The sequence below is a fragment of the Pseudoalteromonas ruthenica genome, from assembly GCF_008808095.1.
In the GTDB taxonomy this organism is placed as follows: Bacteria; Pseudomonadota; Gammaproteobacteria; order Enterobacterales; family Alteromonadaceae; genus Pseudoalteromonas; species Pseudoalteromonas ruthenica.
Genome location: NZ_CP023396.1, coordinates 2,728,185 through 2,956,375 on the forward strand (window position 1 = coordinate 2,728,185; position 228,191 = coordinate 2,956,375).

Genomic DNA, 228,191 nt, shown 5'->3' on the forward strand with positions numbered 1-228,191 from the left:
CTACCGAGCAAATTGACCTTGACGCTGTGTCCGTCGTTACTCATTAACCCGCCGCGCTAGCCGACTGCAGTTTTTCCAGTAGGCTCGTTAATGTGCTACTGGTTTCTTTCTGCTTTTCTTCGCTTTCTAGCACTTCTAGCTGCAAGGTTTCGTTTTCGTCCATTAGCTTAGTATTGTTTTCACGTAAAGTGGTCACTTCTTGCTGTAATTCACTGTTACGCTGAATCAATTTATCGACCAGTTGTTCGAGTTGGGAAAGGGTTTCTTGGTTCATAAAGGCGCTCTTTAAACTGTTGATTAGAATCTGCAAATGTAAAGCAATCTGCCCAGCGATGCTAGGGGGTGTAGCGTATTTCCTGTAAATTTTGCCAGTATTAACAGCGGGTTCATTTAAATCACCCAATATTCAGCAGCGGTTTATAGTAGCTGCTTATTAATCAATCACCCAAAGTACCCATCTAGCTCTGTTTATCTGGTGCAAATACAGTAAAATGACCACAATTTAAGTTTTAGGAGCCGTTATGCTCAGTTATCGCCATTCTTTTCATGCTGGCAACCCCGCCGATGTGGTGAAGCACCTAGTGTTAGCACAAACACTGCAACACATGGTCAAAAAAGAGAAGCCCTTTGATTATATTGATACCCACTCGGGAGCCGGTTTTTTCGCCATCGACAATGCCGATATGCAGAAAACCCAAGAATTCAACGATGGCATTGCTAAGCTGTGGCAGTATCAAGGTGATGTAGATGCGCTCGCCGATTATGTAGCCCTGATTAAGGGTATGAACGAGTCCGCTCAGTTACGTCATTACCCGGGTTCACCTAAGGTCGCTGAACATTACTTACGTAAACAAGACAAAGGCTGGTTTTTTGAGCTGCACCCTCAAGACTTAAAACTACTGCAAAAAAATATGGCAGGTAAGCGCTCGTTACGAGTAAAAGATGAAAACGGCTTTAAAGGCTTGCTGGCACTGGTGCCGCCTCTTTCGCGCCGGGCATGCGTGTTAATGGACCCGCCTTATGAAGTAAAGAGTGACTACGACAAAGCGGTCGATACCTTTATAAAAGCACATCAACGCTTTAGTACCGGCACTTATTTGTTGTGGTACCCCGTGGTTGAGCGCTCCCGCATAGACCGCCTTGAACAACGTTTTATTGACTCTGGTATTCGAAACATTCAATTGTTCGAGCTTGCCACTCAAGGCGATAGTGAAGAACGTGGCATGACCGCCTCAGGGATCATTGCCATCAACCCGCCTTACACGCTAAAAGCAACGATGCAACAGGTACTACCGGAGTTAGTGAAGGTGCTCAGCGAGCAAGACGGGTTTTATCGTTGCGAGCAACTGGTTGATGAATAACCTGAAACAACACTAACAACTTGATTTGTTGACCACTGAAATTGGATCTTGGTGAATCAGCACATCAACTTCACCACCGAACTCAGGGTGCTTTTGTTCGCTAAACGCCTCTTGAATAAGTACCGCTACCTCGTCCGCGACTTGGTGTGCCCTGATCAAAGGCATGTTGTCATCCAGTTCTAAATGAAGTTGCACAAAGCGTACTTTGCCGCCTTGGCGAGTACGCAAATCGTGCACACCTAAGACTTGCTCGTGGCTTTTGGCAACTGCCACTATCTGCGTTTTTTCTTCATCTGGCAGTTCTTTGTCCATTAAATGCGCCGCACTCTCGGTGCCTATTTGCCAAGCGTTGTAAAGCAAGTAGGCAGCAACTAAGATGGCAAAAAATGGATCGGCACCGGCAATACCGTAGTAGGCCAACATCAGAGCAAGCAATACTGCTAAGTTCAGTAATAGATCACCCTTATAGTGCAGTGAATCGGCTTTTATCGCCACCGACTCAGTACGCTTAATAGATTGATATTGCACATAGACAACGATTAAGGTGCAAAAAATAGCAAAAATACTCACCCACACACCCAACAATGTATGATTGACAGTGACAGGGTTAATAAAGCGCTCGATGGCATGAAAGGCTAATAAACAGCCACTGCCACTGATAAAAGCGGCTTGACCGAGACCAGCCAAAGCTTCCGCTTTACCATGACCAAAACGATGGTCGTCGTCAGCCGGTTTTAGGGCATAACTGAGAACAAAGAAGTTCATTAAGGTAGCGCTTATATCAAGCAGTGAGTCGGTCAGTGACCCTAGCATAGCGGCAGAGCCTGATGCCAACCACGCCCACGCCTTAGTTGCAATCATCAAACTAACCATAGCCAACGTAATCAAGTTAGCGAAGCGCACCCAAAAGTTGTAACCTCTTGCTGGGGTTGACGCGCCTTGGTTGTTCATAAAATGCACCTAGAGTTATCGAATCTATGCGTCATTTTAACCATCTTTGGTATACTCACGCCACTGTATCGCGCTCAGCTCAGAAGACTTATGTTAGACATTGTTTTATTTCAACCCGAAATCCCCCCTAATACTGGTAATATTATTCGCTTGTGTGCCAACACCGGCTACCGCTTACACTTAATAGAACCATTGGGGTTTGAGTGGGATGACAAACGTATTAAACGGGCAGGCTTGGATTATCACGAGTTCTCTAATGTTCAGCGCCATCCGAGCTTAGAAGCTTATATCGACGCCTGTGCCCCAAAACGTATTTACGCATGTACCACCAAAGGTACGCGCTTTCATCATGAAGTCGCCTATCAACCAGGTGACGCGCTGTTGTTTGGCCCCGAAACACGCGGGCTGCCTAGCGAAGTTATCGCCTCTTTACCAGCAGAGCAACGGGTACGTATTCCCATGCAAGCAAACAGCCGCAGTATGAACCTATCGAATGCAGTCGCGGTATTTGTTTATGAATCCTGGCGCCAACTCGACTTTGAGGGCGCCTGCTAAACGCACCGATGCTACATTCTCTAACCAGCTATATAAGAACTAGATATTATGACACCAAGCCAAGCACTGATTCGCCAACTCGTTCAACAAGCCCTTGATGAAGACTTAAATGGTCTCAGCCCAAGTGAAGGTGATATTACCGCACAGCTGATCCCTGAGCAGCAGCAGGCTAATGCCGATGTTATCACCCGAGAGGAAGCCATTTTTTGTGGCCAAGAGTTGGTAAAAGAAGTTTTTGCTCAAGTAGACCCCAGTGTCGAACTCACTTTTTTCGTCGCCGATGGGGATAAAGTGCTACCCGAGCAGCGCCTATTTAACGCCAAAGGCAGCGCCCGGGCTATTTTGACCGCCGAGCGCACGGCACTTAACTTCGTACAAACGTTAAGTGCAACGGCCACAGCAGCTTATAGTTATAGCCAAGTCTTGGTCAATTCCAATACTAAATTACTAGATACTCGTAAAACTATTCCAGGTTTACGAGCACTGCAAAAATACGCAGTCAAATGTGGCGGCGGAGTGAACCACCGTATCGGTTTATTTGATGCATTCTTAATTAAAGAGAACCATATCGCGGCCTGTGGCAGTATTGCTGCGGCGGTTTCCCAAGCCAAGCACAATCACGCGGATAAGCCTGTAGAAGTTGAAGTTGAGAGTCTCGATGAGTTGCAACAAGCGCTCAGTGCTGGCGCGGACATTATTATGCTTGATAACTTTTCTTTAGCGGATGTAAATACAGCCGTTAAACTAACTAACAAATCAGCCAAGCTAGAAGTATCGGGCAATATCACTTTGGCAACTTTGCAACAGTACGCTAACGTTGGCGTAGACTACGTATCCAGTGGCGCCTTGACTAAACACATTGAAGCTGTTGATTTATCAATGCGTTTTCAACAACTATAGTGACTTTGCAAAATATTCAAGTAGAATAGCTGAATTCGGTATAGATGTTAGCAGTTGTTAAAAAAAGTGCTACACAAAGCCAAAATGCCGTGATAGCATCTAGTTTTAAAGAATGAGATTTATACTTAGGTAGTAATACTTTGTTATAAATCAACGAAACTGTAATAAAAGAAATCTACACTCAAGGAACGGTGTCTCAGTTAGTTGAATTCAACAATTGGACTATACTTCCTAAGATATCTGAACCTGTAGGTTTTGACATTGCTAGGCGCTTGTTGCCCCACGTAGTACAAGCAACTAGTCGACCAATTGCTGAATCAATGATTTAGCAACACTGGTTACCTTAACTTTGCCCAACAATCCTTTAGGAGAGGAACATGGAAAAAATGACTCAAAACAAACAACAGGGTTTCACCCTGATTGAATTAATGATCGTTGTTGCGATCATCGGTATTTTGGCAGCAGTAGCGCTTCCAGCTTACCAGAGCTATACAAAAAGAGCTGAATTTACGGAAACTACAATCGCTGCTTCTAACATTAAAACAGCGGTGATGGTATGTATCCAAACTGAAGGCCTTGCAGGTGCAGGTAACTGTGTTGCTGGTTCGAAAGGTATCCCTGCCGATGTAACAGCTGGTGCGGGTGTCGTAGGTACTGCGTTTACAGCAACATTGAGCACACCTCCTGCGGCTGGCGATACAGTCGAGATTGTTGCTACAGCTCCGACTGACTCTCCAAACACTGGTGAGACTTTCACTCTTACAGGTACTATCAACGCTGCAGGTACTGTTAACTGGGACGAAACTTGTTCCAACACCAACACAGACCTTTGCTAATACCTACCTAAGTTGTACAAGACAAAAAGAAGTGGTTACACTTCTTTTTGTTTTTTGTGTGGATTAATAATGAACCTAAATTCTCCCTTAGCCCGCAGACTCGCCAGTTCTGGAGCTATAGATATACAAAAGCTCCATTCCCACAAACTGGATAACCCAGCCACACTTCCTGAAGTTTTATGTCAGCTGTCAGGGTTAACGCCGCAGCAACTTCAAGCAAAAGCCTGCCATATTTTCAATGTGTCGCAGTTTGATATATCTCAGATCGATAGCGAATTCATCACAAACACCGAGTTTCTAAATGAAAAGTTAATTCGGAAGCATAAAACGCTACCGATTTCGGTAAAGGGCAAAACCCTTTATGTCGCAACGGCCGACCCTACGAACTTTAGCGCATTCGAAGATTTCGAATTTAATACAGGTATGCAGGTAGAGCCTATTGTCGTGCGTTATGATCAGCTCGACTCGGTTATTGATGGTCTTTTTGACAGCGCCTCGAGCTTGGGGCTCACTGAAGACGATATGGACGAGCTCGAAGGTGTCGACTCTGGTGATGGTAATAAGAAAGATTTAGCTACCGATGTAAACTCTAAGGAAGACGACGCCCCCATTATCGTTTACATCAATAAAATTTTAATGGATGCGATTAAGCGCGGTGCTTCCGATTTACACTTTGAGCCTTATGAAAAACGTTACCGCATCCGTTTTCGTGTTGATGGGGTTCTTCATGAAATAGCTTCCCCCCCAATCAACCTGGAAAGCCGTATCGCTGCACGTATCAAGGTTATGTCGCATATGGACTTGGCGGAGAAGCGAAAACCTCAAGATGGCCGTATAAAATTAAAAATAAACGCCAAAAAAAGTATCGATTTCCGTGTGAGTACCCTCCCCACCCTTTGGGGTGAGAAAATCGTAATGCGTATTCTCGATAGTTCCAGTGCAATGCTTGGCATTGATGTGCTTGGCTATGAGCCTGAGCAAAAACAGCTTTATTTGGATGCACTTGCACAACCTCAGGGAATGATTTTAGTTACTGGCCCGATAGGTTCAGGTAAAACCGTATCACTTTATACCGGTCTCAATATTCTTAATACCACTGAGCGCAATATTAGTACTGCCGAAGACCCCGTTGAAATAAACCTTGAGGGGATTAACCAGGTTCAAATCAGCGCTAAATCTGATATGACCTTTGCCAATGCTTTGCGTGCGTTTTTGCGTCAAGACCCTGATATTGTCATGGTGGGTGAGATTCGAGACTTAGAAACAGCGGAAATATCGATAAAAGCAGCGCAAACAGGCCACTTAGTACTATCGACACTACACACCAACTCAGCACCAGAAACCTTGACTCGTTTAATGAATATGGGTGTACCGTCTTACAACATCGCCAGTTCAGTGAGCTTGATTATTGCCCAGCGTCTAGCTCGTCGGTTATGCAAGCATTGCAAAGAGCCAGAACAGCTACCTCAAGAAGAACTGATAAAGCAAGGCTTTACACAAGAGCAGCTAAACGATTTAACTGTCTACAAACCTGTAGGTTGTGATGATTGCACCGAAGGCTACAAAGGCCGAGTTGGTATTTATGAAGTGATGCCCATTACTCCGAAAATCGCCGAAATTATTATGCGTGGCGGTAACTCATTAGAGATAGCAGAAGTCGCAACTCAAGAGGGTGTCAATAACCTAAGAAAGTCAGGCTTAAAAAAAGTGGCACAGGGCGTGACTAGCCTAGTAGAAGTCAATCGCGTAACCAATGTATAAACCATTTATATAAAACAGCAGTAACCTTTGCTTTAACGCTGTGTTAAAATTAAGTAATCAACAAGGCTTGTGAGAAAATAATGGCAAAACAACAACAAGCAAACCAATTGGATACTTTCCAGTGGGTGGGTGTAAGCACTCGTGGCAAAAAGCTTGAAGGTGAACTAACCGGTACCAGTATCGCCTTAGTAAAAGCCCAATTGCGCAAGCAAGGGATCACACCTTCTAAAGTTAAACGCAAACCCAAACCTCTATTTGGACTTTCTGGCGAGAAGAAGATATCAGCTAAAGATATTGCTATGTTTACCCGGCAACTAGCTACCATGTTGCTTGCAGGGGTGTCCTTGGTTCAGGCCATAGATATGATTGCCGATGGTTCTGAGAACAAGAGCGTTAAAAATCTCCTTCGCAGTATCGGAGAGGAAGTAAAGGCAGGCCAACCTCTGAGTACAGCATTACGTAAACATCCCAAATATTTTGATGATTTGTATTGCGATTTAGTTGCATCTGGTGAGCAGTCAGGTGCGCTAGATAGAATTTTTGACCGAGTCGCTCTTTACAAAGAAAAAGCAGAAGCTCTTAAATCGAAAATCAAAAAGGCGATGTTTTACCCTGTAGCCGTAATATTCGTAGCGGCAATCGTAACTTCTATATTGCTGATTTTTGTGGTGCCCCAGTTTAAAGAAATATTCGAGGGCTTTGGCGCCGAACTCCCTGCCTTTACTCTTTTAGTGATCAGTATTTCAGAGTTTATGCAAGCATACTGGTGGATCGCTGTATTGGTACTGGGCATAGGTGGTTACGTTTTCAAACAAGCACATCGACGCAATAAACAGCTACGAGATAATGTTGATAAGCTCATTCTGAAAACTCCTATCGTTGGTTCTATCTTAAATAAGGCAGCTGTGGCGCGTTATGCTCGAACTTTATCGACTACTTTTGCCGCAGGTGTACCTTTAGTGGATGCACTAGATTCAGCAGCAGGAGCTTCAGGTAATGCGGTTTATCGCGATGCGATTTTAGATATTAAAGCTGAGGTCAGCTCTGGTAACCCAATGAACTGGGCAATGCGTAACTCTAATATCTTTCCCGATATGGTGATTCAAATGGTCGCCATTGGTGAAGAGTCAGGTTCACTGGATGATATGCTTGCTAAGGTGGCAACCATTTATGAGCAAGAAGTAGACGATGCCGTGGACGGCCTCTCAAGCCTGTTAGAGCCACTCATTATGGCTGTGCTAGGGGTGCTAATCGGTGGCCTTATTATCGCCATGTACCTGCCTATATTCCAACTCGGTTCTGTTATTTAGATGTTTTCAGAAGTACTCGAATTAATGAAAAGCGAGCCGTGGTTTTTTATAACCACGGTTCTTTTTGTATCCTTAGCTGTAGGTAGCTTCCTCAATGTGGTTATTTACCGCATTCCAAAGATGATGCAAAATCAATGGCAGTCAGAGTGTCGCTTACTACTTGCCGATGAATTGGCATCAAAAAGTGAACAAAGCCAATCAGCATCCGCTCCTTTTAACCTTCTAACGCCAGCTTCGACTTGCCCGAAATGTAATAACAAAATCAAGCCTTGGCACAATATCCCCCTGCTCAGTTGGCTATTTTTAAAGGGCCAATGCGCTTACTGCCAGGCGCCTATCTCTATTCGCTATCCAGCTATAGAGCTCATCACTGCGGTTCTAAGTTTAGTTGTCGCGCTTACCTTTGGCCCCACTCAACTAACCGTGCTTTACATCATTATCACCTGGGTATTGGTGGCACTGACATTCATAGACATAGACCATATGCTGTTGCCAGATCAGCTGACGTTACCGCTGTTATGGCTGGCTTTATTAGCAAGTGTTGCAGGGATCACCATAGAACCGAGTGCAGCACTAATTGGCGCTGCCGCAGGCTACCTTAGCTTATGGAGCGTTTATTGGCTGTTCAAATTGCTGACCGGTAAAGAAGGGATGGGCTATGGTGACTTTAAACTACTGGCGGTATTTGGTGCCTTATTAGGTTGGCAAGCATTACTGATGATCATACTCCTGTCTAGCATTGTGGGTGCCGTAATTGGGATTACCTTACTCTCTGTTCAAGGCAAAGATAAGGCAACCCCGATTCCATTTGGGCCTTATATTGCCATTGCTGGCTGGATAGCCATGCTTTGGGGAGAGCAAATCCAAGGCGCTTATTTCGGCGCTATTTTGGGTTAAAGCAACGATGTGGACGCTTGGTCTAACCGGAGGGATAGGCTCTGGTAAATCAACCGTTAGCGCCTTGTTTCAGCAGTTTGGCATCACGGTTGTCGATGCCGATGTTGTTGCTCGCCAGGTCGTACAGCCAGGCACTAACGGGTTAGCCGGCATCGTTAGCCGTCATGGCCGTTCGCTGTTGTTGGATGATGGTAGCCTTAATCGCGCTAAGCTACGTGACATCATTTTTGCAGACGAAAGCGAAAAGCAGTGGTTAAATGCGCATTTGCATCCACTTATTCGCACTGAGATGCTCACCCAACTGGAACAGGCACAAAGTGCCTATGCAATCCTTGAGGCGCCACTACTTTTTGAAAACAGCCTTGATAAGTATTGTCAGCGCACCTTATTGATCGATGTGCCTGAGACTGTGCAAATAAGTCGTACTTGCGCTCGAGACAATATCACTGAGCAGCAGGCAAACGCTATCTTAAAGGCACAAATGTCACGCCAAGATAAAGTCGCAAAGGCCAACGATATTATCTCTAATGCTGGGGTAATCGCTGACCTCAGTGCCAAGGTGTCTCTGTACCACCAAAACTATTTGCACCTCGCCAATTTGCATTCCCGCTAAGATCGATAACACTTAATGTTACAGCTTGTAATAGCTTAAATCATTGAGCTTGCTATACATTATTGTTATTAACTTGGTTGCGGGACCTATGAATATTAACTCACCTTTGATTCGTAAATTTATTACCTTAGGACGTATTGACAGCGACACAGTAAAGGCGCACCAAGAGCAAAGCCGCTGCGCAGCAGAGACCATAGTCCGTAGCAGCAATATGAGTAATCAAGAACTGTTGGCACAATGTGTTGAACTCTTTCGCACTCCGTATATTGATTTGAGCTCCTTTGATCCCAGAAGCATAGACAAGCACTTGCTAAATGAGCAGTTAATTCGTCGTCATCATATGCTGCCCATTTCTACCAAGGGCAACAAGCTATTTCTCGCCGCCTCAGACCCTACTGACTACGGTGCTTTTGAAAATTACGAGTTTAGTACCGGGCTTCAATGTGAAGTGGTGCTGGCTGATTATCGGCAAATAGATAACCTCATCGAGCAGCTGTTCGATGCCACCCACACACTGAAGCTATCGCAAGAGGACAGCGACGAACTCAGCCACCTCGCCAAACAAGACTATGATAATCATCATCCGGAACAGGGCAATGAGGATGACGACGCCCCAATTATTGTCTACATCAATAAGATTCTCCGTGATGCCATACGCCGAGGTGCTTCTGATTTACACTTTGAGCCCTATGATGGCGACTACCGCATACGCTTTCGTATTGATGGTGTGTTACATGAGATGGCCAATCCACCTTATGCGCTGTCCACTCGCCTTGCAGCCCGCATCAAAGTAATGTCTAAACTAGATATTTCGGAAAAGCGCAAACCCCAAGATGGCCGCATTAAGCTTACGATTTCGCCGCGTAATAGCATTGATTTTCGGGTCAGTACGTTGCCAACCATGTGGGGGGAAAAAATTGTTATGCGGGTGCTTGATTCCTCCAATGCCACTTTAGGAATTGACGCGCTCGGTTATGAGGAAGAGCAAAAGCAACTTTATCTGCACGCACTGCAACAACCTCAAGGCATGATTCTTGTCACCGGCCCCACTGGCTCCGGAAAGACAGTCTCTCTTTACTCAGGCTTAAGCATTTTAAATACACCTGAGCGGAATATCTCTACAGCCGAAGATCCGGTCGAAATTAACGTTAAGGGCATAAATCAAGTACAAATAAACCCTAAAGCTGAGCTTACGTTCGCTAACGCTCTTCGCGCCTTCTTACGTCAAGACCCTGATGTAGTAATGGTGGGCGAAATAAGGGACTTAGAAACGGCTGAAGTCGCCATCAAAGCCGCACAGACCGGACATTTGGTGCTCTCCACCCTGCACACCAACTCCGCACCTGAGACTATCACACGACTTTTAAACATGGGCGTACCGGCGTACAACGTGGCTAGCTCGGTGTCGCTGATCATCGCTCAACGCTTAGCACGCCGCCTTTGCAAATACTGTAAAGAGCCAGAGCAGCTCCCAACGGAAGAACTTATTAAGCAAGGGTTTGATGCTAACTCTGTGGCACAAGTAAAATTGTATCAGGCAAAAGGTTGCGACCAGTGTACTGACGGGTACAAAGGCCGGGTGGGCATTTATGAGGTATTAGAAGTTTCAGCGGATATTGCCAAAGTGATTGTTTCCGGTGGTAGCTCGATAGATATCGCCGAAACAGCCAAGGAAGCAGGCTGTGCGACATTGCGTCAATCGGGGCTACGTAAAGCTGCAGAGGGCATTACCTCACTATCTGAGATTAATCGTGTTACGCGGCTGTAGGTTGTACTTATAGGCCTTTTAAAGCGCCCTGCTCTCAGTTACACTGCCGCCATGAAAGTTTCACATCCCCTAATACTATGCCTACCATTGTAAAATGCCCAACTTGCGAAAGGCAGGTGACCTGGTCTGCACAAAGCCCCTATCGCCCGTTTTGTAGTAAACGTTGTCAGCTGATTGATCTAGGCGAGTGGTCTAGTGAAAACAACAAAATCTCTACTGCAATGAATGGTGACAGCGAAGGCGTCGATAAGGCTGAATTCATAGAAGAAATTGAAGCTATGCTAGCGCAAAATGATGATTCGTTTTTTAAAGACTAACGGCTGGGTTAGCTCGAGGTTTTAATATTCACCAAGTCAAAATCAGCCAATTCAGGTACAATCTGCTGGAGTTTTGATTCTGTTTTGTCAAGCGCATTCAAACATCTGCAATATTCAACAGACTTTTGTTCAAGCTGCTGCGCTTTTTTCTGTAACGACTTATCGATTTCCGCTGTGATGATCTCCATGCGCTGACCCATATCGTTAATGCGCTCTTCGATATTTCCCTCTCGAGATTGGAATGCGTCGCCCAGTGACACCAGTATGGCTCCCAAAGAGCCTTGGATTGCGGTGTGAATTTTCTTCGATACTTCTTGGGCAAAAAAGTCATCTAGTTTGGATAACGATTGCGGCGCAATAAAGAAAAAGTCGTCTCCACGCTTAAACTTATCGCGTAACGCTCGTTCTACATACTGTAACTGTGTTTTAAGAATTTCCGGCTCTTTGTCAGATAGGCCCGTGACCACATCCTCAATGGCACTTAGCCCAATATTAACGCCATCGGTGGCGAGGTCTACTAACTCTGGAACAGTGTCGCGGATCATCATGCTATATTGATGCAGCACCGCTGTCTCTTGCTCGTTCAGTTCAATCCACTGCCCACGCACAACCAACTGCTGGTCTTGGTTTATTTGCACACGGGTTTGGTTGTTATCAACGATGCGAATAATATCGTCAGTGATAATAAGCCCGTGGGTTAGTTCCACGTCACAATGAGTCTGGGCATGTACGTTGTGTACACCCACTATGGATAACATGACAGACAGACCCAACCAACGCAGTGACATAGCAACTCCCAAATAAGCTGCGCTAAGATTATCAAAGAGTGACCATGAAGCAAATAGGCAAATTTTTTGTTAGCCCTGCGCTTCATAAGTAAAACAGTAAGGAACTACCGCTTGTTCAACATGTTAAGGTGACTCAAGGTAAAAAGGGTTGGCCAGCATAATATGTCGGCGTGACGCTAACGACAGCGTCTCTAGGTTGGCTGAGAAGTAGCGTGTAAATAGCGCATCAAACTCACCGCGCTGGATAAGCACATCCAACCCCTGTCGAAGGTGTGCCGCTAACTCAGGCCGATTCTTAGAGACAAAGAAGTAAAATGCACTCGGGTAATTAAGCACAACGTGATCAACAATTTGTAGCTGCATCTGCTGATGGGCTTTTAGTTCATCAACCACTTCAATCACGGAGCGAGGAAAATAATCGACCCGCTGCTGCGCTGTTAAGCGAAACATCGTTTGATAATTTGCTACAGCTTTTACCGGTAAATTGTTAGCGGCGAGTATGTTGGTATCTGGCCAATCATGACCTTGCACAGCGCTGAACTGGCGTAGCTGCGATACTGACTCTACGGCGCTGAGTGCCCTTGCCAGTTTCGGGTGCGCAAGCAGTACTCGCTGACCAATGAGCCCTTTAAATAGCGGTACCTTAACCGCAATAGCTAACTTTTCTCGTGCTGGGCTAGCCATACTCCAGTGCACATCGACGCGCTCACCATCAAGCATATACAAAATACGCTGTTGATGCGGATGCACATCAACATAACTGATAGTATATGGCTTATCACTGATTGCTAATGCGCTTTGCAATAGCGCTTGTAAGTAATAATCACGGGGATACAGAGGCCGCATCTCTTGGGCAACACGAACTATTTGCTGAGCGTAAACAGGGACACACAGCATAAGTGAAAACAACAGTGCCCTTGTTAATAATCCCTCAACCATCATTCACCTCCTCAGCTCTGCGCTCAAACTACCGTCCATATTGACACAGTGCAACACAGAACTAATGTAATTTTATTCATGTAATGACAACGGTGAAAGCGAGTCCAGTGGCTCAGGGTGTATACGAAATAACGGTGCGGCGGGCCCGCGTCGCTGGCAGCAAAAGAGGTGGCTCCCCTTGTGACGTTTAGCCTCTTTTTTTGCATCGGTCGCTAATGTCGCAACTTGGTGACTATTATCGCAGCTACGTGTATCTGGTGTGACTAACCCCACGGCCAAAGCCAATAACGGCACAAACTGACGCTGCCCTTCACGATTACAGCTCCAATAACCTTGCGCTGCGATATGCTCAGGGCTAAAAAAGCGCCGAACCTGAGTATCAAAATCAGCAATCACAGCCTGGCAGGTAGCACTGGCATCCTCACCATCAAATACAACCATAAAGTCATCACCGCCAATATGGCCAATAAAGCAGGGAACGGCTTGGCAATGACTGCGGATGATATCGGCCAATAATTTAATCACGCTATCGCCGCTGGCATAGCCATATAAATCATTGAATTGTTTGAAATGGTTCAAATCAAAGTAAGCAATGGAAAAGGCACGGTTGCTGCGCAAACGGTGCTCAATCGCATCATTAATGGCGATATTGCCGGGTAACATGGTCAGTGGGTTAGCGTGCTGTGCATGACGTACTTTTTCTTCGGTCATGTGCTTGAGAATTTGCCGCAGATGCACGACACCTAAATACTTACCGCCTCGAGTAACGATGATATAGCGACGGATATCAAAATCATTGTCGGTAATTTGCCGGCTCACTCTATCAAGCTGTTCATTTTCATCAACCACGAGTGGCTCGGCGTCCATCAACGACGCTATCGGCTTTTTGTCATATAAAGCATGACCATAAGGTGAAGCAAACACTTCTGTTAACTGCTCTTTGTATAGCAAGCCAACGGGCTGGTGATACTGATCAATAACAACCAGTGAAAACAGCGCCTTATCGTTATCAAAAATACGCTGCGCCTCTCGACACAAAGTGTGTTGGCAGATAGCTTGTTGCTCTATCGCTAACCATCCCACCGCCAGCGATGGCTCGACAAAGTGCTGATGGTGAGTGTGCCCTAAACTTTGAAAGCGTTGTGTCTCAAATTGCTGGCTAGGCTCTGCACTCGGGCGTTCGAATAAATACCCCTGTACCGTATGTAGCTCGAGTGTTCGTAACAATTGAAACTCTTCTTCTCGCTCTATTCCCTCGGCGACTACCCGAGTATGTGTGGCTTTTGCTAGCTCCGTTATAGACTTTAAAAACTCTTTTTTCACCGGACTTTGATCGCAATGATCAATAAAGTAGCGGTCTATTTTGACAATATCGGGTTGTATTTCTGACCACTGTTTAAGCCCTGAATACCCCGCCCCTAAATCATCAATGGCGATGAGAAAACCAAGCTGGCGGTAATGTGCAACCGCTTTGCGTAACTGCTCGGTATTATCCACTTTGTCTTGCTCGGTGAGCTCGATGACTACTTGCTGCGCACCGAGGCCGTAATCGCGCAGTAGCTGCAGGGTTTGCCCTTTAGGGTGAGCCGGATCCGATAACGTGTTGGGGCTGACATTGAGAAACAACTTGCCAGCTAATTGCTGCTCGGCGAATGAGGCTATGGCCGTTTCTCGACACAGTAACTCTAATTCGGAAAGACGATGGTGCGCTACAGCACAGCTAAATAGTGCGTCGGGTCTGTGCAAAAAGCTATCTTCAGGCCCCCTGCTGAGTGCTTCATAGCCAATTATCGCTTCCTGATAGAAGTCAAAAATAGGTTGAAAAACGCAGGTAACTTGGCGCTTTTCAATAATTTCGGCTAATTCTGCTATTAATTCGGCACTCACTGCTTTGTACACCCAATATTAAAATGGTGGCAAAGCTTAGCAAGGGATTATGACAACGTCATGAATTGACTACTTTCTCTGCAATTGCTGCTGAATGATATTGAAATGGGCTTGCGCTTTGAGTGCATGTCGACGCGCCGACACAGTATTAACTGCGCCAGTTTGCGACTCTCTCACTGTAGCTCTAATTAGCAGCGGAAGAACTGTCGCCTCCTTAATATGATAGCAAATCGGTGCCTCAAAGGTGGGTAAAGCATCGCCATTGCGGTATTGCTCACTTAGCTCTGCATGCGTTAATTGCACGGAGCCATCAAAGCCTTGATATAAGCTCTGTAGGTACGCGTCACACTCGGGAAAGCGCAGCCTTAGATCTGGGATTTGCGCATACATAGCAACGGCTAGGGCTGTACTTATATGCTCGAGCTCTGGTGCTCGTCCTTGCAAGCGTAACTCACTGAGGAGTTGCTCACTCATGCCTAGGTACACTTGGGCTGCTGAGTTCGAATCAGCAGTTGGCTGTGGCTTGCCAACGCTATCACCGCAAGCACTTATTGTTAGCAAAGCTAAGACCAGTAAAAACAACTTCATAAGACTGGGCCTGTATAACAGCTGTGACAGCGAGCTACATTCATTGTCACAACCAGGGAACTGGATATATAAAAAATGCCGCATTAAAGCGGCATTTTCAACGTTTGACCTTTATTCTCTAAGGCATAGGATCGAGATCAGCGCCCTCTTTCTCTACTTCTACGGGGATCAAGTCCTCTTTACTAACTCCAAGGAATACCGCCACAGAGCTGGCGACATAGACCGACGAGTAAGTACCGATGAATACACCAAAGAGTAATGCCGTAGCGAAGCCATGGATAGTTTGGCCACCCCACACGAACAAGGCTATCAATACCAAAATAGTGGTAATTGAAGTAACCAAGGTTCGATTCAATGTCTGTGTAAGGGAGAGATCGATAATTTCCAAGGTGTCGTCAATACGCACTTTACGGAAGTTCTCACGGATACGGTCTGAAACAACGATAGTATCGTTAAGTGAATAACCGATGACCGCAAGAATCGCCGCCAAGATAGTTAAATCAAACTCCAAGCCTAATAGTGAAAACAGGCCCATAGTCAAAATAACATCGTGGAACAAGGCAAATACCGCACCTAGGGCAAAACGCCACTCAAAACGTAAGGCAACATAGAGCAAAATACAGATCAAAGCAGTCAGCATCGCTAAGCCACCCTGCTCTTTCAAATCTTCACCTACGCTGGGACCAACAAACTCGATACGGCGCATCTGCGCCTGTGCATCGGCCTGTTTTAAGGCTGCCATAACCTGGTTACCAATGACCTCAGCTTTCACTCCCTCTCCTTGTGGAGGAAGACGCACAAGTACGTCTTTACTGGAGCCAAACAGCTGTACAGAGGCATCAGCGAAGCCATTCTCTGCGAGTACTTTTCGTACTTGGGAGAGCTCAGCAGGCTGTGAAAAGCCCACTTCTACAGCTGTACCACCGGTAAAATCTAACCCAAAATTAAGGCCTTTAACCACGAAAGACGCCAGCGCGGCAATAATCAATAAAATTGAAAAGCCCATCGCTACTTTGCGTGCTTTCATGAATGGTAAAGTACCTTTCACTTTTAATAATTGCATGCTTCGCTCCTATATCGATAGCTTTTCAATGCGCTTACCACCAACAACTAAGTTGATAACCGCACGGGTACCAACAATGGCAGTAAACATTGAAGTTAAGATACCTATTGCCAGGGTTACCGCGAAGCCAGCTATTGGTCCGGTTCCCACTGCAAACAGAATAATCGCTGCGATTAAAGTGGTAATATTGGCATCAAAAATGGTACTGAAAGCACTGTCGTAACCGAAATGGATGGCCTGCTGTGGACTGCGTCCATCAGCCAATTCTTCGCGGATACGCTCGAAAATAAGTACGTTTGCGTCCACTGCCATACCAACCGTTAAGACGATACCAGCAATACCAGGTAAGGTCAGCGCTGCACCTGGGATCATCGACATCACTCCGACAATCATCACCAAGTTAGCCCCCAAGGCTAGGTTAGCAACCAAGCCGAAGCCTTTGTAATAAAGCAGCATAAAGGCTAAAACAAACGCGAAGCCGAGCACCACAGCGGTCATACCTGCTTCAATATTTTCTTGGCCTAAGCTTGGACCCACAGTGCGCTCTTCCACGATTTGAATCGGTGCAACGAGGGCACCTGCACGTAGCAGTAAGCTCAAGTTATGTGCTTCAGCAGGGTTATCTAGACCGGTAATGCGGAAGCTACGTCCTAATCGTGCTTGAATCGTCGCTACGTTAATTACTTCTTCCACTTTGATAGGCGGAAGCGGCTTTCCGTTTTCGTCTACTTCGCCGGAAGGCTTGTATTCAATAAACACGGTCGCCATCGGTTTACCTATGGCACGCTTGGTAAAGGCATCCATCTTGGCACCGCCTTTAGAATCCAGCTTAATATTAACCTGCGGACGCTGATATTCATCCATACCAGATTGTGCACCGGTAATATGGCTACCTTCCAGAATGACCCGCTTTTTCAGTACCACAGGACGGCCTTCGCGGCTCATGATCATTTCAGTACCAGGCGGTGTCCGCCCTTGCATCGCCAACCCTGGGTCAGCATCTTGGTCAACCTCACGAAACTCTAGGGTTGCCGTAGCACCTAAGATTTCTTTTGCACGCGCAGTGTCTTGTACACCGGGTAATTGCACGATAATGCGCTCTGCGCCTTGACGTTGAACATTAGGTTCAGCAACACCGATTTGGTTAATCCGGTTACGAATAATGGTTTCGTTTTGCTTGATCGCATAATCACGCAGCTCTTTAATACGCTGCTCGCTCATAGAGGCAATAAAGCCATTGTCGTTGTTGCTGTCATCAACAAACAAGTAACCCGGGTAGCGGTCTTGTAAGAAGCGCTCTGCAGCGTCTTTGTCTTGCTCACTGCGCATCACCACTTGCACGCCATCGCTCCCCGCTACGCGGCGGATAGTGCGATAACGCAGTTTTTCTTCGCGTAAGTCTGAGCGGAAATCCTGCTCCATCTGGTTCAGAGCGTTATCCATCGCCGTCACCATGTCAACTTCCATGGTGAAATGCACACCACCACTTAAGTCAAGACCGAGCTTCATTGGGTTACCACCAATGGCTTTTAACCATTGTGGTTGAGCTGGCGCCATGTTGATGGCAGAGATGTAATCTTCACTTAAGTTGTCGCGCAAAATGTCCTGAGCTTTAAGTTGTTGTTCGACATTTTTGAAGCGGACCAGGATCTGGCCATCGGCGAGTTTGCTCGACTTGGTTTCAATTTTATTATCAGTCAGGATTTTATTTACTGTATCTAGCGCACTGAGATCGGCGTCGGTTCCCTTTGTTCCGGTAACCTGAATGGCCGGATCGCGGCCATAGATGTTCGGGGTGGCATAAAGCACCCCGACTGCCAATACAACAAGTACGAGTAAATATTTCCATAAGGGAAACTTATTTAACACGTATCTTTCCTTTTTGGTTTATAGCGACTTCATTGTGCCTTTGGGTAGTACTGCGCTAATCGCAGACTTCTGCACTGTTACTTCGGTTTGGTCGTTCAGCGAGATAAGCACAAAGTCTTTATCTTCAGACACCTTAGTGATCTTACCAACCATGCCGCCTTGAGTAAGCACTTCATCACCTTTGGCTAAAGCGCTCATTAGGTTTTTGTGCTCTTTTACTCGCTTAGCTTGCGGGCGGTAGATAAGAAAGTAAAAAACCAAACCGAAAATGGCCAGCATAATTAGCATTTCATAGCCACCACCAGCTGGTGCGGCGCCCGCTGTGCTTGCATGTGCGTTTGCAATAAATAAACTCATCAGGTAGTCCCCTTAAGTACTTAACTATTAATTTTAGTGTTGTAAATTACAGGCAAGCCCGCACAAGGCGGGCCGCAATTATTCTGTTTCTGCGAGCTCTGGAACCGCAGTATTACGGCGAGCATAAAAGTCTGCTACAAAAGCGTCAAGCTTGCCGCTGGCAATTGCCTCACGCAATCCTTCCATTAAACGTTGGTAGTAGCGCAAGTTATGAATGGTGTTCAAACGCGCACCGAGAATCTCATTACACTTATCCAAGTGATGCAAATAAGCGCGTGAGTAGTTCTTACAGGTGTGGCAATCACATTCACTGTCCAGCGGCGCGGTGTCGGTCTTGTGCACGGCGTTACGGATTTTAACCACCCCACCGGTAACAAATAAATGACCATTACGTGCGTTTCGTGTCGGCATCACGCAGTCAAACATATCAATACCACGACGTACCGCTTCAACGATATCTTCAGGCTTGCCGACGCCCATTAAATAACGCGGCTTTTGCTCTGGCATTTTGTAAGCGCAATGGTCGAGAATGTTGATCATGTCTTCTTTAGGCTCACCTACAGAAAGTCCACCGAGGGCATAGCCATCAAAATCAATTTCTTCCAGCCCTGCTTGCGATTGTGCTCGCAGCTCTGGGTACATACCACCTTGGATAATACCAAACAGCGCTGACGGGTTATCACCGTGCGCTTGTTTTGAACGTTTTGCCCAGCGCAGTGATAATTCCATAGAGTCTTTTGCTTGCTTCTCTGTTGCTGGGTAAGGCGTACATTCGTCAAAAATCATGACAATGTCAGAGCCTAGATCACACTGCACTTGCATCGCTTTTTCAGGGCTCAGCATTATTTTCTCACCGTTAACGGGAGAGCGGAACATGACGCCTTCTTCCGTTATTTTACGCATGGCGCCGAGACTGAATACCTGAAAACCACCGGAGTCTGTCAAAATCGGCTTGTCCCATGCCATGAAGTCATGGAGGTCACCGTGTTGTTTAATAATCTCGGTGCCCGGACGTAGCATGAGGTGGAAAGTATTTCCCAAGCAAATGTGCGCCCCCGTATCTTTAAGCTCGTCTGGGGTCATCCCTTTTACTGTGCCATAGGTACCTACCGGCATAAATGCGGGGGTTTCAACGACACCGCGTTCGAAAATTAAGCGCCCACGGCGTGCTTTGCCGTCGGTTGTATCTAGTTCAAATTTCATGTGATCCTCAATAGGTCGGAAAAACAGTCCAACTCGAGCGCAAAATGCGCAGATTAACCGCCCGATTTTACCTGTTTTGTCGCAGCAATACTATGAATTGGGGCGAATCGAAGAAATAAAAGCAACAAATAAAAAAAGCCGCTTCTTGCGGCTTTTTCTTAGTCTTTATCTTGGCGGGTTAAAAACATCGCATCGCCATAACTAAAGAAACGATAACGCTCTTTGATAGCCTCTTGATAGGCCGACATAATATGCTCCTGCCCAGAGAATGCGCTGACCAGCATAATTAATGTGGACTCCGGTAAGTGGAAGTTTGTGATCATGGCATCGACGACATTGAACTGATACCCAGGGTAGATAAAGATATCGGTATCGCCAACATAACTAATGAGCTCACCGCCACCGATTTTTGCTGCCGATTCCAAAGAGCGCACCGAGGTTGTGCCCACGGCAATAACCCGCCCGCCTTGGGCTTTAGTTTTCGCAATGGCATCAACAACATCTTGTGGTACATCAATGTATTCTGAGTGCATATGATGCTCTTGAACGCTGTCTACCCGCACCGGCTGAAACGTCCCTGCACCAACGTGTAGGGTCACAAACGCCATAGCAACGCCTTTGTCCTTTAACGCAGCCATTAACGGCTCATCAAAATGTAATCCGGCTGTTGGTGCGGCAACTGCACCGGGTTTTTCACCATACACAGTTTGATAACGCTGCTTATCTTCATCAGTATCAGGGCGGTCGATATACGGAGGCAAAGGCATATGGCCAATCTGCTCAAGGGTGTCTAACACTGACATATCACCTTTGAGCTCAAGCTCGAACAGCTCGCCTTGACGGCCAATCATTTCCATCTGCGCTTGCCCTTCAAGAACCATCACCGTTCCCGGTTTAGGTGACTTATTGGCTCTCACATGCGCCAGCACACGCTTATCATCAAGCACTCTTTCTACAAGCACTTCCACCTTGCCACCAGAGCGCTTTTGTCCATGCATACGGGCAGGGATCACTTTGGTGTTATTAAACACCAACAGATCACCAGGCTCGATGAAGTCAATGATGTCCTTGAAAATATGGTGGGTGGTATTACCGCTGTTACCCTCTACTTTTAACAGGCGACTTTGGCTACGTTCCTTTTGCGGAAATCGAGCGATCAATTCTTCAGGTAGCTCAAAACTAAAATCGGCCACGCGCATGGGTTTTCTCCGGGGTGCTGAAAATCGCGCCAATTCTAGTTCCCCCCTTGACTGAAATCAAGCGCATAGCGCTTGTCTCGGGTGACAATTACCTATAATCTAGCGGATTCAATTTAGGTCTTAAACAGTTGGGTTGCGATACCATGGCTACGCCGTTGAGCCTCATGATAGTCAATGCCAGTGCAGTTGAGCGCAGCATCATTAAACGTACTTTGGGGCGTCTCGATATTTTCTCTGTGCTTGAGTTCGCAGACTCCCAAGAAGCATTGCAGGTGCTGAAAGAACGCGCGGTAAGCTTAGTGATTACCGGACTGGATGTAGGCACCATTGATGGCTGGCGCTTTTCACGAATGATTCGCTCCGGATTGCTGAAAACCCCTAAACACACCCCGATTGTACTGACTCCCCCTTTTTATTGTGAACGTATCGCCGAAACCACAGCTCGCAGCTATGGTATTGATGCGGTTGTGCCCATTGAGCGCCAAGATTTACTACCGCAAACACTGGCCAATGTTCTGTCCACGCAACTAGATAAAAGCAGTCGTTTAGGCCTGCTGTTACTCGAAGCCGATAGCACCAAAGCAAAAGCGATGAGTGAGGCCTTAGCGTTAAACTTTGCCGTTGAAGTATGCAGCTCTGTGCGCCAAGCCTTAAGCACGTATTTGCAAGGGCGTTACGCCATCGTATTGCTAGATGCCAGTATTGCCAATGCCGAGACTGCTAACGAGTTGGTTCAAAGTATTCTCTCTCATAATGCCAGCCAAGCGATTGTCACTATTATAGATAGCCACGACGCTGACTATGCTGAGCGTTTATTGTTGAGCGGCGTCACCGACTTTATTCGTCGCCCTTACAATGACGCACTACTAATGAAAGTGTGTGACCACGCCGCGCGTCGTGAAGACTTTATAGCCAGCTACAGCGAGTTTGAGAAGAAAGTGGCGCAGCTAAGCCAAAGTCAATCACGCTATAAAGAGCTCTATTCAGCGCACCAACGCATTCTTATGCATCTCAATACCATCGTTATGGAGCTCGACGAGCAAGGCTGCATCCGCTTTATTAACCCAGCCTGGGAAGCAAATACCGGGTATGGTTTAAAGCAAAGTATTGGCAAGCCGCTTACCAACTACGCGTTAGCGCATGACCAAGCAAGGCTCCAGCAAGTATTGAGCGCTGTTGCTCAGGGTGAGCAGCAGCGGCGCAAGATAGAAGTGCAACTGGTTACACAACAAGGCAATAGCGCTTGGTTTGAATGCCGTTTCCAGCATGTTAATGAAGCCAATGCTGGCGCGGTGATCACCGCTTCCATCGACAATATTGAAGAGCGCAAGCAGGCGGAGTTACAGTTACAGCACTTAGCATTACACGATACCCTTACAGGGCTTCACAACCGCTATTATTTTGACCAACAACTCTCTCAGTTGTGTCGCCAAACCCGTGCTGATGATGAGCACGCGTTGATTTACATCGACCTTGACCACTTCAAAATTATTAACGACAGCAAGGGCCACCAAGAAGGTGACGTTGTTCTTAAAGAGGTCGCCAACTTATTCCAAGAGCATATCGGCGATAGCCATTTAGTCTTTCGCATCGGCGGCGATGAGTTCGCTATTTTACTTAGAGACACCCCATTTTTAGACGCTCATATGGTGGCTGAAGGGGTATGTATGGCCATTGATAGCTACCAGTTCCATTGCCAAGAGCAGCTCTACTCTATTAGTTGCTCAATCGGCATCACACAAATATCGGCACAGAACAACGATGCTAGCGAATGCCTTAAGCAGGCTGATATCGCACTGTATATTGCCAAAAGTCAGGGCCGTAATTTAGTGCATTGCTATGATGCTCGTGACTCGCAAAGTAATGCGATGCAAAGTGGCTTGGAATGGGGTCACAATGTGCGCTCGGCACTGCAGCAAAACAACATCGAGTTACACTATCAGGCCGTGTGGGACATTAAGCGCTCGCGTATTGCTTATTATGAGGCCCTATTAAGGCTGGTTGTTGATGACGAGCTTATCTACCCGAACCAATTTATCCCAGCCCTTGAAATGCTCAATGACAGCTACTTGATGGACCAATGTGTAGTTCGCCGAGCGATTAGCGATCTCAGTGAAAACCCGCAGTTACAGCGTGTTGCCATCAACCTCTCGGCGCAATCGTTTTTAGATGAGCGTTTATTGCCACATATCCGCGCCATGCTCAATGACTATCACGTCGATCCCAAGCGCGTTATTTTTGAAATTACCGAAAGTGCCAGCATTGATAACCTGAGTGCAACCCGAGACATGATCTGCGCGCTTAACGAGCTTGGCTGTGACTTTTCCATTGATGATTTTGGTACTGGATTTAGTACCTTTGACTATCTCAAGCGCTTGCCAGCGCAGCATGTCAAAATTGACGGCTCATTCGTGCGCGATATGCAACATGACCCCATAGACTATGCGTTGGTTAAGGCCATCAACGATATTTCACGCTCGCTGAAAAAGCATTCAGTAGCGGAATACGTTGAAAACAAAGAAATTTATAACCTACTTAAAGAAATTGGTGTCGATTACGCTCAAGGCTACTTTATTGCCAAACCCGCCCCGATAGCGTCACTGCAAAACAATCAAAAAATAATCTCTGCAAAAACATCTAGCTAAGTAATAACGAACGAAATTTAACAATTTAGCGCTTTTTCTGAGCGCTCATTTAGCTATACTCAAATTATTCAGTGCGCTGTGAGAGAAGCAGGTTAAGCACGTACAGTTAATTATTAACCTGCTGAAAATACTAAATAAATCATAAAGCCCAACAATGGAATGTGGCATAGCCGGAGAGGTTATATCGGCTTAGAAGACATTGTCTATCAATGACATCAACAAGGCTCGTTAAGGAAAATCAACATGACTGCTTTAGTAACATTACTGCTGAGTATAAACATGCTCATCGCCAGCCAGTGCTACCTTCACGCCAAGCGCAAGGGGTATCCGGTACGGCTGTTTTTAGCACTGGGTGTTATTCCGTATTTTAACCTTGTGGTCTGGGTCTATTTGTTGTTTTTACCGGCACTAGAAAAGCCCCTGTTTAAACCAAAATCAACACCTTAGACAGCTAGGTTCATTAAGGCTCTTCACTGCCCACCGTGCTGCAAGTACGCAGGAACTCACCGACTTTATCGCTGAATAGCCGGAAGTCACCGATTCTTCCTGTGGTCTTGCGCCAAATTAAACCAACATCGCGATGTGCATCAGCGCCGGAGCTGGTAGCCACCAGCGGCTTGGCATCAAGTATGCCCGCGTTAATCGCCATTTGTGGTAAAAATGTAACGCCCAACTTATATTCCACCATCGACAGCAAGGTGTGTAAATTCGCGGCTTCGAATGGGTTGATGCAACTCGCTCGCTCCAAATTACACGCACTGAGCGCATGCCCGGTCATACAGTGCTCACGTTCAAGGAGGAATACGCTGTGCTCTGGAAGCGCGTTGTAATCCACCGACTCATCAATGGGATAGTCTTTGTGTTTCACGAGGTAGAACTTGTCTTTTGCCAATATCTGCGTGTGAAAGCGTCCAGTTTCATAAGGCAGTGCTAGCAGCGCGATATCGATATGGCCATGCTCTAACTTATCGAGTAGGTTATCACTGGTGTCTTCTACCAGCACTAAATCTAAGTCTTTAAACGTTTCTTTGCAGTAGCAATAAAGTGGCGCAGCGACAAAGCTAGCAATAGTCGGAATAACGCCAAGCGTTAGCGTACCGCTAAGCGGGTGCAGATGGCTGCGGGTCAGCTCTTTCACACTCATGGTGTCGTTAATTATTTGCTTGGCCTTCGCTACCACCTCTTCGCCAATGCTGGTGAACATTAAACTGCGGTTTTCACGCTCAATAAGTTGCACGCCAAGATTTTCTTCAAGGTTTTGAATCGCGCTACTCAAAGTCGACTGGCCGATATAACAGGCGCTAGCTGCGCGACCAAAATGTTGATGCTGATGAACTGCGATTAAATATTGTAGTTGCTTGATACTAGGCAGGTTGGTCATGTTTATTGCTCACAAATAAAAAGACCCCAACACCGAGGGCGCTGAGATCTTTTCAAGCTAAAAGACGGTTCTGTCATGTGTTGTGGGAGGTAACTCCCACAACGACGTTATACGCCGAATACTGTTCTTAATATGTAGAAGATTACAATAGCAAGAGCAGCACCAACAGGCAATGTTATTACCCAAGAAACCACAATGTTTCTGATCACACTCATATTCAGTGCAGCAATGCCGCGTGCCATACCCACACCCAAAACGGCACCGACTAGTGTTTGCGTGGTCGAAATTGGCAAGCCAGTATCAGAGGCAATAACTACTGTTGATGCGGCTGCAAGCTCAGCTGCAAAGCCTCGGCTTGGCGTTAAGTGCGTAATTCCTTCACCAATGGTTTTAATCACTTTCTTACCTAAGATAGCAAGACCCATTACGATACCTAAGCCACCTAAAGGAAGAATCCACCATGCAAGTGCTGCTTTTTTCGCAAGCTCACCGTTATTTTCAACGATATTTACAACGGCAGCAAGTGGGCCTATGGCGTTGGCAACATCGTTCGAACCGTGTGCAAAAGCCATACAACAAGCGGTCAGTACCATCAGTACGGCAAACACTTTCTCAACGTTGTTAAACTGCATTGCCTTATCGGCTTTAGGGTCCATTTTTAGGCGTTTAATGGCAAGCATACCAATAATGCCGATAAGCACAGCAATAGCTACCGACAAGGCATACCCTTCAACCGTTCCTAGGTTGATACCAATGTGCTTTAAGCCTTTTTTGATAGTCACCAAGGACATGACAAAACCAGCCAAACCCATATAGATAGGTACGTAGCGTTTAGCATTATCCAGTGGGTTATTGGTATCAAAAATAAGCTTTTGCGCGCTCATAAAGATAAGGTAAGCAATGAAGCCTGATAGCGCAGGCGTCACCACCCAGCTACCCACAATCCCCGCAACCTTGGTCCATTGAATCGCTTCGCTACCTACAGCAACGAGAGCAAAACCAATAATAGCGCCGATAATAGAGTGTGTTGTGGAAACAGGCCAGCCTAAAAAGGACGCAATTAATAACCAGCTACCGGCCGCGAATAATGCTGAAATCATGCCCAACACCATCAGTTCGGGGATATCAGCAAACGGAGCGGCGTCAATAATGCCTTTACGTATGGTCGATGTAACCTCACCACCGGCTAAATATGCGCCAGCGAATTCGAAGATCATCGCAATGATAATCGCTTGTTTAATGGTCAGTGCTTTAGAGCCCACTGACGTACCCATTGCATTGGCTACGTCATTGGCACCGATGCCATAAGCCATGAAGAAACCTACCGCAGCGGCAACCAACACCAGCACGGTACCGTAGGACGAAATAATATCCATCAGAATAACCTTATTGTCTTAACTTTGTTTGAGCCAGCAGTGTGTTCATATTGTCTTTGCTGGATCTTGGCAATGTTAACGAGCTAGCAATACTTCTAAACGCGAACCAACGCGCTCAGCAATATCGGCTAAATCGCCCACCCACTCGATGATCTTGTACAAGAACATGACATCAACAGGGTTTAGTGTATCTTCAATGCGACGCAATTCTTGACGTAGCTTAATTTGCATATCGTCTGTGTCTTGCTCAATCGCATCAAGTTCGGCGAGCATTTTCTCAACCAGGGTTACTTCACGACCACGGAAGCCTGTTTCAAGTAATTCATCTAGCTCATTAATAGCTTTTGATGCTTGCTTGGTGGCGTCCACACAGCGTGATAGATACTGTAAGAAGTCGCTTTGGATGGTTTTTGGGATTGCCATCTCACGGCCAATAACGCGTCCAGCTATGTCTTTAGCTTTATTGGCTATCTTGTCTTGGTGGGTGATCAGTTCGAGCAAATCGGTGCGCTCAACTGGAAGGAACAGTCCACGTGGAAGATTAAGTCTAATCTCACGTTTAAGATCATCGGCCTCACGCTCTATGGAGCGTATTTTAAGACGTAACTCTTCCGCTTCTTGCCATTGAGACTCAAATACATGCTCAAAAAAGGGAATGAGTAGCGCACTTGCTTTGTGCACTTTTTTAATATGATCTTCAATTGGTTTAATAGGTGATTTTGCAAAAACCCCTAAAAACGCATTACTAGGCATAACTGACCCTTTGAATCTAAGTTTGCAATAAAACCGTCATAAATAGGTCATAAACATAGACTACATTGGTTTTGTAGGCTCGTTTCTTTGCTATTTTCCACGACTTAGTTTAACTATGCTTTCGAGCGCAATTTTACCCTATGTGCAGCTCAAACGCATCGAATTTCATGCCTTATTCAGTAAGCTTTTACACTCAACTGGCAATGATTATTTAACATCATAAAAAAAGGGCAAATGTCCGTATTTGCCCATCTTTATTTTCTAAAATAATTACAGTGTCTTAGCGATATCTTCTTGGGAGATATGGCGAATATCCTTGCCGTTGACGAAATAAATCACATATTCGGAAATATTCTGACAACGGTCGCCAATGCGCTCCAAAGAACGTACCGACCAAATTAAGTCCATTACCTTGGGAATTGAACGCGGATCCTCCATCATATAAGTCATGATTTGGCGGGTGAGTGCTTCATACTCACGGTCCACTTTTTCATCCGCTTTGTGCACTTCAAAGGCCTTCTGCGCGTCCATACGGGCAAACGCATCCAATACGTCATGTAACATGATTGACACTAAGCGACCCATATTTTCAATGTTATTGAGCAACCCTTGCTGATCTTTAGTGAAAGAGTCTAATGCTACTTTGGCAATGCGCTCAGCCTCATCACCAATACGCTCTAAATCAGCAATAGTTTTGGCAATGGCAACAACTAAACGTAAATCACTGGCCGCTGGTTGGCGTTTAGCGATGATGCGCGTGCACTCCTCGTCAATGTTCACTTCCATGGCATTCACGCGGTAGTCATTAGCTTTAACCTTTTTTGCCAACTCAGCATCGTTTTTACTGACTGCATCAAGGGCACTGTTTAGTTGTTGCTCAACTAACCCACCCATGCTCAGTACATGGTTACGCACACTCTCTAGCTCTTCATTAAACTTGCCGGAAATGTGTTTGTTTATATTGTGTTCCATAATCGCCTTCTCAAAATTCTACTCTAGTAATCATAGCAACAAGCGTTGCAACATGCCGCGAGATTAACCGTAACGACCGGTAATGTAGTCTTCGGTTTTCTTCTTACTAGGGGTGGTGAACAGAGTATTAGTATCGGCATACTCAATAAGCTCACCCATATACATAAATGCCGTTTGATCAGATACCCGCGCCGCCTGTTGCATGTTGTGCGTTACGATCACTACGGTGAACTTGTTTTTGAGCTCACTGATCAACTCTTCAATAACCAGCGTTGAAATGGGATCCAGCGCCGAGGTTGGCTCATCCAGCAATAACACTTCTGGTTCGATGGCGATAGAGCGAGCAATCACTAAACGCTGCTGCTGACCTCCAGAGAGACCAAATGCACTGTCGTGTAGACGATCTTTGACTTCGTCCCACAATGCCGCGCCACGTAATGACTTTTCCACCACTTCATCGAGTTTACGCTTGTCTTTAATGCCTTGTAGGCGCAAGCCATAAACCACATTCTCATAAATAGACTTAGGGAATGGATTCGGGCTTTGAAACACCATGCCAACGTTACGGCGCAATGCTGCCACATCCACACGCTTGTTGTAGATATTCTCGCCATGAAGCAGAATTTCACCGTCGATACGGCAGCTATCTACCAGGTCGTTCATACGATTGATACAACGTAGTAATGTTGATTTACCACAACCCGATGGGCCGATAAACGCGGTTACCTGACCTTTGGGAATATCCATACTGACATCACTCAGCGCTTGCTTCTCGCCATAGTAAAGATCGAGATTTTTAATCTGCAATGCTGTTTGCTCTGGCGTTAGGTTATTCAAATCTAGCTTATCGCTGCTTGATGCATTTACCTGGGGTGCAACTGTAATCATAACTTTGTTACCTATCTCAATTCTTTACATTACTTATCTAAGGCGCGGAACTTTTCACGCAAGTGGTTACGAATACCAATTGCGGTGATGTTCAAGGTGATGATCACCGTCACCAGTAAAAACGCGGTTGCATAAACTAAGGGTCGCGCAGCCTCTACGTTCGGGCTTTGGAAGCCAACGTCATAAATATGGAAGCCTAAGTGCATAAATTTACGGTCTAAGTGCACATAAGGGAAGTTACCATCTAACGGTAAGGTCGGAGCCATTTTTACCACCCCAACTAGCATCAACGGCGCCACTTCGCCCGCCGCGCGCGCTACCGCCAGAATAAGGCCGGTCATAATCGCTGGGCTCGCCATTGGCACCACGATGCGCCACAGTGTTTCCGCTTTAGTCGCACCTAGGGCGAGTGAGCCTTGACGCACTGACCCCGGGATTCGAGAAAGCCCTTCTTCGGTGGACACAATCACTACCGGCAAGGTCAAAATCGCCAGGGTCAACGCCGACCACATCACCCCAGGCGTACCAAACACGGGGCTAGGCGCCGCTTCAGGGTAAAATAGCTGATCTAAACTGCCACCTAACATATAGACAAAGAAACCAAGACCGAATACCCCGTACACAATCGACGGTACACCTGCGAGGTTAATCACCGCGATACGGATCATCTTCGTCACCGCATTTTTCGCTGCGTATTCGTGTAAGTAGATAGCGGCCACCACCCCAAACGGTGTCACGATCACGGCCATTAGCATCACCATAAACACGGTACCGAATATTGCTGGGAAAACGCCACCTTCGGTGTTCGCTTCACGCGGGTCATCGGCGATGAACTTGCCCAACTGACCAAAGTAATGACCAAGCTTGGCAAAGAAGCCCATGTTATTTGGCTGCCAAAAATCAAGCACTTGATAAAGCGGTAAGGTCACCATTTCACCGCGCATGTCTCGCACGATCACTTTGTCTCGCTTGGCGGCGTCACGCAACGCAAAGAGCTCTTTCTCATAGCCTTTATAAGCTTCACGCAAACGTTTACGCTCGGCTTCAAGCTCAGCCATGTGCTCGGGTGTTAGGTCATTATCAAGCTCATACGCACGCTCTTGTAGACGTAATTGCTCAAGTTCATAGTTAATGTGACCGATTTCACCGTTTTGTAAATCAAGCGCCTGCTCATTAAGCTCAACCGCGCGCTCGACCAGCTCTTCTAATTTGGCGACCTTGTCGCCTTGAACCAGCTCACCTTGCTCATAGACCTGCTCAATATAACCATAGAAGTTACCATTTTTAGAGCGTTCAAACACTGCGAGCTCTTTCGGCGTCGACTGTTTTTGGATGTCGGTTTCTAATAACCAACGGAAATCCAAATCAACATACTCACGGTTACCGGTTTTAATTAGGTAACGGGTAATCTCTTCGGCGCCATAGTTTTTTAACTCAACCCCGGAAGCTCTTACTCGACTCGCAGGCACCGCCTCGCGATCATAGATTTCACCAATGACCATTTGCTGAGGTACAGAGCCTTGCACTTCAAACTGGTGTACTTCTGATGGCCAGAAAAAGCTCAGGCCACGCCATGCAATTAGCGCTAACAAGCCAATTACAGAAATCAAACTGATGCTTACAGCACCACCGGTCATCCAAATCCAAGGAGAACCAGACTTAAACCACTGTCTTACCATGTCGTGTCTCCTCTAATTACAGTGAGCTGTATTTTTCACGCAGACGCTGACGAACAAACTCAGCAAGCGTGTTAAACACGAAGGTGAAAATAAAGAGCACAAAGGCTGCCAAGAATAGAATGCGATAGTGTGAACTACCCACTTCAGATTCCGGCATCTCTACGGCAATATTTGCTGCTAACGTACGCATACCTTGGAAGATACTCCAATCCATAATCGGGGTATTACCGGTGGCCATGAGTACGATCATGGTTTCACCCACGGCGCGGCCTAAGCCCATCATAACCGCCGAGAAAATACCCGGACTCGCTGTCAGCAAGACCACCCTTACTAAGGTTTGCCACTGGGTGGCACCTAGAGCTAGAGAGCCTTGCGTAAGGTGACGAGGAACACTGAATACTGCGTCTTCGGCAATCGAAAATATGGTCGGAATAACGGCAAAGCCCATGGCAATTCCCACCACCAACGAGTTACGCTGATCGAAAGTCATACCCAATTCATTGGTAATAAACTGACGTGCATTACCATCAAATAACCAGTTCTCGACGCTGCCGCTCATAGCAAAGGAGACCCAGCCAACCAGTAGCACAACCGGCACCAAGATAATTGAGTGTGCTCCATCAGGAATACGATGACGGATCTGCTCAGGCAGTTTTGTCCAAGCAAAGGCGGTACTAATAATGGCAATGGGCAGCAATATCAACAACGCGACTATGGCAGGCAAGTTTTCCTCAATCAAAGGCGCTAACCAAAGACCAGCAAGGAAACCGAGAATAACGGTTGGTAAGGCTTCCATAATTTCAACGGTGGGCTTCACCACTTTGCGTAGTTCGCTAGACATAAAGTAAGCGGTATACACAGCAGCAGAAAGTGCAATGGGCACAGCAAATAGCATGGCGTACATCGCTGCTTTAAGAGTACCGAAAGAAATTGGGATCAGTGAAAACTTAGATTCAAAATCATCACTGGCCGACGTTGATTGCCAAATATAATCAGGCTCAGGGTAGCCTTCATACCAGACTTCCTGCCACAACCCAGACCAAGTTACCTCCGGGTGCTCATTCTCAATTTCTATTACCTTCACTTGGTTATCAGCCAAGATCAGCGCCGCATTTGAACGCGGAGCAATGGCAAAGTTTTTGATCATGCCATCGGCCACTTTGCCCTGCCATAGTTTCGCTTCACTGGTGGTGTAATACACCCCTAGCTCACCATTATCACCGGCAGTAAAGAAAGTGCGGCGATAAAATTCGGTGTAAATATCTATGGCTTTTTGCTTTGAGGTTTCAAAGGCGCGGATTTTCTTAAAGGCTTTGCCGTCATCGGTATTCACCTCAAACCACTGCGATACTTCGCCATTGTCGTTTGCCAGCATCAGTGAATTGGCGCCAGCAAGCAGCTGCGCGGAAATAATGTTGGCATTTTCTTCGTTAGCAGCAAGTACTTGAGTCAGCTCTACGTCGCTGGCATAACGGCTGTTATAGATATAGATTTGGTTGGCTGAACGCACGAAAACGCGACTGCCGTCGGGCGAGATCAACAGCTCATCAATGCGGCCATCGATGTTAAGCTCGGTTTGTTCAGCCACCCACTCAACCTCGCCGGTCATGAAGTTTTCTTCACCGACATAGGCGCTAAATACCACTCGCTTGTCTGCGGTTAGGGCCACCATCACCACTTTTTCTTCACTTTGCGAGAACGCAAAACGTTTAATGGCCTGACCTTGTGGGTCAACCTCTAGCGGCTTTTCGCCTAATGGGTAAGTCAAACGTGGAGTCAACTTGCGCTGATTGTTAGGGAAGCTCACCATAAAGCTTGGCTTGACGATAACCGCCTCACCATTGCTTAACCCATAGGCATATAAACCTTGGTGCGGTGCGCTAGACGCAAAGCTGGTCACGTCTGCAGGAAGAGCCGTTTTCAGCTCGGTCATTTGTTGACCAAAGCCTTGCTCTTGAATGTTGTAAAAGTCCACCGCCCCATCACGCTTAAGCAGATAGGCAATTTCGGTTTGTTCTTCAAGCCCTAAGCCGACAACATCCTGTTGTGCAATATCAAAGCTTGCACGCTCTTCGATGTGCGCAGACTCAAAAATAGGTTGCACCACATAGAGGAGATAGAAAAATATCAGCAACAGCGCCACGAGCACCATTACCCCGCCAGAGGTAATGCCAAACTGGGCTATTTTGTCTTTAAATAGACGGCTTCTATCCGTGCTAAATGTTAAGTTTTGCGGATTGGAAGTCATCAATACACCCTTATATCTTTACGATGCGCGGATTATATTTCATCAAAATGACAGTTTTGTTACATAACGGAAAAACTAGTACGAAATGAGTAAAAAACAACCAATACTACCAAGACTGTTTTTACATCTGGTTATGACCTATAGCAAATTGCCATTGCGAAGAATTGGACAAACCCCGAAAAGGGGTCAATACTTGCTCATAGCGAGCACGTGAAGACCACCTTAACTTTTTAATAATTATACGTTTATCTATCTTATTTTAAGGCTGTGCTCGAAAAAGGCAGCCGCATGAGCTGACTAAATTTCCACAATAATAAAGAGACCGTTATTTATGCAGCAGTTAGTACTGACCGTATTAGGCCAAGATCGTCCCGGCCTCGTTGAAGAACTTTCCTCCGTCATCTTAGATCATCACGGCAATTGGCTAGCCAGCAACCTCTCACATCTCGCTGGTAAGCTTGCTGGTATTGTTCAGGTCGAGGTCGCTGAAGAGCACCTGAAAGAGCTTCAAGACGCACTACAACAATCCCCTCACTTAGAGATCCGTATTGAATCAGGAGATAAACTCGCCAATGACACGCCTGAATGCTTAAACCTTGCGATCACAGGAAATGATAGACCTGGTATAGTGCAAGAATTAGCCGCAGTGATCCGTCACAAAGGCGCCAACATCACGCACCTGACGTCGAAGCAACAAAGTGCTCCCAACTGGGGTTCGCCCTTATTCAGTGCGGTTGCTACGGTTACCTTGCCAGCGGGAATGCAGCGCGATGTCGTGATCGACGCTCTGGAATCAATCACCCCAGATGTTATCGTTGATATAGAAAGCTAAAAACAACTTGTATCTACTAAGAAGATGACAGCGCTGTTATGTCATCTTCTGGTCATACTGCGGTAATAAATTAATACACTCACGCAGACTCTCTTCTACACTGAGTGTATTATGAAACCGGAACATATTGTTATGCAGGCGAGCTACTACCCCAAAGAGCTCAGTTGGCTTTCTTTTAACGAGCGCGTACTGCAAGAGGCAAAAGATAAAAATAACCCTATCATTGAACGCATTCGCTTTCTGGGCATATTTTCCAACAATCTCGATGAATTTTTTCAAGTGCGCGTTGCTGACGTAAAGCGTCGTATCCTGCTGAACAAACTTCCAGATGCAAATTTCGATGAAGATGAAGCCCTGATGCAGCAAATTCAGGACAAAGTACTTAAGCTAGGGCAAGACTTTAACGTTATCTATGATGATATCTTAGTGGCCCTCAACGAGCACAATATTCATGTTGATCGACCCGAGCAACTCAGTGAGTTTCACCAGCAATGGCTGTTAGCATATTTTAAATCTGAGGTATTAGAGCACCTGTCGCCCATTCTGCTTGATCAGAACAAAAACTATTCCGAGCATATCAACGACACCATGACCTATTTATTTGTCGAAATGCGTCATGAGAAAAGCCATTATGCATTGTTGGAAGTGCCGACCAACCGACTACCACGTTTTGTGCAATTACCTGCGGAAAAAACCCGCCGCCACAAAACTATCGTCCTGCTTGATGACATCATTCTCTATTATCTTGAACAGGTATTTGCCAGCTTTTTTAGCTTTGACGCCATTCGTGGTTTCGCCATTAAGCTCACTCGTGATGCTGAATATAACCTCGACGATGAAATCGAAGAAGGCCTGTTGGATAAAATGTCAAAAGGTCTAAAACAGCGGCTGCGCTCAGAGCCTGTGCGTTTAGTGTACGACAGTGCCTTGCCCGGGGAGATGCTCAAAGCACTAAGGCGACGCTTGGGGATCACTCGCTATGATGCCCTGATCCCAGGCGGCCGCTATCGCAACTTTCGCGACTTTTTAGCCTTTCCCAATGTCGGCCGGCGCTACCTTGAGAACCGCCCACTGGCAACCATTCGCTCACACACTTTTGATCATTTCACAAGCGTATTTGATGCCATTAGCCATCAAGACATTCTGCTGTATTACCCCTACCATACCTTCAATCACTTTTTGAACTATGTGCGCCAAGCATCTTTCGACCCCGACGTATTACATATAAAAGTCAATATTTATCGCGTTGCCAGTCAGTCGCGGTTAATTGGTGCGCTGGTGAATGCGGCAAAGAATGGCAAGAAAGTCACCGTTATGGTGGAATTAAAAGCGCGCTTCGATGAACAAAATAATATCCAATGGGCAAAGAACTTGGACGAAGCTGGGATCAAGGTGATCTTTGGCATCCCTTCTCTCAAAGTGCACTCCAAACTGTGCGTGATTCATCGCAAAGAACACGGGCAAATTGTGCAATATGCACATATTGGCACCGGCAACTTCCATGAAAAAACAGCAAAAATATACACTGACTTTAGCTTATTCACTCGCGATCCCGAGATATGTGAAGAGTGCGATAACGTGTTTAAGTTTATCGAGCACAGCTACAAACACTTTAAGTTTAAGCATCTGATGGTCTCACCTGTGAATGCGCGTGAACGTATCGATGAGTTGATTGATGAGCAAGTAACGCTAGGAAAGAAAGGTCACATTTTTATCAAGGTCAATAACTTAGTTGATAAAGAGTTAATTGATAAGCTGTATATCGCGGCCCAGGCAGGGGTTAAAATAAGACTGATCATTCGTGGCATGTGCTCTTTGGTACCCGGCATCAAGGGGTTCAGTGACAATATTAAAGTCATTAGTATCGTAGATCGTTTCCTAGAGCATCCTCGGGTGATGGTCTTTGGCAGTGCTGAGCATACCCAGGTATTTATTTCATCCGCTGACTTGATGACACGTAACCTTGATCACCGGGTAGAAGTAGGCGTCCCTGTTTATAATCGCAGCTTACAGCAGGTAATCATCGATATACTCGAGTTACAGTGGCGCGATCGCAGTAAAGCTCGTGTGATTGACGCCGAGCAAAGAAATCATTACGTTCGTCGAGGGAACAAGAAAAAAATCCGCTCGCAAATTGCCATTCATGATTACTTAAAGAAATGGGAAAGCAATCGTGCACACCAATGATGTCACTACTTTCGCTGCTGTCGATTTAGGCTCCAACAGCTTTCACTTGTTGCTAGCAAGAGAGGTTGATGGTCGTTTAGAGGTGTTACACAAAGAAAAGCAGCGCGTATATCTTGCCGCTGGCCTTGATAACAACGACTGCCTGAGTGATGAGGCCATAGAAAGAGCGGTCAGCGTTTTACGGCAATTTGCTCGCACTCTCATCGATTTTCCTGCCGCCAACGTTAAGGTGGTTGCGACCTATACCTTACGCCGGGCGCGCAATATCAAAAGCTTCATGCGCCGTGCTCGTTCGGTGTTTCCATTTCATATCGATGTTATTTCTGGTCAAGAGGAAGCACGCCTCATTTATCAAGGCGTCGCCCAACATGTACACCACGAGGGGCTGCGTTTGGTGATTGATATCGGTGGTGGTAGTACCGAGCTGGCCATCGGAGAGCATCACCAACACCTGCGTTTGAGCAGCAGAAACATGGGCTGCGTGAGCTATTCGCAACAGTTTTTTGCTGACGGGCGTATCTCAAAAAAGCGCTTTAAACGCGCGATTGTTAAAGCCGAGCAAGAGTTAGAGTCTATCGCGAATAGCTTCACCCAATTAGGTTGGCAACATGTACTGGCCACCTCAGGCACAGCCAAAATGCTCAGCGCCCTGTGCCATCAAGGTGACTTAACCCAGCCACTTACCCAATCAGCATTGGCAACCTTGATTGAAGCGAGCTGCGACTCAGGCCATATAGAGCGATTGGAATTTGCCGAGCTCAGCGAAGAGCGCCGACCCACTTTTTGTGGTGGTCTAGCGATTCTTTACGCCGTGATGAGGTTTTTTGATATTGATGCATTCACCTACTGTGACTTTTCACTGCGCGAGGGCATTCTTTACGAGCTCACAGAGCTGCACGCGCATAAAGATATACGTGTTGCCACGATAGCCAATATCTCCACTCGATATGTGGTTGACAGTGAACATGCGGCCAATGTCAGTGCCACCTTGCAATGGCTCTTTCCTCATATTGAGCAGCCTTGGCAGTTAACCCATGAGGATGATCTTCCCGTGCTTTTATGGGCAGCTCAGCTGCATGAGGTCGGCTTAAGCATAAACTCATCTGGATTACATAAACACAGTGCCTACATTATTGCTAATAGCCAACTTCCGGGGTTTACCCAAGAGCAACAGCAGTTGCTTGCATGTCTAATTCGCTTTTACAGAAAAAAAATTAAGCTCAAAGCGTTGCCTGAGTTTATTGCGCTTCCTTCACTAACGTTGAAGCGCATGATTGCCCTATTTCGCCTTGCTGTATTAATGAATCAAAAGCGCCAAGCCAAGCAAAAGCCTGACTATAAAATCAGCGCAGCGAGTCATGCGCTCACGTTGCAACTTGGCAAGCAGTGGCTGTCTGATAACACCTTGCTCGCTGCCGACCTTGAGGCCGAGCAGCAACAATGGAAAAAGCTAGGGCTAGATTTACACGTCTTTTAGGCGATTAGCGCTTTGCATCATTTGTTGTAGCGCATTTTGTTCAGTGAGCAGTATTTGCGAAAGCACGTCTTTACAATCTTCAATCTCTGCACGCTCGGTAAGGTACTGATATAGATCGATAACCTGTTGATGTTTTTTGGCTAGGTAGTTTTGTACTTGCTGCTCATCATGGGCCATATCGGCACTTAATGATTCGAAGTCAATCAGCTCTGGATTTTCGGCAAAATACTCATAGCACCAAGTATTTAACGCATTAGAGCTGGTTAATATTTTAAAACTGGCAACGTCAGCAGCAAGCTTCCCCTCATACCCACTTAGATAATCTAATAGCATGGCACAGCGCTTATCGCTGCTTAAGCCGAGCTGTTCAAAATTGGCAGCAAGTCGGTTGTGAAATTCCACTGTCCAATCCAGTACATGATTAATCTTTTTAACTTGCATATAGCCTCCTTTAAATAGTGTTTTATACACAGCAAATTTCATGCACAAAAAAAGCCCGCTGTCACACGGGCTTCTTAATACATTGGGCATCCACTGTTAGGTAATTATTTCACCCTAGGGTGTAAAAGATCCAAAGACCCATTACCAACATGATGGCGTTTTCAGAAAAGCTGACGGCCCCTAGAGGGACTGATTGATTACCACCAACACACGCACAGTTGAGGTCACGCTTATCGATATATACGGCTTTAAATACCGATATCCCGCCAATGAGACCAGCAAAAGTCGCAATCACAGCCGTCGCCCATGGCCATAAGCCACTGAGCATCCCCAGTCCGGCGGCAAGCTCTAAAAACGGATAAATGTACCCATAAGCAGGGAGCTTCATGGTCAGTAGGTCATACTGTTTAAAGCCATTAACAAAACTGCCTATATCCATCAATTTTAACAGCGCCAATAAACACAGTGATGCGCCCATAAAACTCATCACTAAGGTCGATAATTGCCATCCCATATGCCCGGCGCTGAGCGCAAGAGCGATAGCAAAAGCGGTGCTAAATACTGCTATAACGGGCGTATAGCTTTGCTCATCGTCTTGTTCATCGCTCTGTACACCAAAGTGCTGCTGTAAATCATCGAAGCCGCCAATACGCTCACCATCCAAGATGATTTGCGGTGTAGTGCCAACATCGAAGCGAGATTTAAGTGCTTGCTCCTCTTCCTTATCGGCAAAAACATGATCTTCATAGTCAACATTCTGGCTATCAAGGAGCGCAATGGCCTTTTCACCAAATGGACAACTCGGTTTGCGATAAATATGATTATTACTCATCTCGACTCCTTGTTTGTGTGTTTTACCCGCCATAAGAAATACACAGCTGGGATAACGATCAGTGTCAGCAACAATGCACTTGCCATGCCACCGACCATAGGTGCGGCAATGCGGCTCATAACCTCACTGCCGGTACCGCTGCCATAGAGTACGGGTAACAGCCCAATAATAATGGTCGCAACCGTCATCATTACAGGGCGCACTCGCAATCCAGCACCGGTTTTAATCGCTTGGCGTAACTGAGCCGGTGTTAATGGCCCATGCTGGAGCTTGGCCTCATCATAAGCTTGATTTAAATACACCAGCATAATCACGCCAATTTCTACGGCGACACCGGCAAGAGCGATAAAGCCCACACCCACAGCCACCGACAGGTTGAATTGCATCAGGTAAAGCAACCACACCCCACCGATAAGCGCCAATGGCACCGTGCCCATGATAATGGCGACCTCAGCAAAACGGCGAAAGTTTAAAAACAACAAAATAGCGATAATAGCGAGGGTCAAGGGCACCACATAACTGAGCTTGGCTTTCGCCCGCTCCATATATTCATACTGACCCGCAAAACGCAGTGAGTAGCCAGGAGGTAACTCCAAAGACTGCTGCAGATAGGCTTTAGCTTCACTAACATAGCTGCCCATATCGACGTTATTGATATCGACAAACGTCCAGCCGTTAATGCGCGAGTTTTCGCTCTTGATCCCCGCAGGCCCCGAAGTGACGCGAATGTCGGCAACATCATCGAGCTGTAATTGCACGCCAGTAGGGGTAATAATGGGCAACCTCCCTAAACTTTGTGGCGAATCACGGTAGCTTTGCGGAAAGCGCAGGTTAATGGGGTAACGCTGTTGCCCTTCGATAGTTTGCGTTAGGGTTTGCCCCCCTACCGCAGTGGCAATCATGCTTTGCACTTGCGCCATAGACAGCCCATAGCGGCCAAGCAGCGCGCGGTCAAAACGAATATCTAAATAGCGTCCTCCTGCCACCCGCTCAGAGTACACCGAGGCGGTGCCGGGAAAGTCTTTCAATAAACGCTCAATATCCTGACCAATTTCTTGAATTTTATTTAAATCTGGCCCCGCCACTTTGATCCCCACCGGAGTTTTAATACCGGTGGCGAGCATATCGATCCGGGTTTTTATCGGCATCACCCAAGCATTGGTTAACCCAGGAAATTTAACGAGGGCGTCTAACTCGTCCTTAAGCTTATCGATGGTCATGCCCTCACGCCACTGGCTCTTTGGCTTAAACTGAATAAAGGTTTCAATCATGGTCAATGGTGCAGGATCTGTGGCGGTATCAGCGCGGCCTATTTTACCGAATACCGATGCCACCTCTGGCACGGTGCTGATCAATTTATCGGTTTGTTGCAGTAGTTCTCGCGCTTTACCGATTGATAACCCTGGATAAGTGGTGGGCATGTACATTAAGTCACCTTCATCCAAAGGCGGCATAAATTCGCTCCCCAGCTTACTCAGTGGGTAGTAGGTTGCCCCACCCACTGCCAGCACTAATAACAAAGCAATCTTAGGGAAACGCAATACGCCACCGAGCAGCGGCCGATAAAGCGCAACCAATAGCCGGTTTAATGGGTTTTTATTCTCACTGACTACCTTGCCACGAATAAAGTAGCCCATAAGCACAGGGACCACGGTAATAGCAAGGCCGGCAGCGGCCGCCATTGCATAGGTTTTGGTGAACGCCAGCGGCGCAAACAAGCGCCCCTCTTGGGCTTCAAGAATAAACACCGGCAAAAAGCTCACTGTGATAATAAGCAAGCTAAAAAATAGCGCCGGCCCCACTTCGGCCGCCGACTGCGCAACAATACGCCAGCGGTTATCCTTGTTTAGCGGCTCTCGCTCCATGTGTTTATGCATGTTTTCTATCATCACAATAGCGCCATCGGTCATTGCCCCAATGGCGATAGCAATCCCGCCCAACGACATGATATTGGCGTTAATTCCCTGCATATACATGACGATGAATGCCACTAAGATACCCAGCGGTAAGGTGATCACCGCCACCAGCGAAGAGCGCAGGTGAAAAAGGAAGGCCGCGCACACCAATGCCACAATGATGAGCTCTTCAAGCAACTTATCAGCTAAGTTATCAATAGCGTTGCCGATGAGATTTGAGCGGTCGTACACCGGGACAATTTCCACGCCGTCGGGCAGGCTGCCACGCAGTTCATCTAGGCGCGCCTTAACACCATCAATCGTACGCTGAGCATTCTCACCAAAGCGCATCACCACAATACCGCCAACAACCTCACCTTGACCGTTAAGTTCAGCTATACCCCGGCGCATTTGCGGCCCCAGCGTCACTCGCGCTACATCGCGCAGCAGCAAGGGCACACCATTGTTTTGAATCCCCAACGGCGTTTGCGCTAATGCGTCAGTAGATTGAATATAACCGGTCGCAGTGACCATATACTCGGCTTCGGCTTGTTCTATCACAGAGGCGCCAATCGCCTGGTTGTTATCTTTTACCGCCCGTGCCACCATCGCCACAGGAATGTCGTAGGCGCGTAATTTTTGCGGGTCGAGCTCAATTTGATACTGCTTTACCATGCCACCGACCGTGGCCACTTCGGACACCCCGTGCACCGCTTGCAGTTCGTACTTTAGCAACCAGTCCTGAATACTGCGCAGTTCACTTAAATCATGGCTGCCTGTGGTGTCAGTGAGGGCATAAATGTACACCCACCCGACCCCGGTTGCATCGGGACCCAGACGCGGCTGAGCGCTGCTCGGTAAGTCTCCCTCTACTTGTGACAAATACTCTTGTACGCGTGAGCGGGCCCAGTACATATCGGTGTCATCATCAAAAATGATGTAGACGTAAGAATCGCCAAAGAACGAAAAACCGCGCACGGTTTTTGCCCCCGGCACTGACATCATGGCGCTGGTGAGTGGAAAGGTGACCTGATCTTGTACCACCTGAGGGGCTTGACCAGGGTAGCTGGTTTTGACAATCACCTGCACATCGGACAGATCTGGAATTGCATCAACCGGGGTATTCTTTAAGGTATATAAACCAGCCCCAGTGAGCATCAAGGTCATTAAAACCACTAGGGCTCGGTTTTTTATCGACCAATGAATAATTGCCGCGATCATGATGCACCTTCCTGCTCGCTTAGGATCTCAATATCGGTGATCACAAATTGCCCTGCGCGTATCTCAAAACGAAAGCGGATTTGCATACCTTCACTGAGAAAATCAGTGGCCAGCCCGGCATCTAATTTGAAGTCCATAGTCGTCGCTTCGCGATTCCATTTTGCAATCGGACCTCGCGCGATACGCACGGTACGCTCAGCGTGATTAATGGCTTTTACTTCACCGTTCACCCTAGCATGGGCATAATCGCGTTTATCTAAGCGCGCCAGCTCAGCTTGTTTATTCGACTCGGAATCCAGTAAGAACTGACCCGAGGTCACTATTTCTTGGCCTGGCTCTAAGCCGGCGAGGATCTCAACCCATGAATCGGCCACGCGACCGGTGTGCACCGCTACCGATTTAAAGCGTCCATCGCCGAGAGCCAGCACCACACGCTGTCCTTGCGCGGTATTAATTACCGCTTGCTGGGGCACACTCAAGGTCGGGGCGTTATTGCTGGCATCAATGACAACTTTGGCAAACATATTCGCCTTGAGCGCACCATTTGGATTGGCAAAGCGCAATCTCACTTGGGCTGTGCGCGTCGTCGTATCAAGGCTGGGGTAGACGTATTCAACGCTGCCACGCCAGCGCATTTGTGGTAAGTAATCCAGCGTCATCACCGCGTCTGCGCCTTCGTTTAAATACGGCAATTGACGCTCATGGACATCGACAATCACCCATACTTGGTCGGTTGCAGCGATATCCATTAATGAATTTTCGGGCTTAACGTAAAAGCCTTCGCGCACATTAAGCTGCTCAATCACACCATCTTGTCGCGCATAATAGGTGATGTTCTGCTGCACCTTGCGTGTTTCGGTGAGCTCCTCGATAAAGCTGGGGGCAATTTTAAACGCTTTCAGGCGAGCGACTGCGGCGCTGCGCAGCACCTCGTCTTGGCTATTAAGGGCAAGAATAAATTCCTTTTGAGCGTTGACTAAATCAGGGCTATACAAAGTATATAAAGGCTGGCCCTGACTGACTTTCGCGCCTGCAGATTTAACATAAAGCTGTTCAACCCAACCCGCCACTCGCGGGTGCACATGAACCATGGCTTCTTCATCGTAGCGAATATTGCCAAACGATGTAATCGAGTTAACCAGTTGCCGCTTGGACACTTGCGCACTGCGAACACCGAGGTTGTTCTCAACACTGGCGCTAATGGCAATGACGCCCGGCTCATCTTCAGGCTCGTCATAGACCGGCACCAAATCCATCCCCATAGGAGATTTTCCCGGACCATCGCGGCGATAGCTGGAGTCCATTGGCGCGACCCAGTAGAGCGGCTGTTTCTCAGCGCTTTGTTGTTCTTCGGTTGATGATGCGGGTGCACCATCGTGACTTACTTGGGTCACACCCCAAGTAACTGCAGCCGCAATACCCATCGCGAGTGCATACTTCACTAATTGTTTCATTTTGCTTACCTAGAAATAGAGATATCAACAGTATGTTGCTGTGCGCCGGACGCACTGGTGCTAGGTCAAGCGATAATAGGGGGTCTAAATAGGCTGGTGGCGAGTCGCGTGGGGGCACGACTCGGTTGTAGATGTGACTTCGTCGCAACAACGGTACTTGCAACAACCATGCTGTTGGCTATGAAAGCTTGGGCATGACACAAACTATCTGGGCAGGTGCACTGCATATCCTGCTCGCAACAGTCATGTTGACTGGGCTGGCTATCGGCCATAACCGCGTGATGTGCCATCATCGAACTCATAGCATCATTTTGCTGTTGCATATGAGTACACTGGCTTTGCACCGACGCACTCACCGGCGTGCTAGTTAAAACTAGCAGCAATAAGGTGATGATGTAATGCGTCACTTTCGCCATAGTGAATGAAAGCCTTGGTTAGGTTATTTGCTATGTGTTTGCAGCTCGCGCCGCATCTCTTGGTTAATCAGTATACTTGATATAATCGACATCAGGCAATACGCGAAAAACAACCAAAAACCAATGTGCAGTTGCGCGTTCATATCCACAAGCTGCCCAAAGTGGTCATCAGCATTACCTCCCAGATAGGTAATAATTAGCGCTAAAACAAAGACATCGGCCATACTCCACTTACTTAGCAGAGCACTTAGCCAATGTAGCTTTAAACGCCATTGCCGTGTGTTTATCAGCATTGCTAATAATTGTAAGCAGGTTTTAAACAGCGGTATAAGCAGTGAAAATGCTCCCACTAATACTGCGACCAGCACGTTGTCATGGTGATAGAGTTCACTCACCGTCCCCCAAATACTGCGCGTTTTGCCGTAAGCGTCTATTTGCCCCTCGAGCTTATCTAGTCCCAGCATTTGTGACAGCATACTGAGCATGCGCCGACTCTGCGAGTCGGATTCAGCTACCAAGGCATCCACTGCGGTGTTGGCTAGTTGTGACTTTTCAATTTTTGCCTCGATAGTCAACGCCGGCTGAGTAACCGCCACCGCAAGAAGCGCCAAGGACCCAAGCAAAAACAATACGATAACAATGCGACCCACAAACGCGCTCCAAATTTATAACTCAAGATCAGCATGCTGTGTCGCTAGTCGCTAAGCAATTCCATGGTTTTATCGCAGTAAATTCGCGATTGTGACAGCGCTGCATACAATACCTGCGGTTCACTGGCTGGGCGAATGGTTTGCAAAATTTCCTCGGCGAGTGGCCACTGACATTGTTCGCATGCGTACGCCAAGTTAAGAGCTTGGCCCAGCATTCCTTGGGCATTAAGCAAGGCACCGCTGAGCGCCCCATCAAGGGAGAATTCCTTGGCCAAGTTTTCCAGCGACACATCCAACACGGCATCAAGTACAGATAACAGCCCAAGAAGATAACCCTGCTCTACCATCGCCTTGCCTGCTGGCGACACTAATTCGGCAATAAGCTGGGCACGCATTAACCCGAGCTTAGTCAGCTCTGCGGGTTTTTGGGCGCCTAGTTCTCCCAGTGCGAGAACACGAATAAAGCGACGAATACTTTGCTCACCAAGGTAAGTCACTGCCTGTTGTAGGGAGCTGATATTGGCGCGCGTACCACTGAGGCCATTAGCCATTCTTAATATCCGCGCGGTCAACGAAACGTCGACACTAATGCGTTTGGCGATTTCTTTGAAATCAATTTCGGCACTCATGGTTAACTGCAGTAATTCAATAATCACACGCTTGGCAGGACTAATATTTTTAAATTCCAGCATCGCGGGTTTGGCAAAAAAATACCCCTGTAACAGATCGGCTCCGGCCCCCACCACAGCTTTTGCCTGCTCAGGGGTCTCAATGCGCTCAACAATAATTTGTGCTTGTGGATACACCATGCGCAATTTTTTTATCAGCATCACTGTACTGATAAGTTTTGGCTCCATTTCAATTTTAATGTAATCCACCAGCTCTAACAGTGGCTGCCACTTGGGATCTTGATCATAATCATCCAGTGCAAATCGGTATCCTTTTTTCTTTAAGGCACTGACGACATGAACAAGTTCAGAGACACCTCGGCTGCGCTCAACAATCTCAATTACCGTGTTATCTTTAGGAAGTAGCTGGGGGATTTGCTCAAGTAATGCGTCTGTGGCCAAATTTAAAAAAGCAGGTAAGCCGGCACTGACTTTTTCAAGCCCTTGCAACAAAATAAGGTCGAAAAACATGCGACCCGTGGCTTTTGAGTCTCCCATTCCTTGAGGAAAGCAATTTTGTGGCGAATCCCGATAGAGAAGTTCATAAGCAACTAATTCGCCGGTGCTTGAGAAAAGCGCTTGCCGGGCGACATATTGCGCCTCCAGCTGTGAAGGGGTCTGGGAGTCTGATTGTTGCATTTACCACCTGTCGCTAAACTCTTCGCTCTATTACTGATATAACGCTTAATCGGTGAGTTGTCACTGTAAAGTTTCACTTTCTTCTTTTCACACCTGCGCAATAGTTGAATTACCACTATGCTAGTTAGTAAATAGCTTAATTTCTTAAAACGAATGCGGTTCTACGTAGTTTGCTTATGTGTCATGGCCTTGCTGATTTCTTCATCGGTCAGTGCTCAGCCGTTAAAATATAATGTCAACGCCAGTGGAAGTTGGTACCCCTATGCTACGCAAAGCGCAAAGCACCCAGGCATTGTTCGCGAATACATCGCGGCAGTAATGAGCGAAGCAGAGATTGCTAGTCAACATGTGAGCTTGCCACCAAAACGCACCGTTCAGTCCATTCAAGCAAAGCAACTGGATTTTGAAGTCATCAGTCCCAGTTGGCTTTCCCAAGCGCAGCGCCACGACGAAAAGTTTGTATTCTCTGCACCGCTGTTTCCTGTCGATGAGTATCTAGTGGCACTAACATCTAAAATACATCAATACCAAACACGCGACAGCATTTTTCGCCAAACAGTGGGCACGGTAAGAGGGTATTACTATCATGATGATAATAGGTTCGAACGTATGGATTTTAATAGCGAACGAGAGTTGATCCTAGCTCTACATCGAGGTCGCATTGATGTGGCGATCGTCGGCGATTTACCGGCTAAATATTGGGCTCATCGTTTGGGTGTTGATATCGTTTTAGGGGCTCGCCACTCGAGCGGACAGATGCATATCCGCTTGCTGCGCGAACATCAGCCGCTATTGCCTCGAGTGAATCAAGCAATTGAGGAGCTAAAAAGCCAAGGTTTCTATGAGAAGCTAAAGCAGCGATATATCGCGCTTTACCTGTAAAACATTACCTTTTGTAAGGTTATTTTGGTTATAATTGCCATTTCTTCCTACCAAAAGTTAACTATGAGTATTGAACAGACCCTCAAACAGCGTAGTAATAACACCTGCGAACTATGCGCCAGTCAAGATAACCTCAGCGTCTATGCGGTACCACCTGAAGGCGAAGCCCATTCAGATAAAGCTATTTTAGTCTGTGCCACCTGTGCAGCGCAGCTTAATGGTGATGAGCAACTCAGCGCAACTCACTGGCATTGTTTAAATGACAGTATGTGGAGCCCAATCCCAGCAGTACAAGTTGTAGCTTGGCGGTTGTTGAATCAATTAAGTACCGAGCACGGCTGGGCCATGGACATGCTTGATATGCTGTATTTGGATGAACCAACACAGCAATGGGCTCAGGCTGCCATTGCTGAAGAAGAAGATGTTATTCACCTCGACGCCAATGGCGTGCGCTTAAATGCAGGTGATACCGTGACACTTATTAAAGATCTTGATGTAAAAGGCTCAAGCTTGGTGGCGAAACGTGGCACCGCCGTGCGCAATATCAGCTTGACCTCTAACCCTGAACACATCGAAGGACGTGTAGACGGACAGCGCATAGTCATTGTCACGCAATATGTAAAAAAATAAAAACCCCTCAGTGTCATGGCGATGTACTACATTAAGTACCTATTAATGCATATTTTCTTACACTTTCGTTAGCATTTAAGGAGTTTATGTAATGAGTATGAATGTCACTTTACCCGCCGTGGCTCTGACCACACTTCTACTTGGCGCTTGTAGCAGCTCAGTTGAGCCGCAACAGCAAAATATAGCTCCTGCGGTGCAGAGCAAAACCATGCAGGTTCAGGTTATGTACCGCGACCGCAGTTTGCTTCCGCCTGGGGCTGAGCTAAAGGTTACCTTAGCCGATGTTTCCTTGATGGACGCACCCGCAAAAGAACTGGCAAGTAAAACCCTGCCCTTGGAGGGAGCGCCTCCGTATAACGTTGAGCTAACCTTTGACTCGTCTGAAGTAATCGCCAATATGCGTTACAGTGTGAGTGCCAAAGTCACTCGTAATGGCGAACTACTCTACATTACCACTGAGCACAACGATCCCTTTGGCACCGTACAGTCACAAAGCCCAATCAAAGTCATGATGGAAAAAGTTGCGAAGCCCGATGTGTCGCTGACGAATACCTATTGGAAGGCCATCACCATGAAAGGTAACAAGGTACAAGTAACTGATCGTGAGCCGCATATGCAGTTTCACGATGATGGTAAAGTAAGTGGTTACTTAGGCTGCAACAACTTTACTGGCCAATATGTTAAGGGACAACATTTCGGCTTGCGTTTTAAAGCAGTCGCTAGCACCAAGAAAATGTGTATGGACTCGATGGCGCAAGAAAGTGCAATGAGTGAAGCGTTAATGAACACGTTCAGCTACGACATCATGGGTGAAAAACTGGTTTTGCGTGACGAGCAAGGGAGCAACTTAGCCACCTTTCAAGCTGTCTATTTCAACTAAAGAAGCTACTGGGTTAACGCTGATGTCTTAGCACAGCGTTAGCCCTAAATCGCGGCCAGCCTAGTGAAGGTTAGTTGCTCACCTTTAAGTAAGTATCAAGTTTTTTGCCATCTAGGGGCTGCGCATAGTAATAACCCTGCCCTTCGTGACAACCAATGGATTTTAAAAATTGCAGCTGTTGTTCGGTCTCAATGCCCTCTGCAATAACCCGTAAATTCATTCTGTTAGCTAACGAGACCACTAGCTCGGCGATTTCACCGTTATCCTGCTCGGGGATCCCTTTAACAAAAGCTCGGTCTATCTTGAGCCGATCAAAGGGTAACTTGTGTAAGTAACTTAACGAGCAAAATCCAGTGCCAAAATCATCAATCGCCACGTCAATACCGTAACTTTTGAGCTCATTAAGCGTGCGTGTAACCTGCTCAACCTCGTCCATAACAACACTTTCGGTGATTTCCAACTCTATTTTATCACTGGGTACGGCAAAGCGTGCCAAGGTTTGCGCAACGCTCTGAGCATAATCAGACGCTTTAAACTGTGGCACCGAGACATTCACCGATATTTGCATATCAACGCCATGCTGGGCTAGCTCTCGCTGTTTGGCACAGGCCTGTTCAAGCACCCACTGGCCAATCTCTATAATCATCCCCGCGTCTTCAGCCAAAGGCACAAATACGGCCGGAGAAATAAACTGACCTTGCCCTATCGGCCAACGCAATAGTGCCTCACAACCATAAGGCTGCGCCGTTGCCAAATCTACTTGCGGTTGGTACCACACCTCTAGTTTGCCATCTGCAAAGTCTTCCCGTAGGCGTCTTATCATCGCCAAGCGATGGCTCACCTGCTCTTCCATTTGTTTATCAAAGTAGCAGTAACTATGGCTAATATCGGCTTTAGCATGGCTTAATGCGATCGACGCTCGCTTTAAGGTGCCCAGCGCACTGCTGTCAAAATGAGGCTGAGTGCACAATCCAAAGGTAAAATTTAAATGCAGCTGATGCTCAGCCGCGATAAAGGGCGCACGCAACAACTGCTGTAATTGCGCAAAGGGGAGTTGCTCCTCATTACTTACTACAGCGAAGAGATCTGCGCCAAGCCGCGCTACGACTTGCGTCTGTTGATGCTGCGCTTGCAAACGCTGCGCCACAGCAACTAACAGTAAATTACCAATATCGTGGCTGAGCCCTTCATTGATGTCGGCAAACCGGGCAATATCAATCAGTACTAAATAATCGTGGGCGTTGGTGTTTTTTTGTAAGCGCTCCAAAGCGGCGATAAAGCCGTTACGTGAACATAACCCGGTAAGTGAGTCTTTAAACGCAACATTGCGTAACCTATCCACCAACAGTACGTTGTCGAGGCCTACACCCACATTGGTTAAAAGTAGGTCAATGTATTGCATCAGCGCATGCTCAATAATGTGTTCACCCTCAAGGCAAATGACATACTGCTGTTGTTTGGCACGAAAGAAAAAGCTCACCGAGTGTTCGTTATGCTGGTGCTGAGCTAATTTAAAACTGGCTTTGATCTGCTCTTTTACAGAGGCCGTTAAAGCGCTTTCTTCGAGATGTTGGTGATGCACATTTTGATACTCACCAGTGCCCCCATAGACAATCTCCACACCGTCATCATCTAAGCCACACACCACCCCTTGTTGCGGACCCGCTGTAAAATGAGCAAGGTGTTTAATCGCTGCGCGACTCAAAGGCAGTAACTGACTAAAATTCAGTATTTGCTCACTTGCCAGCAGCACTTGGGAAAGGGCATGACTTTGCATAGATAATTGCGTTACCTGCTGGTGCGAGCGCAAGGCCGTTACCATGGTGGTGGCAAGCTTCGAGCGGGTCAGTTCAGTTTTAGTGCGGTAGTCATTAATATCATATTGACGGATGATCTGCTCTTCAGGGGCATAACCTGGCTGCCCTGTACGCAACACAATGCGTACCACGTGATTTTTTAACTCTTCACGCACCCGTTTGGCAACAATTAACCCGGCGTCGTCGCTTTCCATAACAACATCAAGTAACACCACAGAAATAAGCGGATTGTCACGCAAAATATCAACCGCTTGCGTACCATTAAAAGCGTGATGAAAGCGCAACCCCTTACCGTTGAGCTCAAAGTTAGACAAGGCTAACTCCGTCACTGAGTGTATTTCAGAGTCGTCATCAACAATGAGCACATCCCAAAACTCTTGGGGTTTAGCCGGCTCCTCGTCAAATTCTTCATTAAGAAAAATAAAATCACTACTTGGCGAAGACATAGCCTTCCTTCGAAACCGTAAACAATCGAATATTCACTTACTTAGATGAGCAATATTCACAACTACGGAGATAGAAAATTAAGTTCTAACAGTATAGTCTAATCTTTCGACTATGCTTTTTGTGTTTCTGCGCAGAGGTACTGTGATAACCCTAGCACGCAATGTAATAAAAACTCTAGTTTTACTCGCGCTCATACTGGTGCTGATTGGCCTTATCGCCAAGCAACATTATCGCGTTGAGCGCAGTATTACTCTGGATGTGCCGAGCGCAGCGATAAAGCCTTGGCTGTGGGATTTAACTCAGTGGCAACAATGGCTTGCGCTACGCCAATTCGACCAACAAGCTCGTTTAGAAGTTCGTGCGCAAACCCAGGGAGTTGGCGCTCATTTAGGCTGGCAAGGGCAACGCTCCCGAGGGGAACTAAGTATTGTCAGTGACAGTGCATCTACTCTCAACTATCAATTACTGGTCAATAACGAATACCTCTCGCATGGCCAGTTTCAATTAATCAGTTCAGGGGAGCAGACCCGTATCTTATGGCAGCAACAAGGTGAAATCACTCTACCCGTCATTGGCCCCTATTTGGTCTGGTTTACCGAATATACCCTCGCTAATACCATGACTCATAGCCTAAATAATTTAAAAACAGTGGTGGAATTGGAGCACAAGGATGAGCAGTAAAACCTTCACCGCGCAAACCAAACTGGCGCAACTTATTGCCCAACGAGTTGGTTTTAAAATAAAAAAACAGCGCAACTCTTTACCTGTACCGGCCCAAGAAGGAGGCTATTCCCGCCAAGGAGCTCGCCCCAGTGGGTTTGTATTCGATCAACGAGTGCCTCTTGCAGAGCGAGCCCTCAAACGTGAAGAGCTCAAGCGCCTAAGACAGCAACACAATATAGAGTCAATACTCGCCCAGGCCATGCAATACTGCCCAGACACTAAAACCGATGGCTATGTTGACCCTGATTGGTTTGAGCGCTTTATGTCGCTTGCCGAAGACTCCGCAACAGCGTCCATGCAGCAGTTATGGGCAAAAATTCTTGCTGGAGAAACGCTGGCTCCGGGGACCTTTAGTATCAAGAGCTTGCAAACCCTAAAGCAAATGACCCAGCGCGAGGCACTGGCTATACAAAAAGCCGCTGCACTGTGTGCTCAGCTCGACTTTGATCATTCTCATATTATTTTATTGGGTTATTACAAACGCCCGTCGTTATTCGACTTACTGCGCAAAGGCAATAAGGAGCAACTCAACTTGGCCAAGGCGGGACTCAGTTACCCTCAAATATTAACCTTGATGGATTGCGCTGTGCTGTATCGCAAAGAAATTGAGTCAGCGAACTTTCGCGCCAAACAGCAGCTAAAACTGCGCTTTTACGATACCTCATTAACGCTCACAGCCAAAAACAGTGACTTAGTTCTGAGCTACTACAAATTCACCCAAACGGGTGATGAATTAAGGCGGTTGCTGCGTGCCACATTGAGCCCTACGTTTAAGCAAGCAATAGAGCAAGCACTGCAGCGTGACTTCGAATTAGAGTGGTCATAAATACAGAAAAAGCGGCCTGCGCCGCTTTTTCAAAGTTTACTATTTAGAAGTGAACTTGTAGTCCTGCAAAGGGGCCTGAAACATCAATATCAGTATTGATATCATCAACATCATCAAGTTCAATCATCATCGCTCGGTAGCCTGCACGTACAGCCACATCCACCGCTAGATTATCAATAAACTCCCACTGCACCCCGACTTGGTAGTCATGCACGGTACTGTCATCTAATGCGAAAAAGCTGCCCTCAGCAAATGCGCTCAAGCCAGTAAAAGGTAAGCCCACTTCACCGCGACCATACACTAGTGGCACAAACCCTGAGTAATCAACGCGCACAGACGAACTGTTGTCGGCCTGGGCAACATAAATATCGCCGTCAAACTGTTTCGCGCTCAAACCTAAATCAATCGACACCGCATCGTTATCAAAAATCTCATAGTAAAGCACATAATCGGTGTGACTAAGCTCTGCATTAGTCATGATGTTGCTGCCTACAGCAAAATCGACTCCCTCAAATTCAAAGGTTTGGTTAAGCAATGCTCCGCCACTGATGTCCATCTCCGTGTAACGTAGCTTGACGTTAGGAACCAAAGGAACTGGATGCTCCAATGCTGCGTAGTAGCTGGTGAAGGTTTCATCATCGAAGTTGAAATCTTGCTGCGCATAGCCTTTGCTGCCAAAGCTACCTTCTGGCTCAGCCTGCCAACCTTCGGCCCCCACATAAAGGCCTAACACGGTATCAGCATGGGCCATTGGCGCCATCGCTGCAAGAGATAAACCTGCAGCCACAAAGTATTGTTTCATCATCTACCCTTTTTATCCTTGTGCGAGTAACTCGCTTAACTCAATTAGTGCCGCATTAGCACGAGAAATATAATTTGCCATCACTAACGAATGGTTAGCTACAAGGCCAAAGCCACTGCCGTTAAGCACCATAGGGCTCCACACAGGCTCTTGTGTTGCTTCCAGCTCGCGAATAATTTGCTGGACGCTTACCTTAGCATTTTTCTTTTCCAAAACATCGGCAAAATCGTGCTCAATAGCGTGCAGGAAATGCAGCAACGCCCAGGTAGCTCCCCGAGATTCATAAAACACATCGTCAATTTCCCACCAAGAGGTGCGCACCTCTTGCTGCATGGGTGCATATGTCGCTTGATGTGCTTCGCGATCGCCAGCCAAATCGGTATTAACACGCTCTTGTCCCACGCTGGCGCTGAGGCGTTGGCTGAGGCTACCCAAACGCTTTTCAGCCTCTTTTACCCAAGTACGTAAATTATCTGCACGGGCATAAAACTGACTTTGTCTGTCGTTACTGTCCGCGATTTGACTGCGGTAGGCAATCAGGTAATCAATGCCTTTTTGATACTCACCTTCGGCACTGGGCCACATCCAAGCTGTGCTACTGATATTAAACTGCGGTTGCGCTTTTTTCAGTGACGGGTGCTCCGTGGATTGCGACTGTGAACGGCTAAAGTCTTTACGCATCGACAACGCTAAATCACGGGTCATCTCCAGCGCTCCGTATTCCCAGGCCGGCATGTTGTCCATCAACACGCTGGGTGGAGCCATATCGTTACTAAGGTAGCCACCCGGTTTGTCGAGTAATGTTTGCGCGACATTAATCAACGTCGACGTGGTCACATAACCTGTTACTAAGCGCTCATTTCGTTCGCTAGCTTGCTGTTTTGCCTTTTCTACTACATCGAAGCGATCGGGCTCAATGCTCCAATAAACGGCAATGAGATAAAATAATAAAAACAATGCAGCAATGGCTGCGGCAATCTTTCCTTTATGCTGAGACATAATAACTCCTAGTGATGATGGTGCTGATGTTCATCGCTGTTATTGTCTTGCGACTGTTCAAGCAAGTTATAGATGCGTGCCTGTGTGAACACACGGTCGCCATCGGCAAAATACAGGGTCATTTTCAGTTGCTCACCGGCTACCAGTTTCTGACTTGGCGCAAATAGCATTAAGTGTAGTCCACCGGGTTGAAATACCTGTGTTTGGTGCGCAGGAACCTGTAACTCTTCAAGCTTACGCATTTGCATCATGCCATTTTTATGTTCATGAGTATGAATCTCCACACGCCCGAGGGTCTCGATCTCGACCTTTTTCAGTACTCGGTCATGATCGCTGTGGTTCATTAACGTAAGGTATCCTACCGAGCTCTCGCTAGCAGGTAAGAAGGTCCGCACCTTGGCTTCACTCACCATAAGTTCGCCATGAGCAGCACTGTGAAAACTGAGCAGTAACGACACTGCACAGATGAGGGTACCTAGGGTTGTACGCAGCATAGCGCTTCCTTGTTATATTACTTTAACTGTACCCTAATATAGCTTAATGACGCCTGAGTGTCTGTAATAAAATCAGTGTACTAGCCGCAAATAGAGCGTTATTTGCAGCCATGGTTGTACGTGTTCATATGGCTAAACCACGATGTGCTCGTCAAACACGAAATGACAAATAAGGTAGATAGCTGCCACCAGCACTGGGGCATTTAAGAACAAGATCACCATCGCTACGCGGGTGAGCCAAACAGGTAGGTTATGACGTTTCGCAAAGCCGGCACACACACCCGATAACTTCTTATCCAAGGCATCGCGATAAAAGCGTTGATAGCTAGAGTCTCGCATGGAATACTCCTATTAGTTTAATTCACTAAGTGAGCATCAAGTTACATGCCAAAACTCATCACACTGAAAAATAAAGGGTTTCGATTTAAATCACCTTTATGCAATTAGCAAAATAGCTATTTTTTAGTGTATTTAGCAATAAAGTTAGCGGACAAAGCTCAGTGCTGTGACTAAAGTATCGGCCGTGGCATCTTGCTTGTGGCCATTTTCAGATAAATGACGACGGTAACCACGGGCACCTGGCATGCCCTGAAATAACCCCAACATATGCCGAGCGATATGCCAAAAGCGCGCGCCTTGGCGCATCTCGTCATCAATATAGCTAAGCATTTTTTCTGCCACTTGATGGCGGCTCAGTGTGCAACCCTCTAAGCCATATAATGCGGCATCTACTTCGGCCAGTAAGTAAGGGTTACTGTATGCTTCTCGGCCAATCATTACACCGTCAACATGCGCCAAGTGATGTTCACATTCAGCGATGGTTTTAATCCCCCCATTGATGCTGATATGAAGGTGGGGAAAGTCTTTTTTAAGCTGATACACACGCGGGTAGTCAAGGGGGGGAACCTCGCGGTTTTGCTTCGGGCTCAAACCTTGCAGCCACGCCTTGCGGGCATGAATGATAAAATCATCGCAGCCGACCTTGTGACTCGCCTCTATCAACGCCAGCAAGAACTCGTAACTGTCTTGCTCATCGATGCCGATACGGGTTTTTACCGTCACGGGGAGGTCAGTGACCGCCTTCATTGCATCCACCCCCTGTGCGACTAGCTCTGGCTCAGCCATTAAGCAGGCGCCAAAGCGACCATTTTGCACCCGGTCCGACGGACAGCCCACATTTAAGTTGATTTCCGCATAGCCTCGTTGTGCCGCTAACTTCGCGCAATGAGCCAACTCGTCAGGGTTTGAGCCACCCAATTGCAGCGCCACTGGCTGCTCATGCTGGTTAAAGTGCAAATAGTCACCCCTGCCATGGATAATAGCGCCGGTGGTGATCATCTCGGTATACAGCACCGCCTCTTTACTCATAATACGATGAAAAGTACGGCAGTGGCGATCAGTCCAATCCAGCATCGGAGCAACACTAAAACGCCTAAAGCTTGAATCGCTTGATTTTACTGGCCTAAGACCTTGTTCAGTGGTGTTTTTCATATACTCTCAACTGCCCCAAATTACCTTGAATTACCTCGAATTTCTATATACAGTCACCCTCATGTCACCCTATTACGGTAGGACTGGAGACTAAAAAAGGCACCCTCATGGCATCATATACAATAGAAAAACGAAAACTCAAATCTGGATTCAGCTACAAGTGTAATGTGCGGCACAAAGAGCGCGGGCGGATTATACACAATGAAAATAAAACTTTCAGTAAACGAGCACTGGCTGAAACATGGGGGAAAAACAAGGTCAACTCTATTGAAGAGAGTCTGGTGAACGACCTAAAGAAAGTCGTCACCCTCGGTACCTTGCTAAATATGTATTATGAAAACCATGATCTGTGGAATAACACCGGCCGCACTAAGCAGTTTGTAATTAAAATGCTCATGGATTGTGATGTGGCAAATGTCATGTCTAACCAACTTAAAACCAGTGACTTGATTCAACATTGCCAAAACCGCAGAAGCGCAGGAGCTGGCCCTGCGACCATTTATCATGATATTGCATATCTACGTAGCGTCATGAAAAAAGCTGGGCCAGTTTGGGATATCGATGCCAATGTTTCTATTTTTGAAGATGCTGTGCCTGTATTAATTGAAATGGGCCTTGTGGGCAAAAGCCAAAAGCGCACTCGCCGACCAACAAACAACGAGTTAGAAAAATTACGTAAAGGGCTCCAGGAGCGCATGGCTTACCGGCCTAATGGTAAGGTGCGCATACCTTTTGTGGATATTCTCGATTTTTCAATTTTAACATGTATGCGAATAGGTGAAGTGTGCAAGCTTCGCTGGGAAGATTTAAACGAAAAGCATAAGACCATACTAGTTCGCGACCGCAAAGATCCCCGTAAAAAGACTGGTAATCATATGGTGGTGCCATTGCTTGCTGGTTCTTTTGATATTGTTTTACGCCAACCTCGCAATAGTGAATTTATATTTCCTTATAATTCAAAGTCGGTGACTGCTGGCTTTCAGCGAGTCAGAAATTCTTTGGGAATTGAAGACTTGCGATATCATGACATGCGCAGAGAGGGAGCTAGTCGATTGTTTGAAAAAGGATATAGTATCGAGGATGTTGCCCAAGTTACTGGACATAGAAACCTAAATATTCTTTGGCAGGTTTATACACAGTTATTTCCTCATAAGCTTCATGCTAAAGATAAATAAGTTATAGTGACTCAAACGCTTTCTGACAGCAGCTCAGATAAATCCTAACTTAGTCGGACAGGTAGAAACGAGCGAGAAGCGGATGTCATCCTTACACCAAAATCATAATGTATACTTCCATAATCGTTTAGTTTCTTCCATAGTCAGGAAAACGACCAAATTGGTCGTTTTTGTCGTGTCCAGAATTAGAGCGATTTACAGAAACTTCAACGCTGGTAAGCACTTCCTAAATTTGCTATCAATGGTCTAAGGACAAAAACGAGACAGATTGCGGCAGAAAAACGACCCAATCGCTCGATATTAAATTGTTATATGCCAAGGAAATCATGAAGTATTTATTCATAGTTTCACTAATTTTTACGCTTATTGCATGCAAGGGCGATGGATACCTTAGAGGTGAAGTAGAACCTTCACAAGACGGTAAAACTTACTTTGGTGTAATTGATAATAATGGTGGAAATTGTGGGCCGTTACTATTAGATGGTAGAGCGTGGGAGTTACCTCTCGGTGAAGTATCAGAAATAGAGCCTGGTGAGCATATTATTCACTGTGGATCATCCATTAGTTTTGTTATACCCAAGGGCGTGGTTTTTATGTTCGATTATTGGGGCCCATAGGCATATAACAAGGCAAATCAAAAAGGGCGGACAAAAACCAGTTGGCTTTGTTCGTTCCTCACAAGTTTAGCCAACTAATTTTTGCCGTTTATTTGCGGCGTTATGCATAGGGAGAAATAATGCAACATTATCCACCAGAACATCAAAAAGAGAACTTTCATTGCCCTTTGTGTGGGGTTTATGCAAAGCAACATTGGGGGAGTGGTTATCATGGCCTTTGGGGGAATTACCGCCAAAATGCCATGACTGTTGCAACATGCTCACATTGTGAAAAACTGTCTTACTGGCTAGATGGTCGAATGATTTATCCATCATCAGGAACAGTAGAACTTCCAAACCCTGACCTTCCAGAAAACTGCCTGCAGGATTATGAAGAAGCGCGAGATATTGTGGCAAGATCTCCTAAAGGGGCTGCGGCCTTGCTTCGATTATGCATTCAGAAGCTAATGGTTCATTTAGGGCTGCCAGGCAATAATATCAATAATGATATTGCTTCTTTAGTTGAAGCGGGCCTTCCGCCTTTGGTCCAGAGGTCTCTAGATATCTGTCGTGTTGTTGGTAACAACGCAGTACACCCGGGAGAAATAGATTTAAATGATTCCCCTGAAATAGCAAATCATCTTTTCCGGCTTGTGAATCTAATTGTTCAGGATCGAATAACTCGACCCAGAGAAATAGAAGAGCTTTACGGCTCCTTGCCTGAGGGCGCTAGAGAGGCTATAGAGAGGCGTGATGCATAACAAGTTGCTGCACTCGGAAAATTACTCGCTGCGCTCCCAATTTTCCGGTGAGCAAGGCGTTAACTGTATTCAATATTACGGTGAGTTTTAATCAAAATAAGTTCTGAATGAGCATTAAATAAAGGAATAATAATTTATGAAATATCATGTTAACTCTGTTGGTGGCAACATTGAAGGCTTTAAAATTGGCCTAGCTAAAGCGTTACAACTAACTATCGAGAGTGATTCTAAGGAATTATTGATTAAAGTTGGTCAACTAGCTAATGCAACTGGAATGATGAGTGATGTGCTTGGTGATGAGTTTGTTAAATCATTAATTAAAAACAAGCAGAAAACTTTAAATATTCAAAATCAGATGATTTCTATTCATTTAGAGTCGGACAAAAGTAAACGTTCAAACTTTAGAAGTGGTGTTTCATTTGCTCCCTGGGCAACTACTGAAGCGTTAAATTCAATCATTAGTGACCATCGAACTGTAATGTCTGTCTATGTTCCTTGGTTGGATACGGAATTAAATGATTACACTGCTAATCATCAAGATTCAGTTTTAGTATAAAATACACCATACAAGCATTTAAGAATGATTCGCAACGCTTGTCGTTTTCGCTTCGCTGTAAGCGATTTTAATATTGAGGTCTCCATTGTCTCCACTTTATTGAAAATCTCATCTATGTCATGGTGTTATTTTTGTGGGAAAGGTCAATATCTGCCGGTTTACTGCTCGGTAATCGGTGAAAGCTGGTTTCCTAAGCCTGCTGCTGTTGATTGATACCCTGTAAACTGCCCGGCTTGCTGTGACTTACCTGCCCCCTCGTGGGTATGCATCGCAAGTGTTTGATTGGTGTCTTTTACCACGGCAATCAAATCGAGCAATATTTGCAACACATTCACCGATTCATTGCCCACCCAAACCGTTTGTCCTTCTAGCTTTGCTAAGTTCGCGGCTTTGGCGTGGAGCGTCTTTAGTGTTTCAAGGTTCATGTTACCGTGGGCTTTGATATCTACCTGCTTTTGACTGCCCAATTGCATGTTATCTAATGCAATAAGCAAGGCCTTCTCACCCACTGTGGTTTTTAATGCGCCCAGGATGGTGTTTAGTTGGTTACCTTCAACGCGCGTGGAATCATGCGAATCAATGCTCGTACTCTTTTGATGATAATGCTCCGAACGCGTACACGACCGAATACTCGTGGTATCGGCGCTTTGTGCTAGTTCACCATCGGTATGGATATGCCAATCACCATTAGTGCCACGAACCTGGCTACGGGCACTTTGTTTGAGTGACACATCAGTACATTTGCGCTCATTCACAAGTTGCCCAAATGGCAGCAAGTGAGTGATCACCGGCATAGCGTTATTACCATCAATAAATTGAATCAAGCATTGCATGCCCACATGCGGTGACAATTCCACACCCGCATCACTGGCCGCAACACTGACGGCTAGGGGCACCTGCTCGTAAACAGGTGTATTTTTTGGCTCGCCACTTGGCGCTAGCAGCTGGATATCCACGGCGAGATGGGCACGAAACGGCGTGCTTATCTGCGCATCCTGGTGTGGTAAGTCATACACAGCTTCGATGCGCGCCAATTGCGGTACATGTTGACGCTGCTTCAGCTCAGGATGAAAACGTCCGATTAAACGGCGGACAGCTGCGGGGACCATAAAATACTTTGCTCCGTTTCTTTAAGTTCTACTTGCCCAACATAGCGCTTGTTGAGTTTCATGCCTGGGCGCAGATAAGGCACCGCAAACAGTGTCGCGCTGCTGGCATTGCTGGATTTAAAAATATGCTCGGCCGTGGTAATGGTTTTATTTTCGGCTTGCCAACCACTGTCATGCCAGCTCCCCACATACACATTGCCATTGGTGCGCTGCTGAAATATATAATCAGTAATACCAAACGCAGCCCCGAGTTTACGCAGCGCATTTACACCGTCGTCACTGTGATAGAAGCATGGGATCTTACGATTGGCATAGTCCGCATCGGGCAGCTCAATGGTGATACCTGCACGCTCTATCTCGTCGCACACATCGCGAAGTGTCGGGTGACGTTTGGCGATAGGCAGCGCAAAAGACAAGGCACCGACAAGCTCTCGGCAAGTAATGAACCACCGCCCTGCTCGCTGTTGCTTCGACTCGATCACTCCATAGAAGTACGGCACCAATTTATCTTGATAACCGATGTGAAACTCCACAAGGCCGCTTGGCAATGTGTCTTCTGCAACCACAAACACCGCGCGCCCGGGTGAGCGCAAAGAAAGCACCACGTTATGGTGTGCAGGCGTCACCACCTCGCCGCCGATAGAGAGTAAGGTTTGTAACTTCATGCTATTGGCCCTCGGCCGCTTCGAACAACACAAGGGTTTGTGCGTGTCCGTCTTTAGCTGGGCTTTGGCTGATCCCTTTGTTTGTCTCGTCTAACTGCTGCTGTTTTTTCTCGGCCACACTTTTAACTTCGACGAGTTTAAAGGTGAGATTCCACGCTTTGAGCGTTTGATCTTCTTTGACATTGACCTTGCCCGCAAACTTAGCTCTGCGTATTTTCATACTCTGCGCTAACTCATTTGTGATGGTATACACTTGGCGCTCGCCATAATCATTCTCAGCCTCTGCCCAGCGAGTGATTTGCTCAAGCGCATCGAGCTCATCCATTCTCAGCACAGTGCTAATGGTGAGCCCTTTTGGTTTGGTGCCCTCTTCACTGGTAATAGCAAAGGAGCCAACCCCTGATTGGTTTGTTCCCGCCAAATCAAAATTGGCATGCACCCGAGTATTGCTACCGGGCACTTTTACGCCATTTAATGCAATCAATTGAATAACTCCACAAGTGGGGCGATGGCCTGTTGGCGCCCCACATAAACCTGAAAAGCCCAGTGCACGTGGTTGTCTCCCAAGCGCTCAAGTGCATCGGCCAGACTTCGCGCACTGGTCGCGGTGATCGCTTTCGTGCGAAGCCCAAGTTGGGCCGCATCAAACGAGCATGAGTCTATCCGCGCATCCCGCGCAGCTTTTTGCTCGCCGAGCGCCGCCAACTCTTCATCGATGCTGCCAACACTGTTTTGCCCCTCACCTTTTATCAATTTGGTTGAAGCTACCTGATACGCGCGACTTAGCGCAGGAACGTGGCACGCATCACTGAGAGTTTGCCACTCAATGCTTTGCTCATAGCCCGTTAGCTCGTTCATTTTGTGCTTGTCTAATGTTTCAAGCGAGCGGGCGTATCGCGCTGCGGTTATGAATACAGGAAGTGGACAGGCGTCGTTTGCCACCTCGAGTGCTTGCGCTAATCTCTCAGGTTTAGGGGCACTGGTATAAAGCACCAGCGCGTGCCAATGAGAAGGCCGCTCTCGTCGCGTCATATCGCGCACTGCCTGAGCGATCCGCGCCGCACCGGCGGCACTGCTAACGAGCTGCTCAAGGGCATAGCTATTAAGCGCGAGCCCATGCACCTCAGCAATCAATGCATTAAGCTCGCTGCGGCTACCGGCGCTATTTAAAGAGCTTGGGAACTGCATAAAGCGCATTCGCTAATTTTTGGTAACCCACGACCGCCCAACGCATAGGCACCGCTTTCCATTTCGGCACGCCTGTGCGCAACAACAGTGTGTAAAATTCTGCATGCGGGCTTTTACGCCCTGTTTTTAGTGCGTAGTCATGCCACACTGCGGCTTCAAGACCACTCCCAAATGGATTATGAAACCACCGTAAATACCAGGGTAAAGTAAAGCCGTCGGTGACAAAGCCACTGTGGACTTCGCCAAACTGAGTTTTAAGGGGCGCAATGAGCCGCGCTTTACCATCACCAATAAATGTTGCCTGTAATTGTTTCATTAGATCACCGAAAATTTATGTTCTACTAATTCAAATAAAGATTGCGCAAAGTCCGTATTGATCAGCTCCTGGTTCACGACCCACACCCCGTTCGTTTCAAATTTAAGTGGCACCGTAAATACCCCGTCGACGACCTGAGCAGGCATTAGCTGAATGCGCCCGGTATCAAGGCGTAAAAACGGCACTTTAAATTTTCTGTCCTCAATCGCGAGCGTGCCCGTGGCAATCACGTCGGCGGATTGTTGTGGCACGGTGTATTCACGTTCTGCATTGTTGTATCCCTGTAATTGTCCGGCGACCGCATCAATATTGACGGGAATAAGCGTTGGCCGCTCTGGCTCACTGGGCAAAGCCGGTTCAATGAATTCGCCATTTTCATAGCGGTACCCTTGGCGTAATACCACACCCGGGGGCACCTCAATCCACTGCTCGGTCAACGGCGCATGCGCGACCACACGCGGGTTGACGACCACGGCATTCTCTACGATTGCATATACTGTCATTAGTCCCACTCCAACATGATAAAACCGGGCTCTCCGGGAAGCGCATTGTGTGCCGTGCTATTTGCACCTCGCCCACCGGTGCCATACCCATCGGGTGAAAATAAACACCCGCCGGGCCCGCCTTGGGCGTAAGTTCCACCACCGGCGCTGTTATTAAACTCTTGCCCAAGAACAATCTCTCCGGGCCCAGCCAAGCGCAGTGCTGTTTCTGAAGGCTGGCCGCCGGTGAAACGTGAGATGTATCGGCCTCGAGATTGACCCGACTCCCCCCCTTCGACGAAAAAGCCGATATCTCGCCACGTTGAGGTAATGCCAAATTGCTGGCTTAGTTTGCTGGCTTGCTTCATGTAGCTGTAATCAATCCCGTACTCGATATCAATATCACCGCCTCCACCGGCGCCGCCTATCAACTGCACTTCCGTCATTAACGTTGTCAGCGGCCCATAGCGGTTTTCATTGCGGGCCGTCAGGTTGCGCACGATGCTCGTACCGCCGTCTCCACCAAAGTGCAGGTTTCGCGTTGAGTAGGTCGAAGCGCCCGTTGCCGCCGCCCCCGCATCACCAATGATGACTTCTATTTCATCCCCTGCCTTGGCTGCAATGGGAAGGCGAAAACAAGCCGAGCCACCGTGGCCACTGTCTCCCCCCGTTTGTAATCCACTGGCATACACACCACTGCCACCACCTCCTGCTCCACATCCTGTGATGTAAAGTACGTTTTCTATAAAACTACTTGGTAGGGTAAATAGCCGACTGACATCAAAGAACTCTGCATTGGGGATCCCTCGGATAGGAAACCCTGTTGACGTACTTGGCACTAATAAACTGTCCACCTTTAAAACTCCCATTGCTGTGTTTGGTCATTCCACACAAAAACGACTTCACGAAGATCACTGTCACCTCGGCTGGTGCGAAGGGTCACCGCGTTATCACTTAACTCATCTTGGCGGCGCTTGAAGGACGTCCCACTACGTGCACTCAATACCGGCAATACGCCTTTTTCTGTTTTGACTGAGAACCACTCGCCACCACTTAGGCTTGCATGATCTGGTGCTGTGTAGTTTTGTGAGTCGGCAATAAGGTGGCGCTCATACACCCGAAGCTGTGGCTCAGCGCCAATAAAGGGTTTGTCGAGCGACAAGGCATCAAACTCTTCGCGCGTCACGAAGTTGTAATCTGTTATTTGCCAGGGTAATGACGACAGGGTGACATTAAGCTGCTGCGCGATAGCACTTGAGCGCCATACAATGCTTTTCACGCTGTAATTGCCCGCGCTGTCCGCTGTTGCTTTGTACTTGTGTTGCACGTCAGTATGAACAATAGCGACAAGCACCTCATCGCCATTGGCCAGTGTCGCAACGGCGCCAAATACGTTGAACTCAAAGTCTCCCGTTTCATAGCCCAGCACTGCGCTCATCACTACGGCATTCCCATCAAGGCGTGACACAGCTTGAATGGGTTGCGTGTGCACAACGCTCTGCGGGTCGATGACCGCATCCGGGTCAATGGGCACTGAGGGGTCCAGCCCTGGCACCATTGCGAAGAGGAAGTGTGAAATGTTCTGCACTTGCTCACCGGCAAACACTGCGTCTTTGTATGCCAGCCCGGCATTTGTGATCTGTAGTTGGCTCATCCCACAACCTCTTTTTCAAATTCAATTAAGGCGCATCCATATGCTGACTCAATGGCCGTCAGCGCTTTTAAGAAATAGCGCCGACACGTCATTCCGTAGCTGCGAATGATCTCTTTGATTAATGCTTGGTTGGTAACTTGCTCACTCTCTAACATGGCTATTTCGACCATGTCCCAGTCATACCCCGGGAGACGGTCGTTTATTTCCACAAAGCCAAACCCCAAGCGTTTAAAAATACGCTCCATACCCGTGTTAAATCCGGCGTCCTCGGCGTTAGCGACAGCGTATTTAATACGCTTGGCATAGAGGGCCAATGGCTCGCCTTCAAGGCGGTTTATATCCCGCTCCCACGCAAGTAAATCGAGGATTTCCTCAGCTGCATGCGTTTCATCTATTTGTGTAAGCCATCCTGTCAGTGCGGTTTCAATTTCATGCCAGTACGCCTTGGCCGCACGCTCTAATTGCTGAGCCTGCTCGCCACGAAACCAGACGGGAAGCTTGGTAGAGGTATTACTCATTGGCGCTCCATCGTGAGGGTGTCTAATGATGGAAGCCACAGACCGGTATGAATATCGGCGGTTTCAAACTCAATACTTTTTAGCGCTGGAAAGTGAGCATGTAACTCACTGGCGAGTAAGCTAAAGCTAAACTGCTCTTTGGGTTTTACGCGGGTCACATCGTACGCAGCGTTTTCGCGAAACGCAGAGCGAATGCATTGCTTAAGTTCCTCGTGAATATCGTCTGCATTGGCATGGAGCCAGTATTTACCAATGACACTAACCCCTTGGCGCGCAAGAGCCAGTACTTGAAGGTCATCCCCATTGCCATGCAGACCACTGCCGATATGGTTATTAATGTCGTTAAGCAGCGCTTGGCTTACAGTGCCTGTTTCTAGATACACATAAGCATTTGCACTGCCTGGGCCTCGGGGGGCACTGTGATCAAATGCGATGTTATCAGCGAGTATGCCTGGGAACTCACTGATAATAGCGCGATACACCGCATCAACATGGAACCCACCCAAGCTCGAAAACTTATCACGGCATCGTAGTCGGTAGTTCTCATCGCTTTCTACATCTTGGCCGGGCGTCAAAAGCCAGTCATCGAGATTGATCACACTGACGCCTTCTATCGGCACATTAAATTGGCTGTAATACCCTGCAACAAGGTTGTATTCACTGCCTGTTTGCATTGCCCGGGCCACCGCGATTTTTTCAACTTCACCATCCACAAAGTGAATATCGTTTAATAGCTCAAGCTCGTATGTGCGCCCGTTCACTGGGGTGCTTTGCACGCGAGTGAACGCGGGGATCAATAGCGCACCGCCTGATTGGGTCCGGGTGATGGTTAAGTTACCGACCGCTTTAACAGCCTGAAGGCGCGGTGTATTGCGCCCCTCCCCATGCTGATCGAGCCACTTATCCTTCGCCAATAAAATAAATGTATTGGGCATTACTTCATCAACGAGCACATTGATGAGTTGGCTCGTTGCCTCCCCAACAATGGCTTTTTGTGCGCGCCAAAACGGGCTTTGTGGTGACTGGTTTTTTACAGCTAAGCCCTGACCAACCAGGCTTTGCTCCCATAACGCCTTTTGCTCTTGCTCGCTTATTGGCACACCACGCGCTTTAAGCACATTTAGGAACTGCGCTCTATAATCCATACTGCACCTCTAAATCACCGAAATCACGGGTTTTGGCCCACATAATGATGCGCTCATGGTGAGGCATCGCCATATTAATCGTGCCAGGAACCAAGCGTGTGTCTTGCTCAACTAAAAGCTCTAAGTCCGTCAAAATACGCTGAATGATGATAGGGTCGCGCATACCAATCAGCGGCAGCACAATGCCTGATTCACGTATCGCATGGCGAATATCCTGCGCTATCACCACACGGTCGGTGGCACTCTCAACGGCTAACGCACGATTTGTTTGTAAGTCATCATCGCTTATCAGTAAATCGATATAGATTGGCGTCGCACTCACCCGGTTAACTCCCATAGTTCGGCCAAGCTTTCCTTGGTAATTTGCTGATCTGTCCGCAGCTCTAGGTGGTCGATATACACACGTTTATCCTCACTCTGCTGGCTGCTGTGTTGAGTCTGAGTCGCAAACTGCTGAATGAGCTTGCTTTGGTTCAAGGTTGTTGCCGCGCGCACCGAACTCAGAGGCTGCGTGTGCGCCTGTTTGGCTTTATCAATGACATCAAACGATGTGTCATTTGCTGAGTGGGTAAAATGGTGGTTTGCATCAATGACGTTTGCGCTCAGTGCATCGATGCGGGTTAATGGATTAACACGACCTGCAGCAAAGTTATCGGTAGCTGTGGGCAAAGGCACCACATTATTGGCTCGCGTGACGATATCGCTGCCATATTGACGGCTAAATGTGGTGTCTGTTTGAGTGTGCTCGGTAGCCACACTCACATCAGTGTCGATCCCCAGTAAATCACGCAGTTTCGCCAGTGCCCCCTTTAGGCCGCCCAGCTTTTGCTCTAACCACTCGAGTGCTTTGCCGTACCCTTTTTGCACTAAACCTATCGGCGAATAACTAAAGACCTTACCAAGAAACTGCCAAATGGCGCTCAATGGGCCACGCATTGATTCCCATGCCTGGCTTGCGGGCTTCGCTAACCAACCAAACAACTCACCTAAGCGAGTGACGCCCCATGCGAGCGCACGAACGGGCGCGAGTAAGAAGTTCATCACACTGCCGACAACCGTGCCAAAGAGCTGCCCCGCTGTCGCCGCCCCCTCTAATTGCTGAGATGTACTACTCACAGGCTCAAACAAATTCACAAACCAATCAAACAACGCACCGAGCATACTAAAGAGCGGTGATAACGCCGTGCGCAGCGTGCCCAGTGATGAAAACACGGGCGCTAAGCCATCGGTGAAGCCTTCCCAAAAGCCGCCTAGGAATGCCTTGATAGGCTCCCAATACTTGTATATGACCGCCGCCAACAGGCCAACTAAGCCAATCACAATGCCAATCGGGTTCGCGAGTAATGCGGCATTTAATAACCACTGGGCTCCTGTGAACATGCGTGTGGCACTGGTGACGGTGATCATCGTCATGCCCCACCCAGCCGTCGCCACTTTGTTTAATCCCATGACGAGGGTGTATGCACTGCCAATGGCAACTAGACCCAGCATGGCGGCGGCACTGGCTGTCAGTACCGTGGTGAGCACAGGGAATTGCTCTGAGAAATCCACCACGTAGGCAAATGCACGTGCAAGCATATCAACGAGGGGATCAATGACCGGCGCCAAGCGCTGCCCCAAAGCCGAAGCCGCCGCGTTAATCGAGCCGCCCAACCTATCCCAGGGGCTGGCAATGGTGTTTGCCATTTCGAGCGCTTTATCCATGCCCTTTTGCTCGCCCAGCGCATCGATGTTATTCGCAAGCTTCGCGGTTTTGGGGATGAGGTTATCGATAAAGGCCACGGCTTGCTTTGAGCCGAACGCCTCCATCATCAGATCTTTTTTAGCGACCGTATCAAGGGCGCCGTATTTATCGGTAATGCGCTGCATGATATCGACTACAGGCAATAACTGGCCTTGGCTGTCTGTGAATGTCAGCCCTAACTTTGTTTGCGCTTTACCAATACCGGTTAAGAATGCCTGGTATTTGGTGGCCGCTTCACTGCCACTCATGGTGGCTTGCAACTCACCTAAGATAGCCATTTGCTCATTCATGGCAACGCCATGGGCCGTTGCCGCAGAGCCAAGGCGGCTAAATGCTTGCTCCATTTGGGGGCCGGTGGTTTTAAACATTTGCACCGCCGCAGCGGTTTGCCCGGCCACCTGTTTCACCCAGTTGGACTTGCCCATCTCGTTGGCGGTGTTCTCAAAGACACCGTACATGGTGCCCAGGTAACTGGTGATGTTGCCCACGTTGGCTTTCGTCGCCACCGCGAGCACTCCAGATGCCTCGGTAAAACTAGAAAGCTCATCGCCGGTTAACCCTGCAATGGCTGATTGAATGTCATAGGCCGAGCGGATCACGGTCGCACTGTCACCGCCAAAGCGCGTCGTAAAGCGGTGCGCCGTGCTATTGAGTTGCTCGAGGGCGTGCTCAGCCACCCCCAGGGACTGGACTTCACCGAGCGCGGCAATACTGTCAATGGAGGGCGCCAGTGATGCGCTAAGCATGGCACCGGCGGCAATCATGCCCGCTGCACCCGCTGCCATATCGCCCATGCCCGACTTCACTTTGTGTGTCAGCTGGTCTACTTTGGCTATCATCTTGTTCACAGGGCCGGTGACCGCATCCACCACGCCTATCGTAAACATGAGTTTTTCCAACTTATTCACACGCGCTACTCACTCAATGCAGAAGCAATGCCGTTATTGACGGCCACTGCCATTTTTTTCCAATAGTCGTTCTCTAAGAACAATGCCCGGGCAAGGTTCTCTTCACCAACGGCACTGCCGGGCAAGTGCCGCTGGTGATAGGCGAGCAGCTGATCTAAGCTGTTTTCGCTGATTTCTCTTGCTCGCCTTTCGATTTTTTTACCGTGATCGCTATGTCTGGCTGGTACTCTTCAACAATCGCACCGGCCACGTGTAAGGGCATGCCTGGCTGTTTTATCAGCTCTTTCAGCGCCGCTTTGCAGCTGTCATCCACGGTATTCATGCAGAAGTTGTGCGCAGGCTGTATTTTGTTATTTGGCGTGGTGCTGTTGATGTACTGGTTGTATGCCGCCAACGTGATGTTAAATGTGATCGCTTTATCGTTAATTTCTAACTCAATGACTTTTTTCACAGGCGCGTCTCGCTCTCAGTTAAAAGGGTGTAAGAAAAACTCGGGCCATACAGTGAAGCACTGTCACGGCATAGGTTCATAAATTGGCTAAAGTGCTCGGGGCTCGCTAATACCTGGCAACCGGCGGACCACTTGCCAACGTGTTTGCTCGTTGTGTGCTTGTTGGCCCGGTGGCAGTTGATACCGAAATAACCGGACTCCGTCGGGGTATCTGTATCGATGTGTGCATCCGAATTGTTATCGCGGTACACCGTCATTTCGCCGCGCTGCACCAACGCATCGTACTTACCCTGGTGCTGTCCAAGTTGCCAACAGCCACTGTAGCGACCAGGCACAAGGACGGCCGTGCCTTTCACATTCGCGGGATGCTTCCGGTAATAGGTGCCCGGATCAGTGGTGGCCGGGTAGGCTTTGCACTGCCATGCGCCACCGCGTTGGTAAAGCACATAAATCATGTCATTAAAGGTATTGGCCTGTGCATCACTGGCGCGCACGCCAATGATGTTCAGGTTTAACTCCCCTTCAAATACACGGTGTCCATTTGCCCGCATCGCTGCTAAGAGCTGTTGAGCGCTGAGCGGCTTCATACGATGTTCTCCACTTCTTTCGCGGTCAGATAGGGGATACCGTTGATTTTGACAAAATCCGATGAAGTCACCTCAAAAGGGATTTTAGTTTCATCAGCCTTGGCGCCTTCGGGATCAATACTGAGCACATCGCTGAGCTTTAAGAGACAGCCATACGCTTCAATATTTTTCTCACCACTGACCACGGCGCCCATCATGCTGATATCAATCGGGTCAATGCCTTTCCAGCTGCCTGCTTTTTGCGCCTCTTGTTGAATAATCAAGAAGTTTTCATGGTTGACTGTCAGCTCGCCTTTGGCAGTGCAAGGCCCATCTAAAAAGCCATCGGGTACGCCATTGGTCATACGCACTTGGCGCCCATCATCAATGGTGAGTGAGCAGTTGATCACATGAACGAGGGCATCCCCCACGTTCACATCAAAGTCTTTACCTGAAAGTTTATGTTGGCTCATGGTCGCTCCTACTCTACGGTGCCATCGGCCAAATCTAGGCCAATACTGATCACAATTTGTTTTGGCGCGTTGTACGGCGTCAACCGCATGTAAATGCGCACTTGGGTTTTGCTTTGCCATACGATGGTGATGGCATCATCTTGAGGCGGCTTAATTTCGCCCGGGAATGGGACTCCCGCCACCACCGTGCGCTTAGCCATCTGGCGCAGCGGCTCACCTAAGTAGCGCTTGGCCCAGGCCATGGATGAAGGCGTGGAGTTAAGCTTGCGATCGGCAATTAACTTAATGGCTTTGATGCGCACGGCGCGTCGGGCTTTATTCACTACGCGCAGGTTCTCTATCACCTGGTAGTCGCCGCCCTCAGCATCAAGTAAGTTCAAATCGCCAAAGTAAACGCCATCATAATCGGGATAAGTTTGTGTGCAGCTCACGCGCGCATCATCAAGCGCAGCCGTTACTGCACTGGGCAGTGGCACCGAGTCCATATCCACAGGCGCTGCCCCAAGGCCGACCATGGTGCCTGTGGCGGTGCGCATTGGGCTATCAGCCACAGTGACGGCGTGTTTACACAAACGACCGGCGAGCGCGCCTATGTCATTGCCGTGCAGTAGTGGCACAACCCCAACAGTATAAGCAGCCACACCATCGGTGATGGCCGCTGTGGCGGCGGTGTAGTCGGACCATGTTTGTGTGTCCGCTTGAATGCCTGCCACGCAGCCCAAGAAGAAATGAAAGCGGTGATAGGCATTTTCGACCTCTTGCTGTTTGGTGAACACCGCCTCAACAGCGGCTTTATCTGCGAGAGGCTCACACAACACGATGCCTTCAACTTGAATGCCCTGCACCATGGCGGTGTCCACCGCCATCAATTGCGTGGTGATATCATCCAATGGCAATGCATAGGCCTCAAACAGACCATCGGCGTTTAGCATCGCGGCACGCAGTTGGGTTTTCAGTGCAGACTCTGCCTCACCCAATAACGCGTCTAAATCGCTTTGCCCATTAATACTCACGACCTTGAGTTGATTCTCAGGGGCTTTACCAATAAACAAGAGCTTGCGCTCGATGCTGTTAGTCGCGCCCTGGCCTAAGTTATCGGCTGTAACTAATACCTGACCTTGTGACATTGTTTTCCTCGCTTATCTAAGGCGCATGGCCTCGTCTAACATAAAGTTCTTGAGTTCTTTGAGCTCGTCTCGTGATTGCCCTAAGAACGAGCGCTTGGGTGTTTTCAATGTCCAGCGCTCTTTGCTTGGTTCATCGCTCAGCAGTTTTAAAATAAAACCTGCTTTCGCTGTGCTCAGGTTCTCGGTGATCCACTTCACCGACGGCCGTTTGTATCCCTTGCCTTTAGCACGCCGTATCTTGTAGCCCGCAGCTATGAGCTTCTTTGCCAACTTTCGCGAAGCGGGTGCATCATAATCGGGGGTGCCATAGATGCGTTGTTGCTCGCCAGCGGTGCGTTCCTGCTCAGCTCCATATTGGTGAGCGCTGGCAATTCGCGCGGTGCGCGGCGAATCAAACTGCACCCGCGCCCCCGCTGGGCTTGTCTTAACAATCATCTTGCGGCCAATGCGCCGTAACATGCGTTTTTTGGTGCCGTCGGCGCGCCCTGGCCACCGCTTATTCTCTAAATCCTTTTGGCCTTTTAGCCGTGCTTTCGAATCGCGGCGCACTTTTCGCCCGGCGCTTCGAAAAACACGCCGACGAGTGCGATCATCCAGCTTAAGAAGCGCCAGTTGGTCGCGGTTATCATGGCTAATTCGCGATGTCAGCATCTAACGTAAAGTCCTCGGCCACCCATACAGGGGCACTTTCAATGCGGTATTGTTCACCCATAAATATCAGCGGGCCGTTTGCATCACGCACAATCTGAACGTCTTCACTGAGCATAAACTCAAGCTCAATATCAAAGAGCTCGTCGTCTGTTTTATCCGCGCTAAACCCAACCATCGAATCGTCAAACTCCTCGCCTTGCTCTTGCATCCAAATCGCGACCATCGCGGCGAGTAAATGCGCCGAGTGGGCATAACGCTCTATGCTCACGATGGCTTTGTAAGCCATGGTTAAAATCGTGTAGCCTGTGCCTTCGTTTTTCGCGCGAGGCTCGAACGTGCCCTCTTCTATCCACGCATCCAAGGTGGCGGCTTGGTTCAGTCCATGAGCACTTAAATAGTCAGTGATGCGCTGCAACTTGTTCATAGCAATTCAACCGGGCGATACTTGCTTTGCACCAGGTAGTTGCGCGCTTTAATGCCTTCGTTCAACCAATAAGCCCGGTGCTCTGTTTGCTGCTCTTTCTCTGCCAATGCACTCTCGCGTTGGCTAATGCTTTGGTGGCTGAGTAGCAAGTCTGCTTTGGCGAAGCACGACAGCGCTTTGATGTAGTAATACACCAGAGCGCTTCGCCCATTTATGTGTTCACTCGGCACCTCAGCAAGGGACGGATACTGCTCCCAATGCAAGACGTAGTCTCGCTCTAAGGCCGCGTTAAGTGCGTGCACTTGGTGAGTCAATACATCCACCACCATGGTTTCACGGTATGAGCTCGGCACGTGGTAATGCTCAGCAAATTGCTGCACCGACACCGCCGGATAAAAGCCATTATTCGCAATGACCTGATCACTCGTTGTGCTGTTAATACCGCTAAAGCTCATACTTTTTCCTGTTGGGTGCGGGCGCCTACAATCTGCACCTGTAAAGCAATTCAATGACTACCGGTGTGATTGCATGCCCGCTGGCGTTGGAGACTTAAATATCAATGGACACGTTAAGCTGTTTAGCCACATCGCGGGCCAGCTTTTTCACCCCGGCACCATCATTGATAAGCGTGGCTTGCACAGCGAATTGCAGTGCGTAGCCTAAATTGTGCTGGCTCTGCTCGAGCTTGGCCGCTATGGCATACAGCTTGCCGCCCACCACTTCACTCCCTGACCAATCCTGCGTAAGTAGCTGCGCAATCAAGCGGTGCATCACCAAAGCAATACCACTGTCGCTGACTGCTTCTGCCCCCTTGTTGAGGTAGTAGTTGCCTTCGTCATAGAGCTGATCGATTAAGAACGTGGGCCAATGCTTGGTGTTAAATGCCGTTGGCAGTGGCTGCTTTTGCTCGACCATTAACGGCAATAGCTCGAGCACAGCATCCCAGCGCTTGAGGTCTACCAGCCAAATAAACACCCATGCCAACACCGTATTAGGGAAGTTGTGGCCGCTGAGGCGGTACTCGTTTACGTAAGCCAAGTATTCGTTTCGCTCGAGCGCTTCGCTTTTGTAGCTGGCTTTATCTGCCACATCGTCAATTGTTTTTAATTGGCCTAAATCCGACTCAATAGCCGCTTTAAAGAACTCGTAGCGACTGGGGCCGTCATCGGCTACCGCCTGCTTGTCTTGAGCGGGTGACTCAGGTGCTGGGGTACTGTTTGCCGGTGCCGCTTTGTTGTCAGCCTCTTGCCGCGCTTGCTTTTGTGCAGCAGCTTTCGCGAGTGCCTTTTTAACTAAACTCATTTAGGAATGCTCCACTTGGATGAAAAAGGACGCCCGCCCCACGGTTTGGTTAGGGCGCCAACCTGCGCTGCTCTCGTTAAACCCAGGCAGTACCGTCAGCGTTTGGCCACTTCACATTGGCAGACTCAAAAAAGGCTATCTTTTCTAAATCTTCCACGTAGTAACAATCGTTGCGGCTTTGGAAATCCTCTACGCGCTTTTTCTTGTGGTTGTCTTCAACATGGGTGCGCGTTGACCCCTCTTGCACGTAGTGGCTCAAGTTGTCGAAGCTGGTGACCACAATGCCGCGCTCAGGGAAAAACGGCACTTTGTAAGTTGGCAAACCGCCATAGGTGTCAATAACCTGTTGCAACTCGATTTTGGTTTTTTCACTTGGCGTGTGTGCCTGCTTGGCATATAACTTGTTCTTGTCGTGGGCCAGCAGCTCATCACCGATGATGGCTACTAAACCAACACGCTTATGCTGTGGGATCGCTTGAATCAAATCATGCACTGCTTGGTCTAGGTTCTCGTAGTCCCCACCGGCACCAATGCGTATTTCGTTCGCTGTTGCACCTTCGCTGATTGCACGTTCTGGTGCGTCATTGCGAACATGCTGTAACCAACCAATGTTTACGTCTTCCAGCATCGGATAGGTAGCAAGGTTGGTTGCTGCGGCAGCAGTGGTGCCGTTCCAACCAATTTTGATGATATCGAGCGCAATAGCTTGCTTAACGTGGTTTCGATAGCGATTAGCAAAATCGGGGAACTTGGACCACTGATCCATCTTTTGCCAGGTAATGTGCACATCACATTCAACTGGTTCACAGCGGTACTCGCGCGGTTTCAAGCCAGACACATCACGGGTTTGGCGCTCTTTCGAGTCATCATTTTCAACACCAGCGCGGCCAGTAACCCCGCCGTTGACGCTCATGATCACCGATTGGCCAACAATATCGTCAACAAACGCGGTGTTGATCATCTGGAGGAACTCAGCAGATTCATACACGCCATCGTAAAGCTTTTGCTCAATGGTTGGTTCTACATTGAATTGCTCCGACATAGATGCCACGCCGTAATTGGTAGCCATACCAGCCAACACGGCAACGAATAATTGTGAGGTACGTTTTTTCATAATCTTTCCTAACTAATTTGGTTGGGTTGGCTTACAGTAAATTTGCGTACTGTGCGTTATCGCCTTCGGGATCTTCTTCTGAGTCCGTCGTATCTGAATGCTCTTCAGCCGATAGCTTTTCCAATTTGCTGTTCAAATCAGCCAGCGCCTGCTTGGTGCTTGCCAACTCTTGCTTCACTTGTGCAAACTCGGTGTTTTCCTCTTTATCGCCTGGCTCGTCTTCAGCGCCTTCTTCATCGCCCTGTTGAGCAAAGTGCTTTTCGAGCTTGTCTGTTTTGTCAGACAAGGTTTTGATTTGGGTGCTTAGATTAAGTAGCGGTTCGCCCAGCGCGTCTTTCATCGCTTGTGCTAAATCTTCTTTTTTCATGTCGGGGTCATCCTTTGTTGAAAACAGTTTTTTAAAAAATCCGGGAGTGTCGGCGCTAGGTTGCTCGGGCTCTTCAAGCTGAAAGTTAACGGTAATAGGGGTAACATCCTTGTCGGCTCCTTCGCTTACCTGGTCTTTATTCTGTTCTTTTGAAAACTTCACACGGTCGGTGTAACAGCTGGCGGGGTAATCGGTGACAGCCAGACCGACCAAGTAGGTTTTATCGGTGCCCCGGAAGTTGCGGTTAATCTCAATGCTGAAATACACCGCTTGGTCGGCTTGGTTAAGCTGCACGAATGACGCATTGGGAGCGAGTACGGCATATAGACACAGTACCCCGTCGTTATTTTTCTTCGCATCAACACTGAGCACATCACCAAGCATGCCAGGGATATCAACATTACTGAGGTTTTTCGCCGCCCAGCCTGACCAATCACGTTCGTGGTCTAAATTGATGCGGGCGCCATACATTGCAGGGTTGTAAGTCTCGACAATATCTAAGATATCCTGCTCGGAAATCTCGCGGCCATCCACGGTCAAACCTTCTGCTGCTATTGATAATGGTTTGGTGCGTAACTGGCTGTTTTGTGGCATGGGCGGGTTACCTTTAAAAACTTTACAAATGCAATAAATGCTCTAAATTTGATTGCAGTTTGCCCCGCCTTTGGTCACCTTGCCATTTTTTTAATCTTTTGAAATTCCTATATTTTTGTTCTAGGTGGCACTAGGATTTTAAGCGCGCGTACTCCTGCTTTTTAGCCTTTAAACTGCCGTTAAGTTTTCCATTCATTGCGGCCCATGAAACCTAAATACTCCACCGAAGTGATTGCCAAAGCGCGTAACTTATATGTGATTGAAGGCTTTACGTTTGACGAAATTGCAGACGTGGAAGGCATGCCCAGTGCGCGCACTATTCGCCGTTGGTCAGAAAATGAAAACTGGGTGGATATGTGCCCCAGCTTTACTGCGGAAATGGCCTTTGCCAAACGCATTAATGTGCTGGCTGAAAAGGATGATAAAAGCGACAGCGACTATAAAGAGTTAGACTTTTGCACCCGCCAACTCGCTGCGCTCAATAAAAGTAAACTGGCCCCGAAGCCAAAAGAGCGAGCACCGGCGCACAATGATGCTGGCAACAACAGCAGTTCAAGCAACAAGAAAGGCAAAAAGAAGAAGGTTAAAAACGATTGCTCAAGCATCACTATTGAGCAACTTGAAGAGCTCGCGCAGGAACTACTCTACCCGCACCAACTACATTGGCTCGATAATCAGGATCACCGCCAACGCTTTATATTAAAACCGCGTCAAATTGGCGCCACGTTCTACTTTGCGTTTGAAGCGTTTTACGATGCGCTGAAAAGCGGGCGCAACAAAATCTTTATTTCTGCATCGCGCGACCAGGCAGAGATATTTAAAGCCAACATCATCGCCATGGTGCGTGAATACTTTGGCATTGAACTCAGCGGCTCGCCCTTGGTACTTAACTACCATGGCAAAACCATCAAGCTGGTGTTTAAAAGTACCAATGCGCGCACGGCTCAGTCAGACTCAGGTGACTTGTATATTGACGAAGTATTTTGGATACCCAAATACAAAGAACTTCGCAAGCTGGCCCAGGCGATGGCAACGCATGCGCATTACCGCATTACTTACTTTTCTACCCCCTCAGTCACAAGCCATGAAGCATACGATCATTGGAACGGTAAATGGTATCGCAAAACCAAAGCCTGTAATGATCCTGAATTTGCCATTGATGTTAGCCATAAAGCATTAAAAGACGGGGTGCTGTGTGATGATGGCATTTGGCGGCAAATGCTCACTGTGTACGATGTGGTTGAATCTGGCTTTGACCGTATCAGTATTGACGTACTCGAAAATGAATACTCACAAGAAGAGTTCGATAACCTCTTTATGTGTAAGTTCATTGATGATGCGCACTCAGCATTTAGTCTCAAACAGCTCATGGCCTGTGTGGGCGACTCATCAAAGTGGAAGGATTACAACAGTGAATGGGAACGGCCCTTTGCAATGAAGCCCGTACTCATTGGTTTTGACCCCGCCCGCACCCGAGACAAGGCCAGCGTGGCAGTACTCAGCATGCCACAATCCGGTGAGAAATTCCGCTTACTAGAAACCCTTGATTTAAGCGGCAATGACTTCGAAGCCATGGCCGCAGAAATAAAGCTACTCACTGACAAATACAACGTGCAACACATTGGCGTTGACACCACAGGCATTGGCTATGGTGTGTGGGAAATGATCACCAAGTTCTACCCACAAGCTGAGCCCATTTATTACAACCCACAGATCAAAGCACGCATGGTAATGAAAGCACTGAACGTAATTAAGAACGGACGCTTTGAATATGATAAAGACGCTGTGGCCGTTGCCAGTAGTTTTATCAATATCCGCAAAAAAGTAGTGGGCGATCAAGTCACATACGCCAGTAACCGCAGCGCTGAAATAGGCCACGCCGATATTGCGTGGGCCATTATGCACGCCATGATTTTTGAACCATTAGACGGTAACAGTTCTAGCCGTCAAACCTCTGTAGGAATAGCCGCCTAATGAAACCTAAACTTTCTGTAATAGCGGGCCAAGTCCCACAATATAAACAAACTAACAATAGCAGTGTGGGCTTTAGCTTTGGTGACCCTGAACCCTGCCTGGATAATCGTTTAACCAATTACATAGGTGTGTTTGCTAATACGGATGGCATTTACGCGCCGCCAATCAGCTTGCACGGTTTGATAAAACTGCTGCATGTGAACGCTCAGCACGCGCCCATTTTGTACTTTAAGCGCAACATGATCCTGAAATGGTTGAAACCAAGCGCTTTTGTAAGTCGCAAAACATTGGGGAAGTTTGCCTTTGATTACTTATGGTCGGGCAATAGTTATTTGCAAGTCGTGAGGAACCGCTTGGGCGGCGTTCTAAAACTCAAGCACCTACCCTCAATCACGATGCGTTATACCACTGAATCAGGTGTATATGCCCAAATTCGTAGCGATGGCAGCGTTACTCGCTTTAAAAAAGGCGAAGTAATACAAATCAAAGAGTATGACCCGAGCCAAGGAATCTATGGCATACCCCAATACTATGGTGGCATTCAAAGTGCCTTGCTCAATGAAGATGCCACGTTGTTTAGGCGCCGCTATTACAAGAACGGTGCACACATGGGTTTTATTTTCTCGATGGCCGACCCTAACCTTTCGCATGAAGATGAGGGAAAGCTAAAAGAAGCCATTAAAAATTCAAAAGGCGTGGGCAATTTCCGCAGTTTGTTTTTCAATAACCGTAGCGGTAAAACCGATGCTGACAAAGCCATTAAGATTACCCCCGTTGGCGATATCTCTACCAAGGATGAATTTGAACGTATCAAGCGCATTACCCTAAACGATATGCTTTCAATGCACCGCGCACAAGAAGCATTGAGCGGGCAAAGCTCTGGCGACTCGGCGGGGTTCGGTAACTTAGACCGAATTACCTCGGCATATTACAACAATGAGGTGGTGCCCTTGCAGCAAGATATTTTGCAAATAAACGATTACCTCCCCCGCTCTGCTCACATTGGTTTCGATGTGCCGGCCTACAGCGATTTACTTAACACACCTGATGAAAAGGACTAACCGTGAGTTGGATTGATATTGTTGCCTTTATCAAACAATGGGGGCGCTTGGGCTTTATTTGCTTAGCGGCCGCAGCTATTCAAATGTACTTGAGCGGTAAGCGCTTTACGTACTTCCATTACTTTATGTCAGTACTGATTGCGATATTTGCTGCTTACCTGGCAGCAAGCTTTTGTGATTGGCGCGGCTTTGATGAGAATTTAAAGACCGGGGTTATTGGCGTGACCGCCTATGCCGCCCCGCATATTTTGGAGGGGTTCGATAAACTGGTGAAGCTATTCAGTAAAGATCCCCATTCGTTTTTTAAATTATTTGCGAGGGCTAAATAATGGGATGGATTTCGAAAGTATTGGGATTTCTAACGAATCCCATTGCCGACCTAACAGGCAGCTATCGTGAGCGTAAACGCATTGCAGCCGAAACAGCTGCCAACATAGCCACCGCTGAAGGTGAGCTAAAAGTAGCTCGCCTTAAAGCGAAAACGCGGCGCATTGAAAACCAAGAAAACAATGATACCGACTATGACCTCATTGTGCTTAAGAACCGCGCCACCTCATTAATGGATGAGTTTGTTATTCTGGTTTTCTTAGGGCTATTTCTCGCGCACTTTGTTCCGTCACTCCAGTCTTATATGCAAGGCGGATGGAAAGCCATGGGATATGAGGGCGCGCCCTGGTACTTTGAGTTTGCAGTCGTTGGCATACTGGTAAGTACACTCGGACTGATGCGATTATTTAGAGTCTTCTTTGAACGGCTAAAACCCACGCGCGCCCCAGTCTAACTCCTTTATTTCTTCGACAACGGCGGCTACTTGGTTTAGCCGCTCAGCCCCACGTTTCACGTTTTGCGCTGGTACGTTATTTAACAATGCTGCATCGGCTTGCTTCATACCACGCACATAGTGATCGACGAGTGCTGCGCGTACATCCTCACTGGCTATTTTAGTTAACCTGAAAAGTAACTCTAAGCGCTCAAGGCTTAATTGTCCTTTGTGGAGATAATTCATAAAAGTAATCACTTAACTGATTATTAATATTCATTTTAGCAATACGACGTATTGAACACCAGATACATGGCTGCAATGTCCTGTGATTGTCATAGCGTGTCACAGCTTTGACATAGCCGATCCATTTCACTGTTCTTTTAGATCCTTTCAGATCAACGGATAGGGCCAAATACCCATTTCATTGGCTATGTCAAAATGATCACTTTTTTGTGCGAAAGCGGAAGGCGAGGAGGAGTGATTTTTTCGAGCTTTTGAATGTCGCTAATATTGGTGGATTGCCAAATACTGTATATAATCACAGCATTAATTTTAGGTAAGTAACTGAGGGTGAATTATGGCTAGGGTTTCATGTCCTAACTGTGAAGCAAAGGCGATTGTTACATCAAGGGAAAAGCAAACGAATGGCGTTAGTCATTTGTACTGTAGTTGTACCAACTCGAAGGAATGCGGTGCCACGTTCCGAGTAACGCAAAGCTTTGATCACTATCTCAACCCGCCAGTACGTAGCACCCAAGACTTAGCCGCCGCCCTCCTTAAAGGCTTACCCAAAGAACAACAGCTAGATTTACTGGGTGTTTAACTCTTTCAAAGCTTGTTTAATTTTTCACTTATCTGCTCTTTGGATAATGGCTTATTGTTAATTTCAGGAGCATATTCAAACACACCATCATCTGAGACTAATACTTTTTCACTTACTCCGGTGCCCACATCGCGAGACATTGCCAAACCTGGCGGGTGAAGAACCTCCCTATTTATACGTTCTATCAACCCCAACTCAGACATTTGATTCCAATTAATCGTTTTCATGCTTTTGACTCTCAGTTATTTAAGTTAATCGACAGCTAGTAAAGCCGCCAATACTGCTTGCCTTTCTGCTGGCGGTAACGCTTGATAATTATTTGCCCAACGCTGGGCTTTTCTCTTTATTCGCTGCCTATCTGTATAATTTTCACCGGCATACGTATGATAGTGAATTTCACCTGGCATGAAGTTGCACCAAACCGTTTCAGTTCTCACACCGCCGCGTGTCATTGCTTGAAAGCTCTTACTCCACCAATCATCCAAAATCTCTGCATATAATTTATTGTTATATCCTGAGATAATGATTTTTGTCATATCGCTGTCTATGCGTTTAATGGCCGTAAGCAACCTATAGTGATCATCATGAGTTAACTCGTGTTCATATCTGGCGTTGCTAGTACGGGTGCTTAGGTAATAAGGCGGATCCAAGTAAATAAGCGTGTTTGGTTTTGCTTGGTAGTTCTCCAAATACTCAATAGTACAACCAGTGATCTTTTCTGCACCTGGGTAAACAAACTGCCCTACCATGCAAGGGCTTTTATCAATAACAATGTTATATTCGGCAGGAGCTTTCTTTTTGAAGATGGCGCCAGTTCCTAAAAACCCCTCTATGTATGTTTCATGCGGCGGCATTAAGTTAATAATGGCCTGATAAACACCACTGCCACCTTTGGCGCCTAAATAGCTTTTATGTTCTGATTTGTCTTTCATTTTCATTCCAGCAGCTGACATAGCCGCTTTTATCTATTGTGGCCAACACAGATAAATTTAACTATGCCGCCTGGTAACTGCAGCATAGTTACCGCTGGTACCACATAGTTAAATTCGTCTGTACTCGAGTCAGTACTTCATAGCTAGGCTTATCTATGGTCGACCTCTGCTATGCCGCTACGCGGCGCTCATCTACACCAAAGTTGGCCTTCACAAGAGCTTCAGCAGCAGCTGGACTAACCGAGTTACCGCATCGTGCTACCTGGTTCTTTTTGGTGTTCTTGTTGCCGTTAGAGTCATAAGCTATTTTATAACTAGCAGGAAAGCCCATTGCTGCGAACAGTTCGTGTGGCTCGAGCATACGCATGCCGATATCAACAATTTGGTATTGCTCACCATGAATGGTGACAAGGCCAAATCTATCTTTAGTGGTAACAGTCCCTAAAGGCGCATTGATCGCTTGGGCATCACTGGTGCCATAATATTTAACTAAGAACGCTTGAACGTTACCCAAATGGTTGCCGCCGGCTGAAATGGTATGCAGTGGCTCGTTGGTAGAATGCCCCAAGTTATCACCGCGTAGTTTTATCATGTGGCTTGTTACCAAGGCGTTATGATCTGTTGTTGTGACGGTGTGCAATGGGTCGCGAACGTCTGACCCAGTAACACCTGTGTAATGCTTTGCTATATGCGCAGACACCAACGCAAAGTGACCACCTTTAACCTGTGCACAAATGGTGCGCAACGGTTCATTAGCCGCCATGTTTCGTTGATTAGATGCGTTGGCATGTTCTGTAATAAATGGCAATGCTTTGGCCTGATCAACAATGAACGGTTGTTCGGCATCAACAATGAACTTTTGAATGCCCTTTGCGATTCGCTTTAGGGTGCTTTCAGCAAGCGGGCGCTTTCTATCAAAGATAGACTTAACTGGGATGCTCCAATCAATAATATCTGCCGCCGTTTTATATGGCTGCAATCCTTCACCATGCGTTGGTTCAGGCCAGTTGATTGCTTCCCCATCATTGCGACCAACCATAAACAGGCGTTGGCGCGTTGTGGGTACGCCGTAATCGCACATTTTCAAAATACGATGGTCCAGCTCATAGCCCAAGCCGCGCTCTAACTTATGGTATGGGAAATCATCACCCAGTGCGCCGCGTATTTCTTCCCATGCAGGGTGATCCTTTTCGAGTCCTGTTGTCATACACGCAACGAATGCGTTGAACGTTTCACCTTTCCTATCAGGGCATGGCTTAAACTTACCTGGCTCTACCTCAACAACTGGCCCCCACGTTAAGAACTCTTCAACATTCTCGAGCATGAAGACTCGCATAGGAACCAATGCCGCCCAGCGAACCACAACCCATGCAAGGCCGCGAATGCTTTTATCTACTGGGCGTGAACCCTTTGCCTTGCTGAAGTGTTTGCAATCAGGCGAAAACCATCCCAATCCTACAGGGCGGCCAGCACAAGCCTCTATCGGGTCTACGTCCCATACAGATTCGCAATAATGCTTTGTCTCTGGATGATTGACTTTGTGCATATCAATAGCCGCAGGGTCATGATTTATTGCAATATCAACATGGCGATTCAACCCAAGTTCCATGCCAGTGGAAGCACCGCCTCCACCCGCAAAGTTATCGACAATAATTTCATTTGCTCTCAACATAGCCGTGCCTCACTTGCCATTTAACTTGCTGTAAATTGCAGACACATAACGTGCTTGGTGCACAGCATCATCCATAGCGTTGTGGCGCGTGCCAACAAAAGGCATATCATTTTTAGGGTCGAACCCATGCAAGGTGCGGCCAAGGTCAACAAGTGTTCGCACATCACGATCACCAAAATACGGCCAAGGCTGACGCATTCGGCAAGCCTTGTATGCATTACCCAAAATAACGTTATCGAAAGTGCAACCATTTCCCCACACCACACGCTCTTTAAAGTTTTCTATTTGACTGATCCACTCGTCAAATTCACCTAATGCGTCTTTTAGCGAAACAGCCATATCATCCAGTAGCACTTTACGCGCATCGTCGCTTTGCTCCATCCACCAAATCACGGTTCCTGCGTCCATTTCACCGTAGTAAGCCGAGCTTTTAAGGTTGACGATCGTGTGGAACTGCGCGCCAATTTCTCCCGTTGTTGGCTCAAAGAAGCACGCGCCTATAGATATGATCGCCGCTTTTGAACCATTACCCATAGTTTCTAAATCTAACATTACATTATTCATAATTTCTCCAACTAACCCCATGCTGCGGCTATGTCCCACCAGTCCTGCTCGGTTTCACCGGCAAGCACCTGGTGTGCATACTCATAGTCGCTACCTGAATAAACGCCGCCCACTGTTGGGGTATTGCGGCCAGCGTTATTTGCGTGCGCATAAGCTAGGTTCACCAGTTCTCGCGCGCGCTGCCAATGTGTATCTGTTACTTTGATTGGGCGTGCTGGTGTAGCACGCTCTAGGTTGGTCTGAGCAAAGGATTTCAATTCCTCTGCTTCCATAAAGTAGACGCGGCCATAGTGGACCACACTGCCGCCCTCGCTCAGCGCTTGGCGTTCTTCCTCTGTCATATCATCAAGCACAGCGATAGGGTCAATCATGCTTTCTTCAGGCAAAGCCTCGCTATCTTGTTGGGCAAAGATGTGTGCGTGGTACTCAATGTCTAAGCGTTTGCGTTCATTTAATGCACGCTGTTCATCCAATACTTGTAATTGGCCGTCTCGTATTCGGTAAATAAATCCATCAATAGCGATCTGCCTACCCGCTTTCAGATCCTTTTCATGATCTTTCACCTGATCTTTATCAAAACCAAAGTCGTTAAACGCAAACTGGGTGCTATCCCCCGCCGCTATTGGCGTACAGTTATTCCCACTAGTCCAAGATAGGTCGGCGGAGCCGACGAGGGCGTTGTCTTTAAGCTGGTTTTTCTCTGCTGTTCCTTTGAGTTGTCTGGTCCATTCCACAAGACGCGTCATTAGCACTGACTCGCTCAAGGTATTGAGCACACCTTTAATGCGGCTAACTAGCTCGCCATAGGCGTTACCAAAGGGAGTGTGTTCGTAGAAAGGTTTAAACCGCGCGTTGCGGCCAATACACATGCCACCTTGCAATTTCACATAGTCTTTCCAGCTGCCCGAGTCGGCCGCCGCACGCACCTCTTCTATTTGCGGATCATCAACGGCTTCACGCTTTCGGCGCAGCTCTCGCCATACTGTCACCGACGGTGAGCCCTGAAATTGGAACTGGCGAATATTCCAAGTACTGGCCCAGGCCTGCACTGGATTAACTTGCTTCTTTATAAGCTCGCCGGTCTCATCATCCTCATGATCAGATATTTGATAACCATCGATGTTTTTGGCGATGTACTTGGCGATATAGCTAGCGGCACTGCCCTTTTTCTTATCAATTAAGATTGCCTCGAAGCGCGGTGAAAAAGTGCGGTGAAACTTCTGAGGTTCTTTAGCCTTGATGCCTTGGCTCTTTTTAAATCCCCACGCCTGGCGTTGCTTCTTATAAGCAGTAAAAAGCTCTTTCTTGCGAGCGTAACGCTCTATGAGTTCTTCACGGTCTTCAGCAATAAAGTACTTGCGCATAATGGCGTTGACCCACTGCACTTTATCTTTAGGAATAAACAAGAGCATGTGCCAATGCGGGGTTGCATCAGCATGGGGCTCCGCCACACGCACACCAAAATAGTTGATACCAAGGCGGCCTAGTTTAGCCCTTACTCGAGACCACACTTTATTTAAATAGGCATTGGCATCCTTCGGTGTGGTTCCTTGGTACTTAGGTGAATTTGCATGAAAGCGGCTAGGTGTTGTTATGGTCGAAAACACACCTTGATAGCCTATCTCTTCGGCTAGTTCTTCAGTTTCACGAATACGCAGCATTAGCTCATTGCGGCGGTTGTCTGTGTTAGCCATGCCGCTTTTCACTGCATCCATTAGGTTTATAACACTTCCATCGCTGCCTTCTAGTTCCATCATTTCGAGGAACTGTCGGCCACTTTCTTGTGATGCGCTGTACTCCCGCTGCGCCGTTTTACTGGCATACGGGCTGACGCCACGGCGCTTGCTCTTCTTCGATTTAGGGCAGTGGTAAAGGTCTTTGCCTACCTGACCGGTGGCAATTTCTAGTAGTTCAATATACTGGCGGCGAACGGATTTGAGCTTACGCGCCCACCATTTTTCACACTGCATTTTCAGCAAGGCGATTTCGATGTGCTCAATGGGCACCTTATCGCCTTTTTCAGAATAAAAGGGGGCTTTCACCCCTCGCTCCAAGGAGAATTTGGAAAGCTTTTCATGTATCAGCGTCGCAATCTCTGCATAATCGAGGTGCTGATTTTCGTCGCTGATATCAATGGCTATTTGCATGCACTCGCGTGCAGCGTCAGTGCCATATTCTTTGGTTTTTTCAACACTACTCAAAATATGCCAAGGCAAAGGCATACTTTGAGTAATCCTGAATAGCACTTCAAAACGAGGCTGCAATCTTGCAATCGTGCGGCTTAACCAGCGATTAGCACGATAAATCGAACCCTGTTTTTTCTGGTTGTAGCGGTCAATGTAGCGGCGTGCCATGCGCCCTTGTAAAGGCGTGGGGATCACTGCAAGCTTGCGTGCCACATAATTAAAATTATCTACATCATCAATGGCCGCAACAATTCCGCGTGCCATTGATGATAGACGCAGCTGCGCCAAATCAACGGGCTGATTCGCTAGCATACTTTACAGTGCGCTGTGTTCGATTAATTCAGGCTCATGACCTTTGAGCACCGCATCTAAACGTTGTTGCAGCACATTATGTAGCTCTGCGCCCTCACCTTCTGGTTGCTCTGCAGCCAGTATTTCAGTTATACGCAGCAAGTTGGTGAACGTATCTTCGCAATAAATCAGCATGCCTGTAGTGGCTCTACTGTTAAAAAAGCGAATGGCCTCATTAGCTGTGTTAATTACTTCGTTAGCGATTTTTGTTGTAAGCGAGTTCATTATTAATCCTTAAATAACGTGAATAGTGGCAGGGTTCGGCGTCATGCCTTTGCTGCTTTTTTTAAATACAAAGTGGGCGTATTCGATAGAGTCGGTTTTCCCTTTTTTATCGGGAAAGAATGAGGGGCGCTTGCTATGCACATACACACTTTGCAGTGGTGCTTTATCCCAAAATGATTTGCGGTCTTTTGTGCCCAACCAGTTAAGGCGTTGAAGCATGACCACATAGCCATCCGGGCAAACGTGTTCTAATGCTTTGTTCACAAAGTCGATGGAGATATTAAAAGGCGGATTAGTTATCACCACGCCGTAATCACCTACCCCGCGTGACTCAAGAAAATTCAAGCCCGTAAACGGTGTTCTAGCGTCGATGCGTATATCGGCTGTGGTTAAGTTAATACCGTTAAAACGCTGTGCGAGCACTGCCGGGTAACTCGGCTCATACAATGAGCAACCGCCACAAGAGGGATCGAGTACATCGTCCGTCATAAGACGGTTTTCTAAATCTGTGCCTTTGATAGCATCGAGGAACTGCTCAATTAGCCAATGTGGTGTCACGTAATAATCATCTTTATTGCGCACGGCGCCGCGATTCGTTGAACTCATGAGGGCTCCTAGTGCTGCTTTGGCAGTTGGTTGGCTGGGTCAAAGTGGCCGCTGGTCACAGTCCGCTTTGCTCCCTGGTAGAACTTGGCCGGTGCCATGGCATTGGCTGAAGTGAACGCTTTTACAATTTCATCGAGCTCTAATACTGCTTTGCGCAATGCATCACGCTGCTCGTAACTCAGCTGGCTAAATGGCTTATCAATATCGGTGCGCTTTAAGCCAGCCGCAAAGCATAAAATGGTACGCTCACGTTCGCTCAGTACTTGGGTATACACATGCTTCGGCGTGTGGCGCTCATCACCTAACATGGCGCGGATCTCGCGCAATCCTTGTGGTGTATGGCTCCCCTCTATCGCCTCAAGGCTCGGCACCGGGTTTTGTGTTATCTGCTTAGCGGTTGCGGTCATGAAGTTGCTCCCATTCAGTCATACATCGTTTGTCACACCAGCGGCGCCCTTGCTCGGCTGGCTCTTTGCAATTCCAGCATCGACCCGTGCTTTGCTTGGGCGGCTCTGGCTTGCGGTAAGTTAAAGCGCGAGATAACTCGCGCTCTTGTTCGGTCGTTGCCACATCGGCTAAATCCATCTTGGCTTCCTTATTGTTTAATCATTAACGTGCTGCCACTCGTCACGAGCTTGGTCGTAACGCGACTGCAAATAGGCACCTAAGTCAGTCACGTTCACCATTGTTGGTGCACGTTCTGAATCTCGTAATTTAAAAGTGGGAAATGGCAACGCAGCGGCTTTCGCTTTTTGCTCTGCTGTTTTAGGCTCAATACCCAAATACTCTTTGCAAATTTCTCGCAGCGGTACCGTGGGGCTGTTAAAACAGGCCAGCAAAGCAAAAGTCATATTCATATCGCCTGTCCGGGGCTGGTGCTTACCCATGCTTTTCTCCTTTTCTGCCTTTTTCGTGGTCGGCAAGTAACTCATCTACTGTCACGCTTCCATGCGTAAGCTCGGAAATGCGTTTTATATACTTAGCTGGAGCCTGTTGGTGACGATGAACCCAATTCCATACTTGAGTTTGTGTTACACCCCCGCCTAAAGCTTTAGCAGTTGCTGTTTGCCCTAGTAGAGCATCAACGGCTTTCTCAATGGCTGACATCATTCCTCCAAGTCAAAACCACTTTTTTATATAATAAGATCGCTTTAAGTTGTTTGTAAACACTTTTTGTTGTTTTGATTTCAAGAAAGACCAAAAATATATATTTGACGATAACCACTTAAAGTGGTGATAATCGTCCAACAACACAAATGTTGTTTATAAAAAACCACTTTCCCTGTTTTCAGGAACAACTTTTGGAGATGATATGGATATTGCACATAGGGTCAGAGAGCTAAGGAAAGGCTTAAGTTTGACTCAGTACCAGTTAGCCGAGCTGGTTGGTGTAGCACAAAACTCAATTCAAAAAATAGAAGTCGGGCACACTAAAAACCCTCGGAATATAGAAGCTTTAGCAAGAGCTCTTCAGACTACTCCCGAATACCTCCGTTTTGGCGTGGGCACTAGTGATAGTTTTACTGCTGGTCCTACAGTAAAGAAGCAGCTACCACTCATCAGTTGGGTTCAAGCTGGCGCTTGGTCAGATATTCAAGAGGTGAATCCGCTAGAAGCTGAGCATTTTATGTGTCCGGTGAACTGCTCTGAGAAGTCATTTGTATTGAAGGTGCAAGGAATCAGTATGGAACCGAAGTTCTTGGATGGTGATTTAATATTTGTTGATCCTGAAGCGAGACCAGAACATGGCTCCTATGTTGTCGCTCGGCTTGATGACGAGAACCAAGCCACATTCAAACAGTTAATTATTGAGGGCGGCCAAAAGTTCTTAAAAGCACTCAACCCCAACTGGCCTGATCCACTCATGCCTATCAATGGCAATTGCACCATCGTTGGCAAAGTTGTTTTTACAGGTAAGTCTTTATAATTCATTTATAGTTACACAGATACGAAAAAGCCCGTAATCACGGGCTTCAAGCTTCACTAGAATAGAGACAACTTTTTAGTCTCTTTTTTCTGTTTTGTAGTCTCATTTTTAACTATTCTAGCTATCATACCTTTTTCAAACTGTTGGCCTGAGATAATTTTTGCTTTCGAAAATTTCGTTTGAGGACTGCTGACTTCGATTTTACCAACTAGCTCTTCTTCAGCCCCTAGCACCTCACCTGTATCTGGATCAGTAAATGCCTCTCCTTGGGAGAAAACGTTTAGCACATCCCCCTTTTTCAAATAACCATTTCCATAATTCAGGATGATGGTGTCTCCGCCTGTTTTTGCAATTACTTTAATAGGATAGAAAGTTGATACTATTAGGTTGGTTACGTTAGTTGAAGTCTCTCTCATTACTTCACCTAACAGAGCGCCTGAGCTATCGTTATCACCCTGTATAAAACCATCCACAGATAGGGAGCTACCTCCGTCTCTTTCAGCTCTCACTGTTTCAGCTATTCCAACAGTCCCGTCCGCGACTTTTAAAACTCTGATATCTACTGCCATGGATGCTTTCCTACTAGACGTTGAAAAACCACCGATACTAGTCCCTTTAGCTACTTCACCATACTCAGTGATAGAACCTGTTAAGATATAGTCAACACCCTGCAAATTAAAGCTTTTACCCTCATAGCCACCTTTAGCAATACCGTTTATTGACATTCCTTGCTCTTTAAGCAACTCCTCAACTTTATCCCGTTCGATAACATTAAACTTGCGTGTTTTAACAAGGGCCGTAGTTAACATATCACCAAAAGCCCTAGTATCTTCGCGGGTACCCCTTCCATATGCTGAGTATCGCTTATTTTCACTAGAGTCCATCGCCCGATATTCAATATCACCTATAGCAATTGTTACTTTATTTGAAGCTTGAGCATTAAATGTGCAGAGCACTAAAGAATAAACAAAGCCTAATAAGACTAATTTCACTTTTTCCATGTTAATTTCCATTACCTGATTTTTGTATTTGTGGGTTCTAGAGTAACCCCATACAAACTTTAAGGGTTTTACTCCGAATTTGAAAGAAAAGCTAGAGTTAACAAGACCCTAAAAAAGGAACCGCAAAGAGATGAAAGATAAAATATCTAAATATTATCATGGGGTTGCATTATTAATAGTTAATATAACACTTTATATCGCGCTCATATCAAGAACACTGCTAATATAAGTAAGTTAGTTGGTTCAGTCCTAACTTAGGTTAACCTCTCTGAATTCCAAACCCTCAAGATTCAATCGATGGTATAGCTCGTGCAACCCTCCTTTCTCATCTGTACAAAATGTAAAAATGCCGCTTCCTTTCGCCTTAAATAAAGTACCACATACAATCTTCTCCTTGTCTAAGACTAACTTTTTGAAACGCCTAACACGGTTCACGCGTCCGTTTTTCATGTTGTACTCAGTCTTTTCAGGATCAATAACATCTTGTACACCCAAAATATTAAGGGCATACCAAGTCTCACCATTCAGCTCTAACGGTAAGAGCTCTACACATTCCCCGAGCCCTTCCTCGAACGCACTCTTTAGCCTTTCAGGTATAGCAAACGCCATTGCACCCCAACCTGCTATATCAGGTCTCTTTTCTGGTGTCTCTCCTTCGACGACCAACCAATCAACACTAACCGGGCGCCAAGCATCTCCTTTAGGCTTGCCGTCAAAGGTATATAGGTCGTTTTCTGTCATTTGAACTGATTGCTCAAACATCGTCTCTTGAAGCAGCTGGTACTCTCCGGCGTTTACACCCACTGCATATACTTTGTTAAAATCACTCACTGTCTAATTACCTCGGCAGCATAGTTGATAGTTCTTCATTTATAGGGAAATCCCCACTCTGTAGCTCATCACCAATATCACGCAGTAAATCGATAATACCTTGTCGCCCCAAGCCCTCGCCTATGGTCTCAACAAGCAAAGCTTCGACGTTTAAATAGTATTCGTTTGTATGGATCTTCGAATGCGCTTCAGCATTAGGCATAGATTCCATGGGCTTATGCTTAGCAAACCGGGGTAAAAAAACACCGTTGGCTTCATGATCAATATCTATCCCAAAAGCAGCTAAGCGAAGTCTTGATTTAGCAGCTCGTATATCATTCCAAGATACAATGTGGTGCGCAGCTGTATTTTCTTCTCTTGGGCCACGCCCTGCTGCAATCATGTTATCGCTCAGACGCTTACTGTGTGACTTATTGTGTTCCCAGCGAATATGCTTACTGTAAATAAGCTCTTCTTTGCTTATAAGGCCCTTGCGGTAACGCATTGCGTCAATAACTTCACCACGATAAAAAATGGCGTATTGCTGCGCTTGTGCTTTGGCTAATGCTGGGTTGCCGGTGGCACTGGTGAGGTCCTGTTCAAGTTCTTGAACAGTTATGTACTCTTCCTGCTGTCCTTGCATCTCATCGTCCTTGAGTTTTTAAATCAAAATCTGTACTTAAAGTATTTATGAGCCTTAAGTTAACCTCACTTTCGGAATAGTTCAAGGCAACTAGATATAAAGTTGATATAGAAAGAACTTCCAAAGATTGTAGAATTAGGAGTTATGGATCTGGAACAAGTATAGGGAAATCTTATGAAATTACTGGACAGTGCAGGCGTAGCGGCTGCCATTACAGCCTACCTTTATTGTGCAAGTACTGCTTTCAACCACGGCTATTTAAATACTCTAGGTTTGGATAGTGACCTTTTGGAAAGAAGCTTTCACCAAACTATATATTCTGGCTTAATCCTTAGCCTAAGTAATTTTTTGTGGCTTACGCTGGGCATCTTTTGCCTTACCGTTTTGCACTTTTTGTGGCAAGAACTAAAAGACCTGGTAGGTTCTTGCACTAGGCTCACAGTCTTCTTTAGTAAAGTTAAAAAAAACTCGGCATTACTAATAAGAAAACTGAAACATATCATAAAAAATATGAGGCCCGGGTAATGACTTCACTTGGTGTACTTCTAACCTTTATTGGAGTTTCCTTAGTTCTGATGGGCCATGAAAGTAAAGGAGCAGATATGGCTCATAAGATTTTGGATAAAGTACATGACCAATCTGCGGCAACCATGAAGTCTGAAGATTATGAAAACGACCTTGTCTTCTTATACTGCGGAACAAATAACTGCGCGGGGTACGACCCAATCAAGAAGCGAGTTGTCTACCTTCCTCAGCAAATATTATCAATACAAACAAGTTTTAGTAAGCAATAACGAAGTGATTAATTCGCTTCCCAGTACAAACTCAGAAATCTAAAAAGCACAGCGATCATAGGAAGTATATTCAGTGAAGAGGGCCAAACACAGTCACCCTCAAATTTTATCAGGCCTCCTATAGTCACCCTTGAATTCATAAAGCCTATAAAGTAAAGACTAAGCAGTCCAATCCAGCATTGGCGCGACACTGAAGCGACGAAAAGTCGATTGTTGCCAAGAAGGGGTGAGTTGAGTCTGTGTTGTCGCTTCGTTCATAAACCTGTGCCTGCATTACCAAGAAAACCAACGGGCTCTTTGCGCCGAGTTGTGGGCGCGCAATTATACGTCAATCACACCCTGATTGGTATTATCTAGGCCAATACCGACTTTCACAGCAACCTGCACCTAAAGAGGTTCACTGATTTTACCTTTGAGTATTAATGGTTTTTCGCGCAGCTCTGCGCGTTATCAGGGGTGCAGTAATGAAAAGGTAAGTAATATTGCTCTTGTTCAGGAAGGTGTTGGTGCTTTACTGCATCATAAAGTAGCTGTGCGCCCTTACGGCCCATTTCATAAGGATTTTGACCGATATTCATGGTGCCAAGGCCGCTCGCTAACGCTTGCAATTGCAGTGTTTCAGTATCGGCAGAGATAATCACTCGCTGCTTCTTAGCTAGCTGCTGTTTAAACTCTGTCATCACCTGTTGATAATCAGGATTAAACTGTGCAAAGCCAGCGACGGCAACAAAGATTGTCGGCTGCGGGTAACTGATAATGGTGCGTAATTGCTTGAGGGCATCATCGCGACGCCCAGCAGTGAAAAGCGGACAACGGGGATGCTCCAGCCAACCATTCTCACCGTTCAAACGTTTGGTACTCCCTGACAAGGCATAACGTACGCCGTCGATGCGCTTGTTTAAGTTCGGCGTAGTGTGATGTCCCGATTGAATACACAAGGTTTGTGGGTGCTCTCGTTTAAACTGCTTTGCCGCCTCACCAAGTGCCACGCCAAAATCAAAGTTGTTAGTGCCCACATAGGCTAAACGGTAAGTTTGATGTTGTGGTGCCAAGTCTGAGTCAAAAGTGATCACCGCAATCCCTTGCTCCTGAGCCTTTTTTAGCGCTCTATTGACCAAGTGCTGCGAGTCGGTGGTAGACACCAATATACCGTCCACACCTTGAGCAACTAAATCTTGCACTACCAGTGCTTGGGTACGAGCGTCTTGGTAGTCATAAGCGCCATCATAAATACAGCGCAAATCGGCTTGGCGCTGGGCAAAGTCTTGGCAACCTTTGAAGGATTGTTCATAAAAGCTGTCGTTCTTGGTTTTGCCTACGACGGCAAAGGTGTACTGGCCATAAGCAACAAAAGACAACATCGCGCAGAGCGCCGAAATAAGCACTAATGCTGATGAGCGAAGATTAAAACAGTGCAAAATAATTCCCAGTACAACTACCCAAGAAACTTTGGTTTAGAGTAGCTCATCCGCCATTAAAGGCAACATTTAGTTCACAAAACAAAAACAACTGCTGATTATTTAAGCCACTGTACTCAAATGTGAATATAGAATCCACGAGCCAATCACGACCAGCACAACACCGCCTAGGGTTTCTGCTCGTTTGCCGATCACCGTTGCTAAACGATGCCCAAGTAAACTGCCCATAGTTACCATCAGTGCTGTGGCTAAGCCTATCATCAGCGCTGCAAGGTAAATATTGACCGCAACAAAAGCTAGGCTCACCCCTACAGTCAGTGCGTCCAAGCTGGTGCCTATAGCAGTCAGTATCACTTTGGCAATAGAAGACTTTTGTGCTGCTTCGCTTTGAGTGTCGTCATCCTCTTTCACACTTTCCACAATCATGTGCGTACCAAGTAGCAATAACAAGATAAACGCCACCCAGTGATCAAATTCTTCGATGTAGTGGGCTCCAGCATTGCCAATCAGCCAACCGATAAGTGGTGTGGTGCCCTCGATAATACCAAATATCAGCCCCATTTTTATGGCACTGAGCAGGCGTGGATGGCGTAGGTAAGCGCCCTTACTGATCGATGCTGCAAACGCATCGGTCGACATAGCTAAAGCCAATAGCATTAACGCGAAAATACTCATAACAACGTCATAACTGTGTATGCATCCGGCTCTAATCTTGCTGTCACCGATATGCTTGCCCCTGAAAGCGCGAATTATGCGCGCTCCCTCAAGCAAGTGCAACTCAGTATTCAGCATGAGCGATGTTAGCCATGCAAACAGGCGTAATTCGAGATACAGTGTCAGGTCTAACCCGGTAAACGGAATAATCTATGGAGCTGTCAGCCTATTTACCCCAGTTATTGTCCATCGCTACGCTAGCAACGATCATGGCAATTAGCCCCGGCGCCGACTTTGTCATGATCACCCGCAATAGCCTAGTATATGGACGTCGTGCCGGTTTTTATTCGGCGCTGGGCGTGGGGTTAGCGATTTGGATTCACGTTGCTTATTCCATAGCCGGCGTGGCGCTGCTCATTGCCCAATCGGTGGTGCTATTCACGGTGATAAAATACATCGGCGCAGCGTACTTAATTTACCTTGGCTATCAAAGCCTGCGAGCAAAGCACCATATCGCCTTGGAGCTAGCGCCCAAGGCAGCGCCCAGCAAAGCGTTATCCGCCTGCTCGGCTCTGCGTCAAGGTTTTATAACTAATGCCCTAAACCCCAAAACCACGTTGTTCTTTTTAAGTATATTTACTCAGCTGGTGAGCGCCGATACGCCCGTTGCCATCCAGCTTGTGTATGGGCTTATTATTTCTTTGGCACACTTGCTGTGGTTTGTGTTGGTAGCCATGTTTTTTAGCCACTTTGCATTTGTACACGCCCTACAACGTTATCAACGGCTTATCGAAAAAACCTTAGGTGTCATATTAATGGGCTTAGGCGTTCGCGTTGCCACACTCAGCCAATAAGTAGCTTAGTTTTGGCAGCGGCCGCGAGTTACAGCGCGAAGTAGTCTTTAATGCCACCGAGAATATTTGTCACCGCCACGGAGCTCAGGATCAGCCCCATGACTCTGGAGATAATGCTTGCACCGCCATCACCAATGAGGTTATGTACGTAGCGCGCCAGCAAAAGTAACAATAACACCACGCCTAAGACGCTAAGCATCATTGATGAGGTAATGGCCTGCTCGACCCAAGTATATTCATTATTACGAGTCATCAGCACCGCCCCTAGCATAGCCCCTGGGCTGGCTATTGATGGGATGGCTAGAGGAAATATGGCGGTTTCTGTGGAGTCGCGCACACTTTTAATTTCCGACTCGGGTTTGCCTTCACCAAAAATCATGGTCAGCGCAAACAGCAGCAGTACAATGCCACCGGCAATCTGAAACGCCGCAAGCGGAATACTAATAGCGTTGAGTAGCAACTCACCGACAACGACAAACAGCAGCAGCACTAGCGCCGATACCAGCACCGCTTTGTAAGCCACTTTGCGCTTAAATGCAGCATCTTCACCTCGCGTCACGGCAATAAATACCGGCACTGTGCCTATGGGGTCAATTACCGCGAAAAAGAAAATAAAGGTGGCCAGTAATTCGTGCACACTTGCTCCTGAAAATTAAAACAAAATGATACCGCTCTCATGCAGACAGAGATAGTAATTTTTATGCGTCATAGTATGCTAGTATAGGTGGCGTTAAGATGAACGAAGGTTAGCTATGAATGTAGATGCGCTTGTCAGTAAAGCTAAAAGAATGTGCGACAGCAAAGGCGCCCGCTTTACTCCCATCCGTGAAAAAGTATTCCGTTTACTTGCCAGCACTAAAAGCGGTGTTGGTGCGTATGACTTATTAGAGCAATTAAAAGTGACAGAAACCAGCGCAAAACCTGCGACGGTTTATCGCGCACTGGACTTTTTAGCTGAACAAGGCTTTATTCATAAAATAGAAAGCACCAACGCGTTTATGTTGTGCCACCATTTTGATTCAATTCATCCGGTGCAGTTGCTTATCTGCGATCAATGCGGTCATGTAGACGAGCTGCACTCGAGCGTGCTGTCGCATGAGTTAAGTGAGCTCGCCTCACAAAGCGGCTTTAGTGTAAGCTCGCAAACTATTGAAGCGCATGGCATTTGTAAACGCTGTCAATCTTAGTAACAACTTGCTAGGGTAAAACACGTGCTGCAAGAACAGCAAAATTCACCTTCTGCGAACAAAGGTATGGACAATGAACGTCGAGTTTATTAACCCTTTTCTTTCTTCTTTGGTCAATGTGTTGGCCACGATGGCACAAACTGAACTAAAACCGGGTAAACCTCGCGTTAAAAAGGACGAGGTCGCGGCAGGCGATGTGTCAGGGTTAATCGGTATGGTCGGCCCTCAAACAAAGGGCTCACTCTCTATCACTTTCGATGAAAGCCTAGCGCTTACCATCATGGAACGTATGCTAGGCGAGCGCCCCAGTGCCATTAATGAAGAAGTGACCGACATGGTTGGCGAAATCACCAACATGGTTACTGGTGGCGCCAAAAACTTACTGGGTGAAAAAGGTTATGACTTTGATATGGCGACTCCAGCAGTGGTTTCAGGCACTGGCCACACCATTACCCACAAATGCGAAGGAACCACAATTATCATGCCTTTCACCTCAGGTGATGGCAATGCCCACATCGAGATCAGCTTCGACACCTTATGAGTTGGCAACAACACAGCATTACTTTAAGCGCAAAGCGCCGGGGCTTTCATCTAATTGATGAGGAAATTCTGCGCGCGCTGCCGCAAATTCAAGATTATCAGGTCGGCCTGCTGCATTTAATGCTGCAACACACCTCTGCAAGTTTGAGCATTAACGAAAACGCCGATCCCACTGTGCGCCAAGATATGGAAGCGCACTTTAACTGGGCCGCTCCCGAGCGCCAACCTTTTTATAGCCATACCTACGAAGGTGATGACGATATGCCCGCGCACATTAAAGCCAGTACTTTAGGGTGTGAACTCACCTTGCCAATCAGTCATGGCCAGCTGCAGCTAGGCACATGGCAAGGTATTTACCTGGGTGAGCACCGCGACCAAGGTGGTTCTCGTCGTATTGTTGCCACCTTGCAGGGACAGCTAATAACCTCTGGATAGCTTATTTTTCACGCTATCTACACTGATATGCGCTGTGCGCAGACTTTATCCAAGGTTGGCATGACATAAAGCGGTGTGGACCTGTCACTGTGCGGCGAAGAAAAACGCCAAAACTCCCCCTGTAATAGCTCTTCATCCTGAGCCCATAATTTCGACTAGGTGTCTGCGTCGCTGTAACAGCGCTCGAAAGTAAAAATTACTCTGTACTTAAGAACGATAACGCCTTGAACCCTATGCAGCATGCGCCTTTCATTGCCTCAATAAGTTGTTGCCTTACAAGCGATTACAAAAACTATACTTTCCTCACTTACGCGCTATAGTTATAGCCATTCCCAGATAAAGTAATCAAAAACGGTCCATTGTCTTAATAAGGAAATGATCATGTCTGAACAAGCCCCTGAAATCCAAGTCCCATGTGAGCCTGGTAATGTTTCGGTCCAAGAGCAGCTAGAGCTGATCCCAAGCGTTAACGAGCCTTGGCAAACATATGTTGTAGTTAATGGCAGTAAGCAAAATATCAACGGCCAAGACTACCCTATTCTATTCACTAACAACCCAGCTCATGCAGATTTACAACCGACTCAACATGCTGAGTTAGTTGTCACCATCAGTGACAATGATTGGGAGTTTTTTGGCAACGGTGTGGAATACATAAAAAACTACAGCAACTGTAACTACAATGTCGACTCGTCTATCAGTGCCGATAAGAAGCAGCTGACTCTCAAGGTTCATCAAGTAGATACCACGTTTTGTTACGGTAAAGCAGACGACAGCCCTCTTGATCAAGTTATTGAGGTTGCCCCTTCGAGTACTGCTGAGCCATTGAGTATCGGTTTCCGCTTTACTGCGAAGAACACCGCGAACGGTAAATACTATATGTCGCAAGACCCTCGCGTGATAGTTTCGCCGTCCAGATGAAGATTAATTAACTCAGTTCACACAGAGCTGAGAGTGGGAGCTGACCATCGCTCTAAACTTTTCAAAATCGCAAAGTGGTTTAAACCAAGGCTGTAAAAACCAGTTTTGGTGGTAACCACTTTTTAAAGCCTCTTCCACATAGTAAAGGCTGGAGTTAAAGTCTCCGCCCAGAGCATGCACTAATGCCGCTGTATAACTTAACTCTGACTTATCCTCTGCCAACTTGAAACTATGCTTCAGTGATTTAATAGCTTGCTCGTTGTCACCCAATTGAGCATAGGCCTGCGCATTTTCAGACCACGCCAAGGCTGATTCACGCCCGTTATTTAGCTGTAATAAGCGCTGATACAGCTCTTTTGACTCCACAAGCTTACCGTTGAGCATATTTATGTCTGCCATATTGAGCATCATCCCGGTGTTTTTTGGGGAGCTCAAAAGCGCTTGCTTGGCAAACTTTTCTGCCATAGGGTAGTTCTGCACCATCATGTAGGCGATAGAGAGGTTTGATAAATCAATGCTGTCACTATTCTCATTGAGTGTTTTGCTGTAGCTTTCTATCGCAGAGATGAAGTCACCTTCAATTAAAGCAATATCAGCTAGGTACTGGTGAGTTCTTCTATCACTAGGGACTTTTTCAACTAAATCAGCGAGCAAGTTTTTCGCTGACTGAAAATCACCCAGCCAATACAAAACGAGCGCAAGCTTTCTTTGTAACCGCAAATTGGGTCTCAAGCTCAACGCTACTTCTAACTTATCTCTGGCCTGTTTATCTTCACCCTCAGCAAGCAGAATTGAAGCCTCCAAATTCAAAATAGCAGCTTGGTCATGACTCACTTTGGTTAACATACCCAAAGCATGCTTGGCCTCTTCTATTTGCCCCAGCTCTATATTGAGCAGCACTAGGCTTTTGTAGTAGCTGGACAACTTTTTAAATTCACCTGGGGCATTATGGATTGCTGAAATTGCCTGCTTAAGATAAGTTTTTTCATGGGTTGAGTGATACAGCTGCAGCGCAATTTCACGTAGAAGGTTATAACCCTCGACACTGGTTGCACTCTCTTTGACCGTCGCCAGACTTTTCTCAAACATCTCCGGCGTTGCTACGTTGTCGACATAAAACAACGTATACATCTCAAATAATGGGCTGTTACTTTTCATTGTCGATAGCGAGCGATACTGTTCACTATCAATGCCCGGGGAAATAAGGCGTGCAGTATTGTATTTCGCCACGTCATGTAAATTAGTTGTGCCTGCAATATCTGTCTGCCACTGCATACTCTCCTGCACTTGCCAGTTGGGAGCACGTAGTGTACTTATTTCAACGCTACAGTGGCGTTGCTGACAATCCAACGAGCTGCTAATCAGGGTATCGGCGCCGGTGTAGTCGGCCAGCATCTGAAAGTAGCTTTTAGGGTCTCTAAATTGATCACTATCTCGGCCTAGCGCCAACATATTCATTTCTGCACGGCTAACTATTTGCTGGTCTTGCTGGAGCAACTGCTGCCACATAGCACTTTGTACCGAGCCTTTCAAAGCGCTTTCATAATGCTTAAATTCATCAGGTAGGTTATAGATCTGAGTGGGTAGAATCGCGACCACAGGCTGGTGTAACAGATAAGGCCGTAGCAAGTAGCCTCCCACCAACACTGCCGCACAGACAAAGGCCATCACAAGGTAACGCCAGCGCAACTTCTTTGCTCTTAATGGTGCGCTTTTCTGCGTGGTATTTGATGGTGTAACCGGTTCTGTTTGCTGCTCTAAAATAGCGGCTTGAACTCGTTGTTGCAGTAACTGCTCAAGCTGTTTGCTAAAAGGGCCTCGGCGCAGATTTAAGCGCGCCGCAGGTTTTACGCTAAGCGCTTGGCCTAATAGTGCTTGCAACTGCTGCGGTAATTGCGTGGTGCTGAGATCTAAGTGGTGTCCTTGCAATATTGCCGCGCTGATATCTTGGCCACCTTGTCCAGCAAAGGGGTGCTCGCCTGTCAGTAATTCAATTGCAACAACGGCAAACGAGAACCAATCGCTGTGGTGGCTGAGTGCTTGCCCTTGCAACTGCTCAGGCGACATATAGCCCTTAGTGCCTGCGCTTTGACTAACATGGCTGTTACCGCCCACGAAGCCAGCGATACCAAAGTCAGCCACTTTGACTTGCCCAGCTTCACTGATCAAGATATTGCTCGGTTTCAAGTCACGGTGAATAATGCTATTGCGATGCGCATGCTCTAAACCCTTGGCAATATCCACCAGCATAGCCAGCTTTTGTTCAAGCGTTAACACATGCTGCTTCTGGTATTGCAGCAGGTTTTTACCCCGACAAAACTCCATCACTAAGTACTGCTGGCCATCGCTTTGGCCACAGTCAAATACTTGAATAATATTGGGGTGATTTAAGCGTGCCAGAAAGCGCGCTTCACTAAGGGCGTCTTCGTCTAACTCACTGTCACCGCTAGTATTAAGCACCTTAAGTGCCACGGTACGTTCTAGTTTAGTATCAAAAGCTTCGTAGATGGTGCCCATGCCGCCCTGGTACACCACTCTATTCAATTCATAATGAGCAAGCGTGCGCATAGAGTTTACCTAGTTGGAGGATGCGCGTTTAACCGACTCTTCGAGTTGGTGGCCTTTATAGATTTCGAAATTACTGGCGCTAAAACGCACCTTACGTAGTTTACGCTCGATGATACTATCGGCATCCTCTATATGCGCAAGGGCATCGCTAAATTGCTTACGGGCGCGGTGAATTTGAATATTTAGATAGCGAGAATCGATACCCAAATCGCGGGCTATTACTTCAGTTTCGACCCAACCTTGACTGAGCTCATGTACGCCGTTGGCGGCATCTTGAGCCTTGTAACGGGCCAAATTTAACGTTAGATAATGATGGCAACGCTCGTGCAAATCAATTTCCTCACCTGGGCCTCTGACCGTAAGCTCTGCAGACTCTTCATCTAGGGTAAGGTGAAAAATAAAGTTTAAGTCGGCTAACTGGGTATTGCTCACATCGCGCAGCGCTGTGGCTTCTTCCAAATGGCTTAAATGCAATTGATAGCTTCGCTGGCTATCATTGAACTGATCGTTCTCTATTAAAATAGTGTGATCAAGCATCGGCCCATCCAGGTGCTCAAAGCACCAAAAACCACTCTCACGTTGGTTAAATACGGCTATTTCTGGGGACTCTTCAGGGATAAGGTTGTAATTTGCTAAGCAAATAAACTCCGAAGTAGGCTTGGCGTATTCATCAAGGACGATCAATAAGTCTTGCGGCTTATCTAAATTCGCAACTTTGAATTGCTTGCCATCATTTCCTGGCAGAGCAATCACATCATGAAGCTTAAGCGTTTGGCTGTGATCTTTATCTAAGCGTTTGCTATTAAGCCAAGTGCCGTTACGGCTGAGGTCACGAACCTGCCATTCATTCCCCTGCCATTCAATGATGGTATGAATTTTCGACACGCTAGGATCGCTGATCAGCGTGTCTACACTGTACTGAAAACGCCCAAAGCTATGGTGGGCGTGCAAATAGATCACATTGTCCGTATCCGCTTCGATAAGGTAAGCCATAATCGCTCCAAGCGCCTTTTGTACCTAATTATTATTATAAGGGATGAGTGGCTTATTCTCTGCTTTTTTCGAACAAAAATAAACAGCTGCTTAACAATTGTGGGAATAGTATCAGCTTGATGCGATATATTGATAACTAACGCGCGGGGTAATATTGCATAGAAGTTCATAAGCGATGGTGTCGGCGCAGGCGGCAATTTCTTCAATGGCTAACTCGCGTCCCCACATAATGGCTTCATCACCTACTGCAACAGCGCTGGGGTCTGGGCCAATATCAACGGTGATCATATCCATAGACACGCGCCCAACCAACGGGTAACGCTGCGCGTTTATAAGCACAGGCGTGCCGTTTTGAGCATGACGCGGATAGCCGTCTCCATAGCCAATGGCCACCACCGCCAGGTAGGTATCTTTGTCGGCTCGCCAATGTCCGCCATACCCCACCGGCTCGCCCTGGCGTACCGGACGCACGGCAATCACTTCGCTACTTAGGGTCATCACGGGGGTCAGCTGAAGTTGCGCAGAAAAAGTATTTTTCACGGGCGAAACACCGTACATCATCAACCCCGGGCGTACCCAATCACCGTGACTTTGCGGATAATTAATGATGGCGGCAGAATTCGCCAAACACAGCGGCTCAAGTTTATCGGCTACTAAGGTTTGAAATAACTGCAGCTGGGTCTCATTGTAGGCATCCTGATTGTCATCTGCACAAGCAAAGTGAGTCATTAGATTTACTTCATCTTGCACATATGGGCAATCTTTTAAGCGGCGATAGAAGGTATTGATGCTATCTGGGTTTATGCCCAAACGATGCATGCCGGTGTCTACTTTTAACCATACTTTAATGGCCCCTGCTAACTGGGCTTGCTCTAGGGCTTCAAGCTGATATTCGTCATGCACCACTGTTTGGAAGTTATTAGCCAACATAATTTCGATATCGCTGGCTTTAAAAAAACCTTCCAGCAGCACGATGGGCTTAGTAATGCCACCGGTGCGCAAGGCCAGAGCCTCTTCAATGCGAGCAACGGCAAAGGCATCGGCATCGGCGAGCTGTTGCGCAATAGGCACTAAGCCATGGCCATAGGCATTAGCTTTAAGCACGGCCATTACTTGGCTATCAGGGGCAAGGCTTTTAACGCGCGCTAAATTAGCGCGCAGGGCACAAAAATCAATGGTTGCGGTTGCCAACGCCATAGTGGTTAATACTCGTCGTCCATCGCCGGGCCAGCGTAATTATCAAAGCGTGAGTATTGCCCTTGGAAGGTTAACCTGACCTTACCAATAGGACCATTCCGCTGCTTACCAAGGATAATCTCTGCAGTACCTTTATCTGGACTGTCTTCGTTGTACACCTCATCACGGTAGATAAACATGATTAAGTCAGCGTCCTGCTCAATTGACCCCGATTCACGTAAATCCGAGTTAACTGGGCGCTTATCAGCACGTTGTTCAAGTGTCCGGTTCAACTGCGAAAGCGCCACAACAGGACACTCGAGTTCCTTCGCCAGTGCTTTTAAGGAGCGCGATATTTCGGCAATTTCTAAGGTTCGGTTGTCCGATAAGCTTGGTACCCGCATTAATTGCAGGTAGTCGACCATGATCATGCTAATGCCACCGTGGTCGCGAGCAATTCGCCGCGCGCGTGAGCGCACATCGGTAGGAGTTAGGCCCGAGGCATCATCAATGTACATTTTGCCTTTTTCAATCAACAAGCCCATGGTTGAAGACAAGCGTGCCCAATCCTCGTCGTCCAGCTGGCCCGTTCTCACCTTGGTTTGGTTTATGCGCCCGAGCGAGGCGAGCATACGCATCATGATTTGCTCTGAGGGCATCTCCAACGAGTAAATAAGCACCGGCTTATCTTGGGTCATCGCCGCATGTTCGGCCAAGTTCATGGCAAACGTGGTTTTACCCATGGATGGGCGCGCTGCAACAATGACTAAGTCCGAAGGCTGCAAACCCGCAGTCATCTGATCAAGGTCAGAGTAACCGGTACTGACTCCCGTAACCCCGTCTTGTGGCGACTGGTAAAGCTCTTCAATTTTATCCACGGTCTTTTCTAGGATAGTGTGGATATTTTGCGGCCCTTCAGTGCTTTTAGTGCGCTGTTCAGCAATTTTGAATACTTTGCTTTCTGCAAAGTCGAGCAAATCATGGCTGCCGCGCCCTTCGGGGTTAAACCCGGCTTCGGCAATTTCATTGGCAACACCAATCATTTCGCGGATCACCGCCCGCTCACGCACAATAGCAGCATAAGCGCTAATGTTAGCGGCACTGGGAGTGTTTTTAGCTATTTCACCGAGGTAAGCAAAGCCACCCACACTGTCGAGTTGATTGTTTTTCTCTAACGACTCGGAAATAGTGATTAGATCGATAGGCTGGCTGTCTTCAACCAAGCGCTCCATAGCCTCAAAAATCAGTCTGTGGGTACGCGTATAAAAGTCCTGAGCCACGACCAACTCAGCAACACGGTCAAAGGCCTCGTTATCGAGCATTAACCCACCAAGCACGGATTGCTCGGCTTCAATGGAGTGGGGAGGAACTTTTAGGCTATCAACCTGTTTGTCTATTTTTGCCATACATACTCAAAAGGCGGGGTGAATGGCTTTATTTTATCGGCTTGGCATCGCAGTGCAACAACTGCTTCGCTTTTTTGCTGACTGGTAAACAAGAAAAATAGCGAGCCCTAAGGGCTCGCCGAGGTTGGGTTAGTTTTTACGTAGGTGGGTGTTGCCACTAATGGTGGTTACTTGCACTTCGGCTTCGCCTTGGCCTAGTGTGAAGTGCAGGCTTTCACCCGTACCATACTTGGCTTCCACGGCTTTATCATCGCTCAGTTCGTTGCGAATATCGCCGCCAGCATGGGCTTCTAAATCAAACCGTGCTGACAGATCGCTGGGTAGGTAGAGATCTAAATCACCACTGACGCTCTCGGCGCGGATTTGCCCGTCGGCATGAAGCTTCGCCACACGGACCTCAAGCTCGCCATTGACGGTATTAATTTTTAAGCTACCTAGGGCTTGGGCATTGAGCTGTAGATCACCGTTGACGTTTTCAAAGCGGATATCTTCAGCGCGGGTGCTCGATTCCACGTCGCCATTGACTAAGGTCATTTGTAATTGCCCTTGTGAATCAAGGTCGTTGATATCACCATTGACGGTTTGATAACGGATCTCTCCAGCTAGGTTTACGCCGTCAATATCGCCATTTACGGTCTCTAAATTGAGCTTGCCCTGTAACTGCTTGGCGTCAATATCGCCATTCACCGTTTCCACACGGGTATCATTGTGCAGTTCACTGACCATAACATCAACGCTCACCCCTTCCATCACTAAGGCACTGGCATGGGGCATGTATATGGTTAACTTAGACCCCTCGTCATTGTCATTATTATGCCCCCAACCTTGATTGTAGCGTTTGGGCATATCAACAATAAAATCAGTACGCTGACCACGGTTCTCAAGGGTATAGCCCTCGGCTTTGTCATCCAGCTCGCCGGTCACTTTAAAAGTGTTTTTATCCCAACCTTTGATAATGACTTCGCCACGTTGGTTATCGATATAAATACGGCCATCCTTTGGCACGTCGAGTTGCTCATCAATTTTTTCGCCAGCGAAGGCCAAAACCGGGGCTAGCGCTAATGTATAAATAATTGCTTTCATTGTTATGCTCCTAAATACGCTGTAATACTGCGCCCTGCTTGGGCTGGTGTACGTTGTTAATTAAATTCAGTTGTTGTTGATAAACCTGCGCGAGCATATTAAGCAAAGCGCGGTTGTTAGGTTGTTCTTCAAGCGCGGTTTTGATTGCTTGCTCCGCTTGCTCGAGCTCTTGTAATTGCTGTTGCCAATTATCGGTCAGCGCCGGTTGTGCTTGATACTGCACCAGTAGACTCTGCTTTTGTTGCTCGAATACATCGCTTATCACCGCGAATTGGTTACTCGGTTGCGAGCCTTGTTGGCTTGGTAAATTGAGCCCGATTACGGCGACTAAAATGGCAGCGGCGGCACTACCCAAAGCTGGTTTAAACCAGCTTTTATCGGCTGTATGCGTGTGCGCATTAATCCCCTGCTCAATACCGGGCCAAAGATCGCGCTCCGGGCTGATCTCTTTTTGCTGTTGTTGCAGTTGCTGGTTTAGAAACTGCTCAAAATCAGGTTTACTCATGCTCGTACCACTCCTTTAACAGCCCTCGGGCGCGATGGTATTGTGACTTTGAAGACCCCACCGCCATATTCATAATCTTGGCTATCTCTTCATGGCGATAGCCCTCTACTGCGTGCAGAACAAAAACTTGTCGTGCCCGTTCAGGTAGCCGCACTATGAGTTTATCAAGGCCGTTAAGCTCTTGGCATTGAGCCACTTGTTCATGCTCCATGCCCTGCTCTTCACTGCTCACGACGCGTTGCAGCCAGTTTTTTTGTTTGCGTAAATGGCTAATGGCAATATTGCTGGTTACGCGATGCAACCAAGTACTAAATTGCGCTTTGCCATCAAAGCTGTGTATTTTTTGCCACAACTGCACAAACACCTCTTGGCTCACATCCTCCGCCTGAGTGGTGTCAGCCGCCAAACGCAAACACAAGGCATAGACTCGCTTAATATGCTGCTGATACAGCTGTGCAAAGGCCTGCTGATTGCCCTTTTTCACCTGTTGTATCAGTTCTGCCTCGTTTGGCGGCGGTGGTGCGGTTGCCCTTGCCTCTGCGGCATGACCCTGCATGCGATATATCCTGTTGTTGTTATTCGCTTTGTTACTGTATTAGACGCGCACTAAAGTACAAAGGGTTTAAATGGGTTTTAAATTTTTTTATTTATTTTTTTGCGTTCACTGAAAGTGTAAGGACATTGGATTTTTAGGGCGTATAGGATAATCTTGTGGTGCAAGGAATACGCAGCAATAACGGAGATTCAAGGATGATAGACGAAATACAGCCCAACTATGCAAGCTATTCAATAGACGAACTTGAAGACGCATTAAGGCACGTGGACAGCGAGGCCTACCCGCAAAGAGTGCAAGCGATTAAGCAAGAGCTACAAATCAAACGCGCACAACATACTGCCGCTAAACAAGCTAACACTGAGCACTCAGATAATGAGCAGTTTTTTAAATGCCCGTCTTGCCTTAAGTCCATTAGCTTTTTCTCTAAAGCAGCAAACTCTTGGGGGAAAACCAAAACATGCCCGCACTGCGGCGCGCACTTCGAGGTTCGCATGAACTATGTTGCTTTGGCTATTGCCGTGGTGCCTTTGGTGTTCGTGCATCGCCTGCTATTCATACCGATTTTAGTGGCGATGGGACTACCTGGCGCTATCGGCATGGGTATTGTCACCGGCACGGCTATGGCCTTGTCGATGCGCTTTAAAAAGCCCTCTCAGGATTAATTTATGGCAAACGCTCAACGGGAAAACTTATAAAGGCCTACATTTGAATAACATAGCAATCATAGTGATACGCCTATACCAACGCTTTGTCTCCCCTTACAAAGGATTTCGTTGTGCCCATGCGTGCTTACATAAAGGTGCATCTTGCTCTAACGCCGTCCTTGCCATAGTAGAGCAACACGGCTTTTTTCGTGGTTACGCCAATATCAAAGCACGATTGCATGCCTGTAAATTGGCCCACGCCACACTGCAACTCAACGCTCAAGAAGAAAGCAACAAACGCAAAAAGAAAGAAAACCGCCATGACTGCTGCGACCCATCCGCAGCATGTGACGCAGCCAGCTGTGCCGGCAAAGGTGAGCATTGCGACTTAGCCGAGCTACCTTGCAGTTGTTGGCCTTAGATGCAAATACTGACTTTTACCTCGTGTATAGATGCAATGCACTAAAAAGCCCCTTTATAGGGGCTAGATTGGTAGTAGGGATAGTTAAACTCGCTAAGGTGATAGCTCCTCCGGGGTTTTATACTGCCAGCCAAGGAATATCACTCGGCGCTGACCACCTAAATTTCCACCTTGTGACTTTTTCAGCGCGGTGTCGTAATGAATATCACCATCACCACATACACTGACCCTTTTCCCCCGAATGGCCCCGTACAGCTCACCACTGGCACCAAACTTTACATTGCTATAGGGTGCATAAATAGTTCCGTACATTTGTCCCGTGCCCGATAGCTCAACACCAAAGTCGCCCCCGCATTGGGTTGCTGCGGAGTTATCTTGATACCCAGAATACAGACTGAAAGGCGGTAGCTTGTTGCTATTAAGTGTTTTCTTGAGCACGTTAACGGGTTGCTGAATTTGACTTTTACCTTGAACAAATAACGTCAAACTTGCACCTTCATTGATATTTAGTGCGCTATTACCATTGGTTGTAAGCTTGAAATCGCCATTAATGTAAAAAACGACATCTCCCTTTGCAATCGTCAATTCAGCTCCATTAATAATCAGATCATCTAGAAAGTATACCGATCCGTATTGCCGCCCCAATATAGAAGTTGAGGTTGGCATGTAGATAGAACCAAAACTATCACGGCCTTGTTCGTCGTCGAACTGTGCATGATTACCCCATCCTGTCACATTGAGTCCCTGACGAGGCAACTTTTGCTGCAGCTTTGCTAACTCAGAGGGCAACGAGTAAGGATCACAGTTGGTGTCTGGGTCTTTAGGGTCGTGGTTAGGATCCTCGCTGTTACTGGCAGGAACAGCGGGAACGGTAACAGTTTGGTGATAAGGCGCACCTTTATAATTAGTGCCGGCGATAGAGTCTTTATTATTTTCTTCCGTGGTATTGTTACCACCATACAGAACGGCTAACCCATTATTGTTGATATTTCTAACAGCAAATGAGGGAGTAAAATGAACATCTTGCTCGGCTCTTACCACCCCTAATATATGGCGCCCCTGATAAGTAACACTGCCTTTTGCCAAAATATCACCGCCAATTCGCGTTTTCACAGGAAAACCAGGCGGTATCGTATAATCTCCTGAGCTACCGCCACTGACATCAATATCGCCATTGGCATGAACAGTCCCGGATATAAATCCTGCTCCGGTAATGTTGATGTTTCCTGTTGCACGGACATCACCCCACGTGGAAGAACCACCACTGACAACGATATCCGCATTAGGTGAAATCGTTTTCACATGCGCCTGGGTTGAGGCGTTGTCGCGATCGTACTGGCCATCAAGCTGCTGCGAATCATAGCTATCTATGTTCCCACCCGCTGAATTTAAGACTCCATCACAGCCAACTATGGCGGTGTTAAAAGGCGCATAGCCACCGTTACTGGTAACAGCGTATCTGGCCACTAAATTAGCCTCTGCTTCACCAGCATAACGCTCTCCTAACGCAGCGATTTCCAGCTCACCCGCCCCATTTTTATTTAGCTGTGCGCGATACTTTAGGTCTCCCTTATGAATGGAACCACTGTGTGCTTGCTCAGTTTGCGCTACGAGCTCGTCAATATCAGCATCAGGGTTTGCATGCAGTTGCTGCTGTACTTTCTCAGCCTGAGCAAAAACGGCTCGTTCAGACATCATCCGCGCATTAACTTTCTTCTGAAAGTTGCCACTGAGGCGCTCTTGCACGATGCTGTCTTTTAGTGAAGTAAATACCACCACGCTAGCGACCACGGTTAATAACATCACACTGACTAGAGTGAAGCCCTGCTGTTGCTTCATGAACTTGCTCCGTATAGTTCACTTAAAATTAATCGCGACGCTGCAATATCGATTTGTACTTGGCCTCCAAACTGCTGCGGCAATCCCTGAGGAGTAACATTAATGGTGGTGAGCTTGGTGGTCGCATCATAGCTAAAACTGAGCGCCGTCACACCGGTCAAGATGTCTTCGCCGCCAGCGCCCATATCACACTGTATACGCCCATCAACCAAGCGGTATTGCTCAATATAATCAGCGCTAGGCGTGGTGCCCAAACACGATAAAACGCCCGCCTGTTGCTGAACCCGCAGCGTACTGCCATCAGCACTGACCACAGGCGCAAATGGGGTTTGTTTAAGGCTGCGAGTGAGCACCTGAGAAGTGAAACGAACCACCTCTTGTGCATTTTCTAGCTCTTTAGTCGCACTTACAGTGCCTTTGATAGTGGCGTAAGAAAGCCCAATGCCAGCGATTAAAAAGCTACCTACGGCTAAAGCAACCATTAGCTCAACTAAAGTAAAACCTAAATGAGCGCGTTTCATAAGCCACACTCCGCAGCCGAGAGCGTTGGATATTGAGCAAAAATGCGCAACTTAGATTGCAGGCCATCATCAAGGCGACTATCTGGCCACTGCACTTCAATGGCTAAATCGTCGTTAAAATTAGCGGGAAAGGTAATGCTGTAGTCATCGATTTGCGGTGCTAAGGTGGTGTTTTTGAAGTTGCCGTTAAAACCACCGCCATGCTTGAGCGCGCATAAATTTGGCCAGATGCGCTCTGCAGCATTGTTGGCCTGTACAATGGCCATGGTGTAGTTGAAGCTGCTCGTCGCATACTGCAATGACTTGAGTTGTGCGCTGCCCAGCCCCAACAAGGCAATGGCTGCAATCGCCACCGACACCATAATTTCTAATAACGAAAAGCCAGACTGGATTGCTTTTACACGCATGCTTCACCTTCCTCAGCTAGCCAGCTTTGGCCGCTGCGTAGTACGCATAAGCGATAGTCCGTGGTACTGGCATCATTGTCAGTGATCAATATATTAGTGGCGTTGTTAAGCTCACCAGTGATGGCAACAATGCGGTTAGGCAGCGCAATCGTTAGCGAGCTATGTTGCTTGGTAAAAGCTCTTAGCACGGCTTCATTTGCTTCACCTGGATTGGCTACCACTTGCCACTGTTCGGCTGAAGCGCGCAAATTAATAGCTCGCTCACGCTTAACAGCTTCGCTGCGAGCGAACTTAAACACACTATGAAGTTGGTTCGCGTGATTGACAATGCGGTCTTGCTTTATGAACTGTATATACGACGGCGTGGCGATAATAGCGGCGATAGCGATGATTGCTACCACCACCATTAACTCAACTAAAGTAAAGCCTAGGGCTGAATATCGTCCTTGATGCATTGGGTTAATTCCCCCAACAATCGTCGTCATCACCACCGCTGGCGCGTTGCTGACCGACTTCGTTGATACTCAGGGTGCCACACTCGTCGCCACTCTGTGCCGCTTTGGGAATAGCCCGCAAGGTGAACTTTTTAGCATCATAATGTGCGCCGCCGCTACTAGAGATAGTTGGCTGCGGGGCATACCGCAAGGTGTAATAATCAGATGTGGGGAGGGTAAAGTTACTAGGGTATCCGCCCATACGAGAATATGTACGTTCAAGCACGGCAACAACTTGCAGCATATTTTGCTGCATATCCGCACGGCGTCCTTTTTCCATATACTCGCTGTAGGCTGGCATCGCCACTGCATACAAAATACCGATAATAGCGACCACTATCATCATTTCTATCAGGGTAAAACCGCGTTGAAGCATTCCTTGTAAGCGCATTGTTTTGCCTAGAATTTTATTAAGACTGGGTTAAGATATAATGACAACGCTGTCAAAGTCAATTTTATTACTCCACATTTGTGCATAAGTTATTCTTTAATTTAATGCAAAAGTAACAGCAATTTCGTTAATGACTTATAAACGAATAAAAATAACATCTAAGTTGTAGGTTTTTTCCCTTATCTAAGGTATAGGTATGAGGATAGTATTAGCCTGGGTAACGAAAACATACGACAAGATCTACCTGTAAGCATTTGCTCGACGCAGAGCATCACCTCCTAATATAAAGCGCTTTGTCAGGTTGAAACCTGACCTACAAAAGTCAACCTTTTTGATTCACGCTGTCTATCAAGACTTTTTGTGGAATGCGCTTGAAACAACGAATAGGACTGCAGGCGGGTATAAGAAAGAACAGCTTCACTGTCGCCGCTTGAGGATGACAAGCTCTGCAAGAAACGAGCAATGCCAACATCAGACAGGCATAAAAAAACCGCGCCTAAGCGCGGTCTTTATAAAGCTAATCGACGATTAAGCTTCAGCAATAACGATCACTTTGATAGAAGCCATCACTTCTGCGTGAACCTGGATTGCTACGTCGAATTCACCTGTTTCACGGATAGTACCGTTAGGTAGGCGAACTTCTGATTTAGCTACTTCGATGCCCGTTGCAGAGATCGCATCAGCGATGTCACGAGTACCGATTGAACCAAATAGTTTACCTTCGTCACCAGCTTTAGAAACTAGCGTCACTTCTGCAAGTGCTTCAAGTTTCTCAGCGCGAGCTGTAGCAGCAGCTAGCTCTTCAGCGATTTTCGCTTCAAGCTCAGCACGACGTGCTTCGAAAGTTTCGATGTTAGCTTTAGTTGCAGGAACTGCCTTACCTTTCGGGAACAGGAAGTTACGTGCGAAACCAGATTTAACAGAAACCTGGTCACCTAGGCCACCTAGGTTTGCGATCTTGTCTAGTAGAATAACTTGCATGTCTCTACACCTTTTAAAAACTGTTAATCCGCTGCTTACTTGTGTAAGTCAGTGTATGGAAGAAGGGCTAGGTAGCGAGCACGCTTGATAGCAGTTGCTAGCTGACGCTGATACTTAGCGCTAGTACCTGTGATACGGCTAGGTACGATTTTGCCACTTTCGGTAACATAGTTTTTAAGAGTAGCTAGATCTTTATAATCGATTTGTTTTACGCCTTCCGCTTTGAAGCGGCAGAACTTACGACGTCTGAAGTAACGTGCCATGAGTATTTTCCTCAATTAATTCTTTCAATTTGCTGAGCATGCAGTACCAGTTGACTGAGGCCGTTTCGGCCTTGGTGGCGGTTTAAAAACCCCCGTACTCGCACTGACTGCTCAACTTGCAAATATTGTGTTGCTGATTGATGCTCCGAACCACTTGCTACCACCTGAATACGCACATAACTTTGACGGTTTAGTTGCGCTTCAACCTGTATTGAACGGTGCTCTAGCACGAAAATACAGTGGGGTACACCGGCCGGGCTTTGACTGAACTTAGGGGCCTTACAAACAGTGCCACCTAATTCGACTAGATTGAGCGCTTGCTCACTAGGCGTTTCAGCCATTACAACCACGCAGAACGATTAAGCTTCAGCAGCTTCTTTTTTCTCTTCTTTTGCAAGAGGAGAAGCTTCAGTTACTGCATCTTTAGTGCGCATAACTAGGTTACGAAGCACTGCATCGTTGTAGCGGAAAGAAGTTTCAAGCTCGTTGATTACTTCAGTAGGTGCTTCAACGTTCATTAGAACATAGTGTGCTTTGTGAAGCTTTTCGATTGGGTAAGCCAGTTGGCGACGGCCCCAGTCTTCTAGACGGTGAATCTTACCGCCAGCTTCAGTGATAGAACCAGTATAACGCTCGATCATACCAGGAACTTGTTCACTTTGATCTGGATGAACCATGAATACGATTTCGTAATGACGCATGGGTATTCCTTACGGTTAATATAGCCTTCCACCGTTTCGGCCGGTCGGTTTAAGGCAAGGAATTAATGTTAAATGGCCGAAATGAGCGCGTATTCTACGCATTGTTGGCAAATTAAGCAACTTAAAAGAAGGCGAATACCAGTAAATTACGCCTGATTGATGCGAGGTAATGACATAGAATACGGAGCCAGACACACACCTTACAATATCAAGGGGGTGCATGCCTAACAGGCGTTATGCGCTTCGCTGTCTGAGTACTTCAAACAAGCTAATGCCAGTCGCGACCGAGACATTTAGGCTAGATACCGTGCCCACCATAGGGATTTTCACCAGCACATCACAGTGCTCACGCGTTAAACGGCGCATACCATCGCCCTCAGCCCCCATAACCATGGCGATAGGGCCGGTGAGGTTGGCATCAAACAATGTGGTATCGGTCTCTCCTGCCGTGCCGACAACCCACACCCCAGCATCTTTAATTTCACGCAAGGTCCGTGCGAGGTTAGTCACTTGCACTAACGGCACCACTTCAGCAGCACCACAAGCGACCTTTCGTACCGTCGCATTTAACTTCGCCGACTTATCCTTAGGCACGATAACCGCGTGCACACCGGCAGCGTCCGCACTACGCAGGCAGGCCCCCAAATTGTGAGGATCAGTGATGCCATCTAAGACCAACAAGAAGGGCGTTTGCTCTCGGCTAATAATGGCGTCTAAGTCACGCTCGTTATATTGTTTACCTTGGCGAACTCGAGCAATAATGCCTTGATGCTGTTCGCCTCGGGCTTTGTCATCCAGCGCTTTACGCTGCATAAACTGCACCGAAATACCGAATTGCCGAGCCTGATTGATCAACGCATTTAGACGCTTATCATCGCGCCCTTTTAAAGCATACAGTTCAATGAAGCGCTCGGGCTCGCGGCTGAGGATGGCTTCGACACTATGAAAACCAAAGATTAATTCGTTACTCACTGGGACTCTCTACTTTTTCGTTTTCTTACGAGCATTTTTACCTGCTCGTGACTTTTTCTTGCTTTTACTGGCCTTTACATTTTTGCCAGCTGTTGCTTTTTTGTCTTTAGAGGCTTTCTTTTTACCGCCACTTTTCTTACCACTGGGTGTTGGCTTATTACCTTTTCCTGGAATATCGCCCGCTTTAAGCTTATCGCGCACCGAAGGCTTTTTCGCCTTGCGCCGAGCATAACGATCGGGCTCTTGTTGCGCCAGGGCAAGATTGATACGGCGCTCTTCTAAAGACACCGAGGCCACTTGCACCGATATTTTATCACCCATGCGATACACAGTACGACTGTGCTCACCGACAAGGCAATGTTTAGCGCCATCGAAGTGGAAAAATTCATCACCCAGGTTAGCAATATGAACCAGACCGTCTATTTGCAGATCATCTAAGCGTACAAACAAGCCAAAATTAGTGACCGACGAAATAACCCCGCCAAAGTGCATGCCAACATGATCCTGCATATACTCGCACTTCAACCAATCAGCGACTTCACGAGTCGCATCATCAGCGCGGCGCTCGGTCATTGAACACTGCTCACCGAGTTGATCTGCTTCATCATCGTTGTATTCATACTCACCACTGGTTTGCTGCCCTTGCGCTTTGAGTATGGCCTTGATAGCGCGATGCACGACCAGGTCGGGATAACGGCGGATTGGTGAGGTAAAGTGCGCATAAGCGGGCAGTGCCAAACCAAAGTGACCAATGTTGTCAGGCTGATAAACGGCTTGCTTCATCGCTCGCAGCAACATCGTTTGAATCAGCCCCAACTCAGGGCGATCGGCTAATTTGTCGATGGCAGCGGTAATCTCCGCTGGCTCGGGAGAATCCCCAAAGGGGTTCTCTATGCCGAGTTCACCAAGGAACTGGCGAAAGTGTCCAAGCTTCTCACTGTCCGGTTCATCATGCACACGATACAAGGCACTGGCCTCGTGCTTTTCTAGTAACCGCGCCGCTGACACGTTCGCTAAAATCATGCACTCTTCGATAAGCTTATGGGCGTCGTTACGCACAACGGGTACTATAGACTCAATTTTGCGCTGCGCGTTAAACACAAACCGTGTTTCTAGGGTTTCAAATTCGATGGCACCACGCTCTTGACGCGCTGCTTTTAGCGCCACATACATCTGCTGCAAGTCTTGCAGATGACCCACTAGGGGCGCGTACTCTTCACGCAATTTTTCATCGCCTTCTAAAATTGCGTGCACCTTGGTGTAGGTAAGGCGCGCGTGCGAGTTCATCAATGCTTGATAAAAACGATAGCCTGAGAGCTTACCGGCTGCGGAGACGGTCATTTCCGCAACCATACACAGGCGGTCGACCTTCGGATTCAGTGAGCACAAGCCATTGGATAGCACCTTAGGGAGCATGGGAATAACTTGCTCAGGGAAATACACTGAGTTACCGCGATTAATCGCTTCTTGATCTAAAGGGGAGCCTTTTTGCACATAATGGGAGACATCAGCAATCGCCACCCATAGGCGCCAACCACCGGACTTTTTGCGCTCACAAAATACAGCGTCATCAAAATCTCGGGCATCTTCGCCATCAATGGTGACCAAGGGCAAATGACGCAGGTCAACGCGCCCTTGTTTGTCTTGCTCTGCCACCTGCTCGCCTAAAGGAGCCACCTGCTCCTCAACTTCTTGTGGCCACTGATGAGGGATTTCATGATTTCGCAGTGCTACCTCAATTTCCATACCCGGTGCTAAATGCTCACCGAGCACCTCTGTGACCTTGCCTACCGCATTCATGTGGCGGCTTGGGCTTTGGGTGATCTCAATTTGCACCATTTGGTTGTGGCGCGCACCTTTTTCTGCCCCAGGGACAATAATGATATCTTGCGTAATGCGTGGGTCTTCTGGCACAACCACAGCCATACCATGCTCAACAAAGTAACGGCCAATGATTGGCGCACGCTCGCCTTCAAGTACTTTCACAATGCGTGCTTCAACCTTGCCACCTTGGCCACGTGAGCCCGCTTTAGCTAACACCACATCGCCATGTAACACGGTGTTCATTTGGTGGCGAGCAATAAACCAGTCTTTAGGTTCACCTTCGACTTGCAAAAAACCAAAGCCGTCACGGTGGCCAATGACCTTACCTTTGACTAAGCCACTATCATCGGGAATAACGTAACATTTGTGCTTATTGAAATGCAGCTGCCCTTCACGCTCCATGGCGCGCAGGCGGCGCTTAAAGGCAATTTGACGCTCACTGTCATATACATCCAGCTCGGAACAAAGTTGGCTGAAATTAGCAGGCTTAGCGCGTTTTTTAATGTGGTCGAGGATGAACTCGCGGCTGGGGACGGGGTTTTCGTATTTTTGCTGTTCTCTATCGAGGTATGGATCCTGTTTGGTCATTCAATAACTTATACGGTGACTTATGGTGTTATTTTAACCCATATCGGGAAAAGGCAACAGGTAAATACTGTTAAACTTTATTGATCAACCGGTAATCGTGCCCGTGCAACCACGCTATCGGGCATTTTTTGCGCCAATTTACTTAACTGCGCACCAATTTTCTTGTGTAGGTTGCGATCTGCAACTTGGGTATGAAACAGCCAGCGATAAGCATCTTCATAGTCGCGTGGACTGCCGTAGCCCTGATTAAACAGCTTTACCAAACGCATTTGCGCTGGCAGGTTGCCTTGTGCAGCGGCTTCACGCAAATACACGATAGCCATGGCTTTATCGGCCTGAACTAAGCGGCCAATATCATAGTAGCGTCCCAGCTGCTCTAACGCCTCTGCTAAGCCTTGCTCAGCGGCTTGGCGCATGTAGTAAACACCTAAGTCCACATCTCGTTCAACGCACACATTGTAAGCGAGCATATCACCGTAGAGGAACTGATAACTGGGCAACTTCATTTTACTCGCGCGCGCGGCAATATCTTGCACAAGTTGGCAATCATCATCCTGCACCCGCTTTAAATGGGCGTTTTTACGTATTAATTTAACCAACTCATCCTGTGTATACAGCTGTACGGCCTCTAACGGCTCTGCCGCATGAGCTGTGGTGCTTAGCACACTGGTCAGTAATAACATGGTTAACAAATGGCGCATGACGCTCCTTTGACGAATCAACTCTCTCATCAATTTATAGCAAAACTAGTGCCAAAATTGGTATATGCAGGCACAAAAAAAGCTGCCGCAGCAGCTTTTTTTCACACCCTACGCTTATTCAGCAAATGGGTTGCGCACAATCATGGTTTCAACACGATCTGGGCCGGTTGAAATAATATCAACCGGAACACCGGTGATTTCTTCAACACGCTTGATATAGTCGATTGCCGCTTTAGGCAAGTCTTCAACACGAGTAACACCGAAGGTGTTATCGCTCCAGCCTGGCATTTCTTCATACACTGGCGTTACTTTTTCGTAGCCTTCAGCAGCAAGCGGTGTAACGTTAGTAACAGTGCCGTCTTCAAGCTGATAACCAGTACAAATCTTAATAGTTTCTAGGCCATCAAGTACGTCCAGTTTGGTCATACAAAAGCCTGAGATGCTATTGATTTGTACCGCACGGCGCATAGCCACAGCATCAAACCAACCTGTACGGCGCAAACGGCCGGTCGTAGCACCAAACTCGTGGCCTTTTTCGCCAAGGTGTTTACCCACTGGGTCTTGCTTATCAACGCCATCATAAAGCTCTGTTGGGAATGGACCTGAACCCACACGCGTAGTGTAAGCTTTAACAATACCCAACACATAATCTAGATTCAGCGGGCCAAAACCAGCTCCTGTCGCCACCCCACCGGCGGTGGTGTTAGATGAAGTAACATATGGGTATGTACCGTGGTCGATATCCAGCAATGTGCCTTGTGCACCTTCGAACAGGATGTTGTCGCCTTTTTCACGAGTCTGATCCAATAGCTCAGTCACATCAACAACCATCGATTTAAGAATATCCGCCACAGCCATGGCATCATCAAACGTCTTTTGGAAATCGACTGGCTCAACTTTGTAGTAGTTTTCTAAAGTGAAGTTGTGGTACTCAAGAATTTCGCGCAACTTATTGGCAAACTGCTCAGGGTTGAACAAGTCACCAACACGAAGACCACGGCGTGCAACCTTGTCTTCATACGCAGGACCAATACCACGGCCTGTGGTACCAATGGCTTTAGCGCCACGCGCCTTTTCACGTGCCATATCAAGCTCAACGTGATACGGCAGAATAAGCGGACACGCTTCAGAGATAAGCAGACGCTCGCGCACCGGTACGCCACGCTCTTCAAGCATGGTAATTTCTTTCATCAATGCGTCGGGGGCCAGAACTACGCCATTACCGATAACACATTTTACGTTGTCACGTAGCACACCCGACGGGATCAGGTGTAGAACTGTTTTCTCGCCATCAATCACCAAAGTGTGACCAGCATTGTGCCCACCTTGATAACGGACCACTAAAGATGCTTTATCTGTAAGGAGGTCTACGACCTTTCCTTTCCCCTCGTCACCCCACTGGGTGCCTAGTACAACGACGTTTTTACCCATTGCAAATTCACTTAGAAAAAATTAGGCGCAGATTTTATCAGAAAAGCCGGGGGCAGATCACCCCGTTTTGGTTATTTTTTCCGCTAATAGAAAATTCATTGCTAGCTCAGCAAGCTAGACGAGGTTAATAAGGTGGAACACAAGCGCGCCAGTAAGGATTAAGATGATACCCACCACTTTCAAGGTGCGTTCATCACTGCTCGCTAGCTGCGCCATGTATGCACGCCACTTTTTTGGAAACAGTGCTGGGCCTAGCCCTTCAAAAATAAGCATAAGCGCAAAGGCGCTTACTAACAATTGCCAGCTCATTAGACTCTCTCAGTGACAAAAAAGCCCCGAGGCGATGGCACTCGGGGCTATTAATGACTATGACGAGATTACTGTGGTTCTGCGTTCTTCATGTACTTGAAGAATTCACCATCAGGCTCAATCACCATCACGTCTTGCTTGTTTTTAAAGGTTTTCTTGTATGCATCTAAGCTACGCAAGAAACCAAAAAACTCAGGGTCTTTGTTATAAGCGTTGGCGTAGATTTTTGCCGCCTGTGCATCACCCTGACCACGTACAGAACGCGCATTACGCTCAGCATCGGCGAGCATAACCGTCACCCGACGGTCCACTGAAGCACGGATTTCTTCCGCTTTCTCTTGACCTTCAGAGCGGTGCTCTTTCGCTACAGCGGTACGTTCAGCACGCATACGTTGGTAAATAGAATTACTCACCTCGTCTGGTAGGTTGATTTGTTTAACCCGTACGTCGAGGACTTCAATTCCGAGCTCGCGCGCACTTTCAGAGGCTTGAACCAAGGCTTCTTCCATTAACTCACTACGCTCACCAGAAACAATTTCTTTGATCGTACGCGCACCGAAGTTGGTACGAAGGCCATTGTTTACTTTTTGCTTTAGTAACGTTTCAGCGTAATTTTTATCGCCACGGGTACGTAGGTAAAAATCACTGAAGTTTTGTACTCGCCACTTCACGTAAGAATCAACGATGAGATCTTTTTTCTCACTGGTTACGAAGCGATCCGGAGTTCCGTCTAGGGTTTGAATACGCGCATCGAGCTTACGCACTTGCGCCACGAAAGGCACCTTAAAGTGCAAGCCTGGCTCATACACCACAGCGTTGTCGGTATCGTCTTTTTGTACTTTAGAGAATAACAACACAATAGCGCGCTGCCCCTCTGGTACTACAAACACCGAAGAAAACGAAAGTACTACTGCAGCAATAATGAGGATTATACTAAAATTTCTCACTGCTATCTTCCTCCGTTAAAGCGGTCTTTAGAGAAACGATCATTGCCAGAATTTACTTGGCTGTTACGCGATGCATTGGCACCTAACTTGTTGCGTAAGTCTTGAATGCTATTAGCGCTAGGCAAGGTGATTTTTTGCCCTGACTGATGCTTATCTAGCAGTTTGTCCAGCGGTAGATACATCATGTTGTTGCCACCTTCGACATCAACAAGCACCTTCGTGCTGCTGCCTAGTACTTGCTCCATAGTCTCTAGATACAAGCGTTGTCGGGTCACATCTTTCGCTGCTGCATACTCAGGCAATAGCTTTTCAAAACGAGCCACCTCACCTTGTGCTTCCAGGGTAACGCGTTCACGGTAACCTTCAGCTTCTTGGGTCATACGCGTTACTTGACCACGGGCACGTGGCTCAATTTCACGGGCATACGCCTCAGCTTCGCGGATAAAGCGCTCTTCATCCTCTTGCGCAGCGATAGCATCATCGAACGCATCTTTTACTTCAGCAGGTGGGCGTGAGTCTTTAAAGTTCACGTCGGTCACTATCAGGCCAAGGTTATATGGTTCGATAATGTCGTTAAGCTCATCCCAGGTGTTTTGACGCACAATTTCACGACCTGTAGTGAGTACCTGGTCCATTTGCGAGTGGCCCACAACATAACGTAGAGCACTGTCCAACGCCTGCTGCAGGCTGTGATCAGCGTCAGTTACACTGTACTTGTAAAGATAAGGGTCAACCACACGGTACTGCACTTCAAACTCAACGCTCACAACGTTTTCATCTTCGGTGAGCATAAAGCCGGAAGCAGACAACGAACGCACTGCTTCAATATCAACAGGGATAACACGCTCGATAAAGGTCGCTTTCCAGCGTAAACCTGGCTGCGCAATACGGTCAAACTTACCAAATTGTAGCACCACACCTCGCTCGGCTTCTTTAACGGTGTAGAAGCCACTTAGGCCCCAGATGATCGCAGCAATTACAAGCACGATAAGCAATCCAACGCCGCCTAAACCGCCGTTTTTATTGTTACCGCCCCCTTTTTTACCACCAAACAAGCCACCAAACTTATCGCTGTACTTTTTCAGTACTTCGTCTAAATCTGGCGGTCCTTGGTCACGACCACCTTTATTGTTCCAAGGATCTTTGTCGTTGCCATTGTTACCCGGCTCGTTCCAGGCCATAGCCATACTCCATAGTTATCAATGTTTGTTGCTAGGGGTAATGCTATCGCAGCATTACCGTTGTTGTCATACTTAGTCGACAGATTTATGCCCCCAAGTTGACGCAAGAAAATCATGGTTGTCGCTACTTTAGCGCATTTTCATGCACTACGTAAGGTAGCCATCAATTTGTTCACCAATTTCCTTTTTCAACTTATTCCATTCACTCATTGGTACGTTAACGCTAAGCAGCCAGTTTCCTTGCTCATCGAAGTCCTCTGAGCTAATGCTATTGAGATTGTATAACGCGCCGCGCAGCCGCCCTTGTGAGGGAGGCACACGCAAGTCGGCATTAAGCATTTGCTTCGCGAGCAACTCACTAATAGCCTGCTTCAGTAGCTCCATTCCTTGACCTTGCTGCGCCGATAGCCAAACTCGCATCGGTTTGCCTTCATCATCGCGGTCAATGCGCGCCTCAACGTCTTCAAGCTGGTCAATCTTATTGTAGATGAGTAGCTGCGGTATTTCGTTCGCCTCAATCTCTTCTAGTACTTCTTGCACCTGCTCTATATTCTCTTTACGACGCGAGTCTGCCGCATCGATTACATGGAGCTGTAAATCGGCTTCACGGGTCTCGGTCAGCGTCGCTTTAAATGCCGCGACTAAGTCATGCGGTAAGTGGCGAATAAAACCTACGGTATCGGCCAAAATAACACTACCGATGTCTGGCACTTCAAGCTTTCTAAGTGTTGGGTCTAAGGTCGCGAACAATTGATCTGCAGCATATACCTCAGACTCGGTAATGCGGTTGAATAGCGTTGATTTCCCAGCGTTAGTGTAGCCAACCAGAGAGACACTCGGGATTTCGTTGCGGTTACGTGCACGACGACCCTGCTCGCGCTGCTTAGCGACCTTATCTAAACGCTTTAAAATACTTTTAATGCGCCCTCGTAACAGCCGTCTATCGGTCTCGAGTTGCGTCTCACCAGGGCCGCGTAAGCCAATACCGCCCTTTTGTCTTTCTAAGTGCGTCCAACCACGTATTAAACGGGTGGAGATATGCCGTAGCTGCGCCAATTCAACTTGTAATTTACCCTCGTGGGTACGGGCGCGCTGAGCAAAAATATCAAGGATAAGGGCAGTTCTGTCGAGCACACGACATTGACACAACTTTTCCAAGTTGCGCTCTTGTGATGGGCTTAATTCGTGGTTGAATATAATGACATCTGCGTTGTGGGATTTGACAATCTCAGCTATCTCTTCTGCCTTCCCCGTGCCGACGAAAAGCTTCGGGTGTGGTGCCTGGCGACTGCCTTGCACAACCGCCAGACTGCTAACACCTGCAGAAGATACCAACATTTCCAACTCATGAAGATCTTCTCTATCGCCTTCATGGGGAAATTCGATGTGAACTAAGACTGCCTGTTCGCCGGCTTCATAACGGTCAAACAAGCATTATGCTCCTACTGATTTAATAATTCCCTTCTTCTGACTCCGGTGCGTCGAGTCCTTGCGCACCATGAAAATTCACTGCTCGGGCTGGCACAACAGTGGAAATCGCGTGCTTATACACCATTTGATTTACAGTGTTCTCTAACAAAATGACAAATTGGTCGAAAGACTGAATCTTGCCTTGCAGTTTTATGCCGTTGACTAAAAAAATTGAAACAGGAATACGCTCACGACGTAGCGCATTCAAAAATGGGTCTTGTAACGATTGGCCTTTTGCCATTGTTATTTTCCTTCGTTTTAGGTGTTATTATGTATCTAGTTCAGGACTGACTCTAAAGAAAAAAACGTCCCAATAATACTAGCTTAGCGAACTTACTATACGTTGCAAGTTTTCTTGGTCCCCGCTTTCAAGCCACGTTAGGTTCTGCCAACCTCGAAGCCAGGTTAACTGCCTTTTCGCCAACTGACGCGTAGCAGCTACTCCACGAAAAACCATTTCATCATAATCAATTTCACCCGCGATGTAATCCCACATTTGTCTATACCCTACGCAACGAATAGAAGGCAGATCCGGGTGCAAATCCTTCCTGTTATATAGGGACAAAACTTCGTTTTCAAACCCCTGCTCGAGCATTATTTGGAATCTTTTCTCTATACGCTGGTGCAAAACGCGACGATCGCTTGGCGCAATAGCAAATTGATGAACTGGAAACCCTAAGGATTGTGCCTTCGTTTGCTGCAGTTCAGTCATACTCTTGCCACTGATACGGTATACCTCTAAGGCGCGATTAATTCGCTGTGAATCATTGGCGTTAATTTTCGCTGCCGCCTGCGGGTCCACCTGCTGTAACTGCTGATGTAACGCCGGCCATCCATGCTCTTTTGCTTCGGCTTCGAGGGCAGCTCGAATGTCTGCATCAGCTTCAGGTAGTGGCGACAGCCCTTTAAGTAAGCCTTTGAAATACATCATAGTACCACCGACTAACAAGGGTACTTTGCCTTGATTATGTAGCTGTTCGATGTGCGCTAGAGCGTCGCGGCGAAAGTCAGCCATGGAGTAGCTCTGTGCCGGGTCAACAATGTCAATAAGTCGATGGGGTGCCAACGCACGCTCTTGTGCATCAGGTTTGGCGGTGCCGATGTCCATTCCTTTATACACCAAGGCGGAATCGACGCTGATCACTTCGGTATCGAAGTGTTGGCATAAATCAATGGCTAAGGCGGTTTTTCCTGAGGCGGTAGGCCCCATTAAACAGATAACGGGCAATGAACTCACAAGGCTTAAACACTTAATTGACTGACGTATTGGGATAGCTCTATTTTAACGGCTTTTTGCTGTAATTGCTGAACAATTTCTGGAGTATTCTGTAACTGTGTCTGCCAAGTTGCAAAGTCATTACCATTGAAATAATTGCTCGGCGTAGATGCCGCAAGCCACGTGAGAAAATCCTGCTGTGAACTCTCAGCCGTCAACTGCGCGCTGAGTATCTGCTCAATCACTCGCTTGGCATCGCTGGCATATAAGCTGCTGGGTAGGCGCTTTACCATGGCAAATTGTTTTTCAAGCTGGATATCGAACCCTAACACCGAGAGCCAGGATTACAGTCCTTGCAAACACGCCAACTCCTTATCTTGCAAGGCCACACGCACAGGTAACAACAATGCGCGACTACTTAGCTGCGCTTCAGCTTCGAGTTGCTGCTGCCAAGCCAGCGGTAACACCTGACGCCAGTGGCTAAGGTGTAACTGCCCTTGCACACTCACTGCACAGTGGCCATCCGTTAAGGGCAGGAGTGACACACTCTCTGCGGCTACATGCTCCGCAGGGGCTGACTCAGCTACATGATTAAACTCATGAGCCTGTACTTCACTGATCCCTTGATAAAACTGATTCGCTTGAGCAATACGTTGGGCATCAACAGGGTGCGCTCGCGTGCTCGCTGGCGCTGAATCTCGATAGCTTGAACCAGGGCGACTGGCCGTTCCCATAAACTGCCCCGATTGCTGATTATCAGGACTAGGACGCAATTGCGATTTGGGGTAAGCAGGACTGTCACTGTGAGCAGCGGTTGCTGGTGGTATCGAGGGTTGCGGTATTAGCGTTTGCTCACTGGCCACCAGCTGTTGCACCGCCTGTAAAATAAAGTCATGGACTAATCGCGCCTGATGAAAACGCACCTCATGCTTGGCCGGATGCACGTTAACATCAACCTGGCGGGGGTCGACTTCTAGGTAAAGTACAAATGCCGGCACTTGCGCTTGTTGGGTATGTTCTTCAAAGGCTTGACGAATAGCGTGTAAAATCAATTTGTCGCGCATCATGCGGCCATTAACATAGGTATACTGCGGCTCTGTTTGCGTGTGCTGAGGCATAATCCAGCCATGCAAATAGAGCCCTTGGTCACCACTTTGTAAATGCATTCCCTGGCTGGCAAAGCCTTTGCCTGCGACCTGAGCAATACGCTTTACTGCACCCGCGTCGTCCGCCGACACTGGTCGATATTGGCGCACTACTTTAGCGTTGTGGGTTAAGGTAATGGCAATATCGAAGCGGCTTAAGGCAATGCGCTTTAGCAGCTCATCAATATGGTTGAACTCAGTTTTTTCGGTTCGTAAGAATTTGCGCCGTGCGGGGGTATTAAAAAATAAGTCTTTAACTTCAATGGTGGTGCCATCAGGATGCGCTGTTGGCTGCACCTGCACGGCCATATCGCGTCCCTCTGCAAAGGCTTGCCAAGCTTCATTTTGCTGGGCAGGCTTGGACTTTAACGTTAGTCGCGATACCGAGCTTATGGAGGCGAGTGCCTCGCCACGAAAGCCTAAGGAGTTAATACATTCTAAATCATCCAGTGTTTTTAATTTACTGGTAGCATGGCGTGAAAGCGCGAGGGTGAGCTCATCTTTGACTATACCCGAACCATTGTCGGTAATGCGGATCAGTTTATGGCCGCCGCGTTCAATATCAACGCGAATACGTGTCGCTCCCGCATCTAAGCTGTTTTCAACCAACTCTTTCACGACAGAAGCGGGACGCTCAACTACTTCACCAGCAGCGATTTGGTTAGCTAATCGCGCCGGTAATATCGCTATACTCATATACGCTCGTTAGGTATTAGGAATGGTTAACACTTGGCCAATGTAGACTGTGTCTGTTTTTAGCTTATTGACGCGTTTAATAGCCCCGACAGAGACGCCATAACGACTCGCCACGACACTTAACGACTCACCGCGACGAATCTTATGTCGTGTTGGGTTTTGTGCCTTAATCGTTGCAAATAGCGAGTCATCAGGGGGGTTATTACGGTAATAACCACGAATTGATCTGAACACCGCCTTAGCTAGTTTTTCCTGGTGCGCCGCCGTTTTCAGCAACCGCTCTTCTTGAGGGTTGGATATAAACCCCGTTTCCACCAAGATAGAGGGAATATCTGGCGATTTCAGTACTGCTAAACTCGCCGCTTGCGGATAGCGTTTATGCATTTTCGCCACTTTACGTAATTCTTTGATGGCCTCTTCAGCCACTTTAAAGCCGGTTTTCATGGAGTGATCCATGGACATGTCGAGTAGCGTCTGCGCTAAATACTTTTCGCTGGCCGTGTCGCGAATGGCATCCGCAGCCCCCCCAAGTAATTCAGAGTGTTTTTCCCTATCCTCAATCCATTTACCTATTTCTGAATTAGCCCGACGCAGAGACAACACCCACACCGACGCTCCTCGCGGCTGTGGGCTGGTAAAGGCATCAGCGTGAATTGACACTAAAAAGTCAGCTTTGCGTTTGCGCGCTTTGGTGCTGCGGTTATTGAGTTTGACGTAATAATCTCCGCTGCGCACCATATAGGCTTGCATGCCCCGTTCGGCATTAATCAATCGCTCTAAGCGTTTAGCTACTTGCAAAGTGATGTCTTTCTCATAGGTGCCGCTTGGGCCAATAGAGCCGGGGTCTTCACCGCCGTGACCCGCATCGATCGCGATAACAATGTCACGGTTGGTTTCTAATACTCTATTTTTTGGTATGTTTTGGGCTTGTTGACCGTCACTTTTATCGTAAAGGTCAATGACTAATCGGTCTTTATACGGCCCGGTAGGAGCCAAAGAAAAAATGACCGGCTTAGTGGCTTTGAGTAACTCAAACACCACTCGAGTAGAACCCGACTTTTTCGGCGTGCTAGGACGGATTTTATCAACAATTTGGTGCTTCTTTTCAATTGCTGGGTAGTCTTTACGGTGCGCAGTATTATTGATATCAACGACGAGGCGTAATGGATTCTTCAGCATGAAATAGCTGAAATCTGGCTTTTCTTGCATATCAAACACCACCCGCGTGCTATCGGGTGATGGCCATACACGCACGTTTTCTATGGTGTTTTGAGCTGCCGCCACTGTTGCCCATACGAGCAACATGGCGCACAAGGTTGCCTTGCTTGCGGTTATGATTATTTTAAGCATTGCCTTTTAACTTTGTTACTACATCAGCGCCACGCTCAGATTTTGCGTCGATACTGATCTCACGCGCTTCCCCTGTATACTCTAGCGTGATTTCTAAATCAGCGCGAGGAATTACCCCCTCACCTTTACTAGGCCACTCCAAAATACACACCGCGCGGTTATCGAAATAATCCCGAATGCCCATGAATTCGAGCTCTTCTGGGTCAGCTAATCGATATAAATCAAAATGATATACTTTGACCTGCGCTAGCTCATAAGGTTCAACTAAGGTATAAGTTGGACTCTTAACCTTACCTTTATGACCCAGCCCTTGCACGATTCCACGCGTGAGCGTGGTTTTCCCCGCCCCTAAGTCACCGTACATATAGATCACCGCACCGTCAGCGATAAGTGGGGCTAGTTGCGCCCCTAATGCGACGGTTGCTTGCTCATCCGCCAAATATTGGTCAAACCGCATGGTCATTATTGCTTACCCTATTAAAGCTCGTATTACTGGAAATAAATCACTGGCGAGCAACCCTTTGCTGCCCTCACTGCTTGCTTGCTGTGCCGCTAAGCCGTGCACATAAGATCCCACACAGGCACTGTCATGTGGACTAACGCCCTGCGCTAGCAACGCGCCAATTATACCAGATAATACATCACCCATGCCGCCACTCGCTAGTGCGTTACTGCCACTGCTGTTAATTGTTAATTTATCAGCGCTACAAATGAGTGTACCCGGACCTTTCAACAGCACTGTTGCTTGGTATGAACGCGCTAACTCCTGCACCTTGGCAAAGCGATTGGCTTCCACCTCAGTAACGGAGCTTTGCAATAATCGCGCAGCCTCTTTGGGGTGCGGCGTCAAAACACAATCAGTGAGTCGCTGTGGATGCTGTGCCAATAGGTTTAATGCATCCGCATCCAGCACTTTTAATCGTTTGTGTTCATAGCTAAGAACCGTGCTGAGCATCTGTTGCGCCCACTGACATTGCCCTAATCCAGGCCCAATAACGACGACGTTGGCTTTTTCCAATAGTGCTGTGAGTTGCTGAGCAGTTGTTACCCCGTGAACCATAAGCTCATAGCAACCTTGGCTTATGGTTTGCACATTATCTGGATGGGTAGCCACACTCACCAAACCGGCCCCTGTTCGTAGTGCCGCTTCACTGGCTAATCGCGCTGCGCCCGCCATTCCTAGCCCCCCCGCGACAACTAAGACATGACCGGCATTATTCTTGTGACTGCCTTGGTCTCGAACTGGCCGCTTGCGCATCATCGATGCATGATCATTCAAGCAAGCCACTGCACTACATTGGCGGTAAAAAGCCTGCTCTATTGCCAATGGCGCAAACCATAAGTGACCACATTGGGTTTTAGCACGACCGCTCAATAGACCCTGCTTTAGGGCAATAAACGTCAGTGTATGGTGGGCATTAAAGGCATTATTATGTACCTGCGCACTGTGGGCATCGACCCCGCTGGGGACGTCAATGGCGATACGCATCACCTTAGCGGCATTTACTTTTGCTAATACATCAGCAATAGGTTCCGGCAAAGCACGATTAAGGCCAATGCCAAAGATAGCATCCACCACTATATGATAATGATGTAGACTTACGTCTTGAACACACTCCCCACCGCTTTGTTTAAAGCGCTCATACATGGTTGCGGCACCTCCCTTAAGAGTATGCACAGCGACCAACGGCCATACCTTAACATCGTACCCTTGTTGACGTAATTCAGTGGCGACCACAAAGCCATCACCGGCGTTGTTACCGCCTCCACTAAGCACAATAACGCGATTTTTTTCGTCGTAGTGTTGTTGTATCCAATGAGCCACGGTGCTACCCGCTCGGTGCATTAGCTCCTGCATACTCACTCCGCTGTGCTTGGCAGCGGCACCTTCATATTGCTGCAATTGTTGGGGAGTAAATACCAGCTGTGGTAAATTAGTACTGTAATGACTATCCATGGTTTTCACTTTTGCCGAATAACACCGTTAATTATCCTGAACTAGCACAGCAAATTAAGCAATGGGCGAGCGAGCTTGGCTTTGCCGATGCGGCTATTTGTGACATAGATCTCAGTGCTCATGAAGCACAATTACAACGTTGGCTTGAGCTTGGCTATCATGGCGAAATGAACTTTATGGCCGAGCATGGCACCAAGCGGTCCCGGCCAGACGAACTGGTACCGGGTACCCAGCGTGTCATTGCGTTAAAGATGCACTATTTACCCCCGGACGCGGGCTTTGCCCGCACCCTGAAAAATCCTCAGTTAGCCTATATCAGCCGTTATGCTCTGGGCCGCGATTATCACAAGCTGATGCGTAACCGTATAAAAAAGCTCGGCCAGCGTATTGCGCAAGTTGCTGAAGGTTTGGGGTTTCGCCCTTTTGTTGACTCCGCGCCGGTGCTCGAGCGCCAGCTTGCGGCTAAGGCTGGCTTAGGCTTTACCGGAAAGCATAGCTTATTAATAGACAAACAAGCGGGGTCATGGTTTTTCCTCGGGGAGCTGTTTGTGGATATTCCACTGCCAGTTGATAACCCTGACATCCGACAAGCCACCCAAGGAGAGTGCGGCAGTTGCGTCGCGTGCATGACCATGTGCCCCACAGGGGCTATCGTTGAACCCTATGTGATTGATGCGCGAAAATGTATTTCCTATTTAACCATTGAGCTTAAAGGCGCTATTCCTGAGCAATACCGAACAGCGATGGGCAATCGTATTTATGGCTGTGACGACTGCCAGTTAATTTGCCCGTGGAACCGTTATGGCGAGATCACCGCAGAGTCTGACTTCCATGCCCGCGCCCCGCTTAAAGATCAACCACTATTGACGCTATTTAGCTGGGATGAAGAGACGTTTTTAACTAATACCGAAGGCAGCCCCATCCGCCGTATTGGCCACCAACGCTGGCTTCGTAATATTGCCATTGCCTTGGGTAACGCGCCCTACGATAGCGCTATTGTTGAGGCGTTAATGGCCAGGTTAAACGGGGCTAGTGACTTGGTTGCAGAGCATATTCATTGGGCACTCGCGCAGCAACAACAAAAGCGTGAGGCACTGAGCGTGACAGTCACGGCACATACAAAGAAAACTCAGCGATTGATCCGCGCCGTACAAAAAGGGCTTCCCAGAGACGCAGAGTAATCTCAGAGCGCTCTCTTTTTACCACGTTAGTTGAGCAATTTAGCGAGATCTTGCTCAATGCGAGAAAATGCCGCCTGCAAGTTCTCCACCGACTCCTCTCGGGCCACCGAGCGCTGGATGGTGTCGTCTACCTTTTGATAGATAAAGGCTTCTTGGTCATCGTCTAAGCCCATAGTGGGAATACGCTCCTCAAGCTCCTCTTGTAACGCGCGAAATACTTTTTCATTATCGCTGCGCGTTTGATTTACCGCACTGATGAGCTCACGGAATTGTGCTTCAATACGCGATACCGCCTCCCCCAACTGCGCTTGGCGCTTTTGCAGCGCTTGTTTGGTCATAATGGCGGTGAGTTGCTGCTCGGTTACACTGACTAAAAAGCACACATGATCGCGAATGCGACCATGCTTCTCGGGTTCTTTCTCTGGCATATTCAGGATCAGTAAGCTCACTTTCTCATAGTTAACCAACAACCGCTGCGAGAACTCGTGTAAGCGCCCCCGGGTTTTTAACATATCGAAAAGCTCAACGACAATGGGGGAGCACCCTCCACTTAATGAAAAGTGCTGTACGCCGTCATCCAATCGCAACTCAGCATTACTTTGTAAGCCAAAACGGTTTAAACAGCTGAGAAGCTCTTTGCCTAACTCTTGGGGCTCCCAAATTTGCCCAATACGCTCAACAAAGTTGACGATTTCGCCCATTTCGCTGCTATTAGCCATAGCGTTAAAAGCCGTTGATGTGGCATCGTCAACTTGCTTTTGTAAGTCTTCTTGCTCGTCAAGATACCCTTTGAGCTTCATCAACTTTGATTTGAGTTCATCGTGACTGAAAGGTTTAACAATGTAGTCTTCTGCGCCTACAGCGTAACCCTCCATGCGCTCTTCTACCGTGCCTCGCGCAGATACAAACATGACCACAATATCTTCGGTTTCTGGGTTCGCTTTAAGTTGGCGACAGACATCATAGCCGTTCATATCTGGCATGCTGACATCAAGCAAAATAATATCTGGCTTAAACTCCCCCACCACCGCAAGGCAGGCTGGCCCACTGTCGACCATTTTCAGCTCAAACCCCTGATCATCGAGAATTTCTTCAATGATTTCTAGATTATATTCTTCGTCATCTACTGCTAATACCCGTTGCACTGTCATCGTATTGACCTTCCCTTATTCAAGCTTGTTATTCTACCGGCTTATGCGGCGGCGCCTGAGTTTCTTGTGCTTGCTGAACTTTTGGCAAGCTTATTTCTATAATAGTGCCTCCTTTAGGATTTTGCTTAGCATGAATGCGGCCATGATGCAGCGCCACAAACTCTCGGCATATCGCCAATCCTAAACCTGTTCCCCCGGCCCCTCGATTGGTTTGGCTACTTTGGGAGAATTTATCAAAGACATGTTCTAGCTCGTTTTCTGGGATACCTACACCATGATCAACCACTTGAATTCCCAAGTTGTCACCATCCTCATGTAAGTAAATGTCTATTTCACTTCCTTCGGTGCTAAATTTAAGCGCATTTCCTAATAGATTAGTTATTACTTGAGTTATTTGCGCACCATCGCAGTCAATGTGACTATTCACACCGTTATCATGGAGTTTTATGTTGATGTGTTTTTCCATCGCCGTGCCAGACACATCGGTAATGCTCGATTCAATCAACTTACAAACGTCAGCTCGGCTCGGGCAAAAAGGAAATTTGCCAACGTCTAATTTCGACAAATCAAGTAAGTTATTAAGTAATGACAGCAAGCGCTCGCCGCTGGTATGAATACGGTTGAGATACTTGCTTAACTTATCAATGGGCGTTTCACCATTGCTCAACTTGTCGAGCCCAAATCGCGAAAAGCTGAGTATAGAGTGCATCGGGGTGCGCAGTTCGTGGGACATATTGGCCAGGAACTCTGATTTACTGCGGTTTGCGGCTTCCGCCTGGTCCTTAGCTAACTCCAGCTCCCGAGTGCGTTCCTTGACGCGGATTTCGAGCTCATCTCGCGCCTCTTCAAGTAATACTTGGCGCTCTTTTAGGTTAGTTACATTTTTAAAGATTACGGCGTAGGCAATCGCACCATGATAGTCAATTTCACTGAAAGAGCCGACCATAGGGATCAGCCCGCGCTTCGAGGTTTGCACTTCAAGCTCACAGCTATGCTGATTTAAGCTTGATGTCGAACGCATAGTTTGCAGTAAAGTTTGCTCTGAGCTTGGGCTCAAAAATTGAAACAGGGTATGCTTTGCGAGCTCGGTTTGATTTAGGTTAAGTAACTTCGCCGCTGCATCATTGGCGTCAATCAGGCTGCCATTACGGGCAAACAAAATGACTGCATCAGGGGTGTTTTTGAATACTACGCGTAACAAACTGTCTTTTTCAATGAGCGCATCAACGGTGTCTTGTAACCGCTCAAGTAGCTGCGCGTTGTTACGTTTGAGGAGCTCTGTCTGCCATGCCTTATGCACCGATTTAAGGACAATACTTTGATCCGCTGGCAGCTCAATGACATCATCCACACCGCTGCGGATCACCTCCAGTAAATTTGCTTTATCTCCTTGGTTTATAAGCAAGATACAACGGCAATGTGATTGTATCCTTTTAACCTGTAAATACACATCACTGCCGCTATCCCCTTGCACTTGGTAATGACAGAGCAAAATATCGATATGTGTTCCGTTGACAATTTCCAACGCCTGAGTAAGAGAGTGAGCACCGAGTACGCTAATGTGCGCGCCTGTCAGCCACTGCTGGATATGTGCTTGGCTATCTTGTGGACTAACATGAAGCACTTGTGGCAAGGCTATCGACTGCGGTCCGTCAATCTCTAAAATGCTTTCTAATAGCGCACTGATTTCTTTGTTTTCATAGAAAGGATAAATAACTTGAGCTTGTATAAACAGCTTATTGAGCTCGGCGAAGCTTGCAAATACTTCACCTTGTTCAGCCTTAGGCGCCAATAACGCGACATTACAGCCGCTGAGGGTTTGTTTGAGCTCACAAGCAAGCGCCATAGGAATGCCATGGGCAAGGATATACATATCATAGTCATTGGGCTCAATGACTTCTAAATTAGCAAAGTGCAGCAGCTCGACCTCACAATCGAGCAGCTCTAGCAGTACTTTAATGCGCATAGCAAGCACTGTTGTTGCATCTATGATCAATATCCGTCGCTTCACCATGCTTTCACCAAGCCCTCTACTCTAGTTTAAACGTAGACGTACTTTTGCCTAGTTGGCAACTTTATATTCAACTTAAACCATTGAACCTAAAGAGGAAACGCTTAAGTTTTCAAACGACTCAGTTGCGAATCTTGCTCTTCAACCAAGGCAATGAGCTCTTTCGACCCAGACCCTGTTTGCTGGGCCAAGTCGGCCAAGTGCGAGGCAGCATCGGAAATGAGCGTTAAATTACGATTGATTTCTTCAGTGACCGAGCTTTGCTCCTCAGCAGCTGTGGCTATGTGAGTCACTTGATTGGTAATTTCATTCACTTTTTCTACTACTTCATGAAGCGCATCAAAGGCAGATGACGTTTGCGATACAGCGGTATCGGCGCGTGACACACCCTGCTCTATAATGGTTGATGCACTGCCCACTTCTTGCTGCAAGCGGGTAATAAGCTCACTGATGTCGTCTGTGGAAGCACGTGTTTTCGACGCCAGTGCACGAACTTCGTCAGCCACCACAGCAAAGCCTCGTCCTTGTTCACCTGCTCGAGCCGCTTCGATAGCAGCATTCAGTGCAAGCAGATTCGTTTGCTCGGCAATGGTGCGGATCACATCGAGTATCTGGTTAATGTCATTACTGCGTGAAGCGACCTTACCCACCGCCACATTGGCATCATTGATCTCCGTAGACATGGTTTGTACTTGGTCAACAGCTTGCGACAAACTGTGCTCGCTGGCTTGCACTAATTTATTAATTTCTTCCGTTTGCTGTGCTGATTGCTCTGAGGCGCGGGCCACTTCCAACGCCGTGGAGCTCATTTCGTTCATTGCCGTCACTACACTCTCAATTTCAGCAAACTGTTTCTCTACATTTTCTTGGGTTTGTGTGGCCACTTGCGAGGCACTGTCGGCCTGCTCCATGGTTTGTGATGAGAGTTGCTTAAGCTGAGAGATAAGAGTACGTAATTTGTCGATAAAGGCATTAAAACCGCTCCCCAAAGCGATAAGTTCGGCGTGCGTATCAACATTCAGCGACTGTGTTAAATCTCCCTCAGCGCTGGCCAAGTTTTCCATACGCATACGAATGGCATCAATAGGGCCTACAATGGTTCGGGTCAGCCAGTACATCATGGTCGCAGCGCCTGCAAGTACCACAATGGCAACGATAATAAGTACTGACTTCAGCGCATCAGCATTATCTTCCAAGTTTTGCTGTAACTCTTGAGCGCCCGCCATGGCCAGTGACTCAGGTACTTCAACAACCAAACGCCAAGTAGAGTCGGCTAGTTTTACATCCAGTGGGTAATTAACAACGAATGCGTCATCCACCAGCTCAACGCTTGCTGTACTGCTCTTTATTGCCGCCATAAGTGGTTTATCCACCACCTCAGCAAATGGTTTTCCTAACTGCTCGGTGTAATGGCTACTACCCACCACCAAGCCCATTGAGCTGATGAGCGACACCTTGCTTTGGCCTTGATAGAGGTTCGCCGAGAGCTGCTCAGTGATTTTCTGAAAAATAGGTAGGTTTAAATCAACCCCGGCCACACCTAAAAAACGCCCTTGGTGAACGATGGGAGCGGTCAGCGAGGTCATCATCTCGGAATACCCTGGCGAAATCTCATAAAGATAGGGCTCCATTAAACAAGGTTTGAGTGTATCTTTCGCACACAGATACCATTCGGCCTCGCGCAGCCCCATATCATTGATGGTATCGACGTGCTTTTCGCTCGCATCTTCCACCACTTGCTGTTCAATAGAGCCGTCTTCATTACGGATCATGTAAATCTCTAAGGAGCCATGTCCGGGTACGGAATGCTGGTGGCCGCTGGTAAATTGATTGTCTAGACCATCATAAGCGTTGTCTTCAAACTGCGTGTAAATGGATGATACCAGTTCATTTTGAGCCAATACCGCCCGGTCTATTTGCTCTACCGCACTTCGCTCCAAAGGCTGATTTTTGGTGCGTCCAAGGATCCCAGCTAGGGTATAAGGAATTCGATAGGCTTCATTGATAAAACCGAGGATTTTCTCACCATCTAAGCCGGCCTTAGCCAACAGCTTATCCTCAACCTCTTGGCGCACAAGCACTCTGGATTCACTGGAAACGGCGCTATTACTTTGCTCCAATTGCCACCATAAAATACCAATAAGCAGCAACACAGTGACCAATAAGGCACCACAACTAGCAAGTAAGAGTTTTTTAGCAAGGGACTGATTTCGCATTACTTCTTTACCTTTTGAACGAACCTGAGATAAAGCTTAGTCGAGCCAGCCAGAATAGGAAACCGCCATCACGAGGATCAGCACAAAAGAGCACCAAAATACATGCAGCCATAGCCACTGCGGGGGAGATCTTTAATACATCAACAATGCCAGCTTGGCTGCGTGCTTTATACGCGATACATGTGGGAATAAAAACTGAGTTTTGAGTGTGTTCAGTGAATTGGAGCGGCACACGAGGTTCGAACTCGTGACCTCAACCTTGGCAAGGTTGCGCTCTACCAGCTGAGCTAGTGCCGCTTCATTGTTTGCTCGGGGTTGCACAGCTGAGCTTGGGCTGCAAACTGTTAGTAACAACAGTAAAAGTTTGGAGCGGCACACGAGGTTCGAACTCGTGACCTCAACCTTGGCAAGGTTGCGCTCTACCAGCTGAGCTAGTGCCGCTTCATTGTTTGCTCTGGATTGTGCAGCTGAGCTTGGGCTGCAAACTGTTAGCAACAACAGTAAAAGTTTGGAGCGGCACACGAGGTTCGAACTCGTGACCTCAACCTTGGCAAGGTTGCGCTCTACCAGCTGAGCTAGTGCCGCTTCATATGTAACAGCGAGACTGCTACATAGCGCTTAATTTAAGCACACCGACTAATGCGGGGGTGTTCGTCTTAAGCGGGGCAGGATTTTACAAGAATACCTTGTCTTTGCAAGCCCTTTTTTGCGGTTTTTTTAAATTTTGAACACTTCTGTACGATAAACCTGCAATTCCATAATTGAGTCTTTGATATCGTCCAATGCTAAGTGCGAGCCCTTTTTCTCAACTTTATCTAATACCTCAGGCTGCCAACGTCGAGCCAACTCTTTAATGGTACTGACATCGATGTTGCGGTAATGGAAGAAATTATCGAGCTCAGGCATGTAACGCACTAGAAAGCGACGGTCTTGACCAATGGAGTTCCCACATAAAGGCGATGCGCCTGCAGGGACCCACTGCTCTAAAAACGCCAATGTTTCAACCATGGCTTGATGCTCACTAACCTCGCTTTGTTGGCAGCGTTTAGTCAGTCCCGATTTACCATGCTGGTTAGTACACCACGCGTCCATATTGTTGAGTAACTCGTCGCTTTGGTGAATAGCAATCACTGGGCCCTGGGCGAGGATGTTTAACTCGCTGTCGGTAACAATGGTGGCAATTTCCATAATGCGGTCGTGATCGGGATTCAAGCCGGTCATTTCCAAGTCTAACCAGACCAGGTTTGTTTTGCTTACAGCCATAGTCGTGCGCCCTGCTTCTCTTTCGGTTTGCTGCGATTAGTTATATCATATTAGCTTCATACGCAGACCTAAAGCCTTTTTTACACCGTCCTTATTTACTCCAAATAGGACAGTGCCAAGATGGGCATGAACGAAAGAGATTCCGTGGCCAAAAAACAGAAATTGTCGAAAGGGCAAGCGCGACGTATACGCGCTAATCACCAGAAACGCTTACAGCGGGTAAAGTCCGATGCCAGCAAAGTAGCTGAGCTGGAACTTGATAGCCAGAATTTAGGCACGGCTGAACCGGCTCTCGTTGTCAGCCGCTTCGGTCAGCATGCCGATGTGGAAACAGCAGATGCCGAAGTATTACGCTGTAATATTCGCCGCACGATATCCAGCTTGGTCTGTGGTGACAAAGTGATGTTCCGCCGCGCAAAAGTCAGTGAAGGCGATATCGCCGGAGTAGTTGAGTTAGTTGAAGAGCGACATTCGCAACTAACCCGCCCTGATTTTTACGATGGTGTCAAAGTGGTGGCTGCCAATGTCGATCAAATTCTGATGGTCTCTGCGGTGGTGCCGGAATTTAGCACACAAATAATCGACCGTTATATCGTCGCGTGTGAGGACATGGGTATTCCCCCTGTGCTGCTTTTGAATAAAGTGGACTTACTCGACGATGAAGACCGTGAGCTATTTGCCGATTATCTCGCTGAGTACGCTCATTTAGGCTATCAGGTGATGATGGTCAGTAGCGAAAGCGGTGAAGGCATGGATACACTAAAGGCAATGTTGGCGGATAACAACAGCATCTTTGTTGGCCAAAGCGGGGTTGGCAAATCAAGCTTAGTCAATGCCTTGTTGCCTGATGCCGATATCCTTACCAAGACCGTATCGAGTAATAGCGGGTTAGGTCAACACACCACAACCGTGTCTCGTTTACATCACCTCCCCAGTGGCGGCAACTTAATCGATTCCCCAGGGATCCGCGAATTTGGCCTATGGCATTTAGAGCCCGAGCGCGTCGCTTGGTGCTTTAAAGAATTTCGTCAATATTTGGGCGGCTGTAAGTTCCGTGATTGTAAACATTTAGATGATCCGGGCTGTCTACTGCGAGAGGCTGTAGAACAAGGCGAAATTGCCGATTTTCGCTTTGAGAACTATCACCGCATAATAGAATCAATGGCCGATGGCCGTGCTGGCGCTCGTAATCCACGAGTGTAGCACTCAAAGGCCGGTAACTGGCCTTTACTCTTTGGTTTCGTTACCATTTAACAAATTACAGTGGAATCTACACAGTGAATTTAGACAAAGTAAAAATCGCTTTTCAATATGCGCTACCAAAACACGGCGTATCACGCTTAGTTGGAAAATTAGCCGCAGCAAAGGCGGGTAAGCTTACCACCTCACTCATTAAGCTTTTTATCAAGCAATATAAAATTGATATGAGCGAAGCGCAGCACGAGGACCCAAGTCACTACCAAAGCTTTAACGAGTTTTTCACTCGCCCGCTCAAAGCCGGTATCCGTCCGCTTTGCGAAGATGACAATATTATCGCTCACCCAGTTGATGGGGCCATTAGCCAACTTGGTGATATTAATGAGGGTCAATTACTGCAAGCCAAAGGCCATCATTATAGTGTGCAGACGTTACTTGGCGGCAACCAAGCCGATGCCGAGCCCTTTTTAGGCGGGAAGTTCGCTACTATTTACCTCGCACCGAAAGATTACCACCGTATTCACATGCCAGTAGACGGCACGTTAAAACGGATGATCTATGTACCTGGCGATTTATTCTCTGTAAATCCATTAACGGCGCAAAACGTGCCCAACTTATTTGCTCGCAACGAGCGCGTAGTGGCGATATTTGATACAGACATTGGCCCGCTGGCGATGGTACTGGTAGGTGCCACCATTGTTGCCAGCATCGAAACTGTGTGGGCTGGGACAGTCACGCCACCAGCAGGTAAAGACGTATTCAGCTGGGATTACCCAAGCGAAGGAAACCGCGCAGTGAAGCTGAAAAAAGGTGAGGAAATGGGGCGCTTCAAGCTTGGCTCCACTGTCATTCTAGCGTGGGGAGCTAATCAGGCTGACTTTCTTGACGATCAAGTTCCCGAGGCCACCACGCGCATGGGCACAGCGTTTGCAAAACTACGCGACTAGCGACTTACCAAGGATGGTCAAGCTGTATAATTGACCATCCATTCTCGCTACATCTGGCAGTTGCCCCCACACCGAAAACCCCGCCGAGGTAAAAAGCCCGATACTGGGTTTATTATGACTAAATATAAAAGCTAAGAGGTTCTCAATTGCCAGTGTATGGGCATGAGTTTCAACGAAGTTAAGCGCTTTTCGCCCCAACCCCTGTCCTCTTACCGATTCACATAAATAAATGGCAACCTCTACGGTGCCGTCGTAAGCGGGACGGCCATAAAAAGATTTGAAACTCAACCAACCCACAACTCGCTCACCTTGTTTGTAAACGAAAATGGGCCGCTCAGGCGTATGACCTAGAAACCACGAGCGACGCTCTTCAACAGTGACCGGCTCAGTGTCTGCGGTCACCATGCGACTGGCGATAGTCTGGTTGTAAATATCTACGATACGAGGTAAATCACTTAATTCAGCGGTTTCAAACATAAATAATGGTTGCTAAAAATGATCATTTACATTGATAGTATCGTACTCTGCGAGACAAACAATGAAAAGGCGACGGTCATGATCCGATTCACTCTCAGCACCCTAAGCGCTGCGTTATTGCTGCTTAGCTCTACAGTCGAAGCCAGCGAATGTGGCGATTTCACCGATGTTGAAGTGCGTAAGCTACGCTCAGAGCAAAGCATTAATCTTTGCCAATTTAAAGATAAGCCTTTGCTTATTGTTAATACGGCCAGCAACTGTGGTTTTACACCGCAGTTCAAAGAGCTTGAGCAGCTGCATCAAAAGTACAAAGATCAAGGCTTGGTGGTGTTAGGGTTTCCATCTGACGATTTTTTCCAAGAGGAAGATGACGAAAAAGACACTGCTGAAGTGTGCTACATCAATTATGGTGTGACCTTCACTATGCTCGCACCCACGCCGGTGAGGGGCGACGATGCTCATCCGGTATTTCAATTTTTGAACGAGCAAACCAGCTCTCCAAATTGGAATTTTTACAAGCACTTAGTGTCAAAGGATAGACAGCAGGTGCAACGCTTTAACAGCCGCACAAAACCAATGTCAGAAACGCTTACCCAAGCTGTTGAGCAAGCGCTATAATGACAAATCATTATGTTTGTCTAAACTTAATGGCAGTAAAAAAGGTCCGGCTCACCCACGGCGAAGGGCCTAACAGAATCATGATATTAACAAATGGAGTAACTTATGGCTTTGGCAAGTGCGCGTCATATATTGGTGGATAACGAGGCCCTGTGCCTAGATTTAAAAGATAAGATTGAACAGGGAGAAGATTTCGCAGAACTGGCAAAACAACACTCCATGTGTCCGAGCTCACAAGACGGCGGAGCGCTTGGAGAGTTTGGCCCAGGCATGATGGTTCCAGAGTTTGATAAAGTGGTGTTTTCAGCCCCGTTAAACCAAGTACAAGGTCCAGTACAAACGCAGTTTGGTTATCATTTACTCGAAGTGACTAGCCGTAGCGATTAAGCTCGCCAAATTTCTATTGCATTGCTTGTAAAGCCTGCTATTTTGGAGCTCAGTTATTGAGATTGTTGCTCACAAGGCAGGTTTTACAATGCAATTGTATGGCTCTGATACCTCCCCCTACGTACGCCGCCTGCGTATTTGGTGCGCCCAGCACACACTTGATGTTCCTTACCAACATATAGATATTTTCTCCCCTGCAGGGCGAAAACTGCTATTACAACACACACCGGTAGCGAAAATTCCAGTATTGGTCGACGGGCAGCAGAGTATCTATGACTCCACTGTAATTTTTGAATACTTAAGCCAAGCCCATCAGCTCAAACCATTACATTGGGATGAGCGTAACCAACTAACAACTATCAACGCGGCTAATGATTCCGGTGTTGAGCTGCTTTTATGCCAGCGTTCAGGGTTTGACACCACACAAGATACGTTATTTTTTAACCTCCAACATCAGCGCATTAGCCAATGCTTAGGGATGTTAGAAGAATTACTTAGCAGTGGTAAAATAAAGCATGCTTATGTACTAACCAGCCTATTTTGCCTGTTAGATTGGTTGGCATTTCGTCAACTCACCGATTTCAGCGTTTATTCGCAATTACATGCGTTTTGGCAACAGTACAGCCGTGAACAACTGGCCCAACAAACCGATCCAAGAAAGGCCGAATAATGAATAATAGCAACGATATAGAAATAGAATCACAACTTGATAGCTTTTGTGAGCAGGTCCGTGAACAGCAAACATTATGGCTATTGAGCGCCCCAGACGGCGGTGTAGCCAGTGTGACCTCGGCATACGATGATAACAAAGATGTGCTGCTACTGTGGCACAGCGAAGCGCTGGCACAGCAACAATGCGTAAATGAGTGGCAAGACTACACAGCCATTGATATATCGCTTAGTGAGTATTTTGATGAATTAGCTCCCGCTTTGCATGATGATGGCGTGTGGGTAGGTGTTAATTGGGCTGAAGGTGCTTGCAGTGAGTTAAGTGCCCAATCATTAGTGAATGCACTGACCGACTAAGCTGTGAAAACCCATCTAGGACGGCGGCCATTTTCTGCTATGGAATTACACACCCTGTTTTCAGGGTATGTGTACGGCGACGAAAAACAACCACGCGAGCAAGCCAAGCATTGGCATTTCTGGCTGCCTCTGCTGGCCTATTATACCGGCGGCTTTAGTGATGAACTTGGCAGCCTCACTTTGGAAGATGTGTATTTAGGCACTGGCACCGCTTACTTGCATGTGCATACTCATGGCAAAATCAAAGCACGTAAGATCCCCATCCATCCACACTTATTCTCCTGTGGGTTACATGAATATGTGCAATGGTTGACAGTTCATGGACATCAGCGCTTACTGTTTGATTTACCTGCAAAATCTGGTCGTTACAGTGAAAAGGCACGGATTTGGTTTTCCGGCGAGGGAGAGCGCGCTGGCTACCTACAAAAATGTGCTCTGCCCACCGTGGATCAGCACGGCCATAAAACCGCTTTGAGTAGTTTACGTTTAAACTTCGAGCAGCAGGTCCGTATTAGTGCCATGCAGTTAGGCAGTAAAGCTGGGTTTTGTTATCTGCTCGGCCTCAAGGAATACCCACAACGAGAATTCGCCGATATGCGCTTATTGCAAAAGATAGTCCGAGGGGTGCGCGTAGTGAATGCCCACACCCACTGGCAACGCTTTTGCAATCGCCATTAGCTCTCTTTAGCTTTGGCATTACATACCCATGCCAAGGTCTTCTCTGTAGCTAGGTAGCTCACGCGTGTAATGGTACCTTGGCAATGGGCGCTTAAGTCGTGCCATAGCTGCGCTGGCTGAGCATTACCCAACTGTTTCTTATATAATCGATTTTGATTTGCATAAATCACCGTCTGCGCGTCAAACCAGGTGTAATCTTGGACACCTTGTGGTAGGCGAAAGGCTTTGCTCGATACATCATCATCAACTGCATAGGTGGCGAACCAACTCTGCCCTTGTTCCTCAAAGGTATAAGTGTAAACCCGCAGTGCCGAGTTATAGCTCAGTGTGCGACCAGGGTTATCAACGATGTGCTTGCCCTTTTTGGGGTCTTTAAGAGGCAAATAATGAATGCTATGTGGCTCGCCTAAGGCAAAAACCATCACGCCTTGCGGCCCCCAAGCGTGATAACCTATGGTCATGCCGTTGTCGAAAATTCGCTGCGGCGCCGTGCCATCTAACGGAAAACGCCATAACTTTTGTGCTGCATTCGGTTCGACTACCACGGCAGAGATTGCATCGCCATCAAGCATCATCGTTGGTGAATACTCACTACTGTTTTTGCTTTGTGTAACGTTCACTCGGTTGTTGGTGGCAAAGTCATAAAAGAAGATATCTGTTTGTGATTGCTGTGCTTGAGTCACCGCTTGGGTGTAATACACCCCCTTGGCGGTAAGCCAAGGTTGATTGCTGTACCCTGCTTTATCACTGATGGCGGAAACATCAATACCTTGCGAATGTTCCCGCAAAAGCAATACTTGGCTATCTAACGCCCAAGCTGGCGCCGAGGCAGTGACGATAAGAGCGGCACTACCAAGCAGTAGATTTTTGAATTTACGCATAATTTTTTATTGTTATTGGCAATCTCCCTATACTAACGTGAATTCACCGTCTCGCAAGTAACTAGGCTTGATTTCACTGCACTGCACCTTTATAAAGGGTATTCTAATTAACAAACGGTTAATCTTATGTCGGCGAAACACCCTATTGTGGCAATTACTGGCTCTTCAGGCGCAGGCACAACCACAACAACCAATGCAATCAAGCACATTTTCCGTGCACTAGACATAAATGCCGCGTTTATTGAGGGTGATAGCTTTCATCGCTATACCCGCCCAGAAATGGACAAGAAGATTCGTGAAGCGGAGCAACAAGGACGCCATATTAGCTACTTTGGTCGTGAGGCCAATGACTTTGAGGCGCTAGAGTCGCTGTTTGCCAATTACGGCGAGACCGGTAATGGTAAGGTCCGTCGCTACCTTCACACCTTTGACGAAGCCGTTCCCTATAATCAGTTACCAGGCACATTCACCCCTTGGCAAGAACTTGAGCAAGGCACAGATCTGATGTTCTACGAAGGCTTGCACGGTGGGGTTGCTGATGAAGACTACGACGTTGCCAAGCATGTGGATTTACTCATTGGCATGGTGCCAATCATTAACTTAGAGTGGATCCAAAAGCTGATCCGAGACACATCGGAGCGCGGTCATTCTCGCGAAGCGGTTATGGGGTCGATTATTCGCAGCATGGATGATTACATTAACCACATCACCCCGCAGTTTTCCCGCACCCATATCAATTTTCAGCGAGTACCAACGGTAGATACCTCTAACCCCTTTAGCGCTAAAGATATTCCATCTTTAGATGAGAGTTTTGTGGTGATCCGTTTTCGCGGCATAGACGATGTCGACTTTCCTTATTTTCTGCAAATGATTGAAGGAAGCTTTATGTCACGTATGAACACGCTGGTCGTTCCTGGTGGCAAAATGGGCTTGGCCATGGAGTTACTGTTAACGCCCCTGATCAAGGACCTGCTAGTGAAAAAGCGGGCCCTTGAACATTTAGCGCCGGTGGATTTGCCTATCTGAGTTATCGCTACGCGTCAGGCAGGTTACGACCGTAAAAGATTTCTTGAATCTCACGGTTAAGACGCGTGCGGATTTCTTCAGTCTCTTGTTGCTCTAACTCATCGGTGGTAACGCCGAATAAATAGGTATTCAGGTCTGTCTCTTTAAGCATCATTTTGGTGTGAAACAAGTTTTCTTGATACACATTCACATCCATCATCTGATAGAGCTCTTTGGTATCCTCTGTCATGTAATTTTGGATAGAATTAATGGCATGGTCGATATAATGCTTCACACCATTAACGTCGCGAGTAAAGCCTCGGACGCGATAGTCTATGGTCACAACATCGGATTCTAACGAATGGATCAAGAAGTTGAGCGCTTTTAATGGCGAGATCACGCCACAGGTCGATACTTCAATATCGGCCCTAAAAGTGCAAATCCCATCATGAGGATGAGCTTCCGGATAAGTGTGTACACATATATGGCTTTTATCCAAGTGCGCCACGACAGAGTCCGGTAACGGGCCTGGTGTTTCCTCGCTATCAAAGCTTTGTTCATGCACTGGCTCTTCAGAAACCAAGATAGTCACACTCGCGCCCTGTGGGTCATAATCCTGACGCGCCACGTTAAGAATATTGGCGCCGATTATGTCTACGACTTCACCTAAAATATCAGTGAGGCGGTCAGCACTGTATTGCTCGTCAATGTACTCAATGTACTCTTTACGCTGCTGCTCTGTTTTGGCATAGCAGATATCGTATATGCTGAAGCTTAAACTTTTGGTTAAGTTATTGAAACCATGAAGTTTAATTTTATCGAAGGGTTTGTTCACTATAAACCAACCTTAAAACCTAGTCGCTAAAAGCCGCATCGGGGCCATAAAAGAGCGCGGATTTTAGCCCAATTTGGCCCCTTGAAAAAGCACTTTTTAAGCGATTTCTTGTACTTCAAAACTATGCGTGAGTTGCACTGATTTTTCCAGCATCAATGCCACCGAGCAATACTTTTCCGCAGACAGTGAAACAGCGCGCTCAACATGCTTCTCACTGACCTCTTTGCCACTTACAATAAAATGTAGGTTAAGCTTAGTGAACACTTTTGGGGCTGATGGCGCGCGCTCGGCACTGAGCTGAACTTGTACGTCACTCACTTGCTGTCGAGCTTTCTTTAGAATGCTCACCACATCGACCGAAGAACAAGCTCCAGCTGACATAAGAACCATTTCCATCGGTGAAGGGGCATGGCTATCACTGCCAGTATCGAATACTACATTGTGGCCAGAGTCAGATGTGCCTATGAAGGTATCACCCTCTACCCATTTTACTTTCGCTTGCATGTAAACCTCTTATTGGTAATAAGTTTACAGCGATTGTAAATGAGGCTACCGGCAATGCAAAGTTTAAACGATGCTTGCCCTTGGTATGCAAAAGCGACGGCTTAGGCCGATACGCGAGCGACGGCGTTATCAAATAAATTTTTAATCAACCCGGCAAACTCGTCAATAAACTCGCGCTGCTCTTTGGTTACAGGTTGATTAGTGACACTACTGAGAACTTCTTGAAGGTCGTACACAATGCCGTCGACTTCACGTACGATTTGACTGCGCTGCTCGGTATCGAGCTCGGTGTGCTGCTGACAGATGAGCATTACATGCTCGGCGATCACATCTTCTATAAGCTCCATGACCGTCGGCGCATCAGGAGCGACCTCACCGGACTTCTCAAACAACGAGAGGTTTTGCGTGAGGTACATGATGAGATCATCATAGCCTTGTCTGTCGAGAACCATTAAACACCATTAACTTCTTATAAATCTTTCTAGATTTAAGCAGAAACTTAGCCGAAAAGCTAGGACTTACGATGCTTTTATAGCCACTTTGAAGTGCTTGCTTAGCACTAAAAAAAGCAGCCGAAGCTGCTTTTTTATGACCCAGATAAAGTCGCTATTAGTCGAGGCTCAGTCCCGGGCTCAACTTTTCAGGAAGCGTTACTTTCTCAAGTTCCACAGAAGCAACTGGGTAGGCACAGTAATCTGCTGCATAGTAAGCACTTGCACGGTGATTGCCTGAAGCACCAATACCACCGAAAGGTGCTGCGCTCGATGCGCCCGTAATTGGGCGGTTCCAGTTAACAATACCGGCACGAATGCGACGCAAGAAGTATTCATAGTCTTGCTCACTGTCGCTTAACAGGCCAGCAGATAAACCATAAGCTGTATCATTTGCTTTGTTAATGGCGTCATCAAACTCCGTGTAACGGAATACTTTCAAAAGTGGTCCGAAATGCTCGTCATCAGGGAACTCACTAACATTGCTACATTCCAAGATTCCAGGAGTCACAAAGCCCGTGCCCGCTGTATGTTTAAGCTCTACTAACACTTCTGCACCGAGCTCAACCAGTTGTTGCTGCGCCGCAACCAGGCCCTTTGCCGCTGCTTCAGAAATCATGGACCCCATGAACGGCTGTTCTGGTGCGTCATAGACGTCCACTTTAATGTTCTTAGTCGCCGTAATTAACTGAGCAAGAATCGCATCGCCTTGCTCACCCGCAGGCAAGAATAACTTACGGGCACACGTACAACGCTGTCCAGCAGAGATATAGGCTGATTGCAAAATATCATGTACTGCTGCTTTTTCATCGCTTACATCCTTAACAATGAGAGGGTTATTACCACCCATTTCTAACGCTAAGATTTTACCTGGCTGACCTGCGAACTGCTCATGTAACACGTGACCTGTGCGCGATGAACCAGTGAAGAATAGACCGTCGATACCTGGGTGAGAAGCTAAGGCTTTACCCGTTTCAACTTCACCCTGAACGAGGTTAATCACCCCTTGTGGTAATCCAGCTTGCTGCCATAACTTTAAGGTGAATTCCGCCACTGCTGGGGTCAGCTCTGACGGTTTAAAGATCACCGTGTTACCCGCTAACAGCGCTGGGATGATATGCCCATTTGGTAGGTGACCCGGGAAGTTATATGGGCCAAATACAGCAACCACGCCATGTGCACGGTGGCGAATAACAGCCTTACCTACTGGCATTGGGTTTTCTACTGTGCCAGTGCGCTCATGATAAGCACGCTCTGAGATGCCTGCTTTGCCAATCATCGCGGCGGCTTCTGTGCGCGTTTCCCACAATGGTTTTCCGGTTTCTTGAGCAATGATCAGTGCCAGCGCTTCGCTGTTTTCTTTAAGTTGCTCAACGAAGGCTTTAACCACCTCTAAGCGCTGCTCTATGGTTTTATCTGTCCAAGGAATAAACGCTTCTCGCGCTGCCTTTACCGCTGCATCAACTTGCTGAGGTGTGGCACTGTTTGCTTGCCAAATCACGTCGTTGTTCGCTGGATTAATGGAATTGAAGGCCTGGCCTTCACCTGCTGTCCATTGACCATTAATGAATTGAGCTAAATGAGACATTGCTTGCTCCTTATAATGCTGCCACGCTAACGCGCTCGCCTGCTTTAATCTTTAAAGCATCCGCCGTTGCTTGGCTTAGTGTGATATGTTGTTCGCCGTCGTTGTATTCGCATTCAATAACCACAGCACGATAGTCTTGCAGGCCTTGGTTCGCTACTAATACCGCTTGCTCACCTGGGTTATCTGCAATAACCACTTCACGTAACGAGCTGTTTGCAATAGTACGAATGTTATCAACTTTCGCTTCAACCGTCGGTCCGGCATCGAAAATATCGACATAACCATTAAAAGTGAAACCTTCACTTTTTAACAACTCAATGGCAGGGCGAGTATTGCTGTGCACTTCCCCTACCACCTGTTGTGCTTCTTTACTCAATAAGTTGACGTAAATCGGATATTTTGGCATCAACTCAGCGATGAATACTTTCTGGCCAATGCCGGTGAGGTAATCAGCCGTCGGAAAATCCATTGAGAAAAAGTGCTCTTCTAACCACTGCCAAAATGGGCTATCGCCATTTTCATCAGACACGCCGCGCATTTCTGCAATAACGGTATCGGCAAAACGTTGTCGGTGCTGATTAATAAACAGCATACGTGACTTCGATAATAGTTTGCCGTTGTATTTTTGTCGGTATTTTTCCTTCAAGAACAGCGTACACAGCTCTGTTGCACCGGTATAGTCATTACATAAAGTAAGAATATCAACGGCTTTATACACTCCCAAAGTGCGTGAAGAATGAATCACTTTGCTGAGATGGTAGTGGTAAAATGCATCGTCTAGGCCCACTGCAGCTTCAATGCCACAGGTTCCCGCAATTTCACCGGTTTCACTGTCTTCCAATACGAATAAATAGCCCTCGTCTCCAGCCTTTTCAGTCGGCTTCGCGAATGACTGTACGGAGCGTGCGATTTTATTCTGCAGCAACTCTTCATTTAACGGCAAGGATGTAAAACCATGGCCCGACTCTTCGGCCATGATCAATAAATCCTGATAATCATCTTGTTGGATTGGGCGAAGAATCATCATCGACTCGCTTACTCCCTAAAGGTTAAATACCAAAGGAGCCCGCAACCTCACCGAGAAGGCAAAGTGGAACTCCAGCAATTTACTTACTACAGGATGGGGCTTTGCAGCCCCAGGCAGGTTAGACTAGGCTTGCTACCGCTTTTTCAAAGCGCGCCATGCCTTCACGGATATCGGCTTCAGGGATCACTAAAGACGGAGTGAAGCGTACTACATCGGCACCCGCAACAAGCGACATCAACCCCTGCTCCATACTCGCAACTAAGAATTCGCGTGCACGACCTTTGAATTTATCGTTAACAACTGCACCTAACAGCAAGCCCTTACCACGAATTTCAGAAAATACGTCGTATTTAGCATTGATGTCGTTAAGTAGCGATTTGAATAACGCTTCTTTTTCTTTAACACCGGCCAGTACCGTGGCATCGTTTACTGTATCAAATGCCGCTTCGGCTACCGCACAAGCAAGTGGGTTACCACCATAGGTAGAGCCATGTGTACCCGGCTTAAGGTGCTGTGCAATCTCTGCCGTGGTTAACATTGCGCCGATAGGAAAACCACCACCGAGCGCTTTTGCTGAGCTTAGAATGTCTGGCGTCACACCAAGACCTTGGTAAGCGTAAAGCTCGCCGGTACGACCTACACCTGTTTGTACTTCATCAAAAATAAGTAAAGCATTGTGCTGGTCACACAGTTCACGCACACCCTCAACAAATGCTTGCTCCGGCGCGATAATACCGCCTTCACCTTGCAACGGCTCCATCATCACCGCACAGGTATTATCGTCAATCAGCGCTTTGAAGCTTTCCAGGTCGTTATAGTCGCAGTGAACGACGTCACCCGGTTTCGGGCCAAAGCCGTCAGAATACGCAGCCTGACCGCCTACGGTCACGGTAAAGAAGGTGCGCCCATGGAAACCTTTGTTGAAGGAGATAATTTTCGATTTGTGCTCACCGTGCACATCGATTGCCCAGCGACGTGCCAGCTTTAGTGCGGCTTCATTGGCTTCAGCGCCAGAGTTAGCAAAATACACTTTGTCAGCAAAGGTGTTGTCGGTCATTTTCTTTGCTAAACGCAAGGCTGGTTCATTGGTCCAGATGTTCGACAGGTGCCAAATTTTTTCACCTTGCTCTTTCAATGCGTTGACTAAGGCAGGGTGACAATGGCCCAAACAGTTAACCGCAATACCACCAGCGAAGTCGATAAACTCTTTGCCTTGCTGGTCCCACACCCGCGAGCCTTCGCCGCGTACAGGGATAACCGCTGAAGGGTTGTAATTGGGTACCATTACCTCGTCGAATAAAGCGCGATTAACTGTCATTTCATTTCCTCACTGAGTATTACTTTTGTGTCGCATCTAAAGCACGCCGACAGGCGGGACACGAAAAGCGATAAATACGGCCTACTTTTAAGTAGCGCAGTACACTAGTTGATATCCCATTATTTCAGAAAAAGACCTTAAAGTCTCATGCAAAGCTTTCATGCAGCCCTTGAAAACAAAGGCTTTGAGGATAGTTTTTCATAATCAGTGAATAACTATCTTGGTATTCTTTTAGGAAATTGAACTATAGCTTATGCGCAGCACCGAAAGAGCCCAAGGAGTGAATAATGAATGAATATACGCAAAAAAATTTACAAAAAATTTTCAGTTAGCCGTCAATTTGCAGTGCTAAATTGTGCAAATTGGTCTTTTCTAGGTGTTGGACATGGTCACTTTGCAGACCCACATAGTTGAACCACAGGGTGCGCTCGTCATCTTCAATAAGTTGATGCTCGTGCAGCATCAAATATTGACTGTAGCAGCTAGCATGCACCAAAACCTGCGCCAAGCCAGACTGCTCGCTGGCTTCGACCAAAGCAAAATCATCCAGCAGTGCGTTAAGGCCAATATAGCGAAAGCCCATTTTCTCGACCAATGAGCGGGTGATCTCCAACGAGCGCTCAACGAAAAGGTTACGTAAATACAGTGGATCAGGCTCGATAGCAATGAGCGCATCATGGAGGCGTTTGTTGCCTTCATCTCGTGCCATCGTCACCTTACGTTGCCAAATCTGTTGGAACAAACGTAAATAAAGTCGTGTTAGCGCGACCCGGCCTAAATCCAAGAACAACGCAGCGATATACGCACTGTATGGATTAAGACCCTGTAGTTGAGCCAGCTCATACGCCGCTATCGCTCGACTCATTGCTGATTCGCGTAACTTACGCTTCAATAAACTAAAAGGCTCAGTGCTGTGTGGCAACCAATGGCGCATAGCGTAAGTAGGAATGGTTAGGCGGAGGTTATCTAAACCCAAATAGCGAATCGCCAACGCGGGGGTGTCAATCTTCACACCACGATTGGCTCGCTCTTGGCGATACTGAGGTAAGTTCACTAAGGTAACGAGTTCTCGCCCGAGCCAACTCAAATCATTAACGAGCGGCTCTAAGCGGCCAACGCTCGCCGCTTTTGCGCCTAGGATATCTAAAATAGTGGGGACCGCATCTTGGATACCCAACACTTCGGAATATAGGTTATCAGCATTGTGGAGCTGCTCATTGATTGCATTCTCAATGATCGCGTGTAATTTGGTACTGACTTTGGCGGTGAACTGCAGCTTTTCTGAGCTTTGTTTTTGCCGTTGACTGTGCGCCGCCTGCTCGACCTCCAATAAGGTCCGCTGCTTAAGAGGTTTACCATATTGAATATCAAAGGTTTTAATAAAACCTATTTGTTGCTGCGCAAAGCTATGCCCTAACAGCAAGTCATTAAAACGCTGTTCTAGGGCATCCACACGTTGGCGAATTTGCTCTGTTTTAGTCACCATAATTACTAAGTTATACCGCTTCTATATTTTTGCTGCGTTGAGGCTGCTAACGCTTATAAGCCCTAGTACCTGTGAATGAAGTGCTGCAACATCGTGAGCCCATGTTCAGTTAGAATGGCCTCAGGATGAAATTGAATGCCCTCCAATGCCTTAGAAGTATGAACCAAACCCATGATTTCATCCATGTTTTCGTGCTCATCTTGTGTCCACGCCGTGATTTCTAAGGATTCTGGCAGAGACGCTGGGGCCACCACTAAAGAGTGGTAACGACATACTTCGAAATGCTGCGGCAACCCCGCAAATACGCCTTGTTGCTTAGTATAGATGGTTGACGTTTTTCCATGCATAACTTGCTTGGCACGCACCACCTGCGCCCCCATAGCTTGGGCGATACTTTGATGCCCCAAGCAAACTCCTAAAATAGGAATATGTCCGGCAAAGCGACGCACCACATCCACACATACCCCCGCCTCATTGGGACTACAAGGGCCCGGTGAAAGCACGATATGTGCTGGGTTTAACGCACGGATATCAGCTAACGTGAGTTCATCATTGCGCTTTACCAGCACTTCTTGGTCAAGGCGCTGGAAATACTGCACCAGGTTAAAGGTGAAGGAGTCGTAATTATCTATCATCAATAACATGGAATCTTCCATTAAAAAGCCAAGCTTTCGCGCTTGGCTTTTGTGGTCATTTACACTGGCAAGCCATCTATGGGCGTGGGATAAACCCTAATGCGTCATACACCGCTTTCAAAGTGGGGGCGGCTTTAGCACTGGCCTTCTCGGCCCCCTCTTTCATGATTTTTTCAAGCAGAGGCTGATCTTCACGGATCTCCTTGAAGCGCTGTTGGATTGGCTCAATCATACCAACCACCGCTTCAGCAGTATCTTTCTTCAAATGCCCATACATTTTATCTTCATATTCAGGGACTAACTCATCAATGCTACGCTTGGTCGCCACTGACAGTAAGGTCAACAAGTTAGACACCCCGGGCTTTTCTTCACGATCGAAATAGATACGCGCCTGTTCATCGGAATCGGTCACCGCTTTTTTCAGCTTCTTCTCTATTTTCTTGGGTTCATCCAACAACATGATGTAACCATTAGGGTTATCATCCGACTTTGACATCTTTTTCAGTGGATCTTGCAAGCTCATTACCCGAGCCCCAAATTCTGGGATATATGGCTCAGGAATTTTAAAGACCTCACCATATAGGTTGTTAAAGCGGGTCGCGATATCACGGGTTAACTCTAAGTGTTGCTTTTGGTCTTCGCCAACAGGCACTTGGTCAGCCTGATATAAAAGAATATCAGCCGCTTGTAATACCGGGTAAGAAAACAAGCCAACATTGACATTGTTAGCATGCTTGGATGATTTATCTTTAAATTGGGTCATGCGGTTAAGCTCACCCATTTGTGCGTAGCAATTTAGCACCCATGCCAATTGGGCATGCTCTGGCACTTGCGATTGCACGAATAACGCTGACTTCTGTGGGTCGATACCGCATGCGGTGTACAGAGCAATGCCATCTAATACTCGCGATTTTAACACCTCTGGCTCTTGGCGAATGGTGATGGCGTGCAAATCAACAAGCATAAAGTAACTTTCATGATGCTCTTGCAAGCTAAGCCACTGGTTAATGGCGCCAACGTAATTGCCTATTGTCATACCACCGGTTGGCTGAATGCCACTTAACACTACGGGTTTACTCATGATGTTCCTTTATTACTGATCAATTAATGGTCGTGATTATATCTAAGAATTGGTCACAGAGGTACTGTGGATTGTATTGCCTTAAATCTTCGCCTTGATGGTAGCCATAGGTAAGTGCAAGGCAATCCATTGCGGCTGCCTGCGCAGCCAATAGGTCAGACTTGGAGTCTCCGATCATAAGGCAGTCCTTAGGTGCAACGGCTAATTGTTCGCTCGCACTCAAAAGCGGTGCCGGGGCCGGTTTCTTGTCGCCGTCATCGCCACATACAACAACATCGAAATGGCGGGCAATGGCCATTTTCTCTAACAGCGGCAAGGTAAAGCGACGCGCTTTATTAGTCACCACAGCTTTGGGAATATGTGCAAATGCTGCAAGTACCGTTTCTACATGGGGATAGAGCGCGCTATGCTCAGCGACTACCGCTTCATAATGGCTGAAAAACAGCGAGGTCGCTCGCTCTATATCTGCGGCGCTTAGATAAGGATTCACCGCCATGTCACCGCTCAGGAGTCGTTTCACTAGCATCTCAATACCATTACCTACAAACTGACGCACCATAGTTTGCGAGACGATGGGCCGTGCTAAATCAGTTAGCATCAAGTTGCTAGCAATATACATATCCTCAGCGCTATCCACTAAGGTGCCGTCTAAGTCAAATAGCAGCGCTTGATACTTCACGCCTGCACCTTTGCCAATTGGTCGCGCATTTGCGTAATCACCGCTTTATAATCGGGTTGGTTGAAAATCGCCGAACCAGCCACAAACATATCGGCGCCGGCTGCTGCAACTTCAGCAATGTTATCTACTTTTATGCCACCATCCACCTCTAAGCGAATATCACGGCCGCTGGCGTCAATCAATGCACGGGTCTGGCGCAGCTTTTCTAGTGTATGGGGAATAAAGCTTTGGCCACCAAAACCTGGATTCACCGACATCAGAAGAATAACGTCCAGTTTATCCATCACATGCTCTAAAATATGCAAAGGTGTTGCAGGATTGAGGACCAGCCCGGCTTTACACCCCTGCTCTTTGATTAGCGCTAAGCTTCTATCAATGTGCTCACTGGCTTCGGGGTGGAAAGTAATAATACTGGCACCGGCTTGTGCAAACTGCGGAATTAAACTATCAACAGGCTTAACCATTAGGTGCACATCAATCGGTGCACTAATACCAAAGTCCCGTATCGCTTTGCACACCATAGGGCCAAAAGTAAGGTTGGGAACATAATGGTTATCCATTACATCGAAATGAATCACATCGGCTCCACCCGCCAATACGCGTTCTACTTCATCACCGAGGCGAGCAAAGTCGGCTGCTAAAATAGACGGCGCTATCAGGTAATCTTTCATATTACGGCTCCTTTGAACTTAGCCGTTACTTTAACGGAAAACAGACGAGCGTGTCAGCTTAGTAAATTAAGTTTGCGAACTTTGCTGCACAGATAAGTGAAAAGAAACAATAATTTAAAAACAAAAATTAACATTAATTAAACATAAGACCCTTATTTTTAAAGAAAAAGTTTTGTTTTTCAGTTAATATTCAGTTGTTTTTTTAATCAATATTGAGTAAGCTCTGGTTAATACTAATGGACTGGAGATGGATATGTTTGGCCTTAAAACTCGTACACTGCTTGTAGCAGCCGCTGCATTGGGTGTTACAGTCGCTGCCTTCAGCATAAACAGCTCAGTACAAGCGCAACAAGTGGCGTTAGAACAATGCCAATGTAATGGCTCCGCCTCTACCTACGACATCGATATGAAGCAAGCCTGTAACCACCAAGCCCAACAGTCTTGGTTCGCATGGTTAACTGGCGACAGCCGCAGCGCACAATTTCACTACCTCGATTTACTCGAACTATTGACCCGCGACGACAACAAGTCTCGCCAATTCTCAAGCAAATCTTACTAAGTCACGACTCTACTTATGTGGTCGCAACTGCAAAGCGTCATCGCCGCATTTTTTGGGGTTCAAAGTAATGCCAAGCGTGAGCATGACTTTAAGCACCATAATCCAAAGGTGCTTATTGCTATCGCTATCGTATTATTTATCGCGTTTATTTTAGGCGTGCTTGGTTTGGTTCAATTGGTATTGCCGGCCAGATAAATACATCGCCATCAACTCACTTACCTTATTGCGAGCATGTCCCTTGGGGCTAATTGTGCGCTTTACATTCAGCACATCAATACTCGCTTGCTCATATATTTTGCGCGTCCAAAGGGTATCATGGTTAGAGATCAACACCGAAGTATTACTTACTCCCGCTGCTTGCTCCGCTAAATTGGCAAGGTTAGCCTGATCATCAAGATTAAAACCACCTTTTGCATAAGAGGTGAACGATGCGGTTTTACTTAATGGCACATAAGGGGGATCGCAGTACACCACTGCATTTTTTGGCAACTGGGCAAAAACATCTTTATAGCTCAAACAAGTAAATGTCGCTCGCTGCGCCTTTTCAGCAAAGAAGTACATTTCCTTCTCTGGAAAATAGGGCTTTTTGTATTTGCCAAATGGGACGTTAAAAATGCCTTTTAGGTTGTAGCGACACAGGCCATTGTAACCATGACGATTCATATACAAAAATAATATGGCACGCTCGTAGGCATCGCGACTGGCATTAAACTGTTTGCGCAAACCATAGTAAATATCAGCATCATTATTGACCGCACTGAATAACTTACGAGCGTCACTGATAAACTCATCAGGGGCGTGGGTTAATTCACGGTAAAGGTTAATAAGATCAGCGTTGATATCATTGAGCACATAATGATCAAAGTGCGTATTAAGAAACACCGAACCTGCGCCGACAAAGGGCTCGACCAGTGTCGTAGCGCGATTGCCCGTCAGCGCCTGTGCGGTATCTAAGCGCTTGGCAATATCATCTACCAAACTATATTTGCCGCCCGCCCACTTCAGGAAAGCACGGGTTTTCTTTTGCATTAAATCACTTGCTCATCGGTTATGAATTAAATATCACAGCATCGCGGCGGGCGATGTTAACGCAAGATTCTACCGCAACTCAGGGTTAGGTTGCGAGTCTATCTCTGCTTTTATCTTACTGATTTGCTTTGCGTAGGGCTCTAAACTAGGCAGTAGCTCTGCAATTTCTGTAAGCTGTGCATCAATTGCGCTTCGACTAGCAGGCTGTGCCCAAGTCAGAATATGCCATCCTTTATCAGCGCGTTGATAATGACGTACTTTTTTCTCGAGATTATGGCGGGCAATATACGCCTCCACCTGCTGCTCGTTAGACATCACAGTTAGTTGCCATAACCATAAATTATCATCTTGGCGGTTATACCAGTGATGATCATATGGCAGCATGTGGCTATTGGTCGGTACGCTCTGTCGCTGTTCAGGCTCTGCTTCCTCTACTGGCTGTGCCTGCTCTGTAGCCGCCTGCGTGGCTGGCTGTTGCAGTGCTGCAACCACAGCTTGAGTATCATTTTCTAGCTTTTCAGTGATGAGATTGTGGTCACTCGCTTGCTCAGGCTGCTGCATGTTGCCCTCATGTGCGCCCTGCGAGGGTTGTTGCTGCTTTGCAAAGACCGCATCGTTAGCAACCACCGGCGCATTCTCGCTTTGTGGCAGCATGACCGTTAGTTCATCACGTTGATAAACCAAGCCAATAACAATCAAAATAACAACAATCATGGTCGGCACGAGCCACCATCGCCGGGTTGGCTTTGCCGTGTTTTTTGGCATCTGCTGTTCTTGGTGCCACTGTAACAATAATGCTGGATTGCCGTGGCATTGACGCACGAATTCAGCAAAAATGGGGTCTTCTGCCGGTGGTAAGGTCTTATAAAAGCTTTGCATGAGACGTATGCTTTCCGAGTCGGATAGCGGTTCTAGATGAATATCTACGGCGTTTTCAAATAGTTCTGCGCGAGAAGATGCACAGAGAATATACAGAACGCCTGGCGCTGTTTTCGCAAGCTTTTCTAACTCAATGATCAGTTCCTGCGATAGCTGTTTGGCGTTATCTATAACCCAAAGTAACTGTCGCTCCCCCTGCTCTTTTACTAAACGGTAGAAGTTATCACTGAGGGGCTCGTTTACATCCACCAAAGGATAAGAAAAGCTATGCTCCAACAGGTGAGTCACCACGTCTTCATCCCGCGTCTTAGCGCCAACCTCAATATAGGCCTTATTAAAGGGTTCGTAGTGGTCGGTTACAAAGTGCTCTAAAAGATAGCTCTTACCGAATCCTGGAGCGGCAACCAAATGAATAAGGTTTTGCCCATAGCTAAATTGCAGCGCGATGCGCTTGGCTAAGGCTGCTCGCGAGGGAAGTATTTGCGATTGCATTAGCGTGAAAACAAAGTATCTAACTCGGCCTCTGATACATCATCGATAAGTTCACAGCGACCAAAAGCCGTAGGAAGGATAAAGCGTATGCGGCCCGCCTTATTCTTTTTATCTTTTCTCATATGCGCGATAAAGTCTTGGCAGCTCATTTGCTCTGGCGCGCTGGTTGGTAAATCATAATTCGCTAATAAAGTCACAATGCGCGTTAATTCTTGTTCACTAAGCCAACCACGCATCACGGCTAACTTCGCGGCTAATACCATCCCGGCGGCTACGGCCTCACCATGTAACCACTGGCCATAGCCCATGTGTGCTTCGATAGCATGGCCAAAGGTATGACCGAGATTGAGCAGAGCACGCAGGCCCGCTTCTTTCTCATCTTGGGCAACAATTTGTGCTTTAATTTCACAGCAACGATGGATAACTTGCGGTAACAACTGCGGGTGCTGTGCCTTGATTTCATCACTGTGCTGTTCTAGTTGTGCAAATAAATCGGCGTCATAAATTAGCCCATATTTGACCACTTCCGCCATTCCTGCAGCAAATTCCTTGCTCGGCAAAGTGTTGAGCACACGATTATCAATAAATACCGCTTGCGGCTGGTAAAAAGCGCCAATCATATTTTTCCCAAGGGGATGATTGACGGCTGTTTTGCCGCCGACAGACGAGTCAACTTGCGATAACAGAGTCGTTGGAATTTGTATAAAGTCGATGCCGCGCTGATAACACGCTGCAACGAAACCGGTAAGGTCGCCAATGACACCTCCGCCTAGCGCTAACAGGCAAGTGTCACGTCCACAATTATGCTCAAGCAAAAACGCATTTAAGCGCTCGAACCATTGCAGCGTTTTAAATTGCTCACCATCAGGCATCACGAACACTAATGGTTGGTGTTCATGCAAGGTATTTATGAGGATATCTAGATACAGCGGGGCGATGGTTTCATTGGTGACAATAACTGGTCGATTTTGACCTAAGAATGACCCTAGGCGCTCAGAATCACGCAGTAAATTATCACCAATGAAAATGGGGTAACTGCGCTCACCTAGTTCAACATTAAGTTCCAGCATGCGCAATTCTCCCTGGTTTATTTAGAAATCAAGCTTCTCAATGATTTGGTTAGCGACCACTTTAGCGCTTTGCTCGTCGGTGCGAACCGTGAAGTCAGCCACTTCTTGATAGAGCGGGTTACGCTCCTCAGCTAGACGCTCTAACACGTCTTGTGGATCTTCTTTAGTTTGCAGTAGCGGACGACGTTTGTCGCGCTGGGTGCGAGCCACTTGCTTTTCGATTGGGGTTTCTAGGTACACTACGATACCACGTGCAGACAGTTTGTTGCGTACTTCTTTACTGACTACAGAGCCACCACCCGTTGCAAGTACAATACCTTGAAGCTCGGTTAAATCAGTGATCACAGTCTCTTCGCGACGACGAAAACCTTCTTCGCCCTCAATATCGAACACCCACGCAATATCTGCACCAGTGCGGCGCTCAATTTCGTTATCTGAGTCATAAAACTCAAGGTGTAGTTGATCTGCGATGTGACGACCAATTGTGCTCTTGCCGGCCCCCATTGGGCCTACTAGAAATATATTACGTTTCTCAGCCATATTTTTTAGTACAAACGAACTCTAAAATTTGAATTAAAAACCCCGCCTCGCGACTGGCCCCAAAATCAAGGGGGAGATTATCTCAGTAATTTATGCCTGTTTTCAAGCATAATACAGTAAATAATTACAGTAGGCGGTCGGTCACGGAAACAGCCCTCGGGAAGTAGTGTAGATGACCTTCACCGAGAGTGAGCTGTTTTAGCCAAAGATGTAGCTAGGCTATTTGATCACTTTTAAGTGACTGCCTTTTTTGCCCTTACTCTTGTCTTCCTGACTGGTTTCACGGCTAGCTTGTGGGTTTGGATTGTCAATGGCCTCCAGTCCAGGCTGCGGTTCAGGCAACTCTTCAGACTGTGGCTGTGAAGGCGTTACACCTGAGCGTTCTTGCTCTTCGTAGGTTTCATCCTGAGTAAACACCGTCCCTTCACCGTTTTCCCGTGCATATATCGCTAACACAGCGCCCATTGGCACATAGACCTGCATCGGCTGACCGCCGAATCGAGCATTAAATGTCAGCAGAGCGTTGTCCATTGAGAACTGAGTAACCGCGCTTGGGCTTATATTCAACACAATTTGTCCATCTTGAACAAACTGAGTAGGCACTTGCACGTTGGGAAAATCGGCGTTAACAACCAAGTGCGGTGTGCACTGGTTGTCAACAATCCAATCGTAAAAGGCGCGTAGCAGATAAGGTCTGTTAGGCGTCATTATAGACGAATCTCACGTTCGGCTTCGGTTAGTGATGCTTGGAATGACTCACGCTCAAACAAACGAATCATGTATTCTTTTAGCTCTTTGCTACCAGCACCTTCTAAGCTAATGCCTAGTTCAGGTAAACGCCACAATAGTGGCGCTAGGTAACAATCAACAAGACTAAACTCTTCGCTCATAAAATAAGGCGCTTCGTTAAAGATAGGAGCCACAGCAAGTAATGCTTCGGTCAATTCTTTACGCGCTTGTTCAGCATCACTGCCACCGGCATAAATTTTCGCTGCCAGTGAGTACCAGTCTGTTTCGATACGGTGCATCATCAAGCGACTACGGCCACGCATGACTGGGTAAACAGGCATTAATGGAGGATGTGGAAAACGCTCATCCAGATATTCCATAATGATGTTCGCTTGGTATAAACCAAGTTCACGATCAATCAGAGTGGGTACAGTGCCATATGGGTTAATCTCGTGTAACGCTTCTGGCAAGTTATCCTTCTCCGCCAAGTGGATATCCACGCTAACTCCTTTTTCCGCCAAGACAATACGAACTTGGTGGCTGTACATACAATTAGCACCGGAAAACAGCGTCATTACAGGGCGTTTATTGGCAGCAACGGCCATGCCTACCTCCATCAAAAAATCACAAAGTACAAAATACTTTTGCGTCATGGCCCAAAATTTGAGCAATGACTTTAAACGGCAATAGGGGCATATTGCCCCTATTGAGTTAACTGGTTGAATATTCTAATTAATGAACATCTCGCCAGTATTCTTTCTTCAAAAAGAAAGCGAGGATAAACAGAATCACCAAAAAGCCGATGACCTTAATACCCAGCGCCTCTGAATCTAAGCGCGAAGGCTCACCTACATACGCCATGAAGTTTGCTAGGTCGCGGGCTGCTTGGTCGTATTCATCGACACTCATTTCCCCGGTCCCATCAGTCTCAGTACCCACTACTTTTTGTACTGTTTTACCATTTTGCTCAACTTCTTCGTAAATTGGCGTTGGTAGACCTTGCAACTCTTGCAACACATGCGGCATACCTACTGATGGGAACACTACATTATTCACACCAAAAGGACGCGACTCATCTTTATAAAACGACTTTAAGTACGTATAGATGTAGTCAGGTGACTTAACACGTGCGATTAAGGTTAAATCCGGCGGAGCCGCACCAAACCATTTCGCTGCATCTTCTTCACCCATCGCATTTTTAATATGGCTACCTACTTTTGAACCATCAAAAATAAGCGTCTCTTCGCCGATTTCAGTAGGAATACCGATATCGCGGAAAGTACGCTGGTAGCGCTGATACTGCATTTGGTGACAACCTAAGCAGTAGTTCATGAACAACTTGGCACCACGCTGTAATGATGCCTGGTCCTTTAGGTCAATGTTCGCGTCTTGCAGCGGCATCGAAGGACCTGCTGCCATTGACAAAGTAGGCAGCAATGCGAATAAACCGATAACTAGTTTCTTCATCATTTCGTCAACCTCTCTGGCAATGGCTTGGTTTTCTCGTTTTTACTGTAAAAGAACAGTAACACAAAGAACATGAAATAGGTCACCGTACAAATCTGCGACAGAATTGTTTTGAAATCAGTTTGCGGTGTTGCACCAACCCAACCAAGGATAACAAAGGTCACAACGAACTGCGCAATATTCAATTTGTGGAAACCACAACGATAGCGAATAGAGCGTACGCGACCACGGTCAATCCAAGGTAGTAAAGCTAACACCACAATAGACGCGCCCATAGCCACAACACCCAGTAGTTTATCTGGAATTGCACGCAGGATTGCGTAGAACGGTGTGAAGTACCATACCGGGAAAATATGCTCAGGCGTTTTCAGCGGGTTCGCTGCTTCAAAGTTTGGTGCTTCCAAGAAGAAGCCGCCCATCTCTGGCGTAAAGAACACGATGTAAGAGAAAATAATCAAGAAGCCAACCACACCAACAATGTCTTTCACTGTGTAGTAAGGGTGGAACGGTATTGCATCGACAATATCTTTCTTATCGGTGTAGTACTCGTGGAATTTAAATTTCGCTTTGTCTTCTTCCGCAACAGTGCCTTTTTTACGCTTAATATCGATACCATCAGGGTTGTTAGAGCCCACTTCGTGCAGCGCAACAATGTGTAAGAACACGAGAATAACGAGCACTAATGGCAGCGCGATAACGTGCAATGCAAAGAAACGGTTCAAAGTGGCACCAGAGATAACATAGTCACCACGGATCCACAGTGTTAGATCATCACCAATAACCGGAATCGCACCAAACAGTGAGATAATAACCTGAGCACCCCAGAATGACATCTGACCCCATGGTAATAGGTAGCCCATGAAGGCTTCAGCCATTAATGCTAGGAAGATAAACATACCAAACAACCACAATAGCTCACGCGGTTTTTGATATGAACCGTAGATCATGCCACGGAACATGTGCAAATAAACCACCACGAAGAAGGCAGATGCCCCTGTAGAGTGGAGATAACGCAGTAGCCAGCCGTATTCAACATCACGCATGATATATTCAACGGAAGCAAAAGCACCTTCAGCAGAAGGTACAAAGTTCATGGTCAACCAAATGCCCGTGACGATTTGGTTTACTAGCACGAGCATGGCCAATGAGCCAAAGAAGTACCAGAAGTTAAAGTTTTTCGGTGCTGGATATTGTGCGATGTGCATATTCCAGACGCGAGTCATGGGAATACGTTCATCAATCCAATTGATAATATTACCAAACATTATGCTGCCCCTTCGCCTTTTTCACCACCGACCAAAATCGTGGTGTCATCAATGAAGTAATAAGGAGGGATCTCAAGGTTCAGTGGAGCGGGAACCGATTGGAATACTCGACCTGCCATATCAAACTTAGAACCGTGACATGGACAGAAGAAACCATCATCAGTACCTTCCACTTTCTCGCCAAAGCCACCTTGTAAGAAGCTAGGAGAGCAACCTAAGTGAGTACAGATACCCACAGCGACAAAGATATCGTCTTTGCGAGAACGCATTGGGTTCTTAGCAAATTCAGGCTGTTGTGGTTCCTCAGATTGAGGATCACGCAGCTGATCTTCGTGCTCTTTAAGTTGTTTTAACATGTCAGGCGTACGCGAGATAACCCATACAGGTTTGCCTCGCCACTCAACACGGATTAGTTGTCCTGGCTCAATCTTCGAGATATCAACTTCTACGGGAGCACCCGCAGATTTAGCTCTCTCACTTGGGTTCCAAGACGCGATAAAAGGAACAGCAGCTCCAACCGCACCAACACCACCTACAACAGAGGTAGCTATGGTTAAAAAGCGGCGTCGGCTGTTGTCTACAGGCGCATTGCTCATCCACTTATCTCCACTATGATTCTCAACACTTGCTATATTGAGAACATCAGTTACAGCAGGTTAATTTTTGAAGTTACAAAATAGAAGCGATCATAAATAAAAGCCTTGATTAAAACAAGGTTATTCATTGTCTCACCGCCAATAAACACCGCCATTATTGCCATGCAACTTTTTACGGCATAGATCAGCGTGAACGATCATATCGCGGTTACTTGCTGGTGACGGTGACAAAGATCAATATCGGTTCAGCAAAGTATTAAAAATCACTTCATCGGTTTATTTGCCACGCAATTGTAGCAAAATTTTATCAAAAATAGTGGCGCGATGGGCATTAAATGAGGGAAATAATAGAAAAATATCAAACTTTAAGGCAGTAACGGGGGAGATGGCACTTTATCATTGCCTAAAGTAAAAAACCCGGTTTGCCAAAGCAAAGCCGGGTTTTGAAATTCTGGATACGTAAAAAATTAACGCTTCGAGAATTGAGTGTTCTTACGTGCTTTCTTAAGACCCACTTTCTTACGCTCAACTTTACGAGCATCGCGAGTAACAAAGCCAGCTTTACGAAGGTCTGAACGAAGTGACTCGTCGAACTCCATAAGCGCACGGGTAATACCGTGACGGATTGCACCAGCTTGACCAGTAGAACCACCACCTTCAACAGTGATGTATAGGTCAAACTTTTCAGTCATTTCAACAAGCTCTAATGGCTGACGAACAACCATGCGAGACGTTTCACGACTGAAGTATTCTTCGATAGAACGTTGATTAATTACGATGTTGCCAGTGCCTGGGCGTAGGAATACGCGAGCACTTGAACTTTTACGACGACCTGTACCGTAGTATTGATTTGCCATGACTGTGCTCCTTAAATGTCTAGAACCTGAGGCTGCTGTGCAGCGTGATTGTGCTCAGTACCTGCGTAAACTTTAAGCTTACGGAACATTGCACGGCCTAGAGGACCACGTGGCAACATGCCTTTAACCGCTTTTTCAATGATCATCTCAGGCTTGCTAGCTTGAAGTTTCTCAAAGTTAGTAGACTTCAGGCCACCTGGGTAACCAGTGTGCGCATAGTACATTTTGTTCTGAGCTTTGTTACCAGTTACAGTAACTTTGTCAGCGTTGATTACGATGATGTAGTCACCAGTGTCAACGTGTGGAGTGTACTCTGCTTTATGCTTACCGCGAAGACGACGAGCGATTTCAGTAGCGATGCGACCTAAAGTTTTACCTTCGGCGTCAACTACGTACCAGTCACGTTTTACTGATTCTGGTTTAGCAACAAACGTTTTCATTCTAAAAATCCAATGTTTTCAATTTTAAAACCACAGGCAGTTTATTAACTGCCGCTCTACTAATGCTTTAACCCCTTCGAGTTTAAGACTTGATACTGTAAATAGTGGCTAAGCTAAATACAGTGATAGAACGCAACGTGGCAGGCGCGGGAGTATAGCAGTTTGAAAATCCCTTGGCTACCGCCGCGCTGATTTTTTATGCAGTGATAGGAGCTGTAAAAACGAACCGACTAAGCTAAATGAGGGCGCTCTAGATATTCGCGTGATTGCATCTCTTGCAATCGGCTGACACAGCGTTTGAACTCAAAGTTTAAGTTCCCTTGGGTATAAAGCGCTTCAATGGGCGCTTGTGCGGAGATAATCAGCGTCACATTACGCTCATAAAATTCATCGACTAACGCAATAAAACGGCGCGCAGCGTCATCATTGTGTTGCCCCATTTGTTTCACATTGGCGAGTAGCACGGTGTTATAAAGGCGGGAGATTTCCATATAATCCACTTGCGAGCGCGCACTTTCACACAGTTCGGCAAAATCAAACATCACAATGCAGTCACTGACCATGCGTGTTTGAATCATCCGCCCTTCGATTTCAATGGCCTCGTTTGCTCTGCCCGGCTCGGGGGATAGTTGCTCGAAATAAGCAAATAGGTTTTGATCCGCTTGCTCATCAAGCGGACTGTGAAAAATTTCCGCTTGCTCTAAGGTGCGCAAGCGATAATCAACGCCGGAATCGACATTCACTATCTCAGTATTAGCCTTTACCAGCTCAATTGCGGGCAGGAAACGTGCCCGCTGCAAGCCATTTTTATACAGCTCATCAGGCACAATATTAGACGTCGCAACTAATACAATCCCTCTCGCAAACAGCGCTTCCATCAGGCCACCTAATAGCATGGCGTCAGTGATATCCTGAACAAAAAACTCATCAAAGCAGATGATGTCGGTTTCGGCTTTGAGTTTATCGGCCACCACCAACAGCGGGTTTTTAACATCTTGTAATTGTTTTAGTTCCTGATGCACACGGTGCATAAAGCGGTGAAAATGCACCCGCATTTTACGCTCAGTCGGCAGAGCCTCGTAAAAGGTATCGACCAGATAGGTCTTACCACGCCCTACCCCGCCCCAAAAGTAAAGCCCTTTAATGGCCTTCGTGCTATCCTTGGCAAACAGCTTAGAGAAAAAACCGCGCGGCTTTTCAGGCTGAGCAACAATGTCATCATACAGGCGTTGCAGGTGACGCACCGCGTTTTCTTGTGCTTCATCATGGAGGAAGTCATCGCGCTGTAAATCTTGTTGATATTTTTGCCAAGGTGTCATGGTGATAGGAGCAATACTAGGGATTAATTTTCGCGCTATCTTAACACGGCTGACAACAAAGCGTATATTTGACTCAGTAAAGTTTTCAAAAGGGGAAATTTATGTATACCACTACTTGGCTAGGTATCGTAATTATTGTTGCTGCATGCAGCTTTTTTGTTGGCAGCTGGATGACTAAACGCCGCTTCAAGCAGGGCGAATTAGAAGAGCAAGCGCAACAAGCGCAAAATGACCTTGAGCGTTACCGTCAGGATGTCGCTGATCATTTAGATAACACCAATAAATTAATCGCTAAGCTCAAGGAAAACTACGAACAGTTAGTTAACCATGTACAGCAAAGCGATCACTTATTAACTGCAAAACAAGATGTTGATTTAAGCCAGCCTTTTTTCTCAAAAGAAACCACTGAGCAACTGCATGCGTCTTTAAATCAGCGCCCCGAGCGCCAACCCACTCGCAGCGTGCACGACAGTCAGCCAACCGATTATGCCAGCGGCGAATCAGGGTTATTTAGTGGTGAGCAAAAGTCTAACGATAAGCAACCTGCCTGATAAATAGGCAGTTATTTATCTCTTGAGGAACTAAATTAACGACCCCATAGTCTGTATAGGAAATAGCTTTATAGGTATCGGGCTGCATAGCAGCCCCTGTATTGTGGAGTTTGCCCAGACTATGAAAATGAAGTTATCAATCATCAGTGCCGCTATTTTATCGGCCACTTTACTTGCTCAACCTAGTATCTCTCATGCCAAGCTGCCCGTCGCAGTAGATGGACAGCAGTTACCAACGCTTGCACCTATGCTCGAGCGCGTCACTCCTGGCGTAGTGAGTATTCGTGTATCCGGCTCAAAAGAAGTGCGTCGCCGTGTCGACCCATTTGACTTCTTCTTTGGGCGTCCTCAACCTCGTTCACAAAAGCGTCCATTTAGTGGCCTAGGCTCCGGTGTCATCATCGACGCCGATGAAGGCTATGTAGTGACGAATAACCATGTTATCGCCGATGCCGAGGAAATGGTGGTGACCTTAGAGGATGGTCGTGAATTCGAAGCGACGCTCGTGGGCGCTGATAAAGAATCAGATATCGCGCTGTTACAAGTTGATGGCGAAGACCTTACTGAAGTCAAACTCGCTGACTCTGATAAGCTCCGTGTCGGTGACTTTTCTGTCGCTATCGGTAACCCATTTGGTTTAAGCCACACAGTCACCTCAGGTATCGTCAGTGCTCTAGGGCGTAGTGGGCTTAATATCGAAGGCTATGAAGACTTTATTCAGACCGATGCGGCTATCAACCAAGGTAACTCTGGGGGAGCGCTAGTTAACCTCAAAGGTGAACTAATCGGTATTAACACTGCTATTTTAGGTGCTTCCGGTGGTAACGTTGGTATCGGCTTTGCCATCCCCTCTAATATGATGAAAAACTTAGTCGACCAGATTGTTGAGTACGGACAAGTGCGCCGTGGTTCATTGGGTGTTGCTGGGCGCACATTAGATGCAGGCTATGCCGAAGCCTTGGATCTCGATGTTAAACAAGGTGCAATGGTTGAGCGCGTCGTTGAAGACTCGGCTGCCGAGAAAGCAGGCATCAAAGCTGGCGATGTTATCATCAGTGTCAACGGTGACGACATTAAGAGCTTTGCTGAATTAGCCGGCAAAATTGCTACCCTAGGTGAGGGCAAGGAAGTGGAAATCGGTATTTTCCGTGATGATGAAGAAATCGAGTTAGACGTGACCTTAGCCGCAGCCGACAATGTTACAGAGGAAGCCGCCGAAATTCATCGCGCCTTAGCCGGTGCAGAGCTTGAGTCCGGCAAACGTAACGGTATCAAAGGGGTTATTATCAATTCGGTAGACCCCCGTTCCGTTGCTGCCCGACTGGGCTTGGAAGAGGGAGACATTATTACTCAGGTCAACCGTGAGCGGGTAGAAACCGTGCGTGAGCTTGCTAATCTAATCAAAGATATTCAAGGTAATATTGTGCTGGTAGTACGCCGTGGCAATAGCACCTTCTTCGCGCCTATTCAGTAACCCCTGCTGTGCTTTAACAACATTCAACAGCGGCGCCCTTGCCGCTGTTGTCGTTTATGTGCCATCATTGCCTAAGCTTATAAATAAATAATAATTATTATCTCGTGCTGAAAAAGATTAAGTTCGCCTTGCTGCCGCTATTAAGTGGTCTGGGTATCGCCTTTATTATTGTGCTCGCCACTCCGTCTTTGCGTGATGCTTTGCTCCCCATTCTCTCCGCTGATGACTTTACTGGCTCCCATATGAGCTACGCTAAAGCGGTACGCCGCGCCGCGCCCGCAGTGGTCACAGTGTATTCTGAGCGCATCTCGACTCAGCCACGTTACATGCAAAGACAGAACACCGTATCTGAACTCGGCTCAGGCGTACTAATGAGTCCAGACGGCTACATTTTGACTAACTACCATGTCATTAATAATGCTGATTTAGTCGAGGTCATTCTTGCTGACGGACGCCGTTTTAGTGAGGTGCAGTTAGTAGGGTTCGATACCGTTACTGATTTGGCATTATTGAAAGTCGCGGGAGAGAATCTACCAGCTATCCCGGTTGATAACGACTTCAAACCTCAGGTTGGCGATGTGGTCCTGGCTATTGGTAACCCTCTTAACTTAGGGCAAACCATTACTCAGGGGATTATTAGTGCCACCGGAAAGCAACGAGTAACCGACAGCTCCCACAGTAGCCTGCTACAAATGGATGCTGCAATAAATGTCGGTAACTCAGGCGGAGCCTTAGTGAATTCTCATGGCGACTTGGTTGGCATTACCTCAGCACAGTTTAAAACCCGAGCGAACCTCGATATTCAAGGGATCTTCTTTGCTGTTCCCTACTCTCTCGCTAAGGATGTTATGGATAAGCTTATTCGCTATGGTCGAGTTGTGCGTGGCTACATGGGCATGGATGTAACCGCTGTCGATCAGCAAGGTCGGGAAGTCACTAATAACCATATGGCCATCGCCGGTATGCGTATTAATAAAATGGATCCACTCGGTCCGGCGTGGCGAGCTGGTATCAAAGAAGGCGATATTGTCGTCAGCATGGGCGGGCATTCGGTGAGTAATATCCAACAGACTCTGGAGCGCATTGCCAATACCGAACCGGGGACTGAACTTGAGGTGGAACTCTACCGTGATGGTGAGCCGCACACCTTGACGGTCACCGTCGCTGAACTAGAAACCCGGTTATAATCGAACACACCCACATTCCCATCTAAAAAGGCCGCTATCAGCGGCCTTTTTCTATTACCAAGTTAATAGCGAGACTACTCACTCACACGTTTAATATTGGCACCAAGCGCGCTGAGTTTGTCTTCAATATGCTCATAACCACGATCAACATGATAAATGCGGTCAACACGGGTTTCACCACTGGCAATGATTCCGGTTAAGATCAAACTTGCAGAGGCCCGCAAATCTGTCGCCATAACCCGTGCGCCAGTCAATTTAGGACTGTCGCCACAAATTGCGGTATTCCCTTCAAGGCGAATATTAGCTCCCATGCGCTGAAGTTCAGGTACATGCATAAACCGGTTTTCAAAAATAGTTTCGGTAATTGTGGCGCTGCCATTAGCAACCACATTTAGCGCCGTAAACTGCGCTTGCATATCCGTAGGAAACCCTGGGTGAGGTGCGGTTTTAATATTCACAGCTTTGAGCTCACGACCACGCATATCTAGGTAGATGCTGTTGTCGGTCACTTCAACAAGTGCATTCGCCTCGCGCAGTTTTTCAATAACTGGCTCAAGGCTATGATAATCTGTGTTTTTGCATAACACATCGCCTTTTGCCATGGCCGCTGCAACTAGGAATGTTCCGGTTTCTATACGATCCGGTAAAATCGCATGCTCACACCCTTGCAAACGCTCTACGCCTTGCACTTCGATGCGACTGGTCCCTGCTCCGCTGATTTTAGCGCCCATGTTATTCAAGTACTTGGCTAAATCGCTAATCTCCGGCTCACGCGCCGCGTTTTCGAGTACCGTCTTACCTTGTGCTAAGGTTGCCGCCATCAACAGGTTTTCGGTGGCGCCCACACTGACGGTATCCATAAAGATTTCCGCACCTTGCAGCCGACCTTCGACATGGGCGTTAATGTACCCATTTTCAACCTCAATGGTTGCTCCCATACGGCGCATACCTTGAATATGAATATCCACAGGTCGTGCCCCAATGGCACAGCCACCGGGCAGAGAAACTTGAGCTTTGCCAAAGCGCGCAAGTAAGGGGCCTAAGGCCAACACCGATGCGCGCATTTGTTTTACTAAGTCGTAAGGAGCCAGTACCTTATCGACAGAACCACCATCGATCAGTAATTGCTCGTCTTGCCAACGAACTCCTGCGCCTAATTCTTTCAACAGCGCTTCGGTGGTATTGATATCCCGCAGCTTAGGAACATTGCTAAACGTGCTTTGTGAATCAGCCAGCAGCGCTGCGAATAAAATTGGCAATGCTGCATTTTTAGCACCAGAAATGGTGAGCTCACCGCTGAGCGGTGTGCCGCCTTGAATAATAAAATGGTCCATGCTGATTCCTAATTACTGCGGAAGGATAAACTTACGTTCGCGTTGCCATTGCTCTGGCGTAAAAGCGCGAATAGAAACCGCATGAATGGTGCCGTCTGAGATTTTTTCCATCAGTGGTTTATAAACAAGCTGTTGCTTTTTCACTGGTGTGAGCCCATCGAAGCAGTCACCCACGGCAATTACTTGGTAATGGGTCCCTTCTACTTTTACGATTATCTCTTCAAGACCTAGCTCTTGTTTTAATAAAGCTTCTACTTGACTGCTTTGCATCACTCTCACTCAAAAATACTTTCGACCTGTCCCAACTGCATAAGTTTATGCAACTGCTCAGGTATATGGTTTAGTTGTAACTGGCGCCCTTGGCGTTGCAGTTGCGACGATGCCTGAATAAGCCACGCTAAGCCTGCAGTATCGACTCGCGTCACTTCGCTCAAATCGATTTCCACTTGCTCTTGGCCTTGCACAAGCTGCTCACTTAAGCGTTTATCGGCAACGCTGTAGCGAGTTAGCTCACCGGCAATGGCAAAGTGCTGTGGCTTTATTTGTTGCAGCGACAGCTTACTCATCGACACCATCACCTCGAAATTGCACAGGTAACTGGCTTTTCTTATCTAGTAAATCAATCACGTGCTCAATACCTTCTTGGCGCAAAATACCGTGTATTTCGCTTTGCTTGGCATCAAGCAAACTGATGCCTTCGGCGATCATGTCATAAGCACGCCATTGGTTGTCGTTATCCTTACGCACTTTGAAGCCAATATCAATGTCTGGTTTGCCTGGGTCCTTAATGGTGGTCTTTACCACAACCACATTCGCATCACCAACATCGCGAGGCGCAGCAAACTCAACCTTTTGGTTCGTGTACTGCGTAAACACCCCAGCATAGGTGGTTACCAAGTAGTTTTTGAAGACATCAATAAAGCGCTTTATATGGGCTATCGCCTGCTTTTTCTCTTCGGGGTCTTCGATACTGCGCGCTTTTTGAATATAGCTTGCGAGCATACGATAAGACGCATACTTATAGTCGATATAGGGCAACAGCTCTTCTTCGACAATAACCTTTAGGTATTCTTTATCGGCTTGAATTTTCTGTTGATCGCGCTCAACACGTTTAAAGGTGTTATCAGCAACCTGACGCACCATTTTATAAGGTTCACTTAAATCCACCTCTTGTGCCTGTAAGCTAGAAGTGGCGGCCAAGAGTACGGCAGTTAAAACAATGAACAGCTTACGCATAATCATTACTCGCTACTTTGATTAAATAAAAACTGGCCGATAAGCTCTTCTAAAACCAAGGCTGATTTGGTGTCAGTGATCATATCGCCATCCTTGAGCGCTTTCGTTTGTACGCCAAATACGGCATCTATCGAAAGCTCATCCTCGCTTTGTGCCTGCGCCACTTCATTGCCTAAACAACTTTGCTGTGCCGAGTCACTCGCTATGACCGGGGAAATACCCAAATACTGCTCGCCGAGTATGCCCGAGGTTAATATCGATACCGATGTGGCATCGGAAAACTTACACTCATATTGGTTGTCGATGGCCATTTCAACCACAGGAACAAATTCACTGGGGTGCACTTGGATGCCCTCAACACGGCCAACCACAACGCCACCGACTTTAATCGGAGCGCGTGTTTTCAACGATCCTATATTTTCAAACTTAGCCTGCAATGAATAAGTGCCATTACTACCAGCTAATCCCGCATTGGCGACCTTTAAAGCCAGAATTGCCAGCGCCGCCACACCAAGAGTGACAAAGAAGCCGACTAAAATTTCAATTTTTCTCGAATTCATGGTGTTAATCCTTTAGCCGCCAAACATTACGGCGGTCAAAATAAAATCGAAGCCAAGAACGGCTAATGATGAATGCACAACGGTTTCTGTGGTCGCTTTACTGATCCCCTCAGAGGTCGGGATACAGTCATAGCCTTTGTATAGGGCTATCCAGGTTACCAACAAGGCGAAGACAAAGCTTTTAATCAGGCCGTTGAGAACGTCTTTTTCGAACGACACTTGCGCTTGCATAATAGACCAGAAGCTGCCTCTATCTACACCAAGCCAATCTACGCCCACTAAATGTGCGCCGATGATGGCAATAGCAGAGAAGATCAGCGCAAGCAGCGGCATACTAATCATGCCGGCCCAAAAGCGTGGTGAAATGACGCGCTTTAGCGGGTCTACAGCCATCATTTCTAAACTCGTTAACTGCTCGGTGGCTTTCATTAAACCAATTTCGGCGGTTAACGCACTACCAGCGCGACCAGCAAATAACAGCGCCGTCACCACCGGCCCTAGTTCGCGTAATAGGCTCAAAGCAACCAGGGGCCCCAAGCTATCTTCTGCGCCGTAATCAACTAATACGGTATAGCCTTGCAGAGCTAAGACCATGCCAATAAACAGCCCTGACACCAAAATAATAATCAGTGACTGAAAACCCACCATATACAGCTGTCGAATTAATAAGGGCGTGCCTTTGCGCACATTAGGAACACTAATTAAGGCACCCAGCAACATCTGTGTAGCGCGCCCCATCGACGCGAAACGGCTTAGACTTTTATGTCCAAGGCGTTGCCACAAATTAAGCAGCGACTGCATCATGACAACAACTCCTGTTCATAAGGCTCAGCATCAAAGTGAAAAGGCACTGGCCCATCGGACAGCCCTTGCAGAAACTGCTGCACTAAGGGCGATTCATGTTCGCGCATTTGAGCTGGGCTGCCACTGCCAATCACCCCTTTGTCGGCGAGAATAATCACGTGGTCGGCGATACTCAACACCTCTTGTACATCGTGGGTAACAATCAAAGAAGACAACCCCAACACTTCGTTGAGTGATTTAATTAGCCGCACTAACACGCCCATTGAGATGGGGTCTTGTCCGGCGAAAGGCTCATCATACATGATAAACTCAGGGTCTAGGGCTATCGCGCGAGCCAAAGCAGCGCGGCGTGCCATCCCCCCGGACAACTCAGCAGGCATTAAATCTTTTGCGCCACGTAAGCCAACCGCTTGTAGTTTCATTAACACCACCAAGCGAATTAACTCCTCACTGAGTTCAGTGTGCTCTCTAAGAGGAAAGGCGATATTGTCATACACCGACATATCGGTAAACAGCGCACCACTTTGAAACAACATGCTCATTTTTGTTCGCGCTTGATAAAGCGCCGAACGTGACATGCTTGGAATGCTATTGCCTTGAAATAAAATATCGCCCGAATCGGGCTTTAATTGCCCACCAATCAGCCTGAGCAAAGTGGTTTTACCTATACCACTTGGGCCCATAACAGCAGTGATCTTCCCTTTCGGAATGGTAAAGTCCATATTTTGATAGATAACACGCTCTCCGCGCGAGAAGGTAACATCCTTGATTTCTACTATTGGTTGCGACAAGTCGCTCTCCCGCTCATTTCTATCATTAGGCCTCGTATTTTAAAGTTTTTTTACGCTGAGGGAAAAAAGATTCTGTAAATTTTTGTAAGCCCGTTCAAATTCCTGCTCAGTGGAACACCTAAACACACGGTTTTCTTACACAAACACAGCCCAGTTTGTTACTATCTGCGCCAAGGTTTCACTTACATCAATGGCTCACTAATCATGCTCACCTCTTTCGCCATTCTAGTCGCTGGTTTTGTCGCCCTAGCATGGAGTGCGGATCGTTTCGTTTATGGCGCAGCTGCGCTGGCACGCAACTTAGGGGTGCCAGCCCTAATCATCGGTTTGACTGTGGTCGCAATGGGGTCGTCGGCACCAGAGATGATGGTATCAGCTTCTGCGGCACTGGCAGATAAAACCGATACCGCTGTCGGCAACGCTGTTGGTTCAAACATTACCAATATTCTCTTGGTGTTAGGTATTACCGCTTTGCTACGCCCACTTTCAGTGTCCTCCATTACACTAAAGCGCGAAATGCCCATTGTGCTCGTGGTGTCACTGATTGCATGGTATATGTTTACCGATAATTATTTCTCTCAGCTCGAGGGGTGGTTATTGGCGGGCGGTTTTGTCACCTTTATCGTTTTTTTGATTGTTATTTCACGCAATCAAAAAAGTAATGATGACGATCCCTTGGTGAGTGAAGTCTGTGATGAAATACCCAGTGGGGTGAGCACCAAGTCCGCACTGATTTGGTTAATTATCGGGATGGCGATGCTGCCCATCAGTTCGCATTTTATTGTCGACTCAGCAGTGGATATAGCCCAGTATTTTGGCCTTTCTGATTTAGTCATTGGGCTTACCATCATCGCCATTGGCACTAGTTTACCGGAACTCGCTGCTTGTGTGGCTGGGGTGCTGAAAAATGAAGACGACTTAGCACTGGGCAACATTGTCGGCTCGAATCTATTTAATATTCTCGCTGTTCTATCCATCGCCGGTATTTTAAACCCATCGGTTATCGACCCCTCCGCTGCTAACCGTGATGCATTAATTATGATTGCGGCAACGGTAGTACTTATTGCCATGAGTTTGAACTTTCGTGGCGCGCGGCGTATCAACAGAATCGAGGGCGGCTTTTTACTAGTCGCATTTTTTGCCTACCAAGGATATATTTTTAGTCAGTTAGCCTAGAGTAATAGTATGAGCCAAAGCTTTATTGCCACCGCACAACGGGTTTTAGAAATAGAACAAACCGCTTTGCAGGAGTTACATCAGTATTTAGACGCACAATTTATTCAAGCGTGCGAGATGATCATGGCTTGTAGCGGCCGAGTCATCGTTATTGGCATGGGTAAATCAGGACATGTTGGCAATAAAATTGCCGCGACCCTAGCAAGTACCGGCACTCCAGCTTTTTTCGTGCACCCAGGTGAGGCCAGCCATGGTGATTTAGGCATGATCACTGAAAATGACATCGTTATGCTCATTTCTAACTCTGGCGAAACGCACGAAATTGTGAGCATTATTCCAGTAATTAAACGTATTGGCGCGCCCATGATTGCCATGACCGGCAATCCTCAATCAAGTATGGCGACCTTAGCTGATGCCCATATTTGCATTAAAGTATCGCAAGAAGCTTGCCCACTGGGTTTAGCCCCCACCGCAAGCACGACCGCAACCTTGGCAATGGGCGATGCACTCGCTGTTGCTTTATTAGAAGCCAAAGGCTTTACCGCCGATGACTTTGCCCTCTCCCACCCCGGCGGTAGCTTAGGTAAACGTTTATTACTGACCTTGAATGATGTTATGCATAGCGGCGATGACGTGCCACGCAGTCACCAATCACAAAGCATTAAAGAAGCCTTGTTAGAAATCTCAAGCAAAGGCTTAGGAATGACTGCTGTTGTCGATGATAATGAGCGACTGGTAGGGTTATTTACCGATGGCGATTTACGCCGTGTATTGGAGCAGCGAGTGGATATTCACAACACCGCGCTGATTGAGGTAATGACTCCAAACTGCACCACAGCCGATGCTCATATGCTGGCGGCGGAAGCACTGAAAATTATGGAGCAAAAACGCATTAATGGACTCATTGTGACCGATCACGAGCAACGTCCCATTGGCGCGCTGAATACGCAAGACTTATTGCGCGCGGGGGTGATTTAGTGTTGTTTTCAGAATTATACCAAGCCATAGACGAAGGCGCATGGCAACGTGCACAGCGCACTCGATTGTTAATTTGCGATATTGATGGCGTGTTTTCAGATGGCCGTATTTATTTAGGCAATCAAGGCGAGGAATTAAAGGCCTTTAATACCAAAGACGGGTTCGGCATTAAAGCGTTGCTCAATGCGGGTGTTGAAGTTGCTGTTATCACCGGGCGACAATCACAGATAGTACAAACGCGAATGCAAAGCCTGGGTGTCCCCCACATTTATCAAGGTAAAGAGAATAAGCTCGAAGCCTATGCACAGTTAAAACGCACATTAAACCTAAGCGATGAGCAAATAGCCTACATTGGTGATGATGGCCCTGATTTACCGGTGATGGAGCAAGTCGGGTTCGCCGTAGCGGTTAACGACGCTCACCCACTGGTTAAGCGAATAGCCCATTACAGTACCTTGCTACCGGGCGGTTTTGGTGCTGTGCGTGAGCTCACAGATTTGCTGATGCTGGCCCAAGGACATAGCCTGGGAACACAGGGAAGTAGCACATGAACGCAGCGAGAGCGCTCATATCACTGCTATTTATCGTCGCGATGGCGTGGCTTTGGTACCCTTATTTTATGAAGTCGACAGATGATGGTGTCGCTCAGCAAGACCATATTGCCACACCCGACTATATCGCAACTGGGCTAAGTCAGACTAGTTATAACGATCAGGGTGAGTTAAGCCACACCGTTTATGCTGAGGAAATGGAGCTGTATCAAGAGCTCGGGTTTACGCATTTCACCAAGCCGGTATTTACCTTATATGGTGAAACAGAAAATTGGCAGGTAAACGCCGATGAAGCGACTTTATACAACAACAACATTTTGATCTTGGAAAATAACGTCACCGCCACCAACTTAAAAGAAGGGGCGATGATTGAGAAGGTCAGCGCTGAGGCCATTCAAGTTGATATAGATAGCCAGCGCATGGAGTCCGAGCAGACTGTAGTATTAAGTGGCCCGAATATGAAGATCACCGGGCAAGGCTTGAAAGCAGACCTCAATACAGAGATAGTTGAATTAACAGAACATACGCGAACAATATATTATGACCAATAAAATCAGTGCATTAATTACATCCATCGCAATTGGCTTATGCTCTGCCAGCGCTACTGCTGAGCAAATCACCGCCAAGGAAGTGTTAATTGATGCCGACAAACAACAAGCACTGATCAAAGAAAATATCACTATTTTTGATAAGAACGTGCATATTGTTCACGGCAAACGGGAAATAAAAGCTGACCGCCTTGAGGCTCACCGTCGTCCAGAATTGGGTGATAACAAGCAATTGCTCGTAGCCACCGGCTCACCAGCTGTGTACACCGAAGTGATGGAAGATGGCACTGAGATTTCTGCACAGGCGCTGGAAATTCGTTATGACGTCGCCTCTGAGACCCTTAAAATTCAAGGTGATGCTAAGATTGCCATGGCCGACCAGCATATCGTTGCCGAAACCATAAGCTATGATATTGCCAAACAGCTGATCACCGCCGAAAAGGATGAAAACTCCAGCACACGAGTGCGCACAACATTAACACCACAAAGTGACGATACGCCGGAGAAAGAGCAATAATGGCGACTCTTAAAGCACAAAAATTAGCGAAAAGCTATAAAGGCCGGGAGGTCGTCAAAAGTGTGGGCTTAGAAGTACAAGCAGGTAGTATCGTCGGCTTGCTCGGCCCTAATGGAGCCGGTAAGACAACTACTTTTTACATGATAGTTGGCTTGGTACCCAGTGATAAAGGCACCATCAGTATTGATGATGAGGATATCACCTTGATGCCGATGCACTCTCGTGCGCGCTTAGGTATTGGTTATTTACCGCAAGAATCATCTATTTTTCGAAAGCTGACAGTGTTTCAAAATTTGATGGCCATCCTGGAAACCCGCAAGGGCTTAAGCAAAGCAGAGCGTGAAAGCGAGCTTGAGGGCCTACTTGATGAGTTTAATATACAGCACATTCGAGACTCACAAGGAATGGCGTTATCTGGTGGCGAACGTCGCCGGGTAGAAATAGCGCGAGCATTGGCGGCAAACCCCAAGTTTATCTTGTTGGATGAACCTTTTGCTGGTGTCGACCCTATTTCAGTGTTAGATATAAAGAAAATCATAGAGCATCTGCGCAATCGTGGCATTGGTGTATTAATCACCGACCACAACGTGCGAGAGACCCTAGACGTATGTGAAACCGCATACATTGTTTCCCATGGCGAGCTCATTGCTTCTGGTACTCCAGAGCAAGTTCTTGCCGATCAAACGGTTCGCGACGTCTATTTGGGTGAGCAGTTTAGATTATAACGATTAAAGGATTGTTAGAGATACATGAGGCAATCATTACAGCTGCGCCTAGGCCAGCAATTAACAATGACCCCACAATTGCAGCAAGCGATTCGCCTGTTGCAGCTCAGTACTTTGGATCTCCAACAAGAAATTCAAGAGGCGTTGGACGCCAACCCATTACTTGAAGTTGAAGAAGACAATTACGCCGACAATAACGACAACCAAGAGCAAAAAGAGTCGACGTCCGACAACCAAAATAACGATACCGCCGAGACGGCCAGCGCCAGTAAGGATGAAGTTGAAAGTGCTGATGCCATGAACAACGAGTCCATCAGTGAAGACTTGCCCATGGATGTGTCTTGGGATGAGTATATTAGTGCGGCTCCCGTTGCCTCCTCTGGGCCTATGCCAGAAGATGAGTCTATCTACCAAGGCGAAACCACCGAGTCGTTACACGATTATTTAATGTGGCAGCTGCAATTAACACCTTTTAGTGCCACCGACGAGGCCATCGCCACAGCCATTATTGAAGCCATCAATGACAACGGCATTTTAACAGTCAGTTGTGAAGATCTGCTGGAAAGCTTGAATCATGATGAACAAGACGATGGTATCGAGCTCGATGAAATTGAAGCCGTTCTTAAGCGTATCCAACTCTTTGATCCAGTAGGAATTGGTGCGCGTTCTTTACAAGAGTGCTTGTTGATCCAGCTCAAGCAATTTGACCCACAAACCCCTTGGCTTGAAGAGACCAAAGAGGTAGTTTGTAACTATATTGATTTGCTTGGTAGTCGTGACTATCGCACCTTGATGAAAAAGACTAAGCTTAAAGAAGCGCAGTTAAAAGAGGTGATGACACTGATACACAGTTTAAATCCGACTCCTGCAGCCACGATTGTGCGAGAGCAGTCAGAGTATGTGATTCCAGATGTATCGGTGAAGAAAGTTAAAGGCCGCTGGGTGGTTGAATTAAACCCAGATAGTATGCCTAAGATCCGCGTTAACGATCACTATGCATCAATGTCGCGAAGCTGTAAGTCACAAAGTGATAGTCAATTTATTCGCTCGCATTTACAAGAAGCGAAATGGTTTATAAAGAGCTTGGAACAACGCAATGATACGCTACTTAAAGTAACTAATTGCATTGTTCAACAACAACAGGCATTCTTTGAACATGGTGAAGAGGCAATGAAGCCAATGGTGCTTAATGACGTTGCCGAAATGGTGGAAATGCATGAGTCAACGATTTCCCGTGTGACCACCCAAAAGTATATGCATACACCACGGGGTATTTTTGAGCTGAAGTACTTTTTCTCCAGCCATGTTACAACCGAAAACGGAGGTGAATGCTCGTCTACAGCGATTCGAGCATTGATCAAAAAGCTAGTAGCTGCGGAGAATCCTGCTAAACCGTTGAGTGATAGCAAGATTGCCGACGTACTAGCCGAGCAAGGAATTAAAGTGGCTCGGCGCACGATTGCTAAATATCGTGAATCGCTAGCCATTCCACCGTCAAATCAGCGTAAAAGTTTGATATAGACGTTAGACAAGAAGGAAAATGCTTATGCAATTAAATCTTACCGGTCGTCACGTAGAAATCACTGATTCTCTTCGCAACTATGTGAATAGCAAATTTGCAAAATTAGAGCGTCACTTTGACCATATAAATAATGTGCATGTCATTCTTGATATTGAAAAACTAACACAAAAAGCAGAAGCTACTCTTCACGTTAACGGTGGTGAACTGTTCGCAACCGCAGAGCACCAGGATATGTATGCGGCGATCGACGGCTTAATTGATAAGCTCGACCGTCAAGTGATTAAACATAAAGAGAAATTATCTCGTCACTAACATGAACCTAGATTCACTCTTTACCAAGGACTGCAGCAAAGCTGCGGTCCTTTTTAATAGCAAAAAAAGAATGCTGGAGTACCTCTCTCAGGTGGCTCATCAGCACAGTCCTCACCTCAGCGAGCAATCGGTACTTGATGCTTTACTAACCCGCGAAAAGCTGGGCAGTACTGGCATCGGCAAAGGCGTTGCTATTCCACATGGCCGTCTCGATGGTATCGACAGTACGATTGCCATTGTTGTAACCAATCGCGAAGCCATTAACTTTGATGCCATTGATAACCGTCCGGTGGATATCTTTGTCGCACTTTTAGTGCCGGCTAATGAGACTGAACAACACCTGAAGACCTTAGCGACAATTGCTGATAAACTAAAAGACAAACAACTGTGTAAACAACTGCGCTCAGCCAGCAGCGATCAAGAGCTTTATCAATTGATCGCCGACTAATGCGCGCCGTATTAATTCATGGTGTGGTTTAAATGTGCGTCTTGGGGTAAAACAAGGAGTTGTCGGATGGAACTTATCATTGTCAGTGGTCGCTCGGGTTCTGGAAAATCAGTCGCGTTACGGGTGCTCGAAGACCTTGGGTACTATTGCGTAGATAACATCCCAGTTATTTTACTCCCCTCCTTGGTGCGCAGTGTTTCAGCAAATTATGACAAAATTGCCGTCAGTATAGACGTGCGCAATTTGCCCAAAGAACAGCATGAATTTAACGACATTCTCGCTTACCTGCCTGAGTTTGCTAAGCCTTCGCTGTTTTACCTTGATAGTGACGAACAAACGTTGATTAAGCGTTTCTCTGAAACTCGTCGACTACACCCCTTATCCATGCAAAATATGACGTTGGATGTCGCTATTCGTGAAGAGAAGCAGCTTCTTGATGTACTCATCTCCCACGCCGACTTTATTATTGATACAACTGAGCTCAGTGTTCACCAGTTGGCGGAGATGATCCGTGAAAAAGTGCTGGGTAAAAAAGACAAGCAATTACTGATCACTTTTGAGTCTTTTGGGTTTAAACATGGCATTCCAAAAAATGCTGATTATGTGTTTGATGTGCGGTTTCTCCCCAATCCCCATTGGGAACCTGAACTAAAGGCGCTCACAGGGTTAGACCAACCCGTTCAAGATTATCTAGCCAGTCACTCAATCGTGCAAAAGTTCACTTGGCAGATCCAAACTTTTGTTCAAACTTGGTTACCCCACCTAGAGCGTAATAACCGTAGTTATTTAACCATTGCTATTGGCTGCACTGGGGGTCAACACCGCTCAGTGTACCTTGCCCAAACTTTGGGAGAGCGCTTTTTAGATACTTATCCGAACGTGAAAATTCGCCATCGAGAGCAGGAAAAATAGTGATGGTTGAAGGTACTTTTATTATTCAAAACAAGTTAGGCCTACATGCTCGTGCAGCCTCACAATTGGCGCAACTGGCGATGAATTTTGATGCCGAAATAATGTTATATCAAGGTGATAAGAGCGCACAGGCCGACAGTGTCTTGGCTTTACTGCTCCTTGAGAGCGGCAAAGGTAAGGAAGTGCGCGTGCAGTGTGAAGGCCCTGATGCCGACGCCGCGTTGGCAGCTATCGGGGCGCTCATTGCAGAAAAGTTCCACGAACAAGAATAACCCTTAGGCATTTACTTTTGCTATCATTGATTTAGTTAGGTTAAACTAATCAACGGCTTGTAAGCGCTTGCTTGCACGCTATTTCCCACCCCATTTTTTGTATTTAAGGGATGCCTATGCCAGAAGCCTATGAACAAGATTACCCGCTGCAACAACTTCAAGAAGTCACCGAAGCTCTTAATAGCGGCCAGTTTGTTCATGTACGCAGGCTTCTCGCCAAAACTGCGCCCTGTGATACCGCATTATTATTAGAATCATCGCCCCATAAGACACGTTCTAAACTATGGGCGCTCGTCGACCCTGATGTCCAAGGTGATGTACTTGAAGAGCTCTCTGAAGATGTACGCCTGAGCATTATCTCACGCATGGAGCCTGAGCATATCGCCGCAGCGACAGAGGACATGGACGATGATGACTTAGGGGAAGTATTACGAAGCTTACCAGAGCCCGTTTATAAAGACGTTATTGAGGCAATGGATATCCAAGATAGAGACCGTGCAACTACGGCTCTGTCTTACCAAGAGCGCTCAGCTGGGGCGCTGATGAATACCGATACAGTGACTATCCGTCCCGATGTCTCTGTTGATGTGGTGCTGCGCTACTTACGCCTCAAAGGCGAGTTACCTGAAGGCACTGATGAGCTCTACGTAGTCGATAAAAATAACTGCTTTTTAGGCTCAATGCCATTGAGCTCTTTGCTAACCACCATGCCAGATGCCATCGTGCGCGACATCATGGATGAAGAGTGTGAATCTATTCCAATCACCATGGATGAGTCTGAAGTGGCGCAGCTGTTCGAGCGCCACAACTGGATTTCGGCCCCTGTGGTCGACGATCAGGCGCACTTACTTGGGCGTATTACCATTGATGATATCGTCGATGTTATCCGTGAAGACGCTGAACACAGTTTACTGAGCTTAGCCGGTCTAGATGATGAAGAAGATACCTTTGCACCGGTATTTAAAAGTACTCAGCGGCGCTCCGTTTGGCTTGGAGTAAATTTATTGACCGCGATGCTGGCCGCATTTGTGGCGAGCTTTTTCGAAACCACCTTGGGTATCTTGCCATTTTTAGCCGTGCTCAATGGTATTGTGCCGTCAATGGGGGGCGTGGCCGGCTCGCAAACGCTGACCTTGGTTATTCGAGGCCTCGCACTTGGCCATATTAACGCCACCAACCAGAAATTTATACTGACCAAAGAGCTCGCCATCGGTGCCTTGAATGGGGTGCTGTGGGCTTTGCTTATCGGTAGCGCCATCGCGCTTTGGAAATGGGATTTAACAATCGGTTTAGTGATCGCCTTTGCGATGTTTATGAACCTCCTCGCTGCGGGTATTGCTGGTGCGGTTATTCCCTTAATTCTGAAGAGAATGAATATCGACCCGGCGCTCGCCGGTAATGTAGTGCTGACCACAGTTACCGACATCGTAGGTATCTTCGCATTCCTTGGAACCGCGACTTGGTTCCTTATTTAACGCCGCCCAATAATGTAGATAGCGTGAATAAGGCCAGGGAAGTAGCCCAATAGGGTTAGTAAAATATTAAGCCAAAAGTGCATTCCTAAGCCCACCTGCAAAAATACACCTAGTGGGGGAATAAGAATTGAGAAAATGATTCTAATAATGTCCATGATTGCTCCGCTAATTAAGCCTGCTTGTAGATAAAGGAAAGCCCAGCAACGCTGGGCCTTCTACCGAGAACTTACAACTAATTATTCAGCCATTACTCGCAGTTCATCGTTTACTTCACGAACATCTTCTGTGTTTTCAGCGATTTTAATCGCAAGGTCACGCTCGGCTTCGCTATCAACATTGCCTTTAAGCGTAACGACACCTTGGTCGGTATCAACATCAATGTCAGTGCCAGCGACTTCTGAATCAAACAGTAGACGAGTAGTGATTACCGTCGAGATCTTAGCGTCGGTTAAATCGCTGCCAGTATCTCCTGCATCATCATTGTGGCTCATACCTTCTTCGTTGTTCATAACCGTTAGCTGGTTTTCTACATCGTTTACACCATCTAGGCTAACTACCAGCTCTTCGGCCAACTCTTTATCGACCTCGCTGTCTACTTTACCTGTGAGCATAACCTTGCCATTTTTCACATCAGTGTTGATGTCAAAGTTGTTCAGGTTGCCATTCAGTAGCAGCACAGTTTCAGCTTTACCATCAATCCATGCATCTTTACTCTCGTTCTGCCAATCATTTGCTTGGGCAGTGAAGGCAGTAGAACCAAGTACAGCTGCAGCTACGATTGTCTTAGTGAACGTTTTCATAATGTCGTCTCCTTACTATTGCTTGTGACGCTTTAAGTGTTGCGAATCCCTTGCCAACTTTGTTTTATAAGTAAAATCAATAACATAAGGAGTTTGTTCAGCAAGCATTTAGGTACAACCTTACCTAAGTTACACACCTCAGTGAAAAAATTTCCGAAAAGCGAACAATCAAGAGATTTACGTTCATTTAGTGTTTATTTTGCAACTTTTAGCAGCATTTAAGTCTATAGGTCGTTATTTCTCTGTGCTGGAATATCCGATCCGTATTCAACAAACTCCACTTCAAAACCTGCTGGGTCTTTAAAATACACGTTGCGACGATAAGGATTTTCAGGGCCCACTTTATCAACTTCGAAGCCCGCGTCTTGGAGTCGTTGAATGACGCCATCAAGATCTTCTGTGACATAAGCAAAGTGTGCTAAACCAACTTGATGGCCGCTGAGATCACGGTTGTCACCAATGCCATTGTCACTAAAAGCAAGGTAGTGGTAATCATCGCCAAAATGCACCCAAGTACGCGGCTTCCCCGACCATAACCCCTCGCCTTGACTGCGCACCCGCCAATGTGGAAAAGCGGCACGATAAAAGTTGAGGGCTTGGTTGATGTCATTCACGACTAGGTTTACATGCTCTAAATACATAACGTTCTCCCGAAGATGATTTATTATTTCAGGGACTAAGGTATTTCCTCAACTTAAGTTGAGGTAAAGCACTTTTTTAGCATTTATTTAAAAAAGCCTAGAGAGGGGCTCTAGGCTTTATCGTGTTACTTGAGCTACTGCCCCGCAACTTGCATTTGTTCTATTAACACCGAACCGGTTAACACCCCGCCGCGAGGGTCGACATCACCGCCAATGCCAGCAACGCCTTTAAACATCGAGCTAAGGTTGCCAGCAATGGTAATCTCACTAACAGGATATTGGATCTCACCATTTTCAACCCAAAACCCGGCCGCCCCGCGCGAGTAATCGCCGGTGACAGTATTGACGCCTTGACCCATCAACTCGGTCACTAGCAGCCCTTTACCCATTTGTTTAAGCAAAGCGTGCAAATCATCATGGGTTTGCTGTACCAACCAGTTATGAATACCGCCGGCGTGGCCTGTGGCGGTCATACCCATTTTGCGAGCGGCATAACTGGCTAATAAATAGGTCTGCAGTTCACCACCGTGAATAATCTCACGATCTTGCGTTTTAACGCCCTCCGCATCAAAGGGTGAAGAAGCAAAGCCTTTGGCTAGATGCGGACGCTCACTAATATTAACAATATCACTGAAAACTTGGGTATTAAGGCTATCGAGCAAGAAGCTCGACTTACGATAAAGCGCACCGCCGCCAATGGCCGACACTAAATGCCCAAACAGGGAATTAGCCACATCGGCGCGAAAGATCACCGGCACCTTCATGGTTCCTAGTTTTTGGCTATTAAGCCGTGCAAGCGTTTCTTGCGCCGCTTCCAGGCCGACGTCTTTCGCCGCTTTTAAGCCTGCTTGCTCACGCGATACGGTATAGGCAGCATCGCGCTGCATCTGCTCACCTTGTTGGCCAATGACCATAGTGCTGATGCTATGGCGAGTGCGGGGGTAGCCTGCCAACATACCGTGACTGTTACCGTACACACGCAGCCCTTGGTGGCTACTAAAGCTGGCACCATCAGAGTTGACGATGCGTTCATCAAGGTTCAACGCCGCCTGCTCTGCCTCTTGGCAAATTTCAATGCCCTGCTCTGGGGTCACCTGCCACGGGTGGTACAAGTCTAAATCCGGCGGGCTTTGCTCTAATAACTCAGCATCAGCAAGGCCATTACATGGGTCTTCTGAAGTGTACTTGGCGATTTCAATGGCTTTTTCCACCACCGAACGCAGCGCACTGGGGCTTAAATCTGTGGTTGATGCTGAGCCTTTTTTATTACCTACATAAATGCTCACACCCAAACCACCGTCTTGGTTAAACTCGATGGTTTCTACCTCACCGAGACGAGTGCCTACAGAGAGTCCAGAAGTACGTGACATAGCGGCTTCCGCAGCCGTTGCACCGAGCTTCTTAGCTTGGGCAAGCACCTCGCTTACGGCCTCTTTGACTTCATCGATTTGGCTATAAATCGCTGCCGATTCATTTTCTTGCATAATGGCTTTCACAGTTGGTGAATATTGATCTAAGCGTACCACAAAGCATCTGCGCATTTTAGTGATATAATGGCTGCAAAGAGCATTAATCGAGCATGTTATGGCTAAGAGCAAACAACCTGAAGAAGAGATTATTTACGTTTCCAAAAGCGAGCTAAAACGCGATGCCATGGAGTTTCATGAGCTGGGTGTAGAAATCGCCAACCTCTCAAAAAAAGCACGTGAAAAACTACCATTGAGTAACGAGCTTGTGGAGGCGATGAACTTAGCCGACCGCCTGAAAGAGAAAAAAGACGCCTATCGTCGCCATCTCAATTACATCGCCAAAACCTTGCGCGGCACCGATAATGTCGAAGACATTCATCAAGCTATGGCCATTATCACCAATAAGAACAATCAAAAAGATGTGGTGATAAACCAAATAGAGCAAACTCGAGATGAGCTAATCGCTGAAGGTGATAGCCGCTTAAATCCTCTGCTTGAGCAATATCCGCAGCTTGACCGCCAGCGCATGCGACAAATTATTCGCCAAGCAGGCAAAGAGGTAAAGCAAGAGAAACCCGGAAAGTCTCACAAAGAGCTATTTCAAATCCTCAAAGAGTTAATGCTCTAGCAGAGTCTCGGTTACCAGCTTTAAGTTAGAAAAAACAGCGCTCTTGCGCTGTTTTTCTTTTGGGGATGTTTAAGCGGTACCACCGACGGTGAGTTGGTCGATTTTCAAAGAGGGCTGCCCCACTCCTACCGGGACACTCTGTCCATCCTTACCACAAATACCCACGCCTTTATCTAGCGCGAGATCATTGCCTACCATAGATATTTGCTTCATTACCTCTGGGCCATTACCAATCAGCGTGGCACCTTTGATAGGTGTGGTGATTTTGCCATTTTCAATTAAGTAGGCTTCCGAGGCTGAGAACACAAATTTGCCAGAGGTGATATCCACTTGGCCACCGCCAAAGTTTGGCGCGTAAATGCCTTTGTCTACTGAGCCGATGATCTCTTCTTGACTATGCTCGCCACCGAGCATATAGGTATTAGTCATACGTGGCATAGGCAAGTGTGCATAAGATTCGCGACGGCCGTTTCCAGTAGGCGCTACTCCCATCAATTTAGCGTTGTGCTTATCTTGCATATAGCCCTTTAGGATACCCTGCTCAATAAGTACGTTGTAACCACCCGGAGTGCCTTCATCATCGATATTTAATGACCCACGACGATTCGCCATGGTGCCATCATCAACCACAGTACATAGCTCTGACGCCACCTGCTGACCAATTTTGCCACTAAACGCAGAAGCGCCTTTGCGATTAAAGTCGCCTTCAAGGCCATGACCTACAGCCTCATGCAGCAACACGCCAGGCCAACCTGCACCCAGCACCACAGGCATGGTTCCCGCTGGAGCGTCAATAGCTTCTAAGTTGACCTTAGCCATACGTACAGCGTCTTCAGCGTAGTGCATCCAACGCGGCTTACCGTCGACTAATTCTTTGAAATAGTTAAAATCGAGTCTGGCTCCGCCACCGGCACCCCCACGCTCGCGACGATCACCCTTTTTCAACAGCACTGAGCAGTTCAATCTCACTAGCGGGCGAATATCGGTTGCAAAGGTACCATCACTCGCCGCCACGAGCACTTCTTCATAGACGGCGGACATCGAGCTTACTACCTGCTCAGCTTCAGGTGCCAATTGACGGATATACTCTTCAACTTCACGCAGAAGCGCCACCTTATCGTCATCGCTCATGCTCTGAATCGGTTGCAGCGGCGCAAATTGACGTTTCACATCTTGCTCACTGAATATTTTAACCTGACCATGTTGATCCGCATCAGCGATACTGCGTGCGGCCATCGCGGCATTATTAATCGCTTCGAGATTAATAGCATCAGAATAGGAAAAACCGGTTTTCTCGCCACTGATCGCGCGCACACCGACGCCGCGCTCGATGTTATAGCTCCCTTCTTTGACTAAACCGTCCTCTAACACCCACGACTCGTTGTAGCTCGATTGGAAGTATAAGTCCGCATAGTCCACCTTATGCTGATGGATATATTGCAAGGCGTTGGCGAGATCATCGCGGTCCAATCGGCTTTGCGTTAAAAGGTTGTGCTCAACTTGACTCATAAACTTACTTTTCTCGCTTGGCGGTGAGCATGCATGGGCATGGACTCACGGCGTTGATTTAATTCTTCGCTGTTTATTGGCTGGGCTATCCAGCCCTCGCCATGGCTCAGCTCAGCTTGCACTTCACCCCATGGCGAAACAATTAGGCTATGGCCATAGGTCTCACGACCATTGTTGTGAGCGCAGTCACTATTATTACGACCGTACAGCCCGGCAGCGACCACATAACATTGACTTTCTATCGCTCGTGCACGCAACAAGGTATGCCAATGCGCTCGACCGGTGGGTACTGTAAAAGCACTAGGAACAAGCAGTATATCAGCCCCCAGTTGCACTTGCTGACGATAGAGTTCGCTAAAGCGCATATCATAGCACACACTTAACCCTAGCCATCCAAAGGGCGAGTCGAGTACCACCACCTGCTCACCGGCTTCGGTATGTTTGGACTCGTGATAAGTGCCAGTGCCATCCGCTACGGTCACATCAAACAGGTGAATTTTGTTGTATTGCGCTCGCTCTTGGCCTTGGTCATCAAAGACAAAAGATGCCGCGAGGTAACGCCCTTCTGAGGTGGCGACCGGCAGAGTCCCTGCCGCAAGCCATATACCGTAACGCTTACACAGCGCAGCTAAACGCTGGCGCCAATATAAGTGTTTTTCGGCCACAGCCAATACCTGCTCACTGCTTTTTGCAAAGCATAACCAGCTTTCCGGAAAACACACTAAGCAAGGCCGCTGTGGCTGTAACTGAGCTAAAAACTGCTGCACACGCTGAAAGTTATCCTCACTGTCTTGCTGGGCGCAAAACTGTAACGCATACAACATCATAGTAATGGTTTCCCTAGTGGTTGTTCGGGTTGCGATGCCGGTGGTTGATTTTGCGCAGCTTGCGGCAAGGTGACTTCTCGGCTGCTACGGTCGAGTTCAACCACCTCAGGGTTATCCATTGCCCCACTGACCTTAAATTTAATCTCAGAAATAACTCGCGCTGAGTGGATGACCTTATCCAAGGCCAGTGCCGCTAACCCTGTTACTGGGTTGACCATCCAAGCAACAATCACGGGTAAGCTAGAAGTAACCTGTGGTGCCACGGCTAAATCATAGTTAATGGTTTGCGTATTTAAATCCGCATAACCCTTAATAGTAAGATCAGCAGGCACGCCATCCATTTTCGTATCTTTAGTGTAAGCAATCCCTTGGGCCAACTGCATACTGCCTTGCATACTGTTGTAGAAAAAACCTTTCGCAAACACATCGCGAAAATCCAGCTTGAGCTTGCGTACCAGAGAGTCCAGGCTCAGTAACGAGAAGACCCGCGCTCCGCCATCGCTAATTTCACTTAGGTGCCCTTCACCGAGTTGCCAACTAATTTCACCGCCCAAGCTGGCGATATCAATATCGTATGGGGCTGCCTGCCAATGCAGCGCAAAATCCATATTTGCTTCAGAGTCTTGAACCGTTGAAGTGATATCAAACTCATCAAACAGCGAACCAATATCATCACTATTAAATTGGCCTTTGACATGAGTTTGCCCATCACGCCAATAGCCATCGGCACGCAGCACATGTTCGCGTTTATCGACCACCAACTCACTAATAGTCAGTTGCTCGCCAGCACCCGCAAAATGAAGCTCGACCTGATCAAGTTGATAATGGTTAATGCGACAATCACCGCAGGTAAACGCTACACTCGGTAGCTGCGTTAACCAATTTAAATCCGTTTCGCTGCTGTGTGTAACATCATCACCGCCACTATCATTAGTGGGGATGTTCACGCGTAGATAGTCAGCATGGGCGCGAATATCGCGGCGCTGTGCTTGGCTACCGGTAGGAATGTCTACTCGGGCTCGCAGCTCTTTGGCGAGCAATTTTAAATCCATTGCTGCGGGTTGATTAATTAACGTAAATTCCAGCTCATTAAAGGGCACCACATCAACATAAGCTGTGCGTACTTGCCCCACCACCTTGGTTAACGCTGGCATTACCGAAGGCTCGCCACTGCTGCGTGCAGCCACATCAATAATGTTATTAAGTACAGGCTGCCAAGCGAGGATATCGGCTTCTGGGAGATTAACGCTCACCTCAAACCCTTGCTTGTTAAGCCCTAAATTTTGCTTGCCGACAATAAGGTGAGCATTACTCATTTGCTGCTCGCCGTTGTTGAGAATGCCGTTAAAGTATAATTGCTCGTCTAACTCGACCATGATCAGGTTAGAAATGTCATCCCCCTGAATTAAGGCATTAAGCGGCCACGCTTCGTCTGCGGCTTTGTTATACGGCGTCGGCAGAGTGCTGGTTACCCCGAGCATATCACTTTGCACATGCGCCTCGTAACTAAACCCTTGGTTATCAAAGTTTAGAGCCAACTGCGCATTGAGCGCAGTGGTACCACTCAACTGCGCATCTAACAAGCCATTCAGTCGCTTTTGTAACTGCGCCACATCAGCTTGCAAACCAATGTTAAGGTCAGCGTGATAGTTTTCGCCTTGGTTTTCACCCAGCAAGCTCACAGTGAGCGGCATCCCTTGCCAATAGGCCTGGGCTTCATTTATCTCAATACGATCGTTTACAAACGACAACCTGCCACGCAGTTCACTTAAGTCGATACCGGGCTGCGCTAGGTGAACGGCATTGCCAGCGAATAACACCTCGCCTGAAGCACGCACTCCACTGTCTTTGAGGTCGATAAGCAGCTGCAGCTCGCCATCTAGGCGGTCTTGTGCCTGTATCACATCAAAGACGGTGGCAAGCGGCTCAGCTAATGGTGTTTGCGCAAAAAAAGGCTGCAGCTTAGGCGCTGCAATATTAGCTGTAATATCAATGGCTAAAGTGTCAGCATTGAGCAAGTCCTGCAAATACACATGGACGCTGTCACCCAGCGCTAAATTGAGTAACTCGCCACTGCGGCTATAAATATCCATGCGCTGATTGTTAAACGCTAAGTCAACAGCGGCATTTTTTATCGTCGGCCAGTCAGGGGCAAAAGCGAACTCCGTATCTTCTATTTGGGCATTGACCGCGAACCGTCCCTGCTGTTCGGTAAAGGGAAACTGATCGAGCGGTCCCTGTAACAACACCTGGGCAAAATGCATATCGCCACTTTTTATTGCCCCATTGAGGTAGTCAATCAGGTTTTTATGCATATAAGGTTCAGGGAAGTACCGCCCGGCATTGGCTGCACTGCCGCCACTGATTTCTGCGTATAGGTTCATATCTGGCTGCGAATCAAGAGTCAGCGCAAATTCGGCAACTAAGTCTAAATCATCATTGCTTAAAGTGACTTCATCACTTTCGATGGACCAATGCTCGCCATCATTAAAGAATGCGACTTCTGCGGCAAGTTGTTGATAAGCGAGCGGCTCGCTAAACGTCTTGCCGGTCAATAGGTGGTTGTCGCTACCAGCAATACTAAGTAAACCTTTACGGTTGTTAATATGCGCGCTGGCACTGAGGTCTTGCGCACCAGGAATACCATGAAACCCCGACCACCCTAAGTGTTCAGCTTCAAACCATACTCGCCATTGCTTATCGCCTTGCCAGTGAAAATAGCCCTCGTTGATAAACCCTTGCGGTTGCACCGTCAGCAGCTCTTGTAATAACTGCGATTTTCCTAACCGTGCAAAGGTGGAGAACATGGAAATATCTAAGTCTTGCACCCACACTTGTTGCTGTTCGCTGATGAGTGCATCAAAAATAATCGGTGCCCACTGGTATTGTTCATCGCTAAACTGCAGCCCAGATGTACGCACTCGCCAGCCTTTTGCTTGAGGATGAATACGCACCATACCCTGTTGCAACTCGAGGTATTGAGGTTGTTGCTGGTATTGCCAATTGAGTTGGCTCGGTTGCATCGCCAATTGCACATCGGTTAGGCGACCTTCAGCAAAGTGCAGCCAAGATTCAAAATTGAGATTCGATTGTAATTGGCTTAATTCCGGGCGAACAAACTCTTGTAACCAACCAGAGATGTTCAAACTCTGTGCCTGCAGATATAAATCGCCATAAATATTATTTAAGCGCGCGCCGGAGAGTTTAAGGCGAGCTTCAAGAGTATTTTGCTCGATGCCCGGGAGGCTCACCTGACCTTCGGCAAAATGGTCTTTAGCACGGTTTTGCCACACCAAGTTTTCTAAAAAAATACGGTGATGGCGGTTATCGAGGCTAATGATGTTAAGTTCGCTATCTTCGATAGCAAAATGCCCTTGCTCACCCAAAAACAGGCTTTCGATTAAGGCTTGCTGCTGCGAGCTGCTGGTTTTTGACTCACTGCTAAGTAGGGCGCGAGCGTCGATTTCAGCGTCAAACCCTTGCAGTACAAAGTAATTGGAGTGCAGCTGCCTATCCAGCAATGATTGCCATAAATTAATATGCAACCGGGTTTGTTCAATGCTGACGCTAATAGGGGCCTTAGCATTGTCGGCAAACCCTACTTGGTTTATGACAAGCGCTGGGCCATTACCCTGCCAGCTCGCACTTAATGAGCCAATGGAGATATCGGCATTTAACTGCTCACCAAGGAACTGCTCGACCTCAGCACGATAATCATTGGCATAAGGTAAGCTGTATTTGACCAGCGACACCAGCACAGCAAGCAACACTAGGGTAACTGCGCTGATTTGCCAAATTTTCCGCAAACAAAAAAAGCAAACCGACTTGGCGTTCACTACATCATCACCACATCGAACTGCTCTTGGCTATATAGGTTTTCTGTTTGAATCATGACCTGTTTACCAATAAAGAGCTCTAGCTCTGCAAGGTTATGATATTCATCATTAATTAGCGCTTCGCTAACCGCTGCAGAAGCATACACCATAAATTTATCTGCATCATAGGCTCGATTAACTCGAACAATTTCTCGCAGAATCTCGTAACACACGGTCTCGACCGTTTTCAACGAGCCACGACCTGCACAAGACGGACACACCCCACAGAGAATATGCTCTAAACTCTCCCGGGTGCGCTTGCGCGTCATTTCCACAAGCCCGAGTGCAGAAAGGCTGTTAATATTCGCTTTCGCTCTGTCTTTGGACAACGCTTGTTCCAAAGAGTGCAATACTCGGCGTTTATGTTCTTCAGACACCATATCGATAAAGTCGATAATGATAATACCGCCTAAATTACGCAGTCTTAGTTGCCGGGCGATGGCACTGGTGGCTTCAATATTGGTATTAAAAATTGTCTCTTCTAGATTACGGTGGCCAACAAAGGCGCCGGTATTAACATCCACCGTGGTCATGGCTTCGGTTTGATCGATGATCAAATAGCCGCCGGATTTGAGCTCTACTTTACGATGCAGTGCTTTTTGTATTTCGTTCTCGACATCGAATAAATCAAAAATAGGCCGCTCGCCCGGGTAGTACTCTAATACCTTCGCAAGGTGTGGTACGAATTCTTCTGTAAAGGTTGTCAGCTCTTGATAGGTAAGCTTTGAATCCACACGAATGCGTTCCATGTCTTCGCCTACGTAGTCACGCAAAGTACGAAAAGCAAGCTTTAAATCCTCGTGGAGGATGTTTTCTTTACGGGTTTTCTTCCGCCTGTCGACTATTTTCAACCACAGCTTTTTAAGAAATTCTGCATCATGTTTAAGCTCATGCTCGCTGGCTCCTTCCGCTGCGGTACGAACTATAAAGCCGCCGTTTTCGTCGTTGTACTGGGCAACAATATCCTTCAAGCGCTGACGCTCTTCGTCGCCTTCTATACGCTGACTAACCCCTACATGAGTGGCATCTGGCATAAACACCAAATAACGTGATGGAATCGTAATATCCGTGGTTAAGCGCGCTCCTTTAGTGCCGATGGGATCTTTGACCACCTGCACCATAATGTGCTGACCTTGGCGCACCAATTCACGTATATCCTGCACTTTTTTGATATGCTGGTCGTCCACCCCTTCTTCAAAAGACGCACTATTGACGATGTCTGAGGCATGTAGAAACGCTGCCTTCTCTAGGCCAATATCAACAAAAGCGGCCTGCATACCCGGTAATACCCGGCTTACTTTGCCTAAATAAATATTGCCGACGATGCCTAGGTTGCCTATGCGCTCAACCTGCACCTCTTGCAATACGCCGTTTTCAATCAGTGCTACACGGCTTTCACTGGGCGTTACATTAATAAGTAATTCTGAGCTCATGGCTAAAATTCAGCTATTAGTTTCTGTGTTTCATACAAAGGTAACCCCATCACGGCGAAATAGCTACCGCTGAGGTGGGTGACAAAGGCACCAGCGCGTCCTTGAATTCCGTAGCCGCCGGCTTTATCGAGTGGCTCACCGGTGAGCCAATACGCCTCGATTTCTGACGCGGTCAAGGTTTTAAACTGTACGTCAGTGGTGACGACTAAGGAGCTGGTTTTAGTCTCATTTGCCAAAGCGACTGCTGTCATCACTTGATGCGTGCGGCCACTGAGTTTGTTCATAGTAGCGACAAAATCGTCATAGTCTTTAGGTTTACCTAAAGCTTGGTGGTCGTATACCACCACCGTATCGCTACCTAAAACAGGGCGGCCGGTATAGCCCATAGCCACGGCTGATTCAGCCTTTAAGCGTGCGAGACGTTCTACCAACTGTCTTGGTGTTTCCTGTGCGAGTGGAGTTTCATCGGCATCAACAGCAAATTGCTCAAATTCAATGCCCAATTGCTGCAATAGCTCACGCCGACGCGGCGATTGCGAAGCAAGATATATAGCAGACATAACTAACGGATCCGAAAATGGCGGCGATATTTACGTAATAATAAAAATAGCCATGGCCAACAAATAGCACCGGTCGCTGCCGGCCATAAAAATTGCGGTGCAAAATAGACTTCAAGCAAGAAGTAGTGCAGCCAGAATTGCAATAAATGATGCAGAGCCAAAAACACCGCCACAAGCAACCCTTGTTGCCAAATAGAGAAATTACGCAGCTTTTGGTAATTACTCGCAGTAATGTAAATAGTAATGGCATAAGTCAACGAATGCACCCCCAGAGGTGAACCCGTTGCGAGGTCTATTACGAGCCCTGTTAACCATGCACTGCCAATATTAAGACGATGAGGGACCGCAAGGGACCAATACATAAGTACCAATAACACCCAGTCAGGGCGAAAGGGTTCAAAAGAGATAGGCAATGGCATCAGCGCCAGCACCAATGCAAAAAAGATGGTAACGATAATGAGCCAAAATTGACGATTAATCATTATTTACCTCAGGCGTCGCCGCTGCACTGTTCAAGACCACTAACAAACGAATGCGATCAAGTTGCGCTACGGGCTCCGCATAAATCTGCGCGAACGGTCGTCCTTCATCACGGTTAATTTCCGTAACTACCGCTACCGGGTAACCCTCTGGAAAGCGCTCCCCTAAACCTGAACTTAACAGCACATCGCCAATACGAATATCTAAACTGTGGGGCACATGCGAGAGTTTAACTCGGGTAATTTTACCAATGCCTTCAACCACAGTTCGCACATCGTTGCGTAATACGCGCACGGGGGTGGCATGAGTTGTGTCTGTGATCAACAAGACACGACTGGTATTCGCGCCCACCTGCACCACTTGCCCCACCACGCCGAGCTCATCAATTACCGCCAGGCCTTCTTTTAGACCGTCGGAGGTGCCCTTATTGATAACCACTTGGTGGCTATAGGGGTTAGAGTGCACCGACAGCACTTGCGCAACTAGCTTGTTATTCTGTTGCCTCGGGTCCGAACCCAATAACGCTCGTAACTTGTCATTCTCACGAGCTAAGAATTCAAATTGCTGCAGCTGTTCACTTTGCAATAGTTGCTTAGTCTTCAGCGCTTGGTTCTCTCGCAGTAATTGCTCTCGAGAGGTGAGGTTTTTGGCACTGGTGGAAATCAGCTCATAAGGAAGGTTTGCTAGATAAAGTAAAGGGCTAACTAGCGTATTAAGCGAAGTACGAACAGCAGTACCACCGCTGGTGTAGCGATCGCCAACAATCAAGATAACACTCAGCACAACTGCGATGGTCAACCGCAGTTGCATTGAGACAGTACGACCAAATAATAGCTTCATTAGTCGTAGCTAAATACATCACCGCCGTGCATGTCTATCATTTCTAAGGCTTTACCGCCGCCTCGAGCAACACAAGTTAATGGGTCATCAGCAACCACGACGGGGATACCCGTTTCTTCCATTAACAAGCGGTCCAAATCTTTTAATAGTGCTCCACCACCGGTTAATACCATACCGTGAGCAGAGATATCAGAGGCTAACTCGGGAGGAGATTGCTCTAGAGCGACCATGACTGCGCTAACAATACCCATAAGTGGCTCTTGCAGCGCCTCTAAAATTTCATGTGAGTTTAGAGTGAACGAGCGCGGCACCCCTTCAGCTAGGTTACGACCACGGACCTCAATTTCTTTTGCATCATCGGTTTTAAATGCCGAGCCGATTTCATGTTTAATTTGCTCAGCCGTGGCTTCACCAATCAAGCTACCGAAGTTACGGCGTACATAGTTAATAATGGCTTCATCGAACTTATCACCACCAATACGTACAGAAGAAGAGTATACGACTCCGTTAAGTGAAATGATGGCCACTTCAGTCGTACCGCCACCAATATCAACAACCATTGAACCCGTTGCTTCAGACACGGGTAAGCCGGCACCAATTGCGGCCGCCATAGGCTCTTCGATAAGGTACACTTCGCGAGCTCCCGCACCCATTGCTGACTCACGAATAGCACGCTTCTCAACTTGAGTTGCTCCACAAGGAACACAAATCAACACGCGCGGACTCGGGCGTAAGAAATTGTTGTTATGGACTTGCTTAATGAAGTGCTGCAGCATTTTTTCGGTAACATAGAAATCAGCAATTACGCCGTCCTTCATCGGCCGAATCGCTTTTATATTGCCTGGCGTACGGCCCAGCATTTGCTTTGCTTCTGTACCTACCGAGGCCACACTCTTTGGTCCACCAGCACGTTCTTGTCGAATAGCTACAACCGAAGGCTCGTTAAGCACGATACCTTCTTCTTTTACATAAATTAGGGTATTGGCAGTACCCAAATCGATCGAAAGATCGTTGGAGAAGAGACCACGGAGTTTCTTAAACATGGAACTGGTTGACCTTTGAAAAATTCTTATTATCTGAAAGCTTGAGACACTTTACCAATGCATCCCCCTCGCGGCAACATAAAGCTTGCGCTAGCACGAAAAAACAGCGCCAAGGGCAAAACTGTTTAACAAACGGCCACAATAACGCTTATTTACTGGCTAATTTTACAGCGCTTTTGCTGAGTTGAGCATACACCACTTGGGGCTTTTCGAGCACCACCTTTACTTGGTAACTTTTGTACCCCGGCTTGCGCACTTCCACTTGATACTCACCCAGTGGCAATGTGACATCCAATTTAGTTTGCCCGTATGGTTCACCATTGATAAATACGGTGTCATCAACAACGTTAGAGCGTACCGTTAACGTTACCGGATTAGCGTCTTTAGCGTGTTCTTGGAAGTCTCCTAAAGCGGCTATGCGACCAACCTCGATTGCCGAGCCGGTATTATCGCTTTGCTCACTTAACTGCCCCTGACTCACCTTATTATTGATGTTGTGATTTTGTAATCGGTTCACGGTGATTGTGCGACTTTGGCAATAACCTGGGTCAACTTCGAGCAACGAACACAATTGCGAATTATCAATTTCGCCAGCCATGGCCACACTCAAATTGACATTAAAATTACCTTGGCCGCTAAAGGCGCTGTCAACTACATGGCTGGATACCACTTTGACCCGAGCGTTGGCCAAATCACGCTTGGCACTCACTAAACGGTACTCGGATAAATTGTTGTACACTTGATCTAAAAAGCGAGAGGTCGCTTTGCTAAGCCCTTGTTGCTGCCCACGGCGCTCGCATTGCCCTAAGGTTTCATCACGCTGGCAGTTGATAGTATGCACCACTTCCAAGGTTCCTTTGCGGGCAAATTCGGTGCGTAAACGTTCAACGCGAGCTTGGTCAAGCGATTACTGCAATGCCAGTTTACTTTTTCGGTTTTGCGCCACAGCAGTATTCAGTGCGCTAATACTTTCACGCTGACCATTGATTGCCGCTTGTTGAGCGTGAATTTGCGATTGCTTATCATGCAGAGTTTGAGTGGCCTGTTGATAGTCTTTTTGTAAGCTATTCAAAGGCGTGTTTGGGTCTTTCAGAAAAGCCTGATATCCCTCATCTAACGCCTGCTTGGCGAGCTGTTGTTGACGTTCAGCCTGCTTGACCTGCGCTTGCATACGCTGCAACTGAGTGTGCAATAAAGTAAGCTCATCTTGGTGTGCTTTTATCTGCAGCTGATCGCGCTCGAATTGCTGTTGATTCTGACTGAGCTGCGCGGCGATTTCCGCTACTTTTGAGGTATCTTGTGCGTTAGTCGCCATACTGAATACTGCAAGGGCGCATAGTAGTAGTGATGACAGAGCTAGTCGCATGGTTTCCTTCCTAACAAATAAGCATCATCTTGTTTTGTTAAGGGTAGTCTAAAAAACCATTTCTACTAGAAAATGAATAAAAACCAGCACATTACCTAAAAAAGGTCAGTTAGTTGAGCTGCTCGCGCCAATAAATAATACGGTCATTACCACGGAAAGTACCAAACTTGAGTGTCGCACTGGGGTTTTCATCAGCCGCACTATCACCGCTCCAATCCCAGAGCAGCCAATCAGGCGCAGGGTAGCTCACCGGATAGGTACCAGGGTTTTCCTCAGAGTCGGCAAAAATCCCTTGGTCAACCACGTAATCACCCGAGACCAACGCTCCACTACCCGTTGTACTTAGCTCACCACTGCTGTCGATTAAATCGTTATGCGTATACGCACTGCAATGATCTTTGCCATTCACCGCCCAACGCTGCCCTTGCCAGTACTGAGCTTGCATTGGCACCAACAGTGGTTCGAACTCACTGCCAAAGTTGTTTTCTAAGCGCAATCTACCGTAGCGCATATCCAACAAACCGCTAAAGGCTTTAGCGGTACAGTTACTGCAGCTGGCCACCGAGTCTCCTACCATATCGGCGCTGCGCCATGGACGATTGTCAATTTCGCTGGAGATTTCAGCCCCTAGCTGCAATCGATTAAAGGGGCCATCAGGCTGCGCATTTGCCAAGCGCGCAAACATGCCATTGCTGACATTTACACTGTAGACTCCTTGCTGCCATGTACCTAAAGCAGCATGAAAACGCGACGCCAAACTTGCCTGCTGAGGCTCTAAACTGCGTGCTACGTAATTAAACTCAGCGCGGCCTTGGTAATGTTCACCATAGTTTTGCAATACTCTGCCGGTGGCGCTTAAAGCGTGTGCCTGCCAACTCAGACTAATCTGCGGCTGATCCATATAGGTAAAGTCAGTGCAGCTATCAAGTAGCTGTGAGGAGTTCATGGCAAAATGCTCGGGGTAAAAACGACCAATCACGGCACTGGCCACTTGCTCACCTAAGTATGAGGTCGCTAAATACTGATCATTCACCGGGGCTGCGTCTAAGCGAATACTTCCTGCTTCATCCCACATCACTTGTTGGCTTTGTTGTACACCTGAGGTATTCGTCAGTGCGAACGACCCAGAGCTTAATAGGCTGCCATCACCAAATCCAGGCTGTGGATAGACACGGTCGAATAAGGTCACTTGAGCGCGCTGCGAAGGTGACTCTAAACCAAAGTTGGGGGTCACATTTCCCTGCTTATTCACGCTTGCCACTTGCACTTGGAACGCCTCGCCTGCGGCCACAAACCCAGCCCCTGAGCCTTGAGTTGCTGGATTTATGCGGCCATCACTGGCAGCTACCGCTATGACCTCCAGCTGGTAAGGTTGGCTCACAAAAGCGGCGCTACTACCCTGCAGGGTGAATTCTGGCTCGGTGGGGGTGGCCGCTACGGTCATTGCCCCATGTAATTGCAGCTGACCTACATCGCTGTAGTTGAACTCTAACGGCGCCGCCCCCTGGTTATTAAAGGTTAGCGCGACGCTCTGTTTATTCGCTTGTTGCCCTTGGTTGTTGAGGCCAATGGCTGTGCCGTTGATTTGAGCTTGCTGGCCACTTTGGCATACCCCCGGGTTTTCACAAGAAAGGCCTAACTGCACCTGCTGTTCGCCTGCCACCCGTGCTTCACAAGCTCCGGTTACGGCATTGGCGGCAACCGCTTTTAATATCAGGTTATTAGATTCTCCTGCACGTAGGGTTGGCGGTGCAGACACGCCGTCACTGGCAAAAAATGCCAGTCCTGCATCGACGAAGTCGATGGTGCAATTCGATAATGTACCGCCAATAAAGCAGCGATCTTGGCTAAATGGTTTAGCTGGCGGTGTGGAGCTTGCCACACCAATTTGCGCACTGCCTCCTTGTGGTAGCTGTAACTTCGTCGCGCCAACGCCATTCGTCAATGTAAACGGGTTACCACCGACAAATGTCCCAGCGGTGCTACTCATTTGTACTTCAACATCTTGCTCAACTAACGCTGTACAGTCTTCATCGGCACAGGCCTGCACCTGTATGTCGGCACTATAACAGCGCACGGCTTGCTGCGGATGCGATAAGCGAAAATGATCGACGGTGACACCAACAGGCTCAGAGCGCAATGCACAAATTTCGATGTTATCGAGCTCATGGATATTAGTAGAGCCGCCCGTCGAGCCGGTAAAAGATAATAAAAAGTTTTCCGGTACCGGCGCCTGACCAAAACCGCTATCTAGCGCATTAAAGCTATCAATGAGCACTTCAAAACCGCTACCTGTATTACGCTCTACTTTTACAATGCTCTGATTAGCGATTCTCGAGTCGATAGTAATGCGATAACGATGGGGTTGCGAGGAGGTTGCCTCATCCACTCCCGGTGATAAACAATCGCCGTTGGTGTTTGTGGTGCCATTGTTACAGGTGCCGCGTAAATAGCGGTATCCCGATTGACCATCGCCAGAGCCGCGCACCACAACTGATTGTCGCCGCCGACCGATGGAACCCTGTCCACCTTCGTTAGAAAAGTTACCGTATTCATCTAAGCCAATCCCTAGCCAGCCGCCAGCAAAGCCAGGCACCCCAGGTTTATAGCCATAGCCAAGAGGGCCACCGAAAGAGCCTGGCTGCGGAGTGACAGCAGCATCAGAGAAAACCAACGCAGCACCATCGGCGCCACTGCCACCATAAGCAAAGTAATCAAACTCAACCTGAACTAAGTTATTCTCTGCCGGAAACAAGCGCTGAAAATTCACCGAAGTGGCCTGGTTGGTACGCGCTTCGGTAAGGCGTAGGCGACCATTCACCGGTTGTGGGGTAAAGTTACCGCGACTACGAAACGGGATCCATTGCTCACTGAGCGATGCGCCACTGAAGTCATCGTTGATACAACTTAAGCAGGTGTCTGGACGCACATTGCCATTTTTGGTCAGCCCTGCAAGCTGGTTGGTGTAGATAGTGGTTATTTGCTCAGTGGATAGCGCCCCTTCATAGACAAGCACTTCATCCAGCACACCATTGAGCTCGTCGGCAAATGAGCCATTACTTCGCCACCATACTCCCAATGCCGTGCGCAGCACGTTAAGACTACCCGAAGCAGCCTGACGGCAACCAAAGCTAACCCCATTAATATATAAACAGAGATCACGCCCCGAGCGCGTCAAAGCAATGTGGTTCCATGTGCCGCTGGTAATTAAAGGCGTGGGATTAGAGAAGGCATAATATTGCCCTTTAAAGCCAACTCGTACCTCGCCCCCTGGGCGCACATATAACTCAAATTCGGTGTCAGTTTGGCTATTACTGGCAGAGAGCAACTCATTAAAGCGCCCAGTATCGTCAACTTGCGCCCACAGGGATAAAGAAAAGTCATTTCGGCCATTGAGAAGGGCCGCTGGTAAGGCGATATAATCATTGCCACTGCGGTTTAAACCCGCACCATTATTAACCTGCCCAGGCTCAGCGCTAAGCAAATACCCATTCGCTGGGTAGTTGCTAGTTAAATCTTCCAGTATGCCCGAGTCTAAATCAGTACACAGATCAAGCGGGTAATTTGCTAGCAACGTTAGGCATGGTCCTCTATCTGCCATTAGCTGGGCAATATCAGTTTCACTTAAGGTATCATCATGAACCTGAATATTATCTAACACACCATCAAAATAGTTGGTCAAGTTGCCCCAATTGGTTGCTCCTAGGTATAAGTTTCCCGCTGTATTCTTATTAGTGTAATCAATATATAAGCGTCGAGAGCCAGCAACCGTATCTCCGGCTTCATTGAACAATTGTAACGACATTTGCGTTTGAGCATTGCGAAGTACATAGGCTTGGGCCACAAAAAAATACCAATTTCCCTCGCTTAAGAGAGCATCGGAGGTATATTGCTCTGGGCTTCCATAGCGATCCCAGAGTGTAAACGTCACCCGCCCATCCTTAGTGTGCAAACGGTACTCCTGTGAATTACCTCCCTCACCTTTGTGAATAATTGTGCCTGTTGCTGCTAGGTCATCAATACGAAACCAGCCACTAAGGGCAAATGCGCGGTTTGCACGCAGTAGTGGTGAGAGAGGCGCCGAATCAGCCACTGAAACATAGTATTGTGCCGGATAATACTGACTATTTGGCGGCCCTAAGTAGCCTTCACCACGAAACCAACCGCCACGACAAGCGATTGCCTCAGTTGTGCTCGCCCCGTTTATTGCCGTACCGTGAAAGCCGTTACCACTTATATCGCGAACTTCATCGCTCACACCCGTCCACTGGGCTTCATTCATCGACCAAAAAGCAACAGTTTGTCCGTAAGCATATGGTGACACGACGACACATAGCAGCATCCACATGCTAAATATGTACGCAGAAAACATTATCTTTGTGCCTAGCTTCACCCTTCTAGCCTCACTTCCACAGCGATACTGCGCTGTACATCAATACTGCCAGTGCTACATTGCGCAGCACTGGTTATTTGATAAAAATTAACTGCGCCACTGGCCACTGTCGGCTCAGGAACACCTTCTTCACTGGCACAGTTTATTGCCACGGTGCAATTCTCTAAGGCACGGCTAGCAAAGCTATAATTCGCCCCAGCTATGAGCGCACAACTGGGGGTGCTGTCAGTAATCAACCGTTGCAGGCTGCGCTCTATGCCACTTTGCGCAGCCATGTAACTGCGCGCCCCATAATATTCTAGGGCGTTTTGATTGATACCCGCGTTAATCACGCGAGAGAGCGCGAGGCCAAGCGCCAATAGCAGCACCGCCACTACGACCGCTACAACCAACATTGAGCCACGCTGCTGACGAAAAGAGCTGCTAGGGAACATTAGGAATATGTACCTCATGCGTTAGCCTAAGCTGTTCACCTCGCTCAGAACTAAAAGTTAAATCAAGGGTAACCAAGGCATTACGCTCCAATGTGCCCGGTTCATAGCGTGGTTGCCAGTCACTGACTCCCACAGCCAATAGGTTGGTCGCTGCATTTTGCTTGCGCACCAAAGATGCCCGGCCATCGACCACTTCGGCGCATAGCTCAACTTTAGGACCAATCACATAAAAGCGCTTACCGGGTGAACTGCGCTGTGGCTGGGCGCTAAGCTGCCAATCATAAATATTGTCGTTATTACCCTGATCGTCAATATCAGTAATAGTCAACGCGTTATTTTCAATATCATTCACACTAGTGGGAAAAATAACAATCTTATCAACGTTTTCAACAGCACTGCCGTCAAAGTCAACCACTGGCAAAGGAGCTTGGTCTATCTCCCCCAGATAAGAGCCACTGCTCTTGATGGGGTAAAAGCTTAAACATCCGTTTGTGCCATCCACCGCGATGGAGTTAGGAACACTATTACGTAACTCTTTTTCTAATCGCAAAATGACAAATCGCGATTGCGCCACCAGCCCTGAACGTTGATTACCCTCACTGTAAATTTGCATAGCAAAGCGAATAAACTGGGTCACCCCGACTGCAAGTATCCCTAGGATAACAATCACTATGATCAGCTCTATTAAGGTAAAGCCCTGATTGCGACTAAATCCACGCATCAATAATTGCCTCGATAGGCATCAAAGCGGTAGCGCTCACCATTGGGGGCGGTGATGGTTACCTCGATGCGCTTTGCCTGTTCAATGTTATCATTGCTGGATTGGTCGTAATCACCGTCAATCGCGACCAACACTGAGGCCGCAAACCCAGAATAAGTGCCGCCGACATCAGTAATACTTAACCCATTGTAGTCGTCAACATCATCATACAGATCACGACTGCCCTCCTCTGGGCCCATGGTGGTGCTACAACCAACTGGTTTTTCATCGCAGCGCTGAAAGGGCGGACTACGATCGCTGTTTTCGTCATAGGCTTTACCCAGAATTTCATTCATCAATGACTGCCCGAGCTTGGCTGCTTTTACTTGCACCAGCGGTTCAGCGCTTTGCCTTGCTTGCGGAGCAATCAAGGTGAATACAATGACCATCGCGATGGCAAAAATCACAATGCCAAGAATCAATTCGACTAGCGTAAAGCCTCTCGCTCGCGGGCGCTTAGCAGCCATATACAGCCCCTTCGCCGCTAATACACACAGCTTGATTCCCCACTTGTACACGGCAGGTATTGGCGCAATTAATATCTGGTTGCCCTAGATGGTTAAAAGACAAGGAACTAAAGCTGCCACCGTTGTTATCGGTGGTGGTAAAAGTGATATCAGTGCCGGTGCTATCAACAACGAGGTAGTCGTCATAGGCTGTAGAAATGGTATTTGCGCAATTTTGATTAGCGGGGGGCGCGATTAACGTGGTGGTAATTTTAACGCAATTATCACTATTAAGATTGTGCATCGCCTGCAACTGGATACTGCGGATCATCGCCAGCGTGCGGTCTCTTAAAGTGTAGGCATCTTCATTATTGGAGCCAAGAAATCGGGGTATGGCAGTCACCGCCAATACCCCAATAAGGATAATCGTGATTATGAGCTCAACGAGCGTAAAACCACGGTTGTTCATTGCTTACTGACAGTCGTCAAGGTTTAATGTGATCACTGGAAGTGTATTAGCATCGGCTGCTTCGGTATAGGCCACATAACAGCCATCATTAGCTTCACCGCCGGTGCCATTGCCTGCCACTACCGCAGTCGGTGCTGCACTACCTGTAGCTCTTACCACAAAGATAGCGGGTGTCCCGCCTGTAGCGGCAATGACATTGCTTGCAAAGTCATTGGTTAAATCAATATCCATCGCTGCGGCAATACCAGTAGCTGCGGCTTGTGGATAGCCAAAGGAAGTCGTTACATCAACGGTTCCATCAGTGCCTAAGTCAACCCCTATGGTGCCATCACCTGCATCGCCCTGAATACCTTCAATAATAGCCTTTCCGTACACGATATCTTTGGCAGAGTTCATCGCGCCTCTAACACCTTGTACCGTTGCCGCATTGGCATCACCCTGCAAGTTTAAAAAGCGTGGCGCTGCTGTGACTGCAAGAATCCCTAGAATAACAATCACAATAATCAATTCGATTAAAGTGAAACCTTGTTGTTTTGTTGCTTTCATCGTCTGTACCTCGTTATAGCAAACTTAAAATACGGTTACCTGCCCCGTTGCGGGAAAGTAAGAAAAACCATCAGTGGCTGTACCGTCCGGCACAGAGTCGTCAGGCAGATTCGCGACATTGGTGGTATCGAGCGAATCTGAAAGATAATAAATACACTGCGAATTGCCCGCGTTAAATTGTACGTAATAACGGCTTTGCGCGGCCTGATTTGGGTCAATAGTATTAATAGGGGCTGATTGTAAAATAAGATCAAACACATCTTTGCAATCTTGGCGCGCCATAGCGCCAACAGTGGTATCGGAGCCGCCATCGTTGGTGGGGTAGCCAATATCGCCATCAACACCTAAGGTTACTTGGTCGTACACCACTGTGGTAATATCAGCGCCACCATTATCGACTAAGCGACCGTCAACTTCCCATTGTGAGCGCACTAATCCTATCGCCGCTGCAAATCCACCAGCCACGCCTTCAACCGATGCTTCGCGAGCATCATCGGTCACATCGATAAAGCGCGGCAATGCGGTTGCAGCCAAAAGCCCTAAAATAATGACTACTATAATAAGCTCTATGAGTGTAAAGCCACTTTGTTGTTTGCGTTTCATTGCCTACTCCAACAGAGTTAAGTACCTAAATTCATTCTAGACCAAAGGCTAAATTACTCAAAAATCATTATATTTTGTTTATTTGAGTGTAACAGCCACCTGACCCGTGTGTACATCAAAGCGAAACCAGGCTCGCTCATTAAAAAGAAACTCACACCCGACTAAGGCTTGCCCTGCCCATATCGGCTTAACACTGACCCCAGCTAGGTTGCCCTGCCCTTGCATGCGGGCAAATAAGCCCTGACAGGGAGCCCCATCGCCCTCAAGACCTGTCGGCCAGCCAAAGCGATTAACCACAAACTGTTGTTGACCCACCACCTGCATTTGCGTGCTCACCTGCTCTAAGGTAATGGTATCTTGTTTATGGGCTAGCCACTTACCATGAATAGCAACGGCACTGTGGTGGAACTCCGCCACTGCTTTATGCAAATTCACGTCGTTGACAGTATTAAATAACTGGCTGATATAGTAAATAAAAAAGCCAATAAACACACAAATCAGCAACCCGCTAATAAGCAGTTGATAAACCCGGCTCAAACGCCGGCTCACCTGCTGCTGATTACGCACTTTAGCCCCCTTTAATCGCAGACATCAGGTTCCACATAGGAGTAAAAATACCCAATGCCAGTATTAGCACCATTACCGCCACCAAAGCAATTAAAATGGGCTCTATCTTCGCGGTCAGGCTCTTTAAATCAAAATCCACTTCGCGTTCATAGTAGTCGGCACTTTCTTGCAACAGTTCATCAACGCGACCGGTTTCCTCTCCGACTGCAACCATTTGTAACACCAATTGCGAGAAGAGCTCACTCTGTCGTGAAACCCGCAACAGGCTGTCGCCTTTTTCTATGCCGCGTCGCATCTCGACAATACGCTGATGCATATGGGCATTATCAACGGCATCAGCCGTAAGGGATAACCCGGTGGTCATTGGTACCCCAGAACGTAACACCATGGCAAAACTGCGGCTGTATCGAGATAACAAAGAGCGTTCAATGATACTGCCAATAATGGGTAAACGTAATTTCACGCGATCCCATTTCAATCGCCCTAGCTCGGTACCTAAGTAACGCCGTATCCCGTAATAGCTTGCCGCCATCAGTGCTAGCAACAACCACCAGTAATGAACAAAGAAATTAGACGTGCCAATGAGAATGCGCGTCATCAGCGGCAACTCAGCATCGAATTTAGAGAACATTTGCGCGAACACAGGGATCACAAAAATATTTAAGATAAACATGGCCGCGATGAGGGCGATGATCACAAACGTAGGGTAGCGCAATGCCGCTTTTATTCGTTTTCGCGTTTCTTGCTCGCGTTCAAAATATTCAGCCAACTGTAAAAAGGCATCCTCAAGCTTACCGGTGTTTTCACCCACCACCACGATAGAGATCATTAAACGATGAAAAACCTCCTTGTGGCTCGCCATAGCAGCGGATAAATTGCGCCCCTGCTCAAGCTGAGTAGTAATTTCTTTTAATACCTCGCGAAAACGCGGATTTGTGGTGGTTTCAGCCAGGCCGTTAATAGCGCGGATAATCGGGATCCCCGCTTTGAGCAGTGAATACATTTGCCGTGAAAAGATAATCATCTCATCAAGGCCGACCTTGGGCTGAAGCCAGGCTATAAGCGGTTTGTTATCGGCGCTTTTTACCACCTGAGTTTCATCTATCTTAATGGGCACACTTTGACGCGCCAATAACTGATCCGCAGCCGCTTGTGCGCTATTAGCCTCAACCACGCCTTTAATTAGTTTGCCCTGGCTATCTTTGGCCTGATAACGAAAATGCGCCACTAGTTGTTTACCACCTCAGGTACATATTCAGCTACTTTGAATACTTCATCCAAAGTGGTGATCCCTTGCTGAGCGTAGTCCATTGCCATATGTGATAAAGGTGAGAAATCTGGGTTATTCTTCGCTGCTTGTGCAAAGGCTTGGGTATCACTTTGGCGCAGCGCATCCATCATATCTTCGTTCATTTCTAGTAGCTCAAACACCCCGATACGGCCTTTATAACCGGTGTGATTGCAGCTGTTGCAGCCTCGCCCTTGGTAGAATTGCGCATCCGCTAGGTGAGGCTGTAAATAACGTACCCAGGCACGTTCTTGCTCGTCGGCTTCATAGGGTTGCTGACAGTTTTGACAAATACGGCGCACTAAGCGCTGAGCGATAATCGCTCGTAAGGAGCTGGCAACCAGATAAGGTGGCGCACCCATATCGATAAGACGCATGGCGCTGGTGATGGCATCATTGGTGTGCAAAGTACTCAATACCAAGTGTCCCGTTAGTGCACCTCGCAGCCCTATTTCCACGGTTTCTTGGTCTCGCATCTCGCCGACCATGATTATATCAGGGTCTTGGCGCAAGGTTGTACGTAACACATTCGCAAAGCTCAAGCCTATTTTACTGTTCACCTGGACCTGATTTATACGGCTGATACGGTATTCAACAGGATCTTCCACAGTGATTATTTTATTCTGAGCCTGATTAAGTTCGCTCAAGGCCCCATACAGGGTCGTCGTTTTACCCGAGCCGGTGGGGCCAGTAACAAGGATCATGCCGTGCGGACGCTTCAGCGTTTCCCGTAACTTACGTAGCAAAGGTGCTGGCATACCGGTTTGATCTAAGGTGAGCAGCCCGGCGGATTGATCCAGCAGACGCATCACCACCGATTCACCATTTTGCACCGGCATGGTCGAGAGCCGCACATCTATGCTGTGGCCTTTTACTTTGATATTAAAGCGCCCGTCTTGGGGAATGCGCTTTTCTGATATATCCAAGCCAGACATTAACTTAAGGCGTAGCACTAAGGCTGAGGCAATCTTGACGTGATCTAAGATATTCTCTTGCAACACACCATCCACCCGCTGACGAATGCGTAGCATCTTTTCATCGGGCTCAATATGGATATCCGAAGCTCGAACCTGTACCGCATCCTCAAAAATGGATTGCAGTAGCTTAACAACCGTTGCATCTGAGGTACTGTCATCAAGTGCGTTGAGTTCGAACTCTTCCCCTTCTTGATATTCCTCATCAAGTTGTTCAGCAAAGTTAGCAATATCTTGGGTGCGTCGGTATACGGTATCGAACGCCTCTAACATTTGTGACTCTTGCACCACCGCAAGGTCAATGCGCTTCGAACCCAGAATAGGCCCTAACTGGTCGAGGCCACTTAAATCAGCAGGGTCACTCATACCCAATAACACGCTGTCGCCGTTATCCTCAATAACTAGCGCACGGTAACGGCGCGCATAAACCTCAGGTAAGAGGGTGGCGGTTTCTGGCGCGATGCGACGTTGCGAAATATCTAAAAAGGGAACATTCAGTTGCTGAGCCAAAAAGCGCAGTAACTGTGGCTCGGCAATCACGCCTAAATCAACTAGGGTGGCGCCAAGTTTCCGCCCTGAGCTTTTTTGCGCCGCCAGCGCTTGCTCAAGCTGTTCTTCGGTAATTATTTGCTCGTGGACTAAGAGGTCCCCTAAGCGCATTTTTAAGCGAGGTCTAATCATGGCGTGTCCTGTAAACTATCATAGCGAGCTAGAGCGTATTGTTGTGACGGCCCTGATAAGCCACCTAATTGTAAGGCGGTAGCATAATGCCCTCGAGCGCTATGGTATTGGCCTAGTGCGTCTTCTGATGTGGCCAACGCCAACCACCATTTAGCTACATGGGGTTGACGCCTTACTAATTCAGTAAAGCATACCTTGGCAATATCGTGCTGCTTTAGCTGGCGCGCTGCCGATCCTTTTAAAATCCAATAGTCGTTATTACCCAGTTGCGTTGCGCGCGCATCCTGGCCATCTCCTAACACCTCAAGCACGCGCTGATATTGCTGTTGTTCAATGGCCATTTTGGCAATCATGACACGCCATGAAAGGGTTTCTGGCGCCACTTTTAAGCCATTAATAAGCACACTGTATGCTTCTTCTAAGCGCTGTTGTCCATATAAGGTCGCAGCGAGTGATGACCGGGCTTGTTCATGTTCGGGTACAAGAATAACGGCTTGTTCAAACTGCTTTATAGCCTCGTTCGTCATTGCAAAGCGCAGCGACTGTTGTCCTTGCTCAAACCAGCGCTGCGCGCGCTGCTGAACACTTAGCGCCTTGACGACCTTCACAGCGGTATCACTGGATGACGCCACTGGCTGCGAGGCGTTAACCGCTCTCGTTGGTGGCTCAACTTGAGGTGCTTTTGGCTGCGTTGCTACTGGCTTATCACTTGGCTCACCCTCAGTGATAGAGGCCACCATAGCTTGTGCTGCCTCGACCGGCTTGGTGCTGCTAGGTAGCTGCTGTGATGATGTCCGGGGCTCAGTTTGCTCGTTCTCTACCACGTCGGCATGCTGTGGACTATTGAGCTCGGCATTGATGGCTGACACAGGCTGACTGTTATCATCTTTAGGTGCCGTTAAAGCCATACTGGTCGTTTGCTTTGGCTGCGATGCTGTCTCTTCGATAACGAGCGTTGGCGCTTTTGCCTGGTGCGAGGGATCAGCGACTGTCGCTTCTTCAACGCTGTCACTTGTGCTTATAGGAGCTGCGGGGATCAGTAAATAAGCAAGGGCGATGACGACCATGGCGCTCACTAACACCGCAACAATGGTGATGACATTTCGCCAAGGCCGCGCCTGCGGCAGTTTTACGGTCGGCTCTAACGCCAGTTCATGTTCGCCATCACGCTGCTCAATGTCTTTGAGGGCCTTGTTTAGTAGACTCACAACACTTGTCTCCACAACCAAATAGCCGCCACGCCTAACACTGTCGCACTGAGCACTGCAAATAACCACCAGCGCCGCATAGATGTTGGTGCGTAGCAATCCTCGGTATCGGCAATTGCCGCGCGAATATAGCGCTTATTGAGTGCTGTTTGTCCTTCCCCATAAGCCAATAGCAGCGCTTTGTGGCATACCGTATTTACTAACCGAGGAATACCGCGACAAGCCCGTGCTATATGGTGGTTCAGACGCGGTGAAAAGAGGGGTGACTGCGCGCCTGCGCGGCGAAGGCGGTGATTAATGTAGTAGTCCACCTCCGCAGCTGTCATCGGCCTCAGCTGATAGGAAAAACCGATACGTTGGCGCAATTGCCTTACTTGCGGATTGGCCAGCTTAGTATCTAGTTCTGGTTGTCCAAAGAGGACTACTTGGAGCAGTTTTTTTTGCTCCGTTTCTAAGTTGGTTAATAACCGCAACGCCTCCAGCGCTTCCCAACTAAAACATTGTGCCTCATCAACAATCATAACCACCTTTTTCCCTTCTTGACTCAGGGTTAACAGGCGCTTCTCTATGGATTGGCTCAATGTTTGTTGATCTTGTTCGGGCGCAAGTTCCAGCCCCAACTCAGCCGCCACCGCCCATCGCAGTTCATCGGGGGTCAAATAAGGGTTGGGCAAATAGACAACCACATAATTATCCTCAAGGTGGTTTATCAACTTCCGACAAATCAGCGTTTTGCCTGTACCTACTTCCCCGGTAACTTTTATAAATCCTTCGGACATACTCAGAGCACTGAGCAGCACTTTCAGCGCTTCGTTATGAGGCTCAAGAGCACAGTAGAACTGCGTGTTCGGGGTGAGCGAAAACGGCATTTCCGTTAGGTTAAAAAAGCTGAGATACATTAATTGCGGTACCAGGTCTCTAACAATTTACGTGAGCGTTGTTGTTGTTTCTTCCACGTGTCTGGCATAACCACGGTCGGGCGCAGTAAGATGACCAACTCTTTTTTATTCTGCTTCTTACGAATACTTTTAAACAGATTACCAACGAGAGGAATATCGCCTAACACCGGCGTTTTCGAAACCTCGTCGGAAGTAATGGTTTGCATTAGGCCTCCGATAACCACGATTTCACCGCTCGATGCCCTGATTACTGTATCAGACTCACGAATATTGCTTTGGGCCAAAGGCAGCTCGATACTTTCGCTCCCTAATTTAATTGACTTGGTTTGCTCCTCGGTTTGCGTCACTGACGGGTGTACGTGCAAAATAACCGAGCCATATTTGTCTATTTGAGGCGTTACATCCAAGGCTATGCCAGAGAAAAACGGCGTAAGCTCAATGTCATTGTTATTTTGTTGGGTGACATTGCCGATGTCTTCGCTGCTAGACACATCGGTTACAAAGTATTCATCTTCCCCTACTTTAATCACTGCTTTTTGGTTGTTAGTTGCAGTCACCCGAGGGTTTGAGAGCATTTGCACATCACCTTGGGTTTGCAATAGATTGATCACCCCAGCAAAATCAGGATTAGAGAAGACCAAACTAGCAGCCCCCCCCTAATTCCGCAGAAATTTGATTACCGAGCTGCGCTGCTGTCGAGGAGAATGACAGTGATGTACTGCCAATATTTGCCGCTATTTCAGACCAATTGACTCCCTGCTGATATTCATCTTTGAGTGTCACCTCGATGATGCGCGCCTCTAAAATCACTTGCCGCTGCAAGCTTTCCTCACTGTGGCGCAAGAACTCTTTCATGGCAGCAATTTCACTCGGTAGAGCATGCACTGTTACCAAGCTTGCTTGTGGACTAACAATGACATAACGACCACCATGTGTGCCCACGAGTGACTGCAACGCCTCTTTCAAGTCGGCCCAAAAATCACTCTCGCTACTGGTTTGAATATTAGAGCCATTAAGCTGTTGAATATTACCAGAGCCACTGTTGTTGCCATTATTGTTATTAATGGCGTTGTTATTACCGCCGTTATTGCCACTAAAGTTGTTATTTCCGTTGCCACTGTTGCCGTTGTTATTCTGATCGTAATCGCTCACGCCGCCAGAGATGACGCTAACATTCGATACACCAAAACGACGCATCATCAGATAGTTTACCGCTATAGACTCGGTGCGCATTTTTGCTGGTAAGACTTGCACCACCTGGCCTTCAAGAAACACATCAAGTGGATACATGCGGGTGATGATCTTAAGCACTTCATCCATACTGACCTGCTTAAGGTTCAAACTAATAGCGCCGGACACCTCAGGGTGAATAGCGACACTGAAGGGGGTATCGTCTACCAGGGCGTTGAAAAATGGCCGCAGTGCAACTTCATTGGCGACCACATCGAAGCGCTCAATAGCCGTGTTGGGCTGCACCTTAGTGTGTGCTGATACCGAGCTCAGCAATTCTTGCTCAAAATCTTTCGGGGGTTGCGGCGCCTCACTAACCTGCGACTGTTTTGCGGGTTCTAGTTCCTTGGCAATATGAGGTTGCACTCGTTCTCCGGTGCCGAAAGTCGCACAGGCGCTAACCAGCAACGAAGAGGTACCAACTATAAACCAGTGGACTAATAACTTATTGTTTAATTTCATTGCTATATAACTCTAACTTCAATTGCTTTGCACCTTGAACAAGGAGCACAGCATGGGCGCTAATATTGGTGACAGTGTAATCGGCTAACTTATCCCCCTGAGCGTATAACTGCCCAGAAATAATGGCCTTATGTTGACCTTTTTTACTCACTACCGACTCCAATACCCATTGCTGCTGTACCGACTCAGTACTACGTGAGGTCTGTGCCTGCACGGCGGGGCGTGTTGGGTCTTGTAAAACTTGTGCCGCTATTGGCACACTTGCGACCATGAACAGGCTACAGGCTAATAAATGTTTCATTGTTACTTACCGTTGCTAAGTTCAAGGTGAGTTGCGCTCTCGGATGCTCCTGCACCTGATAATGGAAGCCTGTGATGAGTACCCGAGTGGCTGCTTGCTCAATTCGTGCCATATAATCTCGCAAAGCAAAGTAATTACCTTGCAAGGTCATCTGCATATTGTGCTGATAAAACTGTAGTTGTGGTGACGATGGCTCACTTTGCTCGCCTGTTTGCACCGCTTCCACACCCATCACTTTAAAACCCAGTAACTGCACCCCTTGTTGCTGAGCTAGCAAATCGCCGAGAACATCAGGCATACGGTCGCCGGACACAAAACCATCACTGAGCTGTTGTAATTGTTGGTCTAAATCGCGGTTACGCTGGTGCAGCTCTTGAAGCTGCAACTTGAGATTAGCTTTATAATCAATAGCCAAAGCTTGAGTGAGTGCCTGTCGCTGTGTGCGCAGTGATGCATTCTCACTTTGGTAACCGGCAATTTGTGTGGCTGCTTGGTCGTGATTTTCCATCAATGGCATGCTTATAAACCACCCACCTAAGTACAGAATACAGAACAGCCCCACTGTCAGCACCAGCATCTTTTCCCGCTGTTGCAGCTGGCTAAACTGGTTACTTATATGTTGCCAACGCTTCATGGCTGCTCCCCATCAATTCGAGTAGACACATTAAACTGTCTTAGCTCATTACTTTGATCGAACTCCAAAACCGAAAACTCTTTACCTAAAAAGTAGTTGGAATTTCTTAATTGTTTAAGCCACGGAGCTATTTCACTGGGTACCGCCGTTTTGCCCTGTAACTGCACATGACGCTGACTAATATTAATTTCTGTCAGCCACACTTGTGGGTTGTGATAGCGCGCCAAATCATTCATCAAGGCGCTGTAAGTAAGCGGCGCACCGCTGCCCTTCCCTTGTAAATATGCGAGTAAACTAAGGCGATGCTGCTCTGCGCGCTGTTGCTGTTCTAGTTGCTGCTGCAAGTTCTTGGTATCGCGCCGCTGCGCTAATTGCTTGTTAAGCTCTGCCACGTCAGCTTTTAGGTGGCTATGTTGCTGTGTAAGCTCCTGCAGCTGCTGTTGCTGATGATTGTTACGCCATACTTGCAGTGCGATAACCACAGCCAACACGACAAATGCAGCGATGAATATTTTTACGACTAGAGCCAGCGGCAGCGGATCATGACGCGACTGCAAGCTTTCTTGGTAAAAATTTATGCTGCTTTTCATGCCTGCTCCAACATCGGAAAATAGGCGCCTGCCAAAGCCATATGGAATTTAGGGTCAATCACATCAGCCAAATCCATAACCGGTTTAAACTCCACGATAGGGGTGGTTTGAAACGCTTGCAAACGCGAGATAACCGCCTGAGCATCATCGATGCCTTGAATAAGAATTTCCTTTATTGGTGGCTGTTTGAGCTGGCTCTCATAAAAGTCCATGGAGCGCTGAATCTCAAGCCCTAACGAATCACTTAAGTGCGACAAAGTGGTTTCATCGGGCTGTTGCTGTAACGCGCTGAACCCTCGTAGCCTGCGATTAAGCAGCAATTGTTGATCGCGAATGATTAACACACTGGGTTCATCTCCAGGCTCCTGATACACCACCAAGCGGGCATAGTTATCTTTGGCGGTCATCGCCGCGAGGGTGGTTTCTTTCACCGATAGCTGCTGAAGGTGGCAGTCATTGAGCTTATCGAGCTCAGAGACCAGCGGCCGCAATTGCTGCTTATCGGTGGCAAACACATTAATCTTGGCCTTTTGACCGGTGCTTTGAATCGGGTAATCGATATAATCAGCAATGATATTCTCGGCGCTTATGCTCACCAAGTCCTTTAATGTCCACGGCAGTGACTGAGTGATTTCTTGCTCGCTCAGCTCTGGCTTCTCGGCCTGTACTATCTGATAATAGGATTGTGGTAACACCACGTACAAGTCGCAAGCGTCAGAGGAGATCTTGCGTAGCAATTTAAGTAATGCTTTCGAATAGTTAGCTGAATCGTTGAGCGGCAGCTCTTCGGTGTCACTGACAAACCATTGTTGCTTTTTTTGCTTTAACTGCACCGCGCGTAACACGTCTGCGTACAAGGCAACGCCCACTATTGCTTCGGACTTTTTCTTTGTATTTAGCCAAGGAACACGGGCTAAGAGTTTAGATGCCATATAGTCTGCAGTATCACCTATAAGAATATACAAAGTATCAATAATTTGCGGAATTTAGCAAGTTAATTAGGGGGAAAACTAGGGCAAAACTATGAGCTCAATCATTACATCCATCAAAGAGTCGCCAATGCAGCAAATTCACCATCCGCTGCTGCGGCATCACAACGTGCAACTAAGCATCAAACGCGACGATTTGTATCACCCTCTGATTCAGGGTAATAAATGGCGAAAATTAAAGTACAACTTAGCGGCTTTTCAGGCTTCTGAATGTAGGCAGTTGCTCACTTTTGGCGGTCCTTTCTCCAATCATTTATATGCAACGGCCGCCGCTGGAAAACTATTTGGTCTAAGCACCATTGGCATCGTGCGCGGCCCTGAACTTGATATGCACAACCCCACACTGCGCTTTGCCCACGCCTGCGGTATGAAGTTAGTGGCGGTAACGCGTAAAGACTACCGCTTGCGCCAGCAAAAAGATTACCTCAATGAGCTTAAGCAACGCTTTGGTAATGTCTACATTCTCCCTGAAGGCGGAACCAACCACGCGGCGCTACGCGGTGTAGCGGAGCTAGCCCAAACTTTACCAGAACACGATTATCTAGTGTGCGCTACAGGAAGTGGCGGTACCTTAGCAGGGTTATGCGCAGGCCATACGCAGCGAAAAGTACTTGGTATTGCCGTGCTCAAAAATGCAGATTACCTGAATCATGAAATAAGCCAACTAACTTCTACACACCACTGTGACTGGCAATTAATGCAGCACTTTCATGATGGCGGTTATGGCCGCTTTAGTGACAAACAATGGCGCTTTTGCCAAGATTTCAGAGCCACCTATCAAGTGCCACTGGAGCCTATTTACACGGGGAAAATGATGTACGCCCTGTGGCAACTGATTGCACAAGGGTATTTTCCTTCCGGCAGTCGCATCATTGCCGTACATACCGGGGGCTTGCAAGGGCTCAATGGCTTGCGTTATCGCGGCCTACTCAAAGCGACTTGAAGGTTGACAGTTGCAGTGCACCAGAGAAGTATGCACCTTGTGCAGCCCTAACCCCGAGCTGCTGTAACACCAAAACTTGTTGTTGCCTTTCAACGCCTACAGCAATTATTGGAATACTGTGCTGTTGGGCCTTTGCAACGTAAGCCAACACACGCTTTTGCACATTTTTATCCACTTCAATGTGGGCAATAAGTTCGGGTGCCAGTTTTATCGCTTGTACAGGCACCGCCAATTTATCGAGATCCACATTCGGCCATGTTCGTAATTGGTCAATAATAATTCCGCGTTGGCATGCCTTAGTTCGGCGCACCCGCCTACGCACGATATATTGATGCTGCTCTAAGAGTTCGGCCTTACATTCGATAAGAACATTGCGATGTTGCTCGAGAAAGAGCTTAAGACGTTGCCAAAATTCACCATCGAACCAGCTTGATTGTTGCAAGTTGATGCTGACATCACCTTGTTGCACCTCGGTGGCAAGCATTTTATCCAATCGTGCTAAAACGGCGCTATCCACACTGCTTTCTGCTTTACGTGTTTGCGGCTCTTCGAGGTACTCTGGTGAAATCAGGCCCAACTGCTGGTGGCGAACACGTAGCAAGGTTTCGTGATGCAGTATTTGCTCGCTATGCAAATCAAATACGGGCTGGAAAAAGCAAATAAAGTGATCTTTTTGTACACTTTCACTCAGCGAGCATGACTTCGCTGCCAACAACATAGAGTGGTTATGGCTAAAGGGGATACGGTAGCAATGTTTGTCTTTACTTTGCTTTGCCAATGCCAACGCCGATTGCGTTAATTGATACACAATGGCTTGGTCAGCACCGCTTCGGTAGTTACAAATGCCCACCTTGACCTCTGCAGCCCGCAATTCAGGGAGTAAAGCTCGGCAACTTTGTAAAATGGTGTCACTGAGTGCCTCTAGTCGCTTATCGAGGTGTTGATAATGAATATCATGGATGGTAATAGCAAAGCTGCCGGTGTTAAGCACCTTCACCGACAGCTGTTGCTGGTAGCTTAAGCTTTCTTGTAACAAAGCCTCGAGCAAACTCGCGACCCCGCTTGCAGCAACACTCAGTTTAGTGCAATGAGCGATTGCGAACACACTCTGATACAAGTGATTTAAGCCTAAAATACTCGCACTCATCGGTGCTTGTTCTGTTTTTTCTAACGATGGTACTTTGCTCTTTTGCGATACACGCTTTCGCCTAAGAAGGTTGACCACCTGCCAACACATGTACGCCAGCAGCGCATTACCGATGATAAACCAGTGACTTTTCGACAACCACAATGGCGAGCCAAATATCTCCTGATGTTCATTCCCGGTGGAGATAACCACAGACACAGGGTCAACATAAGCATGCTGAGGAGGCTCAAGGAAAAAGCCATAAGGTTCGAGTAAGGTCGTTAATAACGCATCATCTACATCAGTAACCCGATCTAGCTGATGTGATAGCTGATGGATATCGGCTTGGCGCTGCATATGCAAGGCATACGCAAGTACAGCATTACACAATATAGCGAGTGTAATAGCCGCTAAACCAACAGTGATCCATGTACGGTATGGACGAAATAAAGACAAAATACAGGCCGACGAATAATCATTCTCATGCCTAAAGTGTTGTCCATGAAAGGGGGAAGCTCAAGCAAGAACCCATAAAAAAGCCCCATAGAATGGGGCTTGTGGAATAAAATAGCGAGATATCAATAAGCTTTTCGCACAACTTTTTAGTTGTTAGAACGGGATATCGTCGTCAAAATCAATGGGGGGTTCCATAGGGTTTGAAGCACCACCCTGGGGAGCATTTTGTGGTTTAGGGGCAAAGCCACCACCTTGCTGGCCGCCACCATGCTGATTGCTCTGATGATTCTGCTGAGAGCCAAAGCCACCTTGCTGTTGATTGCCTTGCTGCATACCTTGGTTGCCTTGTTGCTGGCCATAATTATTGCTTTGTTGCTGCCCGTAACCACCTTGCTGCGCAGCCCCTTGTTGAGGAGCTCCCTGCTGTGGGTTACTTTGTGCTTGGTTATTGCCACCAAAACCGCCTTGTTGCTGAGCACCTTGATAACCGCCTGAGGCAGCACCCTGGTTATCGCCACGACCACCAAGCATTTGCATTTGCCCGCCCATATCGACAACAATCTCAGTGGTGTATTTATCTTGACCGCTTTGGTCGGTCCATTTACGGGTCTGTAGGCGACCTTCAATATAAACCTGTGAGCCCTTGCGCAGATATTCACCCGCCACTTCTGCCAGCTTGCCAAATAGCACCACGCGATGCCATTCTGTGCGCTCTTGCATTTGCCCAGTATTTTTATCTTTCCAGCTATCTGTGGTAGCAATGCTGATATTTGCTACGCCATTGCCGTTTGGCATATAGCGAACTTCTGGATCTTGACCCAGATTACCCACCAAAATTACTTTATTAACACCGCGCGCCATGGATTTTTACTCCTATAAATTACACTGCGGCGACGAGTCTTTGCGCCGCCTCTAAATCAAATTTTTTGTCGTCTACTTTAAGATAGCTGCGATTTTCATCACACACCACCGTGGCCTCTAACACCCCAGGTAATGCCACTAAACGACCCGCCAACTGCTGTGCATCCTGCTCTGAATCAACAGCACTAAGCAAACTAATAATTTTGCTACGCGGCGGCACTCGCATTTTCGCGGCTATGACAAGCCATATTACCCCAACCACAGCAGCCGCCGCAAACACCATCTCAGGGCTGCCGGTTTGGGCCACATAACCGCCTAAAATGCCTCCTAAAAACGCGCCCAAGAATTGCGATGAGGAAAAAACGCCCATCGCTGAGCCTTTTTGATTCGCCGGAGACAGTCGCGATACCAAGGCCGGCATAGTGGCTTCTAGAAAGTTAAAAGCCACGAAGTACAGCATCATACATGCCGCGATGACATACACTGAATGCGCACCGGCAACCAGCCCAAGCATACTCACAATGAGCATCACGATAGCGACTAAAAACAAGGGTTTTTCTTTTTGCTTGGCAACGGCGACGATCATCATCGGCACCATAAGCACAAAAGAAAGCACAAATACGGGGATATATAATTGCCAGTGTTTGGCGGCTTCAAGCCCATCGGCAATCAGTTGCGTCGGTAGTGACACGAATACGGTCGTCAGTGACAGGTGCAAAAACAGCACCCCTAAATCTAAGCGAGCTAAGTCTGGGTGACGCACTAACTTACCCACATCAGCAAGGGTAACACTGGTTTCGCCCTTGGGCGCACGATTAACCGCCGTAGGCACCATCCAAGTAACAATGGCCATGCCTAACACCGCCAGCGCAGCAGTCAGCCAGAAAATCCCGGAAACACCGAAGCTCGCGGCAACCATGGGCCCTAGCAACATGGCGACGGCAAAGCTCATGCCGATGCACATGCCGATCACAGCCATCACCTTAGGGCGCTGCTCATCACGACTGAGGTCGGCTGCAAGCGCCAGCAGTGCACTGGCAATCGCCCCCATCCCTTGTAGCGCCCGCCCTAATGTCAGGGTATACATGGATTCGGCACACGCGGCGACCACCGAGCCTAAGGTAAACAATACCAACCCACCGATGATCACCCGCTTGCGACCAATGCGGTCAGATAACCACCCCATAGGAATTTGCAACAACGCTTGGGTAAGGCCATAAGCGCCAATCGCGAGGCCGATCCATAACGGAGAAAAGCCACTGAGGCTTTGTCCATAGACAGCCAACACCGGCATCAGCATAAACAGCCCAAGCATTCGAAATGCAAAGACACTGGCTAGCGATACCGCTGCACGTTTTTCGACAGTATTAAGTTGAGATGCGGACATGACGAAGTACTAAGCAGCCATAAAGCAAATTAAATTTATTGGCCGGCGATGATAGCATATCCACGCGCCAATATGACATGCCCAGCGGCATTAATCTTACACTGATCGCCTTCCCTGCTGTGCTTCGTACTGAGTTTTTCGTTGTTACAGTATTCACTCTTTAGGTCAATAAGGCATCGCTAAATCCTGTACAAATATGCGATACTTACGGGCTATTAAATTGCACGGGTAAAAGGCGAAGAATGGAAAATATCGAAGTTCGCGGTGCACGCACCCACAACCTCAAAGACATCAACCTCACAATCCCTCGCGATAAGCTGATTGTCATCACTGGCTTATCAGGCTCCGGCAAATCCTCCCTCGCTTTTGATACATTATATGCCGAGGGTCAGCGCCGTTATGTTGAGTCGCTTTCCGCATACGCCAGACAGTTTTTATCACTTATGGAAAAGCCCGATGTCGATCATATTGAGGGCCTCTCCCCCGCCATTTCCATTGAGCAAAAGTCGACATCACACAACCCGCGCTCGACGGTGGGCACCATCACCGAAATATACGACTACCTGCGATTGCTGTTTGCCCGTGTTGGTGAGCCACGTTGTCCAACCCATAATTTACCCTTAGCGGCGCAAACCATTAGCCAAATGGTGGATCAAGTCTTGGCGTTACCTGAGGGCAGCAAGTTGATGTTGCTCGCCCCGGTGGTCAAAAACCGTAAAGGGGAGCATGTAAAGCTGCTCGAGCAACTCGCCGCCCAAGGCTATATCCGCGCCCGTATTGATGGCGAGGTCTGTGACTTGTCCGATCCACCGCCGCTTGAATTACATAAAAAACACACCATTGAAGTGGTTGTCGATCGCCTTAAGGTGAAAGAGGGTCAGCAACAGCGCTTAGCCGAATCCTTTGAAACCGCCCTTGAGCTTTCAGGGGGCGTTGCTCAGGTTGCCGCTATGGATGACTCCTTACAGGAAGAGATGGTGTTTTCCGCCAATTTTGCTTGCCCGACCTGTGGCTATGCCATGAGCGAGCTGGAGCCACGGTTATTTTCCTTCAACAACCCCGCAGGTGCTTGTCAAAGCTGTGATGGCTTAGGGGTACGCCAGTACTTTGATCCCAACCGCGTTGTTCACAACAGTGAGCTCAGCCTTGCTGGCGGCGCTATCAAAGGCTGGGATAAACGCAGCTTCTACTATTTCCAAATGCTGCAATCGGTCGCCGAGCACTATCAATTTGATCTTAACACCCCCTTCCAAGACCTTGATGAGCAAGCACAAAAAGTGGTTCTAGAAGGTTCAGGAGGGGAGAAAATAGCCTTTAGCTACCGTAATGACCGTGGCGATTTAATTACCCGCAACCATGAGTTTGAAGGCGTTCTTAACAATATGCAGCGCCGCTACCATGAGACCGAGTCAAACTCGGTACGTGAAGAGCTGGCTAAGTACCAAACCTCGCAAGCCTGTCCGAGCTGTCATGGCTCACGACTGCGCCAAGAGGCCCGTAATGTATTTATCGGTGACACCAACTTACCTGCCGTCACCCTGATGAGTATCGGTCAAGCCTATGACTATTTTGAGCAGCTCGATTTTAGCGGCCAAAAAGCGCAAATTGCCGATAAGATCCTCAAAGAAATTCGCGACCGCTTGTCTTTTCTCGTCAATGTGGGTCTAAATTATCTATCTCTTGAGCGCAGCGCCGATACCCTTTCCGGGGGGGAAGCACAGCGTATTCGTCTCGCCAGCCAAATAGGAGCGGGACTGGTGGGGGTGATGTATGTGCTTGATGAGCCCTCGATTGGCCTGCATCAACGCGATAACGATCGCCTGCTACAAACGCTGACTCGTCTGCGCGACTTAGGCAACACCGTTCTCGTGGTGGAACACGATGAAGATGCTATTCGCGCCGCCGACTATGTTATTGATATCGGCCCCGGCGCTGGAGTACATGGTGGTTATGTGGTTGCTGAGGGCACCCGAGATGAAATCATGGCTAACCCTGATTCATTAACCGGGCAGTATCTCAGTGGCAGCAAAGAAATCGCCGTGCCCAAAGAGCGCCATGCAGCCTCTGATAAATGGCTGGAGCTATTCGGTGCCACTGGCAATAACCTTAAAGCCGTCGATGTGCGTATTCCTTTTGGCTTGATGACCTGTATCACCGGGGTCTCCGGTTCCGGAAAATCGACCCTTATTAACGATACCTTGTTTAAGGTGGCGCACACCGAACTTAACGGCGCAACCGCCGTTGAACCTGCGCCGTACAAGGATATTCAAGGTTTAGATCATTTCGACAAGGTTATCGATATTGATCAAAGCCCAATCGGGCGCACGCCACGCTCCAACCCCGCCACTTACACCGGTATTTTCACCGCGATTCGCGAGCTGTTTGCAGGCACGCAAGAGGCGCGTTCACGGGGTTACAAAGTGGGCCGCTTTAGCTTCAATGTTAAAGGCGGCCGGTGTGAGGCATGCCAAGGCGATGGCGTAATTAAAGTAGAAATGCACTTTTTACCTGATGTATACGTGCCGTGTGACGTCTGCCAGGGCAAACGCTATAACCGCGAAACCCTGGAAGTGCTTTACAAGGGCATGAATATTCACCAAGTGTTAGAGATGACGGTAGAAGATGCGCGACAGTTCTTTGATGCCATCCCCGCGATAAAACGCAAGCTGCAAACGCTGATGGATGTCGGCTTGTCGTATATTCGACTTGGCCAAGCCGCAACCACCCTCTCCGGTGGTGAGGCGCAACGGGTAAAACTCGCCCGTGAATTATCCAAGCGCGATACCGGCAAAACCTTATATATACTTGATGAGCCAACGACTGGTCTGCACTTCCATGATATTCAGCAGCTGCTGGCGGTATTACACCGTTTGCGCGACCATGGTAATACCATCGTGGTGATTGAGCATAACCTGGATGTCATCAAAACCGCAGACTGGATCGTTGATTTAGGCCCTGAAGGAGGCAGCGGCGGGGGCGAAATTCTCGTTGCTGGCACGCCAGAACAGGTAGCCGAGTGCCAGCGCTCGCATACCGGTAAATACTTAAAACCTATGCTCAAGTAGCACCCACTCTCGGGCCTGAGTTTAATCGTTTAAACTCAGGCCTTATTATTCCCACATAAGGCGGTTGATTGAGCTATCTTCACTAATTTTGCGAGTGATAATGATCCGCCCATCAGCATCGGGGACCGCGCTTAGTATCTCAAATGGCAGCTGCACCTGCTCACACCGCTCTCCAGTCAAAGCCCAACGATACACGTTGTATGTATAGTCCATGGAATAGGCGTAGCCATCACGCACATGGATAGGCACATGAGAAGACATTGATAGCTCACAGGGCACACTGTACTGGGCATTATCCGTTAATGATATTAAGGTCTTATCTTTGAACAAAAAGACCTCGCCGTTAGCACCGGTGACTAGCTGTAAGGCATCCGTCTCGCGCACCTTGTTAAGCTCTCGAGTGATAAAATCAAACTGATAAAGAGTCCGTGGTGACGATGATTTGCTTAACACATACAACGATTGGCCACTTTCATGCCACGCCCAATCCATTATCGGAATGTGTGCAAGCTCACTAATAGCCGTTGCCTTTGCGGTTTCAACATCGAGTAAGAAAGGTTTTTTCTGCTCTGTCAGCACGATGTTTTCACCACTAGGCGATACCCTTAAGTTGTCCAAAAGAGCATGGTCTGGGTGATCTAGAAATGATATCTGCTTCACCTGTCCATCTCGGGCGTGCCATACCTGAGGACGGCCAGAGCGTAGCGAAATAAAATAGTGCCCAGTACTATGAGCGACTAACCCATATTCACTGCTATCGGAGGCATAAAGCTGCTGATATTGAGCCGCCTCGGTAAAGCTTTCCAAAGCGACCACTTGATAGGTTATGCGACTAAGCGGTGAGTAATACACCGAGTTGTCGTAATAGCTGATATCTGACATCTTGATATCATCAGGTAAGGCATAGGCCTCGGCGATTTCAGCGCTGTGAATGTCTATAAATAATAGCCGCCCTTTTTCATCACCATAGAGCAAGGTCTCACTGTTATACCAATCCAATGCCGAGTTTCTGTAAAAACTAGCGGGCGGTGAGTTCATGCGTTTTATTTCACCGGTGTCCAAGCTGTATACATAAACCTCTACCTGAAAGTCGAGATCCAGCTGTAAATAGGCGATGTGCTTTCCATCTGGAGATAACGACAAGGACCCTGGACCGACCTTGTCCGCCATAGGCGCAATCAGCTGAGAAGTCGTGCCCGAGTATACATCGTACCTAAATAACCCAATATAATGCGAGTAAAGTTCGCCACGGATAAAATAAAAATAGCGACCATCATTACTTAATTGGCCACTGTAATCAAAACGATGATCACACTTCATGAGCGGCTTAGGTTCGCCTAATTCAGGGAAGTTTTTGAAATCTATGGCTAAATATTGGCAACTGCTATCAGTCGCGTTTCTGGCGCGTATCACCAAGGTATCACTATTATGTTGCCAAGACAGGGCGGCCACTTCAGCATCTTTATAGGTTATGGCGACTTCGTCCCGAGTGATCACATCGAGAACAAAGGCGCCTTCTTTCCCTGATGCGTCTTTTTCATTGCTGTAAGCCAGTAAGCGTCCGCTATCGTTGATAAGAGGCACATATTCACTGCCCACTTTCCAGGTCACTTTGTGGCGACTCATTGGCTTTTGCTCAGCGATAACAGCGGTTGTTTGTGACGATGCAAAGAACTCAGACCCGTTCAGCGTGTAAGCGGCACTAGCAAGCACAGCGATAAACACCACCGCAGCCACATACTTCCACCAAGCATAACTGGGCTTTGAGCGCGTAGGTGTTATTGGCTGCTTGTCCTCGTGGGTGTTAACTTGAGTGTGCGCAAGCAGCTCTGGCGCCGCAGTTTGTGGCGCAGCTGCACTGGCAGCGTTATCCAATGTCGCCACTTCACGGACCAAACTATAGCCTTGGCGGTAGTGGGTTTTTATGAAAATGGCTGGATCGTCAGGGTGTTTTAACTTTTTCCGCAACTCAGAAATGGCGCGATTTATGGCATTATTATCAACATAGCCTTGCTGCCAAACATGCTCAATTAATTGTTCACGGGTAACAATCTGCTGCGGCCGTTGGAGAAAAAAAGTGATCAACTTAATCAGCAGCGGGTCTAATTCTCGCTCAATATCCCCGCTAAGCAACACTCCTCGCTGCTCAAGTAATGTCCATGGTCCAACTCTGTACTGCACTCGAAAAAAGTCCCTTGATTAAAGCCAACGCAATGCTAACACAGGTGAACAAAAAGTGAATCAAAACCTTATGAAAGGTTATATTTAAATATAATAATTGAGGTTATCTTTATGATTTTAAATATTTATTTTAAATAATGTGAAGTTATGAAAAATCCGTAAGATGTAGATAAGCGACGCGGCGAAAACCTCGACCTAATATGGATAACAACAAAACGGCACAGCCAAGCGGCTTTGCAAACAACACCCATAACGAGGATTAAATTATGAACAAGCCACTACAAGCAGTATTACTAATAAGCACTCTTCTCGCGACAGCAACACAGGCTGGCGAACCGCAAGTTAATACACAGCCCAAAGCGACTCTGCCAAGTACCAGTTTGACGCAATTAAACAATAAATTAGAACAACAACTTGATATGCAGTTACATGAGTCTATTGGCCGTATTAACCAAGATGTCGCCAAGCGCATTATCGAGCAGCAAGGCAACTAAGGAGCACGATGATGAAAGCCAGCAGTGTATCCGTCCCCCTATTAGCGCTGACGTTGAGCTCGGCGCATGCCGGCGGAGCTCAAGTACTTATGAGCCTTAATACAGCAACGGCGGTGACTGAAAACCCAGCGCATACACAACAGCAGCGCTCGCTGGCTACACTTGAGCGCAAGATGCAGCGCCGCTTAAAGCAGGGTTTAGTGATTGAGGTTGATGATAAAGCACTAGAACGCGCGCTGAGAGCACGTATTGAGCAGCAATTGGAGCAAAAAGAAAGATGACCAAAACAACCAAGCAAGCACTTCCTTACCTGTTGCTCTTTGGCACTTTGGCGTTGGCGCAATTGAGCAGCATTGACTGGCAACAATTGCGAGAGAGCAGCGCGTTGGTACAGCGCCATAGTAAGCAGTTGCAATTGTCATGGTGGCACGAGCAGGACAGTGCCAATGCTTATAATTACGTGGTCGCGACCACCCCTCAGCAGCAACCACAATCCATCGACTAAATATTGGGGCGACTGCAGGGGCGACCGCAGGGGCGAGCGCTGGAGCATAAGCAATGGCACGCTAACTAAAACCATCAAGAGGCCATTGCCATCGTATCAGCCGTCGCCTCTGCAGTCCCTTATGTCGGCCTGCGTAGTCAGTCTGATAAATACTCACTGAGCGCTGTGCGCTCATCATCGCTCAGGGGCTGAGAGGTCTTATCACTGAAATTGTAGCGCACCATCACCGTTTTTCCCTCGGCGCAACATTCACCATGCTGCCAAGCTTGTTGTTTAATGACGAAGGAGCTTGACCCGATACGCTCTATCATGGTCTTAACCTCGACCTCTTGGCCGTAAAATAGCTCTCCCATAAAGGTCACTTCTACTTTAGCGACGATTAACCGCCATTGGTGGGGATTGAGATCGGGGGTAAAGATTTTAAAAATAGGGGTACGGGCGGCTTCAAACCATACAGGGAGTACGGTATTGTTAATGTGTCCAAGGACATCAGTTTCGCTAAAACGGGGCTGAACCTTCTCAATAAGCATAATAATTCCAAAAGGTAAGGTTGAGTCATGTCAGACTTTATTGGCGTTTATGATAACGCGCTTAGTGACGAGTTTTGTAGTCAGTTTATCGACCTTTTTGAGCAAAGCCCGCATACCCAGCCGGGGCGCACCTCTGGCGGTATTGATTTAGCGAAAAAAGATAGCCGCGATTTATACCTCAATGCCCACCCCGAGTACGCTCAAGCGCTACAACATATCCAGCAGGTAACAGCGCGACACGTGATGGACTACGTGCAAGAACACTTTTTTATGATGATTGGCGCCTTTGGCCTTAAAGTTTATCACCCCAAAACCGGACAGCCAGTTGATGTTACGGTGGAAAACTTTGATGAAGTGGCAAAGCCGCAGATGGGCACCTTACTACAGCAATTGTTTCGTTTGGGAAATATTCAAGCGCAAAAGTATGAAGTGAATAAGGGCGGCTACCCCTATTGGCACAGCGAAGTATACCCCCAGCAAGGCCACAACGAGGCGCTGCATCGGGTATTGCTGTTTATGTTTTATCTCAATGATGTCAGCGAGGGGGGAGAAACCGAGTTTTATTATCAGAACCGTAAAATAGCGCCTAAACGTGGCACCATGGTGGTTGCTCCGGGTTACTTCACCCACACCCACCGAGGCAATAAGCCAATATCCAATGACAAATACATTCTCACTTCCTGGGTGCTGTTTAACCGTGCCGAGCAAATTTACGGACAGCCTAGTAGCTAACAAAAAAGGCGGCTGTTACGCCGCCTTTTAACAAGCATGATTACTCGTTGTTAATAAGCGTTGCCAAGAGCTCGAATAAGCGGTCTATTTCGGCGATGCTGTTGTAGTGCATGCAACCAATACGCACGACTCCGCCTTTATCCATCACGCCGAGCTGCTCACACAGACCTTGCGCATAAAAGTTACCATCCCATACACAGAGGTGATGCTGGCCTAAAAACTCCGAAACTT

The 228,191-nt window shown here is 47.4% G+C and carries 245 protein-coding genes, 3 tRNA genes and 2 pseudogenes (2 of these 250 cut by a window edge); 71 read left to right on the forward strand and 179 right to left on the reverse strand.

All coding sequences use genetic code 11. The features are described 5' to 3' along the window. Together PRUTH_RS12670 and zapB are read right to left on the reverse strand one after the other, a co-directional pair. Positions 1–44: the start of a cell division protein ZapA gene (locus PRUTH_RS12670; protein WP_022945437.1), read on the reverse strand. The gene continues 247 nt to the left of window position 1, outside the view; the window shows 44 of its 291 coding nt (coding positions 1–44); it begins with the start codon at positions 42–44; its stop codon lies off the left edge, out of view. After that, complete coding sequence (gene zapB, locus PRUTH_RS12675) at positions 44–274, reverse strand: cell division protein ZapB (protein ID WP_045979239.1); 231 nt, start codon at positions 272–274, stop codon at positions 44–46. Before zapB ends, PRUTH_RS12670 begins: the two co-directional genes overlap by 1 nt. 247 nt (positions 275–521) lie before the next feature. On the opposite strand from zapB, the gene PRUTH_RS12680 reads away from it, so the two are divergent. Beyond that, the gene (locus tag PRUTH_RS12680; protein ID WP_151173421.1) at positions 522–1,361 is read left to right on the forward strand and encodes a 23S rRNA (adenine(2030)-N(6))-methyltransferase RlmJ; all 840 of its coding nucleotides are present in this window, start codon (positions 522–524) and stop codon (positions 1,359–1,361) included. Positions 1,362–1,373: 12 nt separating this feature from the next. On the opposite strand, the gene PRUTH_RS12685 is transcribed toward PRUTH_RS12680, so the two are convergent. After that, complete coding sequence (locus PRUTH_RS12685; RefSeq protein WP_179954346.1) at positions 1,374–2,312, reverse strand: cation diffusion facilitator family transporter; 939 nt, start codon at positions 2,310–2,312, stop codon at positions 1,374–1,376. Between the two features lie 90 nt (positions 2,313–2,402). Here PRUTH_RS12685 and trmL point away from each other — a divergent pair, with 90 nt between their 5' ends. From trmL to yacG, 9 genes are all read left to right on the forward strand, one after another. Then, positions 2,403–2,867, forward strand: coding sequence for a tRNA (uridine(34)/cytosine(34)/5-carboxymethylaminomethyluridine(34)-2'-O)-methyltransferase TrmL (gene trmL / locus PRUTH_RS12690; protein ID WP_022945433.1), 465 nt, complete (start codon positions 2,403–2,405; stop codon positions 2,865–2,867). Positions 2,868–2,915: 48 nt separating this feature from the next. Then, the gene (gene nadC / locus PRUTH_RS12695) at positions 2,916–3,767 is read left to right on the forward strand and encodes a carboxylating nicotinate-nucleotide diphosphorylase (RefSeq protein ID WP_151173422.1); all 852 of its coding nucleotides are present in this window, start codon (positions 2,916–2,918) and stop codon (positions 3,765–3,767) included. Between the two features lie 377 nt (positions 3,768–4,144). Next, positions 4,145–4,603 (forward strand): pilin, encoded by a 459-nt coding sequence (locus tag PRUTH_RS12700; RefSeq protein ID WP_045979236.1) that lies wholly within the window; start codon positions 4,145–4,147, stop codon positions 4,601–4,603. 69 nt (positions 4,604–4,672) lie between these two features. Continuing rightward, on the forward strand, positions 4,673–6,364 hold the full coding sequence (gene pilB / locus PRUTH_RS12705; protein ID WP_151173423.1) for a type IV-A pilus assembly ATPase PilB: 1,692 nt from the start codon (positions 4,673–4,675) through the stop codon (positions 6,362–6,364). An 80-nt stretch (positions 6,365–6,444) separates the two neighbouring features. Beyond that, positions 6,445–7,674, forward strand: coding sequence for a type II secretion system F family protein (locus PRUTH_RS12710; protein WP_045979234.1), 1,230 nt, complete (start codon positions 6,445–6,447; stop codon positions 7,672–7,674). A gap of 24 nt (positions 7,675–7,698) precedes the next feature. Beyond that, positions 7,699–8,571 carry a prepilin peptidase gene (locus PRUTH_RS12715; RefSeq protein WP_151173424.1) on the forward strand — a complete coding sequence of 291 codons (873 nt, stop codon included), beginning with the start codon at positions 7,699–7,701 and terminating at the stop codon, positions 8,569–8,571. Between the two features lie 7 nt (positions 8,572–8,578). Beyond that, positions 8,579–9,184: a dephospho-CoA kinase gene (gene coaE / locus PRUTH_RS12720; RefSeq protein WP_151173425.1), complete on the forward strand. Its 606-nt coding sequence runs from the start codon at positions 8,579–8,581 to the stop codon at positions 9,182–9,184. A gap of 88 nt (positions 9,185–9,272) precedes the next feature. After that, positions 9,273–10,952: a type IV-A pilus assembly ATPase PilB gene (gene pilB, locus PRUTH_RS12725; RefSeq protein ID WP_151173426.1), complete on the forward strand. Its 1,680-nt coding sequence runs from the start codon at positions 9,273–9,275 to the stop codon at positions 10,950–10,952. Between the two features lie 77 nt (positions 10,953–11,029). Beyond that, positions 11,030–11,269: a DNA gyrase inhibitor YacG gene (yacG, locus tag PRUTH_RS12730; RefSeq protein ID WP_151173427.1), complete on the forward strand. Its 240-nt coding sequence runs from the start codon at positions 11,030–11,032 to the stop codon at positions 11,267–11,269. A gap of 8 nt (positions 11,270–11,277) precedes the next feature. Here the strand turns inward: yacG and PRUTH_RS12735 are convergent, their stop codons facing one another. The 9 genes from PRUTH_RS12735 to queA all read right to left on the reverse strand — a co-directional run bounded on the left by PRUTH_RS12735 (position 11,278) and on the right by queA (position 21,162). Continuing rightward, on the reverse strand, positions 11,278–12,057 hold the full coding sequence (locus tag PRUTH_RS12735) for a YggN family protein (RefSeq protein WP_371741513.1): 780 nt from the start codon (positions 12,055–12,057) through the stop codon (positions 11,278–11,280). A 123-nt stretch (positions 12,058–12,180) separates the two neighbouring features. Continuing rightward, the gene (locus tag PRUTH_RS12740) at positions 12,181–12,999 is read right to left on the reverse strand and encodes a substrate-binding periplasmic protein (RefSeq protein ID WP_257220938.1); all 819 of its coding nucleotides are present in this window, start codon (positions 12,997–12,999) and stop codon (positions 12,181–12,183) included. A gap of 69 nt (positions 13,000–13,068) precedes the next feature. Further along, complete coding sequence (locus PRUTH_RS12745) at positions 13,069–14,883, reverse strand: GGDEF domain-containing protein (RefSeq protein ID WP_257220939.1); 1,815 nt, start codon at positions 14,881–14,883, stop codon at positions 13,069–13,071. Between the two features lie 69 nt (positions 14,884–14,952). Continuing rightward, positions 14,953–15,471 (reverse strand): hypothetical protein, encoded by a 519-nt coding sequence (locus tag PRUTH_RS12750; RefSeq protein ID WP_151173428.1) that lies wholly within the window; start codon positions 15,469–15,471, stop codon positions 14,953–14,955. Positions 15,472–15,589: 118 nt separating this feature from the next. Then, positions 15,590–16,534, reverse strand: a complete 945-nt coding sequence (gene secF / locus PRUTH_RS12755; RefSeq protein WP_022945420.1) for a protein translocase subunit SecF — start codon at positions 16,532–16,534, stop codon at positions 15,590–15,592. A gap of 9 nt (positions 16,535–16,543) precedes the next feature. Next, complete coding sequence (secD, locus tag PRUTH_RS12760) at positions 16,544–18,403, reverse strand: protein translocase subunit SecD (RefSeq protein WP_045979228.1); 1,860 nt, start codon at positions 18,401–18,403, stop codon at positions 16,544–16,546. A gap of 18 nt (positions 18,404–18,421) precedes the next feature. After that, positions 18,422–18,760: a preprotein translocase subunit YajC gene (yajC, locus tag PRUTH_RS12765; RefSeq protein ID WP_045979227.1), complete on the reverse strand. Its 339-nt coding sequence runs from the start codon at positions 18,758–18,760 to the stop codon at positions 18,422–18,424. Between the two features lie 78 nt (positions 18,761–18,838). Beyond that, complete coding sequence (gene tgt, locus PRUTH_RS12770) at positions 18,839–19,963, reverse strand: tRNA guanosine(34) transglycosylase Tgt (protein ID WP_022945417.1); 1,125 nt, start codon at positions 19,961–19,963, stop codon at positions 18,839–18,841. Between the two features lie 158 nt (positions 19,964–20,121). Then, positions 20,122–21,162, reverse strand: a complete 1,041-nt coding sequence (queA, locus tag PRUTH_RS12775; RefSeq protein ID WP_138547039.1) for a tRNA preQ1(34) S-adenosylmethionine ribosyltransferase-isomerase QueA — start codon at positions 21,160–21,162, stop codon at positions 20,122–20,124. A 143-nt stretch (positions 21,163–21,305) separates the two neighbouring features. On the opposite strand from queA, the gene PRUTH_RS12780 reads away from it, so the two are divergent. Then, positions 21,306–23,807: a two-component system response regulator gene (locus PRUTH_RS12780; protein WP_151173429.1), complete on the forward strand. Its 2,502-nt coding sequence runs from the start codon at positions 21,306–21,308 to the stop codon at positions 23,805–23,807. A gap of 243 nt (positions 23,808–24,050) precedes the next feature. Then, on the forward strand, positions 24,051–24,254 hold the full coding sequence (locus PRUTH_RS12785) for a hypothetical protein (protein WP_053909813.1): 204 nt from the start codon (positions 24,051–24,053) through the stop codon (positions 24,252–24,254). A 13-nt stretch (positions 24,255–24,267) separates the two neighbouring features. Here the strand turns inward: PRUTH_RS12785 and PRUTH_RS12790 are convergent, their stop codons facing one another. The 7 genes from PRUTH_RS12790 to PRUTH_RS12820 all read right to left on the reverse strand — a co-directional run bounded on the left by PRUTH_RS12790 (position 24,268) and on the right by PRUTH_RS12820 (position 33,104). Continuing rightward, complete coding sequence (locus tag PRUTH_RS12790; protein WP_022945413.1) at positions 24,268–25,188, reverse strand: hydrogen peroxide-inducible genes activator; 921 nt, start codon at positions 25,186–25,188, stop codon at positions 24,268–24,270. A 107-nt stretch (positions 25,189–25,295) separates the two neighbouring features. Beyond that, positions 25,296–26,564, reverse strand: coding sequence for an inorganic phosphate transporter (locus PRUTH_RS12795; protein ID WP_151173430.1), 1,269 nt, complete (start codon positions 26,562–26,564; stop codon positions 25,296–25,298). A gap of 75 nt (positions 26,565–26,639) precedes the next feature. After that, a complete protein-coding gene (locus PRUTH_RS12800; protein WP_022945411.1) occupies positions 26,640–27,317 on the reverse strand; it encodes a TIGR00153 family protein in 678 nt (225 codons plus the stop codon). A 270-nt stretch (positions 27,318–27,587) separates the two neighbouring features. After that, the gene (gene phoU, locus PRUTH_RS12805; protein WP_022945410.1) at positions 27,588–28,289 is read right to left on the reverse strand and encodes a phosphate signaling complex protein PhoU; all 702 of its coding nucleotides are present in this window, start codon (positions 28,287–28,289) and stop codon (positions 27,588–27,590) included. 63 nt (positions 28,290–28,352) lie between these two features. Then, positions 28,353–29,177, reverse strand: coding sequence for a phosphate ABC transporter ATP-binding protein PstB (gene pstB / locus PRUTH_RS12810; protein WP_022945409.1), 825 nt, complete (start codon positions 29,175–29,177; stop codon positions 28,353–28,355). Between the two features lie 29 nt (positions 29,178–29,206). After that, complete coding sequence (gene pstA / locus PRUTH_RS12815; RefSeq protein WP_151173431.1) at positions 29,207–30,856, reverse strand: phosphate ABC transporter permease PstA; 1,650 nt, start codon at positions 30,854–30,856, stop codon at positions 29,207–29,209. Positions 30,857–30,872: 16 nt separating this feature from the next. Then, a complete protein-coding gene (locus PRUTH_RS12820) occupies positions 30,873–33,104 on the reverse strand; it encodes an ABC transporter permease subunit (RefSeq protein WP_151173432.1) in 2,232 nt (743 codons plus the stop codon). A gap of 331 nt (positions 33,105–33,435) precedes the next feature. Between PRUTH_RS12820 and PRUTH_RS12825 the strand changes: the two genes are divergently transcribed. From PRUTH_RS12825 to PRUTH_RS12835, 3 genes are all read left to right on the forward strand, one after another. Further along, positions 33,436–33,936 (forward strand): glycine cleavage system transcriptional repressor, encoded by a 501-nt coding sequence (locus PRUTH_RS12825; RefSeq protein WP_151173433.1) that lies wholly within the window; start codon positions 33,436–33,438, stop codon positions 33,934–33,936. A 111-nt stretch (positions 33,937–34,047) separates the two neighbouring features. Continuing rightward, a complete protein-coding gene (gene ppk1 / locus PRUTH_RS12830) occupies positions 34,048–36,123 on the forward strand; it encodes a polyphosphate kinase 1 (protein ID WP_138547036.1) in 2,076 nt (691 codons plus the stop codon). After that, positions 36,110–37,600 (forward strand): Ppx/GppA phosphatase family protein, encoded by a 1,491-nt coding sequence (locus PRUTH_RS12835; protein WP_257220941.1) that lies wholly within the window; start codon positions 36,110–36,112, stop codon positions 37,598–37,600. Before ppk1 ends, PRUTH_RS12835 begins: the two co-directional genes overlap by 14 nt. On the opposite strand, the gene PRUTH_RS12840 is transcribed toward PRUTH_RS12835, so the two are convergent. The 7 genes from PRUTH_RS12840 to PRUTH_RS12870 form a co-directional block, all read right to left on the reverse strand. After that, a complete protein-coding gene (locus PRUTH_RS12840; protein ID WP_026111172.1) occupies positions 37,586–38,041 on the reverse strand; it encodes a hypothetical protein in 456 nt (151 codons plus the stop codon). The two genes, PRUTH_RS12835 and PRUTH_RS12840, sit on opposite strands and share 15 nt — an antisense overlap. 109 nt (positions 38,042–38,150) lie before the next feature. Further along, positions 38,151–38,873 (reverse strand): glutaredoxin, encoded by a 723-nt coding sequence (locus PRUTH_RS12845; RefSeq protein ID WP_053909820.1) that lies wholly within the window; start codon positions 38,871–38,873, stop codon positions 38,151–38,153. Then, complete coding sequence (locus tag PRUTH_RS12850) at positions 38,870–41,989, reverse strand: efflux RND transporter permease subunit (RefSeq protein ID WP_151173434.1); 3,120 nt, start codon at positions 41,987–41,989, stop codon at positions 38,870–38,872. The genes PRUTH_RS12845 and PRUTH_RS12850 overlap by 4 nt, the downstream gene beginning before the upstream one ends. Continuing rightward, on the reverse strand, positions 41,986–43,443 hold the full coding sequence (locus PRUTH_RS12855; RefSeq protein WP_151173435.1) for an efflux RND transporter periplasmic adaptor subunit: 1,458 nt from the start codon (positions 43,441–43,443) through the stop codon (positions 41,986–41,988). The genes PRUTH_RS12850 and PRUTH_RS12855 overlap by 4 nt, the downstream gene beginning before the upstream one ends. Positions 43,444–43,508: 65 nt before the next feature. Then, positions 43,509–43,859, reverse strand: a complete 351-nt coding sequence (locus PRUTH_RS12860) for a hypothetical protein (RefSeq protein WP_151173436.1) — start codon at positions 43,857–43,859, stop codon at positions 43,509–43,511. A 23-nt stretch (positions 43,860–43,882) separates the two neighbouring features. Beyond that, positions 43,883–44,509 carry a paraquat-inducible protein A gene (locus PRUTH_RS12865; RefSeq protein ID WP_045979217.1) on the reverse strand — a complete coding sequence of 209 codons (627 nt, stop codon included), beginning with the start codon at positions 44,507–44,509 and terminating at the stop codon, positions 43,883–43,885. Between the two features lie 44 nt (positions 44,510–44,553). Next, the gene (locus tag PRUTH_RS12870; protein WP_045979216.1) at positions 44,554–45,816 is read right to left on the reverse strand and encodes an EAL and HDOD domain-containing protein; all 1,263 of its coding nucleotides are present in this window, start codon (positions 45,814–45,816) and stop codon (positions 44,554–44,556) included. A 183-nt stretch (positions 45,817–45,999) separates the two neighbouring features. Between PRUTH_RS12870 and PRUTH_RS12875 the strand changes: the two genes are divergently transcribed. From PRUTH_RS12875 to PRUTH_RS12885, 3 genes are all read left to right on the forward strand, one after another. After that, complete coding sequence (locus PRUTH_RS12875; protein WP_151173437.1) at positions 46,000–46,698, forward strand: substrate-binding periplasmic protein; 699 nt, start codon at positions 46,000–46,002, stop codon at positions 46,696–46,698. Positions 46,699–46,761: 63 nt separating this feature from the next. After that, positions 46,762–47,328, forward strand: a complete 567-nt coding sequence (locus PRUTH_RS12880; RefSeq protein WP_022945395.1) for a PhnA domain-containing protein — start codon at positions 46,762–46,764, stop codon at positions 47,326–47,328. A 91-nt stretch (positions 47,329–47,419) separates the two neighbouring features. After that, entirely contained in the window at positions 47,420–48,208 is a 789-nt protein-coding gene (locus tag PRUTH_RS12885) for an META domain-containing protein (protein ID WP_151173438.1), read from the forward strand. A 70-nt stretch (positions 48,209–48,278) separates the two neighbouring features. Here the strand turns inward: PRUTH_RS12885 and PRUTH_RS12890 are convergent, their stop codons facing one another. Continuing rightward, positions 48,279–50,471: a GGDEF/EAL domain-containing response regulator gene (locus PRUTH_RS12890; RefSeq protein ID WP_151173439.1), complete on the reverse strand. Its 2,193-nt coding sequence runs from the start codon at positions 50,469–50,471 to the stop codon at positions 48,279–48,281. A gap of 142 nt (positions 50,472–50,613) precedes the next feature. On the opposite strand from PRUTH_RS12890, the gene PRUTH_RS12895 reads away from it, so the two are divergent. After that, the gene (locus PRUTH_RS12895; RefSeq protein ID WP_170268948.1) at positions 50,614–51,153 is read left to right on the forward strand and encodes an SRPBCC family protein; all 540 of its coding nucleotides are present in this window, start codon (positions 50,614–50,616) and stop codon (positions 51,151–51,153) included. Further along, positions 51,143–52,021, forward strand: coding sequence for a TIGR03899 family protein (locus PRUTH_RS12900; protein ID WP_022945391.1), 879 nt, complete (start codon positions 51,143–51,145; stop codon positions 52,019–52,021). The genes PRUTH_RS12895 and PRUTH_RS12900 overlap by 11 nt, the downstream gene beginning before the upstream one ends. Positions 52,022–52,064: 43 nt before the next feature. Here the strand turns inward: PRUTH_RS12900 and PRUTH_RS12905 are convergent, their stop codons facing one another. The 5 genes from PRUTH_RS12905 to dusA all read right to left on the reverse strand — a co-directional run bounded on the left by PRUTH_RS12905 (position 52,065) and on the right by dusA (position 55,807). Next, entirely contained in the window at positions 52,065–52,823 is a 759-nt protein-coding gene (locus PRUTH_RS12905; protein ID WP_138508143.1) for a TIGR04219 family outer membrane beta-barrel protein, read from the reverse strand. A 12-nt stretch (positions 52,824–52,835) separates the two neighbouring features. Beyond that, entirely contained in the window at positions 52,836–53,822 is a 987-nt protein-coding gene (locus tag PRUTH_RS12910; protein ID WP_022945389.1) for a DUF2333 family protein, read from the reverse strand. Positions 53,823–53,830: 8 nt separating this feature from the next. Continuing rightward, entirely contained in the window at positions 53,831–54,316 is a 486-nt protein-coding gene (locus PRUTH_RS12915; RefSeq protein WP_138547028.1) for a copper chaperone PCu(A)C, read from the reverse strand. A gap of 132 nt (positions 54,317–54,448) precedes the next feature. After that, the gene (locus PRUTH_RS12920) at positions 54,449–54,655 is read right to left on the reverse strand and encodes a PspC domain-containing protein (RefSeq protein ID WP_022945387.1); all 207 of its coding nucleotides are present in this window, start codon (positions 54,653–54,655) and stop codon (positions 54,449–54,451) included. A gap of 144 nt (positions 54,656–54,799) precedes the next feature. Further along, positions 54,800–55,807 carry a tRNA dihydrouridine(20/20a) synthase DusA gene (dusA, locus tag PRUTH_RS12925; protein ID WP_151173441.1) on the reverse strand — a complete coding sequence of 336 codons (1,008 nt, stop codon included), beginning with the start codon at positions 55,805–55,807 and terminating at the stop codon, positions 54,800–54,802. A gap of 107 nt (positions 55,808–55,914) precedes the next feature. Between dusA and PRUTH_RS12930 the strand changes: the two genes are divergently transcribed. The 4 genes from PRUTH_RS12930 to PRUTH_RS12945 all read left to right on the forward strand — a co-directional run bounded on the left by PRUTH_RS12930 (position 55,915) and on the right by PRUTH_RS12945 (position 58,895). Then, a complete protein-coding gene (locus PRUTH_RS12930; protein WP_151173442.1) occupies positions 55,915–56,982 on the forward strand; it encodes a site-specific integrase in 1,068 nt (355 codons plus the stop codon). A 326-nt stretch (positions 56,983–57,308) separates the two neighbouring features. After that, a complete protein-coding gene (locus PRUTH_RS12935) occupies positions 57,309–57,599 on the forward strand; it encodes a hypothetical protein (protein WP_151173443.1) in 291 nt (96 codons plus the stop codon). 119 nt (positions 57,600–57,718) lie between these two features. Continuing rightward, a complete protein-coding gene (locus tag PRUTH_RS12940; protein ID WP_170268950.1) occupies positions 57,719–58,339 on the forward strand; it encodes a DUF4145 domain-containing protein in 621 nt (206 codons plus the stop codon). Between the two features lie 136 nt (positions 58,340–58,475). Beyond that, complete coding sequence (locus tag PRUTH_RS12945) at positions 58,476–58,895, forward strand: hypothetical protein (protein WP_151173444.1); 420 nt, start codon at positions 58,476–58,478, stop codon at positions 58,893–58,895. Positions 58,896–59,053: 158 nt separating this feature from the next. Here PRUTH_RS12945 and PRUTH_RS12950 read toward each other — a convergent pair whose 3' ends face one another. From PRUTH_RS12950 to PRUTH_RS13055, 23 genes are all read right to left on the reverse strand, one after another. Next, positions 59,054–60,004, reverse strand: coding sequence for a hypothetical protein (locus PRUTH_RS12950; protein WP_151173445.1), 951 nt, complete (start codon positions 60,002–60,004; stop codon positions 59,054–59,056). Next, complete coding sequence (locus PRUTH_RS12955; RefSeq protein WP_151173446.1) at positions 59,977–60,669, reverse strand: hypothetical protein; 693 nt, start codon at positions 60,667–60,669, stop codon at positions 59,977–59,979. The genes PRUTH_RS12950 and PRUTH_RS12955 overlap by 28 nt, the downstream gene beginning before the upstream one ends. Before the next feature lies 1 nt (position 60,670). Beyond that, positions 60,671–61,153 carry a baseplate complex protein gene (locus PRUTH_RS12960; RefSeq protein WP_022945381.1) on the reverse strand — a complete coding sequence of 161 codons (483 nt, stop codon included), beginning with the start codon at positions 61,151–61,153 and terminating at the stop codon, positions 60,671–60,673. Then, positions 61,150–61,857: a hypothetical protein gene (locus PRUTH_RS12965; RefSeq protein ID WP_151173447.1), complete on the reverse strand. Its 708-nt coding sequence runs from the start codon at positions 61,855–61,857 to the stop codon at positions 61,150–61,152. Before PRUTH_RS12965 ends, PRUTH_RS12960 begins: the two co-directional genes overlap by 4 nt. Next, the gene (locus PRUTH_RS12970; protein WP_138507993.1) at positions 61,832–62,173 is read right to left on the reverse strand and encodes a DUF1353 domain-containing protein; all 342 of its coding nucleotides are present in this window, start codon (positions 62,171–62,173) and stop codon (positions 61,832–61,834) included. Before PRUTH_RS12970 ends, PRUTH_RS12965 begins: the two co-directional genes overlap by 26 nt. Beyond that, on the reverse strand, positions 62,173–62,676 hold the full coding sequence (locus PRUTH_RS12975; RefSeq protein ID WP_151173448.1) for a hypothetical protein: 504 nt from the start codon (positions 62,674–62,676) through the stop codon (positions 62,173–62,175). The genes PRUTH_RS12970 and PRUTH_RS12975 overlap by 1 nt, the downstream gene beginning before the upstream one ends. Beyond that, positions 62,676–63,509: a hypothetical protein gene (locus PRUTH_RS12980; RefSeq protein WP_151173449.1), complete on the reverse strand. Its 834-nt coding sequence runs from the start codon at positions 63,507–63,509 to the stop codon at positions 62,676–62,678. Before PRUTH_RS12980 ends, PRUTH_RS12975 begins: the two co-directional genes overlap by 1 nt. Before the next feature lie 2 nt (positions 63,510–63,511). After that, positions 63,512–64,309 (reverse strand): phage tail-collar fiber domain-containing protein, encoded by a 798-nt coding sequence (locus PRUTH_RS12985; RefSeq protein ID WP_151173450.1) that lies wholly within the window; start codon positions 64,307–64,309, stop codon positions 63,512–63,514. Then, a complete protein-coding gene (locus PRUTH_RS12990) occupies positions 64,306–64,827 on the reverse strand; it encodes a phage tail protein (RefSeq protein WP_151173451.1) in 522 nt (173 codons plus the stop codon). Before PRUTH_RS12990 ends, PRUTH_RS12985 begins: the two co-directional genes overlap by 4 nt. Next, positions 64,824–65,972, reverse strand: a complete 1,149-nt coding sequence (locus tag PRUTH_RS12995) for a baseplate J/gp47 family protein (protein WP_151173452.1) — start codon at positions 65,970–65,972, stop codon at positions 64,824–64,826. Before PRUTH_RS12995 ends, PRUTH_RS12990 begins: the two co-directional genes overlap by 4 nt. Further along, the gene (locus PRUTH_RS13000; RefSeq protein WP_022945373.1) at positions 65,962–66,294 is read right to left on the reverse strand and encodes a DUF2590 family protein; all 333 of its coding nucleotides are present in this window, start codon (positions 66,292–66,294) and stop codon (positions 65,962–65,964) included. Before PRUTH_RS13000 ends, PRUTH_RS12995 begins: the two co-directional genes overlap by 11 nt. Next, complete coding sequence (locus PRUTH_RS13005) at positions 66,291–68,603, reverse strand: phage tail tape measure protein (protein WP_151173453.1); 2,313 nt, start codon at positions 68,601–68,603, stop codon at positions 66,291–66,293. Before PRUTH_RS13005 ends, PRUTH_RS13000 begins: the two co-directional genes overlap by 4 nt. 26 nt (positions 68,604–68,629) lie before the next feature. Beyond that, positions 68,630–68,749, reverse strand: a complete 120-nt coding sequence (locus PRUTH_RS19390; protein ID WP_371741514.1) for a DUF6890 family protein — start codon at positions 68,747–68,749, stop codon at positions 68,630–68,632. Positions 68,750–68,778: 29 nt separating this feature from the next. Then, entirely contained in the window at positions 68,779–69,075 is a 297-nt protein-coding gene (locus PRUTH_RS13010) for a putative phage tail assembly chaperone (protein WP_151173454.1), read from the reverse strand. After that, positions 69,072–69,662 (reverse strand): hypothetical protein, encoded by a 591-nt coding sequence (locus PRUTH_RS13015; protein ID WP_151173455.1) that lies wholly within the window; start codon positions 69,660–69,662, stop codon positions 69,072–69,074. Before PRUTH_RS13015 ends, PRUTH_RS13010 begins: the two co-directional genes overlap by 4 nt. After that, the gene (locus PRUTH_RS13020) at positions 69,659–70,114 is read right to left on the reverse strand and encodes a phage protein (RefSeq protein WP_022944376.1); all 456 of its coding nucleotides are present in this window, start codon (positions 70,112–70,114) and stop codon (positions 69,659–69,661) included. Before PRUTH_RS13020 ends, PRUTH_RS13015 begins: the two co-directional genes overlap by 4 nt. 8 nt (positions 70,115–70,122) lie before the next feature. After that, on the reverse strand, positions 70,123–71,241 hold the full coding sequence (locus PRUTH_RS13025; protein WP_151173456.1) for a DUF2586 domain-containing protein: 1,119 nt from the start codon (positions 71,239–71,241) through the stop codon (positions 70,123–70,125). 12 nt (positions 71,242–71,253) lie between these two features. After that, complete coding sequence (locus PRUTH_RS13030) at positions 71,254–71,892, reverse strand: phage virion morphogenesis protein (RefSeq protein ID WP_151173457.1); 639 nt, start codon at positions 71,890–71,892, stop codon at positions 71,254–71,256. Continuing rightward, positions 71,873–72,316: a phage tail protein gene (locus tag PRUTH_RS13035; protein ID WP_138508006.1), complete on the reverse strand. Its 444-nt coding sequence runs from the start codon at positions 72,314–72,316 to the stop codon at positions 71,873–71,875. Before PRUTH_RS13035 ends, PRUTH_RS13030 begins: the two co-directional genes overlap by 20 nt. Beyond that, positions 72,313–72,771 carry a head completion/stabilization protein gene (locus tag PRUTH_RS13040; RefSeq protein WP_151173458.1) on the reverse strand — a complete coding sequence of 153 codons (459 nt, stop codon included), beginning with the start codon at positions 72,769–72,771 and terminating at the stop codon, positions 72,313–72,315. The genes PRUTH_RS13035 and PRUTH_RS13040 overlap by 4 nt, the downstream gene beginning before the upstream one ends. A 94-nt stretch (positions 72,772–72,865) precedes the next feature. Continuing rightward, a complete protein-coding gene (gpM, locus tag PRUTH_RS13045; RefSeq protein WP_151173459.1) occupies positions 72,866–73,618 on the reverse strand; it encodes a phage terminase small subunit in 753 nt (250 codons plus the stop codon). 76 nt (positions 73,619–73,694) lie between these two features. Next, positions 73,695–74,732, reverse strand: a complete 1,038-nt coding sequence (locus PRUTH_RS13050) for a phage major capsid protein, P2 family (protein WP_151173460.1) — start codon at positions 74,730–74,732, stop codon at positions 73,695–73,697. Between the two features lie 31 nt (positions 74,733–74,763). Then, positions 74,764–75,693, reverse strand: coding sequence for a GPO family capsid scaffolding protein (locus PRUTH_RS13055; RefSeq protein ID WP_138508010.1), 930 nt, complete (start codon positions 75,691–75,693; stop codon positions 74,764–74,766). A gap of 204 nt (positions 75,694–75,897) precedes the next feature. Between PRUTH_RS13055 and PRUTH_RS13060 the strand changes: the two genes are divergently transcribed. From PRUTH_RS13060 to PRUTH_RS13075, 4 genes are read left to right on the forward strand one after another with little or no spacing between them, the layout of a single operon-like run. After that, positions 75,898–77,667 carry a terminase large subunit domain-containing protein gene (locus tag PRUTH_RS13060; protein WP_151173461.1) on the forward strand — a complete coding sequence of 590 codons (1,770 nt, stop codon included), beginning with the start codon at positions 75,898–75,900 and terminating at the stop codon, positions 77,665–77,667. Then, positions 77,667–78,728: a phage portal protein gene (locus PRUTH_RS13065; protein ID WP_151173462.1), complete on the forward strand. Its 1,062-nt coding sequence runs from the start codon at positions 77,667–77,669 to the stop codon at positions 78,726–78,728. Before PRUTH_RS13060 ends, PRUTH_RS13065 begins: the two co-directional genes overlap by 1 nt. Before the next feature lie 2 nt (positions 78,729–78,730). Continuing rightward, complete coding sequence (locus tag PRUTH_RS13070; RefSeq protein WP_022944366.1) at positions 78,731–79,057, forward strand: phage holin family protein; 327 nt, start codon at positions 78,731–78,733, stop codon at positions 79,055–79,057. Next, positions 79,057–79,509, forward strand: a complete 453-nt coding sequence (locus PRUTH_RS13075) for a hypothetical protein (protein ID WP_151173463.1) — start codon at positions 79,057–79,059, stop codon at positions 79,507–79,509. Before PRUTH_RS13070 ends, PRUTH_RS13075 begins: the two co-directional genes overlap by 1 nt. On the opposite strand, the gene PRUTH_RS13080 is transcribed toward PRUTH_RS13075, so the two are convergent. Beyond that, entirely contained in the window at positions 79,483–79,734 is a 252-nt protein-coding gene (locus PRUTH_RS13080; RefSeq protein WP_151173464.1) for a hypothetical protein, read from the reverse strand. The genes PRUTH_RS13075 and PRUTH_RS13080 overlap by 27 nt on opposite strands. Before the next feature lie 334 nt (positions 79,735–80,068). On the opposite strand from PRUTH_RS13080, the gene PRUTH_RS13085 reads away from it, so the two are divergent. Then, the gene (locus PRUTH_RS13085; protein WP_151173465.1) at positions 80,069–80,314 is read left to right on the forward strand and encodes an ogr/Delta-like zinc finger family protein; all 246 of its coding nucleotides are present in this window, start codon (positions 80,069–80,071) and stop codon (positions 80,312–80,314) included. 5 nt (positions 80,315–80,319) lie between these two features. Here the strand turns inward: PRUTH_RS13085 and PRUTH_RS13090 are convergent, their stop codons facing one another. The 11 genes from PRUTH_RS13090 to PRUTH_RS13140 all read right to left on the reverse strand — a co-directional run bounded on the left by PRUTH_RS13090 (position 80,320) and on the right by PRUTH_RS13140 (position 87,960). Then, positions 80,320–80,541 carry a DUF7415 domain-containing protein gene (locus PRUTH_RS13090; RefSeq protein ID WP_170268952.1) on the reverse strand — a complete coding sequence of 74 codons (222 nt, stop codon included), beginning with the start codon at positions 80,539–80,541 and terminating at the stop codon, positions 80,320–80,322. A gap of 24 nt (positions 80,542–80,565) precedes the next feature. After that, positions 80,566–81,246 carry a DNA adenine methylase gene (locus PRUTH_RS13095; protein WP_151173466.1) on the reverse strand — a complete coding sequence of 227 codons (681 nt, stop codon included), beginning with the start codon at positions 81,244–81,246 and terminating at the stop codon, positions 80,566–80,568. Positions 81,247–81,415: 169 nt separating this feature from the next. Beyond that, positions 81,416–82,918, reverse strand: a complete 1,503-nt coding sequence (locus PRUTH_RS13100) for a DNA cytosine methyltransferase (protein WP_151173467.1) — start codon at positions 82,916–82,918, stop codon at positions 81,416–81,418. Positions 82,919–82,927: 9 nt separating this feature from the next. Further along, on the reverse strand, positions 82,928–83,482 hold the full coding sequence (locus PRUTH_RS13105) for a 3'-5' exonuclease (protein WP_151173468.1): 555 nt from the start codon (positions 83,480–83,482) through the stop codon (positions 82,928–82,930). An 11-nt stretch (positions 83,483–83,493) separates the two neighbouring features. Further along, positions 83,494–85,980, reverse strand: coding sequence for a replication endonuclease (locus PRUTH_RS13110; RefSeq protein WP_151173469.1), 2,487 nt, complete (start codon positions 85,978–85,980; stop codon positions 83,494–83,496). 3 nt (positions 85,981–85,983) lie between these two features. Next, the gene (locus PRUTH_RS13115) at positions 85,984–86,244 is read right to left on the reverse strand and encodes a hypothetical protein (protein ID WP_022944360.1); all 261 of its coding nucleotides are present in this window, start codon (positions 86,242–86,244) and stop codon (positions 85,984–85,986) included. Between the two features lie 9 nt (positions 86,245–86,253). Continuing rightward, a complete protein-coding gene (locus PRUTH_RS13120) occupies positions 86,254–86,850 on the reverse strand; it encodes an SAM-dependent methyltransferase (RefSeq protein ID WP_151173470.1) in 597 nt (198 codons plus the stop codon). 8 nt (positions 86,851–86,858) lie between these two features. After that, entirely contained in the window at positions 86,859–87,257 is a 399-nt protein-coding gene (locus PRUTH_RS13125; RefSeq protein WP_151173471.1) for a hypothetical protein, read from the reverse strand. Continuing rightward, entirely contained in the window at positions 87,241–87,435 is a 195-nt protein-coding gene (locus tag PRUTH_RS13130) for a hypothetical protein (RefSeq protein ID WP_151173472.1), read from the reverse strand. Before PRUTH_RS13130 ends, PRUTH_RS13125 begins: the two co-directional genes overlap by 17 nt. Positions 87,436–87,452: 17 nt before the next feature. After that, complete coding sequence (locus PRUTH_RS13135) at positions 87,453–87,737, reverse strand: pyocin activator PrtN family protein (RefSeq protein ID WP_249311404.1); 285 nt, start codon at positions 87,735–87,737, stop codon at positions 87,453–87,455. Continuing rightward, positions 87,730–87,960: a YdaS family helix-turn-helix protein gene (locus tag PRUTH_RS13140; protein WP_306669446.1), complete on the reverse strand. Its 231-nt coding sequence runs from the start codon at positions 87,958–87,960 to the stop codon at positions 87,730–87,732. Before PRUTH_RS13140 ends, PRUTH_RS13135 begins: the two co-directional genes overlap by 8 nt. Before the next feature lie 202 nt (positions 87,961–88,162). On the opposite strand from PRUTH_RS13140, the gene PRUTH_RS13145 reads away from it, so the two are divergent. Continuing rightward, entirely contained in the window at positions 88,163–88,777 is a 615-nt protein-coding gene (locus tag PRUTH_RS13145; RefSeq protein WP_151173473.1) for a LexA family protein, read from the forward strand. A gap of 56 nt (positions 88,778–88,833) precedes the next feature. Here PRUTH_RS13145 and PRUTH_RS13150 read toward each other — a convergent pair whose 3' ends face one another. From PRUTH_RS13150 to PRUTH_RS13160, 3 genes are all read right to left on the reverse strand, one after another. Continuing rightward, positions 88,834–89,778, reverse strand: a complete 945-nt coding sequence (locus tag PRUTH_RS13150) for a CsgG/HfaB family protein (RefSeq protein WP_170268954.1) — start codon at positions 89,776–89,778, stop codon at positions 88,834–88,836. 249 nt (positions 89,779–90,027) lie between these two features. Next, entirely contained in the window at positions 90,028–90,609 is a 582-nt protein-coding gene (locus tag PRUTH_RS13155; RefSeq protein ID WP_151173475.1) for a hypothetical protein, read from the reverse strand. A 7-nt stretch (positions 90,610–90,616) separates the two neighbouring features. Beyond that, positions 90,617–91,231, reverse strand: coding sequence for an AHH domain-containing protein (locus tag PRUTH_RS13160; RefSeq protein WP_151173476.1), 615 nt, complete (start codon positions 91,229–91,231; stop codon positions 90,617–90,619). Between the two features lie 602 nt (positions 91,232–91,833). On the opposite strand from PRUTH_RS13160, the gene PRUTH_RS13165 reads away from it, so the two are divergent. Next, entirely contained in the window at positions 91,834–92,025 is a 192-nt protein-coding gene (locus PRUTH_RS13165; protein ID WP_151173477.1) for a hypothetical protein, read from the forward strand. A 419-nt stretch (positions 92,026–92,444) separates the two neighbouring features. On the opposite strand, the gene PRUTH_RS13170 is transcribed toward PRUTH_RS13165, so the two are convergent. Continuing rightward, on the reverse strand, positions 92,445–93,443 hold the full coding sequence (locus PRUTH_RS13170; RefSeq protein WP_235045722.1) for a substrate-binding domain-containing protein: 999 nt from the start codon (positions 93,441–93,443) through the stop codon (positions 92,445–92,447). A 102-nt stretch (positions 93,444–93,545) separates the two neighbouring features. Beyond that, entirely contained in the window at positions 93,546–94,118 is a 573-nt protein-coding gene (locus PRUTH_RS13175) for a manganese efflux pump MntP (RefSeq protein WP_045979206.1), read from the reverse strand. A 191-nt stretch (positions 94,119–94,309) separates the two neighbouring features. Between PRUTH_RS13175 and PRUTH_RS13180 the strand changes: the two genes are divergently transcribed. After that, the gene (locus tag PRUTH_RS13180) at positions 94,310–94,951 is read left to right on the forward strand and encodes a LysE family transporter (protein WP_151173478.1); all 642 of its coding nucleotides are present in this window, start codon (positions 94,310–94,312) and stop codon (positions 94,949–94,951) included. Between the two features lie 28 nt (positions 94,952–94,979). Here PRUTH_RS13180 and PRUTH_RS13185 read toward each other — a convergent pair whose 3' ends face one another. Beyond that, on the reverse strand, positions 94,980–95,588 hold the full coding sequence (locus tag PRUTH_RS13185) for a MarC family protein (protein ID WP_022943884.1): 609 nt from the start codon (positions 95,586–95,588) through the stop codon (positions 94,980–94,982). Between the two features lie 115 nt (positions 95,589–95,703). Between PRUTH_RS13185 and PRUTH_RS13190 the strand changes: the two genes are divergently transcribed. The 4 genes from PRUTH_RS13190 (at position 95,704) to PRUTH_RS13205 (ending at position 98,031) form a co-directional block, all read left to right on the forward strand. Continuing rightward, complete coding sequence (locus PRUTH_RS13190; RefSeq protein ID WP_022943883.1) at positions 95,704–96,138, forward strand: transcriptional repressor; 435 nt, start codon at positions 95,704–95,706, stop codon at positions 96,136–96,138. 73 nt (positions 96,139–96,211) lie between these two features. Next, complete coding sequence (locus PRUTH_RS13195; protein ID WP_022943882.1) at positions 96,212–96,679, forward strand: chemotaxis protein CheX; 468 nt, start codon at positions 96,212–96,214, stop codon at positions 96,677–96,679. Next, positions 96,676–97,113, forward strand: coding sequence for a secondary thiamine-phosphate synthase enzyme YjbQ (locus tag PRUTH_RS13200; protein WP_151173479.1), 438 nt, complete (start codon positions 96,676–96,678; stop codon positions 97,111–97,113). Before PRUTH_RS13195 ends, PRUTH_RS13200 begins: the two co-directional genes overlap by 4 nt. A 381-nt stretch (positions 97,114–97,494) precedes the next feature. Continuing rightward, positions 97,495–98,031, forward strand: a complete 537-nt coding sequence (locus tag PRUTH_RS13205; RefSeq protein WP_151173480.1) for a hypothetical protein — start codon at positions 97,495–97,497, stop codon at positions 98,029–98,031. Positions 98,032–98,043: 12 nt separating this feature from the next. Here the strand turns inward: PRUTH_RS13205 and PRUTH_RS13210 are convergent, their stop codons facing one another. From PRUTH_RS13210 to PRUTH_RS13240, 7 genes are all read right to left on the reverse strand, one after another. After that, positions 98,044–100,599: a serine/threonine-protein kinase gene (locus PRUTH_RS13210; protein ID WP_151173481.1), complete on the reverse strand. Its 2,556-nt coding sequence runs from the start codon at positions 100,597–100,599 to the stop codon at positions 98,044–98,046. 9 nt (positions 100,600–100,608) lie between these two features. Next, complete coding sequence (locus PRUTH_RS13215) at positions 100,609–101,592, reverse strand: FHA domain-containing protein (RefSeq protein ID WP_151173482.1); 984 nt, start codon at positions 101,590–101,592, stop codon at positions 100,609–100,611. Positions 101,593–101,703: 111 nt separating this feature from the next. Beyond that, complete coding sequence (alr, locus tag PRUTH_RS13220) at positions 101,704–102,789, reverse strand: alanine racemase (protein WP_151173483.1); 1,086 nt, start codon at positions 102,787–102,789, stop codon at positions 101,704–101,706. A 5-nt stretch (positions 102,790–102,794) separates the two neighbouring features. Then, positions 102,795–104,174, reverse strand: coding sequence for a replicative DNA helicase (gene dnaB, locus PRUTH_RS13225; protein ID WP_022945637.1), 1,380 nt, complete (start codon positions 104,172–104,174; stop codon positions 102,795–102,797). Between the two features lie 129 nt (positions 104,175–104,303). Further along, positions 104,304–105,257 (reverse strand): DUF4097 family beta strand repeat-containing protein, encoded by a 954-nt coding sequence (locus tag PRUTH_RS13230; RefSeq protein WP_045979200.1) that lies wholly within the window; start codon positions 105,255–105,257, stop codon positions 104,304–104,306. Between the two features lie 10 nt (positions 105,258–105,267). Further along, the gene (locus PRUTH_RS13235; RefSeq protein ID WP_022945635.1) at positions 105,268–105,762 is read right to left on the reverse strand and encodes a hypothetical protein; all 495 of its coding nucleotides are present in this window, start codon (positions 105,760–105,762) and stop codon (positions 105,268–105,270) included. After that, on the reverse strand, positions 105,755–106,318 hold the full coding sequence (locus tag PRUTH_RS13240; protein WP_151173484.1) for an RNA polymerase sigma factor: 564 nt from the start codon (positions 106,316–106,318) through the stop codon (positions 105,755–105,757). Before PRUTH_RS13240 ends, PRUTH_RS13235 begins: the two co-directional genes overlap by 8 nt. Before the next feature lie 194 nt (positions 106,319–106,512). On the opposite strand from PRUTH_RS13240, the gene PRUTH_RS13245 reads away from it, so the two are divergent. Both PRUTH_RS13245 and yidD read left to right on the forward strand, forming a co-directional pair. Further along, positions 106,513–106,980: a hypothetical protein gene (locus PRUTH_RS13245; protein ID WP_022945633.1), complete on the forward strand. Its 468-nt coding sequence runs from the start codon at positions 106,513–106,515 to the stop codon at positions 106,978–106,980. Positions 106,981–107,023: 43 nt separating this feature from the next. Beyond that, positions 107,024–107,383, forward strand: coding sequence for a membrane protein insertion efficiency factor YidD (yidD, locus tag PRUTH_RS13250; protein ID WP_151173485.1), 360 nt, complete (start codon positions 107,024–107,026; stop codon positions 107,381–107,383). Between the two features lie 93 nt (positions 107,384–107,476). On the opposite strand, the gene PRUTH_RS13255 is transcribed toward yidD, so the two are convergent. From PRUTH_RS13255 to PRUTH_RS13365, 23 genes and pseudogenes are all read right to left on the reverse strand, one after another. Continuing rightward, entirely contained in the window at positions 107,477–109,222 is a 1,746-nt protein-coding gene (locus PRUTH_RS13255; protein WP_151173486.1) for a DUF7305 domain-containing protein, read from the reverse strand. Continuing rightward, positions 109,219–109,743 (reverse strand): PilW family protein, encoded by a 525-nt coding sequence (locus tag PRUTH_RS13260; RefSeq protein ID WP_151173487.1) that lies wholly within the window; start codon positions 109,741–109,743, stop codon positions 109,219–109,221. Before PRUTH_RS13260 ends, PRUTH_RS13255 begins: the two co-directional genes overlap by 4 nt. Beyond that, on the reverse strand, positions 109,740–110,150 hold the full coding sequence (locus PRUTH_RS13265) for a type IV pilus modification PilV family protein (RefSeq protein ID WP_022945629.1): 411 nt from the start codon (positions 110,148–110,150) through the stop codon (positions 109,740–109,742). Before PRUTH_RS13265 ends, PRUTH_RS13260 begins: the two co-directional genes overlap by 4 nt. After that, on the reverse strand, positions 110,141–110,635 hold the full coding sequence (locus PRUTH_RS19315; protein WP_239385572.1) for a GspH/FimT family pseudopilin: 495 nt from the start codon (positions 110,633–110,635) through the stop codon (positions 110,141–110,143). Before PRUTH_RS19315 ends, PRUTH_RS13265 begins: the two co-directional genes overlap by 10 nt. Next, on the reverse strand, positions 110,610–111,035 hold the full coding sequence (locus PRUTH_RS13275; RefSeq protein WP_151173488.1) for a type IV pilin protein: 426 nt from the start codon (positions 111,033–111,035) through the stop codon (positions 110,610–110,612). Before PRUTH_RS13275 ends, PRUTH_RS19315 begins: the two co-directional genes overlap by 26 nt. Before the next feature lie 528 nt (positions 111,036–111,563). Next, entirely contained in the window at positions 111,564–112,016 is a 453-nt protein-coding gene (rplI, locus tag PRUTH_RS13280; RefSeq protein WP_022945626.1) for a 50S ribosomal protein L9, read from the reverse strand. Between the two features lie 35 nt (positions 112,017–112,051). Then, the gene (rpsR, locus tag PRUTH_RS13285) at positions 112,052–112,279 is read right to left on the reverse strand and encodes a 30S ribosomal protein S18 (RefSeq protein WP_022945625.1); all 228 of its coding nucleotides are present in this window, start codon (positions 112,277–112,279) and stop codon (positions 112,052–112,054) included. A gap of 11 nt (positions 112,280–112,290) precedes the next feature. Beyond that, on the reverse strand, positions 112,291–112,620 hold the full coding sequence (priB, locus tag PRUTH_RS13290) for a primosomal replication protein N (protein WP_022945624.1): 330 nt from the start codon (positions 112,618–112,620) through the stop codon (positions 112,291–112,293). A gap of 18 nt (positions 112,621–112,638) precedes the next feature. Next, positions 112,639–112,980, reverse strand: a complete 342-nt coding sequence (gene rpsF, locus PRUTH_RS13295) for a 30S ribosomal protein S6 (RefSeq protein ID WP_022945623.1) — start codon at positions 112,978–112,980, stop codon at positions 112,639–112,641. Positions 112,981–113,214: 234 nt separating this feature from the next. Next, entirely contained in the window at positions 113,215–113,952 is a 738-nt protein-coding gene (gene rlmB / locus PRUTH_RS13300) for a 23S rRNA (guanosine(2251)-2'-O)-methyltransferase RlmB (RefSeq protein ID WP_022945622.1), read from the reverse strand. Between the two features lie 9 nt (positions 113,953–113,961). Continuing rightward, on the reverse strand, positions 113,962–116,364 hold the full coding sequence (gene rnr, locus PRUTH_RS13305; RefSeq protein ID WP_151173489.1) for a ribonuclease R: 2,403 nt from the start codon (positions 116,362–116,364) through the stop codon (positions 113,962–113,964). A gap of 77 nt (positions 116,365–116,441) precedes the next feature. Beyond that, on the reverse strand, positions 116,442–117,047 hold the full coding sequence (locus PRUTH_RS13310; protein ID WP_235045749.1) for a tetratricopeptide repeat protein: 606 nt from the start codon (positions 117,045–117,047) through the stop codon (positions 116,442–116,444). A 132-nt stretch (positions 117,048–117,179) separates the two neighbouring features. Beyond that, positions 117,180–118,496 (reverse strand): adenylosuccinate synthase, encoded by a 1,317-nt coding sequence (locus tag PRUTH_RS13315; RefSeq protein ID WP_022945619.1) that lies wholly within the window; start codon positions 118,494–118,496, stop codon positions 117,180–117,182. 114 nt (positions 118,497–118,610) lie between these two features. Next, the gene (locus PRUTH_RS13320) at positions 118,611–118,805 is read right to left on the reverse strand and encodes a DUF2065 domain-containing protein (RefSeq protein WP_045979187.1); all 195 of its coding nucleotides are present in this window, start codon (positions 118,803–118,805) and stop codon (positions 118,611–118,613) included. Positions 118,806–118,873: 68 nt separating this feature from the next. After that, positions 118,874–119,752, reverse strand: coding sequence for a protease modulator HflC (gene hflC / locus PRUTH_RS13325; protein WP_022945617.1), 879 nt, complete (start codon positions 119,750–119,752; stop codon positions 118,874–118,876). A gap of 2 nt (positions 119,753–119,754) precedes the next feature. Then, a complete protein-coding gene (hflK, locus tag PRUTH_RS13330; protein ID WP_022945616.1) occupies positions 119,755–120,933 on the reverse strand; it encodes an FtsH protease activity modulator HflK in 1,179 nt (392 codons plus the stop codon). A gap of 147 nt (positions 120,934–121,080) precedes the next feature. Then, positions 121,081–122,364, reverse strand: a complete 1,284-nt coding sequence (hflX, locus tag PRUTH_RS13335; RefSeq protein ID WP_022945615.1) for a ribosome rescue GTPase HflX — start codon at positions 122,362–122,364, stop codon at positions 121,081–121,083. 19 nt (positions 122,365–122,383) lie between these two features. Continuing rightward, complete coding sequence (gene hfq, locus PRUTH_RS13340) at positions 122,384–122,644, reverse strand: RNA chaperone Hfq (RefSeq protein ID WP_022945614.1); 261 nt, start codon at positions 122,642–122,644, stop codon at positions 122,384–122,386. A gap of 78 nt (positions 122,645–122,722) precedes the next feature. Then, entirely contained in the window at positions 122,723–123,640 is a 918-nt protein-coding gene (miaA, locus tag PRUTH_RS13345; protein ID WP_151173490.1) for a tRNA (adenosine(37)-N6)-dimethylallyltransferase MiaA, read from the reverse strand. A 5-nt stretch (positions 123,641–123,645) separates the two neighbouring features. Further along, positions 123,646–125,460 (reverse strand): annotated as a pseudogene (gene mutL, locus PRUTH_RS13350) (DNA mismatch repair endonuclease MutL). Positions 125,461–125,469: 9 nt separating this feature from the next. Next, complete coding sequence (locus tag PRUTH_RS13355) at positions 125,470–126,810, reverse strand: N-acetylmuramoyl-L-alanine amidase (protein WP_151173491.1); 1,341 nt, start codon at positions 126,808–126,810, stop codon at positions 125,470–125,472. Beyond that, the gene (tsaE, locus tag PRUTH_RS13360; RefSeq protein WP_151173492.1) at positions 126,803–127,273 is read right to left on the reverse strand and encodes a tRNA (adenosine(37)-N6)-threonylcarbamoyltransferase complex ATPase subunit type 1 TsaE; all 471 of its coding nucleotides are present in this window, start codon (positions 127,271–127,273) and stop codon (positions 126,803–126,805) included. Before tsaE ends, PRUTH_RS13355 begins: the two co-directional genes overlap by 8 nt. Before the next feature lie 6 nt (positions 127,274–127,279). Next, positions 127,280–128,767, reverse strand: a complete 1,488-nt coding sequence (locus PRUTH_RS13365; RefSeq protein ID WP_151173493.1) for an NAD(P)H-hydrate dehydratase — start codon at positions 128,765–128,767, stop codon at positions 127,280–127,282. Between the two features lie 11 nt (positions 128,768–128,778). On the opposite strand from PRUTH_RS13365, the gene queG reads away from it, so the two are divergent. Next, a complete protein-coding gene (queG, locus tag PRUTH_RS13370; RefSeq protein WP_151173494.1) occupies positions 128,779–129,948 on the forward strand; it encodes a tRNA epoxyqueuosine(34) reductase QueG in 1,170 nt (389 codons plus the stop codon). Positions 129,949–129,974: 26 nt separating this feature from the next. Here queG and PRUTH_RS13375 read toward each other — a convergent pair whose 3' ends face one another. The 7 genes from PRUTH_RS13375 to orn form a co-directional block, all read right to left on the reverse strand. Further along, positions 129,975–131,099, reverse strand: a complete 1,125-nt coding sequence (locus PRUTH_RS13375; protein ID WP_022945607.1) for a response regulator — start codon at positions 131,097–131,099, stop codon at positions 129,975–129,977. A 28-nt stretch (positions 131,100–131,127) separates the two neighbouring features. Continuing rightward, positions 131,128–133,113 carry a hybrid sensor histidine kinase/response regulator gene (locus tag PRUTH_RS13380; protein ID WP_257220950.1) on the reverse strand — a complete coding sequence of 662 codons (1,986 nt, stop codon included), beginning with the start codon at positions 133,111–133,113 and terminating at the stop codon, positions 131,128–131,130. 101 nt (positions 133,114–133,214) lie between these two features. Further along, the gene (locus tag PRUTH_RS13385; RefSeq protein ID WP_151173495.1) at positions 133,215–135,326 is read right to left on the reverse strand and encodes a methyl-accepting chemotaxis protein; all 2,112 of its coding nucleotides are present in this window, start codon (positions 135,324–135,326) and stop codon (positions 133,215–133,217) included. A gap of 221 nt (positions 135,327–135,547) precedes the next feature. After that, a tRNA-Gly gene (locus PRUTH_RS13390) sits at positions 135,548–135,623 on the reverse strand. A 68-nt stretch (positions 135,624–135,691) separates the two neighbouring features. Further along, a tRNA-Gly gene (locus PRUTH_RS13395) sits at positions 135,692–135,767 on the reverse strand. Between the two features lie 68 nt (positions 135,768–135,835). Beyond that, positions 135,836–135,911, reverse strand: a tRNA-Gly gene (locus PRUTH_RS13400). Positions 135,912–136,043: 132 nt separating this feature from the next. Beyond that, positions 136,044–136,589, reverse strand: coding sequence for an oligoribonuclease (orn, locus tag PRUTH_RS13405; RefSeq protein ID WP_151173496.1), 546 nt, complete (start codon positions 136,587–136,589; stop codon positions 136,044–136,046). 144 nt (positions 136,590–136,733) lie between these two features. On the opposite strand from orn, the gene rsgA reads away from it, so the two are divergent. Beyond that, complete coding sequence (gene rsgA, locus PRUTH_RS13410; protein WP_151173497.1) at positions 136,734–137,792, forward strand: small ribosomal subunit biogenesis GTPase RsgA; 1,059 nt, start codon at positions 136,734–136,736, stop codon at positions 137,790–137,792. Between the two features lie 74 nt (positions 137,793–137,866). Then, positions 137,867–138,733, forward strand: coding sequence for an archaetidylserine decarboxylase (gene asd / locus PRUTH_RS13415; RefSeq protein WP_045979179.1), 867 nt, complete (start codon positions 137,867–137,869; stop codon positions 138,731–138,733). Here the strand turns inward: asd and PRUTH_RS13420 are convergent. Further along, the gene (locus tag PRUTH_RS13420) at positions 138,722–139,210 is read right to left on the reverse strand and encodes a GNAT family N-acetyltransferase (protein ID WP_022945601.1); all 489 of its coding nucleotides are present in this window, start codon (positions 139,208–139,210) and stop codon (positions 138,722–138,724) included. The genes asd and PRUTH_RS13420 overlap by 12 nt on opposite strands. 78 nt (positions 139,211–139,288) lie before the next feature. On the opposite strand from PRUTH_RS13420, the gene PRUTH_RS13425 reads away from it, so the two are divergent. From PRUTH_RS13425 to PRUTH_RS13445, 5 genes are all read left to right on the forward strand, one after another. After that, entirely contained in the window at positions 139,289–139,828 is a 540-nt protein-coding gene (locus tag PRUTH_RS13425) for a glutathione peroxidase (protein WP_151173759.1), read from the forward strand. 105 nt (positions 139,829–139,933) lie between these two features. Beyond that, positions 139,934–140,215 carry a peptidylprolyl isomerase gene (locus PRUTH_RS13430; RefSeq protein ID WP_022945599.1) on the forward strand — a complete coding sequence of 94 codons (282 nt, stop codon included), beginning with the start codon at positions 139,934–139,936 and terminating at the stop codon, positions 140,213–140,215. A gap of 88 nt (positions 140,216–140,303) precedes the next feature. After that, complete coding sequence (locus tag PRUTH_RS13435; protein WP_151173498.1) at positions 140,304–140,885, forward strand: glutathione S-transferase family protein; 582 nt, start codon at positions 140,304–140,306, stop codon at positions 140,883–140,885. Then, on the forward strand, positions 140,885–141,241 hold the full coding sequence (locus PRUTH_RS13440) for a DUF2750 domain-containing protein (RefSeq protein WP_022945597.1): 357 nt from the start codon (positions 140,885–140,887) through the stop codon (positions 141,239–141,241). Before PRUTH_RS13435 ends, PRUTH_RS13440 begins: the two co-directional genes overlap by 1 nt. 3 nt (positions 141,242–141,244) lie before the next feature. Next, a complete protein-coding gene (locus PRUTH_RS13445; protein WP_151173499.1) occupies positions 141,245–141,919 on the forward strand; it encodes a site-specific integrase in 675 nt (224 codons plus the stop codon). Here the strand turns inward: PRUTH_RS13445 and PRUTH_RS13450 are convergent. Next, positions 141,916–142,800: a TolB-like translocation protein gene (locus PRUTH_RS13450; RefSeq protein ID WP_045979173.1), complete on the reverse strand. Its 885-nt coding sequence runs from the start codon at positions 142,798–142,800 to the stop codon at positions 141,916–141,918. The two genes, PRUTH_RS13445 and PRUTH_RS13450, sit on opposite strands and share 4 nt — an antisense overlap. A gap of 126 nt (positions 142,801–142,926) precedes the next feature. Here PRUTH_RS13450 and PRUTH_RS13455 point away from each other — a divergent pair, with 126 nt between their 5' ends. Beyond that, complete coding sequence (locus PRUTH_RS13455) at positions 142,927–143,826, forward strand: phosphoribulokinase (protein ID WP_022945594.1); 900 nt, start codon at positions 142,927–142,929, stop codon at positions 143,824–143,826. A 7-nt stretch (positions 143,827–143,833) separates the two neighbouring features. On the opposite strand, the gene speD is transcribed toward PRUTH_RS13455, so the two are convergent. The 11 genes from speD to rpe form a co-directional block, all read right to left on the reverse strand. Beyond that, on the reverse strand, positions 143,834–144,640 hold the full coding sequence (speD, locus tag PRUTH_RS13460) for an adenosylmethionine decarboxylase (RefSeq protein ID WP_022945593.1): 807 nt from the start codon (positions 144,638–144,640) through the stop codon (positions 143,834–143,836). Positions 144,641–144,736: 96 nt separating this feature from the next. Beyond that, positions 144,737–145,144 (reverse strand): OsmC family protein, encoded by a 408-nt coding sequence (locus PRUTH_RS13465; protein WP_151173500.1) that lies wholly within the window; start codon positions 145,142–145,144, stop codon positions 144,737–144,739. A gap of 101 nt (positions 145,145–145,245) precedes the next feature. Next, complete coding sequence (locus tag PRUTH_RS13470) at positions 145,246–145,596, reverse strand: DUF3802 family protein (protein WP_022945591.1); 351 nt, start codon at positions 145,594–145,596, stop codon at positions 145,246–145,248. A 157-nt stretch (positions 145,597–145,753) separates the two neighbouring features. Further along, complete coding sequence (gene astD / locus PRUTH_RS13475) at positions 145,754–147,223, reverse strand: succinylglutamate-semialdehyde dehydrogenase (protein WP_151173501.1); 1,470 nt, start codon at positions 147,221–147,223, stop codon at positions 145,754–145,756. A gap of 10 nt (positions 147,224–147,233) precedes the next feature. Then, positions 147,234–148,250: an arginine N-succinyltransferase gene (gene astA, locus PRUTH_RS13480; protein ID WP_151173502.1), complete on the reverse strand. Its 1,017-nt coding sequence runs from the start codon at positions 148,248–148,250 to the stop codon at positions 147,234–147,236. 118 nt (positions 148,251–148,368) lie between these two features. After that, positions 148,369–149,568 carry an aspartate aminotransferase family protein gene (locus tag PRUTH_RS13485; RefSeq protein ID WP_045979171.1) on the reverse strand — a complete coding sequence of 400 codons (1,200 nt, stop codon included), beginning with the start codon at positions 149,566–149,568 and terminating at the stop codon, positions 148,369–148,371. Positions 149,569–149,896: 328 nt separating this feature from the next. Then, positions 149,897–151,054, reverse strand: a complete 1,158-nt coding sequence (locus tag PRUTH_RS13490) for an HDOD domain-containing protein (protein ID WP_151173503.1) — start codon at positions 151,052–151,054, stop codon at positions 149,897–149,899. 62 nt (positions 151,055–151,116) lie between these two features. Further along, positions 151,117–151,698 (reverse strand): anthranilate synthase component II, encoded by a 582-nt coding sequence (locus tag PRUTH_RS13495; protein ID WP_045979170.1) that lies wholly within the window; start codon positions 151,696–151,698, stop codon positions 151,117–151,119. 67 nt (positions 151,699–151,765) lie between these two features. Beyond that, positions 151,766–152,770 carry a tryptophan--tRNA ligase gene (trpS, locus tag PRUTH_RS13500; protein WP_022945585.1) on the reverse strand — a complete coding sequence of 335 codons (1,005 nt, stop codon included), beginning with the start codon at positions 152,768–152,770 and terminating at the stop codon, positions 151,766–151,768. 19 nt (positions 152,771–152,789) lie between these two features. After that, a complete protein-coding gene (locus PRUTH_RS13505) occupies positions 152,790–153,449 on the reverse strand; it encodes an HAD-IA family hydrolase (RefSeq protein WP_151173504.1) in 660 nt (219 codons plus the stop codon). Continuing rightward, positions 153,446–154,120, reverse strand: a complete 675-nt coding sequence (gene rpe / locus PRUTH_RS13510; RefSeq protein WP_022945583.1) for a ribulose-phosphate 3-epimerase — start codon at positions 154,118–154,120, stop codon at positions 153,446–153,448. Before rpe ends, PRUTH_RS13505 begins: the two co-directional genes overlap by 4 nt. 253 nt (positions 154,121–154,373) lie before the next feature. Between rpe and PRUTH_RS13515 the strand changes: the two genes are divergently transcribed. Continuing rightward, positions 154,374–154,679, forward strand: a complete 306-nt coding sequence (locus PRUTH_RS13515) for a hypothetical protein (protein ID WP_026111197.1) — start codon at positions 154,374–154,376, stop codon at positions 154,677–154,679. A 15-nt stretch (positions 154,680–154,694) separates the two neighbouring features. Continuing rightward, complete coding sequence (locus PRUTH_RS13520; RefSeq protein WP_022945581.1) at positions 154,695–154,874, forward strand: DUF2970 domain-containing protein; 180 nt, start codon at positions 154,695–154,697, stop codon at positions 154,872–154,874. On the opposite strand, the gene PRUTH_RS13525 is transcribed toward PRUTH_RS13520, so the two are convergent. The 12 genes from PRUTH_RS13525 to zapE form a co-directional block, all read right to left on the reverse strand. Beyond that, complete coding sequence (locus tag PRUTH_RS13525; RefSeq protein ID WP_022945580.1) at positions 154,830–155,708, reverse strand: Dam family site-specific DNA-(adenine-N6)-methyltransferase; 879 nt, start codon at positions 155,706–155,708, stop codon at positions 154,830–154,832. The two genes, PRUTH_RS13520 and PRUTH_RS13525, sit on opposite strands and share 45 nt — an antisense overlap. Positions 155,709–155,777: 69 nt before the next feature. Next, complete coding sequence (locus tag PRUTH_RS13530; RefSeq protein WP_151173505.1) at positions 155,778–157,079, reverse strand: SPOR domain-containing protein; 1,302 nt, start codon at positions 157,077–157,079, stop codon at positions 155,778–155,780. Further along, positions 157,079–158,149 (reverse strand): 3-dehydroquinate synthase, encoded by a 1,071-nt coding sequence (gene aroB, locus PRUTH_RS13535; protein ID WP_130147173.1) that lies wholly within the window; start codon positions 158,147–158,149, stop codon positions 157,079–157,081. Before aroB ends, PRUTH_RS13530 begins: the two co-directional genes overlap by 1 nt. 21 nt (positions 158,150–158,170) lie before the next feature. After that, positions 158,171–158,689 carry a shikimate kinase AroK gene (aroK, locus tag PRUTH_RS13540; RefSeq protein WP_022945577.1) on the reverse strand — a complete coding sequence of 173 codons (519 nt, stop codon included), beginning with the start codon at positions 158,687–158,689 and terminating at the stop codon, positions 158,171–158,173. 219 nt (positions 158,690–158,908) lie between these two features. Continuing rightward, positions 158,909–159,397, reverse strand: a complete 489-nt coding sequence (locus PRUTH_RS13545) for a ClpXP protease specificity-enhancing factor (RefSeq protein ID WP_022945576.1) — start codon at positions 159,395–159,397, stop codon at positions 158,909–158,911. Beyond that, positions 159,397–160,023: a stringent starvation protein SspA gene (gene sspA / locus PRUTH_RS13550; protein WP_022945575.1), complete on the reverse strand. Its 627-nt coding sequence runs from the start codon at positions 160,021–160,023 to the stop codon at positions 159,397–159,399. The genes PRUTH_RS13545 and sspA overlap by 1 nt, the downstream gene beginning before the upstream one ends. A gap of 127 nt (positions 160,024–160,150) precedes the next feature. Further along, positions 160,151–160,888, reverse strand: a complete 738-nt coding sequence (locus PRUTH_RS13555) for a cytochrome c1 (protein WP_022945574.1) — start codon at positions 160,886–160,888, stop codon at positions 160,151–160,153. Then, positions 160,885–162,150 carry a cytochrome b gene (locus PRUTH_RS13560; RefSeq protein WP_045979164.1) on the reverse strand — a complete coding sequence of 422 codons (1,266 nt, stop codon included), beginning with the start codon at positions 162,148–162,150 and terminating at the stop codon, positions 160,885–160,887. Before PRUTH_RS13560 ends, PRUTH_RS13555 begins: the two co-directional genes overlap by 4 nt. Next, positions 162,150–162,746 (reverse strand): ubiquinol-cytochrome c reductase iron-sulfur subunit, encoded by a 597-nt coding sequence (petA, locus tag PRUTH_RS13565; protein WP_022945572.1) that lies wholly within the window; start codon positions 162,744–162,746, stop codon positions 162,150–162,152. The genes PRUTH_RS13560 and petA overlap by 1 nt, the downstream gene beginning before the upstream one ends. A 467-nt stretch (positions 162,747–163,213) precedes the next feature. Beyond that, on the reverse strand, positions 163,214–163,603 hold the full coding sequence (rpsI, locus tag PRUTH_RS13570; RefSeq protein ID WP_022945570.1) for a 30S ribosomal protein S9: 390 nt from the start codon (positions 163,601–163,603) through the stop codon (positions 163,214–163,216). Between the two features lie 11 nt (positions 163,604–163,614). Beyond that, positions 163,615–164,043, reverse strand: a complete 429-nt coding sequence (rplM, locus tag PRUTH_RS13575; RefSeq protein ID WP_022945569.1) for a 50S ribosomal protein L13 — start codon at positions 164,041–164,043, stop codon at positions 163,615–163,617. 230 nt (positions 164,044–164,273) lie between these two features. Beyond that, positions 164,274–165,362: a cell division protein ZapE gene (zapE, locus tag PRUTH_RS13580; protein ID WP_130147171.1), complete on the reverse strand. Its 1,089-nt coding sequence runs from the start codon at positions 165,360–165,362 to the stop codon at positions 164,274–164,276. 101 nt (positions 165,363–165,463) lie between these two features. Between zapE and PRUTH_RS13585 the strand changes: the two genes are divergently transcribed. The 3 genes from PRUTH_RS13585 to PRUTH_RS13595 all read left to right on the forward strand — a co-directional run bounded on the left by PRUTH_RS13585 (position 165,464) and on the right by PRUTH_RS13595 (position 168,574). Continuing rightward, on the forward strand, positions 165,464–165,913 hold the full coding sequence (locus PRUTH_RS13585; protein WP_045979162.1) for a Z-ring associated ZapG family protein: 450 nt from the start codon (positions 165,464–165,466) through the stop codon (positions 165,911–165,913). A gap of 121 nt (positions 165,914–166,034) precedes the next feature. After that, positions 166,035–167,387 (forward strand): DegQ family serine endoprotease, encoded by a 1,353-nt coding sequence (locus tag PRUTH_RS13590; RefSeq protein ID WP_022945566.1) that lies wholly within the window; start codon positions 166,035–166,037, stop codon positions 167,385–167,387. 104 nt (positions 167,388–167,491) lie between these two features. Then, the gene (locus tag PRUTH_RS13595; RefSeq protein WP_151173506.1) at positions 167,492–168,574 is read left to right on the forward strand and encodes a trypsin-like peptidase domain-containing protein; all 1,083 of its coding nucleotides are present in this window, start codon (positions 167,492–167,494) and stop codon (positions 168,572–168,574) included. A gap of 74 nt (positions 168,575–168,648) precedes the next feature. On the opposite strand, the gene murA is transcribed toward PRUTH_RS13595, so the two are convergent. Genes murA through PRUTH_RS13630 form a run of 7 tightly spaced genes read right to left on the reverse strand, consistent with a single transcriptional unit; the run spans position 168,649 to position 173,299 of the window. Beyond that, on the reverse strand, positions 168,649–169,908 hold the full coding sequence (murA, locus tag PRUTH_RS13600) for a UDP-N-acetylglucosamine 1-carboxyvinyltransferase (RefSeq protein WP_053909874.1): 1,260 nt from the start codon (positions 169,906–169,908) through the stop codon (positions 168,649–168,651). 12 nt (positions 169,909–169,920) lie between these two features. Then, positions 169,921–170,178 carry a BolA family protein gene (locus tag PRUTH_RS13605; protein WP_026111196.1) on the reverse strand — a complete coding sequence of 86 codons (258 nt, stop codon included), beginning with the start codon at positions 170,176–170,178 and terminating at the stop codon, positions 169,921–169,923. A gap of 5 nt (positions 170,179–170,183) precedes the next feature. Then, positions 170,184–170,474: an STAS domain-containing protein gene (locus tag PRUTH_RS13610; RefSeq protein WP_022945562.1), complete on the reverse strand. Its 291-nt coding sequence runs from the start codon at positions 170,472–170,474 to the stop codon at positions 170,184–170,186. Beyond that, positions 170,467–171,144, reverse strand: coding sequence for an MlaC/ttg2D family ABC transporter substrate-binding protein (locus tag PRUTH_RS13615; RefSeq protein ID WP_151173507.1), 678 nt, complete (start codon positions 171,142–171,144; stop codon positions 170,467–170,469). Before PRUTH_RS13615 ends, PRUTH_RS13610 begins: the two co-directional genes overlap by 8 nt. Before the next feature lie 5 nt (positions 171,145–171,149). After that, positions 171,150–171,704, reverse strand: coding sequence for an outer membrane lipid asymmetry maintenance protein MlaD (gene mlaD, locus PRUTH_RS13620; RefSeq protein WP_022945560.1), 555 nt, complete (start codon positions 171,702–171,704; stop codon positions 171,150–171,152). A 12-nt stretch (positions 171,705–171,716) separates the two neighbouring features. Further along, the gene (gene mlaE, locus PRUTH_RS13625) at positions 171,717–172,496 is read right to left on the reverse strand and encodes a lipid asymmetry maintenance ABC transporter permease subunit MlaE (RefSeq protein ID WP_026111194.1); all 780 of its coding nucleotides are present in this window, start codon (positions 172,494–172,496) and stop codon (positions 171,717–171,719) included. Between the two features lie 8 nt (positions 172,497–172,504). Continuing rightward, a complete protein-coding gene (locus PRUTH_RS13630) occupies positions 172,505–173,299 on the reverse strand; it encodes an ATP-binding cassette domain-containing protein (RefSeq protein WP_081604435.1) in 795 nt (264 codons plus the stop codon). Between the two features lie 204 nt (positions 173,300–173,503). On the opposite strand from PRUTH_RS13630, the gene PRUTH_RS13635 reads away from it, so the two are divergent. From PRUTH_RS13635 to mgtE, 12 genes are all read left to right on the forward strand, one after another. Further along, positions 173,504–174,475, forward strand: a complete 972-nt coding sequence (locus PRUTH_RS13635; RefSeq protein WP_151173508.1) for a calcium/sodium antiporter — start codon at positions 173,504–173,506, stop codon at positions 174,473–174,475. 9 nt (positions 174,476–174,484) lie between these two features. Further along, complete coding sequence (locus PRUTH_RS13640; protein WP_022945556.1) at positions 174,485–175,453, forward strand: KpsF/GutQ family sugar-phosphate isomerase; 969 nt, start codon at positions 174,485–174,487, stop codon at positions 175,451–175,453. After that, a complete protein-coding gene (gene kdsC, locus PRUTH_RS13645) occupies positions 175,453–176,004 on the forward strand; it encodes a 3-deoxy-manno-octulosonate-8-phosphatase KdsC (protein ID WP_022945555.1) in 552 nt (183 codons plus the stop codon). Before PRUTH_RS13640 ends, kdsC begins: the two co-directional genes overlap by 1 nt. After that, on the forward strand, positions 176,001–176,555 hold the full coding sequence (lptC, locus tag PRUTH_RS13650; protein ID WP_138548647.1) for an LPS export ABC transporter periplasmic protein LptC: 555 nt from the start codon (positions 176,001–176,003) through the stop codon (positions 176,553–176,555). The genes kdsC and lptC overlap by 4 nt, the downstream gene beginning before the upstream one ends. Then, positions 176,545–177,069, forward strand: coding sequence for a lipopolysaccharide transport periplasmic protein LptA (gene lptA / locus PRUTH_RS13655; protein ID WP_022945553.1), 525 nt, complete (start codon positions 176,545–176,547; stop codon positions 177,067–177,069). The genes lptC and lptA overlap by 11 nt, the downstream gene beginning before the upstream one ends. Beyond that, on the forward strand, positions 177,069–177,794 hold the full coding sequence (gene lptB / locus PRUTH_RS13660) for an LPS export ABC transporter ATP-binding protein (RefSeq protein ID WP_022945552.1): 726 nt from the start codon (positions 177,069–177,071) through the stop codon (positions 177,792–177,794). The genes lptA and lptB overlap by 1 nt, the downstream gene beginning before the upstream one ends. Before the next feature lie 24 nt (positions 177,795–177,818). Next, a complete protein-coding gene (locus PRUTH_RS13665) occupies positions 177,819–179,315 on the forward strand; it encodes an RNA polymerase factor sigma-54 (RefSeq protein ID WP_022945551.1) in 1,497 nt (498 codons plus the stop codon). Positions 179,316–179,340: 25 nt separating this feature from the next. Next, positions 179,341–179,628 carry a ribosome hibernation promoting factor gene (gene hpf, locus PRUTH_RS13670; RefSeq protein WP_022945550.1) on the forward strand — a complete coding sequence of 96 codons (288 nt, stop codon included), beginning with the start codon at positions 179,341–179,343 and terminating at the stop codon, positions 179,626–179,628. Position 179,629: 1 nt separating this feature from the next. Beyond that, positions 179,630–180,076 (forward strand): PTS IIA-like nitrogen regulatory protein PtsN, encoded by a 447-nt coding sequence (gene ptsN, locus PRUTH_RS13675; protein WP_022945549.1) that lies wholly within the window; start codon positions 179,630–179,632, stop codon positions 180,074–180,076. Positions 180,077–180,142: 66 nt separating this feature from the next. Then, entirely contained in the window at positions 180,143–180,988 is an 846-nt protein-coding gene (rapZ, locus tag PRUTH_RS13680; RefSeq protein ID WP_022945548.1) for an RNase adapter RapZ, read from the forward strand. Beyond that, complete coding sequence (locus tag PRUTH_RS13685) at positions 180,988–181,260, forward strand: HPr family phosphocarrier protein (protein ID WP_053909878.1); 273 nt, start codon at positions 180,988–180,990, stop codon at positions 181,258–181,260. Before rapZ ends, PRUTH_RS13685 begins: the two co-directional genes overlap by 1 nt. A gap of 116 nt (positions 181,261–181,376) precedes the next feature. Continuing rightward, positions 181,377–182,735 (forward strand): magnesium transporter, encoded by a 1,359-nt coding sequence (gene mgtE / locus PRUTH_RS13690; RefSeq protein WP_022945546.1) that lies wholly within the window; start codon positions 181,377–181,379, stop codon positions 182,733–182,735. Here the strand turns inward: mgtE and PRUTH_RS13695 are convergent. From PRUTH_RS13695 to pmbA, 4 genes are all read right to left on the reverse strand, one after another. Then, the gene (locus tag PRUTH_RS13695) at positions 182,732–182,890 is read right to left on the reverse strand and encodes a YqaE/Pmp3 family membrane protein (RefSeq protein WP_022945545.1); all 159 of its coding nucleotides are present in this window, start codon (positions 182,888–182,890) and stop codon (positions 182,732–182,734) included. The two genes, mgtE and PRUTH_RS13695, sit on opposite strands and share 4 nt — an antisense overlap. Before the next feature lie 81 nt (positions 182,891–182,971). After that, positions 182,972–183,535, reverse strand: a complete 564-nt coding sequence (locus PRUTH_RS13700; protein WP_045979157.1) for a BON domain-containing protein — start codon at positions 183,533–183,535, stop codon at positions 182,972–182,974. Positions 183,536–183,759: 224 nt separating this feature from the next. Beyond that, complete coding sequence (locus PRUTH_RS13705) at positions 183,760–184,176, reverse strand: VOC family protein (protein WP_022945543.1); 417 nt, start codon at positions 184,174–184,176, stop codon at positions 183,760–183,762. A gap of 134 nt (positions 184,177–184,310) precedes the next feature. Next, positions 184,311–185,660, reverse strand: coding sequence for a metalloprotease PmbA (pmbA, locus tag PRUTH_RS13710; RefSeq protein WP_053909988.1), 1,350 nt, complete (start codon positions 185,658–185,660; stop codon positions 184,311–184,313). A 100-nt stretch (positions 185,661–185,760) separates the two neighbouring features. Between pmbA and yjgA the strand changes: the two genes are divergently transcribed. Beyond that, a complete protein-coding gene (gene yjgA / locus PRUTH_RS13715) occupies positions 185,761–186,273 on the forward strand; it encodes a ribosome biogenesis factor YjgA (protein WP_151173509.1) in 513 nt (170 codons plus the stop codon). A 69-nt stretch (positions 186,274–186,342) separates the two neighbouring features. Here the strand turns inward: yjgA and tldD are convergent, their stop codons facing one another. The 27 genes and pseudogenes from tldD to PRUTH_RS13850 all read right to left on the reverse strand — a co-directional run bounded on the left by tldD (position 186,343) and on the right by PRUTH_RS13850 (position 215,623). After that, positions 186,343–187,782, reverse strand: coding sequence for a metalloprotease TldD (gene tldD, locus PRUTH_RS13720; RefSeq protein WP_053909879.1), 1,440 nt, complete (start codon positions 187,780–187,782; stop codon positions 186,343–186,345). Further along, on the reverse strand, positions 187,779–188,609 hold the full coding sequence (locus PRUTH_RS13725; RefSeq protein ID WP_257220952.1) for a carbon-nitrogen hydrolase family protein: 831 nt from the start codon (positions 188,607–188,609) through the stop codon (positions 187,779–187,781). Before PRUTH_RS13725 ends, tldD begins: the two co-directional genes overlap by 4 nt. Beyond that, positions 188,606–192,415: a YhdP family protein gene (locus PRUTH_RS13730; RefSeq protein ID WP_170268956.1), complete on the reverse strand. Its 3,810-nt coding sequence runs from the start codon at positions 192,413–192,415 to the stop codon at positions 188,606–188,608. The genes PRUTH_RS13725 and PRUTH_RS13730 overlap by 4 nt, the downstream gene beginning before the upstream one ends. A 29-nt stretch (positions 192,416–192,444) precedes the next feature. Next, on the reverse strand, positions 192,445–193,917 hold the full coding sequence (rng, locus tag PRUTH_RS13735; RefSeq protein WP_022945537.1) for a ribonuclease G: 1,473 nt from the start codon (positions 193,915–193,917) through the stop codon (positions 192,445–192,447). A gap of 2 nt (positions 193,918–193,919) precedes the next feature. Next, on the reverse strand, positions 193,920–194,477 hold the full coding sequence (locus PRUTH_RS13740; protein ID WP_151173511.1) for a Maf family protein: 558 nt from the start codon (positions 194,475–194,477) through the stop codon (positions 193,920–193,922). A 2-nt stretch (positions 194,478–194,479) separates the two neighbouring features. Then, complete coding sequence (gene mreD / locus PRUTH_RS13745) at positions 194,480–194,959, reverse strand: rod shape-determining protein MreD (protein ID WP_151173512.1); 480 nt, start codon at positions 194,957–194,959, stop codon at positions 194,480–194,482. Beyond that, on the reverse strand, positions 194,952–195,797 hold the full coding sequence (gene mreC / locus PRUTH_RS13750; protein WP_022945534.1) for a rod shape-determining protein MreC: 846 nt from the start codon (positions 195,795–195,797) through the stop codon (positions 194,952–194,954). The genes mreD and mreC overlap by 8 nt, the downstream gene beginning before the upstream one ends. Continuing rightward, the gene (locus PRUTH_RS13755) at positions 195,797–196,840 is read right to left on the reverse strand and encodes a rod shape-determining protein (protein ID WP_022945533.1); all 1,044 of its coding nucleotides are present in this window, start codon (positions 196,838–196,840) and stop codon (positions 195,797–195,799) included. The genes mreC and PRUTH_RS13755 overlap by 1 nt, the downstream gene beginning before the upstream one ends. A 148-nt stretch (positions 196,841–196,988) precedes the next feature. Then, on the reverse strand, positions 196,989–197,684 hold the full coding sequence (locus PRUTH_RS13760; protein ID WP_151173513.1) for a PEGA domain-containing protein: 696 nt from the start codon (positions 197,682–197,684) through the stop codon (positions 196,989–196,991). 63 nt (positions 197,685–197,747) lie between these two features. Next, positions 197,748–198,206, reverse strand: coding sequence for an HlyD family secretion protein (locus tag PRUTH_RS13765; protein ID WP_151173514.1), 459 nt, complete (start codon positions 198,204–198,206; stop codon positions 197,748–197,750). Positions 198,207–198,315: 109 nt separating this feature from the next. After that, a complete protein-coding gene (locus PRUTH_RS13770; protein WP_170268958.1) occupies positions 198,316–202,530 on the reverse strand; it encodes a LamG-like jellyroll fold domain-containing protein in 4,215 nt (1,404 codons plus the stop codon). Between the two features lie 65 nt (positions 202,531–202,595). Continuing rightward, positions 202,596–203,051 carry an agglutinin biogenesis protein MshP gene (locus PRUTH_RS13775; RefSeq protein ID WP_151173516.1) on the reverse strand — a complete coding sequence of 152 codons (456 nt, stop codon included), beginning with the start codon at positions 203,049–203,051 and terminating at the stop codon, positions 202,596–202,598. Next, entirely contained in the window at positions 203,023–203,754 is a 732-nt protein-coding gene (locus PRUTH_RS13780) for a prepilin-type N-terminal cleavage/methylation domain-containing protein (RefSeq protein WP_151173517.1), read from the reverse strand. The genes PRUTH_RS13775 and PRUTH_RS13780 overlap by 29 nt, the downstream gene beginning before the upstream one ends. Continuing rightward, positions 203,754–204,260 (reverse strand): type IV pilus modification PilV family protein, encoded by a 507-nt coding sequence (locus PRUTH_RS13785; protein ID WP_151173518.1) that lies wholly within the window; start codon positions 204,258–204,260, stop codon positions 203,754–203,756. The genes PRUTH_RS13780 and PRUTH_RS13785 overlap by 1 nt, the downstream gene beginning before the upstream one ends. After that, a complete protein-coding gene (locus PRUTH_RS13790; protein WP_151173519.1) occupies positions 204,250–204,708 on the reverse strand; it encodes a type II secretion system protein in 459 nt (152 codons plus the stop codon). Before PRUTH_RS13790 ends, PRUTH_RS13785 begins: the two co-directional genes overlap by 11 nt. A gap of 3 nt (positions 204,709–204,711) precedes the next feature. Beyond that, positions 204,712–205,254 carry a prepilin-type N-terminal cleavage/methylation domain-containing protein gene (locus PRUTH_RS19365; protein ID WP_151173520.1) on the reverse strand — a complete coding sequence of 181 codons (543 nt, stop codon included), beginning with the start codon at positions 205,252–205,254 and terminating at the stop codon, positions 204,712–204,714. Between the two features lie 24 nt (positions 205,255–205,278). Then, positions 205,279–205,857: a prepilin-type N-terminal cleavage/methylation domain-containing protein gene (locus PRUTH_RS13800; RefSeq protein WP_151173521.1), complete on the reverse strand. Its 579-nt coding sequence runs from the start codon at positions 205,855–205,857 to the stop codon at positions 205,279–205,281. Between the two features lie 78 nt (positions 205,858–205,935). Beyond that, positions 205,936–206,424, reverse strand: a complete 489-nt coding sequence (locus tag PRUTH_RS13805; protein ID WP_151173522.1) for a hypothetical protein — start codon at positions 206,422–206,424, stop codon at positions 205,936–205,938. Position 206,425: 1 nt separating this feature from the next. Beyond that, positions 206,426–207,652, reverse strand: a complete 1,227-nt coding sequence (locus tag PRUTH_RS13810) for a type II secretion system F family protein (RefSeq protein ID WP_045979143.1) — start codon at positions 207,650–207,652, stop codon at positions 206,426–206,428. Continuing rightward, complete coding sequence (locus PRUTH_RS13815; protein WP_272946260.1) at positions 207,652–209,364, reverse strand: GspE/PulE family protein; 1,713 nt, start codon at positions 209,362–209,364, stop codon at positions 207,652–207,654. The genes PRUTH_RS13810 and PRUTH_RS13815 overlap by 1 nt, the downstream gene beginning before the upstream one ends. After that, the gene (locus PRUTH_RS13820) at positions 209,364–210,575 is read right to left on the reverse strand and encodes a tetratricopeptide repeat protein (RefSeq protein WP_151173523.1); all 1,212 of its coding nucleotides are present in this window, start codon (positions 210,573–210,575) and stop codon (positions 209,364–209,366) included. The genes PRUTH_RS13815 and PRUTH_RS13820 overlap by 1 nt, the downstream gene beginning before the upstream one ends. Beyond that, positions 210,572–211,474 (reverse strand): ExeA family protein, encoded by a 903-nt coding sequence (locus PRUTH_RS13825; RefSeq protein WP_045979140.1) that lies wholly within the window; start codon positions 211,472–211,474, stop codon positions 210,572–210,574. The genes PRUTH_RS13820 and PRUTH_RS13825 overlap by 4 nt, the downstream gene beginning before the upstream one ends. Then, positions 211,474–213,166 (reverse strand): annotated as a pseudogene (gene mshL, locus PRUTH_RS13830) (pilus (MSHA type) biogenesis protein MshL). The gene PRUTH_RS13825 and the pseudogene mshL overlap by 1 nt, the downstream one beginning before the upstream one ends. Beyond that, a complete protein-coding gene (locus PRUTH_RS13835) occupies positions 213,150–213,467 on the reverse strand; it encodes a hypothetical protein (protein WP_022945518.1) in 318 nt (105 codons plus the stop codon). Before PRUTH_RS13835 ends, mshL begins: the two are co-directional and overlap by 17 nt. After that, complete coding sequence (locus PRUTH_RS13840; protein ID WP_151173524.1) at positions 213,445–214,101, reverse strand: agglutinin biogenesis protein MshJ; 657 nt, start codon at positions 214,099–214,101, stop codon at positions 213,445–213,447. Before PRUTH_RS13840 ends, PRUTH_RS13835 begins: the two co-directional genes overlap by 23 nt. Then, complete coding sequence (locus PRUTH_RS13845; RefSeq protein WP_151173525.1) at positions 214,098–214,691, reverse strand: PilN domain-containing protein; 594 nt, start codon at positions 214,689–214,691, stop codon at positions 214,098–214,100. The genes PRUTH_RS13840 and PRUTH_RS13845 overlap by 4 nt, the downstream gene beginning before the upstream one ends. After that, the gene (locus PRUTH_RS13850; RefSeq protein WP_022945515.1) at positions 214,688–215,623 is read right to left on the reverse strand and encodes a hypothetical protein; all 936 of its coding nucleotides are present in this window, start codon (positions 215,621–215,623) and stop codon (positions 214,688–214,690) included. The genes PRUTH_RS13845 and PRUTH_RS13850 overlap by 4 nt, the downstream gene beginning before the upstream one ends. 91 nt (positions 215,624–215,714) lie before the next feature. On the opposite strand from PRUTH_RS13850, the gene PRUTH_RS13855 reads away from it, so the two are divergent. Beyond that, positions 215,715–216,623, forward strand: coding sequence for a 1-aminocyclopropane-1-carboxylate deaminase/D-cysteine desulfhydrase (locus PRUTH_RS13855; protein ID WP_151173526.1), 909 nt, complete (start codon positions 215,715–215,717; stop codon positions 216,621–216,623). Here PRUTH_RS13855 and PRUTH_RS13860 read toward each other — a convergent pair. The 3 genes from PRUTH_RS13860 to PRUTH_RS13870 form a co-directional block, all read right to left on the reverse strand. Next, the gene (locus tag PRUTH_RS13860) at positions 216,610–218,205 is read right to left on the reverse strand and encodes an EAL domain-containing protein (RefSeq protein WP_151173527.1); all 1,596 of its coding nucleotides are present in this window, start codon (positions 218,203–218,205) and stop codon (positions 216,610–216,612) included. The genes PRUTH_RS13855 and PRUTH_RS13860 overlap by 14 nt on opposite strands. Before the next feature lie 153 nt (positions 218,206–218,358). Beyond that, entirely contained in the window at positions 218,359–219,066 is a 708-nt protein-coding gene (gene ssb / locus PRUTH_RS13865; RefSeq protein WP_130147110.1) for a single-stranded DNA-binding protein, read from the reverse strand. A 19-nt stretch (positions 219,067–219,085) separates the two neighbouring features. Continuing rightward, a complete protein-coding gene (locus tag PRUTH_RS13870; RefSeq protein WP_022945511.1) occupies positions 219,086–220,453 on the reverse strand; it encodes an MFS transporter in 1,368 nt (455 codons plus the stop codon). A gap of 242 nt (positions 220,454–220,695) precedes the next feature. Here PRUTH_RS13870 and uvrA point away from each other — a divergent pair, with 242 nt between their 5' ends. Continuing rightward, positions 220,696–223,518: an excinuclease ABC subunit UvrA gene (gene uvrA / locus PRUTH_RS13875; protein ID WP_151173528.1), complete on the forward strand. Its 2,823-nt coding sequence runs from the start codon at positions 220,696–220,698 to the stop codon at positions 223,516–223,518. Between the two features lie 45 nt (positions 223,519–223,563). Here uvrA and PRUTH_RS13880 read toward each other — a convergent pair whose 3' ends face one another. Next, the gene (locus PRUTH_RS13880; RefSeq protein ID WP_151173529.1) at positions 223,564–225,699 is read right to left on the reverse strand and encodes a winged helix-turn-helix domain-containing protein; all 2,136 of its coding nucleotides are present in this window, start codon (positions 225,697–225,699) and stop codon (positions 223,564–223,566) included. A gap of 266 nt (positions 225,700–225,965) precedes the next feature. On the opposite strand from PRUTH_RS13880, the gene PRUTH_RS13885 reads away from it, so the two are divergent. Genes PRUTH_RS13885 through PRUTH_RS13895 form a run of 3 tightly spaced genes read left to right on the forward strand, consistent with a single transcriptional unit; the run spans position 225,966 to position 226,698 of the window. Then, entirely contained in the window at positions 225,966–226,193 is a 228-nt protein-coding gene (locus tag PRUTH_RS13885) for a hypothetical protein (protein WP_022945508.1), read from the forward strand. Between the two features lie 8 nt (positions 226,194–226,201). Next, on the forward strand, positions 226,202–226,474 hold the full coding sequence (locus PRUTH_RS13890; protein WP_151173530.1) for a hypothetical protein: 273 nt from the start codon (positions 226,202–226,204) through the stop codon (positions 226,472–226,474). Then, positions 226,471–226,698, forward strand: coding sequence for a hypothetical protein (locus tag PRUTH_RS13895; RefSeq protein WP_151173531.1), 228 nt, complete (start codon positions 226,471–226,473; stop codon positions 226,696–226,698). The genes PRUTH_RS13890 and PRUTH_RS13895 overlap by 4 nt, the downstream gene beginning before the upstream one ends. Positions 226,699–226,835: 137 nt before the next feature. Here the strand turns inward: PRUTH_RS13895 and PRUTH_RS13900 are convergent, their stop codons facing one another. Continuing rightward, the gene (locus PRUTH_RS13900) at positions 226,836–227,228 is read right to left on the reverse strand and encodes an acyl-CoA thioesterase (RefSeq protein ID WP_022945505.1); all 393 of its coding nucleotides are present in this window, start codon (positions 227,226–227,228) and stop codon (positions 226,836–226,838) included. A gap of 27 nt (positions 227,229–227,255) precedes the next feature. On the opposite strand from PRUTH_RS13900, the gene PRUTH_RS13905 reads away from it, so the two are divergent. After that, complete coding sequence (locus PRUTH_RS13905; RefSeq protein WP_022945504.1) at positions 227,256–227,960, forward strand: 2OG-Fe(II) oxygenase; 705 nt, start codon at positions 227,256–227,258, stop codon at positions 227,958–227,960. 40 nt (positions 227,961–228,000) lie between these two features. Here PRUTH_RS13905 and PRUTH_RS13910 read toward each other — a convergent pair whose 3' ends face one another. Continuing rightward, positions 228,001–228,191, reverse strand: the end of a protein-coding gene (locus PRUTH_RS13910) for a cysteine desulfurase-like protein (protein ID WP_022945503.1). 1,051 nt of this gene lie beyond the right edge of the window; only the last 191 of its 1,242 coding nucleotides appear in the window; the start codon falls outside the window, past its right edge; its stop codon occupies positions 228,001–228,003.

What these genes read in the sequence shown, in the direction of transcription:
- PRUTH_RS13130 (WP_151173472.1), bottom strand. Translation starts at nt 87,435, where the DNA reads ATGGATTTAGCCGATGTGGCAACGACCGAACAAGAGCGCGAGTTATCT.
- PRUTH_RS13905 (WP_022945504.1), top strand. Translation starts at nt 227,256, where the DNA reads ATGTCAGACTTTATTGGCGTTTATGATAACGCGCTTAGTGACGAGTTT.
- alr (WP_151173483.1), bottom strand. Translation starts at nt 102,789, where the DNA reads ATGGCGTTGGCAACCGCAACCATTGATTTTTGTGCCCTGCGCGCTAAT.
- PRUTH_RS13560 (WP_045979164.1), bottom strand. Translation starts at nt 162,150, where the DNA reads ATGTTTGGTAATATTATCAATTGGATTGATGAACGTATTCCCATGACT.
- PRUTH_RS12790 (WP_022945413.1), bottom strand. Translation starts at nt 25,188, where the DNA reads ATGACCAACCTGCCTAGTATCAAGCAACTACAATATTTAATCGCAGTT.
- PRUTH_RS12680 (WP_151173421.1), top strand. Translation starts at nt 522, where the DNA reads ATGCTCAGTTATCGCCATTCTTTTCATGCTGGCAACCCCGCCGATGTG.
- PRUTH_RS13040 (WP_151173458.1), bottom strand. Translation starts at nt 72,771, where the DNA reads ATGAGCTTTAGCGGTATTAACAGCACAACGAGTGATCAGGTCATTGCG.
- PRUTH_RS13635 (WP_151173508.1), top strand. Translation starts at nt 173,504, where the DNA reads ATGCTCACCTCTTTCGCCATTCTAGTCGCTGGTTTTGTCGCCCTAGCA.
- PRUTH_RS13755 (WP_022945533.1), bottom strand. Translation starts at nt 196,840, where the DNA reads ATGTTTAAGAAACTCCGTGGTCTCTTCTCCAACGATCTTTCGATCGAT.
- sspA (WP_022945575.1), bottom strand. Translation starts at nt 160,023, where the DNA reads ATGGCCGTTGCTGCCAATAAACGCCCTGTAATGACGCTGTTTTCCGGT.
- rpsF (WP_022945623.1), bottom strand. Translation starts at nt 112,980, where the DNA reads ATGCGTCATTACGAAATCGTATTCATGGTTCATCCAGATCAAAGTGAA.
- PRUTH_RS13725 (WP_257220952.1), bottom strand. Translation starts at nt 188,609, where the DNA reads ATGATGTTGTATGCGTTACAGTTTTGCGCCCAGCAAGACAGTGAGGAT.
- PRUTH_RS13615 (WP_151173507.1), bottom strand. Translation starts at nt 171,144, where the DNA reads ATGCGTAAGCTGTTCATTGTTTTAACTGCCGTACTCTTGGCCGCCACT.
- trpS (WP_022945585.1), bottom strand. Translation starts at nt 152,770, where the DNA reads ATGAGTAAACCCGTAGTGTTAAGTGGCATTCAGCCAACCGGTGGTATG.
- PRUTH_RS12800 (WP_022945411.1), bottom strand. Translation starts at nt 27,317, where the DNA reads ATGCCTAGTAATGCGTTTTTAGGGGTTTTTGCAAAATCACCTATTAAA.
- pmbA (WP_053909988.1), bottom strand. Translation starts at nt 185,660, where the DNA reads ATGCAAGAAAATGAATCGGCAGCGATTTATAGCCAAATCGATGAAGTC.
- PRUTH_RS12820 (WP_151173432.1), bottom strand. Translation starts at nt 33,104, where the DNA reads ATGACTTCCAATCCGCAAAACTTAACATTTAGCACGGATAGAAGCCGT.
- PRUTH_RS13610 (WP_022945562.1), bottom strand. Translation starts at nt 170,474, where the DNA reads ATGAGTAAGCTGTCGCTGCAACAAATAAAGCCACAGCACTTTGCCATT.
- PRUTH_RS12850 (WP_151173434.1), bottom strand. Translation starts at nt 41,989, where the DNA reads ATGATCGCGGCAATTATTCATTGGTCGATAAAAAACCGAGCCCTAGTG.
- PRUTH_RS13450 (WP_045979173.1), bottom strand. Translation starts at nt 142,800, where the DNA reads ATGCGTAAATTCAAAAATCTACTGCTTGGTAGTGCCGCTCTTATCGTC.
- PRUTH_RS13840 (WP_151173524.1), bottom strand. Translation starts at nt 214,101, where the DNA reads ATGAAGCGTTGGCAACATATAAGTAACCAGTTTAGCCAGCTGCAACAG.
- rpsI (WP_022945570.1), bottom strand. Translation starts at nt 163,603, where the DNA reads ATGGCAAATCAATACTACGGTACAGGTCGTCGTAAAAGTTCAAGTGCT.
- PRUTH_RS13515 (WP_026111197.1), top strand. Translation starts at nt 154,374, where the DNA reads ATGTTTGGCCTTAAAACTCGTACACTGCTTGTAGCAGCCGCTGCATTG.
- ppk1 (WP_138547036.1), top strand. Translation starts at nt 34,048, where the DNA reads ATGAAACCGGAACATATTGTTATGCAGGCGAGCTACTACCCCAAAGAG.
- PRUTH_RS13425 (WP_151173759.1), top strand. Translation starts at nt 139,289, where the DNA reads ATGATCCGATTCACTCTCAGCACCCTAAGCGCTGCGTTATTGCTGCTT.
- PRUTH_RS13455 (WP_022945594.1), top strand. Translation starts at nt 142,927, where the DNA reads ATGTCGGCGAAACACCCTATTGTGGCAATTACTGGCTCTTCAGGCGCA.
- nadC (WP_151173422.1), top strand. Translation starts at nt 2,916, where the DNA reads ATGACACCAAGCCAAGCACTGATTCGCCAACTCGTTCAACAAGCCCTT.
- PRUTH_RS12885 (WP_151173438.1), top strand. Translation starts at nt 47,420, where the DNA reads ATGAGTATGAATGTCACTTTACCCGCCGTGGCTCTGACCACACTTCTA.
- PRUTH_RS13205 (WP_151173480.1), top strand. Translation starts at nt 97,495, where the DNA reads ATGTCTGAACAAGCCCCTGAAATCCAAGTCCCATGTGAGCCTGGTAAT.
- coaE (WP_151173425.1), top strand. Translation starts at nt 8,579, where the DNA reads ATGTGGACGCTTGGTCTAACCGGAGGGATAGGCTCTGGTAAATCAACC.
- PRUTH_RS13140 (WP_306669446.1), bottom strand. Translation starts at nt 87,960, where the DNA reads ATGATGTCAGCCATTGAGAAAGCCGTTGATGCTCTACTAGGGCAAACA.
- PRUTH_RS12950 (WP_151173445.1), bottom strand. Translation starts at nt 60,004, where the DNA reads ATGGTCCCCGCAGCTGTCCGCCGTTTAATCGGACGTTTTCATCCTGAG.
- pilB (WP_151173423.1), top strand. Translation starts at nt 4,673, where the DNA reads ATGAACCTAAATTCTCCCTTAGCCCGCAGACTCGCCAGTTCTGGAGCT.
- tgt (WP_022945417.1), bottom strand. Translation starts at nt 19,963, where the DNA reads ATGAAATTTGAACTAGATACAACCGACGGCAAAGCACGCCGTGGGCGC.
- PRUTH_RS13780 (WP_151173517.1), bottom strand. Translation starts at nt 203,754, where the DNA reads ATGCGTGGATTTAGTCGCAATCAGGGCTTTACCTTAATAGAGCTGATC.
- PRUTH_RS13825 (WP_045979140.1), bottom strand. Translation starts at nt 211,474, where the DNA reads ATGTATCTCAGCTTTTTTAACCTAACGGAAATGCCGTTTTCGCTCACC.
- hpf (WP_022945550.1), top strand. Translation starts at nt 179,341, where the DNA reads ATGCAATTAAATCTTACCGGTCGTCACGTAGAAATCACTGATTCTCTT.
- PRUTH_RS13355 (WP_151173491.1), bottom strand. Translation starts at nt 126,810, where the DNA reads ATGCTTAAAATAATCATAACCGCAAGCAAGGCAACCTTGTGCGCCATG.
- mlaD (WP_022945560.1), bottom strand. Translation starts at nt 171,704, where the DNA reads ATGAATTCGAGAAAAATTGAAATTTTAGTCGGCTTCTTTGTCACTCTT.
- PRUTH_RS13235 (WP_022945635.1), bottom strand. Translation starts at nt 105,762, where the DNA reads ATGAGTAAACCTGATTTTGAGCAGTTTCTAAACCAGCAACTGCAACAA.
- PRUTH_RS13180 (WP_151173478.1), top strand. Translation starts at nt 94,310, where the DNA reads ATGGAGCTGTCAGCCTATTTACCCCAGTTATTGTCCATCGCTACGCTA.
- orn (WP_151173496.1), bottom strand. Translation starts at nt 136,589, where the DNA reads ATGGCTGTAAGCAAAACAAACCTGGTCTGGTTAGACTTGGAAATGACC.
- ssb (WP_130147110.1), bottom strand. Translation starts at nt 219,066, where the DNA reads ATGGCGCGCGGTGTTAATAAAGTAATTTTGGTGGGTAATCTGGGTCAA.
- PRUTH_RS13900 (WP_022945505.1), bottom strand. Translation starts at nt 227,228, where the DNA reads ATGCTTATTGAGAAGGTTCAGCCCCGTTTTAGCGAAACTGATGTCCTT.
- PRUTH_RS13095 (WP_151173466.1), bottom strand. Translation starts at nt 81,246, where the DNA reads ATGAAAGACAAATCAGAACATAAAAGCTATTTAGGCGCCAAAGGTGGC.
- PRUTH_RS13110 (WP_151173469.1), bottom strand. Translation starts at nt 85,980, where the DNA reads ATGCTAGCGAATCAGCCCGTTGATTTGGCGCAGCTGCGTCTATCATCA.
- PRUTH_RS13520 (WP_022945581.1), top strand. Translation starts at nt 154,695, where the DNA reads ATGTGGTCGCAACTGCAAAGCGTCATCGCCGCATTTTTTGGGGTTCAA.
- zapB (WP_045979239.1), bottom strand. Translation starts at nt 274, where the DNA reads ATGAACCAAGAAACCCTTTCCCAACTCGAACAACTGGTCGATAAATTG.
- PRUTH_RS13135 (WP_249311404.1), bottom strand. Translation starts at nt 87,737, where the DNA reads ATGGGTAAGCACCAGCCCCGGACAGGCGATATGAATATGACTTTTGCT.
- PRUTH_RS13380 (WP_257220950.1), bottom strand. Translation starts at nt 133,113, where the DNA reads ATGGTGAAGCGACGGATATTGATCATAGATGCAACAACAGTGCTTGCT.
- PRUTH_RS13765 (WP_151173514.1), bottom strand. Translation starts at nt 198,206, where the DNA reads ATGCGACTAGCTCTGTCATCACTACTACTATGCGCCCTTGCAGTATTC.
- rplI (WP_022945626.1), bottom strand. Translation starts at nt 112,016, where the DNA reads ATGCAAGTTATTCTACTAGACAAGATCGCAAACCTAGGTGGCCTAGGT.
- rapZ (WP_022945548.1), top strand. Translation starts at nt 180,143, where the DNA reads ATGGAACTTATCATTGTCAGTGGTCGCTCGGGTTCTGGAAAATCAGTC.
- PRUTH_RS13005 (WP_151173453.1), bottom strand. Translation starts at nt 68,603, where the DNA reads ATGTTTACGATAGGCGTGGTGGATGCGGTCACCGGCCCTGTGAACAAG.
- PRUTH_RS12880 (WP_022945395.1), top strand. Translation starts at nt 46,762, where the DNA reads ATGAGTATTGAACAGACCCTCAAACAGCGTAGTAATAACACCTGCGAA.
- PRUTH_RS13160 (WP_151173476.1), bottom strand. Translation starts at nt 91,231, where the DNA reads ATGCAAGGACAGCAGGAAGAGTACATAACTGTTCAAGAACTTGAACAG.
- lptC (WP_138548647.1), top strand. Translation starts at nt 176,001, where the DNA reads ATGAACGCAGCGAGAGCGCTCATATCACTGCTATTTATCGTCGCGATG.
- PRUTH_RS13125 (WP_151173471.1), bottom strand. Translation starts at nt 87,257, where the DNA reads ATGACCGCAACCGCTAAGCAGATAACACAAAACCCGGTGCCGAGCCTT.
- PRUTH_RS13420 (WP_022945601.1), bottom strand. Translation starts at nt 139,210, where the DNA reads ATGTTTGAAACCGCTGAATTAAGTGATTTACCTCGTATCGTAGATATT.
- PRUTH_RS12985 (WP_151173450.1), bottom strand. Translation starts at nt 64,309, where the DNA reads ATGAGCCAACTACAGATCACAAATGCCGGGCTGGCATACAAAGACGCA.
- PRUTH_RS13430 (WP_022945599.1), top strand. Translation starts at nt 139,934, where the DNA reads ATGGCTTTGGCAAGTGCGCGTCATATATTGGTGGATAACGAGGCCCTG.
- PRUTH_RS13320 (WP_045979187.1), bottom strand. Translation starts at nt 118,805, where the DNA reads ATGAGCTGGCAATTGTTAGTAAGCGCCTTTGCGCTTATGCTTATTTTT.
- PRUTH_RS13385 (WP_151173495.1), bottom strand. Translation starts at nt 135,326, where the DNA reads ATGCGAAATCAGTCCCTTGCTAAAAAACTCTTACTTGCTAGTTGTGGT.
- PRUTH_RS13845 (WP_151173525.1), bottom strand. Translation starts at nt 214,691, where the DNA reads ATGAAAAGCAGCATAAATTTTTACCAAGAAAGCTTGCAGTCGCGTCAT.
- PRUTH_RS13665 (WP_022945551.1), top strand. Translation starts at nt 177,819, where the DNA reads ATGAGGCAATCATTACAGCTGCGCCTAGGCCAGCAATTAACAATGACC.
- PRUTH_RS13150 (WP_170268954.1), bottom strand. Translation starts at nt 89,778, where the DNA reads ATGGAAAAAGTGAAATTAGTCTTATTAGGCTTTGTTTATTCTTTAGTG.
- priB (WP_022945624.1), bottom strand. Translation starts at nt 112,620, where the DNA reads ATGGCTGAAACGCCTAGTGAGCAAGCGCTCAATCTAGTCGAATTAGGT.
- PRUTH_RS13195 (WP_022943882.1), top strand. Translation starts at nt 96,212, where the DNA reads ATGAACGTCGAGTTTATTAACCCTTTTCTTTCTTCTTTGGTCAATGTG.
- PRUTH_RS12785 (WP_053909813.1), top strand. Translation starts at nt 24,051, where the DNA reads ATGACTGCTTTAGTAACATTACTGCTGAGTATAAACATGCTCATCGCC.
- PRUTH_RS13255 (WP_151173486.1), bottom strand. Translation starts at nt 109,222, where the DNA reads ATGAAGCAACAGCAGGGCTTCACTCTAGTCAGTGTGATGTTATTAACC.
- PRUTH_RS12685 (WP_179954346.1), bottom strand. Translation starts at nt 2,312, where the DNA reads ATGAACAACCAAGGCGCGTCAACCCCAGCAAGAGGTTACAACTTTTGG.
- PRUTH_RS13885 (WP_022945508.1), top strand. Translation starts at nt 225,966, where the DNA reads ATGAACAAGCCACTACAAGCAGTATTACTAATAAGCACTCTTCTCGCG.
- PRUTH_RS12905 (WP_138508143.1), bottom strand. Translation starts at nt 52,823, where the DNA reads ATGAAACAATACTTTGTGGCTGCAGGTTTATCTCTTGCAGCGATGGCG.
- rplM (WP_022945569.1), bottom strand. Translation starts at nt 164,043, where the DNA reads ATGAAAACGTTTGTTGCTAAACCAGAATCAGTAAAACGTGACTGGTAC.
- PRUTH_RS13315 (WP_022945619.1), bottom strand. Translation starts at nt 118,496, where the DNA reads ATGGGTAAAAACGTCGTTGTACTAGGCACCCAGTGGGGTGACGAGGGG.
- PRUTH_RS13800 (WP_151173521.1), bottom strand. Translation starts at nt 205,857, where the DNA reads ATGAAACGCAAACAACAAAGTGGCTTTACACTCATAGAGCTTATTATA.
- mreC (WP_022945534.1), bottom strand. Translation starts at nt 195,797, where the DNA reads ATGAAGCTATTATTTGGTCGTACTGTCTCAATGCAACTGCGGTTGACC.
- PRUTH_RS13230 (WP_045979200.1), bottom strand. Translation starts at nt 105,257, where the DNA reads ATGAAAGCAATTATTTATACATTAGCGCTAGCCCCGGTTTTGGCCTTC.
- PRUTH_RS12995 (WP_151173452.1), bottom strand. Translation starts at nt 65,972, where the DNA reads ATGGATTATAGAGCGCAGTTCCTAAATGTGCTTAAAGCGCGTGGTGTG.
- rpsR (WP_022945625.1), bottom strand. Translation starts at nt 112,279, where the DNA reads ATGGCACGTTACTTCAGACGTCGTAAGTTCTGCCGCTTCAAAGCGGAA.
- PRUTH_RS12795 (WP_151173430.1), bottom strand. Translation starts at nt 26,564, where the DNA reads ATGGATATTATTTCGTCCTACGGTACCGTGCTGGTGTTGGTTGCCGCT.
- PRUTH_RS13065 (WP_151173462.1), top strand. Translation starts at nt 77,667, where the DNA reads ATGAAACCTAAACTTTCTGTAATAGCGGGCCAAGTCCCACAATATAAA.
- PRUTH_RS13590 (WP_022945566.1), top strand. Translation starts at nt 166,035, where the DNA reads ATGAAAATGAAGTTATCAATCATCAGTGCCGCTATTTTATCGGCCACT.
- PRUTH_RS12740 (WP_257220938.1), bottom strand. Translation starts at nt 12,999, where the DNA reads ATGATGGTTGAGGGATTATTAACAAGGGCACTGTTGTTTTCACTTATG.
- PRUTH_RS13365 (WP_151173493.1), bottom strand. Translation starts at nt 128,767, where the DNA reads ATGGATAGTCATTACAGTACTAATTTACCACAGCTGGTATTTACTCCC.
- PRUTH_RS13435 (WP_151173498.1), top strand. Translation starts at nt 140,304, where the DNA reads ATGCAATTGTATGGCTCTGATACCTCCCCCTACGTACGCCGCCTGCGT.
- PRUTH_RS12910 (WP_022945389.1), bottom strand. Translation starts at nt 53,822, where the DNA reads ATGTCTCAGCATAAAGGAAAGATTGCCGCAGCCATTGCTGCATTGTTT.
- PRUTH_RS13115 (WP_022944360.1), bottom strand. Translation starts at nt 86,244, where the DNA reads ATGAACTCGCTTACAACAAAAATCGCTAACGAAGTAATTAACACAGCT.
- PRUTH_RS12890 (WP_151173439.1), bottom strand. Translation starts at nt 50,471, where the DNA reads ATGTCTTCGCCAAGTAGTGATTTTATTTTTCTTAATGAAGAATTTGAC.
- PRUTH_RS13440 (WP_022945597.1), top strand. Translation starts at nt 140,885, where the DNA reads ATGAATAATAGCAACGATATAGAAATAGAATCACAACTTGATAGCTTT.
- PRUTH_RS12935 (WP_151173443.1), top strand. Translation starts at nt 57,309, where the DNA reads ATGAAGTATTTATTCATAGTTTCACTAATTTTTACGCTTATTGCATGC.
- PRUTH_RS12700 (WP_045979236.1), top strand. Translation starts at nt 4,145, where the DNA reads ATGGAAAAAATGACTCAAAACAAACAACAGGGTTTCACCCTGATTGAA.
- PRUTH_RS13695 (WP_022945545.1), bottom strand. Translation starts at nt 182,890, where the DNA reads ATGGACATTATTAGAATCATTTTCTCAATTCTTATTCCCCCACTAGGT.
- PRUTH_RS12920 (WP_022945387.1), bottom strand. Translation starts at nt 54,655, where the DNA reads ATGCGAGACTCTAGCTATCAACGCTTTTATCGCGATGCCTTGGATAAG.
- PRUTH_RS13210 (WP_151173481.1), bottom strand. Translation starts at nt 100,599, where the DNA reads ATGCGCACGCTTGCTCATTATGAATTGAATAGAGTGGTGTACCAGGGC.
- PRUTH_RS13265 (WP_022945629.1), bottom strand. Translation starts at nt 110,150, where the DNA reads ATGCGTGTAAAAGCAATCCAGTCTGGCTTTTCGTTATTAGAAATTATG.
- PRUTH_RS13485 (WP_045979171.1), bottom strand. Translation starts at nt 149,568, where the DNA reads ATGACAGTTAATCGCGCTTTATTCGACGAGGTAATGGTACCCAATTAC.
- lptA (WP_022945553.1), top strand. Translation starts at nt 176,545, where the DNA reads ATGACCAATAAAATCAGTGCATTAATTACATCCATCGCAATTGGCTTA.
- PRUTH_RS12825 (WP_151173433.1), top strand. Translation starts at nt 33,436, where the DNA reads ATGCAGCAGTTAGTACTGACCGTATTAGGCCAAGATCGTCCCGGCCTC.
- PRUTH_RS12940 (WP_170268950.1), top strand. Translation starts at nt 57,719, where the DNA reads ATGCAACATTATCCACCAGAACATCAAAAAGAGAACTTTCATTGCCCT.
- PRUTH_RS13835 (WP_022945518.1), bottom strand. Translation starts at nt 213,467, where the DNA reads ATGAAACATTTATTAGCCTGTAGCCTGTTCATGGTCGCAAGTGTGCCA.
- PRUTH_RS13870 (WP_022945511.1), bottom strand. Translation starts at nt 220,453, where the DNA reads ATGTCCGCATCTCAACTTAATACTGTCGAAAAACGTGCAGCGGTATCG.
- mreD (WP_151173512.1), bottom strand. Translation starts at nt 194,959, where the DNA reads ATGATTAATCGTCAATTTTGGCTCATTATCGTTACCATCTTTTTTGCA.
- PRUTH_RS13020 (WP_022944376.1), bottom strand. Translation starts at nt 70,114, where the DNA reads ATGAGCCAACATAAACTTTCAGGTAAAGACTTTGATGTGAACGTGGGG.
- PRUTH_RS12965 (WP_151173447.1), bottom strand. Translation starts at nt 61,857, where the DNA reads ATGCAGTTCCCAAGCTCTTTAAATAGCGCCGGTAGCCGCAGCGAGCTT.
- secF (WP_022945420.1), bottom strand. Translation starts at nt 16,534, where the DNA reads ATGCAATTATTAAAAGTGAAAGGTACTTTACCATTCATGAAAGCACGC.
- PRUTH_RS13740 (WP_151173511.1), bottom strand. Translation starts at nt 194,477, where the DNA reads ATGTCTGCTATATATCTTGCTTCGCAATCGCCGCGTCGGCGTGAGCTA.
- PRUTH_RS12735 (WP_371741513.1), bottom strand. Translation starts at nt 12,057, where the DNA reads ATGTCACTGCGTTGGTTGGGTCTGTCTGTCATGTTATCCATAGTGGGT.
- PRUTH_RS13470 (WP_022945591.1), bottom strand. Translation starts at nt 145,596, where the DNA reads ATGGTTCTCGACAGACAAGGCTATGATGATCTCATCATGTACCTCACG.
- PRUTH_RS12945 (WP_151173444.1), top strand. Translation starts at nt 58,476, where the DNA reads ATGAAATATCATGTTAACTCTGTTGGTGGCAACATTGAAGGCTTTAAA.
- tldD (WP_053909879.1), bottom strand. Translation starts at nt 187,782, where the DNA reads ATGAGTCAAGTTGAGCACAACCTTTTAACGCAAAGCCGATTGGACCGC.
- PRUTH_RS13495 (WP_045979170.1), bottom strand. Translation starts at nt 151,698, where the DNA reads ATGTTATTGATGATAGATAATTACGACTCCTTCACCTTTAACCTGGTG.
- rnr (WP_151173489.1), bottom strand. Translation starts at nt 116,364, where the DNA reads ATGACCAAACAGGATCCATACCTCGATAGAGAACAGCAAAAATACGAA.
- yacG (WP_151173427.1), top strand. Translation starts at nt 11,030, where the DNA reads ATGCCTACCATTGTAAAATGCCCAACTTGCGAAAGGCAGGTGACCTGG.
- PRUTH_RS13705 (WP_022945543.1), bottom strand. Translation starts at nt 184,176, where the DNA reads ATGTATTTAGAGCATGTAAACCTAGTCGTGAATGACATCAACCAAGCC.
- PRUTH_RS19365 (WP_151173520.1), bottom strand. Translation starts at nt 205,254, where the DNA reads ATGAAAGCAACAAAACAACAAGGTTTCACTTTAATCGAATTGATTATT.
- PRUTH_RS12840 (WP_026111172.1), bottom strand. Translation starts at nt 38,041, where the DNA reads ATGCAAGTTAAAAAGATTAATCATGTACTGGATTGGACAGTGGAATTT.
- PRUTH_RS13105 (WP_151173468.1), bottom strand. Translation starts at nt 83,482, where the DNA reads ATGAATAATGTAATGTTAGATTTAGAAACTATGGGTAATGGTTCAAAA.
- yjgA (WP_151173509.1), top strand. Translation starts at nt 185,761, where the DNA reads ATGGCTAAGAGCAAACAACCTGAAGAAGAGATTATTTACGTTTCCAAA.
- aroK (WP_022945577.1), bottom strand. Translation starts at nt 158,689, where the DNA reads ATGGCTGAGAAACGTAATATATTTCTAGTAGGCCCAATGGGGGCCGGC.
- lptB (WP_022945552.1), top strand. Translation starts at nt 177,069, where the DNA reads ATGGCGACTCTTAAAGCACAAAAATTAGCGAAAAGCTATAAAGGCCGG.
- murA (WP_053909874.1), bottom strand. Translation starts at nt 169,908, where the DNA reads ATGGACCATTTTATTATTCAAGGCGGCACACCGCTCAGCGGTGAGCTC.
- PRUTH_RS13200 (WP_151173479.1), top strand. Translation starts at nt 96,676, where the DNA reads ATGAGTTGGCAACAACACAGCATTACTTTAAGCGCAAAGCGCCGGGGC.
- PRUTH_RS13585 (WP_045979162.1), top strand. Translation starts at nt 165,464, where the DNA reads ATGTATACCACTACTTGGCTAGGTATCGTAATTATTGTTGCTGCATGC.
- PRUTH_RS13025 (WP_151173456.1), bottom strand. Translation starts at nt 71,241, where the DNA reads ATGTCACAAGGTCAGGTATTAGTTACAGCCGATAACTTAGGCCAGGGC.
- PRUTH_RS12915 (WP_138547028.1), bottom strand. Translation starts at nt 54,316, where the DNA reads ATGCTGCGTACAACCCTAGGTACCCTCATCTGTGCAGTGTCGTTACTG.
- PRUTH_RS13090 (WP_170268952.1), bottom strand. Translation starts at nt 80,541, where the DNA reads ATGAAAACGATTAATTGGAATCAAATGTCTGAGTTGGGGTTGATAGAA.
- PRUTH_RS13605 (WP_026111196.1), bottom strand. Translation starts at nt 170,178, where the DNA reads ATGCAAAGCAGTCAAGTAGAAGCTTTATTAAAACAAGAGCTAGGTCTT.
- PRUTH_RS13075 (WP_151173463.1), top strand. Translation starts at nt 79,057, where the DNA reads ATGGGATGGATTTCGAAAGTATTGGGATTTCTAACGAATCCCATTGCC.
- PRUTH_RS13165 (WP_151173477.1), top strand. Translation starts at nt 91,834, where the DNA reads ATGGCTCATAAGATTTTGGATAAAGTACATGACCAATCTGCGGCAACC.
- PRUTH_RS13035 (WP_138508006.1), bottom strand. Translation starts at nt 72,316, where the DNA reads ATGAACAAGTTGCAGCGCATCACTGACTATTTAAGTGCTCATGGACTG.
- PRUTH_RS13525 (WP_022945580.1), bottom strand. Translation starts at nt 155,708, where the DNA reads ATGCAAAAGAAAACCCGTGCTTTCCTGAAGTGGGCGGGCGGCAAATAT.
- dusA (WP_151173441.1), bottom strand. Translation starts at nt 55,807, where the DNA reads ATGAAAAACACCACTGAACAAGGTCTTAGGCCAGTAAAATCAAGCGAT.
- PRUTH_RS12975 (WP_151173448.1), bottom strand. Translation starts at nt 62,676, where the DNA reads ATGACAGTATATGCAATCGTAGAGAATGCCGTGGTCGTCAACCCGCGT.
- PRUTH_RS13060 (WP_151173461.1), top strand. Translation starts at nt 75,898, where the DNA reads ATGAAACCTAAATACTCCACCGAAGTGATTGCCAAAGCGCGTAACTTA.
- PRUTH_RS13785 (WP_151173518.1), bottom strand. Translation starts at nt 204,260, where the DNA reads ATGGCTGCTAAGCGCCCGCGAGCGAGAGGCTTTACGCTAGTCGAATTG.
- PRUTH_RS13640 (WP_022945556.1), top strand. Translation starts at nt 174,485, where the DNA reads ATGAGCCAAAGCTTTATTGCCACCGCACAACGGGTTTTAGAAATAGAA.
- PRUTH_RS13775 (WP_151173516.1), bottom strand. Translation starts at nt 203,051, where the DNA reads ATGAGGTACATATTCCTAATGTTCCCTAGCAGCTCTTTTCGTCAGCAG.
- uvrA (WP_151173528.1), top strand. Translation starts at nt 220,696, where the DNA reads ATGGAAAATATCGAAGTTCGCGGTGCACGCACCCACAACCTCAAAGAC.
- PRUTH_RS13145 (WP_151173473.1), top strand. Translation starts at nt 88,163, where the DNA reads ATGGATATTGCACATAGGGTCAGAGAGCTAAGGAAAGGCTTAAGTTTG.
- PRUTH_RS13700 (WP_045979157.1), bottom strand. Translation starts at nt 183,535, where the DNA reads ATGAAAACGTTCACTAAGACAATCGTAGCTGCAGCTGTACTTGGTTCT.
- PRUTH_RS19315 (WP_239385572.1), bottom strand. Translation starts at nt 110,635, where the DNA reads ATGACGACGATTGTTGGGGGAATTAACCCAATGCATCAAGGACGATAT.
- yajC (WP_045979227.1), bottom strand. Translation starts at nt 18,760, where the DNA reads ATGAGTTTATTTATTGCAAACGCACATGCAAGCACAGCGGGCGCCGCA.
- PRUTH_RS12990 (WP_151173451.1), bottom strand. Translation starts at nt 64,827, where the DNA reads ATGAGTAATACCTCTACCAAGCTTCCCGTCTGGTTTCGTGGCGAGCAG.
- PRUTH_RS13100 (WP_151173467.1), bottom strand. Translation starts at nt 82,918, where the DNA reads ATGTTGAGAGCAAATGAAATTATTGTCGATAACTTTGCGGGTGGAGGC.
- PRUTH_RS12970 (WP_138507993.1), bottom strand. Translation starts at nt 62,173, where the DNA reads ATGAAACAATTACAGGCAACATTTATTGGTGATGGTAAAGCGCGGCTC.
- PRUTH_RS13030 (WP_151173457.1), bottom strand. Translation starts at nt 71,892, where the DNA reads ATGCTGACATCGCGAATTAGCCATGATAACCGCGACCAACTGGCGCTT.
- PRUTH_RS13855 (WP_151173526.1), top strand. Translation starts at nt 215,715, where the DNA reads ATGAGCTCAATCATTACATCCATCAAAGAGTCGCCAATGCAGCAAATT.
- PRUTH_RS13890 (WP_151173530.1), top strand. Translation starts at nt 226,202, where the DNA reads ATGATGAAAGCCAGCAGTGTATCCGTCCCCCTATTAGCGCTGACGTTG.
- pstB (WP_022945409.1), bottom strand. Translation starts at nt 29,177, where the DNA reads ATGATTACAGTTGCACCCCAGGTAAATGCATCAAGCAGCGATAAGCTA.
- PRUTH_RS13310 (WP_235045749.1), bottom strand. Translation starts at nt 117,047, where the DNA reads ATGTTATTACTGACCAGTGTGCTAAGCACCACAGCTCATGCGGCAGAG.
- PRUTH_RS13545 (WP_022945576.1), bottom strand. Translation starts at nt 159,397, where the DNA reads ATGACGCCTAACAGACCTTATCTGCTACGCGCCTTTTACGATTGGATT.
- PRUTH_RS13530 (WP_151173505.1), bottom strand. Translation starts at nt 157,079, where the DNA reads ATGCAATCGCAAATACTTCCCTCGCGAGCAGCCTTAGCCAAGCGCATC.
- PRUTH_RS13275 (WP_151173488.1), bottom strand. Translation starts at nt 111,035, where the DNA reads ATGCGCTTACAAGGAATGCTTCAACGCGGTTTTACCCTGATAGAAATG.
- rng (WP_022945537.1), bottom strand. Translation starts at nt 193,917, where the DNA reads ATGAGCTCAGAATTACTTATTAATGTAACGCCCAGTGAAAGCCGTGTA.
- PRUTH_RS13240 (WP_151173484.1), bottom strand. Translation starts at nt 106,318, where the DNA reads ATGCAGGGTCATGCCGCAGAGGCAAGGGCAACCGCACCACCGCCGCCA.
- rpe (WP_022945583.1), bottom strand. Translation starts at nt 154,120, where the DNA reads ATGAAAGATTACCTGATAGCGCCGTCTATTTTAGCAGCCGACTTTGCT.
- mgtE (WP_022945546.1), top strand. Translation starts at nt 181,377, where the DNA reads ATGCCAGAAGCCTATGAACAAGATTACCCGCTGCAACAACTTCAAGAA.
- petA (WP_022945572.1), bottom strand. Translation starts at nt 162,746, where the DNA reads ATGAGCAATGCGCCTGTAGACAACAGCCGACGCCGCTTTTTAACCATA.
- phoU (WP_022945410.1), bottom strand. Translation starts at nt 28,289, where the DNA reads ATGGAACACAATATAAACAAACACATTTCCGGCAAGTTTAATGAAGAG.
- PRUTH_RS13555 (WP_022945574.1), bottom strand. Translation starts at nt 160,888, where the DNA reads ATGATGAAGAAACTAGTTATCGGTTTATTCGCATTGCTGCCTACTTTG.
- trmL (WP_022945433.1), top strand. Translation starts at nt 2,403, where the DNA reads ATGTTAGACATTGTTTTATTTCAACCCGAAATCCCCCCTAATACTGGT.
- ptsN (WP_022945549.1), top strand. Translation starts at nt 179,630, where the DNA reads ATGAACCTAGATTCACTCTTTACCAAGGACTGCAGCAAAGCTGCGGTC.
- PRUTH_RS12875 (WP_151173437.1), top strand. Translation starts at nt 46,000, where the DNA reads ATGGCCTTGCTGATTTCTTCATCGGTCAGTGCTCAGCCGTTAAAATAT.
- PRUTH_RS12710 (WP_045979234.1), top strand. Translation starts at nt 6,445, where the DNA reads ATGGCAAAACAACAACAAGCAAACCAATTGGATACTTTCCAGTGGGTG.
- PRUTH_RS12930 (WP_151173442.1), top strand. Translation starts at nt 55,915, where the DNA reads ATGGCATCATATACAATAGAAAAACGAAAACTCAAATCTGGATTCAGC.
- aroB (WP_130147173.1), bottom strand. Translation starts at nt 158,149, where the DNA reads ATGCTGGAACTTAATGTTGAACTAGGTGAGCGCAGTTACCCCATTTTC.
- PRUTH_RS13850 (WP_022945515.1), bottom strand. Translation starts at nt 215,623, where the DNA reads ATGGCATCTAAACTCTTAGCCCGTGTTCCTTGGCTAAATACAAAGAAA.
- PRUTH_RS12855 (WP_151173435.1), bottom strand. Translation starts at nt 43,443, where the DNA reads ATGAAACAATTAGTGAAGTATGCACTCGCGATGGGTATTGCGGCTGCA.
- PRUTH_RS13050 (WP_151173460.1), bottom strand. Translation starts at nt 74,732, where the DNA reads ATGAAAAAACGTACCTCACAATTATTCGTTGCCGTGTTGGCTGGTATG.
- pilB (WP_151173426.1), top strand. Translation starts at nt 9,273, where the DNA reads ATGAATATTAACTCACCTTTGATTCGTAAATTTATTACCTTAGGACGT.
- PRUTH_RS12900 (WP_022945391.1), top strand. Translation starts at nt 51,143, where the DNA reads ATGAGCAGTAAAACCTTCACCGCGCAAACCAAACTGGCGCAACTTATT.
- PRUTH_RS13175 (WP_045979206.1), bottom strand. Translation starts at nt 94,118, where the DNA reads ATGAGTATTTTCGCGTTAATGCTATTGGCTTTAGCTATGTCGACCGAT.
- PRUTH_RS12780 (WP_151173429.1), top strand. Translation starts at nt 21,306, where the DNA reads ATGGCTACGCCGTTGAGCCTCATGATAGTCAATGCCAGTGCAGTTGAG.
- PRUTH_RS13080 (WP_151173464.1), bottom strand. Translation starts at nt 79,734, where the DNA reads ATGAATTATCTCCACAAAGGACAATTAAGCCTTGAGCGCTTAGAGTTA.
- PRUTH_RS13895 (WP_151173531.1), top strand. Translation starts at nt 226,471, where the DNA reads ATGACCAAAACAACCAAGCAAGCACTTCCTTACCTGTTGCTCTTTGGC.
- PRUTH_RS13015 (WP_151173455.1), bottom strand. Translation starts at nt 69,662, where the DNA reads ATGAAGCCGCTCAGCGCTCAACAGCTCTTAGCAGCGATGCGGGCAAAT.
- gpM (WP_151173459.1), bottom strand. Translation starts at nt 73,618, where the DNA reads ATGAGTTTAGTTAAAAAGGCACTCGCGAAAGCTGCTGCACAAAAGCAA.
- PRUTH_RS12750 (WP_151173428.1), bottom strand. Translation starts at nt 15,471, where the DNA reads ATGAAGTTGTTTTTACTGGTCTTAGCTTTGCTAACAATAAGTGCTTGC.
- PRUTH_RS13120 (WP_151173470.1), bottom strand. Translation starts at nt 86,850, where the DNA reads ATGAGTTCAACGAATCGCGGCGCCGTGCGCAATAAAGATGATTATTAC.
- astA (WP_151173502.1), bottom strand. Translation starts at nt 148,250, where the DNA reads ATGATGATTCTTCGCCCAATCCAACAAGATGATTATCAGGATTTATTG.
- PRUTH_RS13260 (WP_151173487.1), bottom strand. Translation starts at nt 109,743, where the DNA reads ATGAAACGCGCTCATTTAGGTTTTACTTTAGTTGAGCTAATGGTTGCT.
- PRUTH_RS13490 (WP_151173503.1), bottom strand. Translation starts at nt 151,054, where the DNA reads ATGGTGACTAAAACAGAGCAAATTCGCCAACGTGTGGATGCCCTAGAA.
- PRUTH_RS13055 (WP_138508010.1), bottom strand. Translation starts at nt 75,693, where the DNA reads ATGCCACAAAACAGCCAGTTACGCACCAAACCATTATCAATAGCAGCA.
- hflK (WP_022945616.1), bottom strand. Translation starts at nt 120,933, where the DNA reads ATGGCCTGGAACGAGCCGGGTAACAATGGCAACGACAAAGATCCTTGG.
- hfq (WP_022945614.1), bottom strand. Translation starts at nt 122,644, where the DNA reads ATGGCAAAAGGCCAATCGTTACAAGACCCATTTTTGAATGCGCTACGT.
- zapE (WP_130147171.1), bottom strand. Translation starts at nt 165,362, where the DNA reads ATGACACCTTGGCAAAAATATCAACAAGATTTACAGCGCGATGACTTC.
- tsaE (WP_151173492.1), bottom strand. Translation starts at nt 127,273, where the DNA reads ATGACCATGCGGTTTGACCAATATTTGGCGGATGAGCAAGCAACCGTC.
- PRUTH_RS13790 (WP_151173519.1), bottom strand. Translation starts at nt 204,708, where the DNA reads ATGAACAACCGTGGTTTTACGCTCGTTGAGCTCATAATCACGATTATC.
- PRUTH_RS12845 (WP_053909820.1), bottom strand. Translation starts at nt 38,873, where the DNA reads ATGAGTAATAATCATATTTATCGCAAACCGAGTTGTCCATTTGGTGAA.
- PRUTH_RS13215 (WP_151173482.1), bottom strand. Translation starts at nt 101,592, where the DNA reads ATGGCTTACCTTATCGAAGCGGATACGGACAATGTGATCTATTTGCAC.
- PRUTH_RS13245 (WP_022945633.1), top strand. Translation starts at nt 106,513, where the DNA reads ATGATAGACGAAATACAGCCCAACTATGCAAGCTATTCAATAGACGAA.
- PRUTH_RS12955 (WP_151173446.1), bottom strand. Translation starts at nt 60,669, where the DNA reads ATGAAGTTACAAACCTTACTCTCTATCGGCGGCGAGGTGGTGACGCCT.
- astD (WP_151173501.1), bottom strand. Translation starts at nt 147,223, where the DNA reads ATGTCTCATTTAGCTCAATTCATTAATGGTCAATGGACAGCAGGTGAA.
- PRUTH_RS12870 (WP_045979216.1), bottom strand. Translation starts at nt 45,816, where the DNA reads ATGCAACAATCAGACTCCCAGACCCCTTCACAGCTGGAGGCGCAATAT.
- PRUTH_RS13190 (WP_022943883.1), top strand. Translation starts at nt 95,704, where the DNA reads ATGAATGTAGATGCGCTTGTCAGTAAAGCTAAAAGAATGTGCGACAGC.
- PRUTH_RS13085 (WP_151173465.1), top strand. Translation starts at nt 80,069, where the DNA reads ATGGCTAGGGTTTCATGTCCTAACTGTGAAGCAAAGGCGATTGTTACA.
- PRUTH_RS12860 (WP_151173436.1), bottom strand. Translation starts at nt 43,859, where the DNA reads ATGGCGAAAGTGACGCATTACATCATCACCTTATTGCTGCTAGTTTTA.
- dnaB (WP_022945637.1), bottom strand. Translation starts at nt 104,174, where the DNA reads ATGGCAAAAATAGACAAACAGGTTGATAGCCTAAAAGTTCCTCCCCAC.
- PRUTH_RS13375 (WP_022945607.1), bottom strand. Translation starts at nt 131,099, where the DNA reads ATGACAGTGCAACGGGTATTAGCAGTAGATGACGAAGAATATAATCTA.
- pstA (WP_151173431.1), bottom strand. Translation starts at nt 30,856, where the DNA reads ATGGTAAGACAGTGGTTTAAGTCTGGTTCTCCTTGGATTTGGATGACC.
- queA (WP_138547039.1), bottom strand. Translation starts at nt 21,162, where the DNA reads ATGCGCGTGGCCGATTTTAGTTTTGAGCTACCTGAAGAATTGATCGCT.
- PRUTH_RS13465 (WP_151173500.1), bottom strand. Translation starts at nt 145,144, where the DNA reads ATGCAAGCGAAAGTAAAATGGGTAGAGGGTGATACCTTCATAGGCACA.
- PRUTH_RS12715 (WP_151173424.1), top strand. Translation starts at nt 7,699, where the DNA reads ATGAAAAGCGAGCCGTGGTTTTTTATAACCACGGTTCTTTTTGTATCC.